Source organism: Rossellomorea sp. DUT-2 (genome assembly GCF_052665285.1).
The window spans coordinates 286,288-516,973 of record NZ_JBQPEO010000002.1; the positions used below are offsets into that span (position 1 = coordinate 286,288).

A 230,686-nucleotide genomic window follows, 5' to 3' on the forward strand; every position below is an offset into this window, starting at 1 on the left:
TGCGAATAGAGCCTAAATAAAAGACTTTTATACTCGAATGATTCCAAAGTGAAATTTGGCTGAAGGTCTTTTCATGACGTCAAATCCGAGTTCTTCGAATAATGGGGATTGATGGTGTTCTTTTAATACTACCCTCTTTCTGGCAACCCTTATTGCTTCTTCTACTCCTTCTTTTGTTAAGCCTGTATAGCTTGCCCATTGGCGGATCGGGTTAATTCCATGAGAATCTGTTAAGGCTTCTTCAAACATGGGATCAAGGTAAACGACATCTAACGCATCATCAGGTATATTTTTTAATACTTCCTGAAAATGTCCGTTGATGACGCTGATTCGATTCATGGCGCTATTCAGTTCATGTAGTGGAGATACCCAGTCCTGAAGTCCGTGATGAAGGATATGCGAGATATACTTATTCGCTTCGATTCCAACTACTTTCCCCTTTTCGCCCACGATATGGCTGGCGATGATACTATCTGAAGCAAGACCAAGCGTACAGTCCAGGAAACTCATACCTTCTTTAAGGTCAGAAGCTTCTATGAGTGGATCGGTCTCTCCGCGAATGATTCTTTTGATTCGGAAGGAAGCGGAATTAGGGTGGAAAAAGAACGGTTCGCTTTTGTCTTCTCTAGTATGAAGTTCTAATCTCTCTTTTCCAATCACTAAACAGTTTTGTTCATGCAGATTCATATGGTGTAAAATCGATCTCTTTTTTCTGGGGATATAGGGAATATCGAGTACCTCTGATGTTTTATATGCTTTTTCTATGATTTCCTGGTTCGCTCTCCCGCTTGTTGTGACAAACACGATGTACATTCTCCTTTAATGGTACCATTTTGCTTGTACGTTTTTTCTAACATTTATTTATCCTACCATAAAAAGAAACGGATGACAGAGTCACCCGTTTCTTTTTGGTCTTTAGCAATGTTCGTTAAAAGCTGTGGATAAATTGGAAATAATCGATGAAATGTCATGATCTTCAATTTCTTCCCTTGGGATGAAGTGAACGACTTTTTTCCCTTTAAGTAAAGCCATTGATGGGGATGAAGGTTCGTACCCTTCGAAGTACTCCCTCATTTTGGCTGTAGCCTCTTTATCTTGACCAGCAAAGACTGTAACGAGGTGATCCGGTGTTTTTTCATTATTCATGACGGATTGCGTTGCAGCAGGTCTTGCAAGTCCCGCTGCACACCCACATACAGAGTTAATAACGACCAGGGTTGTTCCATCTGCATGTTCCATATAATTCACTACTTCTTCTTCTGTATCCAACTCGTTGAAGCCTGCTTGTGTAAGTTCTTGTCTCATCGGCGTCACTAACTGTCTCATATACTCTTCATATGCCATTGACATCAATCATCAACCCTTTCCCTCTTTTATTGGTGACGTGCTTCGGTCATCTGTTTCCAAACAGATCCTTTTGCTTCTTCGCCACCCTCTATTCGCTCGATGGCCATTTTCACTTGAAGTTTCACTTCGAATTCAGGATCATTTTCCGCTTCCCGTAAGCCACGCAATGCAGATTCATCCCCTACTTCATAAAGGAACATGGCAGCACGCCATCTGACAAGCTTACTCTTATCCTTTAAGGCTTGAATCATTTCCGGAGTGGCTTTTGCAAAACCTAAATCCGAAAGGCAATCGCCCGCCGTTCTCCTTACTGTGACTGACTTATCACGTAAACCCCTGTACAGCAAAGGAAGGACTTTTTCATCTTCAATCATTCCCAAATAGACAACAGCCAATCGGCGAATGGATACTTTCTCGTCCTCCAGGGCTTTTTCCAAGAGAGGTAAATCATTTAATGTCGGATCCTCCATCGCATCCAGCTTCTGATACCTTGTTTGCCAGTCCGGGGCTTCAAAGTCCGCGACACTCACCTTTTGCTTTTTCTTGTAAATGAGAGGTCCCTTGGAATCGGTTGTTTCCTGTGCTTCTTCGACAAGTGCTGCCAGCCTCTCAGAAGGATAGGCTGCAACTAGTTCTTCCGTCACATTGTTCCCAATCTCATCTAAGTCACCGTAGCGGATACCGTAATCTTTCCACTTTCTGAGAAGGACGACATTATCCCCATCTTTTTGAGCCTGACCGATCACTTCCAGGAATGGGGCAGGAAGGGAAAATCGCTTCTCTTGGTCCCCGTCTGCCACCTTTACTTGCATCGGAATTCCCTTGAACATCTGCACGCTAACATTCACTTCACCAAAATGTTCTTCCATGGGAGATTCACTTTCCTGGTCCAGAGTATCTTCACCGAATGCTTTTCTAACCTGTGGCAAAAGCTCTTGCCAATCGAATTTCGCATTCCGTTCAACGGCTAAGAAGTCGGCAACATGATAGACCCCTTTAATGCCGTCAATGGCAAGGATATCTTTAATGACGGGAGGAGCCCCATCCGCTTCATCTTTTTTATAATTATTGCTCTTCCCGGCTTTCATTTCTTGATCAAGAAGAACTTTCATCGTATTAGGACTTGGAGTAGGTTCAATCGATACTATCCTCAAGCTTATTACCCCTTTCTATAAACAATTCGTATACCATCCATTCTAACACAGTATCCATGACGCCTTAAATGAAGAGACTTATTCAGCAAATTCGGAAAGGTAGGTCCATCTCTCAATGAGCTCTTCCAATTGCTCGTTGAGTTTTTCACTTTCGCTCATTAACTGTTGTGCTTTATCAAAATCACTGCCGACCTTTTGCAGCTCAGCATCTGCTTCTTCTATCCTATTCTCGATGTGGGCCATCTTTTCTTCAATTTCGTCCCATTCCCTCTTTTCCATGTAAGAAAGCCTCTTTTTCTCTTTTTCCTTCTCTTCTTTCACGGGAGCAGATTCTTGCTTCTTGACCAGATCCTGCTTCTTACTTTTAGCTTCGTTCTTTTCCAGGTACTCAGTATATTCCCCAAAGTAAAAGTCGATTTGTCCATCTCCATTAAATACCAGTAATTGCTCAGCTGTTTTATCTAAAAAGTAACGGTCATGGGAAACGGTTATGACGACACCTGAAAATTCATTTATATAATCTTCCAGAACGGTGAGGGTTTCAGTATCTAAATCATTCGTCGGCTCGTCAAGCAAAAGGACATTCGGTTTTGACATCAATAGCTTAAGCAAGAAGAGTCTTCGCTTTTCTCCACCGGAAAGCTTTCGGATCAATGTCCCATGTGTACTCATGGGAAATAGGAATCTTTCCAACATGGAAGTAACAGAAATTTGCTCTCCTTTATCCGTCGTGATATATTCTCCTGCGTCTCTTATATATTCGATCATACGCATATTCTCATCAAGTTCTTCATGACCCTGGGTATAGTAAGCGACCTTTACGGTTTGGCCTTTGAGTAATGCACCACTTGTAAGCTCATCGGTTCCGGCAAGGAGGTTAAGAAATGTTGATTTTCCGCTCCCGTTTTTACCTACGATTCCGATTCGGTCTTTAGGCTTAATGAGGAAAGAAAACTCTTCTAATATTCGCGTGTCTTCAAACATTTTTGACGCAGCCTTGAACTCAAATACTTGTTTACCCAGACGGTTTCCTCCTATCGCTATGTCAACCTGGCCGCCTGAGGGACCTGAAGACATCGTATCCTCTAAATGATCGAATCGTTGAATTCGAGCCTTTTGTTTAGTGGTTCTGGCTTTTGCTCCCCTTCTCATCCAGGCAAGCTCTCTTCGATAAAGATTTTGCTGCTTTTCGGATAATTGCCGTTCCACTTCTTCCCTGGAAGCCTTCGCCTCAATAAATGAAGCATAATTTCCTTTGTAGGAGTAAAGGTTTCCTCCATCCAATTCGAAGATTCTGTTCGTTACCCTATCAAGGAAGTAACGGTCATGGGTTACGAGTAACACAGATCCATTATACTTTCCCAAATAATCTTCCAGCCATTTAATGGATTGGTAGTCTAAATGGTTGGTCGGTTCGTCCAGGATTAACAAGTCCGGTGTTTCAATAAGGACGCCTGCCAGCGCGACTCTCTTTTTTTGCCCACCTGACAGCTCACTCATTTTCTTTGAAAAGTCGTGAATTCCCAGTTTTGTTAAAATGGATTTCGCATTTGCACTTGCGTCCCATGCGTGAAGGATATCCATTTGCTTTTGAGCTTCAAATAAATCTTCTTGAATTCGAGGATTTTCTGAGTTGTTCTCCATATCCATAAGGGCCATTTCATAATTCCGCATAGCTTGAATGATTTTTGCTTCCCCACGAAACACTTGTTGTATCACGGTTAAATTCTTATCAAATGCAGGCTCTTGTTGAAGGTAGGCAATATGATAATCGCCAGGCTTCGAAAGCTCTCCGGTATCGTATTCTTCCATCCCGGCAATGAGTTTCAACAGGCTTGATTTACCCGTTCCATTCACCCCGATCAGTCCGACTCTTTCTTTCTCAGTTATCGAAAACGATATATCTTTAAACAGAGTTTTCTCTCCATACGTTTTAGAAAGATTCTCAGCTGTTAACATTCTCATTCTTGACCAGTCCATTCTTTATTAAATTGCTCTAAAAACCGCAGCATGAAAGCATGACGTTGCTCTGCCAGTTTTCTTCCCGTTTCCGTACACATTAAGTCTTTCAGCTTCAATAACTTTTCATGAAAATGATGGATACTGGAACTATCCCCATTTCTGTACTCCTCAAGGGTCATCTCCGTCCTTACTTGAAATTCAGGGTTATACAGTGGTCGACCTTTTCTTCCTCCATATGCAAACGTTCTTGCGATCCCGATGGCACCAATGGCGTCAAGACGATCGGCATCGCGCACGATTTTCGCTTCTAACGATGTTAACACTGCTTCGTGACCACCCTTATAAGATATGGAATAAATAATCGATTTCAGTAACTTCGTTTCAGTTTCCGTTAGTGAGATGGTGGATAGGATGTGATCCAGCCTTCTCTTCCCCTCTTCTTCTTCCACGAACTTATCATCCGGTACATCATGTAGCAATGCAGCCAGCTCGATGATATATGTATGGGGTACATTTTCTTCCCTGGCAATGATCAGTGCCTGTTTTCGTACACGATCCAAATGATACCAATCATGTCCTGTAGACTCACCCAGGTACTCACGTTTTAAATAGTCGATTATACCGTCCAGCTTTTTCCGCTCCATGGTCATCTTCTCCTCTATTGTACCAAATAAAATCCTCTAATCAGAATAAAAAGGAGTGGATGTATGTTTCTACACATCCCTCCTTTCTCTACTAATTCTCTTCGTTATCTCCAAACCAGCTTATTCCGATCGTATTTGCGCCGGCATGCACTCCAATTACAGCCCCCAAAGGATAGGCCCCGAATTCTATCTCCGGGTACGTTTTTTTCAATTGTTCAATCCATTCTAAGGCATCTTCCCGGTTTAATCCGTGTAAAACGGATACTTTCTTTATTTTTTTCACAGATAGAGCTTGATCTAAGCGATCGCTCATGCTCGTCAATCCTTTTTTTATACTTCTTACCTTGTCCTTCACTTCAAGTTTTCCATTCTCTATTGCAAGCATAGGTTTTACATTAAGAACACTTCCAAGGAAGAACGAAAGCCCGCTCATTCGTCCACTTTTATGTAGTTGCTCTAAGCTGCCCACCATTACATAGGTTTCACAAGAAGCGATTCTTTCTTCAATGGCTACTTTAATTTGAAGTGGGTCTTTCCCTTCATGCAACAATCTTTGACCGAACAGGATCAATTCTGTCAACGGATTGGAAATGACCTTCGAATCTATACAGATAATGTTCGGTAGTGTATCCTTTAACAGCTCTGCAGCTTGATGGGCAGATGAATATGTGCCGCTAAAATGAGAAGAAACATGAATCGAAAAGATATAATCATAGTCCTTGGATAATTCTTCATACAACTCTTTAAACGTCCCGATTGAAGGTTGTGAGGTTTTCACCTCTACTTTTTCTACCTTTAATTTCAAGAACAATTCTTCCGGAGATAAGTCTACACCGTCTTGAAACTCCCGCTCCCCAAAAAGTATATTCATTGGAACGATATAGATGTGATTTTCTTTACTACTTGAATGAATTGGTACAAATGCTGTGCTATCTGTTACCCAGGCTATTCTCATTGTAAAATCCCCTTTTTCTATATAGTGATGAACTCTTTTTAGTACTAGAAGTCTATTCGATCAAGCTGTTGTAAAGTATCAACCGAAAATGAAATCATTTGAAGAACATCATCCACCATTTCTTCAGTAATGACTCTATTAAAAGTCAGAACCCCCTCGTAGGCAGTCGGATGAAGAGAAGATGTAACTTCTTTCCATTCCCAATTTTTATCCTTACTCCATGTTTCTTGAAGAAACGACCGGCAATGGTGCAACTTCTCATCTCCCTTATAGACGATGAGGATGTCAGCTCCTGCCGAATTCATTTCTGTCATCATCTTCCTCTCTGCCAGAAAATGACCCATATCAGCTTTCAAATGAAATTCTATCGAAATGGATTTCTTGTAAGGTAATGAATAGTGTATTTGATAACATCGTTCATAGTGGGCAAAGTCAAATAAATCCTTCCGGTCAAGGATTTGGATTTCACCTGTTAAATCAAGATCATAGACAGCTCCCTCAAAGACTACCTTTAAGTTATCAAATGCTGTTGGATCAAACATGTTCTCCTCTCCTTTCAAACCTCAATGACTAAAATAACCCTACAGCCCTGCCGTCATCATCCACATTCATTCCGAATGCAGCCGGTTTTTTTGGCAGGCCTGGCATAGTCATTACTTCTCCTGTTAATGCAACAATAAATCCGGCTCCGATTTTCGGCTTAAGCTCTCTGATTGTGATCGTGAAACCTTCAGGCCGCCCGAGTTTAGATGGATCATCGGATAAGGAATATTGTGTCTTATCCATACAAACGGGCAGGATCCCCCATCCTTGATCTTCAAATTGCTGGAGCTGCTTCCGTGCTTTCACCGTGTAATCTACTTCTTTCGCTCCATAAACCTTACTCGCAATCGTTTCAATTTTAGATTGGAGTGAATCAGAAAGTTCATATAGGCGAGAAAATTCTTTCGTGTTCCCTTCGATCTCATGCAACACCTTTTCGGCTAAGTCTCTTCCACCCTCTCCACCTTTAGCCCATACATCGGTTAGTGAAACTTGCACTCCCAAATTTTCGCACCACTTGATAAGGGTCTGGATTTCGTCATCACTATCCGTCACAAATCGATTAACGGCAATCACATAAGGTACGTTGAAATGATCTAATGTTTCCATGTGCTTCTTCAGATTAGATAATCCTTTTTGCAAAGACTGAAGGTTTTCAGCTTGCAGATCACTTTTTTCTTGACCTCCATGCATTTTCAGAGCACGGATGGTGGCTACTAGCACGATGGCATCCGGGGCTAAGTCTGCAGCTCGAGATTTGATATTCAGAAACTTCTCGGCTCCTAAATCAGCACCAAATCCAGATTCCGTCACAACATAATCAGCCAGCTTAAGGGCTGTTTTGGTCGCCATGACACTATTACACCCATGGGCGATGTTTGCGAATGGACCGCCATGAATAAGGGCGGGAGAATGTTCGATCGTTTGAACGAGATTAGGTTTTAAGGCATCCTTTAACAATAATGTGAGTGCACCTTCAACTCCTAAATCTTCGACGGTAACCGGTTGTTTGGTAAAATTGTATGCGACAACCATTCTTCCAAGCCTTCTTCTTAATTCCTCAAGATTTTGAGATAAACAAAGAACTGCCATAATCTCAGACGCCACTGTAATATCAAATCCGTCTTCACGGGGAACACCTTGCAGGGGTCCACCTAAACCAACGATGATTTGTCTAAGGGCACGGTCATTCATGTCCAGAGCCCGTTTCCATACAATCCTTCTTTGATCGATATTCAATTCATTTCCCTGATGGATATGATTATCTATCAATGCGGCTAAAGCGTTGTTGGCAGTCGAAATCGCGTGGATATCACCTGTGAAATGAAGGTTGATATCCTCCATGGGCAAAACTTGGGAATACCCTCCTCCTGTTGCTCCGCCTTTGATTCCCATCGTTGGACCAAGTGATGGTTCCCTCATGGCAATGATCGTGTTTTTATTTAATTGATTTAACGCATCCCCCAGTCCGACGGTAACCGTTGATTTCCCCTCGCCTGCCGGAGTCGGGTTTATCGAAGTTACAAGGATTAATTTCCCATTGGCATGGTCCTTGAGTTTATGTATCGCTTCATAAGATAATTTCCCTTTGTATTTACCATAAAGCTCTAAATCATCTTCTGTGAGACCGATTTTTTTCGCAATGTCCAGGATCGGTTGCATAGTAGATTGTTGAGCAATTTCAATATCTGATTTCACTTTTTTCTTCGTTGTCGTCACTTGAACTCACCTTCTAGTTTCATATTTACAGTTAAGCAGCATGTACTTTTATTTCATTCAATCTTTTACAAAATAGCATGCATTTCCCTAAACTTTACTTTCAAACAATTTGTACACTGTAACTATAGTATTTCTTTATTTTACACTATAAATCAACCTTATCTCTTTTGAATTTTACATCTACACCATTATTGTCTTTCCTAATAAAAACATGACCGTTCCTCACACTTGAGAATCGATCATGTTTTTTTATTTTTGGAACATAAACAAGGTCATAAAGGTTAAAGCCTGTTTTAATTCATTTGTAAGATTCTCTGTTAAGGACGGCTTCACAGCCTTTTTGTAGACCCAGTCTTCATCGACCTTCTTCCACCCTTTTTCACTAGCCAGTTTCTCTAATTCCCAGGGCATCATTGTATTACAAATAACTTCCTTTCCATGAAGACGTGGAAAGGCATTATCTCTGGGGTGAGCAGTGGGACCTAATAAACCAATACATATGTACCCATTCGGAGTCACAACCCGTTCGATTTCGTTTAGAGTATGTAAGGGATTTTCAGTCCATTCAACTGAATTAATCGCCATGATGGCATGAAATTGTTCATCTTGAAATGGAAGGGATCGCAAATCACCCTGGAGAAATGATAGTTGGTCCTTCTCTTGTTTCTTCGCTATTTCAACCATTTTCTCAGAGAAGTCCATCCCTGTGACTTCATACCCCTTCTTATATAACAAGTAGGAACCATACCCGTCACCACATCCTAAATCAGCTACACGGTTCCCATTATCAATATGTTTAGTAAAGAATGGGATGATCGCTTTCCTGCTTCCACTCGTCCACATTTCAACACTTCGTTCGTGCCAGTGATCTGCATTGTCTTCCCAGCGGGTTTTCGCACTTGTATGCCATTCTGAATTCTTCATATGTACACCTCAATAATTTTTCTCTTTAGTTCTATATTCTCATTCCATCAGCGAAAATCCTTCTTTCCAAGAGTGAAGACTTGGAGAACGTTGAATAAATAATAATATTATGTAAACTTATAAGGCGAATTGCCAAGTCGATTATGTTTTCCAACCTTTTTGTCCATACTATTTCTATAATCAGAACAAGAAAGGTGATGTTGTATGGAAGAGATTTCTAAAGTTCAACGGAACTACCATGGAGATATTATCAGTTTCCAAACTTCTTCTGGCCGAATAATCTCCTATCGAAAAGCTGTATTGGAAGCTTCTGAGGGATTACTTCAAGGAGTGACCTTGAATGAGAATGAATGGGGAGAAACAGAAATATCAAGTATGTCCGTTGATGGCGGAAGCTTTAATGACTATCCTTCCATTTTTTGATCGGGAACCTTTTCCGGACACGTGCACTGAGAATAAAACAGTACCTAAATACAACAAAAAGGACTTTCATGCCATGTGCATGAAGTCCTCTTGTCTTTGTTCCAGTAATCATGATTGTTTATTCACTACGATTCTGAATGGTTCGAAGTTCTTCTACCCGGTCCTTCTCTTCATCGAAGAATTGGACGAGATCTCCAATACGATCAATGGAATCCCAGCTTAGGTGGTGTTCGATTCCTTCTACGTCTTCATAAATATGCTCTTCTTTCACTCCAATTACACGAAGGAATTGTTCTAACAGTTCATGTCTATATACTAAACGCTTTCCTACTTTGTTTCCTTTTGGAGTCAGAACAAGCCCGCGATATTTCTCGTAAATGAGATAATCGTCCTTATCTAACTTCTGCACCATTTTGGTAACTGAGGAGGGGTGAACAGATAAAGCTTCTGCTATATCTGATACTCTGGCATAACCTTTGTTCTCAATTAACATATAAATCTGTTCTATATAATCTTCCATACTTGGTGTAGGCATTCTGTACCCTCCAAATTTCCATAAATATCATTAAAAGTTTACTATAACTACAGAATGAATACAACCCAAGCACTTTAAATTACTCCTCTGTCAATCGCTGATTTAAGAACCTGGATATCAACCCGTATTTCGGTGATAACATCCATACGATGAAGAAAACAAGTCCTGCGGCCACTGCCATTGCACCGGAAATGGACACATCGAACATCTTTGCCCCGTAATATCCGATGATGCTGTCAAAGACTCCAATGACCCCGCTTAATAGAAGCATCACTTTATATCGGTTCGTAAGTAAATATGCTGTAGCACCAGGGGCAATGAGCATCGCTACCACGAGAATCGCACCAACGCTATCGAATGCGGATACAGTCGTAACGGATACCAGACCCATTAAGATATAATGAACCGCAAGTACCGGGATACCGATTGCCGCTGCCATACTTGGATCAAAAGAGGTTAATTTAAACTCTTTGAACAGAAGGAAAATGATAAGGATATCCAATAGCAATACAGATCCCAGCATCACAACTGATTTAGGAATGTCCCCAAGTATCGGCAATGACAAGGTATTCCAAGGGACGAATGCAATTTCACCCATTAAGGCATGCTCCACATCCAAATGAACATTTTTAGCAAACAATGAAATGAGGATGACCCCTACAGCAAACAGGGAAGTAAACACTACACCTATTGCAGCATCTTCCTGGATCCCGCTGGAATTCAATAACTGAACCATAAAGGTAGTCAACAATCCAGCCACTGCTGCACCGATCAACATATAAAATCCATTCATGCTTTGGCTGACAATGAATGCCATAACCAATCCGAGGAGCACGGTATGACTGATTGCATCTGCTAACATCGACATCTTTCTCAGGATTAAGAAACATCCTACGATGCCACAGGATAAACCTACTAAACTACCAGTCAGAAGAATCCATAATTCATAACTCATACCCTTGCCCCCCTCTTCTACTTGACATTTTTACGTTTAAGAAAGGATATTGCCTATATATATCTGACATTTTCATTTGCAGCTTTGTGAGTTGCTCTTTTGATAACGTCTCTTTTTCTTCCTTTTCAATCCAATGAATATCAAGTGACCCCAACTCACTCGGGTACATTTCTTTCAGTTCCATGATTTCATCAACAAAGCTGAATTGCTCCGCTTTCATTAGCCCTGATTTAGAAATCGTCAATATTCCATCCTCTTGACCCAGATAACCTTTTTTCATTAGATGCTTCAAAACCCGGTTAAATCTTAATTTAGAAATATTGCTTTGTTGATATAATTGATCTAAACGTATCGTTCCTTTACCTGATTCATACATCTTTTTCAAAATAAAGCGCATAGCCAGTCGATCATCATTTTTCAATCTTTTCAATGTAACCGAGATTAATCCGCGCTTCGGAGAGAACAGCATGGATATGATAAAAATAACTGTGGCCGTCAATACAATGAAGGGGCCGGTCGATAATCCTTTACCAAGGGTACTGATCAGCGTTCCCACTATTCCTGATAAGCCTCCGACAATTCCTGAAATAAAGACCATAGTCCGCAATGAGTCCGTCCAGTATCTTGCTGATATGGCAGGAGTGATCAGCATAGCCGCCATCAGGATGACACCTACTGCTTGAATACCGATGACAACCGTAATGACTAACAAGGAAACAAAAAGAAAATTCAAAAATCCTACGGGAAGCCCGATTCCCCTCGCGAATTGAGGATCAAAGGTACTCACCTTAAATTCTTTGAATAAAAGTGACGTAATAATGATTAAAGCCGCTGCCGTTAAACCCATAAGCTGAACATCTCTGCCCACCAAGGAGGCTGCCTGCCCAAAGATGAAATCATCCAAACCGCTTTGGTTACCAGTAGGCATTTGAGCGACTTTTGTTAAAAGGACAATGCCTAAACCAAAGAATACAGACAATACCAAACAAATGGCCGTGTCTTCTTTTATTCTCGTTGTGTTCGTAATGAGTTGTATCGTGTATGCAGCAAGGAGCCCCGTGGCAGCAGCACCAATCAATAGTACAAAGAAATTTTTCTCACCCATGAACATAAATGCAAAACAGATTCCGGGCAATGCTGCATGGGCGACCGCATCCCCTATTAAGCTTTGTTTCCTTAGTAAAGCAAAGCTGCCTAAAACTCCGCTCGCAATCCCCAGTAATAAGGTACTCAATAATACCCATTGTGTATTTCCGTCCGTTAAAATCGATTGCCATAAATGATTCATCTTATTCACCTCTTTCTATGGATGAAGTAACATTTTATCCTTTTCCAGGAAAGATAATTTCCCTCCATAGGTTAGTTGTAAATTCTCTACGCTAAACACATCTTTCGTTGGACCATAGGCGATCGTTTTTCTATTCAGTAACAGCGTCCAATCAAAATACTCTGTAACAGTTTGCAGGTCATGATGAACAACCAACACGGTCTTGCCTTGTTCCTTTAATTCGTTCAATAAGGATATGATCGCTTTTTCCGTTGCAGCGTCCACACCAACAAATGGTTCATCCATGAAATAAACTTCCGCTTCTTGAGCCAATGCCCTGGCAAGGAAAACCCTTTGCTGTTGCCCCCCTGATAGCTGACTTATTTGTCTTGAGGCAAATTGAGTCATCCCTACTTTATCGAGACACTCCATGGCAAATTGTACATCTTTCTTTGATGGTCTCTTGAACCATCCTAAATGACCATACCTCCCCATTAATACAACATCCAGTGCATTTGTAGGGAAATCCCAATCTACAGATCCTCGCTGAGGGACGTACCCAACTAATTTGCTTTTAGGGGAATACGCTTTTTCGAAGATTTTGATATCGCCGGACGAGCGGGGAATCAAACCCAGAATGGCTTTAATTAATGTGGATTTCCCTGCACCGTTAGGACCTACAATTCCGATTAATCTCCCTTTTGGAACAGAAAACTCTACGTCCATCAAAACCGGTTTTCTATGATACGCAACGGTTAAGCCCTTAATATCTACTGAATTCATGGTATCGCCTCCTAAGACTTACTTTAGTCCCTCTACAATCGTATCGACGTTATGCTTATACATACCGATATACGTTCCTTCTTCCGTTCCTTCTTTCCCCATGGCATCTGAGAATAATTCCCCGCCTTTTTCGACTTCATGGCCTTTATCTTGTGCCCCTGCTATAACCGCGTTGATCGATTTTTCAGAGATACTTGATTCTACAAACACCGCTTTGATGTTTCTGTCTACCAATGTATTTACAAGGGACTGTACATCTGCTAATCCATATTCAGCATCTGTACTCAGACCTTGTAATCCCATAACTTGAAGATCGTATTTTGCTCCGAAGTAATTAAATGCATCGTGAGCTGTTACAAGAACTCTTTGTTCTTCTGGAATCTTTGACATTTCTTCCGTAGCATATGCTTTCAGTTCATCTAATTCCCCAAAGTACTTTTCAGTATTTCGGATGTAATCTTCTTTGTTTTCAGGATCTTTCTCGATTAATCCGTCCCGCACTTGCTCCAATGCAATTTTCCATAAATCAATATCGAACCACACATGTGGGTCTGTTGCCGTATTATCTGCCTGATCTTTACGCAGCTTATCTTTAGGTATACTATCAGCGATTGCATAAGTCGGTTTTTCCTTGTTCATTTTTTCGAAGATCTCAAGCATTTTCCCTTCTAAATGGAGACCGCTGTAAAAAATAATATCTGCTTCCTGAAGTTTGCCAATATCCGACTGTTTAGCTTTGTAAAGGTGAGGATCCACTCCAGGTCCCATTAAACTTTGAACCTCTACATGCTCTCCTCCAATATTTTTAACCGCATCCCCTATTTGCCCTATTGTTGTCGTAACGACTATTTTATCGTTTTTAGTATCAGTGGTAGTTGCTCCACAGCCTGATAGGATAAGTCCTGCCGCTAAAATAAGGATCATCCCGACAAGAGCCATTAATCTAATTTTCATGTTTGATCTCCTCTCCAACTTATATGATTTTGATATCTACTACATCTACCTTATTCATGAAACTTATATATGTTCACTTTTTTTTACACAAGTAATTTCTTTTTTATAAGACTACAAAAGTTTCCTTAGTGCAAGAAAAGTTTCCTTAGTGCAAATTTTATTTCCTTACTCAATATTTGTCAATACATATTAACCAAATTGTTTAAACATTTCCGCAAAAAAAGGTGGGAATGTTGACTCAAAAATCGTCATATTGTATAGTAAAGACATCATTGAATTGAACGATTTTCATGCTTTTTTCTAACGTATGAGAGTCAATCATTTCGTGAAAACTATTTTCCAGAGGCACAAACGTGCTTGAACGATTTAGGAGGATTCGAAAATGCAAAATGGTAAAGTAAAATGGTTCAACAATGAAAAAGGGTTTGGATTCATCGAAGTTGAAGGTGGAGAAGATGTATTCGTACATTTCTCAGCGATTCAAGGCGAAGGGTTCAAAGCATTAGAAGAAGGGCAAGAAGTTTCTTTCGACGTTGTTGAAGGAAATCGCGGACCTCAAGCAGCAAACGTAGTTAAATTATAATCGTTCGAACAATATAGCATACCAAAGGGCAGCAATTCTTAGGTTCACCTAAGAATTGCTGCCCTTTATTTTTCAATTCAATTTTTGTCCGAAATTCCGAATTTGTTCTCCTATGGTGCATTTTTCTATACAAAAGCGGTGAGCATAGGTTTTTCCATACTCTTTGCGAAAGTGTGCTTTAAGTAAGCAGTCGTTGCAGTAGGTGTCTATGAGCTCATCCACTTTATCCACCACTTCTTTTCGATTCATGTGATCACTCCTAAGCTTGTTCGAAGGCATACTGTGTATGGTTATTTATAGAGTATATAATTGGGAACGAAATTATTCTATTCGTTTATTGCTGTGGACTTTTGTCCCTTGTAAGGCTTGATTGGCCAACTTATCCGCTTCCTTATTATCTTTTCTATTCAGCACGGACCAATGGATTTTCAATCGAAGCTTTTTGATCAGTGCTTCAATACGATCGAGCCACCGACTCAAGCCCTCTTCATAACAAGGCCATTCCCCTTCCAACTGTTTTATGACCACCTGGGAATCTCCATTAATCGTACAAGGGGCATTTTTTACACCGATTTCATCAAGTAATCCGAGGGCGATATGTAAAGCTGCGTATTCTGCTTCATTATTATTTTCAATTTCCTCGAGGAGTTCATTTTTTCTGATTCTAAAAGATTCTCCACCTTTATCGTAATAGATGACAATCCCTGCACCGGCAATGAGTGATTCCTTATCAAACCCTCCGTCGAAATACACAACGATGTTTTCTGGTTCCTTATCCAATTGCTGATTCAGTTTGATAAATTCCTTTCTTGACCACGAATTCCCCATTTCATCTATGATTTCAAGATCATGGACTCTTCCGGTTTTCATCAGATCATCGATATGAATCATTGTTTCTTTTCTTGGGAAGTAGTTGGATTCAAACCATATACTCGACGCTGTTTTGTTTGCATATTTAAATTTTAGTTTCATTTCCATAATCATTCACTCCTTTTTCTTCATATGATTGTTCATTTTTGCTTTTATTTGTATAATGAGGACTATTGTTTTATTAACATCTTTATTAGGAGGACTTTATATGTTTAATATATGGTTTGGATTGGTCTTCGTTCTCATTACATTCTCTTTACTACTGATTATGTATCGAATGTTTGGACGAACCGGACTGTTTGTATGGATAGGGGTATCCACGATACTAGCTAACTTACAGGTCGTTAAAACGATTGAAATTTTCGGGTTGACAGCTACTTTAGGGAATGCCATGTACGGGACCGCTTTTTTAGTAACGGACATCCTTAACGAAAAATATGGAAAGAAAGAAGCCCAGAAAGCGGTGTGGATGGGGTTCTTCACTTTAATCGTTATGACTATTATTATGCAGCTCGTGTTAGTATTTCAACCACATCCTGAAGATTTCGCCCAAGAATCTCTGGCAACAATCTTTGGGATCATCCCTAGAATTGCTCTGGGAAGCTTAGTCGCTTACCTCGTGAGTCAATTAACGGACGTGTATATCTTCACTTATTTAAAGAGGAAATTCCCTTCTGATTCACAGTTTTGGATTCGTAATAACGGAAGTACGATGGTGAGTCAGCTATTGGATACTCTTGTCTTCACAAGCATCGCTTTCCTGGGAGAATATCCGATGGATGTCTGGTTTGAAATTTTCATTACTACCTATCTCCTCAAATGGGTCATATCCATTATTGATACCCCATTTGGTTATGTGGCAAAACGATTCCCTAAAAATGTGTGATCGTTGGTTGTAGGCGGGGACACTGGTTATCCCCGGCTATTCTATTGAAGGGAGGGATTAAGGATCCCTTCTCCCTACCTTCTATTTAATGTGCTACTATAATAATATTCTAAAGATGTATTTTGAGGTGAACTCATATGATTGAAGTGAATATTGATGGTGCAAGTGCTGGTAGCCCAGGGCCAAGTGGAGCCGGAATATTGATTAAACATAACGGGGAAGTAGAAAAATTTTCTATTCCTTTAGGAGTCATGGATAATCATGAAGCTGAATTCATGGCATGCAAGAAAGCTCTGGAGATCTGTTTAGATAAACATGCTGATACCGTGTGGCTGAAGAGTGATTCTCAAGCTGTCGTTCATGCGATTGAGAAAGAGTTTGTACGGAATGCTCAATATAAGCAGTTACTCCATGATATATTGGACATGACGAAGCAAATAGACCTTTTCTTCATAAAGTGGATACCCAGTAAGGAAAATAAAGCGGCAGATGAGCTGGCCAGAAAAGCCATTCATCTGAACTAGAGGCGGATTCATTTGGCTCGGATTACTGATATGGCCTTGGACTGCAATCATTCTGTTGGAGGGAAATAGGAGGCCGATTAGCGGCTCTCCTATTTTTTATGGTGAGCAATAGGAAAGACCACCAAAAAGGAAACAACACTTTTGGGTGGTCCCGTGTCTTATGCCAAGCCCTGTTTCTCCATCCATCTCAGCGCTTCTTTTCGGGATGCGATGTTTTGGGAATGAAGTCTTTCTAATATGGACATGTAAAAACTGCTATCGAATTGTTTTTGAGCTTTTAATGTGATTTCAATGGCGCTATTGACCAGTTCATCCGGGGCATCTGTGTATTTTTTGCCAAAATAGATGAAGCCAATTGCGTCTTCTTGAAATTTGAAGCCTTTATTTTCAAGATCTATGAGAAATTCTTCAGTTGTCTTTTTCACGTTTCTCCTCACCTTATCGCCTCTTTGTCTCCTCTTATCTTACAGAAATTTTTTTCTTTTGCCTATCCTTTTTCGAAAACAGGAAGGCAATGTAGCCCATAAACGAACCGAGTAATGCTCCTCCGACTACTTCTTGAGGTTGATGCCCCAGCATTTCTTTCAGGCGCTTTGGTTTTTTCTCTTCGAATTCTACCGCTTCTTTATCATGAGCTTTGCGAACGAGCTCATCTAAACTATTCACTTTAAGGGTCAGCTCACCTGTTTGTCTTCGAATTCCTTGTGCATCGTACATGACGATTAGACCAAAGATAAATGAAAGAGCAAAGTCAATCGTTCTGACACCCCTCTTTAAAGCTATAAATGTCGTTAAAGAAGCAACTCCTGCACTATGAGAACTTGGCATTCCCCCCGTTTGGAAAAACAGATCAGGCTTCCATTCCTTCTTTTTTAAAAAGTGCAGTGGAATCTTCAGACCCTGTGCGAGAGCAATACTAATAAGTGCTGTAACAATCCCTTTATTCACCCTAACACCTCCCTGTCTTTAGTTTGTCCTAAAATTCTCTGCACATAGGATATTTATTATGAACATAGCCAAAATAATAGTGATTACAGTAAAGGAGGGGTTTCGGTATGACAAAAGGAAATAACAAAAACAAAGGTAAAAATGCCAAAAGCGTGAATCCACAAGGGATATCCCAGGATGCAGAATTTGCCATGGAGCCAAAGAGCCAATTGGAAAAAGATGCTAAGAAATCGAATACAAAGTAAGCATTTCCACATAAAAGAGTGTCAGGGGCCAAAACAGATCCCTGACACTCAATAAATCGGCTAGCTTGTGGCAACCATCACATTAGAACCTACCAAATATCTTCTTAGCACCTTCAACTCTAAGTCATCCACAAAGGAAAGCGTTTCATGGGCAACGTTATTCCACTGAGCTTCTTCTATCGAAACGGATAGAGGCACACCGCAGTGAATCTCAGCTAACTTTCTTGAAACATGAAGCATGTCCAAGTCGGCTTCAATCTTCTTCCGTTGAGATGGGGTTAACTCGTGCAGATGATCGAGAATACCTGAGATATCGTTATATTGTTGAATCAGCTTTAATGCCGTTTTCTCTCCGATCCCTTTTACCCCGGGATATCCATCACTTGTATCACCCATTAATGCTTTCACATCAATGAATTGCTGAGGAGTAATTCCTCTCTCTTCCACAAAAATATCTTTCGTATAGGTTTGATAGTTACCAAAGCCTTTTTTCAGGAGCATAATATCAATATTGTCGTCCAAAAGCTGCAGGAGATCCTGGTCACCGCTCAGAACGGATACTTTGCGATCGGTTTGATGAATTTTGGCAAGTGTCCCGATACAATCATCTGCTTCGTAACCAACTACACCCACATTCGAAAGATTGAATCCTTCTGCCACCTCTTTTGCAAGATCAAATTGAGGGATCAGTTCAACAGGTGGTGCATTTCGATTCGATTTATAGTCATTGAATACTTCATTACGGAATGTCTGACTCCCCATATCCCAGCATACTATGATATGTGTCGGCTTCACATGGTCCGCTGCCATCAGTAAATGCTTCATAAACCCCTGAACTCCATTGGTGGGAAGTCCTTTTGAGTTCATCATGAATTGACCCGTTACGGCTGTTGCAAAAAAAGATCGAAATAATAGCGCCATACCATCTATAAGTAATAAATGCTCATTTTTATTATTCAATTCATACACTCCTCATCGCTCATTCTCGTTTTTGTTCACTTTATAAAGTATAACATATACGAATAAATAGCTAATTGGAAAAGTGATGAACCTTTTCCAATTAGCTATTCGCCATTATTCCTTCTCCACCTTGTGATTCTCATAGGACACCCAATCACTGTAGCTTCCAACATAAAGTTTCACAGTATGGAATCCTGCTTCCTTAAGTGCAATGAAATTCGGTGTCGCTGTTACACCGGATCCGCAATAGACAATCACCGGCTCATCTTTGTTAAGATGAGCGAAGCGATCATTCTGCTGTTCTCCTTGAATAAAATACCCTTCCGTCATACCATCTGTCCATGGTAGGTTGATCGCCCCTGGAATATGACCCGGAATGCGGTCTATCGGTTCTTCATGGCCTAAGTATCTTTCTCTGCTACGGGAATCGATTAATGGGATGTCTCGATCCCCATTTGCAATGCTCCTCACCTCATCCAGAGAAGCCGCGATGGTTTCGTTAAAGCTTGGACGATAGCTTTTCAGAGGAAACACAGGAACGGTCGATTCTGTTTTCCCTCCAGCCTTTTTCCAAGCTGCAAACCCACCATTTAAGATATATACCTTCTCATGTCCGATGTATTGGAACAACCACCAGCACCGGCCAGCGAATGCACCTTCCTTTTCATCATAAATGACGACCGTTGTATCATTATCAATACCGACGTCCTCCACCTTGCGCAAAAAGTTCTTCATATTCGGAAGGGGATGGCGCCCCCCATGCTTTTTCACATATCCTGATAAATCCTTTTCCAAATCGAAAAAGACGGCTCCCGGAATATGACTCTCTTTGTACCGCTCCCGCCCCTCTGCCGGGTTTCCCAGAGAAAAACGACAATCAATGATTCTTAGGTTCTCATCATGAACATGCTCACTTAGCCAATCCGTATCGATAATTGTCTTCATGATATTATCCCCCTCTTCTTCATTAACGTCAGTACTTCCTCCTTAGGTTCCCAGCAAGAAAATTGATAAGTGGTTTTGGTTTCATAGCCCAGTCGGGAACAGAAATAGGAGGTCTTCTGTTCAGTCTTGACACCTTGAATGTGAATACATGTAGCACAGCAATGATAAGGATTCGCCACGACTTTCCTCCTTCTTTTCTTTAGGATTGAATCTGTTCGAGTTGCTCCAAATCATACTTTAGCTTGTTGAGGTCCTGGACACTCTCTAATGCATCAATATTTGAATGGATCTGCTCCATCACCTGAATCAACATTTCTTCTTTAAGCTTGTCAAACTCTCTACTTAAATATGAAGCACCCCAACCTTCCAGGCGTTTCTGTTCCTGTTCTAAATAGCTGTCTGCAGGCTCATGAAGTAATGATTCCAATTTTTCCTGAACAGTCTTTTTTCCGCCTTGTTCAAAGAAATGCTTTGGATTCTTAAATGAAGAAAAGGCCTCTTCGAATAGTCGCAGCTCTGTTTGTTTTAATGCGTTCTCAAATTCAATGGTGCTTTCGTTTTGGTATTCCTGAGGAGATAATACCAGTTCTTTCTCCACCTGTTGAATCATTTCTTCAAGTACCAACCAATGCTCACTCAGTAGTTTCTGAATGAACTGCTGAATGCGAAGAGAAGTGGCTCTCATTTCCTGTGCCAGATCAAATCCGACACTTGCAAGAAATTCCATTAATCCTTCCTTTATCGCTTGGGATTGGTTGGAGTATTGCAGAAATAATCCTGAATGAAAGGCTTCCTTATAAAAATCGGATACCCGGAAAAATACCCTTTGCTTCACATAATAGACAAGTTCCTTCGATTCTTGCTGCATTTCGATTTCAAGTGGGTGGACGAATTTCGTATCGATAAGTGAGCGAACCTCAACCTTCGCATCGTTCAGCTCCTGTTTGCGTACTTCCTTATACGCTTTATCACTTGAAGCCGTATGAATGTATTGGTTAAATCGCTGCAGGCCTCTATCCCACTCACTGAGAGCGGACTCGATACTCATGCTCACTAATTCATTCTGTATAAATGTTTGGAATTCCTTCTTAAAGAGATCCATTCCTGATTTTTCTGAATCTGCTTCTCTAAGAGCTTGGAGAGAAGATACCCCAAAGATCCTCGGAAAACGGATTCCATATTGAATTAGCTGCGTCTCTACATAGTCGATCACTTCATTTTTTTCTTCTTCGTCACTTGCAAGGTCGATGGCATTGACGACAAAGAACATTTTATCTAGTTCAAACGTGTCCTTCACCCGGCCCAATTGAATGAGGAATTCACGGTCTGCCTTGGCAAATGCATGGTTGTAATAGGTCACAAATAGTATCGCATCGGCATTTTTGATATATTCAAATGCCACTCCCGTATGACGTGCGTTAATCGAATCTGCTCCTGGTGTATCGACGAGTGTGATTCCCTGCCTTGTAATATCACAATCGTAATAGAGATCGATGGACTCCACAAAACAAGCCTGAGCTTCATCTGCTACAAATCCTCTATACTCATCAAGATTTGCCTTCTTTGTCATTCCAAGACTATCTTTAAAGGCGGGATAGCCATTAGTAAAAGCCTGCAGGAATGAAAGGTGTACATTCTCCTTACCGCTGCCTTCACTCGTTAAAGCGGGGACAACCTCCATTGCTTCATCAAGTGTTGAAACACTGCGATTGAAATAGGAAAGAGAATGAACAATGTCTTGAAATAACTGGTTGTACGTCTTGATTTGGACATGAGCGGTCTCATGCTCGCCGACTTCTGATACCGGATTGATTCGATTGATGGAGGCAGTTGTCGGATTCGGACTAACCGGGAGTATTTTCTTCCCTAATAGTGCATTGGCAAATGATGATTTCCCCGCACTAAACGCACCGAATAATGCAATTGTAAAGGATTGATTGGACAGTCGCTCTTTCTTTCCTTCTAATAAATCTGCCGTCTTTCTGAACCCTTTGTATCTCCTGAATACACTGGTCATCGTTTCTAAACGTTCGATAACCTCTTCAATAGAAGCTTGCTGTTGTTGCCGTGGCTCCGTCTCAATTTTTTCCCTGGTTCGTGTGGTTTTCTCTTCCTGATCCAACTCTTTGTCAGTTGCAGGAATATAATCTTCCGCCCTTGCCTTCCAATTCACAATCCACTGTTGGAGAACAGAATCTGCTTGTCTCTGATCGACCTCAATGTTCATTAATTTTCGAAGTTGGGTAGTCTTTTCTTCATGTAATGTGTTCCATTGATAGATGACTCCTGTTTTCTTTTGGAGTTCATTTAGCTCAGATTCTAAAGCTGTATTCTCTACTGCAGACGCGCTTTCCACTTCATTCAAAGTTGCTTCAATCAAATCATTTGTAATATTCCTGGCTTTCCTCTTTAATTCCTCAGAAAGATCATCACAGTATTGGAGCACGTAATCACTCGTAATTCCTGCACCAGGTTTGATCAGATCGATAAGGAATGGTTCATCCACTTCAAGAGATAATTGATCCCACTTGATGCGTTGACCTGATGAAGGACTGTATTCTTTGTCCATGTTTTTTCCCAGTGTCTTCAAATGCCATTCTAATTGAGATTCGATCCGTGTATTTATATCTTCTTTGAACTTCCGGATCCTGACCGCTTTTTCATCTTCTGTTTTTTGTTTCGAAAATAAAAACCCTACTTTAAAGTCTGATTGCCTGCTTTCGAGAAAATCTTTCGCTAATTCTCTTGTTTCAAATGGCATTAAATACGCATTTTTAAGGATTTCCCTTCTTTCTTCCTCAAAATGGTCTTTTATCGCTTTTACGTTATTTTTTGCTAAAGTATCAATCAATCTTCTTTCAGCCTGCAGAAGGGAGTCTTTGTCATTCCATTCATCAGGCGTCAGGATGTCCATTCCTTTTTCTTCAATTTTCTCAAGGGCTTCCTCATACCACTTCTCATGCTCAGACCGCAATTGTGAGATGGCCGATTCCGCAGAAGCTTCTATCAGTTCGCCTTTCTTCTTCACCTGTTCTTCAATCAATGACTCTAATTTTTCAAGATCATTATGACGATGATGAGGAGCTTTTAAACTTGTAAAAAACATCCCATTGGGTACCACACCCCAAGATGCAAACGAATTCTCTACACTTTTTATAAAGTCGCTGAATGCCAATTCTTCTTCCTGGTGCTTATCAATCTGATTTACAATGAGATACAGCTTGACTCCATGACGGATCATTTCCTTTGTGAACTCGAAGTTCACCTGAGATTGAACATGGTTATAATCCATCACATAAAAGACGGCGTCAGCAAGATGAATGGCCGATTCCGTTGACAGCCTGTGGGCATCATCCGTACTGTCTACACCCGGGGTATCTAAAATCGATACACCCTCCGGCATCTCACATTTGCTTCGACCTATTTCTACAGAATATACTTCCTCTCCGTTTTTGCAGAATTCCTTAATGGTGGAGAACTCATACGGTGCCTGAAAGTATAGGGGTTGGGAATGATGATAATGAATTTTCGCGAAATCCGTTGGTGCATGGTGCACCTTTACTAAATTTGCACTGGTAGGGATTGGACTCGACGGGAGGATTTCTTCTCCCATTAAGTGATTGATCATCGTTGACTTCCCTGCAGAGAAATGGCCGCAAAAGGCTAAAATCAATTCATGGTTGTGTAATTTCTCCGTTAATCTTTCTACCTTTGCAGCCCGCTCGTCGTCTCCGTTTTGAAGGAACCGATCGTGGTAGGCTGTAAGTTGTTGCAATGTATTATGTAATTGTGTACTTTTATGCTCTATCTGACTCATTGTACTAGTTCCTTTCTGTTTTCAGAAAAATGATAACGGTTTTATTTTATCGTATTTATCTCAATTTCTCTATGAAATCATATCAAGCAAAGGAAATAATGATAACGGTATCAGTATATGCAGATGGTTTATTGAGTGAAAAAACAAAAAAGCCCTCTTCCGGAGAAGAAGGCTATGTATCTATCGAGTTGTTTCGGTTGCAATCACGTTTGAATGAACAAAAGTTTTTGAGTTTTTCTGGTATGAAGATATTTTCTTTTCTTGTGCTGAATCCTTCATCACATTTGATAAAACATATTTCATCATGAAGCCATACACTATTACTGTAAACACTATCAGAAACGATACCATATTTGTCCCCACCCTTTTGTTAATATATAAATGAGAATAATTTTCATCTTCAATTAGAATCTTATCAAAAACGATAATCATTTTCAATAAGAAAATTATTTTTCTTTTTTGATTAGGGGAATCCAGCCTTTTGTATGGAGGTGAACCCTGTCGTAATCGGTTTCAATTCGGAGAGCATCTTCCTCCAATGGGATACGTATAGAGAGAATGAATTGATTCAATAGTGCAAAGATAAAAAGTGTCCAATACGCATGAAAGAGCAACGGCACAATCAAGAATTCCAATGTAACGATAAAATAATTAGGATGTTTCAAATATTTATAAGGACCTCTCGCCACCACTTCAGCGCTCGGAAGCACGATGATTTTCGTATTCCAATACTTCCCGAGGGAAGAAATCACCCACATTCTTCCCAGCTGAGTCAGGATAAAACCAGTCAACAGAAGAGGCCAATAGGTATTAACCCCAGTATGAAAGATCCCTCCTTCTATTAGCAGGGAAACAAAAAACGCAATATGGATAGCGACCATCATTTTATAATGGGACTGTCCATATTCTTTCGCTCCCTGCTCCTTCATCCACTTTTCATTTGATCTGGCGATGTACAGCTCCACAAGTCTCTGAATCAGGAGTACAGAAAAAAACAGGATAAAATAAAGCATCATTCCCACCTCATCAAAAGCAGTTCTGAACTGAATCCCGGGCCTAAAGCTGTACCTAACCCTATATCTCCCCGTTCACAGCCTTTATCCATGAATTCCTTCAGGACATACAAGATCGTTACAGAGGACATGTTCCCATATTCCTTCAACACCTTCATAGATACTGATGTCATACTTTCATCCATCCCTAAAGCTTCCTGGTAGGCTTCAATGACTTTCCTGCCGCCGGGATGAGCTACGAAATGTTTAATGTCTTCAAGCCTGAGATCATTTTCGTGGATGAATCCCTCCACATTCGGACGAAGCCAGTTCTTTACAAGTGTTGGAATATCCTTTGAAAACACCACATACAGACCATTATTCTTTACTTCCCATCCCATCACATCAAGGGAATCCCGGAGCAATGTCGACTGAGTCGCAAAGATGGTTGGCAGAGGATGTGAAATGTCTTTGAGCACCGGACTATCATCACCACATATAACGGCACACGCCACCCCATCCGCAAATAATGAGGTACCAATCAGATTACTCTTTGACCGATCTCCATGCTGAAAGGTGAGAGAACAAAGTTCAATAGAAAGGACGAGAACATTCGCTTTAGGAAAAGCTAAACAGTATTCATAGGCACGTGACAATCCACTCGCTCCACCTGCACACCCCAATCCCCAAATCGGGATTCGTTTCACATGAGATGAGAATGGCAGATGATTCATAATTCTCGCTTCGAGACTTGGTGTCGCTATCCCTGAGGTTGATATCGTAATGATTGCATCAATATCTTCTAATGTAAGTTGATGTCGGGATAAGCTCTTCTTAACAACTTTGCTACCTAATTCAACAGCATGATGAATGAATTCCTCATTCTTTTCTTGAAAGGTATGCTCCTTTGAGAACCAGTCGATGTCTTTTACGAAATAACGACTGTCTATTTCTCCATTTTCAAACACGGTGAGAAGACGTCCGATATCTTTAAAACTTTTGGAAAACAACTGTTTCGCAAATTCCGCCGCTTCTTTTTGCGTAATTTTTACAGGGGGAACCTCGGTTTCGACTGAGACAATTTTAGGCATAAACTAATCACTCCTTACACTTCCATGTAAGGATAGCTTTTCCATTCATTCATAAATCATGTATGGGATCCCAAATCCCTTACCAACAGAGTTTTTTCATCCATAAAGTTCATTTTAATGAAAATAATGCTAAATCATCCGTCTTTTGAACCAGGTATTATGGTATGATTACAACGACAGAATAGTGGAGGAAACGACATGATTTTAACGAGAAGTGTCACAGATATACTAAATAGTTCTATTGAAGCGATTAAAGGGGTGATTCCCCTATACATTGACGTTTTACAGCCCTCGTTACTGACGGAGCCCTTTAGTCAGCATAAAATCGGTGTACTCATTGGGATTACAGGAGATGTAAGGGGCAGAATGATTATAGATGGTGAAGAAGAGAGCTTTCAATCCCTGGGGGCATCAATGTTCGGCATGCCATTAGAAGGAGAAATGCTTGAATCTTTTGCAGGTGAATTAGGAAATATGATTGCAGGCAACCTCGCTACTCTATTAGCCCAAGCTGGTCACACCCTGGACATCACTCCCCCTACCGTCATTGTTGGTCAATCAAAAATGTACGGATTCGAAAAAGCACTAAAGCTGCCCATAGTCATTGAAAATGCAGGAGATTTCTTAGTGATTCTTATGATTGAATAATTGCCTGAAATAGATAAAAGGCTAACCTCAATTAATTGGTTAGCCTTTTAGTGATTAGAAACCTTGAATCGTCATTCCGCCATCTACGAAAATGGTTTGACCGGTAACATAATTCGAAGCATCAGAGGAGAGGAAAACAGCCGGTCCCACAAGTTCTTCCAGTTCACCGATTCTTTTTAAAGGTGTAACAGCAAGAATATCGTTTACATATTCTTCATTTTGCAATAATTCTGCCGTTAATGGTGTTTTAAAATACCAAGGTCCGATACTATTCACATTGATATTGTATTTTCCCCATTCCATGGCTAGAACCTTCGTCATTTGAATCATGGCTGCTTTCGTTGAAGCGTACACAACCCCCGTACGTAAGGCAACATGACCAGCGACAGACGCTATGTTAATGATTTTCCCCTGATTCTTCTCCATCATATGTTTACCCGCTTCCTGACTCATCATAAAAGCAGATTTTAGATTTGTATCCATGATGGTTTGCCATTCTTGATCCGTAACCTCAAGGGCAGTAGAACGGATATTCATTCCTGCGTTATTAATCAAAATATCAATGGAACGATTTTGATCTTCTATGTAAGAAATCGCTTTTCGAATTTCCTCCCGAGATGTTACATCTGTCGGGATGATATACGCCCTTCTACCGAGCTTTTCTATTTCACTTGCCGTATCTTCCAAATCATTCCGCGTTCTAGATAGCAGGACTACATCCGCACCTGCTTCCGCTAAACCAATACTGAGAGCCCGTCCAATTCCACGGCCTGCCCCGGTGACGGTAGCCAATTTATCATTTAATGAAAATGAAGGTAAATACATCCTCACACCACCCTATCAAATATTTGAATCTTCTATATATTAACACAGTGGCTTTATCGAGAAAACTTTAACCGTTTTTCTTATTTCCTTTTCCATTTTGAACATGAATATTGATTTTCCCCTCGACAACGATCTGACATTGAGGACAAACCGTTTTCTCAGAATAGATCTGGCAGCACTGTTTACAATAATATTTTTCCATCAGATAGCCCCCTTGAATTGCCCACTCATACACTTTATGCACATCCTTGACACATGTGAACCAATTAAAAGACCTATCTCTTCCTGACTTCACATTTATTTCACAATATTTCAAGTAACCTGTGACATTTATCACAGATTCAAAACGGTTTGCACCGTTATGATAGTGATAACAAAATCAATCATCCAATAGAAGAAAGGAATGAGATATATGCCGAAACCGGAATTGCATCGAAAAACAGAGGTTAAGGTCGAAGAGTCTACTTCATTAAAAGGTACATTTACTTCGGTTCTGTTTTTAGGCGGGTTTTTAGTGCTTACATGGCTAGGGGTATTCATACTATTTTTAAATCGTTTTTAATTTTGAAGGAGTGGTTTACATGCACATGCATCGTTATGAAAAATGGTGGTTAACGTTAGGAACAGGGTCTCTTATTATATTTTTAATTATTTTAGGCATCAGTGCTTTTCACCAAGGACATCAACCCCCAAGCGCGAAGGCATACGTCAATCCCGAACAAGTGGATAAAACCTCACCTTTTAACGAACCGGGATTAAAAAAAGTGGAAGGAAAAGCTTGGGATTACGAGCTAGTGTTTGTTGCATCTGCGTTTCTCTACACACCTGGGGAAATTGAATTACCTAAAGGATCTACACTGAAAATCATAGCCACAACAAAAGACGTTGTTCACGGATTTGAAGTCGCAGGGACAAATATTAATATGATGCTTGAACCCGGGTTTGTTAGTGAATATACAACAACCCTTGATAAGACAGGGGAATTTCTCGTTGTCTGTAATGAATATTGTGGGGTGGGTCATCACACAATGAAATCTATGATTAAGGTGGTGGACTAAAATGAAACGATTTATAAGGATTGATAAAAAAGATGCTACATTGGCGTTGGCACATATTTATGTAGGCTTTATCGCCTTGGCCCTAGGTGGATTGGCAGGGTTATTACAAGTGTTGGTAAGGTCAGGGAAGTTCATATTGCCTGCAGGAATCGGCTATTATCAAGTGTTAACGGTTCACGGTGTATTACTGGGATTAGTATTGACCACTTTCTTCATCTTAGGTTTCCAGCACGCTGCCATCTCCCGGACATCCGGAGCCTATTCCGGGAAATCCCGTTTGTTAGGCTGGTTAGGATTCTGGGTCATGCTGATCGGCACAATCATGGCGGCTGTTATGATTCTATTAAATGAAGCAACTGTACTTTATACTTTCTATGCTCCTCTGCAGGCACACTGGATATTCTACTTAGGGTTGACCTTTGTCGTTGTGGGAAGCTGGTTAGGCGGGGCCGGCATGATCATCAAATATGTAGGCTGGCGAAAAGAAAACCCCGGTCAACCAAGCCCTCTGTTAACATTCATGGCCATCATCAATACCGTCTTATGGATTGTCGCCACCATTGGTGTGGCAGGAACGGTTTTATTCCAGCTCCTTCCTTGGTCTCTTGGTCTTGTTGATCGGGTGGATGTACTCGTAAGTAGAACTTTATTCTGGTATTTCGGTCATCCCCTTGTATATTTTTGGCTGTTGCCTGCCTATATGGCATGGTATGTCATTATTCCAAAGATCATCGGCGGAAAAATATTTTCAGATTCGTTAGCCAGACTTTCCTTTATTTTGTTTCTCCTATTCTCTATTCCTGTAGGTTTTCATCACCAATTAGTGGAGCCGGGAATCGACGCATATTGGAAATTTTTACAGGTAGTCCTAACCTTTATGGTTGTCATACCTTCCTTGATGACTGCATTTTCTCTGTTCGCTACCTTTGAAATGTACGGCAGATCCAAAGGAGCTACCGGTTTGTTTGGATGGTTTAAGAAGTTACCATGGGGAGATGCACGCTTTACAGTGCCGTTTATAGGCATGGTTGCCTTTATCCCGGCAGGGGCAGGTGGGTTAATCAACGCCTCGAACCAGATGAACCAGGTTGTTCACAATACCATCTGGGTTACCGGTCACTTTCACTTAACCTTGGCCACTTCTGTTGTATTGACATTCTTTGGTATATCCTATTGGCTCGTCCCTCATTTAACAGGACGCGTCTTAACGAAAGCAATGAACAAACTGGCGATCGTGCAAGCCATAGTGTGGTCTGTAGGAATGGGTATCATGTCAGGTGCCATGCATGCTGTCGGCTTACTCGGCGCTCCAAGACGATCCTCTTTTTCAACTTATGGGGATGCACCGCAAGCCCTTGAATGGATTCCATATCAAGTCGCACAAGCCATCGGGGGAACGATCCTCTTTATCGGAATCATTCTGGTTCTATACATCTTTATCAATCTGGCATTCTTCGCACCTAAAGGAGACGAAGAGTTCCCAGTCGGTGAAAAAGCCGAAGCAGCTGAGAAAACCCCAATGGCTCTTGAAAACTGGAGGATTTGGTTAACCATCTTAGCAGCTCTCATTCTCGTTGCCTATACCGTTCCGTTCATAGACATGATTCAAAACGCCCCGCCTGCGTCCAAAGGGTATCGTTTGTGGTAAAAAGAAAAGCGGAGGCGGCTTGTTCTGTCCCGACAAAAACCAAAATGCATAAACGTAGAAAAGAGGCTGCCTCGGGCAGCCTCTTTTCTATTTCTCTTTAATTGGAACAAACAACTCTAATTTCCGCTTGTCATCCGTTTCGTTGATTTCCCTGTCCTGAGATAAAAGTTTCTCGACACTCAGTCTGGAGTAGTCTTTTTCATAGCCATTTTCCTTAATCCAATTAAAGATTGAAAAGTAGGCTTGTTCCACTTCCGTTGACAGCCCTTCATAAAGAGCGTGAGCATAATCACCGGCAGGGAGGGACAGTTCCACTAACCCCGGTGGAAGCTTTTCCACACGATCAACCTCTACGGTACAATAATACGTAAAATCAGTCGCTCTGTCATGGAAAGGGGCGTATATGCATTCATCTCCATTGATGTGGTGAATGGATGGAATCATCTGTAGAAACTTAGTGAAGAGTCTCGGGATCTCAGCCCCTCTTCCATACGGGCCTGTCCAGCCTATTCCAACAAGCAATTTATCATCTAGTGATGCAACGTTAATTTCCATAATTTTGCCTCCAATGTATTCGTTAATTCAAGGAATATACCTTTGAATACTTCTCCGTTAAATACTCGGCCAAATATTGTGCATTAAGCCCTTCTCCAGTAACTTCCCTGATGATTTCCAGCGGTTTCTTCATCTTGCCCCACTGATGGACGTTCTTGGTCAGCCATTCTCTGATGGGAGCAAGATTCCCCTCTTCCAACAGCTCTTCATAATGAGGAAGATCTTTTAACATGGCACGCTTAAACTGCGCAGCGTACATATATCCTAATGCATATGACGGAAAGTAACCGAAGCTCCCACCAGCCCAATGAACATCTTGGAGGACACCTTCACCGTTATGAGAAGGGCGGATTCCCAAGTACTCTTCATATTTCTGATTCCAGATTTCAGGAAGATCCTTCACGTCTATCTCATCATTAAATAATCCCTTTTCAATTTCATACCGAATAATAATGTGTAACGCGTACGTTAATTCATCTGCTTCGATTCGGATTAACGATGGCTTCGATTCATTGATTGCCCGGTAGAAATCGTCCTGTTCAATGGAATCAAACTGTCCTGAAGAGTAATCCTTCAGTAATGAATAATTCTGCTTCCAGAAAGAATGATCTCTTCCTACAAAATTTTCATAGAACAGAGATTGAGATTCATGAATCCCCATCGACGTTCCCGTACATAGTGGCGTACCAATCAAATCCTTGGAAATGTTCTGTTCATACAGAGCATGTCCACCTTCATGGATTGTCCCGAACACTGCTGTTCTCCAATCCTTCTCGTCATATTTAGTTGTTACCCTTACATCACCAGGGTTTAAACCAATAGCAAATGGATGGACCGTCTCATCCAATCTGCCAGAGTTAAAATCATACCCCATTTGCTCAAGGATCTTTAAGCTGAAATCCTTTTGCTTAGCCTTTGGAAAGTGTTCAAAGAGGAAATCTGTATGCGGCTTATGTTCCGATTCGGAAATCTTATGTACAAGCGGGACAATTTGATCTCGAAGATCGCCAAATACCTTATCTAACACTTCAACCGTTACACCTGGCTCATACATATCCAGTAACGTATTATATTTGTTATCTTCGTAGCCCCAATAATCAATAAAGCGTTTCGTAAATGCCACCAGTTTTTCTAAATAGGGCTGAAACATAGTGAAATCCGCTTTTTCTTTTGCTTCTTCCCATACACCTTCAGCTTTCGATTGTAACACCACGTATTCCCTATATTCAGAAGCGGGAATTTTTTTATTCCGATCATACTCTTTTTGACACTCTTCTAATAGTTTTTGTGTCATGATATCCAATTTGTCCATTTCTGGAGACAATTTTGCCAGGTATGCAGCCATTTCATTGGAGGTCGACATTTCAAAAAGCTCAGATGAAAGCATTCCAATGACTTCAGATCGTTGTTCGACGCCATTTTTCGGAGCACCTGTCCGTAAATCCCAGAACATCAAACCAAGCGCTTCGTTGTACGCAGACATTTTTTTCACATAATCATGGAAACGATCTTTTATTTCTATAACTGATTCTTTCATTCTAAAAAAGCCCCCTTTTTTAACATTCAATCTATTTTATCATATTTTTCTGGCAACTTGGGTTAGAATGATTGATAGAGAAGCGATTAGAGACTTCATATTAGTTGAAGTGGAGATGTCTCTACATTTAAAGCCACAAAAAAACCGCCCAATTTCAGGCGGCTTTTTCAACACTTTATGAATTCAACACTTCAATTCCAACTGGTAATACGGATTCTACCAACTGTATATAAGCTGATTCATGACCAATCACCAAGACATGAACACTTCCTTTGTCCTCGCTCGTCCGAATCAAACGCCCGATTCCCTGTCTCAGTCGAAGGAGCATGTAGGGAATATCCACTTCTTCCACTGAGTTTTCAGCATGATTTCGTTTCGCATCAAACACAGGATCCTTAGGAGGGAATGGAAGTGAGTAGATAATGACTTGAGAAAGTGACTCTCCAGGCACGTCCAATCCTTCCCATAAATGATAGGAGCAAAGTACTGTAAAGGTTTCCTGCTGGAACTGCTGTACCGTTTCACTAATTTCTCTGTCTCCTTCATAAATCACATTCCAGTCCTGATTTCCCTGCTGCTTTTGATATTGTCTAAAAACATTCATTTCTTCCTTAGTGGAGAAGAGAATCAACGACTTCCCTTGATTTTTCTTCAACATGTCAAAGGCATACTGATTTTTAGAATCCCTACCATTTTCTAATGAAGGTAGAAAAGCTTTCATCATATCTTCGTATTCATAAGGAGACTCTACCGAGAACTTTTCATATTTTTCAATCCCCAGCGATTGAGAAACATAAGAAAAGTCTCCATTATAGGAAAGAGTGGCAGATGAAAAGATAAATGGGATATTTTGAGAAAATACTTGATCTCTCAAAATTTCTTCCACCAATCTTGGCATCACAACAAAGGTGTGCTCTTCTTCTGACGTTTCTAACCAATAGATTCCTTTTTCATCATCTATGAATAGTTTCAAGGAAAACTGAATCTGCTCAAGATACTCTTCCACTACCTTTAGCAAATAATCATCCATGACATACATTTCAGATTCAAAAACAAGCTCATTTAATAGATTTTCAATTTTCTCCGTTAGGGCTCTTCCTTGCTGTAATATAGCTTCAGAACGGGAAATGTATTGTCTCTCAGAACCAGTCTCCCCTTTGGATTCTTTCTCCAGAAGCTCGAACCACTTTTCATTATCCAGAATGATATCTTCAATGACATACAACGTTTCTTCTCTCATATCAGACGCTGAAAGCTTCTCCAGTAAGCCTTCAAGGGTCTCCATTCTCATTCGGTAAGTCATCGCTTTTTGAGAAGCAAATTCCAATAAGTGACCTTCATCAAATACAACAGAGCTCGCTTCCGGCAGAAGTGGCAGCTGTCCTTCCCGTTTGCGGGAGTCTTTCGTCCAAATATGTTCCATATAAAAATCATGGGAACATATGATTAAGTCTGCTGCCCCCCGGTAATGTTCACGGTGAAGTGTAAGTCCGCAACGATGGCGATAAGAACAAGACATACAGTCTTGAAGAGAATCCCAACCAACTTCATTCCATTCTTCATCAGATAAATGAGCATATTCTTTTCTATCCCCATAATGACTAAAGCTTCTCATGGAAGAATTGTCGTGTACAAAATCTGGTAATTCCTCCCACATATCCTGAAAACCTTCGTTTTGGGGAATATTTTCTTCAAGTTTTTTTATACAGAGATATTGTTCTCTGGACTTTGCCAATCGAACATCTATATCAAGATCCAGTGCCTTCTCAAGCTTCTGGATGTCCCCTTCCTTTTTCACAATCTGCTCAATGAGCGTTTCATCCGCACACGCAATGATTGCCGGTTTGCCCGTATATCTGGCATACGATAACGCATACAAGAGGTAAACAAGGGTTTTCCCCGTACCGACACCTGCTTCTGCAAACATAACCTGCTTATTTTTATAGGCTTGATTAAGCTGAAAGGCCATAAATACCTGTTCATCCCGTAAATCAAATCCCTTTTCAGGCAACAGATCATAAAACACGTCACCGACCCAGTCGGATAATGCTTCATAAAATGATTGCTCCTTGGTTAATTCAAATGGTAATTTTCTTCTCATGAGGACCTCCTGCATTACACAATATTTCTAATTTACTAGAATTCTTTCTTATTGAAAAGGGATAAACGTAATTTATTTGATTGAAGTCCATAGCAAAAGAAAAGAGACGCTCCATACAGGGGTAGATCTACCACTTGTATGGATGTCCCTAGTCTCCTTCAGAATACATTCAGTCGTATATTCTCTTTTTCCTTAACCATTCATATTGAAAAGCCTGATCAAGGTTTTTCGTTGCTTCTTCCAAGCTTGCTTGGATGGCTCCTCCTTCTTCTCCTGAAACGGAAGAAATAGAGCTTTGCAATGCCTGATAGATTTTGTGGTAATCGATGAAGGAATGGTCCATCCTCTTTCACTCCTCTAAAAATGATAGAACTATTATACGCAGGAAGTGAAAGGGATATTCTGAACTTCTATTCTTTTTTTCGTGAACTTGAAATGATTACCCTTTTCTCGGCGGACGCGGGCCAAAGTATTGATAGAAATCTGTTCGAATAAATCCGTTAAACAATTTACGTTTTTTTGTAGCTTGTTTACCGTAGACTTGTTCAAAGTTTTCATGGGAAGTCAACATGTAAACAGACCAAGTATCCAGCTTCTCGAAAGCTTTCCCCATTTCCTGGTACATTCTCTCCACATCTTTTCTTTCTCCTAAACGTTCACCATAAGGAGGGTTTCCGACGACGATGCCGTATTCCAGTTCCGAAGTGAAGTCTCTTACTTGCATTTGTTTAAATTTCACCAAGTCTCCAAGTCCCGCTTCCATTGCATTCTCTTTGGAAACTTCGATCATTCGGTGATCGATGTCCGTGCCCAGTATTTCAAGAGGCTGATCGTAGTTAGCCAAATCCTCTGCTTCCATACGTGTTTTCTCCCAGACCTCAGTAGGCATCAGTGGCCAGTTCTCTGACAAAAACTCACGATTGAATCCTGGAGCAATATTTTGCCCGATTAAGGCCGCTTCAATCGGAATGGTTCCAGACCCGCAAAATGGATCTACAAAAGGACGGTCAGGGTTCCATGTCGTTAATTGAATCAGGGCCGCTGCCAGGGTTTCCTTTAAAGGAGCCTCACCTTGTCCGATTCGGTATCCCCTCTTATGAAGACCTTGTCCACTGGTATCCAGGGTGATGCTTGCTACATCTTTATGGATCGCCACCTCGATTTTAAACAAAGGACCCGTTTCGTCAAGCCACGATGTACGTTTGTATGCTGTACGTAAACGTTCAACGATTGCTTTTTTTACAATCGCCTGGCAATCAGGTACACTGTATAGCTTTGATTTGACGGATTTCCCCTGAACGGGAAATTCTGCGTCTACTGGAAGGAAGTTTTCCCAAGGCAGCTTCTTTGTATTTTCAAAAAGTTCATCAAAGGAGTACGCTTTAAAGTCTCCAACGAGTATCTTAATCCTGTCAGCGGTTCTTAGCCACATATTGGCTCGCGCAATAGCCGTTTCATCCCCTTTGAAAATGACTTTTCCGTTATCCACCCGACATTCGTAGCCCAATTCTTTCACTTCTTTTGCAACAATTGCTTCTAAGCCCATCGCTGCCGTTGCAATTAATGTATATGTACTCATAATTGTCACCCCGTCATTAAGTATCTTTATTTTCAATAGTATAGTCTTATTTCCTTAAATATAAAAAGGACTGATACAAAAGAGCAGTGTATTACCTGCATGTATCAGTCACTTGCATTATTTAATCCTTATTGCTCTTATCCCGTAATAATGTTCTGTAAGCCATGTTTTGTTCCGTTGTACTACAAACGACTATTCGTCTCGTACTCGGGTGGTAATCATCTATCTACAAAGGAAGCTCCTTTGTCCCTCTCTTCGTTCGTTTCCTCTGAGAGGATTCCCCTACCTAATTTGGGTTTCTCGCTCGTGGGGTTTACCTCGTTCCACTCCTGCCATTTCTAACAGGACTTCGTCACTGTGGCACTTTCAAGGTAGTCACACCATATCCAAAGGACTTAGGTGTTTTCCCTGCCGTCAACTCAAAACTTGAGCTGCCCTAGCTTATGAATTGGCTAGGCACGATCACTACGTGCATCTCAGCACCGTGCGAGCATGGACTTTCCTCTACAACTTAACGTTGCAGCGATTACCCGAACACCATTAAGGATCAGCAATAACTAATTATACTGTAGTTCTTCCAAGTATTCAACTGGAAATATCAGTCATACAATTTGTTTCCGAATACGTGCTTCTCTAAATTAGACAAGCGTTTAAGAATATCGAAATTCGTTGTGCCTGTCTGTTGAGCCGGAGCAGCGGAGCGTTGTTTACTTGCTCCCTCCACTTGTTTCTTCAATCGCAGGTTCTCTTGTTGCAGATCTTCTATTTCTTGATGGAAGGTTTCATAATCTTTAATAATCAAATCTAAAAATTTATCCACGTCTTCTGGTTTATATCCCCGCATGCCACTTTTGAATTCTTTTTCCAGGATATCCTTGGCGGTTAATTTCACTTTATCTGAGATCATTATATTCACCTCTATATTTATGACTACATTTTTTCAAATAACCATCAGTTTGTCAATTATAATTGTTTTCGGGGCTATACAATTCCCTAAGTGTTAATGAGTAATAAACATCCTCTACTCATTCTTCCACTGCTCTTCTTCTACGACCCATTGCAGATCATGGAAGGTGATTGTCCTTATTTCAAAGGAAGGATCAGTTTCTTTCTTCTTCTTCGCTTCTTGATAAAAGTACCTGGGTGAGCCTTCTTTTTCTTCATCGTACAGTATCACTAACGCCTGGCTTTTTTGCAAGAATAACTGATTTTTGTTTCGAAATTGCTGCGGACTCTTGTAAGGTTCTTTAGAAATTGACTCGACAAAATCAGCTTGAGAAAGAATGAGTTCGTAGTACTCTTTATTCTGGTCATTCCACTTATCTTCCTGGGACAGAAAAGGGGTCAATATAGCCAGTTTAAGATCAGGGTAATCTTCCTGAAGCTCAAACACCACTTCTGCCCCCCAAAGCTCAACCCCAAGCTGCCCACTAATGAGTACCCATTCTAATTCTTCATCCAAAAGAGAAACTAATTCTTTCTTTAGAGCCTGCTTTATGTAGTGTATTGCTTTGTCATCTTGCTTAAAAACTCCCAGTTCAAAGGATTTATATCCGGTTATGCACGCAACATTACTCAAATGCAAAACTCCTTCATTAAACTTTCAGGACAGACAAGTTCTCTTTGAAGCTTAGTGTGTCCCAATCCTTTACACTCTATTGTAACATATTTTACGAATTACGAGGTCAAGATCCCGTTTTATCATATAAATTTCACCATCATAAAGAAGAGATGACTCTAAAAATCATTAGTCAATTTTGCAGAGCGACACAGTGTATCGCTCTGCAATTGAAACTAACCTCTTAGAGGCATCCCTCTGAAGTCTTCACTCAGAATATTATCGTCCCATACCGTATGGTCCGAATGGCGGTCTTGGACGAGGTCCAGGTCCGAATCCTGGGCCAAACCCCGGTCCTCCAGGGCCTTGAGGTCCTCCTGGCCCACCCGGTCCACCGCCACAGTTAAAATGTTGGTGTGAAACACTGTCTACTTGAGATTGTGTTTGTGGGAAATAATGTTTATGTTGATACATAACATTATTTACATTTGTCGTGTGAGTAGGGTGAATGTGTGGCACCTCATAGGTGTTGCATGACTGATTCACACAACATTTCGTCGGGTGCATCACTGCAGGAAGTACTTGATTAGGTCTTGGTCTTTTATACATAGAAACGCTCTCCTTTCATCTCTTAGTTGTTACACTAATAGCCTATGAAACGAAGAGGGTACATGTACTAATGCAAATACCTATTTTTAGGAAAACATTTTGCAGGCTTACATAAAGCTATATAAACTTTCCGGATAATTGGTAAATACAAAAGCTGTTAAACCAATGACGACAAAGAACAAAATTAAGATCGCTCGGTTCATTTCCATCATCCCATCTAAATATTAAATATTTTCAACACAATTAACTATTTTACATCTACTTTTGAAAATTCTCAATATAAAAATAAGGATTATGAACCACTTTTTTAGTATATTTTATAAAAGTTTGTATATCTAGGATTGATGGTCTGTATTCTTATTCATTTTTCTTGTTAACCGGCTCTTTCTATGATGAAGTTTCCCTGTAAAGACCTCGTGCTTTGGACTGTTTGCTTCCGTAGATTCATTCAGCAGTGATTCGAGTTGCTCACATCTTTCTAATGCTAACTGGAAATTCTTCGTTTTATGCTCATACAATTTAGCCAGTTCCAACAATACGACTTTTCTAATGGACATAGGGGCTTCTTTCCACATTCGTTCCCATAACTCTATCGCCTTCCACTCTTCTTTGTCTTTCTTGAATTGAAGAGCGAGAAGGTGCATCGCCTCATAGTTTGTCCTGTCATCCTCCCTGATTATCTCTTGGTAACGTTCTTTTGCAATCTCTCTGTTACCCGTGTATTCAAGCCATCTCCCGACCTCGAACCGCTCTTGGTCAGAGGCTTTCTTATGGACATTCAACAGTTGAAACGTTAAATGCGTATAGAGAGTGATCAATGACAATATATCCAGCTCATTATGGGTCATTACCTTGAATATACCTTCCGGATCCTTACGCTCGATATAATCAAAATAAATCATAGGGGCTAAATATCCCGGAACATCGTCTACTCTATTAAACCCAAGAATCTTGCGCTCTACGTTTATTAATTTTACGGACTCTAACTTGTGCTTGAAGAGTCTTCTGGACCCGTGATAAAGGTCAAAATGCCCAAATGGGGGCAATTTTGGAACATGATCTTTAATGAGTGTATGCCTTGTTTTTACTTGAGGCCAATCAAACGCTTTTCCGTTGTAAGTCACGAGTGTATTATAATCCACATGGCTTAAAAAGCTGTGATAGAGAGGTATTTCACTTCCCGGTTGCGGCAAAAAATGCTGGGTCACTATCACTTCTGTTTCTGTCACCCTCCCATGCCCTAATAAGAAGATTGTATTTCCAACCCCCCCACCTAAACCGGTCGTTTCCGTATCAAAGAAAAACATTTGTTCATGAGTAAGCCCTTTAGAAGACAAGGGATGGACACCTGCAAAGTCTTGCCAAGCATCCACCGCCCTAATAAAATCTTTAAACGTGTAGTCCCCATGCCGATGATTGATTGGATATCGCTTCTCTCTCACCAGACAAAAATCACCGTCAATATCGTACACAGTGGCACCATTTTGTTTCCATAAATCAAGAAATGGCAAGTCTGCCGCTTCCTGCTCTAAAATGGGAGGCTGACTTTTCTTCTCTTCAGCGTCCTCTTCTCTAATAAGATGTTTCTTCATTCTGGATAATTTATTTTTAAGTGACATTTTGATTCCCTCCTTCTATTTTTGAAGGAAAAGATGAAGAAGCTTTAATGTATCCACTTTGGCTGTGTCCAGTGAATGATCCGTTCCAATACATGATGGACAACCAGCTTTACACGGACATCGCTCAATCATAGCAGATGTCTCAAGGAGTATTTTCTCCATCTGTTCATACACCTTTTCACTTAACCCGATTCCCCCAGGGTACCGATCGTAGATAAAGACGGTAGGCTGTTCATTGTGTGCAGCTTTTATTTGGGGCACGACGAAAATATCACTGGGGTCGCACATCACAAATAAAGGAACAATCGATTTCAAGCTCTGTGCCGCTCCGATGAGACCTTCTTCCAAACGCTCCTGACTAAATGAAGCAGCGTCTTTTAAAGAAATCCAGCTTGAGCTCGTATGAAGTTCTTCCTCAGGAAGATGAATGGGCCCTGATCCAATATTTTCGTGGGTATCAAATTTAATCTTCTTAAAAATCGTTGCCATGGCTTGAACAGTTACATCCCCATAAGCTACGTCATACCTTTCCCCGGTGCGAATCTTGTCTGTTTCGAGTACTCTTAATTGTACAGCCAGATTGGCATCGGTGAAATAATCCACGTCCACTTCCCGTACATACGCTTTCTTTTCTTCCCAATCCAGTTCCTCTACTTGGAATTGAACTCCTTGGTGTAAATAAATCGCTTCATCATGCAATAAGGTCATAGCTGAGAAACGATCCATCTCCCCTATTACTTTCACGGCTGAGATGTCGGTTTGGTCAATGATGATGACATTTTCCTGGGAAGCTGAGCGAAGGCTGATGTTATGTGCAGGAAACACATCATTCATCCAATACCATTTTTCACCATTCTTATGAACCACCCGCTCTTCTACTAAAAATTCTAAAATATCATCAATATCGTGCCTGCCAAATTGTTCCCCTTCCTTAAAGGGAAGCTCATAAGCAGCGCACTTGATATGATCAATGAGAATAATTAAATTATCAGGGTTGATTCTCGCCGTTTCAGGCGTTTGCTCAAAGAAGTAATCCGGATGCTCAATAATGAACTGATCCAATGGGCTAGAGCTTGCCACCATGATGACCAGAGATTCCCCATGTCTTCTTCCGGCTCTTCCGGCTTGCTGCCAGGCACTTGCGATCGTCCCGGGATAGCCGGTCATGATGCACACTTGTAATTGCCCGATATCCACCCCTAATTCAAGGGCGTTCGTGCTGACAACTCCGTAGATTTCACCGGATCGCAACCCTTTTTCAATCTCCCGGCGTTGAGTCGGCAGATATCCTCCCCTGTACCCTCTGATTGATTTCGTTCCTAATTGACTCTTCACCAATTCTTGTAAGTAGGTAAGGATAATTTCCACCCTTACCCTGCTTCTGGCGAATATGATCGTTTGCACCTTATTCTTCAATAACTCACCTGCAATTCTCCTGACCTCCAGGGTCGCACTCCTGCGTATGTTCAAGGGTTTGTTTACAACAGGGGGATTGTAGAATACGAAATGCTTTTTGGCACTTGGTGCACCGTTATTATCTATCAAATTCATTTCATTACCTGTTAAATGCTCTGCCAGCTCTTTCGGGTTTGAAATCGTTGCCGATGTACAGATGAAAATGGGAGAAGCTCCATAAAACTCGCATATCCGTTTCAATCTCCTGACCACATTGCTTACATGGGAACCAAAGACTCCCCTATATATATGAAGTTCATCGATTATTACGTATTTAAGATTCTCAAATAGAGACACCCACTTTGTATGATGAGGAAGGATGGCTGAGTGTAGCATATCAGGATTCGTTATGACAATATGCCCAGCTTTTCTTACTTTTTGCCGGATATTGGCGGAGGTATCTCCATCATATGTATAGCTATTAATAGAAGCTTCTGCTTCTGAGATGATTTCGTTCAACTCACTTTTCTGATCTTGTGCGAGAGCTTTAGTTGGAAAAATATATAACGCCCGTGCATCCGGGTTGTCCATGATCGATTGTAATACGGGAAGATTATAACAAAGAGTCTTTCCCGAGGCTGTAGGAGTTACCGCGGTAAAGCTCTTTCCTTCCATTGCCAGCTTAAATGCGGAATGTTGATGGGTATAAAGCTTTTCGATGCCTCTTTTTTGCAGTGCATTTTTTATTTTTTCATTTATCTCCAATGGCATATCCACCAATTGAGCGGGTTTTTCATCTATGGTATGCCAGTGAACAATCTGTTTATTGAAATCAACGTCTTTTTTAAAATGTTCTATCAACTGTTGAAGATTGTTTTTCTTAAACACAGGTATCACCTCTTCTATTCATTTTACCGAATCTATGTTCGAAACTAAAGAAAAAAAAACCAGGTTATCTTTTCCACAATTATCAAATTAGAATGCTAAGGAGCTTATATCGGGAAGACTTTGACTCTTTGCCCTTGTTCATGAACCGGTCTATATGGAGGTATAGGACAAATGCACATTTTCAGGGAGCGTTCATACACTAGTATGAATACTTTTGCGTGAAAGGAGAATACCCATGACGAACGAGAAAAAAGGTTTTGGTGACCTGATGCATTCCATGAACGAGTTTTTTCATGAAAGACCTATGAAAGGAATGCTTCAAAGCATTGATGAATTTTTCACATCATCTTCTAACCCATTTGGTTCTTTCCCGGTCGAGTTAACTGAAACAGACAATTATTATATCGTGACTGCACAACTACCTGGTATTAAAAAAGAGCAGATACATCTTGATGTGTTCCCTCAGTACATTACGATTTCTGTGACCAATAAAGAAGAGTTCTCCGAGGAAAATGATCAAAATCAAATGATAAGAAGAAAGCAATCCATGAAAAAAAGCAGCAGGACCATTCCATTTCCAAGGGTGGTTAATGAAAAGAATGTGAAAGCTTCTCATAAAGATGGATTGCTGACTGTCAAGGTAGACAAAGAATCCGGTAAACGAATACCTATAGAATAAGTTTCCTATTACCATTTGAAAAAGGAGCTGCCGAGTCGGCAGCCCCTTTTTGTCATTCTATAGTTTAAATATCCCACCCAAGCCTTTTACCAAAGAGGAGACTTGATTAATTGCCCCCATCATTTGTCCTGTCGTATTCATCATTTTATTAAAATCCAAAGATCCATCCTGTGACTTGAATGAATTCATGATCGAACTTACTCCTCCAGACTGAGGTTTAGCCATGAACGAGGCCTTCGGATATGGATTAGCATAAGCCTGTTGCTCCATTGCTTTCATTTGGTACGGATTATATTCTTTCTGCTGTAAAGGATTTTCAAAATATGGATTCATTTGCTGCTGGTTCATCTGTTGATATTGGTTCATTTGAAACCCCGGTGCAGGATATTGGGCTTCTGGTTGAGGATAATAATTAGGTTGGAAAGCTCCATATTCTGGAGGTCGCATGCCCTGTCCTTGATAGTTCATCACTGGTACCATATACGTTGATTGCGAATGATAATTTGGGTGATAGTTACGCATCTGTCTAGAATGAAGTAAAGAATTCATACTTAGCCCCCTTACTTTATAATGGTTACTATACTTTATGTTTTAACTGGATAAATGGTGAAAGAACCCATAAAGATATTTCGACAAACACTAGAATAATGTCGGAAGTTACACTATTCTTACAACTTAAAGAAAGGGTTTTCTATGATAGGATAAATGTAGATGCAACGCAATGAAATATAAGTATTGGGAGGAATTAAGATGAACCTGAGTGAACTGCTGAAGAGATACGAAAGTAGTAAACATTATCAAGCAACGGATCAACAAGAACTTCTTACAATGGCCAAAAAACTTTATATTTCTAATGAGATTTCATTGCATCATTATAAAGAGCTGTCGAAGCAAATCAATACAATAGAAGAAAAAGCAATTTCAACTCCATAATAAAAGAGGCTGCCGATCGGCAGCCTCTTATTTTCCATTCAATTCATCCAACTGGGTTTGCAGTACGTAAGAGACAGATTGATAATGACTGATAAACCGATTGTAACTGGACTCTGGAAAGAAACAGTGAACCGATAGCATCTCAATATTGTCGAACGTGTTCAAGATTTGAGGAAAATGAAGGTGTTTTGGCCTTTGTTCCTTAATCCAAATCAAGGACAATTCTTTCCACGTATCATTCGCCGCTTTTACTTTATCGGCAAAAGGTTTCACTTCTGTGTAAAAGTCTCCTTTTTCACTTGACTCACGTCTGCCTTTATATTCTTTCATCATCTGCTCAGCAAGGATGAGCAGTTCCCCCGTAACTTGCTTTAACTCTTTCAAAAAAAGCCCTCCGTAAAAATGTAGACAAAAATAAAAAGTAGCAAAACGCTACTTTCTTATAAATTCAGTTTAAGACGTCTTATAGGATAATTCAAGTTTTTGTAAGACAAAGGACTTTTCTCTATTTTTCATACGAACGGTTTTAGATTCCGCTTTTCTCTCCACTGAGTTCAATGCACTGTCGATTTTCTGTATCTGGTTCGTTAACGAATTCATTCCTTCTTGCTCTTCAACTGAGATTCGATCATGCAGACTTTGTTCTAATTGATTCAAACTTTCTTCAATTTCAGCTAGTTTCAACATAATATCTTGTTTTGGAAGCATTGTGAATCCTCCCACCTTTTTTTTGGATTAATACTGTAATTCTCTCTTTATGAGCCGTTCCCTTCCCCCCTGACAAAACTAGAAGCGTTTCGCCAAAGAAAGTGTTAAATGGACATTACGTTAATTATGTTTCGACACTTACTGAATAAATAAGGCGTTAACTAGAAAATAATATAGGGGGAGGTGTTACCAAATGAAAAATCAAAAAAACAAACAAAACAAACAGCAAACTACAAATTCAGGCCAAACCAAAGCCTCAAAAGGCAACCCCAAACTAGAAGGCGAAAACCGCCCTTCGACATAACAAAGCGGAAGGGCTTTGCCCAGAGGCGACAAGCATAAGGCGAGAACACCGGAAAGGCGCTCTTTGCCTTTTTGGTGTTCTTGACTTATGACCTCGAGCCTCTAAGCCCTGTAGCTGGACTAATAAGAAAACGGAGGCGGCTCGTTCAGACCCGACAAGCATAAGACGAACCACCCGGAAAGGCGCTCTTTGCCTTTTTGGGTGGTTTGACTTATGACCTCGAGGGTCTAGCCGCCGGAGTTGGACTAATAAGAAAGCGGAAGGGCTTTGCCCAGACCCGACAAGCATAAGGCGAGAACACCGGAAAGGCGCTCTTTGCCTTTTTGGTGTTCTTGACTTATGACCTCGAGCCTCTAAGCCCTGTAGCTGGACTAATAAGAAAACGGAGGCGGCTTGTTCAGACCCGACAAGCATGACAAAAGGAGACCAGCACTAATTTAGAGTGTGGGTCTCTTCTTCTTTCTACCCCTCTTCCAGATCTTTTTTAACCCCTCTTTTACATTCGCCACCTTCTCAAGCTGCCTTTGTTTATGAAAAAACCATTTTGTTAATTCGATTCCATGAGGGAGTCCCTGCTCTTGGTACCACTCCTTATTCATTTTCTTCTTAATCGACCAGTCCTTATGAGACTTCCAATGATGTGGAACATCGTCATAAGCTTGATGGAGCATTGGCGTATTCGTTTTTGGGACTCCCTTACAATACTGTTCGTAGTCTCTTCTGGATCCTGTATGCTCTACTTGTAAAGCAAAGTTCAAAAAGGAGGAATGATGATCAGGATGAAATAAAATCGTAAATAATTTATTTCCTAAAAGAATTCTGTTTTCTATTTTTCTGAAGCCATGGACACTCGCACCTAAAAGTTTCCCCTCTAATGTCGGAAATAGAACGGAGCTGAAATGAAGATGATCTTCAATAAAGAATAGAGTTGAACCAAACACCCTCTTCTTAAATACCTCATGTTCAATGACCGGTCCTTGAATGAGGTGCTGCTCATTTATTATTAGAGAATGAACCAATCTATGGTCATCTCTCTCCATCCAATAACGATTCCACTCCTCTTCCATGAAGCTTGAAATATGAAATTCTTTAAACAAATGAAACATTTTCTTCTTATACCTCGTCGAATAATGATAGAGAAGGAGTTGAGGAAAGGCATCCTGAAAAATGCTCCAGTTGGCTCTTTCATACGTCATGAATAGATCATCGCGGGTAGCCGGATGTAAAAGGCGCGTGAAGATATCACCTTTAAGATCGGTCATATTCCAGCCGGCATTCCTTGATACCACCGAAGCCAGGAAAGACCATTTTATTTCAGGATGAAGAAGGAAGAATTTTTGATAAGCCATCGTTCTTGATATATTATCTTGATTATGCAGATTCACTAGTTGCTTGATTTCATGAATCCACTCATTTGTAAGTTTAGGTTCAGCTATATAGGGTAAAAAGCGATAAGTATTGCTCATTTCATCCATCCTTATTATCCCCCTTTCTCCTTAGCCATAGATTGAGGAGATTTGTAAACAATTATTCACACAAATTGGAGTGGTTTCTGTTATGATATAGATTAGTCTGCGAGGTGAATTACCATGAAATTCCATTATCCTAATGGGAAGAAATATGTGGAAGCGCCATTACCCTCAAAAAAAGCGAAGGCAAAACCGAAACAACTATCATATAGCAACAGAGGTATGACCCTTGAAGAAGACATTAATGAAACGAACCAATATTATTTAACGTTTCATAAAGCAGTCATTCACAAAAAACCGACTCCCGTTCAAATAGTGGATGTCCATTATCCATCGAGAAGTGCGGCCGTCATTAAGGAAGCATACTTTAAGCAGCCCTCCACGACGGATTATAATGGTGTGTACAACGGAAGATATATCGACTTTGAAGCGAAAGAAACAAAGAATAAAACATCCTTTCCACTTCAAAATTTTCACGAGCATCAAATCCGGCATATGGAAAACGTCCATAATCAAGACGGCATTACCTTCGTACTAGTAAGGTTTTCTGCTTCCGAAGAAGTGTTCTTACTTCCCTACCAAGCTCTAAGGGTTTATTGGGACCGCATGATAAATGGAGGAAGAAAATCAATCAAACGGGAAGAGCTTGAGGAAAAAGGAGTCATCATTCCTTTGGGACTACATCCCAGGGTCGATTATTTAAAAATAGTCCATCAGTTATATTTTTAGTTTACGAAAAATGAGTTAATCTATAATTTATCTCAATATCAGTAGTATATTTTAAATCTTAGACAATACTAAAAACACTGAAGATTGAAAGTGAGGAAACAATATGGCTGGTCAATATAAGTCAAGGGAAGAAAAGCGTCTGGCCCAACAAAAGTCAAAATCCACAAAGAGCAAGAAAAAGGGCTCTATGGTTAAACGCGTCATTATATCATTATTTATCATCGGTATTATCGGGATGCTTGCAGGTGCAGGATTATTTGCTTATTATGCGTCCAGTGCCCCAAAGCTTGATGAAAAATTACTCAAGGATCCGATTGCATCAGAAATTTATGATATGAACGGGGAATTGATCACGACCGTCGGGAAAGAAAAACGGGAATACGCAAACTTCGATGATATCCCAAAGATCATGCAGGACGCGGTCCTTGCCACAGAAGACAATCGATTCTATAAGCATAACGGAATTGACTTGATTCGATTAGGGGGCGCCGTCATAGCCAATGTTACAGGCGGTTTCGGTTCAGAAGGAGCTTCGACGATTACCCAGCAAGTGATCAAGGGTTCTTTTTTAAGCCCTGAGAAAACGTTAAAAAGAAAAGCTCAAGAAGCATGGCTGGCTCTTAAGCTTGAGCAGGAATATACAAAGGAAGAAATCTTTGAAATGTATTTCAATAAAGTGTATATGTCCGCTGGAATAAACGGAATGGCTACTGCTGCAGACTATTATTACGGTAAAGACATTAAGGACATCGAGCTTCATGAAGCAGCCCTGATTGCCGGACTGCCTCAAAGCCCAAACAATTATAATCCTTTTAAATACCCTGAAAAAGCGGAAAAGCGACGAAATATCGTCCTATCTTTAATGGAACAGCACGGTAAAATCAATGAAAAAGAAAAAAAGGAAGCACAGGCCATCCCGATCACTAAAGGATTGGTATCAGCTGAAGAAGTCGAAAAGAAAAACGGAAACAAATATCCTGCGTTTGTGGATGCGGTTATTGATGAAGTACAAAAAATGGGTGACTATAACCTGTTTTCAGATGGCTTAAAGGTTTATACAACCGTTGATCCAAATGCTCAAAAACGTTTGGAAGAAATTTTAGCAGGTGAAAATACCAGCTTCAGTTATCCCGAGAATCCTAAAGAGCCCCTGCAGGCGGGGGTAACCCTTATGGATACGAAAACGGGAGAAATCAGAGCGATTGGTGGCGGCAGAGAGCAGGATCCAAACGTTCAGCGTGGATTTAACTTTGCGATCGATACAAAACGTCAGCCCGGATCTACGATTAAGCCTTTATTAGACTATGCTCCTGCCATCGAGCATTTAAAATGGTCAACCTACCATATTTTAAATGACGAGCCTTATAAATATTCTGATGGAACAGAACTTAATAACTATGATGGTCAATTCAAGGGGCCGATCACGATACGTGAGGGTCTCTGGGATTCCCGAAATATCACTGCTCTTAAAGCCTTTCAGGAAGTCGGTCCAGAGAAAGCAGAGGAATTTGTGAATGGTCTCGGATTAAAGTTCGATCATTATTATGAATCTGCTTCAATCGGCGGTGTGTCTCCTGGGGTAAACTCCGTACAAATGGCCGGCGCTTATGCCGCATTTGGGAATGAAGGTATTTACAACAAGCCGCATACGGTTACAAAAGTTGTCTTACGCGATGGTGAAACAGAGATTAAAAATGATAATAAACCAAAGCCGGCAATGAAAGAATATACCGCTTATATGATTTCTGATATGCTGCAGAGCGTGATCGACCATCCAAGAGGAACAGGCCTTTATGCCAAGGTGCCTGGATTACCGATGGCCGGAAAATCAGGTACGACGAACTATACTCAAAAAGAACGCGAAAAATATGGAATTGCTAAAACAGGCGCACCTGATTCATGGTTTGTAGGCTATACCACAAACTACACAGCGGCGGTTTGGACTGGATATAAGACTCGTTCCATATCACTATCCCCTACGGATAGAAGGGTTTCACAATACATTGTCAGTGACCTGATGAGCTATGTTCATGAAGGCGTTGACACACCCGATTTTAATAAACCGGACAGCGTGGTTGAATCCAAGGTTGAACTAGGAAGCAATCCGCCTAGACTACCAAGTGAATACACTCCAGATGACAGAGTGATTACTGAATTATTCGTCCGTGGAACGGAACCTTCCAAGGTTTCAAAAGAATTCGACAAGATTGATGCACCTTCAAATCTGAAAGGTAAATTCAATAAGAAGGATCAAACCATCACTCTTGCCTGGGACTATGGTAAAGAGAAGGACGTTCAGTTTGAAGTTGCGGTTTCGATAAATGGTGAAGCGAAACAAGTATTATCGACAACGGATAAGAAAGGATTAAATGTAGAAAACATTCAATCCCAAGGAACGTTCACCTTTGAGGTTGTAGCCATATCAGGAGATCAGCGCAGTAATCCTGCAACCGTCAATGTTGATGTCAAGTCTACTGATGATGAAGATAAAGAAAAACCAGATGAAAACAACGATGAAAATCAAGATAACAATGGTAACAATAATGGAAATAACAACGGTAATGGAAATGGTCAAGGAAATGGTCAAGGAAATGGTCAAGGAAATGGTAATGAAGAAGATTCAGGTAATGATGGTGAAGACACAGGTGGCGATGATGGCACTACTCCTCCACCTGAAGGAGATGGAACTGGTGACGGAGGTACAGATGACGGCACTGGTGATGGGACTGGAACCGGTGATGGAACTGGTGACGGTACCGGCAACGGATCAGGAACTGGAGATGGTGCCACGAATGGTGCACCTGCTACCCAATCGGACTCCCGAAGAGAACAAGAATAAGGTAAAAAGGCAACGAGAACATTTTCTCGTTGCCTTTTTAATTTTCTCTAGCCCGCTTTAGAGCCAGAGATTTAGCATATTGTTTATGTTGTTCCTCGAATAGCTGAGATAACTGTATGAAAGAATGGAAAAGGGTTGGATTGTTCCTGATAAATGACATTCTCTCCCCTGCGTTGACCGGTTTAATGGAAAGACTATCAATGGGAGTAATGTCAGAATTTAATATTACCGGCATTGAATTACTCCAGTATAAAAGCATATAAGCTTGTGCAATACTCTTTTTCATCAGAGGTAATGTATCCTTGGAACGTTTATTAAATAACGTTTTAAGACACTCCTCCCCCTCTCTCCAGCTTTTAAGTATGTTACCTATGAAGTATTCATGATCCACCCAGGGAAGCGAACCTGGAGACTCCTCATTGAAATAGAGAATTTCATAAGCGAAGAAAGGCTCATAAAGTATGATATGAGAAGTATCCACTCTCACTTTTAAATCAGGAAAGAAAAAAGGATCCTTTAGTTGTAATGGAACGCTTAAGGTCATTACTTCCATATGTTACCTTTTTTCTTTAGCCTCTTCTGACCTTCTCTGCATAAATCGACCAGCGGGCATACATCACATTGGGGTGATTGGGCTTTACAATGGTACCTTCCAAAGAAAATCAACCGGTGATGAGTTTCGGACCATTCTTCCTTCGGGATTTTTTTCATTAACGTTTTCTCTACTTCTAATACGTTATCTTTCCATCGGCAAATCCCTAATCTCTTACTTACACGTTCAACATGGGTATCAACTGCCAGAGCCGGCACTCCAAATGCAACCGATACTACTACATTTGCTGTTTTCCTTCCTACACCCGGCAGCTTCACTAATTCTTCATGACTTTCAGGAACATTCCCCCCATGTTCAGTCAGGATGATCTCACATAGTTTACGAATGTTTTTCGCTTTGTTTCGGTACAACCCGATGGAACGTATATCCTGTTGAAGTTCTTCCAAAGAAACATTCAGATAATCTTCAGGTTGCTTATATTTTTCAAATAAGCCTTTTGTAACTTTATTCACGAGGGCGTCAGTACATTGAGCCGACAGAAGCACCGCAATGACAAGCTCAAAAGGATTTTCATGACGCAGCTCACAGTGAGCGTCTGGAAACATCTCTCTCATTTCATCTAAGCAAATTTGTATTTGTTTTTTATTTAGCATGTATCCTACTACCTCCAACTTGTCCTAAAAATCAACAACGATTATCCAAAATAAAAATAGACCAACCCTCAAGCATTTGAGAGTCAGCCCCTTTTTTCTTCCTATTGCTCAAGCCAATTATAAAATGGTACTGATTTTCGTTTAGGAGAAGCAGCAGAATCATTGGAAGCTGCGGGGTTTTGGTGAGAACGGAAGCGCTGGCTTTGGTTACGCGCATCTTCAATGGTTTTCACACCGTTTTTCTTCCATTCGAATAGAATCCGATCGATATATCTAAAATTCAGCTTGCCGGATATGACAGCTTCTCTCAATGCCGCTTTAATAATAATAGCATTATGATCATCCTGATCCAACCACATGGCCAGGGTTTCACATTCTAACGGAGATAGCGGACGACCAAATTCCTGTTCGAATGTCGTGTAAATGTCCGCTTCTTCTTCCATGGATTTCTCCATCTGCTTCATTTTGGAATCCTGAATTACGAACTCAGCCATCTTTTCCCATAAAGGATTAAGAGAATACTTTTCAAACAGGATTCCATCTGGTGAAGATCCCTCTTCGATCGATAGAAACTGTTGTTGCATTAACTTTCTTAAAATAGATGAACAGTATTCGGTAGAAATACTCATAGGTTCCGAGAGCTCTTCTGGTGTCGGAAAATAGTTTCCCTTTTCCAGATGACCGTAAATTTGCAATAATAGAACAAACTCTGACTCATTTAAACCCAGGGTATTGTAATTTGATAATAATAATTGCGGAATGTTAAGTGTCCCCTCTTCGATCCAGGACACCATTAAACGTTTATAATCCATATTCGGCACACCTCACTCACTAGTATATCATGCTTCAGTATATGTGGACATGGATATGAATTAGAAGAAAGATGGAAAATTGAATCAGTGGCAGTGTAAAAACAGGGACCGTTCCTTTCCGCGGGGAGGAAGTCGAGCCTCCTCGACGTACCGTCTGTGGGGTCTCGACCTTTCCTCTATTTCCCGCAGGAGTCAAGTGCCTTCCGCTACAATCCACTCTGTGCTACTACATTCGACTTAAACTAATTATGGAAAGACAAACACAAAAAGTTCAGATTTAGTTAGTATTATAAATGCGCCCTATATCTAAACTTCCGCATGTGTTATCACGAAGAAAATCAGGATGAATCAATCGGACCTAGCGCAAATTCACGCCTGATTTGAATTCCACCAAAAATGACGCATAAAAGTTGTACAAAAACCCTCTATACACAAAGAAGAAGGCTTTGAAACGGTGCTGTCATTGTTAAGAAAAGAAGCAGCTTAAAATTGTAGATTCTCTTATTTTTAAGTAAACCTTTTGGCTCTGTCACGAAAAATCTATTTAAGATGGTGAGGGGAACTGCGTAGACTCCTGCGGAAAAACGGGCGTGCCGAGACCCCGGAAGCGAAGCTGAGGAGGCTCGGCCGTACGTCCGCGGAAAGCGAAGCAGTTCCCCTCACCATCTAGCACTCACTGTCTGACAGAGCCCGGGCAGAGCTTATCTTAAAAAACCATCTTAGCGAAGGAAAAGAAAAGAACCGGCCGGGATTGCCCTTAATGCAATCCGGCCAGCTCTTTGTTTGGTGTTTGTATTATGGATATAAACGGTTTAGTAGACGCGGGAATGGGATGGTTTCCCTTACGTGTTCTACTCCGCTTATCCAAGCAACTGTTCTTTCAAGTCCAAGACCGAATCCTGAATGAGGAACAGATCCATATTCTCTTAGTTCCAAGTACCACTTGTACGCATCTGTAGCAAGTTCGTGCTCTTCAATGCGACGTTTCATAAGTTCCGCATCGTGGATACGCTCTGAGCCACCGATAATCTCTCCGTACCCTTCTGGTGCGATCAGGTCGGCACATAATACGACATCATCACGGTCTGGATCAGGTTGCATATAGAAAGGTTTTAGAGAAGTCGGGTAATGCGTGATAAATACCGGCTTGTCGTAGCTTTCAGCTATGGCTGTTTCATGTGGAGCTCCGAAATCGTCTCCCCACACGATATCATCGAATCCTTTTTCATGCAATAACTTAAGTGCATCGTCATAAGTGATTCTCGGGAAAGGCGCTTTGATCTGCTCTAATTTAGATGTATCTCTTCCTAATCGATCTAATTCAAGCTTGCAATTTTCCAGGACCGATTGAACGATATAAGAAACATATTGCTCCTGCACTTCCAGGTTATCTTTAAAATCATAGAATGCCATTTCAGGCTCGATCATCCAGAATTCGATTAAATGACGACGGGTTTTCGATTTCTCCGCTCTGAAAGTCGGTCCGAAAGAGAATACTTTCCCTAATGCCATGGCCGCTGCTTCCATATACAGCTGACCACTCTGAGAAAGATAGGCATCTTCTTCAAAATATTTAGTGGCGAATAACTCGGTCGTTCCTTCCGGAGCACTTCCAGTCAGAATGGGAGGATCCACCTTTACGAATCCTTCTTGATTAAAGAACTCATAGGTTGCACGGATGATTTCGTTACGCACTTTCATCACGGCATGCTGTTTACGGGAACGAAGCCAAAGGTGACGATGATCCATCAGAAATTCTGTTCCGTGCTCCTTCGGTGTAATTGGATAGTCCACTGCTTCATGAATCACTTCTACGCTTTTCACTTGCAGTTCGTATCCAAACGGTGAACGGGAATCTTCTGAAACCGTTCCTGTAACATATAGAGATGTTTCTTGAGTTAATGATTTTGCTTTTTGAAAGATTTCTTCTTCCACTTCACTTTTTACGACAACACCTTGAATGAATCCAGTTCCGTCACGAAGCTGAAGAAAGGCGATTTTTCCACTTGAACGTTTGTTGGCAAGCCAAGCACCAATGGTTACTTCTTCTCCTACAAACTTACTTACTTGAGATATAGTAGTTTTCACGATTTTTTCCCTCCAAAAAAACTTAAGACGCTTATGTATCGTTATTTATTATACATTTACCGTTATCCCGCCGCAATAGATACAGCAAAACGGGGATGAATTTAAGGAAAAAGCAGACCGAAACGAACACGGTCTGCAAACCTTGTAATTATTTACTCTTCCTAACAACAAATTCGTGCATTCTCTCAATTGCTTTTTCGAGTGCATCAAGACTTGTGGCATAAGAAAGACGGATATTATTGTCCGATCCGAAACCAGAACCAGGTATAACCGCTACCTTTGCCTCTTCCAGCAGAGCTTTGGTAAATTCGTCGACATTGTTGTAGCCTGTATTCTTGGCCGCTTCTGACACATTCGGGAACAGATAGAAAGCACCTTGAGGCTTCAAACAATGAAACCCTGGAATACTGTTCAATTTATCAAAAACAATGTTTAAGCGTTCTTCAAATGCCTGTCTCATTTCCTCTACAGGATGTTGATCTCCCAAATAGGCAGCAACCGTCCCATATTGTGAAGTTGTCGTTGGGTTAGAGGTTGAATGACTGGCAAGATTGGTCATTGCTTTAATGATTGCCTCGTTCCCTGCCGCATATCCAATCCTCCATCCCGTCATGGAATGAGATTTTGACACCCCGTTGATCACGATGGTTTGCTCTTTAAGTTCAGGAGACAATTCAGCAATAGACGTGTGTGAATTCCCGTCGTATACAAGCTTTTCATAAATCTCGTCTGAAACGATCAGAATATCGTTCTCTAAGCATACTTCTCCAATTGCTTGTAACTCTTCGTGGGAGTATAGCATGCCTGTAGGGTTACTAGGTGTGTTGAGAATGACTGCTTTCGTTTTGGAAGTAATCGTCTCTTTTAACTGCTGTGGAGTAACTTTGTACTCGTTCTCTTCTTTCCCTTCAACGATCACGGGAGTTCCTCCGGCAAGCTTCACTTGTTCAGGATAGCTGACCCAGTATGGAGTAGGAATGATGACTTCATCATTTTCGTTTAAAAGAACTTGAAACAATGTATAAAGGGCATGCTTTGCACCACTCGTCACGATGATCTCAGATGGTTTATACGTAAGTTTCTGATCTGTTTCAAATTTATGGATGATAGCTTCTTTCAATTTGGCCATACCACCGGATGGAGTATACTTTGTGTGGCCTTCAGTCATGGACGCATACGCAGCATTGATGATATGTTCAGGAGTATTAAAGTCAGGTTCACCTGCACCTAAACCGATAACATCAATACCCTGTGACTTCATTTCCTTTGCTTTTGCAGTAATCGCTAAAGTCGTTGATGGTGTTAAAGCACTAACTCTGTCAGCTAACGTAAATTTCATTGCAGTATTCCCCCTGATCATAAATTTTCAATTTTTCTCCACCATTCTCCAGTAGAAAACAGCAGGTAGAAGTAATTTAAATTGTCTTGTTGATCCAAGTAGGTGATTTCCCATACAGGCCCAACAGATTCATATCCTAAACGTACCGATAATAATTCCTTCGGTTGTTTTTCCTCATTTAGTTTATTGATTGCCTGTTCTTTTGAGATACCATCTGCCCATTTTTTCTCGATTATTTTCCCTTTTTTATTGGGTACCCAAGCGACGAGCTTCTCATTTTGATCATCCTTGCCTGTCACAACAACATATGACTTAGATCCGTTATAGAAGCTTGTGTTTTCAACGTCAACGATAGCCGTTTCAGCTTTCACTCTATTCAGAGCTTTCTCTGCCTGATTATCCAATGGGTTCCGGGAAACTTGATAAAGTACGACCGAAGCCGTTATCCCAAGGACTAAGAACAATAGGGCGATAATTGTTATCCATTTTTTCATTACAATCACTCTTTATGTACGATATATTGTTAATACTGCTTGATTCTGATCTTCCGGATCTAAGGCTAAACCAAACATATAATCATCTTTTTTTAAGGTTCTATTTAATGTATCAACCACTTTATATAAGTTATCCGTATATTCGATACGAACGGTGGAAAGAATTTCAATTCGGCTCTCCATGGTGTTCCTCCTTTTACCCGCTTACTTAAGTTACTCCCTTAATAAAAAACATTTTTTCTACTCATGACGTCCGGCTATTCGCCACACTATGAGTAAGAAACGCTACACACATTATAACAACATTAATGGTTATTATGGTAGAGCGTATCACAAAATCGGTATTCTAATCCACACTCAGTGAGGCTGACAACTTAGTCAGCCTCACTTTTTTCTCTTTCGGCATTAGTGTTTCCCGCCCTCTTCTTTAAACACTCCATCTTCTTGATCAAAGGTAAGCACTTCGTAGTTTCGCTTATTAAATTTGATGGAGATCAATCCATGTTGCCCAGTTAAATACAGATCAATCCACGCCTCGTTGATGGCTTCGAGCATTTCACCATTAAGAAGCCTTTCCTTAGAACGGTACAGTAAAGCCGTTTGAGGATCGATATGCTTCAGAAGACGGTGAGACATGCTTTCCGATTTAGAATGAAGAGGTATTTTAACAATATTGACGTTCTTTAGTGGTTTTGTAAGTAAAACCTCTTCAGAATGCAATGATTGTGAGCTCAGCCACAAAAAGCGATGATGGAAGAAGGTAATGGAAAAGTCCAATCCCTCTCCTTTCTCATTGCCTTCATGCATCACATTTAATGCTACCTCTTTTGAAAGCGAGTATGATTGATCCTCTGTGATCGTGTGCATCCTAAAGGAACCTTTTTTCTGTATTGCTTCAGCCAGGGATTTACCCGTTATTATTTCTTTTATGGAGTACTTCTTACCAAGTTCAGTAATCATATCCTCATGCACTTCTCTTTTTTCCGTGAGGATGATTCCCTTAATGTTGTCAATATGCATTTGATTCAAATAATAATATAATTGTTTACTTTCCTGAAGGGGTCCTGTATTAATTAAATAATTTTTCCCGGAAGCTAAATGAAGAACTGCTACCTCCCCTTTTAAAACAGGAAGAAAACTAATCGCATACTCCTCATGTGATACATGTAAATCCACCTGAGGCACTTTCATTCCATAGGCATTTGAAATGACAAGGAAAAAAGTCAGCATTACCGAAAAGATCACTCTCATTTTCAATCCTCCAGTTTCACATCTACTCTTTAGGTTGTGTTAAAGAGTAAAATTTATCACTGAAGTTTAGTCTAGAGCCAATCTTCAATCCATGAAACCAAATCAAATAAATCTCCTTCTTTTAGTTCCATTGAAGGAATCGACTGCAAGAAAGCCTTACCATACCTTGTCGTCATCACTCTTCGGTCATATACAATCACGATTCCCCGATCACTGCTTCTTCTAATCAGCCTTCCTACCCCTTGCTTGAACCGAATAATCGCTTCGGGTAAAGAGTGAGAAGAAAACGGGTTCTTTCCTTGAGCCTTGAGGATATCTGATTTTGCCTGATTGACAGGCTCGTCAGGTGGTGAAAATGGAAGTCTGACCATGGCAAGACAAGAGAGGTCTTCTCCTGGAATGTCTACACCCTCCCAGAAACTACTCGTTCCAAATAAAATCGCCTTGTCAAATCGCTGGAAGTTCTTTGTCAGCCGTGTACGACTTCCTGAGGTGATTCCTTGTGCCATTAATACATATTCCTCTAATAAACCACTTTCTTTCATCAGCTCATACGTTTTTCTTAACATATCGTAAGACGTAAATAAGATGAGCATTCTCCCTTTCGTCGCTTGAGCCACTCCAATTAAATGCGAGCTTATTGCTTCAATATACTCTTCACTTTGAACTTGCTGAATTTCAGGGACGTCTGTTGGGACGAACAATCTGGAAACTTCATTGTAGTCAAAAGGAGAAGTAAGCTGTAACTGCTTTACCCCTTGACCTATGAGTCCAATCTCGTTTAAGAAGTAATTGAAAGACCCGCTGACGGTCAGGGTAGCTGAAGTAAGGACGACACTTTTCTTTTTGGCAAAGATCTCATCTTGAAGATTACGATTGACGGTAACTGGTTGAGCTTGGATAGAAAGACTATTCGGCAATGATCTTGTATCTCCATCTAACCAGAGAACATGGTTGTTCATTTCTCTTAAAAAGACGGTTTGAAAATTCATTCTCAACTCTGCCCAATCCACTAAAAAGCTGTAGAATTCTTCAATCAAGGCTTTTTCTTTATCTTGTAGCTTGATCTTCTTATTCTTGATGGTCTCCAGAATCTGATGAAACTCTTTTTCCACAAACTTCATTCCTGAAATAACCCGTTCCATGGACATGATTACAGGTTGAAAGTAGCTGCTCTTCTTCATTTCGTCCGTAATTCTCAGCTGTATTTTTTGTACCCCGGTTCTCTTTTTGGCTTTCTTATAGAAAACGCTCGTCAACACTCCGATGGCCTCTTCTAAATCAATGTAAAACTGACTAATACGAGAATCCAATTCAAATGAGTGGGTATTCATTTGAATTGAATGGTTGGAAATAAGCTGATCAAGTCGATAGAACAACTGTTTTTGGTCCAGAGTTCCTAACTGGGAAGTACTAAACTTAATGGAGAGATAATCCATTACAACTCCAAGGTGCTGTCTTGCTGACTTCTCCAGATGATGAGCCTCATCTATCACTAAGTAATCGTAAGGAGGAAGCATGCTGCTTTCCTTCACGATATCAGTCAGAAGCATTGAGTGATTTGTAATGATGATATCTGCTTCTTGAGCACTCTTTCTTGCGAAAAGATAGAAGTCTTTCCCGACCCAGGGATCTTTTGTATGAGGTAAGTGCCATCCGTCATGTTTTAGACGATTCCAGAACAACTGCCCCCCGGAAGTAAGGTTAAGTTCATCCATATCACCGGACTCTGTTCGTGTAAGCCATACCAGAATTTGCATCTTTGTCAGTACTACGTCATATTGAGACTCATCTTCCCTGAGAGACTGTTCAAACTTAAACAGGTTTATGTAATGATTTTTCCCTTTTAGTAGTACGGTTCTGAATGGTGTAGGGCTTATTTTTTCCAATAATTTAATTTCCTTATGAAGTAATTGCTCTTGCAATTGAATGGTGTATGTACTGATGACCACTTTTTCATGAGAGCCCTTGGCAAACATGACCGCAGGCCATAAGTAGCCCAGTGACTTGCCAACCCCTGTCCCCGCTTCTATGACCACATGCCGGGATTCATGAAAAGCCTGTTGAATCTCATCCATCATTTCCATTTGCTGCTCTCTCTTCTCATAGAAGGGAACATATTGCGCCAAGTGTTCGTCTATATCGGGATCATCAATATGGAGATTTTCAATAGTTGATTCATCTTTCTTTGAAGCGGATTTCTTCCGGAGAGCCAGTCCCCGATATACCTCTAACTGTCGTGGAAGGTCCTCTACGTGTTTTTGTTTCTCACTCACAATACTGTCAAACAATAAGGAAAGATCACTTTTCAAATGACGTGAAAGCTTGTGAAGATTTTCGAGTGTGACTAAGGGCAGCTTTGACAATTCTTCAATAAAATAAAGAAGAATTTCGGCTGTCACATAGGCATCACTGTCTGCCTGGTGAGGCCTTACGTGGCTTAAATCCAATGTATTGGATAATTCCGTCAGCTTAAAACTGTCTGCTGATGGTAAGGCCACTTTAGCTAATTCTACTGTATCGAAGCTAGGACCCGTAAATGGGTTATAGCCTGCATCTTCCAGTTCTGCTTGAAGGAATGATAGATCGAATTGAACGTTGTGAGCAACAAAAACGCCATGATCCAGAAGCTCTAGTATTTTCGGTGCAATTTCATGAAAAGCTGGAGCGTCCTTGACCATTTCATCATTGATCCCCGTCAATTCCTCAATAAACGCAGGAATCGGTTTTCCAGGTGACACAAATGATGTGTATTGGTCAATGATCTTTCCGTTTTCTATAATAACCGCTGATAGTTGGATGATTTTTTCTCCCTTTTTAGGAGAATTTCCTGTTGTTTCAAGATCGATAACAACGAGTTTAAATGGGTACATGTTCTTCACTGCCTTTATTTAGATCCTACTTCATACTCTTATGATTTCTAAATAAGTGTACCATAAACAAAAAAGCAAGTCTCCTATTCACAAATGAGAAGACTTGCCGCTTTCTTTTATAGTATTGTCGCTTCAGGTTCTGTACCGATCATGTCAATGATACGGTTATTTTCTCCCATGATAGCCACTTTCGGGATATGGTCATGGACCATTTCCTCAGCTATCAGTTTATACGATATGATGATGACAATATCACCTTTTTGCACAAGTCTTGCAGCAGCGCCGTTCAAACATATGACGCCGCTTCCTCTTTCACCTGGTATAATGTAAGTCTCCAGGCGGGCTCCATTGTTGTTGTTTACAATCTGAACCTTTTCATTCGCCATCATTCCGACTGCATCTAATATATCCTGATCGATGGTAATGCTTCCCACATAATCCAAGTTCGCTTCTGTTACAGTCGCTCTGTGGATTTTACCACTCATCATCGTTCTAAACATTTGAATCCTCCTCTGGTTCTACACTGATGATTATATTATCAATTAATCTGGCCTGTTGAAATTGAACTGCCAGAGCGATAATGATCTCACCCTGTAATCTGGACAGTTCCGCTAGCTCAGGAAAGGAGTACGCTTCCACATAATCGATTTTTCCCGAGGTATTTTCTTGAACGTTCATAGAAATCATGGAAATAATCGAATCGGGGTCTCTCTCTCCGGCATCAATACGATTTTTTGCTTCTATCAGACTTTGATAAAGTGAAGGAGCTTCCCTTCTCTCTTCTTTTGATAGATAGACATTTCTTGAGCTTTTCGCCAAGCCATCCTCTTCCCTGACGGTAGGCACCCTCACAATTTCCACCGGAAAGAAATAATCCCTTACTAACCCTTCCACTACGGCAATCTGCTGGGCATCCTTCAGCCCGAAATATGCTCTGGTCGGCTGAATAAGGTGAAACAATTTAGTCAGAACGGTTACCACTCCGTCAAAATGACCTTCCCGTTTTCGTCCGCACAGTACTTCTACCCGCTCGATCACACTCAAGGTTACTGATTGTTTCCCATCATACATATCTACCACTTCAGGAATAAAGAGTATATCAACCCCAACATTCCTTGCTAACTCCGCATCTCTTTCAACATCACGAGGATAGCGGTCGAAGTCTTCATTCGGACCGAACTGCAGGGGGTTTACAAAGATACTCATCACGACAGTATCGTTGTTTTTCCCTGCTTCCTCCGCCAGAGTCAAGTGACCTTCATGAAGGTACCCCATTGTAGGGACAAATCCGATAGAGGAACCTGAATTCTTTACTTGTTGTATCGAGGCTTGCAGATCTTGTATGTTCGTTATCACTTTCATTTTTTCATTCCACCATAGAGAGTTTCCAATTCTTCATCCCGCATCGTGAAGGAATGGTCATCAGATGGGAAGCTCCCCCCTTTAACTTCTTCTATATAGTCTTTTATGCTGATATGAATGGCTTCTGATATATTGTTGTATTGTTTAACAAACTTAGGCACACGGTTCACCCCGTATGTTACAAGATCGTGGAACACTAATACTTGGCCGTCTGTTTCACTGCCTGCACCAATTCCAATGGTCGGAATCGTTAATGCTGCTGAAATCTCTTTGGCGATTTGCTTTGGTACACACTCTAACACAAGAGCAAAGGCACCTGCCTGTTCACATTTTATGGCATCATCGATCAACTTTTTGGCTGTGTCGGCTGTTTTTCCTTGTACTTTATATCCTCCAAGGACACCGACGGATTGAGGCGTTAAACCTAAATGAGCCATAACGGGTATCCCGGCACTTGTAAGGGAATGGATACGATCAATCACATGATCTCCCCCCTCTACCTTCACAGCGTGAGCGCCTCCCTGTTGAAGAATCTGAGCCGCTGTTTTAAGAGTTTCATCCCTAGACAAATGGTAGGACATAAACGGCATATCAGTGACGATAAAGGTATCTTTCGCCCCTCTTTTTACGGCTTTCGTATGATGAATCATATCTTCAACTGTAACAGGTACCGTTGAGTCGTAACCCAATACAACCATTCCGAGGCTGTCACCAACAAGGATGACATCAATTCCAGCTTCCTCCGCTATCTTGGCACTTGGATAATCATACGCTGTAAGCATGGAAATCTTTTCTTTCTTATTCTTCATCTTAAAAAAATCTGTCGTTTGTTTCATAATGTCCTCCTTCTTTTCAGTCAGAGGTGACGAAACGAAATGAAAGCACTTTCAATACAGAACTAAAAAAACCTCCTGAATAAATGACAGAAGGATCATAAGTGTTTAGTATCATTGTTTCGACCCTCTGTCCCAGTCCACAATGGATCAAGGCAGAAATTGTATTAAAGTTAATAAAAGCTGAACGTATAGGGGTGCAGTTCCAAGGATACTGCCCAATGAGATTATACCATAAAAAAACCGGGATGGAAGCAATCGGATAGCCACATCCCGGTTTCACTTAAATATTCACTTCAATATCTGCAGAATAAATCTGATGAACGGTCCCTGCTGAGTCTTCGATCTTCAGAACGCCTTCATCAGTTATCCCGAGTGCCCTTCCTTGAATCGTTCCATTGATGGTACGGGCACGGATTTTCTTACCGATACTGATTGCATAACTCTCCCATAACAGCTTGACCGGAGTAAAGCCTTCCTTCATATAAATAGAATATAGGGCTTCGATTCGTTCTAACACCTTTTGAACAATTTCTGATCTTGATAAAGGTTCTCCTTGTTCTATAGCCAGTGAGGTTGCAATCTTCTGAAGTTCATCAGGAAAGTGTTCCTTCGTATGATTTACATTCATGCCGATCCCGATAATAATGGAGTTTATTTTATCAGATTCAGCCTGAAGCTCCGTCAAAATCCCCGTCACTTTCTTTCCGTCAATTAGAATATCATTCGGCCATTTGATTTGCGGATGAAGGTCTGTTACTTCCTCAATCGCTTGAACGACGGCAACGGCAGTAATGAGTGTAAACTGTGGGGCCTTTTGAGGTGGAAGAAGGGGCTTTAAGATCAGACTCATCCAAATTCCCGTTCCCTTTGATGAGTGCCACTCTCTCATTAACCTGCCTCTTCCGGCAGTTTGTTCGTCAGCTATGACCAACGTACCTTCTGATGCACCGTCGCCGGCAAGCACATGAGCGATGCGCTGTGTACTTTGAACCGACTCTTCATAGTGTATCGCTCTGCCTAAGGTTTTCGTTTGTAACCCTAAGCGGATCTTACTTTCTGTCACACTATCAGGGGTTTCAATGATTCGATACCCTTTTTTTCTTACGGCTTCTAACACAAAGCCTTCTTTACGAAGTTCTTCAATATGCTTCCAAATAGCCGTTCTTGAACACCCTGCTATATCAGCCAGTGCTTGTCCGGATAAAAATTCCTGATCCGATTCAGACAAAGCGTGAAGCAGTTTCTTCTTTATAGTCGATTGCATGTCTGTAGCCACCTCCTTATCGTTTCTTTATCGTTATGAATTGTATCGGTAATAATCGCCCATTCAATTTCAGCCAAAAGTTCTTTCATCCATGGACCACCCTTTTTGTTCGCCCACATCATTAAGTCCTCTCCTGTTACATCCAGTTGTTGTCTCGATGTAATCGCTAATGATTGATATTCTTCTTTCACGTTTTCTATAGAAGAAACGGGTTTGGATTCTATGCATTCATGGACTTTCTCAACATTAACCGCTGCTTCCAGGCCGGCACGATAAAGCAAAGGCTTAGACCAGCCGGACTTCCTTCTTTCCTTTAAAATTTCAAGCTCCTTCGAACGTTCCCGTATCGTTTTCGTCGGAAGCCTCCAGTCTTTCAGAAAATCCTGGGTATCAATATCCCCAATGTACAAAAGAAGTAACCATGCTTGGTCCTTATTTATGTCTTCTAATCGAGGTAGATCCGCAACTTGTTGAAGAGTTTCTTTATGTTGAGTTAAATGAGGGAGTTCAGTATACAGTTTGGTACGGACCAGGAGGGAAAGTGCCTCTCGTTTCCATTTACCTCCCGCAATCTTCTCGAACTCCATCGTCTTTCTTTCTACGGCTATATGCTCAAGAAGGCTGGAGTGCTCTTCTAATGCATTCAGTGTAACAGGCTCGACCTTGAATCCTAATTGACTGACAAAGCGCACTCCCCTCATCATACGAAGAGCATCCTCAGTAAACCGTAAATCCGGTGATCCCACGGTCCTGATCACTCTATTATGTATGTCTTCGAGGCCCTTAAAGGGATCATATACTTTCCCATCAGCATCCATGGCCATACTATTCATCGTAAAATCACGGCGCTCCAGATCTCCTTCTAATGAGCGGATGAATTCTACCTTATCCGGCCTTCTAAAGTCCGCATAGGCAGATTCAGTCCTGAATGTCGTGATTTCATATTCTCTTCCCTCTTCAATGACCAGAATGGTTCCGTGTTCTATGCCGATATCAATTGTTCTCGGAAATATCTCCTTTATTTCTTGTGGATAGGCAGACGTTGCGATATCTACGTCGTTAATCGGACGACTCAGGAAGTGATCCCTGACGGATCCACCAACGAAATAGGCAACGAATCCCGCCCTTTCAATCTTCTTTAAAACGGGTACGGCTTGTTGGAACATACTCGGTAACATTTTTAACACCTGCTTTACTAGGATCTTTTCCTTCCGACTATATCATGATAGAAGCTCTTTGTAGATCCGTTCATACTCTTCGACAATTTTGCTGGAATGAAACTTTGTTCGGGCCGTTAGAAGCGCATGTTCCGAGAGTTCCCTGTGAAGTGTTTCATCTTTCAGCAACAACAGAGACTTTTCTGCCACTTGTGCAACGTTCCCGACTTCACATATATAGCCGTTGTATCCGTCCTCAATGACCTCCGGAATGCCTCCTACATTTGTCCCAATGCTCGGCACGCCGCAAGCCATAGCCTCCAGGGCAACTAAACCGAAACTTTCTTTTTCTGAAAGCAGCAGCTTAATATCACTAAGTGAATAAAGCTCTTCTAAGTTATCCTGTTTTCCAAGGAACAAAACTCGATCTTCTAGTCCGAGTTCTCCCACCTGTCTGCATATCACCGTCATTTCAGGTCCGTCCCCCACAAGTAGAAGCTTGGCTGGAATCTCGCTTTGTATAAGATTGAATGCCGCTACAACATCCTTTACTCTTTTCACCCCGCGAAAGTTGGAAACATGAATAATGACTTTTTCATTGTCCCTAATCCCATATTCATTTCTAAGATGCTGGGAATCTACTGCCTTGTATACTCTTTCATCTATGAAATTATAGACCGTTTGAATGTCCTTATCCGGCTGTATCAAGTCATTGGTTTGTTTCACTAATGCGGAAGAAACCGCGGTCACCACGTCAGACTTTTCGATCCCGAATCGAATCGCTCCTGTTAAAGAAGGGTCATAACCAAGTACGGTAATATCGGTGCCGTGCAAGGTGGTGACAATCTTAACATCTTTACCAGACATTTGTTTACCCAAAATGGCACAGACTGCATGAGGGATCGCATAATGTACATGAAGGATGTCCAGGTTCTCACGCTCCGTAATTTCTGCCATCTTATTCGCCAGTGCTATATCGTAAGGCGGGTATTGAAACACTGAATACTGACTCACTTCCACTTGATGAAAATAGATGTTGTGATACATTTTATTTAGCCGAAATGGAATGCTCGAGGTTATAAAGTGAATTTCATGACCTCTTTCTGCTAATAATTTCCCAAGCTCTGTTGCTACTACGCCAGAGCCTCCAACAGTCGGGTAGCAGGTAATACCTATTTTCATTTTCATACCATTAATCTCCTAACAAATCTTGATGCAATATTAGGGTGTTATAGGAAAAGAATCCTTCTGCATAACGTAAGCCCGCTTCTTTCCCCATCATTCGCTCCCTCGCTTCAACCGCTTCTATGTATCCTTCAGTTAAAGGAGTAGAAACTCCTTCAGATCCTTGGTTAAATTGGCTCGTATATGCCTCTAAGCTACGAATCTTTGTATTCATAAATGCCTCAATATTCACTACAAATTGTGGTTTATGAAAGCCGTTGATGATATAAAAATACAGATTATCCGCTTTATGTGCCGGAGTTGTGGCATTAAATTTCCGAATTCCAGCTGAAAAAAAAGCTTCTTTGATCAATCGTGAAGCATTCCCATGATCAGGATGGCGATCCTGATCGTAGGGAGCAAATATCACTTTCGGCTTGTACATTCTGATCACGTTAACCACTTTCTGTATGTTTTCATCTGTTATGTAAATGCCTCTATCAGGAACATCCAAGGTCTCCCTCTTGCAGGCACCTAATATATGTGCAGCTGACATTGCTTCTTCTTTACGCAAAGAAACGGTTCCATTTGATGAAAGCTCGGCTTCTGTGAGATCGCAAATCACAATCTTCTTTCCTTCTGCCGCATATTTTGCAAGGGTGCCCCCCATACCGATCTCCACGTCATCGGCATGTGCGCCAAATGCGAGGATGTCTACTTGTTGATCCACATTACTCCTCCTTATCCTTTACCACACTCCGCCACTCGATATCTCCTCTTTGAAGCCCTTTTACCAATACTTCTGCTGTTCCCATATTGGTCGCTAATGGAACTGAATACACATCACATAGTCTGATTAGTGCAGATACATCAGGTTCGTGAGGCTGAGCTGTTAAAGGGTCTCTAAAAAACAGGACAAGATCCATATTATTATTGGCAATATAAGAACCTATCTCCTGGTCTCCCCCCAGTGGACCTGACCGGAAACGATGGACAGATAATCCCGTTTCTTCCCCGATTCTCTTTCCCGTTGTTCCAGTGGCAAAAAGAGCGTGTTTCTCAATTATCGACTTATAAGCCAATACAAAACGAATCAGATCATCTTTTTTCTTATCATGAGCTATTAATGCGATATTCATAACACTCACCCTTTAATCTAATATATTTTCCAACCCGTAAACAAGTGTATCCAGCTTCATGACCGTATCAACGGAAACTTTCACTCCTGACATGAAGCTTCCCCGGTTAAAAGAGTCATGGCGGATTGTTAATGTCTGACCTTCCGCCCCTAACATAACCTGTTGATGAGCAATTAATCCCGGCAGGCGGACGCTATGGATATGCATGCCGTCAACATTCGCTCCCCTTGCACCAGAATGCGTTTCTTTTTCATCTGGGTGTCCCTGCTGCTTCGATTCTCTCACTTCCCTGATCATTTCTGCTGTTTTCAGAGCAGTCCCTGAAGGAGCATCCAGTTTTTGGTCGTGATGGTATTCAATGATTTCGACATCATTAAAATACTTAGCTGCCATTTGGGAAAATTTCATCATGAGCACTGCACCGATAGCAAAGTTAGGAGCGATGATACATCCCAATGACTTTGATTCCGCAAGTGTCTTTAGTTCATTTAATTCATCAGGAGAAAAACCTGTCGTTCCCACCACAGGTCTAACGCCGTATTCAAGGGCGGTTTTCGTGTGGTGATAACCTACCTCTGGAGTCGTTAAATCAATAAGCACATGTGGGGTTTGATATTGAAAGCATGTTTCAATATCAGCGTAAACCGGTACATCAATATCTATTTCTTCCTTGTAATCAACCACACTAATAAGCGTAAAATGTTCAGTATCCCTTACTAACTGAACCGCTTCTTTCCCCATTCTTCCTCTTGGTCCTGCAATCGTGACGTTAATTTGTTCCATCTTCATCCCTACCTTCAATTCTTGTCCAGCGATCTTTATCTCTTGTATTAAATTTATGCATCACACGATCGTGAGCCTCTTCCAGGCTGATATCCAGGGAGTTTGCCAAGCAGATGACCACAAACAATAAATCCCCCAGTTCTTCTTCAATCGTTTTTTCTTCTTCTGAATTCTTCTTAGGTTTTTCTCCATGATAATGATTCACTTCTCTCGCCAGTTCACCAAGCTCCTCGGTGAGCCTCGCAACCATTGCCAATGGACTGAAATAACCTTCTTTAAATTGACTTATGTATTGGTCTACTTCCTTTTGTAATTGATCCATCGTTTTTTTATTATCCATAAGAAGCCACACTCCTTCAGTATCTCCTATCATGTTAGCTAAATCCTTCCCGTTTGACAAATATTACGTTTGATTTATTAACTCTTCATTGCCAGTTTGTTTCTCTTCTTATATAATGTCTCTGTCAACGAGATAATACGAATAGAAGGAGGGAAGACACATGTTGGGATTACGTATAAAAAATATATTATTCATCCTGTTAGGGTCAGCTATCTTCGCATTTGGTCTTGTCCATTTTAATATCCAAAATAAATTGGCTGAAGGCGGGTTTACCGGTATAACACTCATCCTTTATTTTTTATTTGACATTGATCCGTCTTACTCCAACCTGGCCTTAAATATACCCCTATTTTTCTTAGGCTGGAAGCTTCTCGGAAAGAAAGCTTTTTATTATACTGTACTCGGAACCGTCAGTCTTTCGGTATTTCTATGGATTTTCCAAAGATATCAAATGACGATCAACCTGGAAGGCGATCTGTTTCTTGCTGCATTATTTGCAGGGGTTTTCATCGGGGTTGGACTCGGTATAATTTTCAGATATGGCGGTACGACAGGTGGTGTGGATATCATCGCCCGACTGGCCCATAAGTATGTAGGATGGAGCATGGGGAAAACGATGTTTATGTTTGACGCCGTCGTCATTGGAGCATCTCTCATCACGTACCTGGAATACAGGGAAGCCATGTATACTCTGGTCGCTGTATTCGTTGCGGCAAGGGTCATTGACTTTATGCAGGAAGGGGCATACTCAGCCAGGGGAGCTATGATCATTTCCGACAGCCATGAAGAAATCGCAAGTGTCATCAATGAAAAAATGGATCGGGGAGTAACCGTGTTAAGAGGGCATGGTTCGTTCACGAAACAAAACCGGGAAGTGCTCTACTGTGTGGTAGGGAAAAATGAAATCGTCCGCCTGAAAAATATTATCACAAGCGTCGATCCACACGCATTCGTCTCCGTCACCGTCGTGCATGACGTACTTGGCGAAGGATTTACGTTAGACGCAGATAAGAATCCTTTACATGACTAAAAGGTATTCAACCACCTACCTGCATCTTCATCAAACAAAAAGAAGCTGGACCCTAGTATTGAGTCCAGCTTCTTCTTTATTTAGAATCAATCGTCACCATTCATGCCAGTAAAGATTAATACAAGTCTAAGTAATTCAATAACCGCAACTGCAGCAGCAGCTACATATGTCATTGCCGCGGCGTTCAATACTTTACGTGCATGTCGTTCTTCTTCATTCTTGATCAGTCCAAGTGAAACGATTTGGTTCATAGCCCGGGAAGAAGCATTGAATTCTACAGGAAGAGTGATCAATTGGAACACGACCCCAGCTGCCATCAGAATGATACCCAGAAGGAACATCCCTGTCATTTGAGTGAACATCCCGATCAATAAGAAGATCCAGGACATATTAGAGCCTATGTTCGCTACTGGAACCAACGCATGACGGAATCGTAGAAATGCATAGCTTTCAGCATCTTGAATCGCATGGCCGACTTCATGGGCCGCCACAGCTGCTCCCGCTACAGAATGTCCGTGATAGTTATCCGGTGACAATGCAACCGTTTTGGTAATCGGGTTGTAATGGTCACTTAAGAACCCTCTGCCTTCCACGACCTTCACGTTGTGTAATCCATTATCGTCCAGAATCCTTCTAGCCATCTCCCTGCCAGTCAGACCTGAAGTGGTGGCTACTCTTGAATATTTCTTAAACGTACTCTTTACTCGCATTTGAGCTCCAATTGGAATCAGAGCAATGAGTAAAAAGTAAATTAAAAATCCTGCCATTATCGCAATAACCTCCAGATGTTTAGATACCTAAATTTTATAGTGCTAAAAGCGCGCTGTCAATTTTTTTGACGCTCTGACTTTTTCGCTTCCCCTTGTCCTTTATATTTTCTCCAACCTACATAAGATAATGTAGAGACAATGATACTGCCGGTTGATATGATCACCCACCAGAGGGAAGGATCTGCTTCATCCTCTTGTTTATTCTCAAACAGTTTCTCAAGGTCCGTTTCCAATGATGTTAACTCGCTCATTGTTTCGGTGCTTTCCAACACGTCTTGCCTATAATGATCTAAGTAAGAAATTCTTGCTTCCAGCGCTTGAGCCCGCTCTACCGGAATATCCAATTTGATACTTGGTTGAATAATATTATATTTCGATAAAAACAAATTCAATGTGGTATGGTATTCATCTACATTTCCATCTTCCGCTGCCGACTTCACTCCATTAAATGCTTCCATGATCGGGTCTTCCATTTCGACCCACAAAGGCTGATATTGACTGCTTAAAGCATCCATCACAAGGCGGAACTTTGTAACGGCGTTCACCTTCTGCTCCATGTCAGCAGACGTCTGATTGATACTCTCCACTGCCAGATTATGTGAGATGGTGAGAATTCTAAGCTCATCCATTGAAAAAGAGCGTTGGGCACTCAAAGACGCAAATTCATCAGAGAAATAAACCAGTAGATGTTTCGCTTCTTCATATCTTCCAGCCTTTGTCATTTGCAAGGCCTGGTCTGCAACTTCATCAAGCTCGTTCATCGGAGACGTCGACTCTACTGCATTTAATGGGTGAGGTATTAAAATGAGAAAAAAGAAAAGCGCGATAAAGAATTGGATAAATTTCATACTTGTCCCCCCTAAAACTTCTAGTAAAGTTTATGAAAGGGTGGACAAGAGTAGACCAAAAAAAGACTATGGTCTAAGTTGAATATCTAACCGTTTCGTTTTTTGCGTGAAGAAATAAGCGATAGCGATCGAGACAATACTTAACCAGAAAGTGAAGTATCCAATATGCTGTATGTACATAGACAAACTGGAGTAAACGGGAAACTGCATATATACGTAATCAATGATGTCATTGTGTACAGTCCATACGGCACCTATTACAATATGCCAAATCCTCACCCGGTAAAAGGAAGAATACAATATCCCTTGTATAGCCATTGCTCCATGTGACGCCATGAGCATATATCCCTCCCAAGGTAACTCACCGGAAACCCACAGTGTTAACAAATTCATAACCACGGCCCATATCCCATATTTAAACAACGTGATAATGGCTAACACTTCAAATAATGGCCAATTACGATTCAGTAAAAATGCTATGAGAACGAAACAGAAAAACAGACTGGCTGTCGGGCTGTCGGGAACAAACACTAAAAATTGCGAGGGAGTATTTCGTAGTTGTGAGATATACCATATATAACCGTATATTGTGCCAAACAAGTTTACAATGAGAAGCAACCACAGAAACGTTTTGTTCTTCAAGATGGACATGATCCAGAGCATTTATTTAATCCTCTCTTTCAAGTAGAAAAAAAGAGCCAACGTAAGCCGGCCCTTTTTCACTATTTATTCTTTTAAACCAGAGATGAATTCAGCCAGTTTGTCCAGCTCTTCGTCTGATCCTTTAAATAAACCTGCAGGCATACCTGGTGGTTTACCGTTTTTAGCAATATCCGCCACTTCTTCAGGTGAGAGGCCCGTTGCAACTAAAGAAGGTCCTGCTCCGCCTTGCAGATTTTCACCATGACAGTTAATACAACCGTTTTTCTGGTCTGCATAGATTTTATAGCCTTCAGATTCTTTATCAATATCCACTTCAGCTTGAATCTTACCTTGTTCCTTCGCTGCTTCCCAATCGTGAGTCACAACTGATTCCCAAGTCAAGAAATATGTTGCTGCAAGTGCCAGTAACATGAATCCTACCGCAAATGGACGTTTCGTTGGGCGACGTTCAGGTCCTACGTCGATAAATGGAGCAAGTAAAAGTGCTCCAAATGCGATCCCAGGAATAATGAATGCTCCAATAACATTATAAGGTCCAGATGCATATGTGTATTTAAGCAATTGGTATAAGAATAAGAAATACCAGTCAGGTAATGGAATATATCCAGTATCTGTTGGATCGGCAACACGCTCTAACGGTGATGGATGAGCAACCGTTAAACATAGATAACCGATTAGGAAAACAGCTCCAACTAACCATTCTTTTAGTAAGAAGTTTGGCCAGAAAGCTTCTGTTTTTCCAGGGAACTCCGAATAATCTTTAGGAATATTCGGCTTTCTGTCTGCAGGTACACGTGAGTCGCCTACAAACTTCATCCCTTTTCCTCGATGCATAGCGTCCCCCTCCTTCTAATTTAAGGTTTATTAATTTATGTTCGTATCTTATAGTGGTCCTGAAATACCTTGCTTACGGATCATCAGGAAGTGAGCTCCCATTAGTCCAAGCAATGCTGCAGGCAGGAAGAATACATGGATAGCGAAGAATCTCGTTAGTGTTTGTGCACCAATGATAGAAGAATCTCCAGCGAGTAAGATCTTCACTTGCTCACCAATAAATGGTGTTGCAGCTGCGATTTCAATACCAACCTTCGTAGCGAATAGCGCTTTCATATCCCACGGTAATAAGTAACCAGTGAAACCAAGTCCTAACATTACGAAGAAAATAAGTACTCCAACAACCCAGTTCAGTTCACGAGGTTTTTTGTATGCACCTTGGAAGAAGACACGTAGTGTATGTAAGAACATCATTACGATAACCAAACTAGCTCCCCAGTGATGCATTCCACGGACAATTTGTCCAAATGCAACTTCATTTTGCAGGTAATACACAGATTCCCAAGCGTTTTTAATATCTGGAACATAGTACATTGTCAGAAACATTCCAGATAAAATTTGAATTACAGTAACGAAGAATGTCAATCCACCAAAGCAGTAAACGAACGCTGAAAAGTGATGCGCCGGGTTTACATGTTCAGGTACTTCGTGATCCGCAATATCGCGCCACAAAGGCGTAATGTCCAAACGCTCGTCAACCCAATCATAGATTTTGTTCAGCACAGATTACGCCCCCTTACTTAACATATTTATTTGGTTCAGGTTGTCCAAGGTATAAAATACCGTCTTTTTCTTTTGTTGGATATACATCCAACGGTGCTGTCGGTGGTGTACCAGGAACATTTTTCCCGTTTTTCTCATACAGACCACCATGACAAGGGCAATAGAACTTGTTTGGGTTACTCTTGTCGCCCGCCCAGTTAACTGTACATCCAAGATGCTTACATACTGGTGAAAGAGCAACAACATTCCCCTCTTTGTTCTTATAAACCCATGCAGTTTGTGTTACTTCTGATGTGTACCACGCATCTTTTTGTTCATAAGAGAAATCGACACGTACTGGTTCATTTGTTAATTCTGAAACTTTTTGCTTTGTCGCTTTAAATTCTCCAGCAGCTGAAGTTTTTAATACTGGATCTACAGCAAATCGAACCATCGGCATTAACATTCCTGCCGCCATGAAACCGCCTACACCCGTAAGTGTATAGTTAAGGAATTGACGTCTAGATACACGATGTTTGCTCATCCTTTTCCCCCCTCTATCGTAAGGTAAGTCCATCGGACATATTTCGCACAAATATAAAACTAGGACATAACTATGATATATTAAACTCTATACAAGGTCAATAACTCTCTATTCTAAATGATGGACACAATGTGAAGTTTTTATGAATTTTTTTGCCATTTTTGTACAATCACATTTAAGAGCTGCTTCACTTGATCTTCCATTATCGAATGTTTGTACTGTTCATCTAAATGTTCAAGCGGTATGGAGGGTACCCAAATCAAGCGGTCATTCAATTCCTCCTCTACCTTTTTCCACTCGCTGTCCGACGTAAGGAAGAACGTATGTTTCACTCCACCCGCACTTAATTCCCCGGCCCACTGGGTTAATCTTGAAACCTCACTCTCTCTTGAAGTAGACATAGAATACGTAAATGGAGGGGTCATGATCATTCTACCCTTAAATTGTCTTTCAAGGTGAAAGGTTAGCAGTGAGATGAATTCCGACTGTGCTGCGGACACTTTGATATCCTTCCCGAAATCAACAGGAACAATCGGAATGACAGCTGTATCTATGTATTCTTTTTCAGATTCAAAGACTTCAATATCTTTTACGTTCCAATTCATTTAAAACCCTCGTTTCTTCTTTCATTTTCCACTTCCCATCATATCACTTTATAACACTCGTTTAAAAGCGATTTCACTTTTTACAATAGTATGCTCTATAAACCTTCTCCCTATTTATCTCAACCGGCAAAAAAAGCTCGAATGAAGAGATGTACCTCTCTCTTCATTCGAGCTTTTAGCTTAAGCTATTTAATTCTTTGGTTAATTTCTTGAAGGATTTTTCATCACCGGTATCTAGAGCCTGATCAATGGCCTTTAGCAATCGATCACGTTGAAAGGTTTGGAGACTGTCTTTGAGGAATTGTTCTGCAACAATCCTGTCTTTTTCATTAATCAATAAATACTTCGGCATAAACGGGTTTTCTTCAAGTACTGCTGCAAATTGATAACTTGAATTTGCCTTACTGAAGTTCAATTGAATATAAATATCTTCGTCTTTATTTAAACGAATGTCGTGAAATGACTTCTCCGCATCAGTTGTCATGATATTCTCTTTATAGAATCGGAATGGCACATCCTCAACACAATGCGTGGACATCACAAGACCTCTTGGACAGTACTGAGATTCTTCAACAAAATGAACTTTTTTCATTAATTGGTCATGACTCATCAGGTAATTCAGTATCCACACACATTCTCTTCTTTTTAATTGATATCGGTTTAAAAACCAGCGAATAAATTCTTTCTTCTCGTTGACAGAAACAGGGGTGGTCATGGTTTTCCCTCCTCTGCAGAATCCTTTTTAGTTTAGGTCCGTTTTCCTTTTGACATACAGTTTAAAAACGTTAGCAACTCTAAGGTGCTCCCAAGTGTTCACACACCAGTCAAATCCCTTTGTACCACCGGCGTCGTTTAGTCTTGTAATCTTTCAATCAAGTCCTGCCACTCGTCATTTGAAGGATCCATTTCAACCAGGTGTTTATATACTTCTACTGCTTCACCCCTGAGTCCTTCTTCTACTAAAAATTGTCCGTACTCTAGTAAAAACTCTTGATGATTCTTAAAATAAGTATATGCAATACGGTATTGTTTTAATGCATGATTAAATTGTTCAAGCCCCTCATAGGCCTTTGCAAGATCCCAGTTGATTTGGGGCTCTTCTTCCCCTTCAACTGTAAGCATCTGGGCGATCTCCAATACATCGTCAAATCGATCTTGCGTAAAGAACAATTTATTTATGACTAAAGCTGCTTCAACATAACCTGGATCTAAGGCTAAAGCTTCTCTGAAAAATGCCTCTGCATCTTTTTCTAACCCAAGCTTTAAAGAAATTTTCCCACCAAACAAATTGAGCTCCTTGTTGTATTCATCCTGTTTTACGCCCTCTTGAATGGTTTCCAGGCTTTCCTGCAGCTTTCCTTCATGTTCATAGGACCTCGCTAATAATAAATACACGGAATGATATTCCGGATCCAGCTCTTTAACCGAAACAAGCTTTTCAATGGCTTTCTCATAGAATCCAGCCTGATATGCAGTGACGGCATACCCGAACAGTGTATTGATTTCCAGGTGATCCTGAAGAGCCTTTTCGTAATGTGTCAATGCTTCTTCAAAGGCCCCTCCTACACTATAAGCTTCGGCTAACCTTTGATGAACATTGGTTCCACCCAGCTCAGTGGTGCCTCTCTGAATAAGGGCATGATAATGCCTTATCGCTTCCAGGAACCTGCCTGTCTCAGAGTATAATTCCCCCAGGCCGAAATCAATGACAGGCTCATCGGGTAATAACTTCTTCGCTTGTAAAAGCTTCTGTTCACTAACTTCAAATAAACCCTGCATTTGATACAGATCTGCCAAAAGAAGCAAAGCTCTTGGATAGATCGGGTCTTCTTCATCCAATTCTGCGAGTTTATCTATCGCTTCTTCTTCATTATCCATCTCCACCAGCACTTCTGCGAGCTCGATCAGGAGTTCTCCCTCTCCTGGATAATATTCCAGCAGATTTTCATACAACTCTTTTGCTTCTTCGAGAAACCCTAAATGGTGTAATTCTTCCGCCAGACCGAATTTCTCTTCATGACTTCCAAACTTCAATGCTTGCTTATATTGTTTCTTTGCTTCGTCCAATTTCCCTTCTTCTAATGAAGATAACATTTGTTCAGCGTATGACATGGTCAATCCCTTTCTATAAAAAAGCTAATAGTCATTAAATAAAGTACCCCGGTGTTTGGATGACTAGTTCTTCACCAGCACCAGGAAAATAATAGCCTCTATTATTTAAGTAATAACATTTTCCTTTATTCATTGTACATTTTAGCACATGATGATCAGTTTTAAATGCCTGGGGCTCAGCACCCGTCTTACCTTCGACATTCATATAGAGGTTATAACTTATTTCTCCACCAACCAAAAAATTTCCTCTAAGGGGATATATTCCAATTTTCTTCAGTTCTTCTAATCTCATAGGTTCATTTTGCGGGATTTCATTTGAAAGATGAGGAATTTTCTCGTTTTCCATCGTATTTTGCCATATTTTAAGATGCTTTATTTTTGTTTTTTTGTCTATGTTTGTCGTAAAAAAAGGGACAAAAGTAATAGGGTAATCATATAAACATCCTTTGATCCATCCCCAGCGAATTTCCTTGAATGATTCTAATTCGTCTATGTTAATCCAGACAACGGGGACTTTATGTCTTTTACATGAACGAATGACTGCAGGGGTAATAAGATTTCCGGATGTTTTCAACCCAAGCGTGTAGTCAATCGGACTGTTTAGCATGGAGGTCTTTCGTTCATTCAATTTTTCCAGAAACTCATATCCGTACGTTATATTAAATGCCGTCAGAACTGTAGTACAACCTTTATGAATAAATTCATTTAGATAATAATTTTTGATCGAAAGAAAATCAGCCCCTTGAGGCACCTCTAAATCACACATTACATGTCCGGGAGTCATCATGAAAGAAGAAACATCCATTCTCATGTACCGATAATAAGAAAACCTGTCCCTTATGGCCGATATTTTATCGTCTTTAACGAGTAAAGAAGTTTGAGTGATCTTGGAATCTTTAACCCAATTCGCGTTTTCAATAATATACGTACTCAAATCGCCATCACCTTCCTTTATAGACAAGCTATGAAAGAAGGGATGAAATCATGCTATGCAATCATATAAAAGGAGAGGTGCAAGGACTAAACGAAAGTCCTTGCACCTCCCAAAAGGAATTCATGTATATTATTTCTTTAACAACTTGTTTATATGCTCAAAGAAAGTTGGATATGATATGTTCACTGCATCCGCACCTTCAAGAATAACGTCAGAATTTGTTATTAAAGAAGCTACAGCCAGAGTCATTCCAATCCGATGATCTCCCCAGGAATGGACCTCCCCACCGTGTAATGGCGTTTTGCCTTCGATGATCATGCCGTCCTCAGTGCCTTGAATGTCAGCACCTAGGTTTCCAAGCTCTTGAACAATGGCATCGATTCGATTTGTTTCCTTAACCTTTAACTCCTGTGCATCCTTAATTATCGTCTTTCCCTTTGCCTGGGAAGCTAACAAGGCGATAACAGGTATCTCATCAATTAAAGATGGAATCAGGTCTCCATCAATTTCAATTCCCGTAAGATCTGAAGATTCCACCAGGATGTCCCCTATCGGTTCTCCAGTTTTTGAACTCTCCATTATTTCTATGGATGCCCCCATCTTCTTCATCACTTCAACAATCCCCACACGGGTTTCATTAAGACCGACATTTTTCAGGAGCACTCTACTATTCGGCACAATAGCAGCGGCTACCATAAAGAAGGCTGCTGAGGAAATATCCCCGGGAACATAAACTTCAGTTCCTTTTAACACCTGACCGCCCTTTACCTTGATTGTATCTCCATGCCTTTCAATATGGCCACCAAATTCGATAATCATTTTTTCTGTATGGTTTCTTGTTTTTTCAGGTTCTTGAATTTCAGTTGTACCTTCGGCCTGGAGCCCTGCCAACAAGAGTGCTGACTTCACCTGTGCACTCGCTACAGGCAGCGTGTATTTAATCCCTTTAAGGTCACCCCCGCGGATTGATAAAGGAGTATAGTTGCCTTCTGAACGACCGTCTATTTTAGTCCCGAACTTTTTTAATGGTTCTGTCACTCTTTTCATTGGGCGTTTCGCGATCGAGTCATCTCCAATAAGGATTGAATGAAAAGGTCTCCCTGCCAATATCCCCATAATAAGACGAGTAGTGGTACCTGAATTACCCACATTCAGAATGTCCTGTGGTTCTGATAAATGATCCCAACCTTCACCTGAAACAATCACTTCCTCATCTGTTACTCTGATATCGACGCCTAACTTACGGAAGCACTCAATCGTGCTTAAACAATCCTCTCCCATAAGAAAATTATGTATAACGGTTTTCCCTTCCGCAACTGAACCAAACATAACAGCCCGGTGTGAAATAGATTTATCCCCAGGAACATTGAGTTCCCCATTAAGACCTTTTTGGGGATTCATTAATTTCTTTTTTCCTTCCATCCTTATCACCCTTTACCCTAAGAATAATTCATAACCCGTATTTTCTTTTAAGCAGTGTAAAGCCCTTTCTCTATCTTCAAGTGTTTGAAAGCTGATGACTAATACTCCGTAAATATCTTCTCTCGTTTCCAGGATTCTTATGTTTGTTAAACTTATGTTTTCACCGGCAAGGTAAGCAGTAACCTCAGAAATCACCCCTGGATAATCAGGAACATCAACAAATAAGTCATAGAACGAAGGAATGGCCCCTTTTTCCTGGATGGGAAGATCATCCCTAAACATTTTCGCTTCTGTGAAGTAATCAAAGATTCCCTGTGAGTCCTTCTCTTCAATAATGGTGATGACTTCATCCATCTCTGTTTTCCACTGTTTGAGAAGTGAAAGCAGAACCGCTCTGTTCTGAAGCGTGATATCCTTCCACATCGTCGGGTTAGAAGAGGCAATCCGCGTGATATCACGGAAACCTCCAGCAGCGAGCCTCCGCAAATAAGGGTGCTGTACAGATGACTCTTTCGCTTGATGAACAAGAGATGCCGCTACAATATGTGGAAAATGACTGATCGTACCCGTTAATTCATCATGCTCCCTGGGTTCTACAATCAGAAACTTGGCATGCGTTCCTTTCAACCATTCTTGAAGTTCTTCTATTTTTTCACCAGTAGCGCCAGAACCTGGAGTCAGCATATAGAAGGCATTTTCAAATAAGATTTTTTTAGCTGCTGCTACACCGCTTTTATGAGAACCTGCCATTGGGTGTCCACCAATGAACTGAATTCCTTTAGCAGTCAGTTCTTCGGAGCACTTCATAATTTGTTCTTTTGTGCTCCCCGTGTCGGTAATGATCACTGTTTCTTTTAAAGCGAAAGATTGAAACTGCGCTATGATCTTTTCCGTTTGAAAAACTGGTGTAGAAATGATGATGAGATCCGCGCTTTCGGCAGCAGACTGTAAAGATAGTGACATTTCATCGATAATTCCCAGTGATCTTGCCAACCTCAACTCTTTATGATTCACATCATGTCCAATGATTTTAGCATCGGGGTGTTCGCTCTTTATACAGAGTGCTAATGAGCCTCCGATTAATCCCATCCCAATGACCAATACCGTCCCTTTCATGCTTGTCCCCCTAAGTTGATTTGAAAAAAAGTCGGAAAGGGCTCAAAATACTAAGCCGTTCCGACCATCCATTCCTTTTCACACTTGATTTTGAAGGTCTAAAAATTCCTTCATTCTCTCAATAACCTCTTCATTTTGTTCATGAGAGCCGACCGTTACCCTCACAGAATGAGGATATCCCAGGGCCTCTCCGGACCGTACAATGAATCCCTTACTCATTAAGAATTGAAACACATCATCACCGCTTACACCGAAATCGATTAACACGAAGTTTGCTTGTGATGGAATATAATTCAGCCCGTTTTCCTCGCAGAACTGGTAATACTGCTCCAGTCCTTTGCGATTTTGCTCCCTGCATTCTCTAATAAACTCCTGGTCCAGAACGGCTGCGGATGCGGCTCCCTGACCTAAAGCATTATTATTAAACGGTTCACGGATCGGCTCTAACTTCCCAATTACATCTTCATTCGCAATTCCGAATCCTACTCGAAAGCCGGCTAATCCGTAAGCCTTTGAGAAAGTGCGCGTTATCAATAATTGTGGGTACGATTTTAATAATTCCAATGAATCATAGTAATCCCCGGCCACAACATATTCATAATAGGCTTCATCCAATACGACTAGTACGTGTGCAGGAACCGCATCCAGGAAGGAGATGATCTCTTCACTGCGAATATATTCCCCTGTAGGATTATTTGGTGAACAGAGCCAAACGACTGAGGTCGTTGCATCAATTTCAGCAAGCATTTTGGTTAACTGATGTCTACCGGCTGAATCAAGGGGAACTTCTCTTATCTCCGCTCCTTCAACAATGGCATTGTGCTTATATTGAGGGAAAGTCGGCGTAGCCATAACCGTGCTCTTATCACCATCTAATAATGCTCTTGAAATCATCTGAATCACTTCATCCGAGCCATTTCCGAAAAGTAACTGTCCAGGTTCAACAGATAGCTGCTCTGCCACCTTCATTCGCAATTCCTTCGCATAGCCGTCGGGATAAATCGCATGCGAAACAGCGTTCGTCTTGAGAAATGTTTCAACGTTCTTTGAACATCCAAATGGATTTTCATTCGAAGCAAGCTTCACTACTTTCTCGAGATTGAATAGTTCTTTCACATCATCCATCGTTTTCCCGGGCTGGTATGCTTTAAGATTTTGAATCTGAGATCTCCACTTCATGCTTACCTTCCTTTCAGGTCGTTTTCATTTGAAATAGGCGGGGTATCTTTCAAGTCAGGACGCAGGCTGACTGCATTTTTCATATAAATATGTTGGATGTCTTTCTGAGGTGTAGATGTATTTAAATGAATCATCACTCTAATACAATATGGCAATGCATCAGGGACGTCCAACTCCTGCATACACATGACAGGAACATATTTCCACTCTTCAAACCTTCTTAATGCTTTTGCCGGAAATACACTCCCAATGTCACTGGTGGCAGAAATAAACACAGATGCAACATCCTCTGCCATAATATTATTATGTAAAATCATTTCCTTTAAGAGACTTTCAGTTGAAAGGAGAATTTCCTTATCATTATCACAATCCGCTGTAGTGGCGCCTCGAACTCCCCTGATCATTCTTCCACTCCCTTTTCTCCTGTTATTAAACACTCTCTTTTTGTACTTGCGGGTTTTTATTAATCCAGAGTACGTTTTACAACTGGCGGATAAACTCATCTGCCCGTCTTAAACCCTCTACAGATACCTTCACCATTAACGGCTCGCCAATATCCTTCAATAACACAAAAACAGGATGTCCATATTGGGATTTCTTATCATGTCTCATTTCCTCATATAATGTTTCAAATGTGATATGAGATGGAATGTTTAGATTGTAGCCAAGTGTAGTGACCCATTTGATAAATTCATGTAGATTAAATGAAAGTTCGCAGTACTGTTCACTAAGATACAGAGCAAAGATCATCCCGATCATTACCGATTCACCATGTGTGCGACTACCGTATCCGCTGGCACTTTCAACAGCGTGCCCATACGTATGTCCAAAGTTTAAAAAAGCTCGAATATTCGACTCTCTTTCGTCTTTTGAAACAATATCCCCTTTTACACGTATCCCTTTCATTAGGCAATCCGTTAAAAATTGCTTATCCATTTTTTCCGGAGAATGGAACGAATGCATTAATTCTTGTAAAAAGGATCGATCGGATAAGAAAGCATGCTTGATCACTTCTGAAAATCCTGATAGCACTTCAGTTCCAGGCAAAGTTGAAAAATAATCTAAATCAAAAAACACACCTTCAGGCTGATAAAACTGCCCTACCATGTTTTTGCCAAGGGGATGGTTAATCGCTACCTTCCCTCCAACAGCACTATCATGAGCGAGAATCGTTGTCGGGACACCTATGAAGGGGATCCCCCTCATATAGGTGGAGGCGACGAAACCAGCGAGATCTCCGATGGCTCCGCCTCCGAATGCTATCACCAGGGATCCGCGATCGACATGATTTGAAAGACCGTGGGTGATGGCATCCTCATAAATAGCGAAGCTTTTGGCGTGTTCTCCTTTAGGAGCCAGATAAGTCGTTACGTCAAATGATTCACTTAAAATTTCTGAGAAAGCTGTTCCATGAAGGTTGAAGACCTCTTTATCCGCAATGATCCACAATTTAGATACTTTCGGGAAGGTCTTCTTTATAAAAGAAACAATTTCATTCGTCATTTCCACTCCAATTTTCACATCATACGTTTTGGAAGCAGTTTGAATGGTTACCTGTTTCATTCATTAATACTCCTTGGACTCTTGACGTTGTCTAATGATATCTTCATGGAGCTTATCGAATTGATCACTATGGAATTGTTCCACGATAGCAGAAGCAAGTTCCCACGCCACTACGGCCTCTGCCACTACGCTTGCAGCCGGTACCGCACAGCTATCGGATCTCTCGATACTTGCTTTAAATGGTTCTTTTGTTTCGATATCCACGCTTTGTAATGGTTTATACAGGGTTGGGATAGGCTTCATGACTCCTTTAACCCGGATAGGCATACCTGTCGTCATACCGCCTTCAAAGCCGCCTAATCGATTTGTTTTACGGTAGTACCCCCGTTCTTCACTCCAGGCTATTTCATCATGTACTTCACTACCCGGCTTTCGCGCCATTTCAAATCCTAAGCCGAATTCGACCCCTTTAAATGCATTGATACTCATGACGGCCATGGCAATCTTCGCATCAAGCTTACGGTCATAATGGACATAGCTACCGACTCCTGAAGGCATCCCTTCAACGATGACTTCAACCACACCACCAATGGAATCTCCATTATTCTTCGCTTCATCTATTAAGTCCATCATTTTCTGTGCAGCTTCTTTATCCAGGCAACGGACCGGAGAATCTTCTGTTATATCTCTTAGTTCATTTATAGAATCATAGTGTAGTTTCTCTGCTTTAATTCCACCAATTTCAAGAACATGACCTACAACTTCGATACCTAATAGCTTTAGTAGCTTTTTCGCGACGGCACCTGCAGCAACTCTTACAGTGGTTTCTCTGGCTGATGACCTTTCTAATACATTCCGCAGGTCCCTATGTCCATATTTCATACCACCGACAAGGTCTGCATGTCCTGGTCTTGGTCTTGAAATCTTTCTCTTTACCTCTTCTTCTTCTCCAGGCTCCAGAGGTTCGATGCCCATCACTTTGGTCCAGTGAGTCCAGTCTCTATTCTCCACAACCAGTCCTAAAGGAGAACCCAGAGTATATCCATGTCTCACTCCTCCAACGATCGATGCCTGATCTTTCTCTATCTGCATCCTCCGGCCCCGGCCATAGCCTTTTTGCCTTCTTGCCAGATTATCATTGATATCCCCTGCTTCTAAAGGCATTCCTGCAGGCAGCCCTTCAATGATGGTCGTTAATTGTGGTCCATGTGATTCTCCAGATGTTAAGTATCTCATTCACTTTCCCCCTTCAACTCGTTAAAGAATTATGTACCAATATAACATAGAATTCAGATCATTTCCTAGCCCTTAAGTTTAAAAAATTTTCTAAAAAGCTCTCTTATATAGAAAAAAACGATGTAACCCAACATATTTGGACTTTTAAACTGTATCGTTTCTAAAAAAGCAAGCGTACAGCCGTCCAGTAAATGTAAGGTCGACATCGTAAATTTTAGATTTTTTTATAGAAGAATGTGTCTTCTGTCTCGAATCCGTATTGGGATGGGTTGAAGATTTGTTCGGTACTCCCGACAAAAAGCACACCGCCGGGTCTCAGTGAGGCATTGAATTTTTTATATAATAGGTTTTTCGCTTCCTCCGTGAAATAAATTAACACATTTCTGCAAACAATCAAGTCGTAGTTCCCCTCAAATGGGTCTGACAGCAGGTTCTGCTGCTTGAAAGTCACGTTTTTCCTGATCTCTTCATTCAATTTGTACAAGGAGCCTTCCTGAGTGAAATAACGGGCTTTCATTACGGAGGGGACCTCATTCAGCGATCGTTCAGGGTAGAGACCGTTCCTTGCACGTTGAATGGCATTTTTATCGATATCAGTCGCGGTGATGGTCCGTCCTGAAAGAGTCATGTGTTCCGACAGCATCATGGCGATAGTGTACGGCTCTTCCCCCGTAGAACAAGCTGCGCTCCATATTTTAAGTGTTTTGTTTTCCTGTAGAAGTCTGGGAAGGATTTTAGTCTCGAGAACTTCCCACCGTTTGTAGTTTCGATAAAACTCTGAAACATTGATCGTCATTCGATCGAGAAACTCTTCCATTTCTTCGCTGTCACGGTTCAGCTTACTGAAGAAATCTTGAAAACTACCGAAGCCCTTTTTTTCATACAGTGCCGTTAATCTCCGTTTCATTTGAGCTTCTTTGTAAAGGGAAAGATCAATTCCCGTTTTTCTTTTTATCCCTTGAATAAATTCCAGATAATCATTTGACATAATGACCCACTCACTTTGCTACATTAAAGGTATAAGACTATATGTATTATATCGAACGCTATACAGAAAAGTTAAATCCTATTCAATAGAAAAGGCAAGTCGCCTTATCACGACTTGCCCTAAAAAATCTTATTTGTTTAACAGGTATTAATAAACCCACTCGTTCATTAATTTAGAATACTCTACCAGTTCTTCTTCTTTGAAGAATAAGCCGATTTCTCTAACAGCGCTTTCGGCAGAGTCAGATCCGTGGATGATATTCTTTCCGACTGTCAAGCCGAAATCACCGCGGATTGTTCCAAGTGCAGCATCCTTAGGGTTTGTTGCTCCCATCATTCCACGAGCTGTCGTGATAACGTTTTCACCTTGCCAAACCATTGCAAATACAGGTCCAGAAGTAATGAAGTCAACAAGCTCCCCAAAGAATGGTCTTTCCTTGTGCTCACCGTAGTGTTCTTCAGCAAGCTCATTTGAAATGCTCATCAGCTTTGCCCCTACTAATTGAAAGCCCTTTTTTTCAAAACGTGATACGATATCACCGATTAACCCTCTTTGTACGCCGTCCGGTTTTACCATTAAAAATGTCTTTTCCATCTTCCCCACTCCTAAATATGTATGTATAGAAGTCCTAAGGACATCCCACGAAAATAGTAACACTGATTGGGGGTTTTGGCAACGTTTCCATTTTAAATTTTCTTAATATTTTCTCTTGCCAATAAAGTTTGCGATATTCTTCAATGTTTTCTTCACGCGGTTGTATGGGAGATGATCCAGATCTTCCAACGCTCTGTCTAAGTACATCCTACTAAGCTGATGGGATCGATCTATGGCATCGGTCGCTAAGATGGACGAAATGATTTCTCTCATCTCTTCAGGAGAAGTATATTCATTCACTCTTTCAATCCTCGTTTTAAGTTCAGGGTTTTCCATCGCATATAAGATCGGAAGGGTGATATTACCTTGCCACAAGTCACTGCCGGCGGGCTTACCCAGTTCTTCCTCACTTGCTGTAAGATCTAAAATATCATCTGTAATTTGAAAGCTCATTCCCACATTATAACCAAATCGGTATAAGCGACGATGAATTTCTTCAGGAGCACCGGAAGAAATGGCACCGATCTGGCAGCTTACAGCAATAAGCAGAGCCGTTTTACGCTTGATTCTAAGGAGGTAATCCCTCAGATTTTGATCAAATCGATATTTATCTTTTATTTGAGCAATTTCACCCTTACATACTTCAACAATGGTGTGTGAAAGTATTTGATGTGCTTCAGGCGCTTTAATATTCGTCATATACTCGAGAGCTCGTGCAAAGATGTAATCTCCGGTGTACATGGCAATACGATTGTCCCATTGAGCTTTAATCGTTGGCTTTCCTCTTCTTAACTCTGCATCATCGATCACGTCATCGTGAACAAGGGATGCCATATGAATTAACTCCAAAGCCACTGCTACATTTTTCACAATGTTGATATCATATTGTCCGAATTTTGCAGAGAGCAAGACAAAAACAGGTCTGATTCTTTTACCACCTGCTTGCAGAAGGTGAAGGGATGCCTCTTGTAAAAGTTGTGATTCTGACTCAATCGCAACTTCCAGTTCCTTTTCAATTTCATCAATATCCGTTTTAAGAAACGAATACATCCTGTTTAGCTTCATAGTTTTTCCACCTAATTTACGAATTTCTTACTTTCTGCCTGAATGCATGGCAGCCACTCCGCCACTATATGGTTTCACATGTATATCTTTAAAGCCGGCTTCTTCAAACATATCAGCAAGCTCCTTCATCCCTGGGAAATCTCTGGCTGATTCCTGAAGCCATGAATATTCATTAAAGCTCTTGGCAAAGATCTTTCCGAACAGAGGCATCACGAAACGAAAGTATGCGTAATACATCTGTTTGAAACCGATCATGGTTGGTTGAGAGGTTTCAAGGCAAACAGCCATCCCTCCTGGTTTCACGACACGATTCATTTCTTTTAAGACATGGAGGTAGTCCGGAACATTCCGTAAGCCAAAGCCAATTGTGACATAATCAAAGGTATTATCGTCAAAAGGCAGCTCCATTGCATTTCCATGGATCAGCTCAATGTTGTTCAATGGGGATCGTTTCACTTTCTCTTCACCAATAGAAAGCATATTTTGGCTGAAATCCAGCCCCACTACCTTGCCGGTTTCTCCGACTTTCTCTCCGATGGCTAACGTCCAATCCGCCGTTCCACAGCAAACGTCCAGTGCCTTTGAGCCTGGCTTCACATCCATATGCTTCATGGTATCTTTTCTCCATTTTTTATGCTGTTGGAAACTGATTACCGAATTCATCTTATCATAATTGGAATATATTTTTTCAAATACTCCGTGGACTTTTTGTTCTTTGGACTGCTGCATTTCGATTTACCCTTCTTCCGCATATAGTTTGGTCATAGGTTCAGGCTCAGCATAAGGTAAGAGCTCTACAATCAGCTTTTTAAAATATGGTGTTACCGGTTCTATGTTCTCTAACTGTGTTTGAATGGTTTTCTTCGTTGAGGAAATTAATTTATCCACCCTTGAAAGCAAATGTCTGGACTCTTCTTTCGTTAGCTTTAAAGATGGTGTTTCACTGGCTGATTCGAAGGTTAAAGTCGACAACGCTTTTATAAAGCTCGTATTCTGCGAGTGTTCTATACAAATTCTTTCTTGAACGAGCTTCTTGTATAAAAGGGCTTGCTCTACAATCCGGATCCATTTGTCATCTTCAAAAAAACGAAAGAATTTTGAAACGATCGCTGATTCTCTTGTCTTCAAGTTTGACATTAGCCCATCAAGGTTTTGATGTTCCTCTTTATAAATGGAAATTTTGCTTTCGTTGATTTCTTTTATCGCCTTGGCTAATACTGCGATAAGATCCACATCATCTGTGTCGGCAAGGATTTTATAGTAAAGGCTGCTGAAGTATACTCCTGCAAGTACCGTAAGCTGCCTCTCTTTCAATGGATCAAGCTCAGAGATTGTAACCTTTTCATGGGTATCAAGGGCTATCTGCAATAGCATGGCAGTCGAAATCCACTGTACAACTTCTTTATTCAAGGTCCGTCCCTCACTTACAAAAGGAAGGAGCAGGAAATAAATCCGATCCCGATCAATGTAAGGCTGATCGATATATTCCTTTAAGTAAGAGTGATGCAGCTGCTCTTCTATGTATTGATGAATGATATTCGCTTGATGGTTACAATCAATGAATTTCATACCCTTTAATCCCCATTTCTACTATGTATCGGTCTAAAAATTTCAGCAATAGATATTATACCATAAAATCCTCAACAATAGGGAAACAGTCTTGCCCTCCCTATTTAGCTTTAGTATAACAAAGGGGACGACTACGAAGTTCAACTACCCATAGTCAGTCCCGCCTGTATCTTCTCTGGAACGTAAATGCTCAGAGGATTATTTCTTGTTATCACTTTCGACTTCCCCGTAACTTGTAACGATGGTTGCTTTTCCTCTAACTTTAATCGCCGAGGTATGGTCTGTAAACTGAGCAATCATGACTTCACCTTTATCAAGCTTTTCTGAATGATGAAATCGGGTATCTGTCCCTCTTGTCAGCCCGATCACGTTCACACCATCTTCAATCGCCTTAATCACAATATAATCATTTGTATTCATCCTTGGCTCACTCCTAATTCTTTATAAAAGAAAGAACTTCGCTTCGTGCTTGAGGGTCTTCTTTAAACGAGCCCCTTACCGCAGTGGTCACTGTACTTGAACCAGGCTTCTTTACACCTCTCATTGTCATGCACATATGCTCAGCTTCAACCACTACCATTGCACCATAAGGCTCAAGGGTTTCCATGATCGTATCAGCCACTGTCGAAGTGATTCTTTCTTGCAGCTGAGGTCGTTTAGCAACAGATTCAACGGCCCTTGCCAGTTTACTAAGTCCGGCCACTCTTCCGTTTCTGGGAATATATGCTACATGAGCTTTACCGTAGAAAGGTACCAAGTGGTGTTCACACATCGAATAAAAAGGAATATCCTTCACAAGCACCAGCTCTTCATGCTCTTCACTGAATATTGTTTCAAAGTATTCTTTCGGATCGTGACCGATTCCCGAAAATACTTCTGCATACATTTTCGCCACACGCTTTGGTGTATCTAATAAACCTTCTCTATTAGGATTCTCTCCAATAGCTTCTAATATTAATCGAACTGCTTCTTCTATTTGGCCATGATTGACTTGTGCCATTATGTTGCCCTCCTAAAATACTTAAAGAAATAGTAACATTGTTAATATTAGCACAAGCCTATAATGTCATCAAAGACTAGTGCTTTAGAAGTTTTATAATAATATAAAACTTCCATTAAAGGAATAAAACTTCGTACATATTTTAAGGAGAAATAACCACACTATAAATGAATAGCAAAAAAGGCCGCATAAATATGCGACCTTTTCTATACGCTCAAAGTATGTAATTATTTTACAGCTTCTTTAAGCGCTTTACCTGGTTTGAAAGCAGGTACTTTGCTAGCTGAGATTTCGATCTCTTCACCTGTTTGTGGGTTGCGACCTTTACGGGCTGCACGCTCACGTACTTCGAAGTTACCGAATCCGATTAATTGTACTTTATCACCGTTTGCAAGTGAATCTTGAATTGTATCGAAAACAGCGTCAACCGCTTTGGTAGCGTCCTTCTTAGATAGCTCAGCAGCTTCTGCAACAGCATTGATTAGTTCTGTCTTGTTCATGCCATTCACCTCCTCCCAAGGAAATGTCTCAGTCATGATTCATTTACTTTAATATCATTAGTAAACAAGTTTAGCGGATTCTATACATAAAGTGTAGAAAAAACGCTTGAAAACGTTGCTGAATCAATATTCAACAACAATTCTGTTAAAAGATTATCACAATAGATTAACCTTAGCAAGAACAAATCAAGAAATAATGGGAATCTTTTCTTATTTGAAACACAAATGTAATAGAATCCCTTCAAAGCCCTTTATCCTTGCCGTCTATTCAACCTATCACTTCTTTTCGATGACTGCAACTAATACCCTCTCCTCTTTGGGTACTCTATCTTACTTCCCAACCTTGAAATCCCTTAAACATCTCCTCCCCTATTTTCATCCAGTATGAATATCCACCAGGTTGCAATGTCCTGAAATTCACATGGCATAAACCTTTATATATCAAGGTTTGAGGACCTCCCTCTGCTTTTTTACACCTTTATCGTCCCAGCTACAAATTTATGAAGTCACAATGTGAAAATCAGCAATTAAAAGCCGGATTCTCACAAGAAAATTCAGAGGTTCAATATAAAAATGAAAAATTTCAAAGAAACAAAACAAAACAAAAAAAGACCCTCCTAAGAAGGTCCAAAGACATTTATAATATGATGGCGATCAATCCACCTGATCCCTCGTTGATGATTCTTTCCAACGTATCTTTGAGTTTATATCTTGCATTCTCAGGCATTAAGGAAAGTTTCGCTTGGATTCCCTCTCTTACAATGGAACTTAAGCTTCTGCCGAAAATATCGGAATTCCAAATCGATAGCGGGTCATCTTCGAAATCCTGCATTAAATAGCGCACCAGTTCTTCGCTCTGTTTTTCTGTACCGATAATCGGTTCGAACTTGGACTGTACATCCACTTTGATCATATGGATGGATGGTGCTACTGCTTTCAAGCTGACTCCGAATCTTGAACCCTGCCTGATGATTTCCGGTTCATCCAGACTCATATCATTCAACGAAGGCGCTGCGATGCCATATCCCGTCTGCTTCACCATTCTCAATGCATCTGAAACCTGGTCGTATTCCGCTTTTGCATGAGCGAAGTCCTGCATTAATTCCAGGAGATGATCTTTACCGCGAATTTCCACCCCTACAATCTCCTTCAGTACTTCATCATACAGTTCGTCAGGAGCGTACAGGTCAATTTCTGCAATTCCTTGCCCCATATCAATGCCGGCAAGCCCTGCCCGTTCGATATGATCAAATTCACTGAAGTAATGAACAACTCGATCCACATCCCGCAGTCGTTTAATGTCCTTTACCGTTTCTTTCACAGCTTCCTGATAGTTCTGTCTTAGCCAGTGCTCTTCTTTCAGAACCATTACCCAGCTTGGAAGATTCACATTCACTTCAAGTACCGGGAATTCAAATAGTGCTTCTCTTAACACGTTGAGGACATCTGAGTCTCTCATGCTCTCCACACTCATGGCGAGAACTGGAATGTCATATTTATCTTGAAGTTTCACTCTTAGGTCTTCTGTCTCAGGAGCATGAGGTCTCGCCGAGTTGATGACCATGATAAATGGTTTACCTACTTCTTTCAGTTCCTCAATGACTCTCTCTTCCGCTTGGATGTAATCGCCTCTGCCAATTTCCCCGATGGAACCGTCGGTTGTCACCACAACTCCGATCGTGGAATGTTCCTGAATGACCTTACGCGTACCGATTTCGGCCGCTTCATGGAATGGTATAGGCTCTTCATACCATGGGGTATTGATCATCCTAGGTCCATTTTCATCCTCGTACCCTTTTGCACCCGGGACCGTATATCCCACACAATCTACCAATCTAATATTCACTTCGAGGCCTTCATCGACGTGAACAGAGATGGCTTGATTAGGAACAAACTTCGGTTCTGTCGTCATGATGGTCCTGCCTGCTGCACTTTGGGGTAATTCATCCTGCGCTCTTGCACGTTCTGATTCACTGGCTATGTTAGGAAGGACCACAAGTTCCATGAACTTCTTGATGAATGTTGATTTTCCTGTTCTAACTGCTCCTACCACACCTAAATAGATATCTCCGCCTGTTCTTTCGGCAATGTCCTTAAATAGATCGACTCTTTCCAAGAGATTCCCTCCCATCTTATATTCCAGGGATGTTTCATCCGTGTATTCTGTCTCTCAATCTATATTTATGATGTTGTCCCAATGACTTATGACTATTAATATGCTTTTTTTCCCCCCTTATGATTAAAAGTATAAAAATTTATTATGTCTTTAGCATTTATGATCATTAGTTTTGATGAAATTTCCCTATAAAGGATGACATAAAAATAATAACCCTTCCCTTACAATATATTTTGTAAGAAAAGGGTTATGCCTATTTTGTCATAAAGACAGGTTCGTTATTTTCATCTACCGTATAAGGTAAAGAATAAGCCGGGACAAAAAAAGTGTCCTCGACAAGTAAATTCCGGATATCTTCACCAGGCTTTAGTTCTTTATCAGTCGATTTGATCTGTTCAAATAAGTCCATAGAGTAATCTACAAATATGTCACCGTCACCATTGATGACAAGGGGAAGGTTCTTGTTTGAGTAGGGGCTATTTACATACACATCACCATCATACCCCAGCTCTTTATAATTCAATGTATAGACATTATTGGCTACTTCCTCTTTAAATGGCGGGTAGCCTTGAGCCTCTATTCTGATTTTCAATTCCCTTATTTGTTCCGCCAGCCGCAGATCAAAGATCTTGACTTGAGGATCTTCCTCCACGTCAGTCAGAACATATTGAAAAACCCCACCGTTTTCGAAAGCATTTCCCGGAATCTCTGCTAAGTACTGAGGTGAAAGCTTTCTGAAATCAATTGGATACTTCTGATAAATGGGTGTATCCTGGTCTCGGGTTTTAATTGGCAGCAACCCATTATTGTCCTTCTGATAGGTTACGACGGCATCTTGTACAGCCTTCACCTGCGTTTCATAAGGGATCTGGTTCTGACTAAGCTTTTCCTCGGGGTACATACATCCCGAAAGAATACTTATAGTTAAAATAAGAAGAAATGCAATTAAACCTAAGCGTTTCAATCTAAAAACGTCCTTTCAATCGGACCGCAACCTAATTGGTCGGTCCACTAAATACAATATAGATCATCATAAGTCCGCCGGCAATCATCATTATATATGCCATGAATGCTGTAATAAAACGCAGGAATCTCTGCTTGATCTTATACCTGCTGAAATAAATCGTTAATATGGCAAAAAACATGAATCCCATCGATGCAAACGAAATCCACATCTTCATCATTGAATCCATCATACATCCCTCCAGTTATCGAATGTATTATATCATAAGATTTTTACAAAAGAATAGAAAAGAATGGTTGTTCAATAATCTGTTACAAACCTCAAGATGTACCTATACGGACTTACCCGGGCAGAGATTATCAAAAAAAAGAGCTTCCCAAGTATTTTAGCATCATTGAACTGATGTCAAAATACTTGAGCTGCTCTAAACAAAGCGAGACCTACCCATCCATAGGCAAAGCTGTATATATTCATGACAGTGTATGCAACAGGGGCGCACTTCGCATCCTCGAATGCCTATTATTCCAAGATTAATTCATTGTTTCGAAAGAATGTTTAGTCATGCATTCTATCGTAAAAAAATCAGGTTAATTTAATCGCTCTCCAAGAATGTTGACGAGGTCTTCCATTTCGTTTGTCTTTCCACGTCCCATTAAGTGGTCTACCGCTTCTTTCGCTTCTACTTTATTGAATAGCACATCATACAAAGCGTTGGTAATGGGCATATTCACTTCATACTTGTCTGCTAACTGATGAGCAGCTTTCGTTGTGCGTACGCCCTCTACGACCATCCCCATATTGTCCAGGACCTCATCAAGGTTATGACCCTTACCAAGCATGTTTCCCGCTCTCCAGTTTCTTGAATGTACGCTTGTACATGTAACGATCAGATCACCGATGCCTGTTAAACCTGAAAATGTTAAGGGGTTTGCTCCCATCTTGGTTCCCAGACGGGCTATTTCTGCAAGTCCCCTCGTTATAAGAGCGGCTTTTGCATTATCTCCATATCCCAATCCGTCTGTAATTCCGGCTGCAAGGGCTATGATATTCTTTAAGGCTCCACCGATTTCAACGCCCAGCATATCGGGATTCGTATATACACGGAAATTCATGTTCATGAATAGGTCCTGAATCTCTTCAGCAGCTTTCATATCCTTAGAGGAAACGGTCACAGTCGTCGGGTGTCTTAAACTCACTTCTTCAGCGTGACTGGGTCCAGACAATACCACCACTGTATGTAAGTTATCAGGGGCCATTTCATCTTCAATCATCTCTGAGATTCTTAGAAGTGAATCAGGTTCAACCCCTTTACTCACATGAACAACGGTCAATGGTGCACGTTGAACCTCTTGAATTTGACCCAATACTCCACGGATCGCTTTCGTCGGTACAGCCAGAATGATTGTATCAACGCCATCTAAAGACTCACTAAGATCATGATAACCCTTGATGGAGTCCGGAAGCTTGACCTCTTTCAGGTACTTTTCGTTGGTATGTTGAGTATTAATTTCATCAATCTGTTCTTTTTTGTGTCCCCATAATCTTACTTCCAGTCCATTATCAGCCAGGACCATCGCAAGTGCCGTCCCCCAGCTTCCTGCGCCAACAACCGTTATTTTCTTTGAATTTTCCATTTTTACACCCACCTTATTATTTTCTTGCGCGAGCAATAATACGAATAGGAGTTCCTTCAAATCCAAATGCATCACGTATTCTATTTTCCAAGAATCGTTCGTATGAGAAGTGCATTAATTCAGGGTCATTCACAAATACCACGAATGTCGGAGGCTTCACAGCCACTTGCGTCGCATAGTAGATTCTGAGTCGCTTACCATTATCTGTAGGGGTAGGATTCATTGCTACTGCATCCATGACCACTTCATTCAACACGCTTGATTGTACTCGTAGTGCATGATTTTCACTTGCCGTATTAATGATTGGCAATAATGTATGAATGCGCTTCTTTGTTTTGGCAGATAGAAAAACGATTGGAGCATAATCAAGGAATTGAAAATGTTCTCGGATGTTCTTTTCCCATTTGTTCATGGTTTTCTCGTCTTTATCAACGGCATCCCATTTGTTCACGACGATCACGATTGCGCGACCTGCATCATGAGCATACCCGGCAATTTTTTTATCCTGCTCGATAATCCCTTCTTCTCCATCAATGACAGCTAAGACGACATCGGAACGTTCAATTGCTCTAAGAGCTCTTAACACACTGTATTTTTCAGTGGTTTCATACACTTTACCTCTTTTCCTCATACCTGCAGTATCAATGATGACATAATCCTGTCCATCATACGTGTAGGAGGAATCAATGGCATCCCGTGTCGTTCCTGCAACATTACTCACAATCACACGCTCTTCTCCCAATAAGGCGTTAACCAGGGAAGATTTCCCAACATTCGGACGACCAATTAATGAAAATTTGATCACATCTTCTGCATAGTCCTCTTCTTCTTCTTGTTTAAAGTTTTTCACAACATCATCAAGAAGGTCTCCTAACCCAAGACCATGAGAACCCGAAATTGGATACGGCTCCCCAAATCCAAGGGAGTAAAAATCATAAATCATTTCCCTCATTTCGGGATTATCAATTTTATTAATCCCTAATACGACCGGTTTCTTAGAGCGGTAAAGGATCTTGGCTACAATTTCATCTGCAGCTGTCACCCCTTCACGGCCATTCGTTAAAAATACAATCACATCCGCTTCATCAATGGCGATTTCAGCCTGCTGCCTGATTTGATCGAGGAATGGTTCATTCCCCAGTTCAATCCCACCTGTATCTATAATGTTAAATTCATGAGTCAGCCACTCAGCAGAACTATATATACGGTCTCTTGTTACACCAGGAACATCTTCAACTATGGATATTCTTTCTCCAACAATTCTATTAAAGATCGTGGACTTCCCAACGTTTGGACGCCCTACGATTGCTACTACTGGTTTTGTCACGTTATTCACCCTTTCTGTAAGAAGGTTATCCTATTCTTACATTTCCTCTTTTTATGCCTATTCAATCATCAATTGGAGCTATGCATAAGAAGGACTGGCCCTTAAGGTAATGTTTCCTTATGGGACAGTCCCCCCTAACTTAACTATTTTATCAATAAAAGAATAAACTAGCAATCAATGTTTTACAATGATAAATAGTCCTTCATCCAGTTCATGGGCAATGCCATCGAGAATTGCCTCTAAATTCGAACAGATCTTTTGCAATTCCTCATCTGTTTTACAATAAAAGACGCTTGTTCCACTTGGTACTTTTTCAGGTGATGTCGTAACCGTAGCGAGTATAAATTTTTGGATCGTTGTACTCATTCTAATTTACCACCCTCCTGATTCGCCTTCGATTCTGACGGCATTCTTATCGCATTTTCCAATGTCGGCACCTGCCCAAGAATGGCAATCGCTTTCTCTACATCCTTTCGCTGCGGGAGGACGAATACACCTATTCGACCATCGTCTAAATCCCTCTTGGCCAATGGCGTTAAAGCCGGTGTTCCTGAATCTTTAAATATCCCCAAGGAAGTAGACATATCATGAAGAATCGCTTGCCTTTGACCTAGATTCGCTACCGTCGATCTGGCATCGAATGATTTTGGGGAAAGAACAAACCCCATTCCATACTTTAAGATTTCTTCTTGTCTTACCTTTAATCCAATATTCATAATATAGATATTATCAACGTAAAGTCCTGGCCCATCAAAATGAGGCTTCACATATTCAATGTTAACGATATCCTTCAATCTGCCTCCAGCCATTAGTTTATGGGCAGCTAACATACATATCACACTGATCAGCAACGCTACATAGAAATTAAAGACAATATAAGCTAAAGTGGCTAACAGCGAAGTGAAAATAACCAGATAATTACGGCTTTCAAAGGCTACGGCAATCCCCTCGATGTATGTAGCCCCTCTAGGAACAAGTTCATATGCATCCAACTCTGTCAATGTGTTCCTCTCCATATTTCGCACATCCCGAAATTGAGACGCAGCCACGGTTAAGAAAGTAATCGCCGTGAAGTTCTCCTCCAGTAATGCAGGAATCGCGATGGTACCTAAGCCAGCCGCAATAAATCCAAGAGCAATATGTATAATCTTCCCATGCAAATAAGTGGGATATTGGCGATAGTCTGTACGCAGCATATATATTCTGGTTAATGTCCCAACTACTACTCCGAAGATGACCGGATACACATACTCATTCATAGATTCTTCATTTCCCCTTTGTTTGTTTGTACTTTGATGTTGAATAACTGATTTATGTCTTCAAACAACTTGATCGCTAAAAGAATTCCAGTCGAAATCGCCAGGACATCGAGATAAACAGGTCCACCGATGGGATATAGAAATCCTATATTCTTTAATGGGATGCTCATAAAAACTTCACCCACTATACTGCTCCCGGCAATAGCGATCATCCGGAGAATATATGAAGATGAGGTATAGAAGAGAATACTCAGGAAAGCAAGTGATACAGCCATTATAAGATCTCGATCCAAAAACATGAGAACAGGATCATAAATAGCTACTAACCCAATCCCAGCATAAAGCATCCCCATCGCCAGAATGGCTACAAGCATATATAATTTATCTTTCAAACTAAGAATTCTTATGTAATGTATACAGATTAGTCCTAAAACAATAACGGGTACGGCAACCTCAACAGAACTTACTTTCAATCCATATGGAAACACGCATATTAACACTAAACATATGAAGGAATAATGGAAACGATATGGGTGTGCCTTACTCATCATAAACGTCGTAAAAATCCAAATCCCCCAAATCAGCCATAAATACAGAATCCCATCCACCATCATTCACTCCCTCCTATTATCTACATTATGGAAAATTTTTATGTAACTCATTCATGTATGAATGATTTTCTCAAAGAAAAAATAAGAAAGGGAGGTGTTTATAATGGGTAAAGATCGTCAAGAAAAGAAACTAAAACAAAGCAAACGAGTCGAATCAGACAGGGACCAAGGCTTGCACCACAACGGAGCTACAAGCCTGCAAGGACCGGAAGAAGACAAAAAAGAACAGAGGTAACAAGAAAAGCGGAGGCGGCTTGGGTAGAGGCGACAAGCATAAGGCGAACATGCCGGAAAGGCGCTCTTTGCCTTTTTGGCATGTTTGACTTATGACCTCGAGCCTCTAGCCGCCGGAGCTGGACATCACGAAAAGCGGAAGGGGCTCGCCCTGGGGCGACAAGCATAAGACGAGTCACCCGGAAAGGCGCTCTTTGCCTTTTTGGGTGACTTGGCTTATGACCTCGAGCCCCAAGCCCCTGTAGCTGGACATCACGAAAAGCGGAGGCGGCTTGGGTAGAGGCGACAAGCATAAGGCGAACATGCCGGAAAGGCGCTCTTTGCCTTTTTGGCATGTTTGACTTATGACCTCGAGCCTCTAGCCGCCGGAGTAGACAAACAATAATTCAGCCGAAATTCTAAAAAATCCGGCCATTTTGAGTGATAATCCAGCGGAATTGTGCAGGAATCCGGCCGATTTTAACAAAAATCCAGCCGTTTTATGGGTTAATTCAGCCTATTTACAAAAATACCCAGCAATCCACAACTAATATCAAGCAACAAAAAAGAACGAATTCTCAAAAGAGAATTCGTTCTTTTTACTTATTAAACGTTCTATTGCTATAGCTTGCAGGATTCAACCCTCTAACATCCAGCCAATGAAACACGTCGCCTGACAACACGAGTGGAACGCTGTGAAGATCTTCTGGACGCCTGCACCCCAGCGCACTCATAAGGAATTTAATATCCGTATGAATTTGATTCACTTCTTCAATGGTGTCCTCAAGTCCTGAGTCTAATAGCTGCTTGAGAATGATTCCTGCCATTCCTACTGCAGATGATCCTAATCCTAGAGACTTAACGATGTCTAAGCTATTTTGGACACCACCTGAAGCTAGAACCGGCTTCCTGGATGTAGCATGACTTTCGGCAATCGAAATGGCAGTGGGTATACCCCAATCATCGAAGAATTCCAACATTCGTTTTCTGCGTTGATTTTCGATTTTTGAGAAGTTGGTACCACCGAATCCCCCCACATCAATGGCTGAAATGTTCGAGTGGGACAAGGATTCTGCAGTCTCTTTACTGATACCAAAACCCGTTTCTTTCACAATGACAGGTACTGGAATACTTTCAGCGATCTCCTGTATTCTGTCCATGGCCCCTCTGAAGTCCCTGTCACCTTCGGGCATGGTTAATTCTTGTATGACATTCAAGTGGATTTGCAACGCATCGGCGCTAATCATCTCTACGGCATCTTTTGCCTGTTGAACGGTTGCTTCACTTCCCAAATTCCCAAAAACGACGCCATTTGGATTATATTGACGAACGATTTCATACGTTTTTCGTTCAGAAGGGTCTTTAAGTGCGGACATTTGAGATCCGACAGCAATGGCCAGACCTGTTTCCCGTGCAAGAATCGTTAATTCTTCATTGATTTTAGAAGTTGATTCCCCACCGCCGCCTGTCATAGCATTTATGAAAATTGGCGAACTCCAATTAAGTTCGCCAATCTTTGCCTGCAGATGAACTTCATCCACTGCTATATTCGGTAAGCTTTGGTGGACAAAAGCAACTTCATCAAAACCTGTTCTTCGTTGTTGACCAGTTGATAAAGCGTAATTAATGTGGTCTTGCTTTCTTTGGGCTCTTGTCACTATTCATCACCATTACTTAAGATCTTTTAATTTGTCACCAATCATTTCACCTAATTGGAAGCCTGTATTTTCTTCAGGCATTTGATAATCAGTTATTTCTTCCTCTTTTTCTTCAAGAGATTTGATGCTTAAAGATAAACGTTGATCATTTTCATTTACATCCAATACCTTCACTTGTACTTCTTGGTTTTCCTGAAGGACTTCGTGCGGTGTACCGATATGCTTATGTGAAATTTGAGAGATGTGAACAAGACCTTCAACACCAGGTAACACTTCTACAAATGCTCCATATGAAACTAAGCGTTTAACCACACCGTCCAGAACACTGCCTTTAGGTGCCTTCTCTGAAATATTACTCCAAGGTCCTGGCAGGGTTTCTTTAATGGATAAAGAAATACGTTCATTGTCACGATCGACGCTTAGAACTTTCACCTGTACTTTTTGACCTTCAGTGACTACGTCAGAAGGCTTTTCTACGTGTTCGTGGGACAGTTGGGAGATATGCACCAATCCATCTACTCCACCAATGTCTACGAACGCTCCGAAATCTGTGATACGCTGAACTGTCCCTTCAAGAACAGCACCAGATTCAATATCCGTTAGAAGCTGCTTCTTCTGGTGTTGCTTTTCCGCTTCTACAACAGCGCGGTGGGATAAGATTAGACGATTTTTTTCCTGATCCAATTCCACAATCTTGAACGTCAATGTTTTATCCTTATAGTCCGAGAAATCCTCAACATAATAGTCCTCGACTAATGATGCAGGAACAAATCCTCTAACTCCAAGATCAACTACAAGTCCGCCCTTCACAACATCTTTGACTTCCGCTTCAAAGATGTCGCCATTTTCAAAGCGAACCTTCATTTCTTCCCATGCTTTTTCAGCATCTACTTTTCGTTTAGAAAGAACCAGAAGTTCTTCTTCAACTTTCGTCACGATTAACTCAAGTACATCCCCTTCACTGACTACATCAGAAGCTTTTTCGATATGAAGGCTTGAGAGTTCACTAATTGGAATGATGCCATCCACTTTGCTATCTTGAACGTCGACTAAGACCTGTTTCTCTTCAACCTTAGTGACTGTTCCTTTAACTTTTTCACCGATTTCAAGATTTTTCACTTCAATTCCATTCATGTCTTCCATTATGTACTCCTCCTTAATCCATGACTGCAAAGATTTTTGATAATTGCGAGACTTCACAATTTAAAATATTCTTTCTACTAACTTCTAATAAATACTACTTTTTGTCAAGCGAGAAAGCTCATATTATTCATGCTCATGTATTAGTTTTTCAATGTGCTGCATAATAATTTCAGTTGTTTTCTCTGCATTCAGTTTTTGTTCTCGAATGCCCTCCATAGCAATAGGCGGCCCGAATACGACCTTTAATTTCCTGAAAGGCTTATAGGGTCCAATGATTGCACAAGGTACAACGTAAGCCTCGGAACGAAGAGCAAAGAAACCTGCTCCTGCTAATCCCTTACCTATTTTACCTGTCTTACTTCTAGTACCCTCTGGGAACAGTCCTAAAACATCTCCTTGTTTAAGGACCTGCAAACCTTTCCTTAGTGCTTCCCGGTCACTCATTCCTCTTTTCACCGGGAATGCCCGTAAATCGGGTAATAGCTTACCGAGTACCGGGACACTGAAAAGCTCTTCTTTAGCCATAAATGAAACAGGTCTGGGAGCTGAAATCCCCACCACCGGGGGATCTAAGTTATCAATATGGTTTGTGCATAATAAGACTCCCCCCTCTTTAGGGAAATGCTCCAAACCTTTGACCTCAATGCGATAGAGAGGGGAAAGAATCGATTTTACGAGACCTCTAGCAAAGGAATACAAGTTCACATTAACCTTTCCTTTCTACTAACAGCATAATTTGATCCACTACTTCTGGGATGGATAGTGAAGTTGTATCTATTTCAGTTGCGTCGTCCGCTTTCTTAAGTGGAGCCACTTCTCTTTCTGAATCAATCTTGTCACGGAGGGCAATTTCAACTTTTAATTGTTCCAGATCTGAAGGGAATCCCTTCGAAAGGTTTTCTTCATGTCTTCTTTGGGCTCTTTCATCTACACTTGCCAGTAAAAACACTTTAATTTCAGCGTCGGGGATAACATGGGTCCCGATATCTCTTCCGTCCATTACAACAGCACCTTGTTTAGCCAACTGCTGTTGTCTGTTCACCATCTCTTCTCTAACTTGAGAATGGACGGCCACATGAGATACTGAATTGGTAACGGCGGCTTGACGGATTTCATCTGTCACATTTTCCCCGTCTACATATACAATTTGTCCATCATCAGTCGGTTCAAGCGTGATTTTTGTTTGAGCTAATAATTCCTTCAACCCATTTTCATCATGCAAGTCTATATTCAGATTCAAAGCTTTATATGTTAATGAACGGTACATCGCCCCAGTATCAATATAAAGATAAGATAATTTCCCTGCTACAATTTTCGCCACTGTACTTTTCCCTGCAGCTGCAGGACCATCGATCGCAATTCTTAATTTCTTCAACTAATCCACCTACTTAATTTCCTAATAATTTTCTTACCTATTTTAACATAAATCTCCCACCACGTTGAAAGAATCTTTATTCAAAAAAAAGAGCAGGCAACTAATTACCTGCTTTACCGGATAAGGTTTCGACTATTTCGCTGTATTCCATTTTTTCGACACCTTCATAAAAAACGATTTTATTCAGCTCCGGAAGGATATTTAATTCATGGATAACAAATTGGACTGCTATTAATAGAATGAAATGTATAATGACTAATTTGATTAATATTCGCTCAACGGATTTAATTGTTCTCACCCTTTTCCTATTTATAGAAAAAGTATGTGTATATTATGGAATTTTATTCAAGTAACCCTTTTTTTCGTAAGTTCAACTGTCGTTCAAAGCAAAATCTTAAAATAAGCTGTCGTTGATTTTCAGTTAAATGAACAAATTCTATGCTTGCAATTTTTTTGAGACTTTTTTCCCAGATGCGGATCACTTTACCTTCTATTTCTACATACTGGTTCTCACCGGTTTGCATGGGCAAAACGATGGTCGTAGATATGTTAGAACCACTTTTCAGGTCCATTCCTTCTTTCACCAATACCGCACATCCCCCTGCACTTATATCCTCTGTAATCGTTGGAAAATATCCATCGTTTATTTTTATTGAGATATCTGTGTTCGCTTCTACTCGGACAAATTGTCTTCTTTGGACCTTTTCTAAACCTTCCTCACCTGGATAATGAATGTGGATCATCGGTATTTTGGATAGTTTGCGTCCCTTCACTTCTGTTTCAAACATAAGTACAGTCTGCTCATTAACGTTGAAGCTTGCTTTAAGTTGTGTGCCATCTATTAAGAAAACGGCTTTCTCTGTTTTTGTATGAATAGGGTAATCGATATAAAGCCCTTCTTCGCCAATCTCAACGACCCGGCACCTATACCGCTCAAATGTATCATTATGTATCGGTTCCAACTGTAATGTGGTACCTGCTTTTATCATAGTGCAATACTCCCACTTTCCCATTTTATGTATCTATATTATGGCATGACATTCATCACCTTTCCATACCTTTTTGAATCTCTATTCTGAATTTTTCTACATCTAAAGAAAAGGGACGGATCTCCTTAACGGAGGTCCGTCCCTCTAAAAGCTTAGACGACTTCTTCATAAATCGGTTCCGCTTTTCTGAGCTTCTCTACTTTTTCTTCTTCTCCTGTGTTTGCATTGATGAAGATTCTAAAGGTATCCTTACCAAGCATCCCTAGGAATTCGTAGCAGAGCACTTCTTCATTAAGATCATTCACAATTACCGCTTTACGTTCTTCCATTACTTTAAGATTAGGGTTAGTTGTTTCTTTAGCCTGTGCTTGAGTAATGGACGCTTGTCCGATTTCTCTATCATGATTATTCTTTAAATATTCTTCTGCAGCAAATCCGACGATTTGTCCATTGTCTAATGCTACTTTTATTTTAACAGAGTCCGGATAAATCCTTACACCATCCAATACGGTCACATAGGTGAAGATACCAATGTTGTCATACTGAGCACTTTCAAATAGTTCTAATTTGTCAAAATCGTTATCCTTCAGGAAGGCAGTCGCTTTCTCTGCCGCTTTATTTAGACTGATTTTTGGCTTCTGAACTTCCCGATTGTTAATATACCAGATTGGATATCCACCTTTTTGGGTAACATCCATACTTGCGTGTGTTTTCCCTTTTTCAATCGTTACACTATAAAATTTATAGTCAGAGCCTTTTCCACTTTTCGTTACTTTTGCATCAGTCTTTTCACTTATACCGGAATATTTTCTTAAGATCGAAACGGCCTCATCCTTTGAAATCTCTTTCCCTTTAATCTTCTGAAAATTTTGGTCTTTCTTCTCAGTATTCACAAATGTTGTAGACCCAAAGTTTGCTTCATCATAACCGGATACATTCTTTTCAACCGTTTTAAAGCCATCGATAATGGTGTTATCCGCCTGTTCATTTCCTGACGCCAAAGCAAGCTCCACATCCATCCATCTCAGGTTGTTCTCCATCACCAGATGTTGAACCTTTCTTAACTGATTCTGAATATCAGCACTTTGTTCATATAAATCTTCAAGTGATTTATACTCTTTATCCGTTAATGGATTCTTATCTAAATCCCTCACTGCTACCCGGTAGCTGAAATCTCCAATATTACTTAAGAATTCCTCTGTTTTATTAAACGGCAGCAACGTTAACGGAAGCTGTCCTACGTCACTGTGCGCCTGAGAAGTCAATCTCCATATATCGGCAAGTGCCGGAGACAATGATTTCCTTGAATTCATGGCAAGAGTAGAACCTATCTTATCGTGAACAAGATCCACTTGATAAGTTAACTCATGGAACGCTCTTTGATAGTTGTTTTCAGCGTTGATTAATATCGCATTTTTCTCCTGATGCTCTTGGTATCCCCAGAATGCGGTTCCTGCAACACCAAGGACGAGCACTGTTATTAAAATGACACGTAGCAATTTACTTCACCTCTTTAACTACAGAATATGTGCTTTCCTATTTTCTTGATTTGTGGACGTGACCAAATCCACTTGCTTGTTGCTGTCACAGGGTTAAAGTAATAGAGAGCACTTGAAGAAGGATCCCAGCCGTTTATGGCATCTAAAACCGCTTCTTTCGCTTGTTCATTTGGTGTTAACCATATCTGGCCGTCTGCTACAGCTGTAAAGGCACCAGGTTCAAAAATGACACCTGCAGCTGTATTCGGGAATGCAGAACTGTCTATCCGATTGAGAATAACGGCCGCTACTGCAACTTGTCCCTCATACGGCTCACCACGCGCTTCTCCATATACGGCATTTGCCATCAATTGAATGTCGTTTTGTGAAAATCCATTAGGAGTGTTCACTGCCGTTGGCTTGGATGGAGTCGGTGCCTGCTTTGGTGCAGGCTTCTTTTGAGGAGCTGCTTTCCCACCGGATGTTCCGCCTTCAGCCCCCCCACCGCCAGGACCTTTTTGTTTGTTTAAATCTGTGCCGCCATAATGACTGAAATTGTTGCCTTTTTCAATTTGTTTCTTTACAAATTGCTTGTTATACTTTGAGGCTTTCACCAGTTTTTCTTTCGTTTTCGCTCCTGCCAAACCATCAATGGGAAGTCCGAACTCATATTGAAAGTTTCTTAGAGCCCAATATGTGCCCCACCCAAATACTCCATCAATATCACCGTTATAGTACCCGATATATTGAAGCCTGGATTGAAGTTCGATTACATCCTCACCTGTTGCGCCATGTTGTATCACTTGATTCGTAAAAGCGTCTGCCTTCTCTCCTTCAGACGAAATCATAAAAAGAGAACACATAAGCACCATGACGAATGAAGTAGAAATCAATTTGAAACGACTATTCATAATGCCTTAACCTCCATATCTTCAATTAACATTAACTCTAGTTTTTGTAGAGGCTCCCATTTTATACAAGTGATTAATAAAATTTAGAAAACAACCTACCACAATTTTGATAAGACTCTGTAATGTCCCAGCAAAAGCCATGTAAACATTCAGAGTTATAATAGAATGAGGATTACTTCAAATAAATCCGGAATTGAAGGGGGAGGTCATGATGGAGGACTATTTAGCGAAGTCATTGGATGAGTGGAAAGATGATATTTCAGAGGTGTTGGATCAGATTAATACTGACTATGAAGAGATAAAGAAGGAACTGAAGGTATATTCCTATAAGTACGGCATTACTAAGCAAGTCATTCAATCAACCGTGAATGAGGAAATCATCGAAAATATCAGGGAAATGTATCATAAGCCTTTTGAAGAAAAGTACAATGAACTGAAGGAATACATACGCGAATTGGATGAAAAAAGAAAAGTGTTTCAAATGTTCGTGAATAAAATAGATGAAGTGAAACGGAAAGAAGCTCCTAAAACGGACCTGGCAGCTGCGTACAAGTAAATAGTTTATAGAACCGTCTTTGCAAAAGGCGGTTTTTTGTTACGAAGGAGAAATCAGGGATTTTATAAGGCAAAAAAGACGCTTTAAATAAAAAGCGTCCTTTTAAATAATTTCTTTCTCGAAATTAGTACCCGAGTATTTTTTTTCTGTTAATCGATGAGCACTTTTCACTTTCTTCAAACCGAGCCACCATAAGAAAAACATAAACGGTACCATATAATAGATCCAGTTTTTCTCGGCTAAAAAGATGTAATTATATGTTCCGTGTAACAGTAGGGGCAAAGAAATCGCAATGAAAAGCCACTTATGCCTTTCTTCCCTGGAGGAAAACTTTGCTTTTCCTAAGTAATATCCCATAATGACACCGAACAACGCATGACTTGAAACAGGCAGGATCGCTCTTCCAAATGCATGTTCAACACCGTTAGCAACCAAATACAAAATATTTTCAGTAGTAGCAAATCCAAGGGACACACTTGCACCATAGATAATGCCGTCGTAAGGATCATTAAAATCAACATGTTGGAAGATCGCAAACATTAAAATAAACCATTTGAAAAATTCCTCTAAAAGACCGGAAGAAATAAATGCCGTCGACCAATTTGAATCAATGATTCCTTCCACTTCTAAAACATATTGTAAAAACATAATAGGAAAGGTAATAAGGGCCCCATACATAAAGGTTTTGAAAACTAGCGTAATAGGTTCTGCCTCATATTCATCCCGCAAATAAAAGTAACTTAGCAATGCTAATCCTGGTGCTATACCCGCTGATAAAATCACCAGCATAAAAAAGTCCTCTTTTCTTTCTGTTTTCTTAATCGTATCATGTTAATGTAGGAATGGAAACAGGAATTTATTTGGTTGGAGGAATGAATGATGAAGAAAGATATTTTGGTTATACATACAGGCGGTACCATCTCTATGATGGAAGACGAACAGACGGGAGCAGTCACTCCAGGGAAGGAAAATCCCCTTTCCGTACAAACGTCCATCGTATCGAATTTAGCGAATCTAACGGTCTTAGAAGCATTTCATCTGCCTTCTCCTCATATCACACCGGAGCATATGCAGCAATTAAAAGATATAATCGAAACGAAATATAGGGAAAAATCATTTGACGGAGTGGTTATTACCCACGGAACAGATACGCTCGAAGAAACTGCCTACTTCCTGGATTTAACCCTTTCTCTTCCAGTCTCCCTTGTCGTAACAGGGGCAATGAGATCAAGTAATGAGATTGGAGCGGACGGTCTGTATAACCTCATTTCATCCGTTCGGGTAGCTGCTGATGACAAATCCATGAACAAAGGGGTTTTAGTCGTCCTGAATGACGAAATCCACTCTGCTAAGAACGTTACCAAAACTCATACAAGCAATGTATCCACCTTTCAAAGTCCACAGTATGGCCCAATCGGGATTGTGACTAAAAGAGGCGTTCTTTTTCATCACCAGCCAACATCAAATGAACATTATCAGGTTTGTGACATTTCCAAGAGGGTTACCCTGATCAAAGCATATGCCGGAATGGATTCAGGATTATTAGTTGCCATAAAAGACTTACAGTACGATGGGGTTGTAATCGAAGCATTAGGGCAAGGAAATCTCCCTCCTGATACGGTGGATGGAATTAATGGGCTGTTAGCTGCTAATATCCCGGTAGTATTGGTTTCGAGATGCTTTAATGGAATTGTCCAGGATATATACGGCTATTCAGGAGGGGGGAAACAACTGAAAGAAAAAGGGGTTATCTTCTCAAATGGACTAAATGGACAAAAGGCTAGAATCAAGTTAATGGTGGCTCTGTCCCAAACCGGTGACATTAAAGAATTAGAAACGATTTTCAAAAATTAAGGTTGTCTTTCATCAGGAACATTAGCAACCATCATGAAAGAAAGAGGCTCACAGCAGAGCCTCTTTCTTTTGTCACTTTCCTTTTTGAGTAATGGATTCAGCGATCAAACCGCCATGCAAACGACCATTTTCAATAAAGATTTCATTCGCATTGTTTCCCGCAGCAATGACACCTGCAATATAGATTCCTTCTACATTCGTTTCCATCGTTTCTTGATGAAAAGAGGGTCGTCCTGTTTCTTTGTCAATTTCTATTCCCATTTTCGTCAGGAAGCTATGATCCGGGTGATAACCTGTCATGGCAAACACAAAGTCATTTTTGATTTCTTTTTTCTCACCCTTTACATTGTAAATAACAGAGTCCTCTGCAATTTCCTCTACACACGCGTTGAATTCCATCGTTACCTCGCCATTCCTGACAAGCGCATCAAAGTTAGGGAGAATCCAGGGCTTCACACTCTTTGAATACTCACTTCCCCGATATATTACGGTTACCCTTGCTCCCGCTTTATTCAATTCAAGTGCTGCATCAACCGCTGAGTTCTTCCCTCCAATCACAACCACATCTGTGTCAAAAAAGGGATGAGCTTCTTTAAAATAATGAAAGACTTTCTCTAATTTTTCTCCTGGAATCTCTAAATAATTGGGATGATCATAGTAACCGGTCGCAATGACAATTGATTTACTTTCATACGTTCCCTTTGAGGTGGAAACGGAGAAACGGCCGTCTTGCTTCTCCACTTTATGAACGGTTTCGAATCGATTGATTCTTAATTCCTTCCGCTTCGCTACCTCACGATAATACACGAGCGCTTGGTTCCGCCTTGGTTTGTGTTCTTCAATAACAAAAGGAACATCACCAATTTCAAGCTTCTCACTTGATGAGAAAAACGTTTGATGAGTGGGATAGTGGTAAATGGCATTAACGATATTCCCTTTTTCAATGATTAAAGGATTGATTCCCTTTTCTTTTAAACTAATTGCAGCAGAAAGCCCACACGGTCCCCCACCTACAATAATGCATTCTTCCATTTTCAAATTCAGACACTCCTTCAATTTCTCTATCTGAATGGTAATTTACGTTCGTTCACTTCAGATGTTAAAATATTCTCTACCCAATTATTATGGAATAAGTTTGTGTTTAGGTCAAAAGGAAGCACTCACATCTTTTATCACTGCCATCAATATTATCTGTAATAATAGCTGAATTTAATGGTATTCAATACTTTTATTAAAAGGTTTTTTTCGTAAACTTCGTTGCTTTTTAAAAAAGTAAGTAGTGGGTTGATTTCCGCTCCAGGTGCTCGCTTTCCGCGGGGCGTGAGTTGAGAACCTTCCGCTCCAATCAACTTTCTAAGTGTGAGTTTCTTACTCTAGACTAATATAAAGACAAATAAGAAAAGGATGAGATAGCGTCCATCTCATCCTCAGTACTTATTAATTTAAATCCAACCTCTGAACCGGCATGCTTCGGCCATTTTTCTTACCCCTACCATATATGCGGCGAGTCTCATATCGACTCTTCTGGACTGGGAAGTTTCGTATACATTGTTAAAGGAGCTGACCAAAATCTTCTCCAATTTTTCTTCCACTTCTTCTTCAGACCAGTAATACCCCTGATTATTCTGCACCCATTCAAAGTAAGAAACCGTCACCCCACCCGATGATGCTAACACATCAGGAACCAGTAAAATCCCACGCTCGGTGAGGATTTTTGTTGCTTCCAAGGTTGTCGGTCCGTTCGCTGCCTCTACCACAATGCTTGCTCTTATGTTGTGAGCATTCTTCTCTGTGATCTGATTCTCGATGGCTGCAGGCACGAGAATGTCACAGTCCAGCTCTAATAGTTCTTCGTTTGTTATCGTATTATTAAATAATTTCGTAACCGTCCCAAAACTATCCCGACGATCCAGCAAATAATCAATATCCAGCCCATCTTTGTCATGAAGTCCACCGTAGGCATCAGAGATCCCAATCACCTTAGCTCCTGCATCATGCATAAACTTTGCAAGGAAGCTTCCGGCATTACCAAAGCCTTGAACGACTACTCTCGCCCCTTTAAGCTTTATTCCTTTTTTCTTGGCTGCTTCATGAATACAAATTGTCACGCCCTTCGCAGTTGCCGTTTCACGACCATGTGATCCCCCAAGCACCAATGGTTTCCCTGTAATGAACCCTGGAGAATTATACTCATCAATTCGGCTGTATTCGTCCATCATCCACGCCATGATTTGAGAGTTTGTAAAAACATCGGGAGCGGGGATATCTTTGGATGGTCCGACAATTTGGCTGATTGCGCGTACATAACCTCGACTTAATCGCTCAAGCTCTCTAAATGACATATCCCGGGGATCACAAATGATCCCCCCTTTACCTCCACCATACGGAAGGTCGACAATTCCACATTTCAAGCTCATCCAGATGGAAAGCGCTTTAACTTCTTTTTCAGTAACATTCGGGTGAAATCGAATCCCACCTTTTGTTGGTCCAACTGCATCATTATGTTGAGCACGGTATCCCGTGAAGACTTTTACTTTCCCATCATCCATCCGGACTGGTATTTTAACCGTTAACATCCGTACAGGTTCTTTTAATAATTCATATACCTCTTCTGAATACCCCAATTTATCAAGTGCAAGATGAATAACCGTTTGTGTAGATTTCAAAACATCGTGTTGATCAGATGCTTGGTGATTTTCTTTCCCCTTATCGGCTACCATTTATGTAAACCTCCCAGTATACTTCACTGTTTCACGGAACCTAGTCCGCTTTCATGACATAGTATACACGTTTGAATTCTTCTTGCAAAGAAGGAAAATTAAAAAAAGAAGATTTTTTTGAAAACGCTATCATAAACGAAAAGCGGTAGGGCTTTGCCCAGAGGCGACAAGCATAAGGCGAACCTGCTGGAAAGGCGCTTTTGCCTTTTTGGCAGGTTTGACTTATGACCTCGAGCCTCTAAGCCCTGGAGCTGGACATAAACGAAAAGCGGTAGGGGCTCGCCCTGGGGCGACAAGCATAAGACGAGCAACCCGGAAAGGCGCTTTTTGCCTTTTTGGGTTGCTTGACTTATGACCTCGAGCCCCAAGCCCCTGGAGCTGGACATAAACGAAAAGCGGAGGCGGCTTGGGCAGGCCCGACAAGCATAAGGCAAGACCACCGGAAAGGCGCTCTTTGCCTTTTTGGTGGTCTTGCCTTATGACCTAGAGGGACTAGCCGCCGGAGCTGGACATAAACGAAAAGCGGTAGGGCTTTGCCCAGAGGCACCACCTTCACCAAAACAAAAAAAACACCCCCAGGAATCACCCTAAAAGTGCAAAATAATGTCTATATTTCTTATAAATCATAGTAAAGCATATATCTAAAGGGGGGTGAAGATTCGGTTCCACTTAACACGATCAAAAATAAAACAAAATTTTATCAATGGAATCCTTTATTAACACCGCACGGCCATACTCCATCAGGATATGTTTCGTAATCTTTGAGTGCTGACCGTATTCAGCACAAATAGCCTCCATGACTAAGCTATCGAATTCCAATAAATCTTCAATAAGTAAGTAATAGTTTTTTTCATAATAATAAATGCTTAAATGTATGAGGCGATTGTTCACTTTGTTCAATTCGTTGATGCGTTTAAGAAGGTCCAGTACATCCTCGAAATCATCAAAGTAAACGAGCACATCATGATCATTCATAGACTTCATGATTCCATTTTCGTCTTCCCAATCAGAAAAGTCATCTTCTGACTCTAATGTGAGGATCATGCAGATTTCCTGATCATCAAATGACTCAATCTCCACGGTGATTTCCATTTGTGTTTCAATGCCGAACTTCCCCTGGACTTCATCTAACATGTCTTCAAAAAGATCATGCCACATATATGAATCTTTCCATTGGTCTTGTTCAAATAAGCCTTTTTGCTCCAATTCTTCTACACTAATGGAAAATTTTATTTTGTTGTCAGAAATTCTTTCAAGCTTCATCTTCGTACCCCCTAGAGTGTGACGATTTATCACCATACTATGTAAGGGGCAGAAAACAGTGCATAATCCAATTATAATTTACTTTTCAGCCATAGCTCCCAATCAGACTTGGATTGTCCGACAATGTGTTCCTGAAATTCCTCTTTCTTTTCTTTTGGAAGATGGTCTACAGCAAAACCGCCAATTCCAATTTCCAGGCTTTTCCGCTCACTCTTTAATGAAGTAACGAGTGACAGCAGGTTGTCTACATTTTCCAATAAGGTACAGGAGAAGAACAGAAACTTAGGATCGACTTCGTCAAGAACGATGTCGATATCATTTTCTTTAATACTGGAGCCTAAATAGATTACTTCAAATCCCTTTCTTCTTACATAGAGAGTAAAGATTAACAATCCTAATTCATGCCATTCTCCCGGACCGCAAACTGCTACTACTTTAGGTAAGATTCCGTTGTGTGGAAAAGAGTGCATGATGATACCGATACGGGATCTAAGTATCGATGTTGCAAAATGCTCATGGGCCGTCGTGATTTTCCCGTTCTCCCACAGGTCTCCGATTTTAACCAGCAGGCTGCCCAGGATATCAATCACCACTTTATCAATTGTGTAAACAGTAAACGACTGATTGATTAATTCATGAGCTTTTGTTTCATCAAAGCTTAAGAGTGCTTTTAACAAGTCATCTGAGATGCTCTGAGTACGGTCCTTTCGTTCAGAGGATGCGATCTCATTTTCTTCCAGCTCTTGTTTATCAAGTAACGCAACAGCCTGACTAATGGTAAATCCCTGATTGACCTTCTCAACCAGCCATTTTAATATATTTAAATGTTGTTCTGTGTACAAACGGTGACCTGATTCATTACGTACAGGAGCAATTATCTGATATCTTCTCTCCCATGCCCTTAATGTACCTGGTTGTATCCCTAAGATTGTGGACACAGCTTTTATATTATATTTTCCTTCTATCTTCTTTTCATCACTCATAAATAGTCCCCCAAAGTAAATCTCTTCTCTCTAAAATTATAATCGAGAAACCGCATTGTGTAAAATTTGTATAGGTAATGAACAACAATTGTTCATTTCATTCCTTTTCGATTTTTAGTAAATGAGTCTCTGCCGGAGCTCCCAAGCGCAATGGGAGCGCAGTGGTCCCATAGCCGTTACTTACTAATAGGGTGGTTTGTGGGAGCTTTTCAAGTCTTCCTTTTTTATACAGTCCCCATCCAAATAATCGAATTTGTCCACCGTGTGTATGGCCGCTCAACATCAAGTCAATCCCCTCTTCTGTTCGTACCTGCCTCACTAGCCTCGGGTCATGACTGATTAAAATATTAAATTCAGATGGTATTGTTTTTCTAAGGGCAGAAGAGTAAGAAGCTCTTTGCGTACTCGCATCGTCCACTCCGATCATGTTAATTTTCCCTTTATGAATTGGGACCTTAACTGAATCATTTACAATTTCAATGATTCCCTTTTGTTTAAATACATCCTTCAGCCTGTTCGTATTCACTTCATGATCATTATTGCCCCAAACAAAATAAACCGTACCCAGTGTTAAAAGTTTATCTAAATTTTGTTCAACTCTTGAAAAAGGCACTCCTTTTTCAAGAAGATCCCCGCCAATGATGACAATATCCGCTTTCCCTTTCACTTCATCAATAATTCCATCTGACACTTCCCGCTTATGTATATCAGATATAAAAAAGATTGAAATCGGGCCCATATTATGAGGAAGGCCAGGAAGCTTTACTTTCTCCATTTTCACAACATTTCTACGTGCTTCATATAACATAAAAAAGAGGAGACTGACTCCCCCTACTAATAAAAACATACTAATTTCAAGCATTGTGGCCTCCTTGTCGGTGGAAATCTATAGAAATAATACCATAAAAGATGGATAAGAAGGAAAAAATCATTGTTTGCCACATCCCAAAACAGCTCAACAAATAAATGATGCCTATATGAAATGGGATGAAGACTAATTCTTTATGTAGTTTACCATTCATTAATCGTAGAATAGAATATAATTCAAATTTCAATAAATTCCCTTGAACCATTAACCCCACCATAAAGGCCATCATTGCCGCAAAGAATGGCACGGGATTTAAGACTAACTCAACAATGAATTCAGAGCTGTTCAGCAATTCTACAGCCGGAAACCATGTAATGAATAGATACCCTAAAAGAAACGTGATAAGCAGTTTAACAGTATGATTAATCAAAAAAATCCCTCCCATAAATCTTATGAGAGGGATTTCTTTTCATACAGAGTTTCCTTCAATTATTCATCTTCTTGAATATCCAGGATACGGAATCCTGATTTCTCTAACTTATGAAGGAATTTTTCCATATTGTCCTTTTTTTCTACCTTTAGAACGATACGACGTAATAATTTATCTGTTTCATCAAAGGTAACCAGGGAAATGACCGATTCCGAATACTGCTGGATGATATCTCCAAGACGGGCAATCCGTCCTTCTGTTTCCACAGAGGAAAAGGCGATTCGCACTCCCTTTTGATCCATCCCAAATGCACTTCTGAATTGATCAAGTACATCAAATCGGGTAATCAATCCAAGGAAATTTTTATCTGGTCCTACGACCGGAAGAATCGGAGAATCCTTCAATTCGACCAATGCATTTTCGAATACATCTTTGTCGGTTATATATTTGTCGGTATCGGCAAGAATATCACGAACCTTTTTCTCCTTGAGAAAGGCTTCTTTATCCATTCCTGAAAGGAAGAAGCTCTGATAAATATTGTAGCGTGTTGCCACCCCTTTGTATTCTTCATTCGAGAGTACCGGCACTCCATCAATTTTATGGTGCTCCAGAACTGTAAGGGTCTTTTCAATCGAGTCATTTTCATCTACCACATAGCATTTGTGCTTCGGTATCATGGCACTTTTTACAAACATTTGACCACCTCATCATTAATATCCTACATCTTTAGTATTCAACATTTTCACAAAGTTTCCCTTCATATTTATGAATTTAAATTAATTAACATGTTCCATTTATCCTTTTCATATGTTGTTACGAAGGATTTTCTTTAAAGGAGGGATTATCGTGCACGAATTTTACAGAGCTTATTACCCATATGTAAGTCCATTCGATCCGTGTAAGCCTATTACCCGGAAAGTCTATTCAACTCCCCCTAATCTTTACTTAGGGTTCCAACCTCCCAACCTGGAGCAATATTCACCAAAAGAAGCGTTACAAAAAGGTACTCTATGGAAAGTGTTTTATGATCCCTACTATAGCCCCTATGAAAAGATGAAGGGAGAATAGACTGACATGAAACAGCTTCCCACCCATTATTATGAAGTGCTGGAAGAATTACAAGCCGTAGATTTCGTGATCCTTGACCTTACCCTTTACCTGGATACCCACCCTGAAGATTATGATGCAATCTCTCAATATAATATGTATATCAAAACGCGAAAACAGATTAAGAAGAAATTCGAAAAGGAATTTGGCCCTTTGACGAACTTTGGATATAGCTACTCCAATTACCCCTGGGATTGGAAGGATGCTCCATGGCCATGGCAAGTTTAATATTTTAGGAGGTGCATGACAATGTGGGTGTACGAGAAAAAACTTCAATATCCGGTCAGAGTAAGTACATGCAATCCTAAACTGGCAAAATTTCTGATTGAACAATACGGTGGAGCTGACGGAGAACTTGCCGCTGCCCTAAGGTATCTCAATCAACGCTATACCATCCCTGACAAAGTCATCGGATTGTTAACGGATATCGGCACGGAGGAGTTTGCTCACTTGGAAATGATCGCGACAATGGTTTATAAATTAATTAAAGATGCAACTCCCCAGCAGATGAAGGACGCTGGACTTGACCCTCATTATGTTAATCATGATGGAGCGATTTTCTATCACAATGCTGCGGGCGTGCCTTTTACTACAGCGTATATAGCGGCTAAAGGTGATCCGATTGCTGATTTATATGAGGATATAGCAGCTGAAGAGAAAGCAAGGGCTACCTATCAGTGGATCATCAATATGAGTGACGATCCTGATCTGAATGATGGTTTGCGGTTTTTAAGGGAGCGTGAAATCGTCCACTCCCAACGTTTTCGTGAAGCAGTCGAAATACTTAAGGATGAAAGAGATAAAAAGGTATTCTTTTAATGAATGGAAGCTCGGCTCATTTCTTCGAAAAAAAGGAATGGGCCTATTCTTTTTACTATAAATACGGGCTCGTTTTATTGTGCTTACGTTCACTCTCATTTACTTCCATGAAATAAATTAATATCCCATTCTTTTTTCATTTTTTCATACACATGATGTCTTTTTTTCCACGCTTCTTCTTTCCATAAATCCTTACTTCGATCAATGACCTCACACCTTAATGCATGATATTCTTTTTCCTTTTTCTCCTTTTTCTCATATAAGATTCTTGTAACACCGAAAAGCCCGACAAGAAGCATAGTGATAAATAGATGAAAAGAGCTGGATACAAATACAGAAAACACCGCTGCAAACGAATAAGAATATGGTCCAAGCACAAATTTCGTCACATAATAGAGAAAAAAGAAGGAAGCAAACATTGTTGCCCATAAGGTATATAGGTGTGCTGCTTTGGCTTTATCAAATTTTTGTTTTTTGTCTATCAAATTATGTAGCATCTGTCCCGTGGCTTGATCTGTCCATTCTCCAAAATTCATTCCCACCCTCTCCTTTCCTTCCCTTATAGTTTATGAACTTGTCCATAAAGTTAGAATAGTAGTATAAAAAAAAGGATCTCTTTTCAGACCCTTTACATACATCAGGAAGGCGGGTTAAGGTTTCTTCACCCTGACATCTGATCCCGATTGCGAAAAAAGCTAACTTCGTGAAATTCCGTTATGAGTTGATCAAAGATGCAATCCCAGGATTGTTTTTCAGCCATTTGAAGAGCCTTTCTTTTCATTTCATTTAGGAGGTTTTCATTCAATATCTCTTCAATATGATGAATAAACGAAGGATATTCATGAGCTTTCGCCATCCTTCCAGTTTGGTTAAGCTCTACGATGTTCGTCACACCGCCTTTATCAGCCACTACCGCTGGCAAACCGGAGGCAAATGCTTCTAACACTACATTTCCAAACGTTTCTGAAGCAGATGGGAAGACGAATAGATCAGAGGATGCATACACTTCCGCTAATTCGTTTCCTGTTACATAACCCGTAAAGAGTACGTCTTCTTGTTTGGTTTTTTCCATAAGCTCATTCTTCATCGGTCCATCGCCCACGATAACCCATTGAACTTGATCTTTTAATGTTTGGGGAAGGTGTTTAATCGTCTTTTCGAGTGTGTCCAAGTCCTTTTCAGGAGCTAAACGCCCCACATAAAGAAGAGTGTATTTCTTGTTATTATTAAATTTCCTTCTTAGTTCAGGACTGCGCTTTTCCGGAGAATAGGTTTGACAATCGACTCCCCTGCTCCATATGGATAAGTCGGTAAAACCCTGGTTTTCTAAGTGAAGTTTCGTTTCCATTGAGGGGACAAAAATCCGATCTGCATGTAAATAAAACCATTTCATGTACTTCCATAGTAATGGTGCCACCCACATCATTTTGTAATAGTTCAAATACAGGTCAAAATGGGTGTGGTAAGAAGCAACCAAGGGTATATTCATTTTCTTAGCACCGCGAACCCCATAAAGTCCCATTGTAAGAGGTGTGGTGACATGAATCAGTGTAGGTGAAAAATCTTTCAACTGCTTTTCAATCGTTTTCGGGTTGGCAATAGCTGTTCTGCATTCAGGATAAAAGAAAAAAGGAAAACTTGTGAAGGAATGTACATTTGGATAGGATTCTTTTTTCTCTTGAATATCAGGAACAAAGACCTTATACTCAATTCCCCGTTTCTCATAGTGATCCGTCAATCTTTTTAACGTTCTTGCGACCCCGTTCACTTGAGGATAATAAGTATCCGAAAACAATGCCACTCGCATGTACTCTTCCCCCTTAATGATTAACTTACAATTCGTAAAATCTATACGATTATCCTAAAAACAAAAGGACCATTAAAGTCGTAGCAAATGCAAGAAATGCCCCGGCCAATACATCTGAAGGATAATGGACTCCGAGAATCACTCTAGAATACCCCACTAACCAACTTATAGGAAATAGGATAAGCATCGTGGTTGGATACTGAATCATAAATGGAATCGATATGGAAAAAATAGCCGTGGAATGACCAGACGGAAATGAATGATCTTTAAATTCATAACCGTGTATCCTTGCATCGGGTAAAGTTAGATAAGGTCGGATTCGTTTAACCAACCTCTTGGTGATCGACATAATAACATGACTGATACATAACGTTATCATGGCGGCCATTACGGTTCGTTGCATCTGTGGATAATATTGACTCAAGAAGAACAGAATCAGGACGGAGGCTACAGTAAACCTCGCTCCTCCCAAATGAGTAACATAGCCGAAGAATGAACGATACAGCTGTTTGCTTCCGTTGATTCTGTAAAATAAAAAGTCATCTACTTTTTGAAAGCGCGTAAGCATTCTGTCCATGAAACCAACTCCTTCTCTTTTAGTGCTGTCACCTCCATTATATTTACGGTTTGTAATGCTTCTTATAAATGAATGTAAATTTTATCGCGAATTTTTGTAAAAAAAAAATAGCACCCGCCCCAAATCACCTTGGGGGAGTGCCTTTTATTGATCTAATGGGATTTCAAGTACTTGCCCTGTCTGAATTTCATTATTTTGAATTTGATTCCGTTCCTTGATTCGTTCAACTCCTGATTGAGAATTGTAGTATTTCATAGCAATCCTGAATAGGGTTTCCTGGGGTGCGACCGTGTGATACACGATCTTGTATGTTGGCTGTTCTTCCTCAGGTTCTTCTTTCACCTCTTCTTTCGGGCTTTCCTCTGCTGATTCTTGCTCAGCAGGTGGAGAAGCCGGTTCAGTCGATGCCGGTTGTTCCTTTCCAGTCATTGAGGGAGTATCTTGATTCAAGGATTCATCTTTTTTGTCATTCGCAGCTGACTCTTCTTCTTTTGAATCAGACTCTACAAAGCTCTCCTCATCCTCATTATCAGATTGTTCGTAGCGAACTTCTTCCACATCGTCCACATCTTCTGACATGACCACCAGGGGACCATCCCTGCTATCGAAATACGAATAAATGCTAAAAACCGTCAAGGGCAAAAGAATAAAAAATAAGAGCAACATACTAATCAATGGGTATTTCATTTTCCATTTGTTATTCTTCTTTTTCTCTCTATGTACTTCACTTCTGGCTGGAAGAGGCTCTCTTTTTTTGACTGGTGCTTCCTCTGGGACTCGTTCAATCTTTTGCTTTAATTTCGCTGCTTGATCTCGATATGGGTCTTTACTCATGAGACATCCCTTCTTTACTTCTTTGTCTTCCTTTCTTACGCATATGCATACCCAGTAAGAAATCGATGACAAAGTGCATGATGATTGTTACCAATAAATTCTCTGTTTGTTCATAAATGAAACCGATCCAAAAGCTAAGCAGTACAATATTGACAATTAAAAACCAGTGAGCCCAGTATCTGAAATGTATCAGAGCAAATATAATACTTGATATGATTAAGCCAAAGTGAAATTGCAACACGCCTCTAAATAATATTTCTTCACTAATGCTAATGAAAAATGCAAGCAGTGCAATTTCACCCATGCTTCTATCAGTAAATATCCGCGCATTCACCCCACCATCGTCATAGTATTTACTAGGTAAATACTTCATCAATACGATGTCGATGATCACAATCATCACACCGCTTGTTAATCCAATGGTCAAAATAGTCGGGGAAAAGGAAAACTGTTTCCAAAAACCGGACCATGTGTCAAATAAAAATATACCTAATCCCAAGGCAATCGTTAATAGTAAAAATTGAGTGAAATATAAATGAAAAGTTAACTGTTTCTTAGAAAGTTGTTGTATGACTTCCCCTTGTTTCTGCATGAATACCACTTATCCTAATAATAATTTTTCCAACCTTTTTTCCCACCTTGTTTCAATTGGGTCTTGAATATCAGGTGGCTGATACTTGAAATCCTTAAGGGAATAACCGCATTGATCACAACAGAAGCTATTCTCGATTTGAAGCACTTCATCAAAATAATGAAGAAGCTTCTCCCTTCTACAGGAATCAACCTGTAACCACTCGATCATGGAGAGCAGTTTGTCCTTCTTGTATTGTAAACGATTGTTTCGAATTTGTTTCATTTTTTCTATTAATCTATCTTGACTGAGTCTCAGCCCTTTAGTAAGCTCATCTGAATAATAAGTAAGAAACCGATATTGAATCTCCGACAGTTGCAATAAATCGATTATCTCCTTCGCCTGATTCTGTCTGTTTTCCTTTACATATCTTTGTATTTGTACATCCTCAGGTAATTCACTTTGAATAAGCTGCAGCGGGATCGAAAGGTCTTGTTCAGAGTATAGCACGACAGACAGACTGCTTTCTCCATCTCGTCCCGCTCTTCCGATTTCTTGTAAAAACGCTTCTATATTTGAGGAGAAATGAAAATGAATGACAAATCGAATATTTTCTTTGTTTACACCCATACCAAATGCAGAAGTGGCACATATGATCCTTAGCTTGTTGGAGAGAAATTGTTGTTGAATCAATATCCGATCCTCTTGTTCCATTCCCCCATGATAATGAGCAACACCTGATACACCATTTTCCCCAAGCCACAAAGAAACGTCTTCTGCCATTCGTTTACTTGAGAAATAAATAATGCCCGGCCCACCCCATGTTGTCAGATACTCTAAAAGTTTATCCAGTTTCTCATTATGATTCGTGACTTTCTCAACGAACAGACCGATATTTTCCCGGTCAATTGAATGGACTTTTTCCACAGCATCTTCCATTTGGAGCACTCGTTTAATGTCTTTCCTCACTTCATCAGTGGCAGTCGCCGTTAATGCCAAGGTTGTCGGATTTCCAATCGACTCTTTAAGCTCCCCCAGTTTTAAGTAATCAGGTCTGAAGTCAGGACCCCACTGAGATATACAATGTGCTTCATCAATGACGAATAAAGAAATATTTAAAGATTGTAGTAAGGGAATGATGGTCGGACTCATTAACATTTCCGGTGATATGAATATAAATTTATAAACGTGTAACTGCTCAAGGGCCGCTCTTTTCTCCATATAAGGTAAAAACGAGTTCAGTGCGATCACCCTTTTTTCACCCATTACTTTCATCTGCTCCACTTGATCCTGCATTAAAGAGAGAAGTGGAGAAACGATTAACACTTGTCCTTTCTTTAGGTACCCGGGTAATTGATAGCACAGCGACTTACCGGTTCCTGTCGGGAGCATCGCCACCGTATCCCGTTGATTTAGAACGGATTGAATGATTTCCTCCTGGCCTTCTCTGAAGGAAGAATAGCCAAATCTCTCTTTAAGCTCTTGTTGCAAATTCACGGTTCTCACCTGCCTTCGCAATCGCTACTCTGATTTGAAAATAAGATAAATGAGGAAGCTTTTCTTTTATCGGCTTTAGCCTTTTAGTTCGAGCATCTTTCATAACTGAAAGCACATTCTCATATTCCACCTGAGAAATGAACGGATCTATTGCAAATTCTTTCTGAGTTAAGATTAGTTCAATCACATGATCTTCAATGGTATTTATCTTTAAATCCCGTATACGCGCAATTTCTTCAATTGAATGCCCCCTTTGATACAACTCATATGTTTTGCTTGTTGAAATGGTCAGATTTTGCAGCTGATCACTTTTTAAGCTAATGGAGTATAATAAGGGATAAGGTGAAGGCTCCCTTTCTAATTCAGATAATATACCGTGAATTACATTAAGAAACTGAAAGCGGAATTCTTCTTCATGCATATTCAGTTTTTCAGCTACCTGCAATTCTGTCCATCCATAATCCTTGTATCCCGTTAAGCGGAAAACGAGAATGTCTGGATTTAAGGTTTGAGATAGACTGGTCAACAGGCTATACATCTCCTGATATAAATCGGAAGACAATTTTTCAATATTAGGGTTCGCCCGTAAACAGCTCTTTACCCACTCATGTATGTTTTTGTTACGTTGTACAGGAAAATAGAGCGTTTCCTGCTGTTTCCCGTTCGATAGAACCTGAACAAGGAGGCTTAATCTTTTCCAAAATAGAAACGTTTGATCACCGTAGACGAGACCATTCATATTTGCCGGAAAGGAGTCACCCTGAAAATTTTTTTGGACACAATCAGTACCACCAGTGGTCACAATCGCTTTCCCTCTTTCATCGACAATAACATATCCCAATTTCTCTAATTCCTTTACCTTCTGATTAAAGTACGCTCGTTTAAGCTTAGGTAAAGAGAGGAAAAACGGCTGCAAATAAAAGATGTGAGCATCCTGGATCGACTGGGAAGATTTTTTTCCTTTTAAGATATGAAAAACAGAGTAAATCGATCTTTCTCCATTTATTTGCATGAAGCAATATAAAATCACATAATTAAGATAGGTCAATTCTCTACTCCTTAACGTGTAGGTTATTGTCAAATATTGTACCATGAATTTGTTGTTTAACCATGTTTTGTTTTTCATATATAGGATAAAAATAAAAAGAAACAACCTAACTATTGAAAAGTTATACAATCCTCTATAAAATAAACATTAAGTGATTTTTCACAAACTTACATTGTGTATAATGATGAATTATATAGAATTATTTATCCGGGAGGTTTTTTCTTTGCCAAAATATACGATTGTCGACAAGGATACATGCATTGCATGTGGAGCGTGCGGGGCTGCTGCTCCAGATATTTACGACTATGATGATGAAGGTATTGCATTTGTAACATTAGACGATAACCAGGGGACGGTCGAAGTTCCTGACGTATTAGAAGATGATATGATTGATGCATTCGAAGGTTGTCCTACAGATTCCATAAAAGTAGCTGACGAGCCGTTCGATGGAGATTCACTTAAATTTGAATAGTAGTTCCGAAGCTAAGGGGAATTCCTCTTAGCTTTTTCTTTTTGGCTGATAACATTAGAAAACCCCTCAAATGTAATTGAGGGGTTAATCATTTATATTTGCACTATGCCGCTTTGTTCAGGGCTGTCTGTCTTGCTAACCAGCCTTGAAGACGAACGAATAGTAAGATGAAGACTGATGTTACAAGGATTCCTTTTAAAATGTTGAAAGGAACAATTCCTGTGATGATAATCTCCGCAGGAAGCTCAAAATTCATGAAGTATTTATAAGCAGGAAGGAACACAAAATAATTAAGAATTCCCATACTGATACTCATGACCACAGTTCCTGTGATAAGTCCGATCAACAACCCTTTTTTAGATTGAAGACGTGTATAAATATAATATGTCGGAAGAATCAAAAGCACTCCCGCCATAAAGTTTGCAATATGACCAATCGGAACGCCGGTATCGCTTCCTGTCATGATGTAGTCAATCACGTTCTTGAATAATTCAACTAATATTCCTGCCAAAGGACCTAATGTTACTGTCGCAATCAATGCAGGCACATCACTGAAATCTACCATTAAAAACTTTGGAAATGGTGGAATCGGGAAGTTAAAAAGCATTAACACATAGGATATGGCACTTAACATACCAACCGTTACAAACGTGCGTGTATTCATTTTTCTCATAAACCTCTCTCCTTTAGGAGATTCATCTCATATCGAAGATAGCTCTAGCCAAAGGTAGCATTAAAAAACCCCTAGATACGTGTATCTAGGAGAATGATAAGGCATACCCGAATAAACGTTTAGCTTCCCTTTTTCTAAACGTTCTGGCATAAACCTTCATCTTCTCCCATCCAGACTATACTGTCGGCTTTGGAATCGCACCAAATCCTGCCCCTAAAGGCTCGCGGGCTTAGAGACAAATGTCTCATCACCGCCGGTAGGGAATTTCACCCTGCCCCGAAGACGAATCTTTATTTTTTTATACATTTTCATTATACATAATGATGGGGATTATGTGAAGGAAAACAGTTCGAATTCGAAATGTTTTTTGTTTACATATGGTACTTATTAGGTTTACACTTCCGTTATTGGATAGTTAAAACTTGTTGAGGATATATTGGTGACTTAAGATCCAGGCCATTCCAAGCCACCAAGTCATTCACATCCACTCCCTCTGCGACTGAAATGGAGTATAAAGTGTCCCCTTGTTTCACTACATACCCACTCTCGGCTGATTGAGGGATGGCTAACGATTGATTCACTACTAAATTGGTTTCATTTAACCCATTGGCACTCTTAATATCTTCTACAGATATATTGTATTGCTGAGAAATCCCCCAGAGGGTTTCTCCTTTATGTACGACATGATATACCATGTTTTCATTAATATGAACTTCTTGCGTGCTTACATCATGAGTGATTTCAGCTGTTCCGGAAACACCCACTGCCTGATAGGGATCCCTCTCCTGAGCAAACACAAGCTGGCCGACCTCCCCTTGTCCAAATACCATATAGGGATCGATTGCATTCTCCTTGTCAATCGTCCATTCACCCCTGTGCACCTCAAAATGCAGGTGAGCTCCTGTCGATCTGCCTGTATTACCTAAATTTCCAAGCTGTTGACCTTGACCCACTTCTTGATTCTCTTCAACAAGCCGGTTTTCAAGATGAGCATATACGGTTTCATATCCATTTTCATGCCTTATGAATACCACATGCCCATAGCTTGGAGACAGATATGATCTAATCACCTTACCTTTTGCAACAGAATAAACCGGTGAGCCGATGTCTCCTCCAATGTCCATTCCTTTATGAGTACCAGACCTTGTCCCATACGAATCCGTTATCATCCCTTCAACAGGAAATGTCCAGGATACCGTTTCCTCCACGATCTTATTCGTCTCTGCTTTCGCTATCTTTCCTGTAAAGAACATAATGCTCACACACAATGCTAACAAGAATACGATCAAAAGCCTTCTTACATAATCCAAAATCATACTTGTCCTCCTTACCCATTTAACGCAATACCTTATTTCTTCCCTACTGAAGCTTCACGTCCGCTACCTTTTCATCTACTAACCCATTCTTACCTTCTCACCATCATTTCATGCACTCCCCACTATATGTAAACCCTCCAATCAATATTCACAAGTGAATGAGATATTTCTCATGAGATAATTTTCCTTTGAGTAGTTTGTCTAAGTATGAGATAAATATACACACAAAAGCGGAGGCGGCTTGCTCAGAGGCGACAAGCATAAGACGGGAATACCGGAAAGGCGTTCTCTGCCTTTTTGGTATTCCTGGCTTATGACCTCGAGCCTCTAGCCGCCGGAGCGGGATGATAACAAAAGCGGAGGCGGGTCGTTTAGCCCCGACAAGCATAAGACGAACTTCCCCTTAACACAAAAAAAGACCGGAAACGGATTCCTTTCCCGCTTCCAGTCTTCTGTGATACCTAATTTTCGAACGTTTTCTTATTCGGGCTGATCGGAGTCTCAATGGGTTCATTGAACTTGAATCCATTCCAGCTTTCCTGTTTAATGTTTTCGAATTGAACTCTTTCGTACCCCGAGCTCTTGCTTGTCAGTAAAATGCCTTCAATCATTTCCATGGCTGTTTCATTGTCTAATGTTTCTATGTCCAGCTCATTTAAGAAATTGATGGTTAGATATTCATCTGATTCCGTTACACTGATATTGATATTTTTCGGAATCACACTTTGGAAAAGGCCCGTTTCTGAGCTTTTCATCGCCTGGATGGACTCTTTGACATTTCCTCTATTTATATTATCCGGTACGAGAAAGCGTTCCCTTCCATTTGGAGAGTATAGGTAATAGGCCGTATGAACATCTTCATTAAGGTCGATTTTTGAGAATTCCCCGGTGGAACTGAATTCCGGAACGGATCCGTCTTGTTCTTGAAGAACCACTTCATTTAACCCCTTATGTTGAAATGAGTATAATAGAGAATGGTAAAAAGCGTATTCCACTGCACTAGCGCCACTATATGAATGCTCAGGATCCAAAGTGAAAATGACTTTGTTTTCACCCAAGGTAAATTTCCCTTTTAACGGGAGGAAGTCTTCCATCCCCCACTCGCCTTCAGGTAACTCACCTGCAATTTCTTCATGACGGGTCAACCAACCTTCCTCCCCGTCTGCCGGGCGATCGACAATTGAAATAGGAACAGGTACCGCTTCCGGGGAAACAAGTCCATAAGAATAGTAGTCCTGCCCTTCTAAGTCTTCTTCATATAAAGATAATCTTTCTGCCGTAGTAGGTTGAAGGTCTTTTTCAGTCTCAGCCATACTTAACTCGCTGTGATCCTTGTCGGCTGTCATTTGGTTTTTATCGGTGTCATGTATCATTTCTGATTTATCATCTGATTTCGCCAAGGAATCTTGTGCAGTATTCGTTGCTGAATCCCCATCGGATGATTCCGTTGATTTCATTTCTGATTTTTCCATACTATTTTCATTGAATTGATTTAATACGGTTGGAGCAAGCATGACCATGATGAAAATGGCTGCCAGCGCTGCGACTGTGGGAATAAAACGGTTAAAGGCAATGAACGTCTTTTTGTTCTTACGTTCCATTTTTGCATATATTGATTGAGGAGTTCGATCATCTTTGATTTGAGGAAGCTTTCTGACGAGGTCCTCTATATCACGATCTTTCCATTCTGACTGCTTCAATGTCTCTTTCCTCCTTTGGTAGCCGTTGATTCATTTCAATTCTTAACCACTTTATGGCTCTATGCTGGGTCGTTTTCACTTTACTTTCAGACCAGCCCAGGACTTCAGATGTTTCAACAATTGAAAGCTCTTGTAAGTAACGCATAATAATGACCATCCGATAATCCGTCGAACAGCATTTCAAACATTCGTATAATACCTGAATTTCTTCCTTCGCAACAGTAATTTCTTCCGGGAGTGCTCCATCGTCTGTCACATCATTCCGAGTCCAATCGAATTTATCCAATATCCTATTCTTCCAGTTCCTTTGTTTTCTAAAATGATCTATGGCTACATTTTTCGCAATCGAAAAAAGCCACGTTCTTTCAGAGCTGTTACCCTCAAAACGATCATGAGATTTAAGCACCCGGATATATACTTCCTGCACCAGATCCTCAGCCTGCTGCTTATTCTGTACCATGTATATGAGGAATTGAAAGACGTCCTGATGATAATCAGTGTATAATTTCTCAAAAACGGAGTCCACTTGCTTCCCTCCCCGTCAATTTATTAGTCGTTTTTCCTGTAAAAAAGTTACACACTATCAATATAGTATTTTTTGGCTAAAAAGGAAAGACCTATATTGACCAGGCATATCTTTAGAAAACACTCTTTCTAAAAAGAATGAGGTCGTTTGCTAAGATTCGTGTATTTATTTTTATTCCATCAAAGTTGATTCTCGCTGCAGGAGGCTCGACTCCTGCGGGAATAGCTGGACAGTGAGACCCCGAGACAAAGCCGAGGAGGCAAAGCCGCCAGCATCCTGTAGCGGAAATCAACAACTACTTTCTAATGTGAAATAGTAACAAACTTTACGAAAATGGCCATAGAAAAAGCCAACAGAGAAAAAAGCTCCCTGTTGACTTTTATTGTCATTTTTATCGTTATGATATTGTCTTTTTCAACAACCTACATTATTGGAAGTTAAAAAATAAAGAATGTTTCCCATGTAACAAGAAAAATCGTCAAGTTTCTATGGATATCATCGATTCTTGGCTAAATGGGAAGAAAGAAAGTGAAGGTTGTCCCTTGATCGACTTTACTTTGAACCTGGATATGACCTTTATGGGACTCAATGATGTTCTTTGCGATTGCGAGCCCCAGACCCGTACCGGACTTCCCTCTTGTTCTGGCTTTATCCGCTTTATAGAAGCGCTCGAATACGAAAGGAAGATCTTCTTCAGGAATCCCGGAACCCGTGTCTTTTACGTGGAATAAATAACCGCCCTTGCTTTCCGTCAGGGAAACCGTTACTTCTCCACCTGTAGGAGTATGTCTTAACGCATTATCGATAAGATTGGTTAATACTTGTTCGATTCGGTCCGGATCCATGTGAATTTCATTTTTGATTCCTACATCGCTTTCAAAATAAACGGAGACCTTTTTTTCTTTGGCCAGTCCAATAAATTTATTCGTCACTCTTTCGGTGAAAGGCATGACACCAATGAGGTCTTTATTTAGAGTGATATGCCCTGCTTCCATACGGGCCAAATCCAGAAGGTCATTGACCAGACGCCCCATTCGCAATGACTCATCATAAATAATACGGGCTATTTCTTTCTTTTCTTCTTCTGTTTCAGCAATATCATCAACGATCGCTTCACTATATCCTTGAAGCATTGAGATTGGGGTACGGAGTTCATGAGAGACATTGGCGATAAAGTCTTTCCGAAGCTTATCCAACCTTCTCTCTTCTGTCATATCACGCACGACCGCCACGGCTCCCCTGATGTTGTTGTTATTGTATAGAGGACTGATAATCACCACATACGAACGCCCCTGCAGACTCAATTCACCTGTCTGCTCCATTTCTGTCACGACCACGCTCTGCAATAATTCTTTTACCGTAGTGGGGATGGCTTCCTCACTGTTTTCACTTTGTTCATAATACCAATGCTGCAGGAATCGATCGGCAGGTGGATTAGTGATCAAGATCGTGCCGTCCCGATTAAAGGTGATGACTCCATCAGCCATACTGCTCAAAATAGAGGAGAGCTGCTCCTTCTCCTGGCTCAATGCGTTAATGTGAAACTTTAGCTGTCTGCCCATTTGGTTAAATCCTGTTGCAAGTTCACCGATTTCATCCTTCGTCAAAATCGGAACCTTTGTATCAAACTTACCCTTTGCTACCTCAAAGGCCGCTTCCCGCATCTTCCTTAGTGGTGCAGTGATACGGGTGGAAAGGAAGAAAGCAAAGATGGTTGTTAAAATAATGGCAATCCCGGCAGCAAGCAAGATCAGTTTCGTTGTTTGACGGGTTGTATCTTTAATGACACCAAGAGACTGATAGAGATATACCGCTCCATCTTCTTCATCAATATGAAGAGGAGTTCCTACAATGATGACATTTTCATATCGGTTCGACGACATTTCGGTGGATAATTCAATCTCTTTCTTGATGGTGATTTCTTTTGTTTTCACCGATTGAAGTTGTTTATCTTCTGAAATGTACTCATGAATATTCTTTTGAAACGCTGTAGAATCCTGGGAATAAAGTGATTCATTTTGATCTAATGAAATAATGATATTGACTGGATCATCAATGATTTCTTTCCCAAGTTCCATCCCCAGCTCCAAATCTTTATGATTCTCAATGACTCTCGCCACTTTTTCAGCTGTTTGAGTTAATTCTTTTTCAACCACATCGACATGATAGTTTTGAAAGAATTCCAGTAAAAGAATCGTAAGGATAAATAACACAAAGGAAACTAAGAGCAGAATCGTTAGCCACAGCTTCCCTACAACACTACGCCATAGCCTCATTCATTTGTTACCTCGAACTTGTAGCCTACTCCCCAAACGGTAACAATCATTTTTGCAGCCATTTCGGATACTTTATTCAGTTTTTCTCTTAATCGTTTCACATGGGTATCGACCGTACGCAGGTCCCCGAAGAATTCATAATGCCACACTTCTTTAAGTAGGTGCTCACGGTCAAACACTTTGTCAGGAGCTTTTGCAAGGAAATATAGCAGCTCGTATTCTTTTGGCGTTAAATTCACATCTTTACCGTCAGCGGTTACACGATGGGCATCATTATCGATCGTAAGATGAGGATAGACAATCAGGTCCTTCGCCTTGGAGTCTGTTTGAATAAAGCTTGTCTTTGAAGAACGTCTTAATAACGCTTTCACTCTCAGTACCACTTCGCGAGGGGAGAAAGGTTTCACTATGTAATCATCGGTCCCCACTTCGAACCCTTGCACCCTGTTCACTTCTTCTCCTTTAGCGGTAAGCATGATCACGGGCGTCGCTTTCTTTTCACGAAGGTACTTACATACTTCGATCCCATCCATCCCCGGCATCATGATATCCAGTAATATACAGTCGTAATTATTCTCCAGAGCCAGAGCTAATGCTTCCTCTCCATTTTCGGCTTCATCAATTTCATAGTTTTCTCTTTCAAGATACATTTTTAACAGTTTGCGAATCCGGTCTTCATCATCTACAACTAAAATTCGAATATTTTCCTCCATGGGTACATCCCCCTTTTGTCTAATTAAACCATATTATCCTATATTTTATATGAAAAAAGAAGCTGACTCAAAGAGAATATCACTCTCGTTATAGCCAGCTCCCTCCCGATCGTTATTTAAGCGTATGAATGTAGTCCTGCGATAATGAGGTTAACAGCCACCAGGTTGAATAGAATAATGGCCACCCCGATGACAGCTAACCATGCAGACTTCTCACCGTGCCATCCTTTAGAGAGGCGTAGATGCAGAAATGCTGCATAGAATAAGAATGTAATTAATGCCCATACTTCTTTGGGATCCCATCCCCAGAATCGAGTCCAGGCAATTTGAGCCCAGATCATGGCGAAGATGAGCCCTCCCAGTGTAAAGACTGGAAAGCCGATCAATACTGAGCGGTAACCGATTTCGTCCATCAGGTCCAGATTCACATTTTTCACCAATGGCTGTAATTTTGCAGCTATTCGCTTTCTGAAGATTAAGCGTAATAGAAGATAAATTCCAGTTCCAATCAGAAACGACCAAATAACGGTATTAAGTTTCTTAGCGTTAATAAGGGCTGGCATTTCCATCAGCGGCTCCATTACCTTGTCAGTTAATAGTTGGCCTTCATTCGGTCCGACAAGGGCCGGGAGTGTATATTCAGAAATCGCTTCGGCCCCTTCTTGATCGACATACTGAAAATTCGCTTCGTAATTTCCCAGGGTAAAAGCAGTTGATGCAACTACAAACCCAATAACGACAACCAAAGAATACATGACGGTTTCAAGCCAAAACGACTGCTTGCTTCCTTTGGTATGTTTCACTGATTTCAATAAATAGATCAACCCTGCCACAAAACTGATGGATAAGATCGCTTCCCCGGCTGAAACCGTTGTGACGTGGATTTTCAACCAATCACTTTGAAGAGCAGGGATCAATGGACTAATATCTTTAGGAAACATACTGGCATAGGCGATCACCAAAAGTGCAAATGGTAATGCAATGACACCCAGTATCGTTGTTTTATACATAAAGTAAAGAATGATAAAGGCCCCGACAAGCATCATTCCGAAAAAGGTTGTAAATTCAAATAAATTACTTACCGGAGCGTGTCCAGCTGCCCCCCATCTTAAAAAGAAGTAGCCTAGTTGAGCGGCAAATCCGATAAGGGTTAAAACAATTCCAATGAATCCCCACTTTTGCTGATTCGTTTCAGTTGTATTTTTTTGGCGGATGCTTCCTCCAAAGAACAACGTCGCAATCAAATACACCATGAAGGATACATAGAGTAAATTACTACTCCACTCTGCCATTGTTATCGTTGACATCTTCATTCCTCCTTGCTTCGTCTTTTTGTTGTTGATCTTGAGGTTCCTGTATTCCGGTACCTTCCAAAACGAAGTTGATTTCATTTTTTAATCCATGCCAGTTTTTATTCGTATGACCGGCTACGATGACTCCATCTTCACTTCGCCTGATCCAGATTCTTCGGTGGTGCCAATAAGCACCTTGCACGACACCTATCATAAAGATGGCTCCTCCAACGGCTATGATCCAAAGAGTGAGATCCTTATGAACGGTTAAAGCAGATACATCTCTTGTTTCCACACCCGCAAATGACAATTTGTTTTCATTGTCACCAAGCGGTTCCAAATTTTGCTGAATTCCTACAAAACTCACTTCACCATCGGGTTTTTCAGGCGAGAACAACTTGAATAGGAATGCAGGATTATTCGGTAAAGGAGACTTGGTTTGTGGCTCACCTTGTTCATTAAATCCAGAGAAATCAGGATAATATCCCATCAATTCTACTTTATAACCTTCTTCAAATGCATAGGTATCTTGAGGGTCAAATAGATCGACGGTAAATTTGCCGAAGCTGTCCCCTGACTCTTTATTTTCAAATGTAAAGGACATTGATTTAAATTCGTCTAACTTGTAACTGGTTTGATATACAGCGAAATTCCCAAATTTAAGGGGGTGGTTCACTTTAATGGAATCCTCTTTTTCCACTTTCCGGTCTGCCGTTTGTCCTGGAAGTTTATCTCCAGATTCTTTATACAGTACCACGTCAGACTGGAAATTCTTTGCGATGGTCCCATTCTTATCAATGGCTTCCCCAAACACTTCTTTATCTTTTTCTTTATCGTATGTCTCTAATGTAAATCCTTTATTTTCTAAGTAATACTCTTGTTTCGTACCAGGAACGGCTCTCGTTTCACCTTCACGGATCCACACGGTTTCATCAATGTACATTCCAGGAACGAATCGCAGCATGCCTCCGAAAAGGAAGATGATAAGGCCGATATGATTCACATAGGGACCCCATCTAGAAAAACGATTTTTCTCTGCAAGGATGTTCCCGTCCTCTTCCCTGATCTTATATTTTTTTTGTGTTAATTTTTCTTTTATTTTACTTATAGAGTCATTGATTTCGACCATTTCTGTTTTTCCATAGATTCGTTGACGCTTCAGGAAACCGACATGTCTGGAAACACGTTGATTCTTGAGAGCACGATAGAGGGGGATCACCCGGTCCAGACTGCAAATCACGAGGGAAACTCCAATCGATGCGATTAATAGGAGATACCACCATGAACTATACAAATCATGGAAACCTAACGTGTAATATAACTCTCCAAAAAATCCATATACATCTTCGTAGTACTTATTTGCTGGCTGTCCATTCGGAATATACTGTTCCTGAGGCAAAATCGTGCCGACTGCAGAGGCGATAAGTGTGATGACAATTAACCATACGCCAACCTTAACAGATGAGAAGAAATTCCAAATCTTGTCGACCATCGATTTGTTATACGTTTGGGAACGTCTTGCACTACCCTCATATCGCATGTCATGAAGCTTCTCGTTCTTCGCTTCATCCGTTAAAGCACGCCCACAGGATTCACAGAGAACGGTACCATTCGGGTTTACATGACCGCATACACATTTGATCTCTTTCATGTTAAAACTCCTTATATCAAGTTAAACTGCTGAGTTAAGGCTTAATGCTCTCTAGATCTTCAATGATATCTTTTTCTGACATGGTTCCTGTAATGATTTTTTCGATTTCACCTTGAGGGTTGATGAGGAATGTCGTTGGTAACGGATCAATACCGTACGCATTTTGAACTTCCTCTTCTTTATCTACCAGAATAGGGAACTCTAATCCGTGTTTAGACACGAATCGATTGATAAGGAAATCCGATTCCCCCACATTAACAGCCAATATCTGTACACCTTGATCTTTATATTTCGCATATTGATTATTCATGTAAGGCATTTCTCTTTCACACGGTTTGCACCATGTCCCCCAGAAATTCAGGAATACCCCTTGTCCTTCATAGTCGGACAAGCGATGCTTATTCCCTTCCATGTCCTCTAATACAAAGTCAGGCGCTTGATCTCCCACCTTCAACTTCCCTCTTTCATCCTTCGTAAAGTTTGCATACAGGGTATATGCAACCGCAGAAGTCAGTACAATGAGAATAATGGTCCGGATGAGTAATCTGCGTTTTTTCTTATCCATGTACGTGTGCCTCCCATATTGAAATCGTTCTCAAAAAATGGAAATGTTTTTTCTCTCTTTACAGTAGCAAAGGGCCTGATGTCATAAGAATTCTCTTATGAGACCAGTCCCTGCCATAATGTAATGTTCCATTCCTTCATAATAAGCAGGGAAATATCCCTTGGATTTCAGGGTAAAATTCCTTTCCCATTATATCATTTATCACTTAATAGATAGTGTAAATTATATGAAGGATATGTGACACTTTCCATACTATTCTTTATCGGATACTTCCTGTTTCAGCCAGTGTTCTCAACTGTTTCACTTCATGTGGAGTAAGCTCTCTACCTTCTCCAGCGTTCAACCCGTGAAGGGTAAGGAATGCATATCTTTCCCGTTTCAGCTTTTGAACCGGATATCCAAGGGCTTCGAACATTCTGCGTACTTGGCGATTTCTGCCCTCATGAATGGTAATTTCAACGATGGATTTCCCTTGTTTCTTATCAATGCTTAAAACTTTCACTTTTGCCGGAGCCGTCATGCCGTCCTCCAGTTTAACCCCTTTTTCAAGTTCTCTGATTTTGAATTTTGGTGGAATTCCTTTTAATCTTGCTACATACGTCTTTTCAATTTCGTTACTTGGATGCATCAGGGAGTTAGCGAAATCCCCATCATTGGTTAGAAGAAGAATACCTGACGTCTCATAGTCCAGTCTTCCTACCGGATAGATTCTTTCTTGTATTTCAGGGAAGAAATCCGTTACAACTTGACGGTCTTTATCGTCCGTCACAGCTGAAATGACTCCTCTTGGTTTATAGAGCATATAATATACTTTATTTTCTCTTTCAATCTGAATCCCTGTCACTTCAACTCTATCGGAATGAGAAACCTTGGTTCCTAATTCTTTCACTACTGTACCATTGACCTTTACTTTACCTTCTATAATTAATTGCTCAGCTTTTCGTCGTGACGCTACGCCACTATGAGCAATAACTTTTTGTAATCGTTCCACGGTCTTTCACCTCATTTAATTTTCAATACATTTGTCTTCATGAATTATTACACAATCCAGGCAAAATAGAAAGGTATAAAGAAAAATCGACCTTTTCAGTCGATTTCTTTATACCTTATTGTTTCCTTTATTAATAGATGCCAACCATTAAAACATAACCGTGACGATGAAGATGGCAGCAACGATCCCTACGACATCTGCCAGTAATCCAACTTTAAGGGCGTCTCCCATTTTCCGGATCCCTACGGCACCGAAGTACACGGTCAATACGTAAAGGGTCGTATCGGTGCTCCCCTGTAAGGTTGAAGCAAGTCTTCCGATAAAGGAGTCAGGTCCGTGGGTAGCGACTATATCGCTCATCATACCCAGGGCAGCTGTTCCTGAAATGGGTCTGATAATGGCAAGTGGCACAATCTCCGGCGGAATACCGAGTGCAAGCAATCCCGGACGGATGAGGTTAACAAAGAACTCAAGTGCCCCTGATTCTCTAAAAATCGTAATCGAAACAAGCATTCCAATAAGAAAAGGAATGATCGATACGGCAATTTTAATGCCTTCTTTTCCCCCATCTACAAACACTTCATACGTTGGTACCTTTTTGAGGGTGCCATAGATTAATATGAAGCCAATCATAATCGGGATTAACCATAATGAAATGGTGGATATCCATTGCATCTACTTCACCTCACGACGAGTACGTCTATAATGAAAATAACGGTCTATCAGTATGGCTCCGATGGTCGATAACATGGTGGCAATTAAGGTTGGTCCTACAATTTCAGTTGGAGAAGCTGAATCATATTTCATCCGGATCGCAATGACCGTTGTGGGAATGATGGTTAGACTTGACGTATTAATCGCTAAGAAAGTAATCATCGACCTGCTCGCATAGTCTTTTCCTCCGTTAAGCTCCTTCAATTGCTCCATCGCTTTGATCCCGAGAGGTGTTGCTGCGTTACCAAGGCCGAACATATTGGCCATCATATTCGATAATATATACCCCATTGCAGGATGATTATCAGGTACCTCCGGAAACAACCGGGTGACAAATGGCCTGAATAATCTGGCCAGTTTATCCAGCAATCCCGCTTCCTGGGCAATCCTCATGATTCCCAACCAAAACACCAATACACTGACCAACCCTATACAGAGGGTAACGGCTTCATTTGCAGAAGTGAATATGGCTTCGTTTACTTCTTTCATCTTCCCGTTGATAATGGCGAACACTAAACCGATGATGGTCATCCCAACCCAAATGAGATTAACCATGATCCCTGACCCCTATAAAGGACTCAAAGGAATAGGCCCAGAATTTCCACCAGCTCTTTTCTTTTTCTTTTTCATCCGTTGTTTTATAGAATATGGGAAGAGTGTCTACTTCTTCGTCTTTTAAATACACGACAGCCTTTCCTACTACTTCAGGTACATTTTTATTCTTTAACCATTCCTCTTTAGGCTTTAACATTTTGTACTCTACCTTCACATCATCCACTTCATCGTCTTGAAGGGTTAGGACAGATTCCCGTTTAAGAAAGGCATGATTCTTATATATTTCGTCATCCATTTTTTCAATCATGCCTTCTTCCAGGACGAGCTTATAATCATATTGCTTAAACCCGTATTCAAACATTCCTATATGATCATTCCAATCATCAGGTCCATTGAGGGTAACGGCAATCAGGTTCTCCCCGTCCTTGGAAGCTGTGGACACAAGCGTTCTTTTGGCTAGTTTTGTATATCCCGTTTTCCCACCCGTACTATGCTTATACAACTCTGTTAATAATCTATTTTTATTCTTCCACTTCCGGTCCCACTTTTCTTCAGGATTTGGTGCTGTATGCACTTTTGTCCCTGCAATCTCCTTGTATACTTCATTCTCCATTGAATATCTTGTCAGAACTGCCATATCGTAAGCAGTGGAATAGTGGTCTTCATGATCATCGAGACCATGTGGATTGGAAAAATGCGTATTTTTCATTCCAATTTCATTCGCTTTTTCATTCATCATATAGGCAAACCCGTCAAGACTTCCTCCAACAGATTCTGCGATGGCGACTGCCGCATCATTCCCGGATCTCAACATCAGCCCGTAAACGAGATCTTCCAGCTTGATTTTCTCCCCCGCTTTCAGGTAAAGGGAGGAACCTTCCGTGCCCGCAGCATTCGAGGAAACCGTTACTTCCTTATCCATCATTCCGGATTCAACCGCAAGAATCGCCGTCATGATTTTTGTGATGCTTGCTATCCGACTTTGACTGTGGGCATCCTTTTCATAAAGGATCCGGCCCGTCTCCTGATCCATTAAAATCGCCCGCTGTGAACTAACGGAAGGTGCGGCCTGAACTTCATTGGAAACGACTACAAATAGCAAAGTGAGGATTAGAATATAATATATGTAAAATTTCACTCTCTTACGATTCACACCCATCTACTCCTTTAATTCTAACGTGTTTGTACAAGTTTATGCAGGACAAGGGGTAATATGAATGAAAATCCGTATTTCACACCAAGGTTCAATTTCTGGCATTTCACCCACGAAAAAACACAGCAGAGGTTCTCTGCTGTGTCTTTTCGTGATTCTATTCTTTTTGGTCCGAGTCCATGCCTGTCCATTTATATGTGATTCTGCTCTACTCTTTCGATTCAATCGTTTCCTGGAATTTCTCGAAAAACAAGTCCGCTTCATCCTGCATGAATTCGTCCTCGATATTTTCAGGTAAGGGAGGAAGTTCTTCTATTCTCTTCAATCCGAAATAGTCCAAAAATTCTTTTGTCGTTCCAAATAAGTAGGCACGACCTGTCCCTTCCGCTCTTCCAACTTCCTTAACCAGTCCTTTTGACGTAAGGGTCTGAATGGGACGCTCGGTTTTGACACCTCTGATTTGTTCAATCTCCATCCTCGTGATCGGCTGCTTATAAGCGACAATCGCAAGTGTTTCTAGAGCTGCCTGCGATAAAAAGCTTACATTTGGTGACTCTACCAATTTCTTCAAGTAATCGGCGTTGCTTTTTTTTGTCACCAATTGAAAGGTGTCCGCTATCTCAATCATATAGATCCCCCGATTGGGATCCTTGTCATAATCCGACTTTAACTCCTCGATCACAGCCATCGCTTCCTGATCATCGATTTCCAGAACAGAACAAACCTGCTTGAGTGAAAGACCTTCATCCCCCGCTGCGAACAATAAGCTTTCCAGGATCCCTTTCCAATTATGACTGTTCAACTAGACCTACCTCCTCTCCTGCTTCAACAAAGATATCCGTGAAGTTTTTTTCTTGATTGACAATGATTTGCTTTCTCTTCATTAATTCCAGAACGGCAAGGAAAGTTACAACGAGATGTTCTTTATTATCAGATGGGAAAAGACTTGTAAAGGATGTACGCTCTTTGATATTTCGCAGGCTATGAAGAATATCATTCATTCTCTTCTCAATGGATATTTCCTGCCTGGTAATTCTGGTTTGCACGGGTCTTTGCAGCTTTTTACGCCTCAATAGTTTATGAAAAGCTCCTAGCATATCATATAAAGATACTTGAACCTCACTATTCTTTAAATCCACTTCCTCTGTAAATTCAGAGAGATCACTTGGAGGTTTCGTATACACTTGTCCCCGTTCTTCCTCACGGTGCTTCAGCTCATTGGCAGCTTCTTTAAACTTGCGATACTCAATCAACCTCTCAACTAATTCATCACGGGGATCTTCCTCTTCGAATTCAATTTCATCGTTTGAAAGGCCATCATCATGTTTAGGGAGAAGCATTTTACTTTTAATCGCTAATAATGTGGCTGCCATCACTAAGTACTCACTGGCAACATCAAGTTGCAAGCTCTTCATCGTATGTACATATAACATATATTGCTCAGTAATTTGAGCCATAGGAATATCATATATATCAACTTCCAACGAATTAATCAGATGCAAAAGAAGATCTAACGGACCTTCAAAAGCGTCAATCTTCACATTGTATTCCACTTTATCACCAAATTTCTAATTACAGTCATTCCTGATCGCTACTTAATAGTATAGTAGATTGACCTCTATTCTCCAATAGAAAGTTTTTGAATAAAGAGGAGGGACCTGTCGTTTTGGCAAAGATGTTGAATATGCTACACTTTAAATACTCAAACGGTATTTTACTATAAAGGAGGGGCTCACATGATTTATCCTAAGCCTTATTTAGAATTCTTAATGTATTTCCACGGAAATCGTGATTACTTCGAGTGCCATGAGGTATTGGAAGAATATTGGAAATGCGTTGACCCTAAGAACCGTTCTTCCCATTGGGTTGGCTTGATCCAGGTTGCTGTGGGTTTGTATCATTACAGAAGAGGTAATCTTTCAGGAGCAACCCGGACACTTAAGAAAGCCGTTCAAAATATCGAACTGAATCAGGATGAACTTTCACGATTAGGGATCCACCCTGGTAAACTTCAGGAAAAGCTTGTAGACATCACCCATGGGCTAAGTACCAATCAGCCCTATAGCAGCATCAATATCCCCCTGACGGATGCATCTCTACAAGAGCAGGTCCAATCCCTGTGTGAGGACAATGGGTACTCCTGGTGTTCTCCAAGTGATTTAAAGAATAACGAGCTCATTCATCGACATTCCATGCGTGACCGTTCAGAAGTGATTTTAGAGCGGAAAAATGCATTGCAACGAAAAAAAAGAGGCTGACCACCTACAGTTCCAGTGGCCGTCCTCTTTATTGTTCTTCGTCTATTACTTTATCTTGATCGATTTCGTCACACTTCTCAAAAAATGAAGCGGTCTCTGAATTCGGCTTCACTTCATGCTCAGAATGCATGTCTCTAAGATGCTTCACCATTGATTTCCCAATTCCTTCGTGCCGATGGGATGGATTGACGGATATATGCTGAATTTCTAAAGTACTATCTGTCTTGAATACTCCAATTAAACCTACTATGTCCTCTTCTTTCCATAAAAAGAGCTGCCAATTATCTTCAGTTTCGTATTGCTTCATCGTCTGTTGAAGCTTCTTCAAATCCTTTTCATGTGGCATGAAAGATAATAATCCCATTGCGATCTTTTCAAACGCCTTTTTATACCGAATTAACATATTTACCCCTCGTTATGTTTTATGCCTAATCTATTTATTTCCTATTATAGACAAAAACTAGAAATTTAATTGATATGAACGTTTATTTATCTTACTAAATTTACTTTTATTAATCAACTTTAACCAATCAGTTTCCAGCCAGGAACAGCCAGTAGATGACTCCCCACACTATGCCTGATACTAATAAAAACAAGAACAATCCCTTATTGCTGATCTTCATATATGACTCCTTTGTCTACACTATATTCACCTTTATATGTCATTGTTATTGTATAGTAAAATCAATATTTGTTAAAGTATGTAATAAAAAACGCAAAAAAAGTAGTCTTTAAGTACGATATACTTAAAGACTATGTTTCCAGCTTATTTAAATGTTACATCGAGTGAAACCATATCCTCATAGGTCTCTCTTTGAACAGCTAATCTTGCTTCTCCATTCTCGACAAATACGACAGCGGGACGGGGAATACGATTGTAGTTATTTGCCATGGAATATCCGTATGCACCAGTACAGAACACAGCAAGCGTGTCACCAGCTTCTGATTGTGGAAGGGGTAAATCCCAAATCAACATATCTCCGGATTCACAACATTTACCAGCGATTGACACAGTTTCTTCAGGGGGGTGATCTGCTTTATTCGCAATCACCGCTTCATATTTTGCCTTGTAGAGAGCCGGTCTAATATTATCACTCATTCCCCCATCAATGGCTAAGTACTTTCGGATGTTGGGCACTTCTTTTCTCGACCCTAATGTATATAGGCTGGTCCCTGCATCACCAACAAGGGAACGGCCCGGCTCGATCCAAATTTCCGGCATTTTTAGGTTGTACCTCACCACTTCCTGTTTTACAGCCGCAATCATTTCCTTCACATATTGTGCAGGTGGAATCGGGTCATCATCCTTCGTATAGCGAATGCCAAATCCACCGCCCAAGTTAATCACTCTCGGATCGTAATCATATTGAGATTTCCATTGTGCCACCTTCTCAATAATTTTTTTTGCAGCAAGAATGAAGCCTGTCGTCTCGAATATTTGGGAGCCAATATGGCAGTGCAGACCTAACCATTCAATCCCGTCATAGCTCATCGCCATTTTCATTGCATCCCGGGCTTGACCATTCCCCAAATCGAATCCGAATTTGGAATCCTCTTGTCCGGTTAAAATATAATCATGAGTATGGGCTTCTATCCCAGGCGTCACTCTTAACAAAACCTTCGTCACTTTTTCAGTGGATTGTGAGATGTCATTCACAAGTTGCAGCTCGTAGAAATTATCGACGACAATGCAACCTATGTTGTTTTCAATGGCCATCATCAGTTCTTCTTCAGATTTATTATTTCCATTAAAATGGATGCGTTCAGGAGGGAATCCTGCCTTCAAGGCAGTATATAACTCCCCTCCTGAAACCACATCCAGTGATAATCCCTCTTCTTTCATCAATTGAAAGACCGCGATACATGAAAATGCCTTACTGGCATAAGCAACTTCCGCTTTCACTCCCAGGGAATCAAATGTTTCTTTAAAACCTCTTGCCCGTTCCCTAATGAGTTCAGTGTCATAAACATAAAGGGGTGTACCGTAATTTTTGGCCAATTCTAAGGTGCTCACCCCTCCTATCGTCAGATGACCATTTATGATTTCTGCTGATCCATGAAGATGCATGAAACGTCTCATTCCCCTCTTTAATGCTCTGCTAATTAAACGTAATTTACCACAGAATGAGAGTTGTTGCAATATTCTAAGATTTTGCCGGCTGCTTATACTTATTTCTCGGCTGAACAATGCTAGGTCTGATTTTGGATCCCGGCACGGCTTTTCTTATCAGAATCTGCATAAACGCCTTTGGACTGAAAGGAAGTAACGGCCATAGGTAAGGTGTATTGAGTGATTTAATATTAACTACAAATAAAATAAATAGCATGCTGCCGATCATAAGACCAGGAATATGGAAGAATGCGACTAATACAAGCAGAAGAAGTCTTGCCATCTTATTCGCTACACTTAGTTCATAACTAGGAGTCGCAAATGTACCGATTGATGCAACCGCTACATAAAGGATGACCTCTGGTTGAAAGAGACCCACATCAATGGCAATTTGCCCAATTAATACAGCTGCTATTAAACCCATAGCTGTGGAAAGTGGGGTCGGGGTATGAATGGCGGCAATCCTGAACATCTCGACTCCCATATCCGCTATAAACAATTGAACGATGACAGGTATATTGGTCTGTTCATTCGGTCCCACATATTTTATGACCTCAGGTAATAATGAAGGATCCAGTACGAATAAATACCACAATGGAAGTAAGAACAAGGATGCGAGTACACCCATGAATCTTGTCCATCTTACAAATGTTCCGACAGCAGGTGATTGTCTGTATTCTTCAGCATGCTGCAGATGATGGAAGAACGTAGTCGGTGTGATGATCACACTTGGCGAAGTATCCACGAAAATCAGAACATGTCCTTCTAATAGGTGAGTGGCAGCTACGTCCGCCCTTTCCGTGTATCGTACTAAAGGATATGGATTATACCCCTGCTTCACCAGAAACTCCTCTACGGTTTTATCCGCCATCGTGAGACCATCAATTTTGATACTTTTCAACTCTTTCTTGATCACTTCTACTAAGCTGGGGTTTGCCACATCATTTATATAGGCAATGGAAATGTCTGTTTTGGATCGTTCTCCAATGCGAAATATTTCAAACCTCAATCGTGGATCCCGAATTCTTCGTCTAGTCAAAGCAGTATTCACAATAATATTCTCTACATACCCATCACGGGAACCACGGACTACCTTTTCAGTATCAGGCTCTGAAGGCTGTCGCCCGGGGTAACTACGAACATCAACAATGATTGCCTCATCATAGCCTTCGACAAAGACTGCTATTAGTCCTGATAGCACTTCGTCAACTGCTTCTTCAATCGTTTTAACCGGCTCAACCGATTGATGGACAAGTCGATTATGTACAATTTCATATAATCGGCTCGTTGCACGCTCATGATCATTGATCTCAACGAGTTCCTCCACGATTTGAATAATGTAGGAAGCATCAGTCAACCCGTTTATATAGTAAATGTGCACTCCTTTTTTCAAAATCATAAGTTTACGTACACCTAAATCAAAACTTTTGTTTAATCCTACATGATTCTTCATGTACTCTTCTATAACTGCTAAATCTTTTGATATTGGTGTTTCTTTCGTTTTCTCAGGCATGATATCCGCTCCTTTCCAAGATGATTTCTACAGCCTTTTTCGTAATGGGCGAACCTTGTGAGTAGTCATCCCTTTTGGCCATTTTGCCAATGTCACCAATTCCGACAATAACGGGAACATCCAGTTCATCAAGGCAATAAACCGTATCACCCGTTAACCTTCCCATATCCATTTCAGGTACACCGAATTTATCCACCCCATATGGAGTTAATTCACCAAATTTATCAATGCACACATCCACTCTTGTCCATTCGGCCTGCCTGGTTTTACTTGCTACTGCTATGATTCCGAGCACGTCTATGCCAGGGTGATTCGCAACATGCTTCAGGGCCCTTTCGCCTGCTCCTTCTCCAATAAATCCACTATCATCAAACATGACAAAGACGGGGTCATTCTTTGCACTTCTGATTAATTTCACAATCTCTGGCCCTGATAATACAGAAGGATTTCCTTTAGAGCTTGAGATACATCGTCCTCCATACTCTTTTGCCACGCACTCGATTGCCCGCTTGGCATATTCATCTCCATCTGTAATCAGGATCACTTTTCTTTTTTCGTCCATACGAACCCCTGCCTCTTGCTGTTTATTGATGAACCAAGTAGAGCCAATGAAAAAGTGAGCCGACAATTTTCCCAAATACAATCGCCATTATGAGAATGACGATTTGACCTTCAATCCCAATCCGCTTTGCGAGGATCGGGAACACATTCAATACCTCTGTTAATGCAGCCGCCAACAGCCCGATGAACACTCCGCTCGCTAAACCGATGGGCATAAGAACGAATGGGGAAAAGTGCAGCGTATAATTATTTAAGCTGACAAATCCTCCTGCCAGTGCACCTGTAATGACAGCCAGTTCATAGTGGTGAATCATTTTCATTGTTTTTGTTAACTGAGTTAACCTTGGGATGATTCCTAATACGGTTAGAAAAGCTACAAACCCGGAACCGACGGCCAGTCCACCAGCAAAACCAATAAATACCGTAATCAATACGTTAATGGTCATCTAATTTTTTCTGACTTTCTTTATTTTCATTCATGATGACATACTGATCTAAATCCTGCTGGTAGTTAAACATTTCAACTTCTAGTGGACTCGGCTCTTCATTGAGCCTCTTTCGAAACACATGGTTGAAAAATAAGATCATCCCAAGGCCTAAACCGAATGAATAGGGAACTTGAAACAGTAATGGATGAGGATCTTCATCCCCAGTTACAAAATGATACAGCCTTTGATGAACTTCCCTCATACTTACATCTTCATGAAAATTCATAATTGCCAGGGCTGCACCGATGAATAATAGTAACCAAACGCCAATGAAGAGCGGAAGAGAGACTTTCTTTTTCTCATAGATCACTTCAATAATACTTTGTGTAGGTCCAATCGTTTGAATATCAAGATCCGAGAAGTTCTTGCATATTTCTCTTATCACTCTCATGACATCGACCACAATGATATTCTTATCAGATGCTGTCACTTGATGAATCGGGATTTGCCTTAATCCTTCCAAAATATTTTCAGGTGCTATAATTTGAGCAAGCTGTCCAAGCTTGACTGTACTCTCTTCCCTTACCTGCACTCGATGACGTAAGCGTATATACAAAATACCTTCCATGCAGTTCACTTCCTGAAAACATGATTTTCCCTTCGTACCAATAGTATGGATTAACGGAAATATTTTATGTAATGGCTGCGTGTGGTCGGTTGAGATGAATGGAGGAAGAAAGGAGAAATAGTAAAGTCTTTGAAGGATCGGAGCTTTTGAAAATGGCAACAATTTCAAAGGGAGAATGTGGGGTCAATAGGTAGCCAACTTTTGTAATGAATAAGAAAATAAAAATAACCTTGTCGTTTCAACATGATTCTTTGAAACAACAAGGTTATTTTGCCTAAGATTCTGTATGCATATGATCTTTCATTGTTTGTAATATCTTCTTCTCCAGTCTCGATACCTGGACCTGGGATATACCCAGTCTATCTGCCACTTCCGATTGGGTTTGGTCTTTGTAATATCTTAAATACACAATCAGCCGTTCCCGATCATCCAGTTCCCTAATGGCTTCTTTTAAGGCAATTTTGTCAAACCATTTATTATCGCTATTATCCGCAATCTGATCCAAAAGGGTAATGGGATCTCCATCATTTTCATAAACGGTTTCATGAATGGAAGAAGGGGCTCTGCTTGCTTCCTGAGCCATGATGACCTCTTCAACCGAATACTCCAGATGTTCGGCAAGCTCACTCACCGTCGGAACCCTTCCGAATTTCTTCGAAAGTTCATCCTTGGCTTTACGAATCTTGTTTCCCATTTCCTTCAGCGAACGACTTACCTTTACAGTTCCGTCATCCCGGATGAACCGCTGGATTTCACCAATGATCATCGGAACGGCATATGTTGAAAACTTGACGTCGTAGCTTAAATCAAACTTATCGACTGATTTCAGCAACCCGATACTGCCTATCTGAAAGAGATCATCAGGCTCATATCCCCGATTGAGGAAGCGCTGGACGACGGACCATACTAAACGCATGTTCTTCTGGACGATCAAGTCCCGGGCACTTTGGTCACCGTCCTGGCTCTGCTTTATGAGCTCTTTCACCTCATGATCCTTCAGAAAGGTCTGTTCCTTTTCTTTCTTAACTTCGACATCCATGGGCACGACTCCTTAATTGCATAGCGCTTTACTATTGGTCAAGTGCTTCTTTAGTCTTACCGTGGTGCCTGTACCTGGGTGTGATGACACTTCTATTTCATCCATGAAATTTTCCATGATGGTAAAGCCCATTCCAGAACGCTCAAGCTCAGGTTTGGACGTAAACAACGGTTGACGGGCTTCCTCTACATCACCAATCCCGACTCCTTCATCGCGAATGGTCATATCGATGTACCCACTTTCTTCCATAATGACAGAAATATAGACGGTACCATTCGGGCTGTTGTCATATCCGTGAATGATGGCATTTGTAACAGCTTCAGATACGACTGTCTTGATTTCAGTCAACTCATCCATCGTCGGATCCAGCTGTGCTATAAATGAAGCAACGGTAACTCTGGCAAAGGACTCATTTTGGCTTAAAGAACTGAATTGAATGTTCATTTCATTTCTCATGTCAGGCGACCCCCAATCTTTGTAATGCGTTTTCTTCAGACGGCTCAAGACGTATAATCTTAAACAATCCGGACATTTCAAATAATCGGTTTACAGAAGGGGAGATCGCACACACAACCATTTCTCCATGCTTTTGTTTAATCTGCTTGTATCGACCCAAAATCACACCTAATCCTGAACTATCCATAAAGCTTAGTTCCTCTAAATTCAAAATGATATGCTTCACATTCTCACTTTCAATCAGATTCGAAGCTTTTTCCCTAAGCTCATCGGCAGTATGATGATCCAGCTCACCACTTAAACGAATACACAAAACATCTTTTTTGACTTCTAAGTTAATAGCAAGACTCACTATCAGAAAGCCTCCTTCTCTGTCGTATAGTGAGTCATTTCGCTATTCTTTTAGTGAATTCCTTCTCCATGACAAAACTAGAAGGAATTCGTCATAATTAGAGGTTATTTTTATCCGAAATCGTAAAGACGGTTTTACTTTCCAACTTTAGTAAATAGGCCAAAGGATTTTTTGTACAGCTCCCACCAGCTTGCATCATTTACATTTTTCTTTGCGACGAGAGTGCTTTCCAACACTTTTTCTCCTTTGTTCATGATGACAAGGGTTCCGACTTTATCTCCTTTTTTGATAGGAGCCTTCAGGTCTTTAGAGAGTGTTATCTTCTGTTCTACTTTATCCAGTTTTTCACCTTTTTGCGTCAACAGGGAGATAGGCTCTTCCGTCACTGCATCCACTCTGTTTTGTTTCCCTTTCGATACTTTCACCTGTGCCAGGGAGTCTCCTTTTTTGAAGAGAGGTTTGGTTGAATACTGATTGAAGGCATAATCCAGCATTTTACTTACCTCGTTGTTTCGCTCTTTAGGAGTCGGTGCGCCGAACACGACAGCAATGACTCTCATATTATCCTTCTTCGCCGTTGCCGTTAAGCAGTATTTCGCTTCATTGGTGAATCCGGTTTTCAGTCCATCCACGCCGTCATAAAAACGAACCAATTTATTCGTATTCACCAACCAGAATTTTTTATCCGTATCTTCACGCAAGTACGATTCATAGCTGCCTGTGAACTTGGTGATTCCTTCATATTTTAGAAGTTCCTTGGCCATCATGGACATGTCATGGGCCGAACTATAATGATCTTTGGACGGTAAGCCTGTCGGGTTTTTGAACCGAGTGTCTTTTAACCCAAGCTCTTCTACCTTTTTGTTCATTTTTTCAACAAAGGCTTCTTCACTTCCTGATATATGTTCCGCCATGGCTACTGATGCATCATTGGCTGAACCAATCGCAATCCCCTTAAGCATTTCTTCAACCGTCATGCTTTCACCGGGCTCCAGGAAGATTTGTGATCCACCCATCGATGCGGCATATTCACTCGCCCGAACACTGTCTTCCCACTTTATTTGACCTTTATCAAGCGCTTCCATGATCAACATCATTGTCATAATCTTAGTCATGGATGCTGGCGCCAGCTTTTCATGGCTATTTTTCTCATATAATACTGTTCCAGTATCCCGCTCAATCAAAACAGCTGATTTCGCTACTTCGGCTAATTCCGACTTCTTCTCCTGGGCAAACCCCATTGAAGGAAACAAAAAAGCTGCTAAAACAAATGTAACCACTATATACGCAAAACGTTTCATCCAACTGTCCTCCAATCAAATCTCGTTTTAAATCAATACTCATAGACCCATTTTTTCCAACTGCATCATTTTTATACAAACATTGGTAAAAAAGTGAGGCTAGACCATGAATGATAGATGGTAAGTGATAGAAATGGTTGAAAGATGGTTAAATTTAAAGGGGATCCTTCAAAAAGGGGATGAAACGAGGTGTTTTTCATCAAGGTCATTGAGATGCAGCATTTTTGTCGGGTAAAATCAGCTCTATTGAGTTTGAGAGACTGCTATTGAAGTACATTGCGTCATTTTCACAAGCCATTGCGTCAAAATTCAATTTATTGCGTCTGTTTGGGATGGAATTGCGTCAATTTGGAGGTTAATTGCGTCTTCCACACCTGTAATTGCTGTTTTTTCCATAATACGGTATCCGCATATCCCGTCAAAATCATAAAAAAAAGCCTCTGCCAAAGAGAAATAATCCTCTTGGCAAAGGCCACGATCAAAATAAAAAATCAACCTGTGATTTCAGTATGAATCAACGTAGGTGCTTTCACATGTTCAGATGTTACTTTAATGCTTTCGTATAATTTCTCTTTTACATTGTCGATATTCTCATCATTACTATAGATCGTCACAAGAGAATCTCCCGTTTTGACAGAATCACCGATCTTCTTGCGCAACTCAAGACCAACCGCTAAATCGATAACGGAATCTTTTGTTGCACGGCCTGCTCCTAACCACATAGCCGCCGTTCCTACTGCATCGGCCACAATTTCTGATACATAACCATCTTCTTTCGCTTCAAGCTCAACCTTATATTGCGCCTGTGGAAGTTTTGATGGTTCATCCACAACGGATGGGTCTCCACCTTGTGATTCCAGGAATACTTTGAAATTCTCAAGAGCCGATCCATCTTCAATCGCTTTCTGTAATAGCTCTCTCGCTTCTTCCAAAGTTGATGCTTTTTCAGCAAGATAAACCATATGACTTCCCAGAGTTAAGCATAATTCTGTTAAGTCTTCTGGGCCTTCACCTTTTAATGTATCGATCGCTTCTTTCACTTCAAGCGCATTTCCGATCGCGAAGCCCAGTGGCTGACTCATATCCGAAATGACCGCCATTGTTTTTCTGCCGACGTTGTTTCCGATGTTCACCATTGCTTTGGCAAGGTCTTTTGAATCGTCCAGTGTTTTCATGAAAGCTCCGGCACCCGTCTTCACGTCAAGTACGATAGCATCCGCACCAGCAGCTATTTTCTTACTCATGATGGAACTTGCGATCAGAGGAATGCTATTGACCGTTGCCGTCACATCACGTAATGAATAAAGCTTTTTATCAGCCGGTGTTAAATTACCACTTTGTCCGATAACGGCTAACTTATTCTTGTTCACCAATCGGATGAATTCATCGTTTTCAATTTCTACATGGAAACCTTCGACGGATTCAAGCTTATCGATGGTTCCTCCAGTGTGTCCAAGTCCTCGTCCACTCATCTTCGCTACGGGTACTCCAACAGAAGCAACCAGTGGTCCCAGAACAAGGGTGGTTGTATCACCCACACCACCTGTAGAGTGCTTGTCTACTTTAATTCCTTCAATGGCAGACAGATCGATTTGATCTCCTGATTCGACCATTGCCATCGTCAGATCTGCTCTTTCTCTATCGCTCATGTCTTTGAAGAAGATGGCCATTGTCAGGGCACTTACCTGATAATCAGGGATGCTTCCATCTGTATAACCTTCAACGATAAATTTTATTTCTTCTGTAGAGAGTTCACTGCCTTCACGCTTCTTCTCTATTAAGTCAACCATTCTCATTGCATTCACCCGCTCTTCTAGTATTGTCAAAGGAAAGTCCCTTTTGTTTTCGATTTGAATTGTACAACTATTGGATTGATTTTACGATTTCTTTTACATATGCAAGGAAGTTTGCACGAACCATTTCGGTTGTTTCAATCACTTCATCATGGGAAAGAGGTTGATCAAGGATACCCGCAGCCATATTTGAAATGCATGAGATTCCAAGCACTTTCATTCCTCCGTGGCGGGCTACGATTACTTCAGGTACAGTCGACATTCCTACTGCATCTCCTCCAAGTGTACGGGCAAGACGAACTTCAGCTGGAGTTTCGTATACAGGACCTGTATTCCCCACATATACACCTTCTTGCACTTCAATTGATAGCTTCTCTGCGATTTCTTTCGCTTTTTGACGCAGTTCTTTACAATATGCTACTGACATATCCGGGAATCTTGGTCCTAAGCGGGAATCATTTGCCCCAATTAGTGGATTGCCACCCATATTATTAATATGGTCCGTGATCAGCATCAAGTCCCCAGCCTTAAAGCTTTCATTCACTCCACCGGCTGCATTTGTCACAATTAAGACTTCGACGCCTAGTTCTTTCATAACTCGGACGGGAAATGTCACTTTATCAAATCCGTACCCTTCGTAGTAATGAAAGCGTCCTTGCATGGCTACGACTTCCTGACCCGCCAATTGACCGAACACAAGCTGCCCTGCGTGTCCTGCCACTGTCGAAACAGGAAAGTCAGGGATTTCTTTATAAGGTATTTTCACTGAATTTTGGATTTCATCAGCTAACACACCCAACCCTGAACCAAGGATGAGTCCGATCTTCGGTTGGCCTGTGTATTGATTTTTTAAATGGTTTGCTGCATTTTGGATGTTTTCGAAATTCATATTCATTACTCCTTTTATTATCATTCAACGTAAAGAGGAGGAAATGGGCCGATGTTCCCGCACCTTCATCCCTCTCCACTTCTATATTTTTCCAGGAAAACCTATTTCAATTGTGATAAGAAGCTTCGACCAAACTTCGGCATGGTCACATTAAAATTGTCTGCCACGGTAGCGCCGATATCGGCGAATGTTTCAGAGACAGGCAATTCTTTCCCTCCGTCAAAGCGTTTTGAATAAACGAGAAGTGGAACATATTCTCTTGTATGGTCTGTTCCTGGAGCTGTCGGATCGTTCCCATGATCGGCTGTAATGATAAGAAGATCATCTTCCGTCATTTTCTCGAACACTTCAGGAAGCCGTGCATCAAATTCTTCTAACGCCTTTCCATATCCTTCTGGATCGCGACGATGTCCGAATAAAGCATCGAAATCGACAAGATTCAGGAAGCTTAAGCCGGTGAAGTCTTGATCGAATGATTCAATGAGTCCGTCCATTCCGTGCATATTATGCTTTGTACGGATTGATTCTGTCACTCCTTCTCCATTAAAAATATCTGAAATTTTACCAATGGCGATCACGTCAAACCCGGAATCCTTCAGTTCATTCATGACGGTACGGTTAAAAGGTTTTAACGCATAGTCGTGACGATTGGATGTGCGTTTGAACTCGCCTGGTTCGCCAACGAATGGACGAGCAATCACACGACCAACAAGATATTCCTCTTCTTTCGTGATCTCACGGGCGATTTCACAAATTTTGTACTGCTCTTCAATTGGAATGATGTCTTCATGAGCGGCAATTTGAAGGACAGGATCTGCAGAAGTATAGACAATAAGAGCTCCTGTTTCCATATGCTCTTTTCCTAACTCTTCAATGATCTCAGTTCCGCTTGCAGGCTTATTTCCAATAATAGCCCTGCCTGTCTCAGCTTCAAGCTTCTGAATTAATTTTTCAGGGAAACCGTCTGGATATGTTTTGAACGGTTTATCAATATTAAGACCCATTATTTCCCAATGACCAGTCATCGTATCTTTCCCTACAGATGCTTCCTGCATTTTCGTGAAGTATGCTAACGGCTTGTCAGCTTTTTCAATTCCCTTCACTTCTTTAATATTGGAAAGTCCAAGCTTTCCAATATTGGGCATGTTCAGTCCATTCATATGTTCAGCAATGTGGCCAATCGTATCCGATCCAATATCATTGAATAGGTCAGCATCCGGCGCCTCACCTATGCCCACTGAGTCCATGACGATCAGATGAACTCTTTTGTATGTATAGTTACTCATTAAAATAAACCTCCTATATGTACTTCCTTATTTAAAAAAGCGGTTACATTTTTAATCTTTAATCGTATCTTACCCTTATCTGCATTATAGCAATCGACAGGATTTAACGTCAGAAGTCTGACATCTACATTCTACTTTTTCCTTTCAAAAAAAACAAGAGAGATCCCTTAAAGAATACTATTTTCTTTAAGACAACTCTCTTCAACTTTTAAGCCCGCGGATGAAATTGTGAGTATACATCCTTTAAGCGTGTTTTCGTTACATGTGTATAGATTTGGGTGGTGGAAATATCTGCATGACCGAGCATTTCCTGTACTGCCCGGAGGTCTGCCCCATTCTCCAATAAATGGGTTGCGAATGAGTGCCTGAGTGTATGAGGAGTCAGATCCTTTTCAATATTGGCTTTTTTTGCAAGAGCTTTTAAGTTCTTCCAGAAACCTTGTCTTGTCAGGCCTTTACCATGATGATTTAAAAACAGGTGATCATCCCGATGCTTCTTGCTTCTTAATTTCAACCGGGCATCCCCTAAGTATTTCTCCAAAACATTCATTGCCGTTTGTCCGATGGGGATAATCCGTTCTTTATTCCCTTTTCCAATACATCGGACAAATCCCATGGTCAAGTGGACATCATCCAGCTTTAGTTGAATGAGTTCACTAACCCTTATACCTGTCGCATAGAGGATTTCAAGCATCGCTTTATCTCTCATCCCCAGTGGTGTAGATTCCTCAGGGGCTTCGAGTAAAGCTTCCACTTCAGCTATGCTTAATATCTTCGGAAGCGTCCGCTCTGTTTTCGGTGTCTCGATATGCACAGTTGGATCTTGTTCCGTCGCTTTCTCTCTTAACAAAAATTGATGGAAGGATCGGATTGATGCAACATGACGTGCAACTGTCTTTGAAGATTTCCCCTGACTCTTTAAGTGGCCGAGAAATTGGACTATGTTCATTCTCGAAACGGCGTTCAGTTCCGATATTTCTTCCACCTTCGCTAAGTATAGTGCATAATTCTTTAAGTCACGCTGGTACGACTCTATCGTATTTTTGGCCAGTCCTTTTTCTACTATTAAAAAGTGCATGAAATCTTGAATATGGTCTTCCACACTGCATTACTCCCCGTTCATATAAAAAAATAATAGCCGATCATACCAATGGCTTTCTTCATCCGTCACAGAAGAATACACCTTGACTGCTGCGCCCTCGGGTTCATCATATCTGTGATATCCTTCGTATTCTTCACTGATCCACATAATACCATAGTAAAACAAAATCGTTGATCCAGTAAATAAAATAAACACTTTAATGGTCTGCCATACCATTTGAATTCCTTTTATCATCTTGTCGTCCTCCATATTCATCGGTACTAACGTCTATTAATACAAGCTATGACGTTTTTAATCTGTTTTATACCTTATGGAGTTAAAACGGTGAAAATTTCTGTCCATGTATATAAAAAAGCCTTAAAGAGTATGTATGGGATGTTTCAAATGAGAAACAACGACAGGAATCTTTAAGGCTTTTCAGCATCATCTTATTCTTCTGGATCCTCTTCTTTATCCTGGCATCTGGAACAAATACCATGAAAGGTAAGGCGGTGATCTTTTATTTTAAATTTCCAATCACGTTCAACAATCGCTTCCACGTCTTCTAAGAGATCTTCTTGTATTTCATCGACCGCTCCACATTCAATGCATACTAAATGATGATGAAAGTGAGCTGCCCCTTCTTGCCTGAGATCATAACGCGATACACCATCGCCAAAATTGATTTTATCCACAATTTTCAGTTCAGATAGCAATTCCAACGTACGATATACGGTTGCCAGTCCAATTTCCGGAGATTTTTCCTTAACGAGGAGGTATACATCTTCGGCGCTGAGGTGATCTTCTTCATGTTCCAATAACACGCGTACCGTTGCTTCGCGCTGAGGCGTAAGCTTGTAGCTGGCAGAATGAAGTTGTTTTTTGATTCTTTCAATACGGCTTTCCATAGTCCTCTCCTCCCTCGTCAATGTCCTTACTATTATATCAAAAAGGGAGGAATAAGCAAAATAAAATTATTATAATTAAACAAATAAAACGATTCTTATATAAGAATCGTTTTATTTTATTTTCGAAATAACCGCTTCCATTAAGTTAGGAGAAAGATACGCTTCAATGCTTGCTGCAATCGTGACAATCCCTATAGCCACCACCAAGAATATCACGTATCTGGATAAGAATGGAATCATTTGAAATTGCATGGATGATGTCTGCCTCATGAAAATCTTTCGAATCAGCGTAAGGGAGAAACTGGCGCTGATCGCTCCGATGAAAATAAACGCCGGAATAATGATGATATTTTGCGGTAAGACGCTGACAAAGGATAATAAAAACCCGCTCCATCCCATTTGATTCACAAGGAAACCTACTGAAAATCCAACCACTACGCCCTTCATAAATAATAGAACGAAGATGAGGGGGAGTCCAATAATTGAGATTCCCAATAACCACATCAGTCCGAGATACTTTACATTATGAAGGAAGCTCTGACGGAATAGCTCTTCTGCTGACGTCATACTGCCATCTTCCATTTCGCTGAAGAACTTACTTAAATAGAAATACAGGTCTTCTTTTTGGGCAAATGACAAGGAATTGACCACGATTGCCCCAAAAATGATCCCCATTAGAAACAGCGTAATGATAAATAAATAGATTGAGGAATGTGCTTGTACATGTTGAACGAGTGGATTTGAATTTGATATTTTTTTGCGCATCACAGTGCTCCTCCTAGATATCGATTACTAATCTATATGTAGGGGGGGACACGTTTATTCTTCTCTCTTCTATTCTATTGAACTTCCATGGGGATAACCGTATAATCATAGAAACCTTATGGAGTAAGTGGAGGGGAATATTATGAGAATTCCAAGTTTAATCGAGTTTCCCGATAGGATTGAAACGCCGCGCCTATATATTAGACCGTGCCTGCCCGGAGACGGATCTGACGTCTTTATTGCCATCTCTGAATCAAGAAATGAATTAATACCCTGGCTTCCTTTCGCCCGTAACGAACATTCCCTGGAAGAAGTGGAAGCGGGAGTACGGGATTCCTATGCAGAATTCATAAAGAAGACCGACATTCGACTTCATATTTATCTGAAAGAAACAGATGAATTTATTGGTTCTACAGGGCTGCACCGCATCGATTGGAATGTGCCAAAAGTGGAAATCGGATATTGGCTTCACACGAAACACACCAAAAAGGGTTACATCGTTGAAGCGGTTAATGCGTTAACCCGCTTCGCCTTAAACGACCTTTCCTGCCAGCGGGTGGAAATTCGCTGCGATGGGAGAAATGCAAGTTCCAAAAGAGTACCTGAAAAACTGGGATTTACGCTTGAAGGCATCATTCGCCATGATCATCTTGATGAAAATGGGAAAGATGCACGCAATACGTGTGTTTATTCTCTGATTCCAGGAGACCTCATTTAAGATTTGATTTCCGCATGAGAACAGGACAGCCATTATTGGCTGTCCTGTTCTCTCTTAATTTGTAAGCTTCTGCAGTTGCAGATATTGAACGGCATAAGCCGTTTTTGCATCGTAAATCCGTTGTTCTTTTATAAGCTGCGCCGCTTCCTCGACTGTTACTTCAATCAACTCTACAAATTCATCTTCATCCGTTTCTTTGGATTCATGAATGGGATAAAGATCGTGAGCGATATACAAGTGAACGAGCTCATCTGCAAATCCGGGAGACGTGTAAAACGAAATCAAATGCTCCAGGTTCCCACTACCGTAGCCCGTTTCTTCTTCCAATTCACGAAGGGCTGTTATATCAGGCTCTTCCCCCGGCTCAAGCTTCCCTGCAGGAATTTCGATGATGGATTTCTCCAGCGCTTTGCGATATTGCTCTACCATGACAAGTTTTCCCTCTGGTGTTAATGCAATAACGGCAACAGCCCCAGGATGCTTAATCAATTCTCTCTTGGAAGTCTTTCCATTGGGAAGCTCTACTTCATCGACCTGAAGATCAATGATTTTCCCTTGATAGATGGTATCCGTTTTAATCGTCTTTTCTTCAAATTTTTTCATCCGCTCAACTCTCCTTGTTCTGTCATTGACCTTGTCCTCATACATTTTACCATATCCTATTCGAGGATCGAGGTGAAACCCCTTGAAGGTGATTGCTGAAAAAGACCGGATCATCCTGGTAGGTAAAGGATGGGAAATCAGGGAGAAGCTGAAGCAATATAATCAAACCTACGCCACGGTGAAGGAATGGATCGAAGCCAATCGTTGAAACCAGCCGTATCTTTTGTTTATTCGTCCCTACTTTCGTTAATATAATAGAGAGTGCTAATGTCGAAAGGACGGATACAATGGAAAAAAGACAAATAGGAACCTCCGATTTATTTGTATCAAAGATGGGACTCGGTTGTATGTCTCTTGGAACCGAAGAGAGTGCTGCCAAGGAAATTGTACAACATGCTTTAGAGAATGGGATCAATTATCTTGATACCGCTGATTTATATGACTTTGGTCAAAATGAAGAAATTGTGGGTAAAGCCATCCGCGAGGTCCGAGATGACATTATTCTTGCCACAAAAGTAGGAAATCGCTTTTATGACGTGGAAGATGGCTGGCGCTGGGATCCTTCCAAATCCTATATCAAGTCTGCCGTCAAGGATAGCCTATCCCGCCTGAAAGTGGACTATATCGACCTTTATCAGCTTCACGGCGGGACGATTGAAGATCATTTTGATGAAACGATCGAGGCTTTTGAAGAATTAAAGAGTGAAGGTTTGATTCGCCATTATGGAATCTCCTCCATTCGGCCGAATGTCATTAAGCGATTCCTGAAGAGTTCTTCCATCGAGAGCGTGATGATGCAGTACAGCTTACTGGATCGTCGCCCGGAAGAATGGATGGACCTATTGGCTGAGAATAAGGTGAGTATCGTGGCCCGGGGACCTTTGGCAAAAGGACTTCTTTCTGAGAAAATGCTCTCCAAGGCTTCTGCCAAAATGAAAGAGAGTGGGTATCTGGACTATTCTTACCAAGAGCTTCAAGAAACGATCGAGTCCATTCATAGCAAAATGGGAAACCAGCGCAAAATGAATGAGCTCGCCCTCCAATTTACTCTTTCCCACCAATCGGTTGCAGCCGTGGTTCCGGGAGCAAGTTCTGTTCAGCAGCTTCAGGAGAATATTGATGCTGTCAATGCGAGTCCTTTATCTACTGAGGAGCTGGATATGCTTAAACACTTAACTAAATTATCACGATATGAGCAACATAGGGATTGAGTGAACTAAAAATAAGCGGGGCAGGGTTCTTAATTCCCTTCCCGCTTATTTTTTTCATACCAATTCAACGCCTTTTTCTCCAAGTCCTTCACAAATGGGTCTTTCCCTTGAATGTAGCCTGCCATATCATGGGGGAATTTCTTTGCAAGCCTTGATTTCAGTTCACCATATCGCTTTGCTTCCAGGCTGTATTCCCTTAAATAATCACGAAACGCTAAGTGCCTGATCACATGATCGATTCCATAAGGGAAAACATGAAGATGTACAGCTCTCTCATTCCCTTCTCCCTTATAGAAGTAGCGACGGTTCGGGATACCATTCTCCCCTTTCCCGACAAAATCCAGTTGGCTGAATTCTTCTGTCCGGTCATCAATGCTCTCCAGGACAGGGACTTCTATAAGAATATCGATAATCGGTTTAGCGGCCAATCCAGGTACCGACGTCGAGCCGATATGATGGATGGTTGCACCCGGGAGAATCCTTTCGAGTGAACGCTTTTCTGTTTCGAATTTTTCTTTCCATTCTGCTTGATGTGGTACTACTTTTACATCCCTCATCAATCCTTGTAACTCTTCCAATCCATACTGCTTTCATTCAGCAGCTCTTCAAAGCTCTTATTCTTCTCCCGCTGCTTCTTCTCTTCTACTTTTCTAAGGCGCTCTTCTTCCTTTTTCACAGACTCTACTTTTTCAAGCTCTTTCTTCTTCTGCTTTAATTGCTCGAATAGATCCTGATTGATTGAATTCTTTAATGTCATTTCTGCTTCTTGTTTCTTTTTCTTGGACATGCGCTGATTCCCCCTATCTGTCATAGTTATAAATCTTTTTTGGGTTTTAGTCAAAAATCAGGCTCAAAAAAAGCCGGTCAAAAGAGGGACACGCCTCTTATAACCGACTCTCTCCATCAATAGGCTTCCAATTTCACATCTTCTCCTACAATCAATGTCGCATCCGTCGATGATTGGATATCTTCCACGGAGAAGCCATTCGCTACTTCACGAAGCAGTAACCCTTCTTCCGTCACATCCATCACGGCACGATCGGTGATGATCCGGTGCACGACGCCTTTTCCTGTCAAAGGCAATGTGCATTCTTTCAGGATCTTGCTCTCACCGGCTTTATTCACGTGCTCCATGATGACGATGATGCGCTGGGCTCCATGGACTAGATCCATTGCTCCACCCATCCCTTTGATCATTTTCCCAGGTATCATCCAGTTGGCAAGGTCACCATTTTCGGCTACTTCCATTCCACCCAGGATGGCAATATTGATATGGCCTCCACGAATCATCCCGAATGATTCCGAGCTATCAAAGTAAGAGGAGCCTGGAATTGCCGTAACGGTTTCTTTCCCGGCGTTGATGAGATCTGCGTCGACTTCATCTTCCTCAGGATATGGGCCGATTCCAAGTAATCCATTTTCAGATTGAAGGACAACCTGTTTGTTTTCTGTTATATAATTGGCTACCAGTGTAGGCATCCCGATTCCTAAGTTGACATAGAAACCATCTTCTATTTCCTTTTCCGCTCTTCTTGCTATTCTTTCACGCATTTTGGCACGATCCATCCCGTTCCACTCTCCCTTCTATGCTTGCTTCACTGTTCTTCTTTCAATGCGTTTTTCCTGGTCTGCTTGAATCAGTCGCTGCACGTAGATGCTCGGGGTATGCACTTCATTCGGATTGATCTCTCCGATTTCTACAAGCTCTTCTACTTCGGCAATCGTCACTTTTCCTGCAGCCGCAATCATCGGGTTAAAGTTTTGAGCCGTTTTGTTGTAGATGAGATTCCCCATCTTATCGGCCTTCCACGCTCGAACAAGGGAAAAGTCTGCCGTATAGGCTTCTTCCAGCAAGTATTCTTTTCCATTGAATGTTCGTGTTTCTTTCCCTTCGGCTACCGGTGTCCCGACTCCTGCCGGCGTATAGAAGGCAGGTATCCCTGCTCCCCCGGCACGGATCTTCTCTGCAAGCGTACCTTGAGGAACCAATTCCACTTCCAGTTCACCAGATAATACCTGTCTTTCAAATTCTTTGTTTTCCCCGACATAGGAGCCTATCATTTTATCAATCTGCTTATTTTTCAATAATAAACCTAAGCCCCAGTCGTCTACCCCACAGTTATTGGAGATGACGGTCAGGTTTTTCACACCTTTTTCTACAAGGGCAAGAATGAGTTTTTCAGGGATCCCGCACAGGCCGAATCCTCCAACCATTAAAGTGGCGCCATCGTGGATGTCTGCCACCGCTTCGTCATATGAAGTGTATACTTCTTTCATTGTATTCCCTCCTTGAGTCTGGATTTTTCCATTCCTTACTTATGAAGTTCAACGACTGTCGCTACTCCCTGGCCGCCACCGATACAAAGGGTAGCCAATCCGTTTTGAACGCCTCTTTTCTTCATTTCATGAATCAGGGTCACCAGAATCCGCGTCCCGCTGGCTCCAATCGGGTGACCTAATGCAATGGCTCCGCCGTTTACGTTAAGAGCATCCTTTTTGAATTGAAGTTCTTTGTCCACTGCTAATGATTGGGCAGCAAATGCTTCATTTGCTTCAATTAATTCCATATCCTCAATCGTCAGCTTTGTTTTTTCCAATACTTTTTTAACGGCCGCAACAGGTCCTATTCCCATAACGCTCGGATCAACACCGGCATTGGCGTTTCCTTTGATCGTCACTAGAGGCGTGATACCCAATTCGTCGGCTTTCTTCCTCGACATGACGACCACTGCAGCGGCTCCATCATTGATGCCCGATGCATTTCCAGCTGTTACAGAGCCCTCTTTTTTGAAGGCTGCGCGAAGGCCGGAAAGTTTCTCGGCAGTCGACCCTTTACGGGGAAATTCATCCTGGTTGAATACAACAGGCTCCCCTTTTCGCACGGGGATATGTACCGGAACGATTTCATCTTCAAATCGGCCGGATTCAATCGCAGCAGCTGCCTTTTGCTGGCTCCAGGCCGCAAATTCGTCCTGCTCTTCACGTGTAAGGGAATAGCGGTCGCAAAGATTTTCTGCCGTTACGCCCATATGATAATCGTTAAAAGCACACCATAAGCCGTCGGAAATCATGCTGTCGACTACTTTCTGGTCTCCCATTTTGTATCCTTCTCTTGCTCCTTTTAGTAAATATGGAGCCTGACTCATATTTTCCATTCCACCTGCAACGATGATATCTGCGTCTCCTGCAAGGATAGCCTGCGTTGCGAGATGAACCGTTTTTAATCCTGATCCACACACTTTATTAATCGTCATGGCAGGTACCTGCTCAGGCAGTCCCGCTTTGATGGATGCTTGACGGGCGGGATTCTGACCCAACCCTGCCTGCAACACATTCCCCATGATCACTTCATCAACATCACTACCACTTAAACCAGCCTTTTCAAGGGCATCTTTAATGACAATCGCCCCAAGCTCCGGAGCTGAAATACCTTTTAAAGATCCGTTAAAGCTTCCGATGGCTGTGCGTACAGCACTCACAATGACAACTTCATTCGACATCTTTCTTCCTCCCTTTCTCTTCTGACTGATGTGCTTGCCCATTCATTACTTTTAAAAACAGTTCCACTTTAACTCATTCTATGTAAGCGGTTAAATTCCTCTAAATTCGTCAAAAAATTTTTATATTGATTTATATGTCGAAATTTTCTTAAAATGAAAGAGGGAGGGAAATTATGAATTTACCGAAAAAAGCAACGATTATTGAAGTAGGTCCGAGAGACGGATTACAAAATGAGAAGAACTTTGTTCCGACTGATGTAAAAAAAGAGTTTATCCTTCGGCTGAAGCAATCGGGGGTCAGGGAAATGGAGCTGACTTCGTTTGTATCTCCCAAATGGGTTCCCCAGATGAAGGATGCGAGTGATATTGTTGACTCCTGCATGACGATTGATTCAAGAGATATCGTTCTCGCTCCCAATAAAAGGGGAATCGAGCGGGTATATGATACGGGCTGTCGATCAGTGGCCGTATTTGTAGGGGTAAGCAATACGTTTAATCAGAAAAACATTAATAAAACGACAGATGAAGCTCTTGAAGGCTTGGCCCCTCTGATTTCAGAGTTAAAAGAGCGGGGTTACTTCGTGAGAGCTTGTATCTCCACCGCTTTCTACTGCCCATATGAAGGGAAGGTCTTACCAGAGGATACCCTTTCTCTTTGTCGGGAATTTGTTTCATTGGGCGTGGATGAATTGAGCGTCGCCGATACGATAGGAAGAGCTAATCCATCTGAAGCCTATCATCTCTTTGCGTTACTGAAACAGGAATTGCCCCACACATTACTGACGGCGCATTTCCATGACACCCGTAAGATGGCACTTGCTAATATCCTTGCGTCGCTTCAAGCGGGAGTTGACCGCTTTGACACCTCTGCCGGTGGACTTGGAGGCTGCCCTTTCGCCCCTGGTGCAACAGGGAATGTAGCGACTGAAGATGTTGTGTATATGTTAGAAGACATGGAAATCTCCACAGGTATTGATTTAGGGAAGCTGGCTCATGCCATCGAGCTGGTGAAGCCCTATGTCAGTCGCCCCATCGAAAGCGGTTACTACCGTCTGTATGAATTGAATCAATCATGAATACCATCTTTCTCCTTCGAGCATTCTAAAGTAGATAATACTTGAAGGAGATGAGTTCATGAGTCAAAAACGCGATAAAGGCTTCAGCCAAAAGGGCAAACCTAACTCAGATACGGTTTCTAACCCGATGGCTAAGGAAGAACTTGAAAAAGCCATTCATCCTACTAAAGGTCAAAATGCTAAATCGTAAGTACCCATTCATGAAAGTGTCCCTTCTTAAGGGACACTTTTTTCTTTGTATTCCCCTGTTCAAAAATTCCTCTTTTTTCCTCCTTTTGCTACAATATGAGTATGAATGATTTTGCTTTAGAGGTGATGAAGATGAGAAAAAAACTAGCCATCCTTGGCGGTACCCTTTCGTCCATAGGTCTGCTTGGGATTTATATTACGAATCGTTTTATGTATTTACCGAAAAAAGGGGATGACTTTATCCGGTCACGTGAAACAGGTTCGACCAGGCTGATAGAAGAGGATTATGACTCCCTTCCTAAAGAAGAGGTGCTGATCCCTTCACAATACGGATATGGCATTAAAGCGATTTTCGTGAAGCCTTACCCCCAAAAAAAATTCATGATCTTTTCCCACGGGGTGACAGAAAACAAATGGAATTCGATCAAGTATATGAACCTTTTCATCAAACAGGGTTTCAATGCCGTGATTTATGACCACAGGCGTCATGGGGAGTCCGGCGGGAAGACGACAAGTTACGGATATTTTGAAAAGTATGATTTAAAGGCCGTTGTGGATGAATTGATCCGTCGGGAAGGTGAGGATGTTTTCTTCGGAATCCACGGGGAGTCCATGGGGGCAGCTACTCTGCTATTATATGCAGGAGGTTTGGAAGATCGGGCAGATTTTTATATTGCTGATTGCCCTTTTTCCGATTTTGGCGAACAGCTCGCCTATCGTATGAGCGTAGAAGTGAAGATGCCTGCTAAATTTCTCCTCCCCCTCGTAGGCGGCACACTAAAGCTGCGACAAGGGTACACATTAAAGGATTTATCACCAATATCGGTTGTTCAAAACATCAGAAAACCCGTGTTATTTATCCACAGCACAAATGATGACTTTATCCTGCCTCAAATGACGAAGGATTTATTTGAAAAAAAACAGGGACCCAAAGAGCTGTTTCTCGATTTCCGGGGCACTCATGCTCAATCGTATAATGACAACCCTGAGGAATATGAACACGTGATTCAACAGTTTCTTCATCAATTTGTATTAAATGAAAAGGATGATGTCTCTTGATTCCAACTGATTTCAGGTCAAAAATGCAAACCATGTACGGGGAATCGGGTGAAGGATGGATTTCAAACGTGGAAGAGCTCATGGTGATTTTGGAAGACAGGCTGCGCTTAACCTATGACGAGCCCTTTTCACTAAGCTACAATTTTGTGGTTCCTGTCCGAATGGATCAAGAACGGACTGGGGTCCTAAAGATCGGGTACCCGAACAACGACTTCTCAAATGAGTTTCATGCTCTTCAAGATTTTCAAGGAAGGGGCATGGTGGAAGTCCTCGATTTCAATAAGGAGGAGGGATGGATCCTTTTAGATCGCCTGACACCGGGAATCTCCCTTCACTCCGTTGAGGATGAAGAAGAGGTCCTGCAGGTGTTTGCCCATGTGGCTCACCGTTTATGGCATAAACCCGTCAGCCATCATCCCTACCCTACCGTTCAGTACTGGTCAAAAGGAATTGGGCGCCTGCGGGAAAGATACAATGGAGGAAGTGGACCCATACCTGCAGACCTCGTCTCAAAAGCTGAAAAACTTTTTCCTGAGTTGCTCAGTACTTCCACCGATTTCTTTCTTCTACACGGTGATCTCCATCACGGGAACATTCTCTACTCGGAATCTTCGGGTTGGACGGCCATCGATCCCAAGGGGCTGATCGGTGAGAGAGAATATGACTGCATTCAGTTTACATTAAATGAATGGAGTAAATGGGATATTCCAATAGAACTGCTTCGATACAGAATCAAAACCATGGCCTCACTACTCTCCCTTTCTTATGAACGGTTGATTCGTTACGGGTTCTGTCATTCGGTTTTATCTGCGTGCTGGTCTGTAGAGGACGGGATGGATGGGTGGAAGACAGGGGTTTCAGTGGCCCGATTGTTTGAGGAGTTGGTGAATGAACTAGATTAGTATTTATAGAACCATTTACCGCTGCAACATCCATCACGATACATTAATGGCTTTATATTTATAAAAAGCCTCGGATCCCGGATGTACTCAGATCTGAGGCTTTTATGTTCACTCCCCGGGAAACATCAGAAAGTTCATTCTTCCATTTATGATCTGCCCGGGGCTTTTTAATTGAAACGTGTTACTTTGGGAAGAAAAATCAATTTTCAGGTCTTCATCAAGAAACACCATTTTAGATTTTTCTACCAGGATCGGATAGCTGTTGGTTTCAATCGTTATATCTTCCCCTTCTTCAGGTTCATGTACAAACCATAAAGTAGGAATTCCACTTACGACACAGCCACACCCCTCTGTATCATACTTTAATTTCAGGTATCCTGTTTGATTATCTATTTTACCTTGAATCCTTTGAGTTGCTTCATTCGTTAATTCAATCTTCATTCTACGACCTCCCTTACTCCACCATATTATCACATTTCATTTGTTTCCTTTAGAATATTGCATTTTTCCTGTTTTCAATTTACTATCGATAAGGGGGATTCTTTTGTATTTTATAGAAAGGGTGGTTTTTCATGGCAAAAGCTCAAATTAAAGTGAATGATAATGGTTCTTTTCGTGTAAGCGGGGACGTGGAACTGATTGATGCTGACGGAAATGTATTTCCAACGAAACAGGTGTTTACTCTATGCCGCTGTGGTTTATCTACAAATATGCCGTTTTGTGACGCATCCCATAAAGGAAAATTCGAATCATGTGTGCGGGCAGAAAAAGTATTGGACGAAGAGTAAATGGAATGAAAAGAGAGACTTCACTCTGGTGAAGTCTCTCTTTTCATTGGGCTGTCAATCGAAAAAGCGGATGTCCACAATGCATGCAAGTGGAATATAGTGTACGTCTTCGAACCTGTCTACGACGTGCAGCTTCCCATCCAGTGAGTCGACATGGTGAATGGTTCCAATCGATAATTGATGACGGTGCTTTACATAGTGAGTAATCGATACCATTCTACCAAACTCCATCGCCTCTGCGACGACTTCATTCATCCTGTCCAGTTCCTGCTCGTCAAGTTCGACCCTCTTCTCGTGCGTATCTTCCTTGGCCCAATCCCTCAGTAATTTCACATGCTCCGGCAGCATCATGGATGTCCACTTGATTCTTCCCCGATCACGGATCAATCCTCTCACCTCCTATATTTGTTTGTTACGATTTATGTCCGCCCACCAGGCGGGCACGATGCCTTGCTGTTCCCGCTTCTGTATAGGATATGGCGCGGAGCAGGGCGGCTGACCCATATTTGTTTCGGATCCGATCCACTACATACCCGAGTTCCCGTTTTTCCCAGCGGTCAGGTTCGAATAATGAAACTTGCAGCGCCCCATCCTCGACAATATTAGAAAGGGCGATGTTGATTTTCCGTACGGTTTTCCCATTGTAGTTCTCTTCGAATAATTCCAGGCACACCCGGTACAGGTCCATGGTGATATTGGTGGGTTCCTCTATCGTCCTTGACCGTTGGAACCCTCCACCGAATTCTTCGTGACTGTAACCGACACCAAAGCTGACCGTCCTTCCTGCCTTTCGATGGGTACGGGCGCGCCTGGCGACTTCTTCACACATTTCTAAAATGACCCGTTTGATTTCCTCTTTCTCCTTATAATCGCGCAGCAGGATCTGCCCCTTGCCAAAGCTGATTTGACCATCCATGATGGGGGCTCCTATTTCAGATAGATCAACTCCCCATGCGTGGTAATAGAGCTGATTGCCCATAACGCCAAACTTGGCCTCCAACTTCTCCAGGTCATACTGCGCCAATTGCCCGACAGAGAAAATGCCCATGCGATTGAGCGTTTTTTCTAACCGTCCGCCAATCCCCCACATTTCACGTAAAGGTGATAACGGCCACAGTTTTTCCGGAACGTCTTCATAGGTCCATTCGGCAATCCCCTCTTTTTTTGCTTCAAGATCCAGGCACAGCTTAGACAACAGCATATTGGGACCGATCCCTATGGCGCAGGGAAGTTGAAACTCCCTTTCCATATCATCCTTGATTTTGCGGGCAATGGTCGTGGCATCCCCCCAAAGATTCGTCGCTCCATCAATCTTAATAAAACTTTCATCCACACTATACGTGTGGATGGCATCTTTCGGTACATAGCGATGGAATAACCGGGTCAACTCGGTCGAGATCCTGACATACGTAGCCATTTTTGGTTCTACAAGCCGGATGCGCGGGTCCTTTGGGATTTCAAACATCCGCGAGCCCGTTTTGATCCCAAAGTCCTGCTTCAGCCTGGGGGATGCCGCTAACACAATACTTCCTTGGCGGTCTCGATCCCCTACTACGGCCAAATGGCATTCAAGGGGATCGAGACCCAGCATGACAGCCGAACAGCTAGCATAAAAGCTCTTCATATCGATGCACAGAATCTTATGGTGTGGCAGCACACTGTAATCGACAGTCATATATTCGTCCTCCATTTTACCTAAAATAGAACAAACGTTCTTATATAGTATAGTTATGATTCTATACGAATATACGTTCCCTTTCAACTAAAATTAATGGAAATAGAGAGAATAACAAGAAAAGCGGAGGCGGCTTGGTCAGGCCCGACAAGCAGTCAAAGGTCACGCCTAAGTCAAATACTGTCGATATTTTTGTTATGAAATACATAGTCACTTTTTCCTATAATTGCTAAAATTCAAATGAACAGAAATAGTCAGGACGAGGAGGCGTAATATGGCGAAAGTGATTGTGTTGTATGAAAGCCCAAGGATCAAGAGGGGTTCGAGGAGTATTATTTTAACACCCATATGCCGATTGCAGGAAAGGTCCCACATGTAAGAAATGCAAACGTACAGCGGGTTTTATCCAATCAAAATACGGATTTGTCACTCTACTTAATAACAGAGATCGAGTTTGAAAACAAAGCGGATATGAAAGAAGCGTTTGCTTCAGAAGAATGGAAAGCGGTTGGAGACGACGTACCGAACTTCATGAAATTCTTAGAAAAGCCACCGATTATCACCATAGTCGATTAAGAATATTTACTCTGCCTAAAACAGAAAAGGCCAAAATCACACATTGATTTTGGCCTTTTTCCCATCAGCCTCTCCCGGCTTGGAATCCTGGATATTTCGTCATGCCCCCATCAGCGATGAGCGTGGTCCCTGTGACATAACTTGCCTGCTCTGAAGCCAAAAAGGCTGCACAGGAAGCGACTTGCTCCGGTTCTCCGATATAGCCCATTGGAATGAGCTTTTCCACTCCCTTTTTCTTTTCGGGATCGGAAAATTTCTCGGCATTGATGGGAGTATCAATGGCCCCGGGAGCAATATTGTTGACCCGGATCCCATCGGGTGCGAATTCCAATGCAAGACTTTCCATTAATAATTTCACCCCACCCTTACTGGCAGCATAGTGAGCAAAGTGAGGCCACGGTATGATTTCATGAACAGAAGAAACGTTGATGATCGACCCTTTGATATTATGATCAAGCATGTATTTCGCTGCTTCGCGGCACCCTAGAAACGTCCCCGTCAGATTTGTGTTGATGACTCTCTGCCAATCCTCGAGTGAAAGATTCTCAGAGGGTACCTCATTCTCGATTCCTGCGTTGTTAACATAGATATCAAGGCGACCATATGTATCATGGGCCAATTTAACAAAGCTCTGAACGTCTGCTTCTTTTGACACATCACCTTGAATAATGGAGGCCGTTCCCCCTGCTTTTTCGATTTTCCTTACTAGTTCTTCAGGATTTTCTTCTTCTTTGAAATAATTAATGACCACTTTACAGCCTTCACTGGCAAATCGTTTGGCAATCGCCTTTCCTATTCCAGTAGCAGCTCCGGTTATAACGACAACCTTCCCCGTTAGATCTGAATACATATCCATTCCTCCTTAATCTTTCGTAAAGCCTAATAGAACACCGCCGATAATGATAAGAACACACCCTGCAATGACGAGAAGGATCTGCTTCCTGGATTTCTTTTCACCCAAGAAAAACAAACCTCCAAGGGTAGAAATGACGATCCCTGTTTGAGATAGGGAGAAGCTTGTTGCCACCCCGATGCGTGGAAGCGCAAGCAGTAACCCTAAATTCCCCGATGCCCACATCAGACCGGTTAAGATATTTCGCACCGTATATTTTGTAAAGGGCTTATGCCTGAACGTAATGACAACCGCCCCGATAAACATTCCAATCGCCTGTGGCAAAATCGCTTCCCATCCGTCAATATCAAACCATCTTAAAATGACGACATAGGCTATGTATCCGCAACTGGATAGCAATAAAGTGAGTAGCCCCTTTTTTAGTTGAGACTTTTCATCTCCCTCGGATTTTTGTGTGAATGATGTTAACACCACACCAATAATCAGAGCTAAAACGGCTCCGCTACCGAGGAGGATCGTTTCTGTCGTTTTCCATTCCTTAAACACTAAAACGCCAAAGAGAGTCGTTCCGATCAGCTGCATCCCCGTTGAAATCGGGACGGTTTTCGCAACTCCGATGAACTTTACACTCGCTAATTGGTTGACTTGACCGACTGCCCAGAAGACGCCGGAGATGAAGCCGATTCCCCACACAAATAACGTCAGTTCCGGGGATTTGATGAAGAATACGCCTAGCGCAAACAATAATGATCCAATGGTGATCCCAACCGTTTGACTGTAGGCATTCCCTCCAAGTTTTACACTTACAAACACAAGACTTCCCCATGCTACTGCGGGGATCAGGGCTAAAAGAATCCCTATCATACATCCACATCCTTTTCCCAACAATAATCATAGTTTTCCTCTGAAACGAACATTCTAGCCATTCATGAAAGAAAACAACTATTTTTTCCGCTCTCTGATGAATACCCTCATTTTGTCCGGTATAACCTCAAAGTGAGCTGGAAATATGGATAGACGGTGGATCATGAAGATGATTGACAGGAAATTTCAATTTTATGAAATAGATGACAAAGAAGGAAGCATTGGTTTATAAACCAATGCTTCCTTCTTTGTCATTTAGTAGAGGTATGTATAGGCACAATCACCCGATCATTGTCCACATTCACAATGACGTGTACATCTCTGTTAATGGAGAGATCTTTGAATCGTAATGAATATAGGCCAGTGGGATTTTTTTCGATGGATTGTATAACGACTTGTGAAAATCGAGGGTCTTTCATGACTAATTTAACGGCGCCTTCTTCGGTTTTGCTTTGTTGATCTGTCAGAAAAACCAATTGATCTGCAGAAGCTCTGCGCGGGAATGACTCCTGGAGCTTACCGTCAAATGTCACATTTATTTTTTTCCCAACTTCAATATCTTTTTTTTGCAGTTTTTTATCCTTGTCTGTCTTCATGACGGTTTGATCACTGAAGGAAAACCAAACATCATTAATAAGCACTTGATTATCTTCAAGCTGGGTAACAAAGCCTATGAAATTTGTGCCCTCTTGTGATGAATTTACAGATGTTGCAGGCCCGCAACCGGTAAATAGAAAACAGAAACAAATGATCATAACAGTCAAACACTTCTTCATAGACTCCCCCCTTATTAGATTAGACGAATGAGAGCATGATTTGGTTTCACTATTTTTTGAAGAAAAGGTTATTTCCTACTTTTTCGACAAAAGATGGGAATAACTGATAGATGACGCTCCCCATATTCATCCATCGAGGCAGATTGATTTCTCTCCTGTTGGTAAAAAGGGCTTCCACGACTTTTTGAGCGACATGTGCCGGATCCAGCATAAACTTTTCTACATTCTTCACATATGTCCCGGATTCATCGGCAATGGAGAAAAAGTCTGTGGCAATCGGCCCGGGATTCACCGCAGTCACCCTCACACCGTACCTTTTCGCTTCCATCCTTAAACTATTCGTATATCCCAGTACAGCATGTTTAGAGGCAGAGTACGCACTCGACTTTGGCGAAGCGAACTTACCTGCCTGAGAGGCAATGTTGATGATATGACCGGAACCTTGTTGACGCATATAAGGAAGGACTTCTCCCGTACATGCCATAAGTCCAAGAACATTCACGTCCATCATCCCCTTTACATCCTGGAATGATGTTTCATGTGCTTCCTGAAATATTCCATAGCCTGCGTTATTGATCAAGGCATGAATCGCTCCAAAGTCCTTCAGGATGGTGTTGAAGGTGCGTGGGATTTCGTCGTAATCCGTTACATTTAACGGGTACACTTCCACCTTACAATGGTATTCGGTTATGAGCTTTTCTTTTAAGGCTTCAAGCAGATGGACGCGACGCGCAATCAAGGCGAGATTACCGCCATTTTCTGCTACTTTAATGGCCATTTGTTCCCCGATTCCTCCAGAGGCACCGGTAATGACAATGGTTTTTCCTTTTATTCTACTGTTCATGTCTCGTCCCATCTTTCTAGGCAAAATAATAATAGATTCCTTCATGCGATTCTTTCTTTATGTAGTGAAGTGATTCAAGATAATCCAATTGTCCGATCGTTTCAGATAGCGTCAGGCCCAGTTCCTTTTGATAGACGAAAGGAAATAGTGTCTTACAGATGTCGAATACGGTCAGACGGTTACCTTTGATCATTTCGAGTACACCGCGTGCTCTTTCATCCTGTTTCCCTAATCTCCTGGGAATTAATCCATGAACATCCGTAATATTGTCCCCATGACCTGTATAGGCAAGTGAAATGGGAATAGTCAATAACTTTTTCAAAGACTCATTGTATTGAAGCAATGGCTTTGAACGTTCCGGCTCCCCTTCAAAAGGAGGTTCAATGAGTGGGTTAGGGGAAATATTCGCGAGTATATGATCTCCGGCTATCAGAACACCATCACTCTCCCGGTAAAAGGATAAGTGACTCTGAGCATGCCCTAACGTTTCAATGATCGACCAGTCTTCCATTCCGGGTATGACGTCCCCTTCCTTTATTTCAATATCCAGTTTTCGGTTCCCCATAAATTTCAAAGGACTCTTAAATTTATGGATTGCTCGAAGATACTCTTGAGGTAAACCAGATTCTATCGCCAATTGAAGGAAGAAGCGATCATACACTTCATGAAAATATTCGTTGCGATCCAGCCAAAACTTGTTATAGGGATGACCATATATTTTGACCGAGGAAGAAAACCGATCAAGGAGCCCCGCGTGATCGGGATGATGATGGGTCAGAACAATTTGTTCAATATCTTGAGGTGTATACCCCAAAAGGGATAATTGCTCGGTCAACTGTGCCCAAGCTGCATCTGTAAGGGGCCCTGCGTCCACCAACGTCAATGCGTCCCCTTTCACCAAATACACATTCACATCTCCAACGGCAAAAGGAGTTGATAGAGTAATTTTTGCCATATCATTCACTAAAGTTGTCATAAATTCACCACATTCTTCATAATAAAAGGGTAGGCAGCCAAAACGACATGCCCTCCCCAATTCATTTCTTTGATGTTAACAAAAAATGAATGAACCTTCATTTAATAGTGTACATTTTTTCCAAACAAATGTCATTTTTAAAATGATTGAATATACTGAAATAATCACTTGACAGATAAGCTGCCTTTCTATGATAATCACCTATAATATACGTTTACCATTGAAAAGTCACCTTACATAATGATAAAAGAAAAAGCGATGATAAAGACTAGTAATGAATAGATGATGTTAGAGATCGGTGCCCACCGGCTGAAAGGCACCGTCATCCCCTCTATTTGTGAACCTGCCTTTTGAGCGTCTTAAAGCAGAACGTTTTTCCAGCGTTACATGGAAGTGAAGTGTGTTCATTTCGTCCAGTAAGGAATGAACAAAACAAGGTGGTACCACGGAAGCAGACCCTTTCGTCCTTTATGGATGAGAGGGTCTGCTTTTTTTTCGGAAATTACGGAGGAGGAATGAACGGATGAAGACATTGTTTATTGGAGCAGGGTCGATGGCTTACGCTTTAATGAGTGGAGCACTGAAAGCCGGGGTCCTGATGAATGAAAAAGTGCATGTTACCAATCGGGCCAACCAAGAGCGATTAAACGAAATCGTGCACGAATTCGGTGTGCGTCATGTAGAACATGATTCACCATACGACGTCGTCATTCTGGCCATGAAACCAAAAGACTTTCATGAGGCAGCAGATTCTATCAGGACCCACCTTTCAAGGGATACGGTGGTCATTTCTGTATTAGCAGGGATCACCATGGAACATATTAGCGACAAACTTTCCTTTAACGGAGCCATTGCAAGAGCCATGCCCAATACCAGTGCGGCCATGGGAAAATCAGCTACGGCAGTATCGTTTAACCGCTACCTCTCTGACTCCCAAAAAGAATGGACGACAGCACTATTCCAATCCGTAGGAACAGCAGTGGAAGTAGCGGAAGAACAATTAGACCTTATAACGGCTCTATCAGGCAGCGGACCTGCTTATATTTATTATGTAGCTGAATTACTTAAGAATGCGGCGGTAGAATTAGGCCTGCAGGAGGAACTCGCTAAAAGCCTCGTTACCCAAACGATTGCAGGGGCAAGTGCGATGCTGGAAGAATCCGGTTTGGAAGCCCGGGAATTAAGGAGAAACGTGACCAGTCCAGGTGGAACGACAGAGGCGGGAATCACCACATTGGAAGATTACCAGGTTAGAGATGCCTTTTTCCAATGTGTCTCATCTGCGAAAAATCGTTCTGAAGTTCTTGGGAAGGAATTAAAAAAACAATCTTTGAAAAAATAAGGTGAAAACCCATCATCATTCGCAAATTTCAATTTCCACTGATACAATCAAAGCAAAAAAGAAGGTCGGCACAATGATTTCCCTACTCATTCTACTTTACGCTGTACTTGCGGTCTGGCTAGTTCTTACCATTGATGTGTGCAGGGGCTTATCAGAGCTCTCTTCCATTCAAGACTTCTCCTATACAGTTCAAGGGCCGCTCCTGTCTGTCATCGTACCGGCGAGAAACGAAGAAGAAACGATAGCAGACAGCATCCTGTCGCAGCTGAAACAGGACTATCACCAAATTGAGTGGATCGTAGTCAATGATCGTTCAACAGATGGTACTCCTGAAAAGCTTGAAGCTTTGGCCGAATTGGATAAACGAATCAGCGTCCTTCATATCGACTCACTGGAACAGGGATGGCTGGGAAAAAATCAGGCATTGTACAAAGGGTATCACATGGCAAAAGGAGACCTGATCCTTTTCACCGATGCCGACATCATCTTTAAGGACCCCACCATCTTATCCAGAGCGGTGTCCTTTCTTCATTCACAGAAACTGGACCACGTTACACTGGCTCCTAATATTCGATCGGGATCCTTTTGGCTAAAGAGCTTTGTGGCTTTTTTCTTATTTGGTTTCTCTTTTTATAAAAGACCCTGGAAAGCGAACGATCCCTCCTCTAAGACAGGTATGGGTATTGGAGCCTTCAACCTCATCACCCGACCGGCTTATGAGGAAATCGGTACCCACGAAGCCATTAAGCATATGCCCGATGATGATCTGCAGCTGGGGATTCAGGTAAAGAAACACCATAAAAAACAATTCTTCCTCACGGCCCTTCAGCATCTGGAAGTGGAATGGTATCGATCCTTGAAAGAAGCCTTCAACGGATTGGAAAAAAATACATTTGCCGGCCTGCATTATTCCATGCTGCTCGTTGTGTTTGCCATGTTTGGAATCTTCTGCTCTACGGTACTCCCTTTCATCACGATTTTTTCAGCGTCACCCCCTATTCGAATCGTGAGTCTGTTGATCATTTTATTCATTGGCATCACTTATTTCAAAGTCATAAAGCAGATGACGAATGAGTCTCCTCTTCTTTTTCTTGCATTACCTGTAACAGCCCTGTTATTTATCTATTCCATTGGACGAGCTACGTTTTTAACCTTTAAACGAGGCGGAATCGAATGGCGTGGAACGGTTTATTCGTATAAGGAACTGAAGCAGAAAAGAAAGTAAAGCACATTTCTTTTCTAACAAAAAAGGTGTTGTTATAATTCATGTGTAGTACTATTTAGAAACCCGAAATAAATACCACGTCATGGAAGGTGATCAGAAATGAACGCAAAGCTATTTCAACCATATATGCTTAAAGATGTAGAACTGAAAAATCGAATTGTAATGGCACCTATGTGCATGTATTCTTCTCATAACGAAGATGGAAAAGTCGAGAACTGGCATCGTACTCATTATACAAGCCGTGCAGTGGGTGGCGTTGGGCTCATCATTCAGGAAGCTACAGCTGTCACGCCCCAAGGAAGAATCTCCCCTCAAGATTTAGGGATTTGGGATGACGGGCATATTGAGGGGTTAAGAGAGTTAGTGGGATTAATCAAAGAACAGGGTGCGAAGACAGGTATTCAGCTTGCTCATGCAGGAAGAAAGGCCGTACTCGAAGGAGATATTCTTGCCCCATCTGCGATCCCGTTCAACGATGAGATGAAAACGCCTGTTGAAATGACGGCGAATGATATTAAAGAGACCATCACTGCCTTCATCAAAGGAGCCGAAAGAGCGAAGAAAGCAGGCTTTGATGTGATTGAAATTCACGGGGCACATGGATATCTCATCAACGAGTTCCTGTCCCCGCTTTCCAATAAACGTACAGACGAATACGGCGGATCTGCTGAGAACCGTTACCGCTTCCTTCGTGAAGTCATCGACGGAATTCAACAAGTATGGGACGGACCTCTCCTTGTTCGTGTTTCTGCCAAAGATTATAACAAAGAAGGATTGGACGTTGAAGACTATGTGGTGTTCGCCCAATGGATGAAGGAACAAGGAGTCGACTTAATCGACGTAAGCTCCGGTGCCGTCGTACCCGCGCGAATCCCGGTGTTCCCTGGTTATCAGGTGAAGCTTGCTGAAAGCATTAAAAAAGAAGCGAAGATCGCTACAGGTGCAGTCGGGCTGATTACGACAGGCATTCAGGCAGAAGAAATCCTGCAAAACGACCGAGCCGACCTCGTCTTACTCGCTCGTGAATTACTTCGTGATCCATACTGGCCAAGGACGGCAGCTAAAGAGCTTGGTGTAGAGATCGAAGCGCCTAAGCAGTATGATCGCGCCTGGTAAGGAATGTTTTTTCAGACATAATAAGAGAGCTGCATGCCAACGGGCGTGCAGCTCTCTTATTTTATTCATATACTTTTTGGACTTCATACCTGAACCCTAAACAACGATAGTTTTGTTTTTGATACATCAATCTCGGTGTATCCTCTCCATCCGCTACCAGAATCACGGTTTTTTCGGGAAACCGTCTCATGACGAACTGTTGCAGCCTGCTGCCGATACCCTTCTTTTGAAACGATTCCTGAACCATCAGTCCATCGATTTCTGCCGTCCCGTCTTCAATGATCACATCCACGGATCCAGCCGGGGTCCCCTTATAGAAAGCGAGGAGCTGCAAAAAACGGGGGTTTTGAAAATTCCTCTTATGCATGTCGACCTTTTGATTAGCAAAGGCTTCACCGTATTCAAGATCCTCCCTATATTGAAATGCCAGGTACGCATCCAATTCCCTGTCGGTAACCACTTTCACTTCAATATCAGGATGGTCTTCTATAGAAGGAAATTGACCAGGTTCTATACTGTATAGTTCATTAAATCCTGATTCATACCCTTCACGTTTAAAGTAATCCATAAACTCCTCTGTTGGTTTTGTATCCCGGGGAAAATAAAATTTCACATGCTTTTGCCCTTTTGATTGATGAAATTCTCTTAAAAAGTGAGCAGCCTCTTTAAATTCAGCCAGGGTTGGATGTTTTTTGAACTCAAGAAAGTTACTATCATACCTTGTTAACATTTCTGGAAAATGAATATGTTTATAGAGATCATTCTCTCCTATTTCATGCCCTGGATAATAAATATGGTCAAATGTGATTTCCTTCATTCGTACTCCCCTTTTCCTTTATGAACTTACTCCCAGATCCGTTGAACAGTTGCCTCGTCTTCTTCGACTTTTACTACATATACATCAGGATTGGAAAGTGCAAACAGCTCATCATATCCGTACTTCTCATCGAACAATCTCAAAAGCAGCGTCGTTAAGTTTCCATGACTCACACACACCACATGATCTTCTTCTTTTTCTAATACGTTTTCTATAAAAGACCTTGCTCTCTCCATTGCCTGCTGATTCGATTCTCCACCAGGTAAAACAAGTGAAAAGTCATCAAAGCTCTTCTTTAACTTTTCCATCCAATCAGGAAGCTCCCGATCACTTAATCACTTAATACTCTTTCTCCCAATCGATCGTCTTCTTGAATCGGTAATGGGGTCTGTTTGGCAAAGGGTGCTATAGTCTCTATGGCTCTTACAAAAGGACTCGAATAGATTGCCTCAATCGACCGGTTTTCCAGAAATGCTGCCAATTCGACCGCTTGCTGTTTCCCTACCTCCGTTAAAGGCGAATGAAAAGGCTGCCCTTCGGCTTTCGCATGGCGCACCAAATAAATCGTCTTCATTTGCTTCCCCTCACTTCTTTACAGGTATTACGTACTCCATGAAATCTTTTGCGATATAGGATTCTGGAAAGGCTTCCCTTGCTTCCCTCTCCAACTCTTCCCATGACTCTTTTGCATATCGGGAAGAAATATGGGTTAAAAACAGCAATTTAGCCCCCGCTTGTAAAGCGGTCTCTCCTGCTTGCTTTGTCGTCGAATGGAAATATTCACGGGCCATTTCCGCCTGATCCCGATTGAAGGTCGCTTCATGAATGAGTACATCTGCTGACCTTCCTAAATCGACAGCACTTGGACAAACCCTGGTGTCTCCAAGGACCGTCACAACCCGTCCTGGAATCGAAGGTCCAAGAAAATCCTCTCCATTGAGTTCAGTGCCGTCCTCCAGCTGAACAGCTTCACCTAATTTTAATTTTTTGTAGACGGGCCCAGGTTGAATACCTCTTTTCTGTAATTGATCAACTTGAAGGACACCCGGTTTATCCTTTTCCACCACACGGTATCCGAAGGTAGGAAGAGCATGATCCAGCCCCCTTGCTTCAACAATAAACCCTTCATCTTCAAAGACGGTCCCTTCTTCGATCTCGATCACTTCAAGGGGATATAGAAGATGTGTCCGGCTGACTGATAGAGACACGTGGATATACTCTTTGATTCCCTTGGGTCCATATACCGTAAGCTGGGACTCTCCACCTTGAAAGGAGCGGCTGCCTAATAATCCCGGCAGCCCGTATATATGATCCCCGTGTAAGTGGGTAATGAAAATCTTCTCAATTCTTCTCGGTTTCAAGCTAGTATGTAAAATTTGATGCTGCGTTGCTTCCCCACAATCAAAAAGCCAAACCGCACCGCGTTCTTCTAATAATTTCAAAGCAACACTGGTTACATTTCGAAGTTTAGCGGGTACTCCTGCCCCGGTTCCTAAAAATAATAATTCCAACTTATTCACTCCTATGATGAGCCATACTGCCACTATTTTAGCACATCCAACGATTATTTACCTTTCTCTCCCATCGTTCATCCCGCATTATCTCCCCCTGAAACATAAATGAGTAATAAGAACGTGAATTAAAGCCAATATAATGACGTAGAGATTCTGCATAAAACGTTTTCATGTTTTTGAAAATGGCTCTTTTCATAAAGTTTGTTGCTACCTTAGAGAAGAAAGTAGAAGTTGATTTCCGCTACAGGATGCTCGCTTTCCGCGGGGCTGGCGGTGAGCCTCCTCGGCTGCACCTCCGGGGTCTCACCTGTCCAGCTATTCCCGCAGGAGTCGAGCATCCTGCAGCGAGAATCAACTTTCTGAGCATGTATCCTTAAAAAAAATGAATAAATACAAGAATTTTAGCAAACAACCTCATTAAAGGTGAGTAGAGGTCATTTTCTTTTTAAGAAAGACTAACTTTGTTTTATTAGATTTTCTTCTAACACCTTTTAGCTCTGTCATGAAAATCTCTTAACGATGGTGAGGGGAACTGCGTAGACTCCTGCGGAAGTACGGGCGTGCCGAGACCCCGGAAGCGAAGCTGAGGAGGCTCGGCCGAACGTCCGCGGAAAGCGAAGCAGTTCCCCTCACCATCCATCACATACTGATTGACAGAGCGAAAGCAGACTTTTTGTTAAAAAACAACAATCTTTGCGAAAAAAGCATAATAAAAAAAGTCATCAGCATATAATTTGCTAATTGAACCATAAGTCTTTAAAATTAAGTAATTGTATAGGATATTAAATAAGAAGACATACATTAAACAAGCTAGCAACAAGATAAAGTGAGGTCATGACATTGAATAATTCAACTACACCATCATCTCTCATTACGATTTTTGGAGCCACTGGTGATTTAGCCAAAAGAAAGCTGTATCCGTCTCTTTATCATTTATTCCGTAAAGGGAAAATTTCGAAGCGTTTTGCCGTTGTAGGGGTAGCACGCCGTGAATGGTCGAATGAAGAGTTCCAGGAACACGTCAAAACATCGGTACATAAAGCATTAGGCAGCAACGAAAACATAGATGAGTTCGTCTCTCATTTCTACTATCAGCCGAATGATGTTTCAAACAGTGACTCGTATAAAGCGTTGAAGCACCTTTCTGATGAGCTGGATGAAACATATGAATTAGAAGGAAATCGTATTTTCTACCTGGCGATGGCTCCTGAATTCTTCGGAACGATTACAGAGCAGCTGAAGAATCAAGGTGTAACCGATACAAACGGTTTCCAACGACTGGTCATCGAAAAACCATTCGGTCACGACCTGCCTTCAGCCGAAAAACTGAACAGCCAAATCCGCGAATCGTTCTCTGAGGATCAAATTTATCGTATCGACCACTATCTTGGAAAAGAAATGGTTCAAAACATCGAAGTCATCCGCTTCGCCAATGCGATGTTTGAACCCCTATGGAACAACCGTTACATCTCCAATATCCAGGTCACTTCCTCTGAAGAGCTTGGTGTCGAAGATCGTGGACGCTATTACGAAAAAAGTGGGGCTCTTCGCGATATGGTTCAAAACCATCTGCTTCAAATGGTTGCGTTACTTGCCATGGAGCCTCCAATCAAATTGACGACAGACGAAATCCGCAGTGAAAAAGTCCGTGTATTACGATCCCTGCGTCCGTTTGAACATGATGAAGTGAAAGATTATTTCGTGCGGGGTCAATATGGTCCTGGAACATCCGGTAATCAGAATCTGCCAGGTTATCGCGAAGCAGAGAACGTGGATGATCACTCCAATACCGAAACGTATGTTGCCGGGAAACTGATGATCGATAACTTCCGTTGGGCAGGCGTTCCGTTCTACATCCGCACAGGAAAGAGAATGGAAACAAAGTCAACGAAAATTGTCATCCAATTCAAAGATATCCCAATGAATCTGTATTACAATCCGGACAAGCCACTGGCACCGAATTTATTGGTGATTCACATTCAGCCTGAAGAAGGAATCACTCTGCACTTAAACGTGAAAAAATCCGGACAAAACATTGAAACGACTCCTGTGAAACTAAACTTTGCCAATACCAGTATAGACGGGATGAACACGCCGGAAGCATACGAAAAACTTTTATTCGATTGCCTGCGCGGGGATGCAACCAACTTCACTCATTGGGATGAAGTGAAGTTATCCTGGGCATTCGTCGATAAGATTTCTGAAGTATGGGAACATACACGTGACGGAGAATTCCCGAACTACGAAGCAGGATCAATGGGTCCGAAAGCAGCCGACAACCTGCTGGCTAAAGATAGCTTCTACTGGTGGCCAATTGCGAATCTAGACGTAGACCAATGCTAAGGAAGGTGTGGAAATAATGAAAATTTATGATGTAACAGCCCCAATCTTTAACGGAATGCCGGTTTATAAGAACAAACCGGAAAAACAACCTACGATCGATACAAAAACGACTGGTCATGTAACAGAGTCCCGCATCTCAATGGATGTTCATACAGGAACACATGTAGATGCTCCCCTTCACATGATCAACGACGGTGAAACAATCGAAACGATCGATATCGAGCAGCTCGTTCGTCCCGTTAAAGTATTCGACCTAACAAAAGCAGATGAGAAAATCAGCCTCAAAGATATCGAAGGATTAGAAATTGAAGAGAATGATTTCATCCTCTTTAAAACAAAAAATTCATGGGATACCGAATTCAACTTTGAATTCATCTATGTAGCAGAAGATGCAGCGGCGTACCTTGCAGACAAAAAAATCTCAGGGGTTGGAATCGATGCACTTGGTATCGAAAGAGCCCAGGAAGGACACCCTACTCACCGCAGCTTAATGGGAAGCGGCGTCATCATCATGGAGGGACTTCAACTGAAAGACATTGAAGCCGGACAATACTTCATGGTTGCCGCTCCACTAAAGATTGAAAACACCGACGCATCACCTGCACGTGTGTTGTTGTTTGATGAATTGATCGGGTGATACTCGAAAACGACTCTCTAGTATACTAGGGAGTCGTTTTTTTGATTTGTTAAAAATGCACCTATCTTCTACTATGAGAAACGTTTATTATCTTCCCAATGACACTTTCCAAGTCATCGGAATGTCTGATGACATATAAATAATCAGCTTCTCCTTCGCCAGGTGAGGCTACATCTTTGAAGTAACCATCAGTCTGTTGACGTTTTAGCACTTCTTCAAAAGTAGTGGCGCTCCTGAAGATGCCTGTACTACGCTCACTGTTTGCCACTCTGGCTTGAAGTACCCGTTCTGGGATATCCAAATGGACGAGGATCGTGGTTAACCCCTTCTGATTGAAATGCTCCAATAACTTCAACCGTCCACTGCGGCTCAGATTCGAATTACAGAGAATGAGGTGTAATGAAGTCTCATTCATGGCGTAGTCGACAATGGTTCGACTGACGGCATACTTGAGCGTATTAGGGCCTTCCATTGGAAGCAGATCCCTATAAAAGGTGTTGATGAATTCTGCATGGTTATCCTGATCGATCACAACGGAATTCGGCAATTGTTCTTCCAGGCTCCTGGCAAAGGTTGATTTTCCGCTATGGGTTTTACCGACTGTCACGATTACTAGCCTTGACATGAATGGACCTCCAATTCGAAGTGAAAACTCGTTCTCCAGATTTTCTTTTATCTTAGATATTTAGTTTCTTTATGTTTCCTTTGTAAATCCTCCTGCTATAGTCACTCATTTATAAATTATAAGCCCTATACACGTCCCCAATGATCCCTTTTAATTGATGAACACCCAAGTCTGTATTGGTCATGACGACCAATCCCCTTTCCAAGTGAGGATAGGCCACCATCATACATTGAAAACCTACGCCCCATCCAAGCGATGATATCTCCATACCCTTATCGTTTTGATCCAGGAAGACCCCTAGTCCGGTCCACGCCTTACCACCTTGTGGATGGATCATTTCAGCTGCTTTACTGGACGAAATTTTGAGTTTGCTTTTCCCTTTTAACGCATGCACGAGTTCAACCACTACAAGGGATAGGTCTGTTGGGGTTGTCCACAGTCCAGAACCAGCAGGATACGGATAAATTGGATATTTGCCTTCCACTACTTTTCCATCACTCGTATGACCGCAAGAGACGTTTTGAAATTGAGGACTAAATGTACTATTTTTCATATGTAATGGCTGAAAAAGACGTTCCCTCATGACTTCCGAAAAAGGTTTCCCTGTTACGTCTTCAATCAACAGTTGAATGATACAAAAGCCTGCATCAGAATAATGAAAGTCGCTTTCAGGCTCATATTTCAATTCAATAGGGACCTTACAATAAGCGGTTTTGCCTTGTAACAAATCAACCATCGTCGGCGTTCCGAATTTCGGATCGAGTTCAATGAAGCTACCTTCAGGATCGACAACCCCCGATTGGTGACTAAGTAGATTTCTTAAGGTAACGTTTCCATTATATCCATGTAGAGGGACCTTCCATGAAGTTAGCATTTTATTTACATCCTCATCTACATCCAGAATACCTTGTTCCGTCAGGATCATAACCAACATGGAGGTTAGAAATTTACTGATTGAACAGGCACTGAAAATCGAATCACATTCCACCCGTTTATCCGTTTCTGCTTCGAGTAACCCCAAGCATTCTGTACTGCTGATGCTGCCCCCCTCAATGACTGCCATGCTTAATCCCGTTACTCCATACTCTTTCATGCGCTTTTGTATGTTGATCATTTGTGGTTTCATCATATCCCCCATCGTTCTATTAAATATGTTCCGGCTCCAGCAAACTCACGACCTGAAGTTGATGGAAACATCTTTCATCGATTTCTTCCATATCATATGATCAGACCCGTTACCCCAATAATCCTTCAGCCAATAATCAGGCTGCCCAAATTTTTTCATCCATATCTTTTGGGCAACGCCATAACCACTATCCAGACAGAATTCCTGGATTCCTTTGTTTAGAAAAGTAAGGAACATGACATTTAATAGTAATGTCCCTACACCACGCCCTTGATGATCGGGATGCACAAACACCGTTCCGACTTCATATATCTCATTCAATGCCCCGTCAGTACAGGTGCGAATCAGTTCACTGGCAGGACCGTATTCAATGGTGCCGATGATGTCATCGTTCTTTTCTGAAGCGATTAGAAAGTATCGGTTCGTCCCACTAGTGTCCAAGTCATTTTTTAAGTATTGTTTCTTGCTCTCTATTTCACTTTCGATGTCATCAAACAGCTCCGCTAGACCTTCTATGGCAAAGGTATGCTTTATGACTGTAGAAAAAAATTGATTCAGTTCTTCCTGCTCTTCTATTCGTGGTCTTCTTATTTCAATGGTAGGCACTGAAAATCACTCCTTGATAACCTGAAAAATGAGAGGGTCCAGAACTCTATTCCCCCTCATGTTCTGTAACATATCGTTGAAATTTCAAATATATATCTCTTTCATTCATTATGTGTTAAGTAGTTCCCTTTTGATTTCACCCACATGAATGGCCTGCTTTTCTTATGTAATATTATGGTATCATATCCCACCTCTCTCATACGATAGAATGTTTTATATATCTTTCAAAAATAAAAACCCCTCTCCTAATAGGAAAGGGGTTATACTCAACTGATTATTTCATCCACTCAGTATGGAAAGTACCTTCTTTGTCGACGCGCTCATACGTATGGGCACCGAAGTAATCACGCTGAGCCTGGATCAGGTTTGCAGGAAGGGTTTCTGTACGGTAGCTATCGTAGTAAGACAGTGCGGCAGAGAAGCCGGGTACCGGTACACCATTTTGGACGGCTACGCTGATGACTTCGCGAAGTGCATATTGGTAACTTTCTACGATCTCTTTGAAATAAGGATCTAATAGAAGGTTTGAAAGATTTGATTCACGGTCGTAAGCTTCTTTGATCTTTTGCAGGAATTGAGCACGGATGATGCATCCTCCGCGGAAGATCATTGCGATATCCCCGTATTGAAGATCCCATTTGTACTCATCAGATGCAGAGCGCATTTGTGCGAATCCTTGAGCATACGAACAAATCTTGCTCATGTAAAGAGCTTTACGGATTGATTCAACCAACGCTTTTTTATCGCCTTGGAATGGTTTCGTGTCTGGTCCTTTCAGCATTTTGCTTGCTTTCACACGTTCATCTTTAATGGCTGAGATGAAACGGGCAAAGACAGACTCAGTGATGATCGGTAAGGAAACACCGAGGTCTAATGAACTCTGGCTTGTCCATTTTCCTGTACCCTTTTGCCCTGCTTTATCCAGGATGACATCGACCATCGGTTTTCCTGTCTCCTCATCTTTCTTCGTGAAGATATCTGCTGTGATTTCGATGAGATAACTATCAAGCTCGCCTTTATTCCAGTCGGCAAACACTTCATGCAGTTCCTCGGCGCTTAAGCCCAGGACATTTTTCATCAGGAAGTAGGATTCTGCGATCAGCTGCATATCTCCGTACTCGATGCCGTTGTGCACCATTTTCACATAGTGACCCGCGCCATCAGGACCTATATACGTCGTACAAGGGTCTCCATCGACTTTAGCTGCAATGTCTTTCAGGATAGGAGCGACTAGGTCGTACGCTTCCTTCTGTCCACCAGGCATGATGGAAGGACCAGTAAGAGCACCTTCTTCTCCACCGGAGACACCCGTTCCGATAAAGTGAATACCTAATTCGCTTAGTTCGTGATTGCGGCGGCGCGTATCTTCGAAGAACGTATTTCCTCCGTCAATCAGAATGTCCCCTTTTTCCAGGAACGGCTTTAATTGTTCAATGGTTGCATCAGTTGGATTTCCTGCTTTCACCATCAAGAGGATTTTTCTAGGCTTTTCCAGGGAATTAACGAATTCTTCAATCGTATATGTAGGAACGACATTCTTTCCTTTAGATTCACTTATCATTTCATCCGTTTTTTCACGGGAACGATTATATACAGAAACAGAATACCCTCTGCTCTCAATATTCCAAGCTAAGTTTTTACCCATTACGGCTAAACCGATAACACCAATTTCTTGAGACATGAATTAACATCCTTTCATTTATAGAATACTGGTTTTCACCTTTTTAAAACTATCAACATTATGTAGAAAACTCCTGTTGATTCGTTTTTCAATATCTGTATTTCGCACTCTATTTCAATCTAACAAGAATAGTGTGGTGATGCAAATAATCCGTTTGAAGTGTTCGCTATCTACCTTAAGGTGTCCTCTTTCATCCTGGGTCATTCCCTCAGAAAGTCTTTGTTGAAGCTTGTGTCCTGTTTAGAGTCAAAGGTCTTCTTCTTGTTCTTCCCTTTTATTCCTTGGGAGATGGAATCTTTCCCGAACTTTTCCTGAAGCTGTGATAATACATTATAAAGCGGTTCCTTTTCTGCAGCCTTTTTATAAGAGAATAGGTCCAGTTGTTCGGTTGCTTCACTCTTTTCCACTATATCCTGGGCGGTGACCCCCAAAAGTCTTACGGGATCTCCATCCCAGTGCTTCAACAATAAGTCTTTCGCATAATGAAATAAATCTTCTTTTTTATATATCGGATTTTCCAGCTTCTTGCTTCTAGTAATGGTTTTTCTGAATTTATCCCTGATCATGAGCTGGATGGTCATCCCCAGAACGTCTTTCTGCAGCAGGCGTGACGACACTTTTGCACATAGTTTCTCTACAACCATTAACAGCTCGTGTTGGTTCGTTGTATCCTTTGGTAAAGTAGTGGAGTTTCCAACGCTTTTATAATCATAGATCGAATCAGGGTCCACGCTTCGCCTATCGATCCCGTTGACGCGTTCTTTGAGACGTAGACCATTGATTCCAAGCACTGACTTCAGCTGTATATCATTTGCATGAGCGAGGTCATGGCAGGTATGAATACCGAACGAATTGAGCTTTTCGGCGGTCTTCTGTCCAATGCCGTGCATTTGGATGACAGGAAGGGGCCAAAGCTTTTCAGGGATATCACGCTTTCTTAATACGGTGATTCCCATGGGTTTTTTCATATCTGAGGCGGTTTTCGCCAGGAATTTGTTAGGGGCAACCCCGATGCTGCAGGGGAGATCGAGTTGACCTTTAATTTGGGATTGAATGTCTGACGCAATTTGTAACGGAGTTCCTTTTTCAAAGGAGTCCGTGATATCCAGATATCCCTCATCAATCGAGACGGGCTCCACTAATTCTGAATATTGTCTGAGGATATCAAATATTCCTTTGGAGGCTGCGCGGTAACGGTCAAAGTTAGGTGTCATGATAATGAGCTCGGGGCACAGTTTTTTGGCTTCCCAAAGAGGCATTGTCGTTTTTACTCCGAAGCTTCTCGCTTCGTAGCTGCATGTTACGATAATGCCTCGTCTCTCTTGGGGATTCCCGGCAATAGCTAATGGCTTGCCCCTCAATGTAGGGTCAAAAGCCATCTCAACAGAGGCATAAAAGCTATTCATATCCACATGAAGGATCACTCGTCCGTTTTTTGGATAATGTGAGTTCATTTAAATCGCGGCTTTCTTTGTCTAATTTTGATGGGTTTTTTGCTCGTTCACGTAATCCTTTATCTCTCTAATACCTTCTAAACTCTTTATTAAAACATCGGGGTCAATCTGGGTGATGAGCGAGTCTTCAAGATTGATGATTCCTGAGAAATAGTTTGTTTTTGAATACGCAAGTAAACCTACGTTTGTAAAGGAGTCATTCGGTACTTCGAGAATTTCTTTCGCTTCCTTTACGACCAAACCGATCTGCATTGTTTCTGTGTGAACGACGAGAAGAAACATTCCTGTTTCTGCATCTGCATTCGTGTTATAAAGGATATTTGCTAAATCCAGGACAGGGATCAGCTCTCCCCTTACCTTTACAAGTCCATGGACAAATGAAGGCAGATGAGGAATGGCTCTCACTTCTTCCACTTTTTCAATCGACACTACGTTCTCAATCGGTAGAGCATATTCTTCTTTTCCAGCATGAAAAACAACTACTTTCGGCATTGTATAACGTCCCCTCTTAAACTTCTGATATGTATACTATTAATGTACCATATTTTAGAAAGGTTAGGTAAAAGAAGAAAATGTCCGCGTTCAAAGGGGGAACCTTTGAACGCGGACATTTGAATGTATCGATGAGCTGTCCAGCTCCGCTTTTCTTTTTGTCCAGCTCCGGCGGCTAGGCCCTCGAGGTCATAAGTTAAATCTGGCAAAAAGGCAAAAAACGCTTTTCCGCCAGATTCATCTTATGCTTGTCGGGCCTGAGCAAGCCGCCTCCGCTTTTCTATTCCCCAGCTACCTCTTGAATGATTGCTACAACCATTTCTGAGAGCTTGTTCAGTTCTTCAACGGGCATTCTTTCGCTCTTCGTATGGATTTCCTCGTATCCTACTGCCAAATTGACCGTCGGCACTCCGAAACCTGCGATGACGTTGGCGTCACTTCCGCCTCCGCTTGTCAAAAGCTCGCTTGGACGACCGATTTTCTTCGCGGCGCGTTTTGCCACTTCGACTACTTCGTCACCGTCTTTGAATTTGAAGCCTGGATACATCACCTGTACTTCAACTTCCGCTTTTCCACCCATTTCTTCTGCTACGGATTGGAATGCAGCTTTCATCTTTTCTACTTGAGCTTCCATTTTTTCAGGGACGAGTGAACGTGCTTCTGCAAGGATATCCGCTTGTTCACATACGATGTTCGTTGCTTTTCCACCTTCAAAGCGTCCGATGTTTGCAGTCGTTTCTTCGTCGATGCGGCCGAGTGGCATTTTGGAAATCGCTTTAGCCGCAATCGTGATGGCAGAAACGCCTTTTTCAGGAGCTACCCCGGCATGTGCTGTTTTCCCATATATCGTCGCTCTCACTTTCGCTTGTGTAGGAGCGGCCACGATGATATTTCCGACTTTCCCATCACTATCTAGGGCGAAACCGTATTTCGCTTTTACAAGAGTTGAATCCAGTGCTTTCGCTCCGACTAATCCTGATTCTTCCCCTACTGTAATGATGAACTGGATATCACCATGCGAAATATTGTTCTCTTTAAGTACGCGTACAGATTCAAGCATCGTTGCAAGACCCGCTTTATCATCGGCTCCAAGAATGGTCGTGCCGTCAGAGTAAATATAGCCATCATCTTTAAGGGTTGGCTTAACCCCTTTCGCAGGAACAACTGTATCCATATGGGAAGTGAAGTAGATGGTATCCACGCCTTCTTTGTTTCCTTTCAGCGTACAGATCAGGTTTCCGGCACCGTGGCCCGTTTCGCCCATCGTGTCATCTTCAAATACCTCTACACCCAAGTCAGAGAATTTTTGCTTTAGTACTTTCGCGATTTCCGCTTCTTCTTTCGTTTCAGAATCGATTTGAACCAATTCCAGGAATTCATTTAGTAAACGTTCATGATTAATCATTTAGTCGACCTCCACAATTATGTATTCACTTCTATAGTATAGCGTGAATAGGCGGGTTCAACAAATGGTATCGCTTCTACAATGGAATATTTCCGTGCTTTTTCTTTGGTCTCTCTTCCCGTTTATTTCTCATCATTTCCAATCCTTGAATCAATTTGATCCGGGTTTCACGAGGATCAATGACGTCATCCACCATACCACGGGACGCTGCCACATATGGATTAGCGAATTTCTCACGGTACTCTTCAATCTTTTGCTCCCGGAGCTGTTCAGGATTCTCACTGCCTGCAATTTCCCTTGCAAAAATAATATTCGCTGCTCCCTGTGGACCCATGACGGCAATTTCTGCATTAGGCCATGCAAAAACTAAATCAGCCCCGATGGACTTACTGTTTAGGGCAACATAGGCACCTCCATAGGCTTTTCGTAAAATCACCGTCATTTTTGGAACCGTCGCTTCTGAATAGGCATAGAGGATTTTCGCACCGTGACGGATGATACCGCCATGCTCCTGCTTGATTCCAGGAAAGAAGCCTGTTACATCTTCAAAGGTGATCAACGGAATATTGAAGGAATCACAGAAACGGATAAAACGGGCTGCTTTGTCAGAGGAATCAATGTCGAGTCCTCCTGCCATGAATTTCGGCTGATTACAGACAAGTCCTACGACCTCTCCTTTGATCCGGGCCAAACCTACGACGATATTTTTCGCAAATTCTTTCTGAACCTCCATAAAGCTGTCTTCATCCACAATTTCATTGATGACCGTACGGACGTCGTACGGACGGATAGCATCGAATGGAATCAGGTCCGTTAAGTTCCCACGATAGTCATCTTCTCCATCCACTTCCAGACGAGGAGGCTTCTCCTCATTATTTTGGGGTAAATACGCTAATAGCCTTCGAACCTCGAGAAGCACCTCTTCTTCTGTTTTCCCTCTGAAATGAGCATTTCCGCTGATGGAGTTATGGACCTTCGCACCGCCTAAATCTTCTGAGCTGATCTTCTCACCCGTGACTGTTTCAATTACTTTAGGTCCTGTGATGAACATTTGACTCGTATCGTCTACCATGAACACAAAATCCGTGATGGCCGGTGAATAAACCGCTCCCCCTGCGCAAGGTCCCATGATCACGGAGATTTGTGGAATCACTCCAGAATAAATGGAGTTTCGATAGAAGATATGTCCGTATCCATCTAAAGAAACGACTCCTTCTTGAATTCTTGCACCACCAGAATCATTTAAACCAATGAAAGGCGCACCATTTTTGACTGCCAGATCCATGACATTTGAAATCTTCTTTGCATGCATTTCCCCCAATGCGCCGCCAAATACGGTGAAATCCTGAGAAAATAAGTAGATGGGTTTTCCATTTACTTTTCCATAACCTGTAACGACTCCATCTCCAGGGCCCTGAACCCCATCCAGTCCAAAGTCTGAACAGCGATGCTCAATGAATGGATTCAGTTCAACAAAGCTGCCCGGATCCACTAAAATATCAATTCGTTCTCTCGCCGTCAGTTTTCCTTTTTCGTGCTGCTTATCTATTTTTTTATCTCCGCCGCCTAATTCTACTTCTCTTCTGCGATCATACAATTCATTAATTTTTTCATAGATATCCATTATGTTACTCCCCTTTGATGTTTGATTTATCACATAGTTCATATAGTACACCGTGCGCTGACTTTGGATGCATGAAGGCAACAGCAGCTCCGCCAGCCCCAGGTTTTGGCGTTTCGTTGATCATTCGGACTCCACTCACTTGCAGTTCCTTGATTCGTTCTTCAATTCCTTCAACACCAAAGGCGATATGGTGAATGCCTTCTCCCTTTTTTTCGATGAACGTGGCAATCGGACTTTCCTTATGTAATGGTTCAAGTAATTCAAGCTTAATATTTCCACCATCAATAAATGCTACTTTCACACCTTGACTTCCCACTTCTTCGATCTTGACGAGTGAAAGCCCAAGAGTATCTTCGTAAAATGGAAGAACATTGTCTATTGATGATACTGCTATACCGATATGGTCTACCTTTTTCATCCCTATCATCCCCCTGTTGTTTACATGCTCCACCCGTATAGTATTCGATAAATGTTGTCGAATCCCCTCCTAATCCCGCGAATAATTAAAGCGTTTTCTTTTATGCCAATGGTTGTTTTCTCTCACTATTCACGTTAAAATAGAGTTGAAAATCGCCTCTTTAAGGTGAGATGAAGAATGGAGAGATACAATGGGTAATAAAAAATTACAAAAAATAATTGTATTTGTCATGTTGTTTGCGATGGTTGCATCGACGATCATGGCGGGACTGACTTTCTTATTATAATAGAAAAATAAAGGATCTGCTTTTCGACCGGGTCGATTAGCAGATCCTTTTTATTTTATCGCACCGTAATCTTTTCCCAGCTGATAGAAGCTTTTGTTCGATTTGACGACTAGAACCTTTGTTCCGACCGGCACCTGATCAAACAGATATTCGACATGTTTGTTGTGCATTCGGATGCATCCATTTGAGATATATTTGCCTATGCTTGAAGGTTGATTCGTTCCATGGATTCCATAGATCCTTCCATCTGTCCCCAACGCGTCAAACCCGATCCATCTCGAACCCAATGGATTACGCGGATCTCCACCGGGGATATTCTTCTTGCGATAATAAGGGTTCTTGGCTTTGACTGTTACATTAAAGAGTCCTTCAGGGGTGAGGGTCGTCGTTTTCCCTGTTCCTACCGGGAATGTGCGCTGAATCTTCCCGTCATCCATGTAAGCTAATTGGTTACTTTCCTTGTTCACGATAATAAACGGATCCCCGGGCAGTGGATTCCTTCCAAGAGGCCATATGGGAGAAGCGAACAAGATAATGGCAAGAAGTATACGCATCCTATCACCTTTTTTCGTGTTTTAGGTGTAGTTTACTTCTTTTTGATCATTTTCATCCTTCTTTATTCCTTTAAACGAACTTTTCAGAAGAAGATACTGCTCCATCTCTTGAACAAATTGATAGAGAGCGGCGCGGGTTTCAAATTCTTCCCTCGTCTTCGGTAAATCCATCTGTTCAAACTCCACTTTCATATCATACAATTTTTTCAAATAAAACAAGGCCGTGTTTCCCGGATGTATGTGATCACTGAGCTCATCCAGAAATTCTGCAATCCGATGTCCCTGTTCTACCGTCAATGAGATCGATGTCGCAATAGGTAAAATACGCTGTAGGATTTCGAACTGTTTTTCCCTCATTTTAAAATACAAATAATATAAGTTCTCATGTCGTAAAAAGTGATTTTCAACATCTTTGAATGCTATGGTCTTCGCTTCTTTAAGTAATTGTTCTGTTTCAGTGATTTCTTTTCCATCCCATTGGCTATCGTTTGTTCGCAGGTAGTTGATCATTTCACAAAAGATTTTATAGAAATTGGATTCAATCTTTTCTTGATATTCGATCATCTCTTTATCAACACTTGGCATATACAAATTCATAATAAGAGCGATCCCGATCCCAATCACAATGATTCCTAATTCATTTTGAAAAAGGCCGGGGGTCACGTTACCTGCCGAATAAATATGTAAAATGATAACGGAACTGGTGACGATTCCTTCTTTGATATTCAGGGCTACCGTAATCGGAATGAACACGAGTAATAACAAGCCGATTACGGCAGGATGATAGGCAATGAACTCAAAGAACGCAGCCGAAATCACCATGGCGATCACACAGGCCAGGAAACGGCTCCATGACGCGTTAACCGATTTCTTCTTCGTATTCTGAATGCACAGTATCGTCAAAATCCCGGCTGATACAAAGTTATCCAGCTGAAACCACTGTGCAATACTGATCGCAACCGCTGTGCCGATCCCAGTCTTAAGTGTTCGATACCCGATTCGAAACATTCACTTTTCTCCTAACTCTTTCTTTTTTTAGCTACTTTAGAATACCATAATTCCCCTTGAACATAAAAAGGAGGATTAACGAAACGGTTCGCTAATCCTTCCATCGTCTAAAGTATTTTTTCTAAGAATTCTTTTCCCCGATCGCTTTGCGGGTTCGAGAAAAACGGAAGAGGCTCTCCTTCTTCGACAATCCTTCCATCATCCATGAATAAGACTCTGTCTGCCACCTCTCTGGCAAAGCCCATTTCATGGGTGACAATGATCATCGTCATCCCTGAATGAGCGAGTGATTTCATGACTTCCAGCACCTCTTTGACCATTTCCGGATCCAGTGCAGATGTCGGTTCGTCAAAAAGCATCACTTTCGGTTCCATGGCAAGTGCCCTTGCGATCGCCACACGCTGCTTTTGGCCTCCTGATAAACGGTTTGGGTATTCATCACATTTTTCTTTCAAACCGACTTTTGTCAGGAGGTCCGTCCCTAATTTTCTAGCTTCTGTTTTGTTCAGCCCCTTCACTTTCACTGGAGCGTAGATCACGTTTTCCAACGCTGTCATATGAGGAAAAAGATGAAAATGCTGAAATACCATGCCTATATCTTGTCTCATTTTGCTTATAGTTTTGCTTTTCACAACAGCTTCTTCAAAGTATATCGATCCTGAGGTTGGCTCCTCTAAATAATTCAGGCAGCGGAGAAGAGTGGATTTCCCGGAACCGGAAGGACCGATCAATGCGACAACCTCCCCTTTTTCCACGGAAAAATCGATACCTTTTAATACCTGAAGCTTTCCAAACGACTTTGTAATCTTTTCTGCTTTAATCATTTCCACGTAGTCTCCCTTCCAGCGCTTTCCCTAATAAGGTCAGAACCATGACAAGCACATAATAGATCAGTCCCGCAAATAGTAGTGGTTCGAAAAAGGAATACAAATCACTACCTACCATATACGAACGTCTCATCACATCGGCGGCCCCGATAACAGTGACGATGGCAGATTCCTTCGTAAGGGTGATAAATTCGTTCATTAAGGCAGGCAGGATGTTTTTAATGGCCTGAGGCAGAATCACGTCTTTCATCATCAAACGATATGGAACCCCAAGGGCCATGGCCGCTTCCTTTTGACCTTTATCCACTGCATTGATTCCTGCACGGATGATCTCGGAAATATAGGCAGCTGAATTAAGGGAAAAAGAAAGGATGGCTGCTGTATACGGTTCAATCTGAGTTCCAAACAGCTGAGGGGAACCATAAAAGATGATCATTAATTGTAGAACTAAAGGAGTCCCCCGAAATACCGATGTATAAATATCTGCAAGTAATGTTAAAGGTTTGATCGAACTTATTTTACAAAGAGCAAGCAGAATACCGAAAAGGAATCCAAGTATTCCTGCTAACCCGACAATTTTAAGAGTGACCTTCAATCCTTCCAAAATAAAAGGAATCGAAGGGATCAGTTGTTGAAAATCAAGTGGCATTATATTCTCCTCCAATCGTACTGTTAAATAGGAAGGGCTAACCGATGATGGGTTAGCCCTTAATCAATCTACTGTTCTCCGTCAAACCACTTTTCAGCGAGTTTATCCAATTCTCCCGCGTCTTTGAGCTTCTTCAATGCGTCATTGAATTCACTTGTCAGCTCGCTGTCCTTTGGAAGAGCGACTGCAGAACCGGCCTCCTCTTCATTTACATTCATCGTATTTCCTTGAAGCTCGTCGTTCTTGTCCAGATAGCCGTTTGCTACCGTATTTTCGATGATGATGGCGTCAAAACGTCCATTTTGCAAATCCTGGATAAGTTCAGGAATACGGTCACGGGTCTCCACTTCTAATTGAATCGACTTTGAAAGTTCTTCTGCTGCATCCTGCTGGATGGAACCAAGCTGCACTCCTACTGTTTTCCCATCAAGATCCTTTTCACTTTGAATTCCGCTTTCTTTTGTCGAGATGATCATATCCTTCGCCGTGTAGTAGACTTCACTGAAGTCAACGTTCTTTTGTCGCTCCGGAGTTGGCGTCATGGCAGAAAGCACAAAATCCACCTGGCCGGTTTTGAGGGCTGAGATCAATCCGCTGAATTCCATATCCTTGATTTCGATTTCGTACCCCATTTCATCTGCGAGCATATTGGCAAGGTCAATATCGTATCCGATGATTTCATTACTGTTGGCCGTGTCGACATATTCAAAAGGTTTATAATCAGCTGACGTCCCCATGATCAGTTTCTTTGATTCACCCGAAGCCGCCTTCTCTTCTCCTGCTCCGCAAGCTGCAAGACTAGTAGATAGGATCATTAATAATATAAGGGATAATATCTTTTTCATTGTAATTCCTCCTCGATTTTAATGTATAAATATAATATATAATGTATATTAATTACTATATTCGTATTGTAGCAGAGATAAATATTTATTCAATAGTTTTTATAATTATAGATAAATGTTTATATTTTCTGAAAATTAAAGTGGTTTTTATTAAGTTTTTATAAGGTAGAGTAAATAGAGAAGGATGAATATTATTCGAATTATATGCATTAATAGTTGAATTGAGCGTCGTCGAAACTTCTGGCTGTCACAATTGAGGTAAGTTTCACTAATAATTGAGAGGAATTGAGTATGAATCCGGTAAAGAAGGATCATTTTAATGGAGATTTTGGATATGGATAAAGCTTCTCGGCAATTTAAGGATCAAATCCCCCTTCATAATCCTTAATTGCGTCATTTTGGGAGGGAATTGCGTCATTATTTAATTTATTGCGTCGTTTTTCCATTATTTGCGTCATTTTAATAAGGAATTGCGCATTTTGGTAAAAAAAGGAACATCCCAACTCCCAGCTTCCAACCAACATAAAAAACCCGTCAAGCTCCTCACTCTACCTGTGAGAAACCTGACGGGCTATTTTCATCTTACTTATACTTCTTCACAATACTGATCGAAGTAAGATTGAATTTTGTTCACAACCGACATTGGGTCGTGACCTTCAATTTCATGTCGTTCTACCATCGTCAATAGCTTTCCGTCTTTTAATAGAGCAAATGACGGTGAAGATGGCGGGTAGCCGGTAAAGTAGCTTCGCGCTTTCGCAGTGGCTTCTTTATCTTGGCCGGCGAAAACCGTTACCAATTGATCTGGTCGTTTATCATAATGAACGGAATGAGCTGCTGCTGGACGTGCGATTCCTCCGGCGCAACCACAAACGGAGTTGATCATCACGAGTGTCGTACCTTCTTTAGTGAAAGCTTGATCTACTTCTTCTTCGGTTGTTAACTGAGTATAACCGGCTTGTTCGATTTCTTGACGAGCCTGGCGAACAACATCATTCATAAATAAATTGAAATCTATATCCATGCTTGAACTCTCCTTTTAATCGTTGACTTAATCATTCTCCATAAAAACAGGAATTTTGATGTACCCCTATCATAACAATTTCAATCCCTATGTTTCAATTAAAATTAACTAAACATGTCAATGAATTGCATCCTTATATCGCTTTAGCAATTCTTCTACTGCCTGAGAAGTCGTAAAGTCTCCTTCTTTCACACGCTTTTCCATATGAGGAAGGACAGACTTTATGCTTTGATGAAAAAAGAAGTCTGAGAGAACCCTTTCTTTCAACATCGTATGAAACCATTCCTGCTTTTGGAGAAGTCGTCTTTCTTCAAAGACTCCCTGTTCTTTTGTTTGCTTCTCGAACTGTTGAATAACATTCCACAGTTCATTTAATCCCTCATTCTTCAAGGCAGAACAGGTATAAGCCTTTGAGCTCCATCCTTTGGTAGCGGGAATCAAAAAGTGCAGGATCTGGTTCAGCTCTCTTCTTGTTTTCTCAGCCAGAGGTTTATTCTCACCATCCGCTTTGTTGACAAGTAAGGCATCGGCAAGCTCCATGATCCCCTTTTTCATTCCTTGAAGCTCGTCCCCGGCTCCTGTGATGACGAGCAGGAGGAAGAAATCCACCATTTGCCTCACCATCACTTCGCTTTGACCCACTCCAACGGTTTCAATGATCATCAGATCATATCCTGCCGCTTCGCATAAGAGGAGCGTTTCATTGGTTTTCCGGTGTACTCCACCAAGTGTTCCTGCAGTGGGGGAAGGTCTTACAAAAGCACGGGGGTTTTTCGCTAATTGTTCCATCCTTGTTTTATCCCCCAGAATACTGCCCCCGGAAATGGAAGAGCTGGGATCAATCGCAAGGACGGCAACTCGGAGGCCCTGCTCACATAACATCTCCCCGAACGATTCTATAAATGTACTTTTACCTGCTCCCGGCACACCTGTAATGCCGATTCGGAAGCTTTTACCCGTATAGGGCAGGAGCTCCTGCAACAGTTCCTGACCCATGGCATAATGCTGCTCTGCATTGCTTTCAATCAGCGTGATGGCCTTCGCCAAGTAGCTACGGTCTCCATTTAAGACCCCGTCCTTTAATTCGGTAATCGATACAGAATCCTTTTTCTTCTTCACAAACCGCTTTTTTCGCCCTGAATCATGCTCTGCCATTATTCAGTCACTTCCTCATAGCCCAGCACTTCATAAATTTCTTTGATGACTTTTTGGGCAGCAACGGGTATGATCGTCCCTGGTCCAAAAACGGCAGAAGCTCCGTTATTCAATAGGAAGTCATAATCCTTAGCCGGAATCACTCCACCAATGACAACGAGAATGTCTTCTCTGCCTAATTTCTTTAGCTCCCCTACCAGTTGAGGCAGTAGTGTTTTATGTCCTGCGGCTAATGAACTTACACCGATGACATGCACGTCATTTTCAACTGCTTGCAACGCCGTTTCTTCAGGCGTTTGGAACAGTGGTCCGATATCCACATCAAACCCAAGGTCTGCAAACGCCGTGCTAATCACTTTAGCACCTCTGTCATGCCCGTCCTGTCCCATCTTCGCTATAAGGATCCGAGGTCTTCTTCCTTCGTTTTCTAAAAATTCTTCTGTCATCTCTTTCACGACGTTGATTTCTTGTTCATTTGAAAAATTCGAGCTGTACACCCCACTTATACTCCTGATCGTTGCTTTATGTCGTCCTGATACTTTTTCAATGGCATCAGATATTTCTCCCAGTGTCGCCCGTGCTCTCGCTGCCTCTACCGCTTTTTCAAGAAGATTTCCTTCTCCTGTTTCTGCTACCAGCGTTAATGCCTCGAGCGTTTCGATTACTCTATCTTCATTTCGTTCTTCTTTAAGGATTTGAATACGCGCTATTTGTTTTTGTCTTACAACTGTATTATCAATGTCCAGCGTTTCAATCGGGTCTTCCTTGTCCAGGCGATACTTATTTACCCCGACAATCGCTTCATCCCCCGAATCAATCATTGCCTGTCTTCTCGCAGCCGCTTCCTCAATCCGCATTTTCGGCAACCCGGTTTCAATCGCCTTGGTCATCCCGCCAAGCTCTTCGATTTCTTCGATATGCTCCCAGGCCTTCTCCATCAACTGATCGGTCAAGGATTCAACATAATGTGAACCGGCCCATGGATCAATCACTTTCGTAATACCGGTTTCCTCTTGAAGGTAAAGCTGTGTATTACGTGCGATCCGCGCAGAGAAGTCTGTCGGCAGGGCAATCGCTTCGTCCAATGCGTTGGTATGAAGGGATTGCGTATGACCCATAGCAGCCGCGTGGGCCTCAAGCAATGTGCGAATGACATTATTATACGGATCCTGCTCGGTTAAGCTCCAACCTGATGTCTGGGAGTGGGTTCTGAGCGCCAACGATTTCGGATTATCAGGACTGAATGTTTTCATCATTTTCGCCCAGATTCTCCGTGCCGCCCTCATTTTGGCCACTTCCATGAAATAATTCATGCCAATCGCCCAGAAGAATGAAAGTCTTGGTGCAAAGGAGTCGATATCGATCCCTGCCTGCAATCCGGTACGCACATACTCAAGACCATCTGCCAGCGTATAAGCAAGCTCTATATCGGCAGGCGCTCCCGCTTCTTGCATATGGTATCCGGAAATACTGATGCTATTAAACTTCGGCATATGTTTGGACGTATACTCAAAAATATCAGCAATAATCTTCATGGATGTTTCGGGAGGATAAATATAGGTGTTCCGCACCATATATTCTTTTAAAATATCATTTTGAATCGTACCGGACAGTTTCTCCTGCGAAACGCCCTGTTCTTCTGCCGTGACGATATAAAATGCAAGGATGGGCAGCACCGCTCCGTTCATCGTCATGGAAACAGACATTTGATCAAGAGGTATTCCATCAAACAGAATTTTCATATCCAGAATCGAATCAATGGCCACCCCCGCTTTCCCTACATCTCCTACCACCCGGGGATGATCTGAATCATAGCCACGATGAGTAGCTAAATCAAAAGCGACTGACAAGCCTTTTTGACCCATACTTAAGTTTCTTCTATAAAACGCATTGCTTTCTTCTGCTGTTGAAAATCCTGCATATTGCCTTACCGTCCAAGGACGATTCACATACATCGTCGGATACGGTCCCCTTGTAAAAGGAGCCAAGCCTGGAAGGTCTTCTCCATGGGATATATCCTTTGAGTCCTGTTCTGAATAAAGAGATTTAATGACAATCTTCTCATTCGTCTCATAGGTGCTGCCTGTTAGAGAAACATCATTCGTTCCCGCTTCTTTTGAATAAGGGTTGATTTCTTGCCAATCAGGCTTTGTCATTGTCAGTTCCCTCCTCCCAGATGGTTAATAGCCCATCTACTTTTTTAAGTATATTTTGCTTATTGTAAATGGATCCATTCAGTCCGAAGCGAACCCACTCATGCTCATCAGGTATTTTCCCTGCCAGGTCAATCACAATGGTCGAATCAATATGATGAATGGACTCAATCAGCATGGGCAGTTTGCCTTGATATTCTTCCTCTGTTCCACAAACGACATAGTATGGATAACGGGTTTCTTCCACATATTGAAGTACATCTTCCTTAGAGAAGCATTCTTTACTTTGATTCGAATGAATGCCCCCCGTTGCTAAAAATCCTTTCACAAAATCAGCCCGGGGCTTATGGTTTTTCAACTTCCCTAAACCTATTAAGCCTGCCACCGGTTTCCTTGCCAGCTTACATGCCCTTTCTCTTAATCTTTCAAAAGGAAGTGACAAACGCTCACCCACATTTGATGATGGAGCTTGAAATGGTTCCTCAAGATTCGCATAGATATTCGTCCCGATCATCGAGTTCTTTCTTGTGGCTAAATCATGGATGCGGGACTCTCTCACTCTATTTATTTTTTCATGAATGGAACCATTCTTCAGACAGGCAAGAATTCCCCCATCCCCATCAACGTCCTGAAATTCCTTCCATGCACTCTTCCCTACCTCTTCTGATAACCATTCCACATAATAAGAACCGCCTCCAGGGTCCACCACTTTATCCAGATGAGCCTCTTCGCCGAGGATCAGTTGAGTATTCCGGGAAATTCTCTCAGAAAATGCGTTCGCTTCCCCACTCACTTCATTGAACGGTGCAACAAGAAGATAATCGACTCCTGCAAGAACCGCAGAAAACGCTTCTCCACCCCCGCGAAGCATATTGACATACGGATCCAGTGTGGATTTGTTCAATTGAGACGTTTCTCCACTGCAGCTAACAGAATTCGCAATCGCTTGTTCCGAAAGTCCATAAGAGGATAATACCTCTTGCCACAATTTCTTAAAGGCTCTGATTTTGGCTATTTCCATGAAGAAATGGCTTCCTACTGAAAAGTGAAAATGCATCTTCCCGGCAATTTTTTCAATGGTCCATCCCTTTTCTTGAAGTGTTTCAATATAAGCGATCCCTTCACTCAGTCCGTATGCCAATTCCTGCGTGGCACTTGCTCCACTATTATGATAGAGGGCAGAATTAATGATGATGGTCTTCAAATTAGGCAGATGCTCATCTACTTCTTTTACAACCTCCAACCAATCTTCAAACACATGCTCCCGATTTTCATTTATCGGATCAAAGCCCATCACACCTTTGATTTCCTTCAGTTCAGAAATTTTCATCATTCGCTCTATAGAGAAAGCTGTCTTTTTTTCAATGGAAAAGACAGGGGTCTCTAACTCAACGACTTCTTTTATGAATTGATCGAAGCCTTCTGTTATGTCTAAGTCACCTACTTCAAATGAAACACAGTTCTGTCCCCGGGATAATGCATCCTTCATTGATGAAGTGAGTTCTTCCCAGGATCCCCTTTTGACCGGTTGAGCGATGAACCATTTTGGAGCCTGCTCCAACTTCCCTTCAACATTAGGGATATAAGCTTTCACCCTATCTACCCCAGGTAAATCATCCTTCGTGTATAACGGTTTAAGTTCAATATTTTCATAGGTTTTTGTATGTAAGGAACGAATCCCTTTTCCCTTTAATGCTTTTTCAGCTGCTTCTTGCCATTCTGTAAGTGTTCGTCGACTGAATGATTGTTCTTTCATATCACTAAGCTTCATAATACCCCTCTTTCGACTTGCATGATTGTAATCGTTTACATTTTCACTCTTACTAAACCAGCATGAGTGCTCATTGAAAATTCGAAATGTTTATACTAATACTATTTTAGTATATAAAAAAAAACGTATTTCTTCAATCTCTCTGGTAAATGAATCAAAAAAGAAGGCTCTTTTCGTATAGTTTGTTGCTATTGTAGAGAAGAAAGTAATAGTTGATTTCCGCTCCAGGATGCTCGCTTTCCGCGGGGCTGGCGGTGAGCCTCCTCGGCTACGCCTCCGGGGTCTCACCTGTCCAGCTATTCCCGCAGGAGTCGAGCTTCCTTCCGCTCCAATCAACTGTCTGAGCATGTATCCTTAATGGAAACAATTAAAACAAGAATTTAGCAAACAAGCTCATTTAAGGTAAGTAGAGATTGATTTTCCTTTTTTAGAAAGAAGGATTATTTTTTCTTGTTACATTTCTTCTTGCACACGTTGAAGCTCTGTCATGAAAATTCTGTTAAAGATGGTGAGGGGAACTGCGCATACTCCGGCGGATTTTGGTCGTGCCGAGACCCCGGAAGCGAAGCTGAGGAGGCTCGGCCGAACGCTAGCTAGCTGCAAGCGGAGCAGTTCCCCTCACCATCCAGCATAAACCTGGTTGACAGAGCCCTTGCAAATTCTATGCTAGAAAGCAACAATCTTTGCAAAAAGAGCCACAAAGAAAGAAGAGTCGACGGGGGCGACTCTTCTTCCTTTAGGGTTTATTTTTTTGTATTGATATACAACTTACCTTCTGCACGTTTTGTAGTGACATTTCCATAATCATCGGAAATTTTCACTTCAATAAGTGCTCCAGGTGCTTTTACATTTGAAGTGGCTGTATAGTAACCGACGTAGTGACCTTCTGATGTTTCCATCATTGGAAGCTCATTTGCGTTTGTTACTTGGGATCCGGCATTTGTCAGTGGCATTTGGATGACAAATGTAGCATCTAAACCAGGCTCACTGTCAAATTCGATTTTAACCGATTCACCATTCTTCAGCTCTTTATCTTCAGCAGGAAGAAGATTTTCAACAGCGATGTCACCAAATTTAGCAAAGACAGTCACTCTTTGTTTCTTTTTGTTTCCAGCTTTATCTTTCGCTACTACCTGGATGACATTTTCTCCTTCATTCAGAAGCAGTCTATGACTGAACTTCCCATCACTTACAGAAGCTTTCTCGCCGTTTACTTTTACCCAGGCGAGGTTTTCATCGACAATCGTTCCTTCTACGGTGATGGCTTCACGATTCGTTTTCATGCCTTCTTTAGGAGACGTGATAGCAAGTTCAGGCTTCACTTGATCAAGGGTGATGGTCACAGGCTCGGATGGTCCTGTCATCCCTTGTTCGGTTGCTGCTTTCGCTGTAATTGAATTCTCTCCATCATGTAAGGAAACATCGGCAGAGAAGGTACCATCTTCAGTCGTTTCTGCAGTTGCCACTTCGTCGTCACCATTAAAGAGGTGAACCGTTGTGGTCGGGGCAGAAGTCCCTTCAACCGTAACCGAATCCTGATTAGTGAAAGATCCATCTTTCGGTGATGTGATGACTGGTGCAGTGACTTCATAATTCACTGTTGCACGAATCATATAGTTCCCTTCATCTTCTGGTGCTTGTGACCATGCACCTCCAACGTATTGCCAGCTTCTCGCTGCATATTCCCCGTCTTCGTCTGTTCCAAGTCCTGGTGCATTCGGATTTGGAGCTGATTGAATGTAAACCATGTAGAAGTCACCGTCCACCATGATGCCATGCTGGCTTAGATCTACATGTGTCCATTCTCCGTTACGTAAAGCAGTCCCATCAAACGGACCGGCCACTTTCTTACCAGGAGCACCGTCTGGACCAGATGCATCATAAACGGCAACTTGGAATTCTGTTCCACCTGGCACTGGCCATTCTGTATCCCAGAAGCGGAATAACCCACCTGTAACCAATGCTGTTTCATTGCCTTCTTCAAGAGACATTTTCACAGCCCAGCCATTACCTGCATCATAGAATGCACGGGCGTTTTCAGCTGTCCCATCATCGTAACCAATTTCACCAGGATACCCGATGAAAGGCTCTAATGAAACATCGGCATTTGAGACTTCTCCACCTTCAACCGTTACAGTCATTTCCTTACTATAGTAGTAAGGTGCAACTACTTTAAGGGTGTACTCACCTTCATATGCCTCCAGTTCATATTCACCATTTTCATTCGTTTCCACCGGCTCCACAACAGCATCTTCAAGTAAGAAGACGGTAGCCCCTTCAACCGGTTCTCCAGAAACTTCATTTGTTACGGTTCCCGTAATATTTCCTTGAGGAATTTCTTCAAGTGTAAAATTGGCGTTGGATGTTTGATCTGCTTCAATCGTTACACTTTGTGTTTCTGATCTGAAACCATAGGTTGAAGCTTGTAGCGTAAACTCACCGGCTGAATGAGTCATTTGGTACGAACCATTGGCAGGGTTCGTATATACCGAACGTCCTGTTTCCAGTACACTTACTTCTGCTTGCAATGGAAGAAGCACTGGCCCTGGTACGTTTCCTTCAACAGGAGTTTCTTTGCTTACTTGTTTAGCCATTTTGATTTTAGTCGGATTTACGCTCGGTTTCTTTGAAACGGATGATGACTTCTCATCCTTCGATTTCAATCCAAGGTTCATCTTTTTAGCTGGAAGAATCGATTCTCCACTTAGCTTAACGTCATCGATATACCAGCCTTGTTTCACGACACTTCCATCTGTTGTAACATTAAATGCGATGTAGACGCGCTGACCGGCATATTGACTTAGATCCACTTCTCCGTCGATCCAGCCATCCGTATTGCCATTTACACGTAGCGCCTGTGTCCACGTCTCACCATCAGTGGATACAAACACATGACCGTAATCATAGTTTCTTTCAAGTTCATGCCACTGCTTGAATTGCAAGAAGCTACTGCCTTCTGGTAAATCAATCGGAGGCATTTGCAGCGACATGTTGGCACTGTTGTCATACGTACCATCCAGACTTGTTGCATATACCTTTTCTCCTGAAGTAGCGGCACCTGGACCATTGACAGGTACACCCCACTCCCAGCTGTTTCCTGGACCATAAGAATTCCAGCCACTTGGAGAAGTCTCAAAGTCCTGCTCATATCCAACTGTGATTCCCGGAAGAAGAGTGACGGAATAAACATCCGTTTCTACTTCATTTCCGCCAAAGTCCATTGCCACCCATTTATAAGTAACACTTTCTCCTGTCAGTGCTTCTCCAGGAATGGTTGCCTCATAAGTTCCTGATGTATAGTCACCTGAAGATCTTGTTGCTTCAACAGATTCCCAAGCACCATCCTGATTCTGATAATGTAATGAAACATTCGTTACGCTCACATTATCACTTGCATCTGCTTGTAGTGGCAAATCCATTCCTTCGAATGCTTCACCTGGGGCTTCATGACTGATTACTGGAGCTTCAGTGTCATCGCCTTCTTTTGAAACTTGCCCTTCAACCTTTCCAATTCCGCTCATAACGGATGAAACGGCATCGAAGGCGTTAACCAATCCATGACCATATCCATTATTAGGCGTTTCAGGGAAGGTACCGTCAGTCAATGGAACAGCAGTTGACATTAAGATCTCTTCCATTTCGTCAACCGTCAAACTTGCATCCACTTGTCTCAACAGTGCTGCAACTGCAGAAACGTGAGGACCCGCCATTGATGTACCATTCCATCCACCTTCATAGTTACTTCCTGGTACTGAAGATCGAATATTCACTCCTGGTGCGGATATTTCAGGTTTAACTTCCTCGTAAGGAGAAGGACCTTGTAGTGAGAAACTTCCTAGGTTGTCATTAATATCAGTGGCTCCCGTTGCAAATGACTCAGGGTAATTTGCAGGAGTAGCAATTGAACCCGGGCCACCAGGATTAAATAGTGTTGTATTACCTGCAGAAAACTCTGGGAATATTTCGGCCGCTCTCCAGGCGTTCACCATATCCCGGTACCACTCGTCAAGACCGGCACCGCCACCCCATGAGTTATTGACAACATCTGGAGCCATTTCCGGATGCGGGTTGCCCTCAGCATCCTTTGGAGCAAGAATCCATTCTCCCGCTTCTAATAAATCAACATCTGTTCCTCCATTAGCCGTGAATGCTTTAACAGCAATCCACTTTGCTCCCGGAGCGACGCCGATCTGATTGCTGCCGTCAGGTTCTGCACCAACCATTGTTCCTGTAACATGCGTACCGTGGCCTTGATCATCATAAGGCGCACTTTGCCCGGCTGTTGCATCAAACCAACTAAATTCATGATCAGGGGCATCAGGATTTTGAGGGTCATACCCTCTGTACTTTTCCTGTAAAGCCGGATGATTCCATTGAACACCTGTATCAATCGAGGCTACAACGGTTCCTGCTCCATCAATTCCCATATCCCAAACCGCCGGTGCACCAACCCTGTCAATATTCCATTCAATGGATGCCGGACTGTTTTGGACTTCTTTTTCTGCAACGCTGGCTGAAGCTTCAGCTTTTGCCGGTTGAATGAGTTGACGTGTTTCATTCGGCAAGATTTTCTCAACTTCCGCAAATGTTGAAATTTTATCCATTACTTCTTTTGTGGAAGTAACGGCCATTCCGTTTACAACATAGAAGTCTTTTATTTCTTTTACTGCACCGGACTTCTTCTGTTTCGTTAAGTATTCTTTTACTTCTGCTTGAGATTCAAGGGCCGTGGCACGAAGCTCGGAAACGACCATATTTCGTTTCAGTAATTTTTTGCTGTTAGCAGACAGCTTCTGCTTTTTCGCATTTTCAGCAGCCTTCTTAGCTACAGCCTCCGTATCAAGCTGCTCCTTGAACTTCACTAAGTATGTGACGTGCTTATCTTTCTTGAATTGATCATGTAGTTTCGATGTGATCTTTGATTGTGGACTTACCTTTGCGCTTTCGCTTGCTGAAGTGGATGGTTTTTCTTTAGCCAGAGCTGATTGTGAGGTATTCGTTGCCCCTGCATTGAATGGAAACAGTAATGGGACAAACATTACTAAGGTGAGTACAATGGATAACCATCTTGCCTTACGCTTTCTACTTGTCATCTAATTCCCTCCCAGTAATTTTTGATTCCTTCGGTAAACCCGACACCTCCCTGATTCACTACTTGGTAAAAAGTAGTTGTTAAACCAAAGATAACCAATATTAATGTAAAATGTTGTAAGTTTATGTCGGATTAAATCTGAATATTCAGTAATTAATAGAAAAGTCACCCTCCCGCTTATTTCATGTATGCATATAGTCGCACAGATTATATAACTACAGGAATATATTGGATAACAACGTACATCATTTAGGGTAAAAGGATGGAGTATCCCTACTTTTTCAGATTAAGTAAGAAATAAATGAGAGAGAAGACATAGGAGGGAATTTTATCTTGAAAGCTCTCGGAAAACTACCTATAAACAGTAAAGAATTTATCACCCGGGATATTCTTCCAGTTATAATTCTCCTTTATTCCCCGAATATTTGGGCCTGCCATTCAGTTTTTGTAATTCTTTCTATCCAGAAGCAGAAAAAAACAAGGACTAACCACCCAGGGTAAGTCCTTGTCACTATTAATATACAGATGTGTTTTCTTTTGATGTGTTTTCTAAAATTTCTTTCACCCGCTGCAAGAATCTTCCGCATACCAATCCGTCAAGTACACGGTGATCAAGTGACATACACAGGTTCACCATATCACGAACTGCGATCATTCCGTTATTCATGACCACTGGACGCTTCACAATCGATTCCACTTGAAGGATCGCTGCTTGAGGATAATTGATGATCCCCATCGATTGTACTGAACCAAATGACCCGGTATTGTTAACCGTAAATGTGCCTCCCTGCATATCTTGAGAAGTTAATTTACCGCTGCGGACTTTTCCGGCAAGCTCAGTAATTTCTCTTGCAATTCCTTTGATCGTCTTTTCGTCTGCATTTTTAATCACAGGCACATATAGTGCATCATCTGTGGCCACTGCGATGGAAAGGTTGATGTCCTTCTTCTGAACAATCTTGTCCCCTGCCCACATAGAGTTGATTTGCGGATACTCTTTAAGGGCTTGCGCAACAGCTTTCACAAAGAATGCGAAGAATGTCAGATTAAAACCTTCACGCTGTTTGAATTCCGTTTTAAGTGAGTTTCTGTAATCAACAAGGTTTGTAACATCCACTTCCATCATTGTCCATGCGTGAGGAGCTTCATGCTTGCTGCGAACCATATTGGATGCGATGGCTTTACGAATTCCCGAAACCGGGATTTCAATATCCCCAGGTACAACAGGAACGTTTGTTGCAGGTGCCGATTGCTTGGCCGGTTGTTGAACGGCTTGCTCTTTCACAGGCGCTAGCTGAGGAGCCGGAGCTTCAGCCTTAGGTGCCGGAGCATCTCCTGCTTTTGGAATATTACCTGACTCAATGACTTTCTTAAGATCTTTACGAGTGATACGGCCGCCGTTTCCAGTGCCTTCCACTTGATTCAGGTCAATATCGTGCTCTTGAGATAGCTTTAATACTGCCGGAGAATACCTTGCTTTATTCCCGCTATCTTTACTTGGAGCCTTCGTTTTAGGTGCTGATTGAGGTGTTTCATCCGCCTCTGTCTTAGGCTCTTCTTTCGGAGTTTCTTCAGCAGGTGCAGAACCTTCACCTTCCACTTCAATCGAACAAATGATTTCCCCGACTTCAAGAGTGTCTCCTTCGTCAGCAATTAAATCTTTGATGGTACCCGTAAAAGATGATGGCACCTCTGCATTTACTTTATCCGTTTGAACTTCCGCAATCGGATCATATTTATTGACGGTATCACCAGGTGAAACCAACCATTTACTTATTGTACCTTCTGTAACACTTTCCCCTAGCTGAGGCATTTTCATATTTTCAATACCCAATGAGGAACCCTCCTTACTGTGTTGAGTTTAATTGGTATTTACTCTGATTAAAATTCTGCAAGTTCACGCATTGCTTTTTCAACTTTGTCCGGGTTAATCATAAAGTATTTTTCCATTGTTGGTGCATATGGCATTGAAGGAACGTCGGGACCAGCAAGGCGTTTGATTGGAGCATCAAGCTCAAATAAACAATTTTCAGCGATAATCGCAGAAACCTCACCCATGATGCTTCCTTCTTTATTGTCCTCTGTCACGAGCAGAACTTTACCTGTTTTGGAAGCTGCTTCAATGATCGCTTCTTTATCTAATGGATAGATTGTACGTAAATCCAGGATGTGCGCTTCAATTCCATCTTGCGCAAGCTTTTCTGCTGCTTGAAGAGCAAAGTGAACACACAAGCCGTATGTGATAACTGTGATGTCTTCCCCTTCACGCTTCACGTCTGCTTTTCCGATTGGAAGAGTGTAATCATCCTCAGGTACTTCTCCTTTAATGAGACGGTAAGCACGTTTGTGTTCGAAGAATAATACTGGATCTTCGTCACGGATCGCCGCTTTCAGCAAGCCTTTTACATCATATGGAGTAGAAGGCATTACGATTTTCAATCCTGGCTGGTTAGCGAAAACGGCCTCAACGGATTGTGAGTGATAAAGTGCTCCATGTACTCCACCACCGTAAGGAGCACGAATAACCATCGGACAGCTCCAATCATTATTCGAGCGATAACGAATACGTGAGGCTTCAGAAATGATTTGGTTCACAGCAGGCATGATAAAATCAGCGAACTGCATTTCTGCAATCGGCCTCATACCATACATAGCAGCTCCGATTCCGACTCCGGCAATAGCTGATTCTGCAAGTGGTGTATCGATGACACGTTCTTCTCCAAATTGATCATACAATCCATGAGTCGCTTTGAATACTCCACCTTTTTTCCCTACGTCTTCTCCAAGAACGAATACTTTCTCATCACGTTCCATTTCTTCTCTAATGGCCATTGTTACGGCATCAATGTATGAAATTACTGGCATGATTGAATTCCCCCTTACTTCTCTTCTGCATAAACATACTTCATCGCTGATTCTGCTTCAGCATATGGAGCGTTTTCTGCATAATCCGTTGCTTCGTTCACGAGCTTCATAATGCGATCATTGATTTCTTTCTCAATGTCATCGTTCATAACGCCTGTCTCTTTCAGATAGGCACCAAACGTGATGATTGGATCGTTTGTTTTCGCTTTTGCCACTTCGTCAGGAGAGCGATAGCTTCGATCGTCATCATCAGAGGAGTGAGGCGTTAAACGATAAGAAACTGTTTCAACAAGGGTTGGACCTTCCCCACGACGACCTCGATCCGCTGCTTCTTTGACTGCTTTATATACTTCGATTGGGTCATTTCCATCAACTGTGATTCCAGGCATTCCATATCCAATGGCACGATCGGACACATTCTCACAAGCTAATTGTTTTTCAATCGGAACCGAAATCGCATACTTATTGTTTTCACACATAAAAATGACAGGAAGTTTATGTACACCTGCAAAGTTTGCGCCTTCATGGAAATCTCCCTGATTGGAAGATCCTTCACCGAACGTCACAAACGTCACAACGTCCTTCTTCTCCATTTTGCCGGCAAGAGCGATACCAACGGCATGTGGCACTTGAGTGGTTACAGGAGAAGAACCCGTTACGATATTATTTTTCTTTTGACCAAAGTGACCAGGCATTTGACGCCCACCTGAGTTTGGATCTTCTGCTTTTGCAAAACCTGATAGCATCAATTCTCGGGCCGTCATCCCGAATGTTAATACAACACCCATGTCACGATAGTACGGAAGTACATAATCCTTTTCACGATCTAATGCAAATGCAGCACCAACTTGAGCCGCTTCTTGACCTTGACATGAAATAACGAATGGGATTTTACCCGAACGGTTCAGTAACCACATGCGCTCATCGATTTTTCTGGCAAGCAACATGGTTTCATACATTTCTAATACTTTCTCATTGGAAAGGCCTAACTCTTCATGACGATTCTCTGCCATTTTATTTACCTCCTAGACAATCTAATGGTTGAAAAGGTAGAGAAGATCTCTACCTTATTATATTTTTTGTTAAAGACGGCCAAGAAGCCATCTTGGCTTTTCTATTTGTCCAGCTGCGCCTCCTTGTCCCTCGAGGTCACAATGGATAAATGCCATAAGGCAAAATACGCCTTTTGGCATTTCCCCATTGTGCTTGTCGGGACAGAACAGTCGGCTTCGCTTTTCTATGAATGAATCGCTTTTCCATCTACAGCAAGTGCTGCTTCTCCGATCGCTTCTGATAGGGAAGGATGAGGGTGGATGGTGTGTGCGATTTCCCATGGGGTTGCGTCCAATACTTTTGCAAGTCCCGCTTCTGAAATCATGTCTGTAACATGCGGACCAATCATGTGCACGCCCAGAATATCATCGGTATCTTTGTCTGCAATGATCTTGACGAATCCATCCGATTCACCATAAACAAGTGCTTTCCCGATGGCTCTGAAACTGAATTTCCCGGTCTTCAGGTTATATCCTTTTTCTTTCGCTTCCTGCTCCGTGATCCCAACGCTTGCAATTTCAGGATTACTGTAGATGCATTTTGAAATCAAGGAATAGTCAATTGGATGAGGCTTCTCATTCGCCATATGTTCCACGGCTGTAATTCCTTCGTGAGATGCAACATGAGCTAATTGAAGGCCACCGATGACATCACCGATTGCGTAAATATGAGATTCCTTTGTTTGGAAGAAATCATTCACTTCAATAAAGCCTTTTTCCACTTTTATATCTGTGTTTTCTATGCCAATGCCTTCAACGTTCGCTTGTCTGCCGACAGATACAAGGATCTTCTCTGCTGTAAAGGATTTTTCTTCTCCTTTATGCTCAGCTTTAATGGTGACCTCCCCGTCCCCTTTTTCTAAGGATTCAGAAAGCACCTTTGCACTTGTCACGATTTTGACGCCTTTTTTCTTCATCAAGCGCTGCATTTCTTTGGAAATTTCATGGTCTTCGGTGGGTACGATTTTATCAGCGTATTCCACAACGGTTACCTCAACATCAAAGTCAGACAGCATGGAAGCCCACTCAATACCGATGACCCCTCCTCCAACGATGATGATCGACTTTGGAAGAGTTTCAAGTGAAAGCGCTTCATCTGAAGATAATACGTATTCTCCATCAATATCAAGTCCCGGTAATGAACGAGGTCTGGAACCTGTTGCAACGATCACATTCTTAGGGATCAGCATTGCATTATCTTCCCCGTTGTTCATTTCAACCGAAATCGTCCCTGGCATCGGGGAGAAAATAGAAGGTCCTAAAATACGTCCAAGTCCTTCAAAGACATCGATCTTACCTTGTTTCATCAAGTGTTGAACGCCTTTGTGAAGCTGTTCAACGATCCCGTCTTTCCTGGATTGAACTTTTGAGAAATCTAACTCTACTCCATTGATTTTCACACCAAAGTCTTCACTGTGTTTAGCTGTAGCATATACTTCAGCACTGCGAAGAAGAGCTTTACTAGGTATACATCCTTTGTGTAAGCATGTTCCCCCCAGTTTTCCCTTTTCAACGATTGCTGTTTTTAATCCAAGTTGAGAAGCACGAATGGCGGCTACATAGCCACCTGTGCCTCCCCCTAGAATGACTAAATCATATTCTTCTGCCAATCTTGAGTCCTCCTTGCTCTTATACTCTTGCTTTTTCTTTTACATTTCCAGGGTACACCTTATAGTCTTCTTCACTTCGTAAGACCCTTAATGCCCCTTCCGCAAGAGCTTGCAGTTCATTTTCTCCTGGTTGAATCACGACATCCGCTATCCAATTGATTCGATTGCTTATCGCTTTTACAAACTCTTTACCGTAAGCAAGACCACCCGTCAACACAATGGCGTCTACTTTCCCATTAAGGACGGCACTTGCTGAGCCTATCTCTTTTGCAATTTGATACGCCATCGCATCGTACACGGCTTTGGCATTTTCATCGCCATTTTCGATCATCTTCTCTACTTTTACCGCATCGTTTGTTCCAAGATAACCGACTAAGCCACCTTGACCAACGAGTTTTTTCATGATTTCATCACGATAATAATCACCTGAGAAGCATAGGTCAACTAAATCACCCGCTGGAACAGTGCCTGCTCTTTCAGGACTAAATGGACCATCGCCATGTAAACCATTATTCACATCCACGACTTTCCCATTTCGGTGGGCACCGACGGTAATTCCACCACCCATATGAGTGATGATCAGGTTCAGGTCCTCATATTTCTTTCCGAGTTCCTTTGCGACTCTTCTTGCTACCGCCTTCTGATTTAACGCATGGAAAATACTCTTTCTTTCAATGAGTGAAAATCCTGAAACCCGGGCAAGTGATTGTAGCTCGTCCACCACAACAGGGTCGACAATATAAGATGGAATGTTCAGTCCAGAGGCAATTTCAAATGCTAAAATCCCGCCAAGGTTTGAAGCATGCTGACCTGAGAACCCTTCTTTAAGATCCTTGAGCATTTCATCATTCACTAAGTAAGTGCCACCTTCTATCGGTCTAAGAAGGCCCCCACGGCCACAAACAGCACTTAGTTTTGAAATGTTGATCCCTTCTTCATCTAACGTCTGAAGAATGGTATCTTTTCTGAATTCATACTGATCAATAATAGTTGGAAATTCATTAATCTTTTCTGTATCGTGACGAATCGTCTTTTCAAAGATAGATCGATCATCATCAAAGACACCAATCTTGGTTGATGTCGATCCAGGGTTAATGACTAATATTCGATGTTTGTTCTCTTGCACTGTTGTTACCTCCATTTGGGTAGCTATTATTGTAATGTTTGTACGTAGAATTTTTCCCCTATGATAGATAACCCCTTAATCTGTTCGATGTTCGCATTAACAGGGAAGAAACGCTCTACTTTCGTTAGAAGTAAAGCGTTTTTTCTTCTAATTATCCACGTCTGCTTAAAATATGTTGACCGTTTTGTAAGAACTGGCTTCTTGAACGTCGCATTTTCTCGATTCTTTCTTCCGCCATACGATCAGCAGCTACGTAAGTTGGAACATTATCACGTTTAGCGATTTCAATAACCCGCTCAACGTTGTTGTACACTTGCTCCACTTTTTTCATCGCTCTTTCACTATTGTAGCCGTATAATTCATCCGCCACGTTGATGACTCCACCTGCATTGATGACATAGTCAGGTGCATAAACGATACCCATTTCATGGATCGCGTCACCATGACGAGTTTCTTTTAATTGGTTATTCGCAGCCCCTGCAATGACTTTTGCTTTTAGCTGTGGAATGGTTTCGTCGTTGATGATCGCTCCTAATGCACATGGGGCAAAGATGTCACATTCAACTCCATAAATTTCGTTGATATCAACAGCTTTTGCTCCGAATTCGTCTACAGCACGTTGAACAGCTTCTTTATTGATATCTGTAACGATCAGATTTGCTCCTTCTTCGTGAAGATGGCGGCACATATTGTACGCAACATTACCGATTCCTTGAACAGCGATTGTTTTCCCTTCCAGTGAATCTGTTCCAAAGGCTTCTTTCGCTGCAGCTTTAATTCCACGGTATACTCCATAAGCCGTAACAGGAGAAGGGTTACCTGAAGAACCAAAGGCTGGTGAGATACCTGTTACATAATCTGTTTCTTCATGGATCAAGTCCATATCAGCAACGGTAGTACCAACATCTTCTGCAGTAATATAACGACCGTTTAATCCTTGGATGTAGCGACCAAACGCACGGAACATTTCTTCATTCTTATCTTTGCGTGGATCACCGATGATAACCGTTTTCCCTCCACCTAAGTTAAGCCCGGCAGCTGCATTCTTGTACGTCATTCCTTTTGCAAGACGCAGAGCATCTTCAATCGCTGCTTCTTCAGATTCGTATGTCCACATACGGGTTCCTCCAAGTGCAGGTCCAAGAGTAGTATCATGAATGGCGATGATCGCTTTTAACCCTGATGATTCATCTTGACAGAATACCAATTGCTCATAATCATATTTTTCCATATAGCTGAAAATTTTCATTTTTATTTCCCCCTAAAGTCTAATTATGTTTAATGTTTCTTATTTATTTGAAGCAGAGCATATAGCCAGTGCCAATGAATATAACTTGCTTTCTGCACTGTCTGCTCTGGATGTTAACACAATGGGTGCTTTTGCTCCTGCAATCACAGCCCCAACTTTCGCCTTTGCAAAGTAGATCAGGGACTTGTAAAGAGCATTACCCGTTTCGATATTCGGTACAAGCAGAATATCAGCTTGTCCTGCGACTTCACTTTCAATCCCTTTATGTTCAGCAGCATGATGAGATACTGCATTATCAAGGGCTAACGGTCCGTCGACGGCACAATTACGGATCTGGCCTCTTTGATTCATCATCGTAAGGGAAGCGGCATCCACTGTTGCCTGCATGGCCGGATTTACTACTTCAACCGCGGCTATCGGGGCAACTTTCGGATGGATGACACCGATTGATCGGGCAATACCAACGGCATTTTCAATAATTTGCGCTTTTTGCTGCAAATCAGGTGCAATGTTCATAGCTGCATCGGTAATAAATGTCAATCTATCGAACCCAGCCACCTCAAAAGCTGCAACATGTGATAATACATTACCTGTACGGAGTCCCCACTCTTTATTTAACACTGCCTTTAAAATGACAGCAGTAGGAACATTTCCTTTCATTAAAGCACTTGCTTCGTTTTCCTTTACAGCCTTCACAGCAAGTTCCGCTGCTTTCTGTGGAGAAAAAGCATGCTTGATTTTAATGTTGCCGTTTGACCGAAGCTGTGGCGCGACCTCTTCTAAAAGAGAGAGAATTTCTTCTTTATCACCAAACAATAAAAATTCGGCCATATTTTTTTCAACTGCCATTGCGACAGCCCCAAGGACTTCTTTATCTTCTGCAGCTGCGACCGCCACAGTGGAATTTTCTATCTGGGTTGCTTTTTCCACCAAAGATTGTAGATTCATGTATGTCGTTTCAACCCCTTTTTTCTGTTATTATGTTCCCATTAAACTATATGCAAGAACCGTGCCAACTTTCAAAGCGTTGAAAACGCTTCATTTCCAAATTTTTAACCATGCAATTTTCTTCATACCACGCAAATTATTTCATGCTAATTATTTCAATGTTATATTTTTCAATTTTGTAATACAAATTCCGCACTGAAACATTTAATGCTTTGGCTGCTGCCGTTTTGTTACCATTATTCTGCTCTAAAACCTTCTGAATTATATTTCTTTCATATTGTTCTACTTGAGTGGCCAAATCTTTGATACTTCCTGATGGATCGGTCGCAACCTCTTTAAGATGGCTCTTTGATGTATTCTCAAGTTGAGGTAAATGCTTGCCGGCAATCTTTACTTCGTTGTAATTCATAAAGATAATCGCTCGACCCAATACATTCTCAAGCTCTCTGACATTCCCGGGCCAATGGTAAGTCATTAACTTGTTCATCGCTTCCTCTGTAACTCCTTCAACATTTCTGCCGTAATCCTGGTTGATCTTGGTTATCAGGGTTTCAGAAATGAGCGGAATATCTGATTTACGATGTCTCAGAGGAGGTATTTGAATGGGCATTCGGTTGAGCCGGTAGTAAAGATCTTCTCTGAAAGAACCGTCAGCGATTCCTTTTTCCAAATTCACATTCGTCGCCGCAATGACCCGGACATTAATCTGGATGGATTTTGTCCCCCCAACCCGAACAATTTCGCTCTCCTGCAGGACCCTCAGTAATTTGGCTTGAGTGTTGGCACTCAACTCCCCAATTTCATCCAGGAATATGCTGCCATTATTGGCTTCTTCAAATAATCCTCGTTTGCCTCCTCGCTTCGCTCCAGAAAAGGCACCTTCTTCATATCCAAATAATTCACTTTCCAATAGATTCTCCGATAATGCAGCACAATTGACCCGCAGGAATTTGTTGAACTTTCGATCACTCGCATTATGTATCGCGTGTGCAAATAATTCCTTTCCCGTACCGGATTCACCCCGAAGAAGAACAGTGGCAGGCGTTTTCGCCCCCAATTTCGCTTGTTCTACGGCAATCATCATTTCCTCTGAGTCCCCTATGATGTCTTCAAACATATATTTTGCTTCTAGGGTCCGAATGATTCTTCTCGCACGATCCAACTCCTGGGTGAGTGACTGAATCTCAGACATATCATGGATGACACCGACACTCCCTTTGAGCTTATTGTTCACAATGATAGGAGCTACGTTAACGATCACTTCTTTCCGTTTCGGACCAACCCGCATTCTTGTTCCCCTGATGGCCCTCCTTGTTTGAAGGACTTTTAAGTGAATACTCTCTCCTTCGGAAATATCTGCAGTCGCCGGTTTTCCGATTACTTCTTCTTGGGTGAGCCCTGTGATTCGTGTATAGGCAGGGTTTATTAATATTCCTTTCCCCTCTTCATCGACTACAGAAATGGCGTCATCGCTGGAATGAATGATAGCCTCAAGCATGGTCTGGATTTCTTTGAGGTTCGTTATTTCCTCGGCAAGATTCACGACCTCCGTGATGTCTTTAAACACGGAAAAAGCACCGATGATCTCATCATTATCGGTAATCATCGGAATACGATTGGAGATGATCTTCAGCCCATTATCCAACACCACTTCTTGATTGGTTTCGGTACGCCGTGTTTCCATCGTGGTGGTTAATTTACTCTCAGGAATCACGTCAGAGATATGCATCCCGATAACGTCCTCCTGATCCTTCCCAATCATCCGCTCTGCGCTTTTATTATAGAGCATCACATTCCCTTGATCATCAATCCCGACCATACCATCATCAGTCGAGTTAAAAATAAGATCTCTTTTAAACGACTCACTTGTTAATTGATGAATGAGATCTTCCTTATCTTCGAGAAGCTTTGAGATAAGAAAGGCAACACTGCCTGGAATAATGACTGTATTCTTCCCCCGCATATCTCTTATATCTTCAAACACTTTTTGTTCACCGGTCACTTCAATGACGATATCAACAGTATCATTCAGGAATTGTCGCCAATCAGTACCAACTGGTATCCCCAGCTCATTAGCCAACACTATACCTGAAGCGTTTTCATTTAGGTCTACAACTGCAATCACTTTCATGACGGAAGCTTCGTGGAGGATTTTTAAAATCGCTGTTCCACCTTTACCCCCACCGACAATTAGAACCTCTTGCAACATTTTTCACCCCGACTATCAATACCTGCAATTTTTTTCACAACCATAATGTTACACTACTTTTCCAAACTTGACAATTTTCTAGTTGGAGGTAGAATTTTAGTATGGAAGCGAAAAAAGGAGTTATGCACCTCATGGTCCGACTAATTGCCCTTATTATAATGTTGATTCCTGGCGCACTTGCTGCACTGGGGATTAAATTGATGAGAGATATGTTATTTGGTATTCTGCAGTCACCCATTCCTTATTTATGGCTGCAATTCGTGATCGGTTTGCTATTCTTTATTTGCGGTCTCGGTTTTATTGCGGGATTTGTTCTGCACCGTGATCGAAAGCGCAATAAAGTACAGTCCCGATTCACGAAAAAAAGCTAGCGTAATTTTCTACGCTAGCTTTTTTTATGATTTCTTAACTTCAATGCTCGATCAGGAAAGTCCGTCACAATCCCTGAACAGTCAATACTGAGAAGTCTCTCCATCAGATCTATCTTATTTACCGTATAGGGCCTGACAGCTATCCCGTTTTTCATGGCTTCTATAATGATCTCATCGGGGGCAGCCTTTAAATTGGGATGTATCGCTTTCGCCCTGATGGACTTGGCATAAATCCAGGGCATATATAGACCCGATGAGTACAATGGAGCAATTTCAACTGCAGGCTCCAATCGGTAACAGGCCACGATCGAATAGTGATTAAAGGAAGAAATGATGATTCGATCCTCAAACCCAAACTCCCTAATCAATCCGATCACTTTTTCTTCCAAGCCCTGATAGTCCATAATGCTGTTTTTCAATTCAATATTACAAAGCATATCATTGCCCTTTAACCACTGAAATACCTCCCTCAATGAGGGGACACGATTTTTTTTAAACAACTTACTTTTAAATTTAAAATTCGCCTGCAGCTTTTGAATTTCCTTAAACGTATAGTCTTTGACAAACCCTTTCCCATTGGTTGTGCGATCAACCGTTTCATCATGAATGACGACGATTTCTCCATCTTTTGTTAGCTGAACATCTAATTCAATACCGTCCGCCCCTACTCTTTCAGCTTCATAAAATGATTCCATCGTATTTTCCGGGTGAGTCCCGGCTGAGCCACGGTGTGCAAAGATTAGCGTCATGAGTGCACTCCCTTTTCTTAAGAAAATCTATTCATGTATGCACATTCTTTATCCATCCTTATGAATGGTTGTCTACTCCCATTATATACTTATTTTTAATCTCCTCAAAGGATGAAACCTTTATAAAAAACATCCTGAAAAAGAGACGGTTGCTAATGAGAAAAAGGATAAACCAAAAAACCCCACGAATCCACCTGGGCTCATAGGGTTTTACAATCATACTATTGGGCTAAAAAAATGATGGCTCTAGTCCTTACTCTTTCATGAAGCCATGTGCTCTAAACGAAGCTTATCAGCAACCATCGCGATGAACTCTGAGTTTGTCGGCTTTGCTTTTGACATACTCACTGTATATCCGAAAAGAGAAGAAATGGAATCTATATTCCCTCTGCTCCAAGCTACTTCAATTGCATGACGGATGGCGCGTTCTACTCTTGAAGCTGTAGTGTTGTATTTTTTTGCAATATCAGGGTAGAGAACTTTTGTAATTGAACCAAGTAATTCAATATCGTTATAAACCATAGAAATCGCTTCTCTTAAATATAGGTAACCTTTAATATGTGCCGGAACGCCAATTTCGTGGATGATACTTGTAATACTTGCATCTAAATTTCTTGGTTTCTGTTCTGTATGCATTCTGGATGAGGAAGGTTTTTTGATGATTGAGTTTGATTTACCGCTTACTTGTCTAATGTGACTCACTAGATTTTCCATATCAAATGGCTTTAGGATAAAGTAAGAAGCTCCAAGGTCGACGGCTTTCTTCGTAACATCTTCTTGACCGAAAGCTGTCAGCATGATGACATTAGGAATGCTCTTCTTTTCACGAAGTCGTTCGAGCACAGCCAGCCCGTCCAAATGAGGCATAATAATATCCAATACCAGGACATCAGGCTCCACTTCTTCTAACAAATCTAAACAATCTTGGCCATTATGAGCAATTCCTACTACTTCCATATCATTTTGTGAAGCAATGTAGTCTTCCAATAATGACGTAAGTTCACGGTTATCGTCCACAACACATACTTTAATCGATTTCACTACAGGTTTCCTCCTCAATCCTAATTAATTCTTCTCTGTAATTTTATTCTAAATTACTTTTTCGACAATGCAACCTAAATTCCTTTTATTTTTGAAAAAAACTTGAAAAATATTATATTTTCTTTGATTTTCTAAAGATTTCTTTATATTTCGACCCTATTCGATATTTACTCAATGGTTTGTCGAATAATCTTTATTTTAACAAGATTACCGTGCTTTTGGCAAACCTCCCTTATTTCCTAATGTCCTTCTTCTTGAATCAGTTTGATTTCACAAAACCAATTGTCAGAATAAAAAAGAACCCTTATAAGCACCCACGATCGGGACTTTAGTAAGGGTTTTCCACTTTAGCTTGCTCGGTCATGATCTTTCTTGTAAATATCGATTCCCGCTTCACTCAGCATCCATTCAATGTGAACGCCATAGCCGCTTGTAGGATCATTTACAAACACATGCGTGACGGCTCCGATGACTTTACCGTTTTGAATAATGGGACTTCCACTCATGCCTTGGACAATTCCACCGGTTTTATCCAATAGCTTGGGATCTGTTACTTTCAAAACCATTCCTTTTGTTGCCGGATATTTCTGTGGAATGGTGCTTACAATTTCAATATCGTACATTTCCACATCTTTTCCATCTACCACAGTCAATATCTGGGCAGGTCCTTCTTTCACTTGATGAGAAAGAGCGATGGGCATTGGTTTATCCATTAGGTCGTTATCGATGGATTGATTTAATTCACCAAAAATCCCGAATGGACTGTTCCTGGTAATGTTTCCAATGACGTTGCGATCAGAAGAAAAACGGGCTAATTTTTCACCTGGTTTTCCATCGGTCCCTTTTTGAATGGACGTTACTTCTGAATGAACGATCTCTCCGTTTTCAACGACAATCGGTTTTTTTGTATCCATATCAGAAATGACATGGCCCAGCGCCCCATACTTCTTTGACTTCGGGTCAAAGAATGTCATCGTACCAATTCCAGCTGCAGAATCACGAATATATAACCCTAATTTATAGTTCTTTTCCCCTTTTTCTTTTAACGGTAGTAATTGAGTTTTTACGGTCTTCTGTTCACGTTTGATTACAACGTCTAAAGATCGGGATTCTTCTCCAGCTTTCTGAACAAAAGGAGCAACATCCGCAAGTTCCTCAATTTTCGTTCCGTTTATTTCTGTAATCATATCCCCTACCTGAATTCCGGCTTTTTCGCCGGGAGACATCTTACCTGCATCTGTTTCAACCAGATGATGACCTACGACTAACACCCCGACTGTATTTAATTTCACCCCGATGGATTGACCACCCGGGATCACCTTGAAATCTTTCAGTACTTCTACATCTACTTTTTTAATGGGTAATCCAGCTAACTCAAATACCACTTCATCCTTGCCTACAGAACTCCCTTGGATTGAGAGCTGACCTTCCCCTTCTTTCAATTGAACATGTTGATTATCGGACGAACCCATCGTCGTAACGGATGCAGCCTTAGGGAGAGCAACTTGATCCCCTTCCATTACCCTTACAGAGTTCGGAGTATTGATAAATTGTTGAACCGGTTTGTAAAAACCAATAAGACAAAGCGAAACAAGGAGAATTCCACCTATACATTTTCTTAACCAATCTAAACTCAATATATTCACTCTCCTCGCTTCTAATCCACACACACATTAACTATTGGCTACAGTCTTAATTTTGCCTTTAAAAGCCACATTTATAACTGGTAATCATGAAAAAAAGCTACCCGAATTGGATAGCTTTTCATGTTTCTTTAATGGAACCTGCTAACTGCAACAATTCCTTTGCATGTTCCAATGTTAAATCTGTAATTTCCACTCCTGAAATCATTCTGGAGATTTCTTTGATCTTTTCCTTCTCTTGAAGACGTTTAACCATTGTGCTCGTTCTGCCGCCTGAAAGTTTTTTCGAAATAAACAAGTGACAATCCGCCATCGCAGCTACTTGTGGCAAATGAGATATACACATCACCTGGGAGTGAATGGCCACTTGATAAATTTTTTCAGCAATCGCTTGTGCCACTCTTCCACTCACTCCCGTATCCACCTCATCAAAAATGATGGAGGTAATTCCCTGGTGCTTGGAAAAGATGGTCTTCAAAGCTAACATAATGCGGGAAAGCTCTCCACCTGAAGCCACTTTGGACAGCGGCTTTAAAGGCTCACCCGGATTAGTGGATATGTAAAACTCCACAGTATCCCAACCATCCTTTTTAAAATGATGGAAGGAAAACGATTCATTTTCCCCACTTTTTACAAAACGAACGTCAAATTTCGTTTTATCCATGTACAGTTGCTTTAACTGCTCATGAATACTTGTGGTTAATTTTTTCGCCCACTGTTTTCTCGATTGCGACAGATTTCTCGCCTCTAATGATAAGTCTTTCTCTAGTGATTGTAATTTACTTTGTAAATGTTCGACATGAGAATCTTTGTTCACGATGGTTTCAATTTCTTCTTCAATCTTTGAACTATATGCGAGAATTTCTTCTACAGAGGATCCATATTTTCTCTTTAAACCGTTAATCTCGTTCAGTCTCGTCTCGATAAGATCCAAACGGTTCGGTTCAAATTCAAGTTGATCTAACTCTCCTCTTACTTGTTGAGCAGCATCTTCAAGCATATAAAAAGCATTCGAAACAGATTCCAGAGTCTTATCATATTGTGAATCCACTTCTGCAGCTGTCTCGAGATGACTCATGGCAAGGCCTGTCCAGTCCAGCCCTTTTCTCTCGCCTTGAATGCTGTCATAAGAAGTCTGTAGCGCTTCAAAAAGCTTTTCAAAGTTCATAAGCTTCCGTTTCTCTTCCATAAGCTCATCATCTTCGTTTAATTGCAGATCCGCATCATGAATTTCTTTCAGCTGAAACTGAATGAGATCCAATCGATGCGCCATCTCCTGCTCGTTCTCATTAAGCCTGTTTAACTGCTTATAAATGGAAAGGTACTCTTTGTATACTTCTCCGTAACTCGAGAGACCAGAAGCAATCTCATCCCCTCCGAATTGATCCAATAGGGAAAGATGAAGGCTTTCATTCATCAGCTCTTGATGCTCATGCTGTCCATGAATATCAATAAGTGAAGCACCGATTTCCCTCATGATCGCAATCGTCACGAGCTTACCATTGATTCTGCAAACACTCTTTCCTGTACTCGAGATATCTCTTCTGAGGATGATCATGCCTTCTTCGATCTCTATCCCGAAGCTCGCCGCTTTCCCAATGCAAGGATGCGTTTCATTATCAAGAATAAATAACCCTTCAATTTCAGCCTTTTTCTCCCCATGCCGAACGTATTCCGAGGATCCTCTTCCACCAACCAATAAGTGAATGGCATCTATGATAATCGACTTCCCAGCTCCAGTCTCCCCCGATAGAACGGTAAGGCCTTCTTCAAAGGAAAGAGAGAGGGATTCAATTATGGCGAAATTTTTGATCGATAGTTCTTGTAGCAAAACATTCACCTCAAATAAAAAGGAACTTCTCCCTCAAATAATTTAAAAGAAAAGCTTCCTATTGGATTTTGTATGAAGGGCTGCAAACAGCAGCACATTAATTTAATTTAGAATTGATCCTGCCCTTTATAGCATATCTAAAAACCGTTCTGAAACAATCTTTGTCTCTTCTTCAGTGCGGCAGATGATCAAACATGTGTCATCCCCACAAATCGTCCCCAGAATCTCTTCCCAGTCCAAGTTATCAATTAAAGCACCGATAGCATTGGCATTACCAGGTAGAGTCTTCATGACCAGCATATGTCCTGCCTGGTCCACTTTAACAAACGCATCGGTCAGGGTACGCTTAAGTTTTTGCAGAGGATTAAAACGCTGATCAGCAGGCAAACTATATTTGTATCTGCCATCCATTAACGGTACTTTTACCAAATGCAATTCTTTAATATCCCTCGACACGGTAGCCTGGGTCACATTAAAGCCAGCATTTTTAAGACTTTCCACTAGCTCATCCTGTGTTTCCACATCTCTATTCGTAATGATTTCTCTGATTTTTATATGTCTTTGCCCTTTGTTCATCATAGAACATACACCTCTTACATTTGATTAAAACCTGTATAAATATACCTCTACGCTTATGTTAGCCTATTTTGTAAGGAAGTACAATAAAAAAGAAAAGCGGAAGGGGCTCGTTCTGGGGCGACAAGCATAAGTCGAGTAATCCGGAAAGGCGGTCTTTGCCTTTTTGGGTTGCTTGATTTATGACCTCGATGGCCTAGCCGCGGAGCTGGACAAAAAGAAAAGCGGAGGCGACTTGGGCTGGCCAGACAAGGCTATGGCGAACTCTTAGATGCTTCGAATAGTGAAGTTCAGGATTTATTATCGACTTTGCCCACTATTTTATCGACTATCATATCATTCTAACCCATTGTCAACATTCATTAAAAGCCCTTACCACATGAAAAAAGCCACCCTCCGAAGAAGAGTGGCCCTATTTTACTGCTGCGTTTTCGCCTTTAATTGATGATGCGCTTCCTCAATCACTTCATCCGGTGTGGTGGTGAGAAGCGATTCTCCTTCACCCTCTTGCCCCGACCATTTCAAATGAATGAGAAATTCAATATTCCCATCTCCACCTGTGATAGGAGAATAGGATAAGCCGGCGATATGGTAGCCTTCTTTAATCGATAACGTCATGATTTTCTCGATGACCATTTTGTGCACGGCAGGATCTCTTACAATTCCTTTCTTCCCAACCTGGTCCTTCCCTGCTTCAAACTGGGGCTTGATTAAAGCGACGCAGTCCCCACCAGGCACCAATAATGTTTTCAGGACAGGTAATATCAAGGAAAGGGAAATAAAGGATACATCGATAGATGCAAAGCTTGGCATTTCTCTTTGCAAATCAGCCGGAGTAACATAACGGAAGTTGGTCCTTTCCATTACCACGACCCGCTCATCCTGTCTAAGCTTCCAGGCTAGTTGGTTGTATCCTACATCCAGGGCATACGACATCTTAGCCCCGTTTTGCAGTGCACAATCCGTAAACCCTCCAGTGGACGCCCCGATATCAATCATCACTTTATCGGCCACATCCACATCAAAGACCTGCAGTGCTTTCTCAAGCTTCAAGCCGCCACGGCTCACATAAGGGATCACTTTCCCCTTTACCGTAAGGGGAATATCTTCACTTACTTTTTCCCCGGCCTTGTCCAATCTCATTTCATTGGAATAGACAAGTCCCGCCATGACAGCCCTTTTAGCTTTTTCTCTCGTTTCAATTAATCCTCGTTCTACAAGAAGTACGTCTACACGTTGTTTTTTTACTTTCATCATTAAGCCCTTTTTTGTTTTTTTGGTGTTATGGTTAAAATACGATCTACGACATTTTCTTTGGTCATGCCGATTTCGTTCAGCAATTCCTTCACGCTTCCATGCTCGATGAAGTAATCAGGAATTCCTATGCGGTCAATCACGGCGTTATGGTAACCCTGTTCTTGCGCAAACTCAAGAACACCGCTTCCGAATCCTCCTTGAAGAACCGCCTCTTCTATCGTTAAAATAGGCATTTCTTCTCCAAGGATACTCTTTAGCATCGTTTCGTCCATTGGTTTAATGAATCTCGCATTCACGACCCGAACGGAAAGACCTTGCTTCTCAAGCTCATCAGCCGCTTCCATCGCCATTGGGATCGTGGTACCAAATGTCAAAATGGCAGCATCTGTACCTTGCTTCAATACTTCCCACGTTCCGATCGAAATGGTTTTCAGCTCTGAATCCATAGGCACTCCATATCCGTTTCCACGGGGATAGCGTAACGCAATTGGACCATCATTATACTGAAGAGCCGTATTAACTAGGTGTTGACCTTCATTTTCGTCCTTCGGCATCATGATCACCATATTAGGTAAATGCCTTAAAAAGGCAATATCAAATACCCCTTGATGCGTTTCACCATCGGCACCGACTAATCCTGCACGGTCAATCCCGATGAAGACATTTAAGTTTTGTCGGCAAATATCGTGAACCACTTGATCATACGCTCTTTGCAGGAATGTTGAATAAATGGCCAGGAATGGCTTCATATCCTGAGTAGCAAGACCCGCTGCCACCGTGGTGGCATGCTGCTCGGCAATCCCTACATCAAACATTCGATCGGGGAATTCTTCAGCAAATCCAAGCAGTTTGGACCCTACCGGCATGGCTGGAGTGATGGCGACAATTCGTTCATCCCCACGGGCAATTTTTCTGACGGTCTCACTTACAAGCCCGCTCCAGGAAGGTGGTGCATTTATAGGTTTAATCAGGTCTCCTGTGTCAATCTTGTATGGACCTGTACCATGCCATGTGCCCTGCTTGTCTGATTCAGCAGGATGAAATCCTTTTCCTTTTTTCGTTATGACGTGTAAAAGGACAGGGCCTTTTGTTTTCTTCGCATACTGGATGTTTTCAGATAGGTCATTATAATCATGTCCATCGATGGGCCCAAGATAGGTAAATCCTAATTCTTCAAAGAACATACCTGAAACAAATAAATACTTTAAGCTATCTTTCACCCGCTCAGCCGTACTTGCTAATTTGCCACCGACAGCAGGGATCCGTTTAAGAATATATTCCATTTCATCCTTCACCCAGTTGTACTTCCCGGCAGTGCGCAGTCGGCCAAGAACACTGTGAAGGGCTCCAACATTTGGGGCAATGGACATTTCATTATCATTTAAGACGACGATCATATCTTTCTTTTCATGACCAATGTGGTTAAGTGCCTCGAGTGCCATTCCCCCCGTTAAGGCACCATCTCCGATCACAGGGATGATGAACGAATCTTCTTTTTTGACATCCCTTGCGATTGCCATACCCATGGCTGCGGATAGTGAAGTAGAGCTATGCCCCGTTTCCCATACATCATGATCGCTTTCATTGCGTTTAGGGAAACCACATAACCCTTTGTATTGTCGCAACGTATCAAACTGACAAGCACGGCCAGTCAAGATCTTATGTACATACGACTGATGACCAACATCCCAAAGGATTTTATCTTTTGGACTTGAGAAATGCTTATGAAGGGCAACTGTTAATTCGACCACCCCTAAGTTTGGACCAATATGACCGCCAGTCTTAGATAGATTCTTTATTAAGAAATGGCGAATCTCTTGACTGAGCTCTTCTAATTGTTCATTCGACATATTTTTAAGAAAAGAAGGCTCCTTTATTGATAATAAATCCATGGGGTCCACTCACTTTCATCACTAAATATTTTGTTTCGCACGCTTGTAACGTTTTTTCTTGTTTTTATCTTTTTTGTCTTTTTTATCTTTAATCACTACGATGTGAAATCGATCTTCAAAAAATTGTAGAACTTTACCAACTCTAAATATTATATCCTTAGAATAGGTGATAGCAAACGTTTTTCCAAGCGCTTTGCCTCCAACGGTCAAGGAAGCTATGATACTTGTCAATGTTACACTTACAATATATTCTCTCAAAGAGCCGCCTTCAAGCTGAAAAGATACGGCTAATTGTATAATGACAATCGCTGACGCAGTACCACTTATAATCCCTGAAATATCGCCGATTACGTCGTTACAGAAGCTTGCGAAACGGTCTGCGTTCCGGACGATTTTAATTGAATAACGTGCACCGTACACTTTTTTGGCCGCCATGGCATGAAAAGGGGTTTCATCAGCAGCCGTTGCAGCAATCCCCAGCATATCAAAGAAGATACCGATAAAGACGATGATGAACACAACAACCAGTCCTGTATACCATGCGACTCCATTTAAAACCATATTGGATGTAACTGAAAAAATAGCCGCTAACACAAATGTGATAACGGCAATGCTGACACTCCACTTTATTGAGTTTTTCATTGTTTCATTCATTATCGTTTAAACACACCGTTTCTACTGTGTAAATAGTTTGTTTATATGTAATTGGGGGGTCATATAAAGAGTAAAAATTGCAGCTTAGGTCCAGTAGGTTTTCCCAATCAGATACCGGATGTTGCCATACCGGCGGTTTCCCATTAAACCCGACTTAGCTGCGTCACCACAAGCTAGACTGGATTACCACTTAGTCCGCACTATAATCCTCTTTATATGTCCGAATATGAACAGTCTAGGAGTTTTCCTCAACAGTCCTTAACGCAATCCTTAGCCTCTTTTGCAAAGAGGATTTCATATGGGCGAAAAAGCACATATCAATGGCCAACTGATGTGTACCTTGTAACCATAATCCCCTCACTCTTCACTCAAGGCAGGCTACGCTGCTAGTGAATCATCACATCGCAGGTTCATACTTTGTTCTTATTGCATATGCTTAATGCCAGCATAAGAAACAAAGCCTCCGCGGCTCGCGGGTCAACGCCCACATGCCATTGTGGATCGCCCTCAAGCCTTACTCCCAGATATGACCCAAGGCTGGGCGCCTCAAGCCAATTCCAGGAACTTCATCGATGTGCCCTTTAGTGGATTTTTAGGCCCACCTTCAGGATTGGTGGACTGACTAGAATACTGCACCACCCCAAAATTTATTCTACTTACATTATAACATATATTAAATAATTTGCTCAAACATAGAATGGTTTTAATGATTCCGGGCAACGATTAATTGGGCAATTTCGGTAAGAAGTCGGGTATCAATGGGCATTTGTTTCAGTGATGCTAACGCTTCGTTCAAGTGGTAGTGAAGCTTTTCCTTAGCTCCAGCCATCGTCAGGAGGCTTGGATAGGTACTCTTAAGTTTTGATTCGTCGCTCCCTACAGGCTTTCCAATCATTTCTTCCGAGCCTTCAATATCCAAGATGTCATCCTGGATTTGAAAGGCGAGTCCAATATGATAAGCAAATTTTTCAAGTAATTCCAGTTCTTCCTCCGACGCCTCAGAAACAATTCCGCCTGCCAGTACACTAAATATCAATAACTTACCTGTTTTATGCTCATGGATGCCTTCAAGTTCTGTCACTGACAGCTGCTTATTTTCCCCTTCGATATCCGCAACTTGTCCGCCAACCATACCTTGAGGTCCTGCGCACTTCGCTAAAAGACCGATGAGCCTTATCTTCATGTCACTTGTAAGATCATTGTCCTCTGCAATCAGTTGAAAACTAAAGGTCAGTAAACCGTCACCGGCCAAAATCGCCATCGCTTCCCCAAATATTTTATGATTGGTCGGCTTCCCTCTTCTCAAATCGTCATCATCCATGGCAGGAAGGTCGTCATGAATCAAGGAATAGGTATGAATCATTTCGAGGGCAGACGCAGTGTTTAACCCGAGTAAAGGGTCCTTGTTAAAGGCTTTAATTGTTGCTAAAAGGAGGATGGGACGAATTCTCTTTCCACCTGCTTGCAATGAATAGATCATAGCTCCCTTCAAAGTCGGGGGCATAGCAAGGCTGTCTATTGTCTCGACCATATGATTGGTGATCAATTCTCCATGCTGTTGTTGAAATTCTTTCAGATCAACGTGAGGATTCACCCTTTATTCCCCCTCATCCAGGTCGAAGGCTTTTTCCCCTTCATCTGTCATCATCTTTGTTAATTGGTTTTCTGCTTTTTGCAACGTATCATGACAGTATTTCGAAAGATCCATTCCTTTTTGATAAAACTCTAACGCTTTCTCCAATGGAACTTCTCCCTCTTCCAGTTTCTCCACAATCTCTTCCAATTGTTCCATAGCTGTTTCAAATGATAGTTCTTCTTTAGACTTCGCCATTATTTTCACGCTCCTCAACGGATTCAACTTCGCAATGTATTTTACCATCCCTTACATTTATCTCCAGATGGTCGCCGACTTTGACTTGCTTGGATGATTTGATCAATGTACCTTCATCCTGATAAACCAGGCTGTATCCCCTGTCCATGACCTTTAAAGGGCTCAGGGCATGCAAGGTAGACAGAGAAGAACCGAAACGATTATTCTTTTCTTTCAGCACCTGTTTAAATTGCTTTTCTACCCGCGTCTTCATAAATAAGACTCTCTCGTGTTGAATGGTGATGAGTTGTGAAGGATGTACACGTTGAAGTCGTGAGTGAAGACGGGTTAATTGATCGTGATTTTGCCTCACATGAAGGCTTATATTTTTTTGCAGCTGGTCGGTCAGCCGATCGACGGTTTCAATTTTCTGTTGATATAGATTACGCGGGTTTCTTAAAGCGTAGGATTTCATTAAACTATTTAAGCGGCTGCGCTCACTTTGAAGCTTCGTCTTGAACGATTTGATCAGTCGTAATTTACGATTCATAATTCTTTCCAGCAAATCGTCCACGTGTGGAACCGCTAATTCTCCCGCTGCTGTTGGTGTAGGTGCTCTTAAGTCGGCTACAAAGTCGGCAATCGTAAAGTCTGTCTCATGGCCGACAGCAGAAATGACGGGGATTTTTGACTCAACGATGGCTTGGGCCACGATCTCTTCGTTAAACGCCCACAACTCTTCAATCGAACCACCGCCCCGGCCAATAATCAATACATCTATATCCCCCAGATCATTTACCTTTTGCATTGCCCCGGCAATCGATCCTGCGGCTTGTTCCCCTTGAACCAAGGCAGGGAAAATAAGGATTTCCCCAATTGGATATCTTCTTTTGATGGTTGTAATGATATCTCTGATTGCAGCACCTGTTGGAGATGTCACAACGGCGATTCGTTTCGGAAACTTAGGAATCACACGTTTCCGGCCTTGATCGAAATAGCCTGCTTTCTCAAGTTTCTCTTTCAACTGCTCATAAGCCAAATACAGCTCACCGATTCCATCAGGCTGCATTTCTTTTACATAGATCTGATATTGCCCACCTGATTCATAGACAGAGACGTCTCCCCGAATCAACACATTCATTCCATTTTCAGGTCTGAATTTCATGGATTGATTATTACTTGAAAACATGACAGACAAGATACGGGCTTTTTCGTCTTTCAGGGTAAAGTACATATGGCCGCTTGAATGTCTTTTGAAATTAGAAATTTCCCCCCGTACGAATAGATTGGACAGGTGGGGATCTCTATCGAATTTACGCTTTATGTATTTTGTCAGAGCTTGTACCGTTAAATAACGTGATTGATCGAGTTCCATGCTCAAGTGACTCCTTTGTTTCCTGCAATTTGTTAAGGCTTTTGTATGTAGGAATACGGAAAGGGACCAGCGATGAGCTGTCCCTTTCCGTTTTATGTTACCTATAGTGTACTATTTTTTAACCGTTTTGGCGATTGGCAAGAGCCCATTCAGCAGATTTCACTGTATTATACAGTAGCATCGTAATCGTCATAGGGCCGACACCACCAGGAACAGGTGTGATTTTTCCGGCTTTTTCCTTCACTTCTGAAAAATTCACATCCCCACAAAGTGCACCGTTTTCATCACGATTCATTCCGACGTCAATGACTACGGCTCCCGGTTTAATATCCTCTGCGCCGATTAGATTGGCTTTCCCTACCGCAGATACGATAATATCTGCCTGCTTTGTGTAGAAAGACATATCCTTCGTTTTCGAATGGCAATACGTAACCGTCGCATTACGATTGAGGAATAAGTGACCTGCCGGTTTTCCGACAATGTTACTTCTTCCTAAAATCACGACGTGTTTACCTTCTACTGAAATATTTTCATATTCAAGCATCTTCATGATTCCAAGTGGTGTACAAGAATAGAAGGTATCTTGATTGGTCACCATTTTCCCAATGGAAACGGGATGAAATCCGTCCACATCTTTAGATGGGGAAATCGTTTCAATAACGGTTATTGGATTAATATGCTCAGGGAGAGGCAGTTGAACAAGAATGCCATGAATATGGCTCTGTTCATTTAAGTCTTCAATTTTATTCAGCAGTTCATCTTGAGTTAAACTGGACTCATATTGATAAAGCTCTGAATGAATGCCCAGATTACTGCACGCTTTTCTCTTCATTTTGACATATGAATGAGAAGCATGGTTATCTCCTACCAGGATGACAGCCAACCCTGGAGTGACATCCTTTTCCTTAAGCTCCTCGATCTGACTGTTTAATCGTTCACGATAATGACCTGCAATGAGTTTTCCATCAATTATAGAAGCTGACATTCCACTCGACCCCTAACATTGTTAAGATTGACTTACCTTTGAAAGAACACCATTGATAAACTTGCTTGATTGATCATCTCCAAAGATCTTTGCAATTTCAACTGCTTCGTTAATGACTACATTATTAGGGACGTCTTCCACAAACAGCAGTTCATAGACTCCTAAACGCAAGATGTTACGATCTACCTTTGCCAGGCGGTCAAAGGACCATTTCTCCAGGTTTTCACGAATGTGTCCATCGATACGTTCCTGATTCTCGATGAACCCGAGAACAAGCTGTTGAAGATAGGCATCCATCTTTTGATCTTCCTCCAGCACATTGGTTAACGCAACATCGGGCTCAATCCCACTCATATCTATTTGAAATAACGCTTGTAAGGCCTTTTCACGAGCAACTCTTCTCTTCATCTTATATTTACTCCTTTTACTCCATCAATTTTCATACCTTTGATAATAGCACAAACTAAGGGTAATACGCACGTCTATGTAAAAAAATCAATATTCTGACAAGAAAAGCGGAGGGGCTTTGAAAGAGGCGACAAGCATAAGATGAATGGGCCGGGAAGGCGTTCTTTGCCTTCTTGGACCATTTAGCTTATGACCTCGAGGGACAAGGAGGCGGGAGTGCGGCCTCCTCATTAGAAGAATCCGGCGGAAATTTCAATAATTCCAGCCGTTTTGATGAATAATCCAGCCGTTTTACAAAAAACACCCATTCAGAAACAAACCTATATACAAAAAAGAACGGCCCCCTTAAGGACCGTCCCTCTCTTACATTTCGTCTTCAATTTCAGCTTCAAATTTCTGATTCTCGAATTGAATGCCTACGATATGAACATTTACTTCATCTGCTTCTAATGCAGTCATGTTAAGCAGGGCTTGACGGATGTTATCCTGGATCTTTTGAGCCACTGTCGGGATGGCTACACCGAATTTCATGATGCAGTATACATCCACGATGATTCCTTCCTCTGCAAGCTCCACTTTGACACCTTTACCGTGGTTTTTCTTTCCGAGACGCTCGACGACACCTGTCGCGAAGTTACCACGCATTTGTGATACGCCTTCTACTTCTGAAGCAGCGATTCCTGCAATCACTTCAATTACTTCAGGTGCGATTTCAATCTTCCCAAGGCCGTCTTTACCGTGAGACATTTGTAAAAGGTTTTGATTTTCCGCCATTTTAAGGCACCTCCTGAATTCACACTAGGATTTCATTACTTCGTACTTCTCTAAGAATTTCGTATTAAATTCCCCACCAACAAAGGTTTCATGATCTAATAGTTTCAAATGGAACGGGATCGTTGTGTGTACTCCCTCAACCACAAATTCACTCAAGGCACGTTTCATTCTCGAGATCGCTTCTTCACGAGTCGCTCCATAGGTGATGACTTTGGCAATCATACTATCGTAGTATGGAGGGATCATATAACCAGGATATGCGGCTGAATCGATTCTTACGCCTATGCCGCCTGGTGGAAGATACATTTCAATCCGC

General features: G+C 41.5%; 243 protein-coding genes, 1 other RNA gene, 1 riboswitch and 1 other annotated feature (1 of these 246 cut by a window edge). Of the genes, 38 read left to right on the forward strand and 206 right to left on the reverse strand.

Features of this window, described 5'->3' with window-relative positions; all coding sequences use genetic code 11:
* Positions 1-27: 27 nt before the first annotated feature.
* From ACOSV2_RS07115 to ACOSV2_RS07155, 9 genes are all read right to left on the reverse strand, one after another.
* Complete coding sequence (locus ACOSV2_RS07115; protein WP_428974544.1) at positions 28-813, reverse strand: class I SAM-dependent methyltransferase; 786 nt, start codon at positions 811-813, stop codon at positions 28-30.
* Between the two features lie 102 nt (positions 814-915).
* A complete protein-coding gene (locus tag ACOSV2_RS07120) occupies positions 916-1,350 on the reverse strand; it encodes a BrxA/BrxB family bacilliredoxin (protein WP_428974545.1) in 435 nt (144 codons plus the stop codon).
* A gap of 23 nt (positions 1,351-1,373) precedes the next feature.
* Positions 1,374-2,501: a conserved virulence factor C family protein gene (locus ACOSV2_RS07125; protein ID WP_428974546.1), complete on the reverse strand. Its 1,128-nt coding sequence runs from the start codon at positions 2,499-2,501 to the stop codon at positions 1,374-1,376.
* Between the two features lie 78 nt (positions 2,502-2,579).
* Positions 2,580-4,466 (reverse strand): ABC-F family ATP-binding cassette domain-containing protein, encoded by a 1,887-nt coding sequence (locus ACOSV2_RS07130; protein ID WP_428974547.1) that lies wholly within the window; start codon positions 4,464-4,466, stop codon positions 2,580-2,582.
* A complete protein-coding gene (locus tag ACOSV2_RS07135; RefSeq protein ID WP_428974548.1) occupies positions 4,463-5,107 on the reverse strand; it encodes an HD domain-containing protein in 645 nt (214 codons plus the stop codon). Before ACOSV2_RS07135 ends, ACOSV2_RS07130 begins: the two co-directional genes overlap by 4 nt.
* A gap of 91 nt (positions 5,108-5,198) precedes the next feature.
* Complete coding sequence (locus tag ACOSV2_RS07140) at positions 5,199-6,062, reverse strand: DegV family protein (RefSeq protein WP_428974549.1); 864 nt, start codon at positions 6,060-6,062, stop codon at positions 5,199-5,201.
* A 44-nt stretch (positions 6,063-6,106) separates the two neighbouring features.
* Positions 6,107-6,604 carry a hypothetical protein gene (locus ACOSV2_RS07145; protein ID WP_428974550.1) on the reverse strand — a complete coding sequence of 166 codons (498 nt, stop codon included), beginning with the start codon at positions 6,602-6,604 and terminating at the stop codon, positions 6,107-6,109.
* Between the two features lie 28 nt (positions 6,605-6,632).
* The gene (locus tag ACOSV2_RS07150) at positions 6,633-8,324 is read right to left on the reverse strand and encodes a formate--tetrahydrofolate ligase (RefSeq protein WP_428974551.1); all 1,692 of its coding nucleotides are present in this window, start codon (positions 8,322-8,324) and stop codon (positions 6,633-6,635) included.
* Between the two features lie 249 nt (positions 8,325-8,573).
* Positions 8,574-9,248: a class I SAM-dependent methyltransferase gene (locus tag ACOSV2_RS07155; RefSeq protein WP_428974552.1), complete on the reverse strand. Its 675-nt coding sequence runs from the start codon at positions 9,246-9,248 to the stop codon at positions 8,574-8,576.
* Between the two features lie 204 nt (positions 9,249-9,452).
* Between ACOSV2_RS07155 and ACOSV2_RS07160 the strand changes: the two genes are divergently transcribed.
* Positions 9,453-9,671 carry a DUF3892 domain-containing protein gene (locus ACOSV2_RS07160; RefSeq protein ID WP_428974553.1) on the forward strand — a complete coding sequence of 73 codons (219 nt, stop codon included), beginning with the start codon at positions 9,453-9,455 and terminating at the stop codon, positions 9,669-9,671.
* Positions 9,672-9,789: 118 nt separating this feature from the next.
* Here the strand turns inward: ACOSV2_RS07160 and mntR are convergent, their stop codons facing one another.
* The 5 genes from mntR to ACOSV2_RS07185 form a co-directional block, all read right to left on the reverse strand.
* Entirely contained in the window at positions 9,790-10,206 is a 417-nt protein-coding gene (gene mntR, locus ACOSV2_RS07165; protein WP_113970769.1) for a transcriptional regulator MntR, read from the reverse strand.
* 79 nt (positions 10,207-10,285) lie between these two features.
* On the reverse strand, positions 10,286-11,161 hold the full coding sequence (locus tag ACOSV2_RS07170; protein WP_428974554.1) for a metal ABC transporter permease: 876 nt from the start codon (positions 11,159-11,161) through the stop codon (positions 10,286-10,288).
* Entirely contained in the window at positions 11,151-12,449 is a 1,299-nt protein-coding gene (locus tag ACOSV2_RS07175) for a metal ABC transporter permease (RefSeq protein ID WP_428974555.1), read from the reverse strand. The genes ACOSV2_RS07170 and ACOSV2_RS07175 overlap by 11 nt, the downstream gene beginning before the upstream one ends.
* Positions 12,450-12,464: 15 nt before the next feature.
* Positions 12,465-13,211, reverse strand: coding sequence for a metal ABC transporter ATP-binding protein (locus ACOSV2_RS07180; RefSeq protein WP_428974556.1), 747 nt, complete (start codon positions 13,209-13,211; stop codon positions 12,465-12,467).
* Positions 13,212-13,229: 18 nt separating this feature from the next.
* Entirely contained in the window at positions 13,230-14,165 is a 936-nt protein-coding gene (locus ACOSV2_RS07185) for a metal ABC transporter solute-binding protein, Zn/Mn family (protein ID WP_428974557.1), read from the reverse strand.
* A gap of 382 nt (positions 14,166-14,547) precedes the next feature.
* Here ACOSV2_RS07185 and cspD point away from each other — a divergent pair, with 382 nt between their 5' ends.
* A complete protein-coding gene (gene cspD, locus ACOSV2_RS07190) occupies positions 14,548-14,748 on the forward strand; it encodes a cold-shock protein CspD (protein ID WP_113970771.1) in 201 nt (66 codons plus the stop codon).
* Between the two features lie 72 nt (positions 14,749-14,820).
* Here cspD and ACOSV2_RS07195 read toward each other — a convergent pair whose 3' ends face one another.
* Both ACOSV2_RS07195 and ACOSV2_RS07200 read right to left on the reverse strand, forming a co-directional pair.
* A complete protein-coding gene (locus ACOSV2_RS07195) occupies positions 14,821-14,997 on the reverse strand; it encodes a zinc-finger domain-containing protein (RefSeq protein ID WP_397553940.1) in 177 nt (58 codons plus the stop codon).
* Positions 14,998-15,069: 72 nt separating this feature from the next.
* A complete protein-coding gene (locus tag ACOSV2_RS07200) occupies positions 15,070-15,726 on the reverse strand; it encodes a reverse transcriptase-like protein (protein ID WP_428974558.1) in 657 nt (218 codons plus the stop codon).
* A gap of 100 nt (positions 15,727-15,826) precedes the next feature.
* On the opposite strand from ACOSV2_RS07200, the gene ACOSV2_RS07205 reads away from it, so the two are divergent.
* Entirely contained in the window at positions 15,827-16,504 is a 678-nt protein-coding gene (locus ACOSV2_RS07205) for a queuosine precursor transporter (RefSeq protein ID WP_428974559.1), read from the forward strand.
* A gap of 137 nt (positions 16,505-16,641) precedes the next feature.
* Positions 16,642-17,028: a reverse transcriptase-like protein gene (locus tag ACOSV2_RS07210; RefSeq protein WP_428974560.1), complete on the forward strand. Its 387-nt coding sequence runs from the start codon at positions 16,642-16,644 to the stop codon at positions 17,026-17,028.
* 158 nt (positions 17,029-17,186) lie between these two features.
* Here ACOSV2_RS07210 and ACOSV2_RS07215 read toward each other — a convergent pair whose 3' ends face one another.
* Together ACOSV2_RS07215 and ACOSV2_RS07220 are read right to left on the reverse strand one after the other, a co-directional pair.
* Positions 17,187-17,453: a DUF6123 family protein gene (locus ACOSV2_RS07215; RefSeq protein WP_113970776.1), complete on the reverse strand. Its 267-nt coding sequence runs from the start codon at positions 17,451-17,453 to the stop codon at positions 17,187-17,189.
* Positions 17,454-17,487: 34 nt separating this feature from the next.
* Entirely contained in the window at positions 17,488-17,976 is a 489-nt protein-coding gene (locus tag ACOSV2_RS07220) for a divergent PAP2 family protein (protein WP_428974561.1), read from the reverse strand.
* Positions 17,977-18,083: 107 nt separating this feature from the next.
* On the opposite strand from ACOSV2_RS07220, the gene sspL reads away from it, so the two are divergent.
* Positions 18,084-18,221: a small, acid-soluble spore protein L gene (gene sspL, locus ACOSV2_RS07225; protein ID WP_428974562.1), complete on the forward strand. Its 138-nt coding sequence runs from the start codon at positions 18,084-18,086 to the stop codon at positions 18,219-18,221.
* A 60-nt stretch (positions 18,222-18,281) separates the two neighbouring features.
* Here the strand turns inward: sspL and ACOSV2_RS07230 are convergent, their stop codons facing one another.
* The 5 genes from ACOSV2_RS07230 to ACOSV2_RS07250 all read right to left on the reverse strand — a co-directional run bounded on the left by ACOSV2_RS07230 (position 18,282) and on the right by ACOSV2_RS07250 (position 26,026).
* Positions 18,282-19,181 carry a 5'-3' exonuclease gene (locus ACOSV2_RS07230; RefSeq protein ID WP_428974563.1) on the reverse strand — a complete coding sequence of 300 codons (900 nt, stop codon included), beginning with the start codon at positions 19,179-19,181 and terminating at the stop codon, positions 18,282-18,284.
* 114 nt (positions 19,182-19,295) lie between these two features.
* A complete protein-coding gene (locus tag ACOSV2_RS07235; protein WP_428974564.1) occupies positions 19,296-20,126 on the reverse strand; it encodes a sulfurtransferase in 831 nt (276 codons plus the stop codon).
* A 199-nt stretch (positions 20,127-20,325) separates the two neighbouring features.
* Positions 20,326-23,943, reverse strand: a complete 3,618-nt coding sequence (locus tag ACOSV2_RS07240; RefSeq protein ID WP_428974565.1) for a dynamin family protein — start codon at positions 23,941-23,943, stop codon at positions 20,326-20,328.
* A 446-nt stretch (positions 23,944-24,389) separates the two neighbouring features.
* Positions 24,390-24,959: an isoprenylcysteine carboxyl methyltransferase family protein gene (locus tag ACOSV2_RS07245; RefSeq protein ID WP_428974566.1), complete on the reverse strand. Its 570-nt coding sequence runs from the start codon at positions 24,957-24,959 to the stop codon at positions 24,390-24,392.
* The gene (locus tag ACOSV2_RS07250; protein ID WP_428974567.1) at positions 24,956-26,026 is read right to left on the reverse strand and encodes a type III polyketide synthase; all 1,071 of its coding nucleotides are present in this window, start codon (positions 26,024-26,026) and stop codon (positions 24,956-24,958) included. Before ACOSV2_RS07250 ends, ACOSV2_RS07245 begins: the two co-directional genes overlap by 4 nt.
* Positions 26,027-26,224: 198 nt before the next feature.
* On the opposite strand from ACOSV2_RS07250, the gene ACOSV2_RS07255 reads away from it, so the two are divergent.
* A complete protein-coding gene (locus ACOSV2_RS07255; protein WP_397553573.1) occupies positions 26,225-26,674 on the forward strand; it encodes a chemotaxis protein CheX in 450 nt (149 codons plus the stop codon).
* A gap of 54 nt (positions 26,675-26,728) precedes the next feature.
* On the opposite strand, the gene ACOSV2_RS07260 is transcribed toward ACOSV2_RS07255, so the two are convergent.
* Complete coding sequence (locus tag ACOSV2_RS07260) at positions 26,729-27,499, reverse strand: SDR family NAD(P)-dependent oxidoreductase (protein ID WP_428974568.1); 771 nt, start codon at positions 27,497-27,499, stop codon at positions 26,729-26,731.
* Between the two features lie 67 nt (positions 27,500-27,566).
* Positions 27,567-27,701, reverse strand: coding sequence for a hypothetical protein (locus tag ACOSV2_RS07265; RefSeq protein WP_428974569.1), 135 nt, complete (start codon positions 27,699-27,701; stop codon positions 27,567-27,569).
* Positions 27,702-28,080: 379 nt separating this feature from the next.
* On the opposite strand from ACOSV2_RS07265, the gene ACOSV2_RS07270 reads away from it, so the two are divergent.
* Together ACOSV2_RS07270 and ACOSV2_RS07275 are read left to right on the forward strand one after the other, a co-directional pair.
* Positions 28,081-28,557 (forward strand): cytochrome c oxidase subunit II, encoded by a 477-nt coding sequence (locus ACOSV2_RS07270; RefSeq protein ID WP_428974570.1) that lies wholly within the window; start codon positions 28,081-28,083, stop codon positions 28,555-28,557.
* A gap of 1 nt (position 28,558) precedes the next feature.
* Positions 28,559-30,205: a b(o/a)3-type cytochrome-c oxidase subunit 1 gene (locus ACOSV2_RS07275; protein ID WP_428974571.1), complete on the forward strand. Its 1,647-nt coding sequence runs from the start codon at positions 28,559-28,561 to the stop codon at positions 30,203-30,205.
* An 87-nt stretch (positions 30,206-30,292) separates the two neighbouring features.
* Here the strand turns inward: ACOSV2_RS07275 and ACOSV2_RS07280 are convergent, their stop codons facing one another.
* From ACOSV2_RS07280 to ACOSV2_RS07330, 11 genes are all read right to left on the reverse strand, one after another.
* Positions 30,293-30,760: a GyrI-like domain-containing protein gene (locus ACOSV2_RS07280; RefSeq protein WP_428974572.1), complete on the reverse strand. Its 468-nt coding sequence runs from the start codon at positions 30,758-30,760 to the stop codon at positions 30,293-30,295.
* Positions 30,761-30,782: 22 nt separating this feature from the next.
* Positions 30,783-32,297 (reverse strand): carboxypeptidase M32, encoded by a 1,515-nt coding sequence (locus tag ACOSV2_RS07285; RefSeq protein ID WP_428974573.1) that lies wholly within the window; start codon positions 32,295-32,297, stop codon positions 30,783-30,785.
* Positions 32,298-32,472: 175 nt separating this feature from the next.
* A complete protein-coding gene (locus tag ACOSV2_RS07290; protein WP_428974574.1) occupies positions 32,473-34,398 on the reverse strand; it encodes an ATP-dependent DNA helicase in 1,926 nt (641 codons plus the stop codon).
* Positions 34,399-34,567: 169 nt separating this feature from the next.
* Complete coding sequence (locus ACOSV2_RS07295; protein WP_428974575.1) at positions 34,568-34,741, reverse strand: hypothetical protein; 174 nt, start codon at positions 34,739-34,741, stop codon at positions 34,568-34,570.
* Positions 34,742-34,837: 96 nt separating this feature from the next.
* Positions 34,838-35,977, reverse strand: coding sequence for a THUMP domain-containing class I SAM-dependent RNA methyltransferase (locus ACOSV2_RS07300; protein WP_428974576.1), 1,140 nt, complete (start codon positions 35,975-35,977; stop codon positions 34,838-34,840).
* Positions 35,978-36,130: 153 nt separating this feature from the next.
* Positions 36,131-36,515, reverse strand: an RNA gene (gene rnpB / locus ACOSV2_RS07305) — RNase P RNA component class B.
* Positions 36,516-36,575: 60 nt separating this feature from the next.
* A complete protein-coding gene (gene gpsB, locus ACOSV2_RS07310; protein WP_113970666.1) occupies positions 36,576-36,884 on the reverse strand; it encodes a cell division regulator GpsB in 309 nt (102 codons plus the stop codon).
* A gap of 114 nt (positions 36,885-36,998) precedes the next feature.
* Positions 36,999-37,556 (reverse strand): DUF1273 domain-containing protein, encoded by a 558-nt coding sequence (locus ACOSV2_RS07315; protein WP_324744287.1) that lies wholly within the window; start codon positions 37,554-37,556, stop codon positions 36,999-37,001.
* 258 nt (positions 37,557-37,814) lie between these two features.
* Positions 37,815-38,144 (reverse strand): CotD family spore coat protein, encoded by a 330-nt coding sequence (locus ACOSV2_RS07320; RefSeq protein ID WP_324744288.1) that lies wholly within the window; start codon positions 38,142-38,144, stop codon positions 37,815-37,817.
* A 335-nt stretch (positions 38,145-38,479) separates the two neighbouring features.
* A complete protein-coding gene (locus ACOSV2_RS07325; RefSeq protein WP_428974577.1) occupies positions 38,480-39,763 on the reverse strand; it encodes a ribonuclease H-like domain-containing protein in 1,284 nt (427 codons plus the stop codon).
* A 15-nt stretch (positions 39,764-39,778) separates the two neighbouring features.
* Entirely contained in the window at positions 39,779-42,019 is a 2,241-nt protein-coding gene (locus ACOSV2_RS07330) for a DEAD/DEAH box helicase (protein ID WP_428975078.1), read from the reverse strand.
* A gap of 262 nt (positions 42,020-42,281) precedes the next feature.
* Here ACOSV2_RS07330 and ACOSV2_RS07335 point away from each other — a divergent pair, with 262 nt between their 5' ends.
* Positions 42,282-42,725, forward strand: coding sequence for an Hsp20/alpha crystallin family protein (locus ACOSV2_RS07335; RefSeq protein WP_428974578.1), 444 nt, complete (start codon positions 42,282-42,284; stop codon positions 42,723-42,725).
* A gap of 57 nt (positions 42,726-42,782) precedes the next feature.
* Here ACOSV2_RS07335 and ACOSV2_RS07340 read toward each other — a convergent pair whose 3' ends face one another.
* A complete protein-coding gene (locus ACOSV2_RS07340; RefSeq protein ID WP_428974579.1) occupies positions 42,783-43,274 on the reverse strand; it encodes a YppG family protein in 492 nt (163 codons plus the stop codon).
* Between the two features lie 201 nt (positions 43,275-43,475).
* On the opposite strand from ACOSV2_RS07340, the gene yppF reads away from it, so the two are divergent.
* Positions 43,476-43,658, forward strand: a complete 183-nt coding sequence (gene yppF / locus ACOSV2_RS07345; RefSeq protein ID WP_148969432.1) for a YppF family protein — start codon at positions 43,476-43,478, stop codon at positions 43,656-43,658.
* 27 nt (positions 43,659-43,685) lie between these two features.
* Here the strand turns inward: yppF and ACOSV2_RS07350 are convergent, their stop codons facing one another.
* The 3 genes from ACOSV2_RS07350 to ACOSV2_RS07360 form a co-directional block, all read right to left on the reverse strand.
* The gene (locus ACOSV2_RS07350; RefSeq protein WP_428974580.1) at positions 43,686-44,042 is read right to left on the reverse strand and encodes a YppE family protein; all 357 of its coding nucleotides are present in this window, start codon (positions 44,040-44,042) and stop codon (positions 43,686-43,688) included.
* A gap of 69 nt (positions 44,043-44,111) precedes the next feature.
* A complete protein-coding gene (locus ACOSV2_RS07355) occupies positions 44,112-44,366 on the reverse strand; it encodes a hypothetical protein (RefSeq protein ID WP_428974581.1) in 255 nt (84 codons plus the stop codon).
* 741 nt (positions 44,367-45,107) lie between these two features.
* Positions 45,108-46,145 (reverse strand): DUF2515 family protein, encoded by a 1,038-nt coding sequence (locus ACOSV2_RS07360; RefSeq protein ID WP_428974582.1) that lies wholly within the window; start codon positions 46,143-46,145, stop codon positions 45,108-45,110.
* A gap of 114 nt (positions 46,146-46,259) precedes the next feature.
* Here ACOSV2_RS07360 and recU point away from each other — a divergent pair, with 114 nt between their 5' ends.
* Together recU and ACOSV2_RS07370 are read left to right on the forward strand one after the other, a co-directional pair.
* Positions 46,260-46,868, forward strand: coding sequence for a Holliday junction resolvase RecU (gene recU / locus ACOSV2_RS07365; RefSeq protein WP_428974583.1), 609 nt, complete (start codon positions 46,260-46,262; stop codon positions 46,866-46,868).
* 103 nt (positions 46,869-46,971) lie between these two features.
* On the forward strand, positions 46,972-49,707 hold the full coding sequence (locus ACOSV2_RS07370; RefSeq protein WP_428974584.1) for a transglycosylase domain-containing protein: 2,736 nt from the start codon (positions 46,972-46,974) through the stop codon (positions 49,705-49,707).
* A 37-nt stretch (positions 49,708-49,744) separates the two neighbouring features.
* On the opposite strand, the gene ACOSV2_RS07375 is transcribed toward ACOSV2_RS07370, so the two are convergent.
* The 12 genes from ACOSV2_RS07375 to panB form a co-directional block, all read right to left on the reverse strand.
* Complete coding sequence (locus ACOSV2_RS07375) at positions 49,745-50,260, reverse strand: YpoC family protein (RefSeq protein WP_428974585.1); 516 nt, start codon at positions 50,258-50,260, stop codon at positions 49,745-49,747.
* Positions 50,251-50,913: an endonuclease III gene (gene nth / locus ACOSV2_RS07380; protein ID WP_428974586.1), complete on the reverse strand. Its 663-nt coding sequence runs from the start codon at positions 50,911-50,913 to the stop codon at positions 50,251-50,253. The genes ACOSV2_RS07375 and nth overlap by 10 nt, the downstream gene beginning before the upstream one ends.
* Before the next feature lie 101 nt (positions 50,914-51,014).
* Positions 51,015-51,725 (reverse strand): DnaD domain-containing protein, encoded by a 711-nt coding sequence (locus tag ACOSV2_RS07385; RefSeq protein WP_113970679.1) that lies wholly within the window; start codon positions 51,723-51,725, stop codon positions 51,015-51,017.
* A 795-nt stretch (positions 51,726-52,520) separates the two neighbouring features.
* The gene (gene asnS, locus ACOSV2_RS07390) at positions 52,521-53,813 is read right to left on the reverse strand and encodes an asparagine--tRNA ligase (RefSeq protein ID WP_428974587.1); all 1,293 of its coding nucleotides are present in this window, start codon (positions 53,811-53,813) and stop codon (positions 52,521-52,523) included.
* A 148-nt stretch (positions 53,814-53,961) separates the two neighbouring features.
* Positions 53,962-55,152, reverse strand: coding sequence for a pyridoxal phosphate-dependent aminotransferase (locus ACOSV2_RS07395; protein ID WP_428974588.1), 1,191 nt, complete (start codon positions 55,150-55,152; stop codon positions 53,962-53,964).
* Between the two features lie 17 nt (positions 55,153-55,169).
* Positions 55,170-55,646 (reverse strand): cell wall elongation regulator TseB-like domain-containing protein, encoded by a 477-nt coding sequence (locus ACOSV2_RS07400; RefSeq protein ID WP_428974589.1) that lies wholly within the window; start codon positions 55,644-55,646, stop codon positions 55,170-55,172.
* 12 nt (positions 55,647-55,658) lie between these two features.
* On the reverse strand, positions 55,659-55,829 hold the full coding sequence (locus ACOSV2_RS07405; RefSeq protein WP_082051082.1) for a YpmA family protein: 171 nt from the start codon (positions 55,827-55,829) through the stop codon (positions 55,659-55,661).
* A gap of 222 nt (positions 55,830-56,051) precedes the next feature.
* Positions 56,052-56,897, reverse strand: coding sequence for a hypothetical protein (locus ACOSV2_RS07410; protein WP_428974590.1), 846 nt, complete (start codon positions 56,895-56,897; stop codon positions 56,052-56,054).
* 71 nt (positions 56,898-56,968) lie between these two features.
* Positions 56,969-59,770 carry an ATP-dependent DNA helicase DinG gene (gene dinG / locus ACOSV2_RS07415; RefSeq protein WP_428974591.1) on the reverse strand — a complete coding sequence of 934 codons (2,802 nt, stop codon included), beginning with the start codon at positions 59,768-59,770 and terminating at the stop codon, positions 56,969-56,971.
* A gap of 116 nt (positions 59,771-59,886) precedes the next feature.
* Entirely contained in the window at positions 59,887-60,270 is a 384-nt protein-coding gene (gene panD, locus ACOSV2_RS07420; RefSeq protein ID WP_113970685.1) for an aspartate 1-decarboxylase, read from the reverse strand.
* A complete protein-coding gene (gene panC / locus ACOSV2_RS07425) occupies positions 60,263-61,132 on the reverse strand; it encodes a pantoate--beta-alanine ligase (RefSeq protein ID WP_428974592.1) in 870 nt (289 codons plus the stop codon). Before panC ends, panD begins: the two co-directional genes overlap by 8 nt.
* Positions 61,129-61,968: a 3-methyl-2-oxobutanoate hydroxymethyltransferase gene (gene panB / locus ACOSV2_RS07430; protein ID WP_428974593.1), complete on the reverse strand. Its 840-nt coding sequence runs from the start codon at positions 61,966-61,968 to the stop codon at positions 61,129-61,131. The genes panC and panB overlap by 4 nt, the downstream gene beginning before the upstream one ends.
* Before the next feature lie 101 nt (positions 61,969-62,069).
* Here panB and ACOSV2_RS07435 point away from each other — a divergent pair, with 101 nt between their 5' ends.
* Entirely contained in the window at positions 62,070-62,231 is a 162-nt protein-coding gene (locus ACOSV2_RS07435) for a hypothetical protein (RefSeq protein ID WP_428974594.1), read from the forward strand.
* Positions 62,232-62,248: 17 nt separating this feature from the next.
* On the opposite strand, the gene ACOSV2_RS07440 is transcribed toward ACOSV2_RS07435, so the two are convergent.
* The 7 genes from ACOSV2_RS07440 to ACOSV2_RS07470 are packed head-to-tail and all read right to left on the reverse strand — an operon-like array spanning position 62,249 to position 67,875.
* Positions 62,249-63,232: a biotin--[acetyl-CoA-carboxylase] ligase gene (locus ACOSV2_RS07440; RefSeq protein WP_428974595.1), complete on the reverse strand. Its 984-nt coding sequence runs from the start codon at positions 63,230-63,232 to the stop codon at positions 62,249-62,251.
* Positions 63,217-64,410: a CCA tRNA nucleotidyltransferase gene (locus ACOSV2_RS07445; RefSeq protein ID WP_428974596.1), complete on the reverse strand. Its 1,194-nt coding sequence runs from the start codon at positions 64,408-64,410 to the stop codon at positions 63,217-63,219. The genes ACOSV2_RS07440 and ACOSV2_RS07445 overlap by 16 nt, the downstream gene beginning before the upstream one ends.
* Positions 64,411-64,452: 42 nt before the next feature.
* Entirely contained in the window at positions 64,453-65,577 is a 1,125-nt protein-coding gene (gene bshA, locus ACOSV2_RS07450; protein ID WP_428974597.1) for an N-acetyl-alpha-D-glucosaminyl L-malate synthase BshA, read from the reverse strand.
* Positions 65,578-65,581: 4 nt separating this feature from the next.
* The gene (gene bshB1 / locus ACOSV2_RS07455; protein ID WP_428974598.1) at positions 65,582-66,283 is read right to left on the reverse strand and encodes a bacillithiol biosynthesis deacetylase BshB1; all 702 of its coding nucleotides are present in this window, start codon (positions 66,281-66,283) and stop codon (positions 65,582-65,584) included.
* A gap of 1 nt (position 66,284) precedes the next feature.
* Entirely contained in the window at positions 66,285-66,692 is a 408-nt protein-coding gene (gene mgsA / locus ACOSV2_RS07460; protein WP_397553541.1) for a methylglyoxal synthase, read from the reverse strand.
* Positions 66,693-66,704: 12 nt separating this feature from the next.
* Complete coding sequence (dapB, locus tag ACOSV2_RS07465; protein WP_428974599.1) at positions 66,705-67,475, reverse strand: 4-hydroxy-tetrahydrodipicolinate reductase; 771 nt, start codon at positions 67,473-67,475, stop codon at positions 66,705-66,707.
* Positions 67,462-67,875, reverse strand: a complete 414-nt coding sequence (locus ACOSV2_RS07470) for a nucleotide pyrophosphohydrolase (protein ID WP_220154070.1) — start codon at positions 67,873-67,875, stop codon at positions 67,462-67,464. The genes dapB and ACOSV2_RS07470 overlap by 14 nt, the downstream gene beginning before the upstream one ends.
* Positions 67,876-67,975: 100 nt before the next feature.
* Between ACOSV2_RS07470 and ACOSV2_RS07475 the strand changes: the two genes are divergently transcribed.
* Positions 67,976-68,845: a YitT family protein gene (locus ACOSV2_RS07475; RefSeq protein ID WP_428974600.1), complete on the forward strand. Its 870-nt coding sequence runs from the start codon at positions 67,976-67,978 to the stop codon at positions 68,843-68,845.
* 86 nt (positions 68,846-68,931) lie between these two features.
* On the opposite strand, the gene ACOSV2_RS07480 is transcribed toward ACOSV2_RS07475, so the two are convergent.
* The 32 genes from ACOSV2_RS07480 to ACOSV2_RS07635 form a co-directional block, all read right to left on the reverse strand.
* Entirely contained in the window at positions 68,932-69,612 is a 681-nt protein-coding gene (locus ACOSV2_RS07480) for a zinc metallopeptidase (RefSeq protein WP_428974601.1), read from the reverse strand.
* Positions 69,613-69,671: 59 nt separating this feature from the next.
* Positions 69,672-70,463 (reverse strand): sporulation protein YpjB, encoded by a 792-nt coding sequence (gene ypjB, locus ACOSV2_RS07485; RefSeq protein ID WP_428974602.1) that lies wholly within the window; start codon positions 70,461-70,463, stop codon positions 69,672-69,674.
* A 66-nt stretch (positions 70,464-70,529) separates the two neighbouring features.
* Positions 70,530-71,126: a DUF1405 domain-containing protein gene (locus ACOSV2_RS07490; protein WP_428974603.1), complete on the reverse strand. Its 597-nt coding sequence runs from the start codon at positions 71,124-71,126 to the stop codon at positions 70,530-70,532.
* Positions 71,127-71,189: 63 nt separating this feature from the next.
* Positions 71,190-71,960, reverse strand: coding sequence for a menaquinol-cytochrome c reductase cytochrome b/c subunit (locus ACOSV2_RS07495; protein WP_044336352.1), 771 nt, complete (start codon positions 71,958-71,960; stop codon positions 71,190-71,192).
* Between the two features lie 48 nt (positions 71,961-72,008).
* Complete coding sequence (gene qcrB / locus ACOSV2_RS07500; protein WP_044336350.1) at positions 72,009-72,683, reverse strand: menaquinol-cytochrome c reductase cytochrome b subunit; 675 nt, start codon at positions 72,681-72,683, stop codon at positions 72,009-72,011.
* A 13-nt stretch (positions 72,684-72,696) separates the two neighbouring features.
* The gene (locus ACOSV2_RS07505) at positions 72,697-73,206 is read right to left on the reverse strand and encodes a QcrA and Rieske domain-containing protein (protein ID WP_044336348.1); all 510 of its coding nucleotides are present in this window, start codon (positions 73,204-73,206) and stop codon (positions 72,697-72,699) included.
* Positions 73,207-73,346: 140 nt separating this feature from the next.
* Positions 73,347-73,811, reverse strand: coding sequence for a YpiF family protein (locus tag ACOSV2_RS07510; RefSeq protein ID WP_428974604.1), 465 nt, complete (start codon positions 73,809-73,811; stop codon positions 73,347-73,349).
* Positions 73,812-73,986: 175 nt separating this feature from the next.
* Positions 73,987-74,526: a ReoY family proteolytic degradation factor gene (locus ACOSV2_RS07515; protein ID WP_044336344.1), complete on the reverse strand. Its 540-nt coding sequence runs from the start codon at positions 74,524-74,526 to the stop codon at positions 73,987-73,989.
* 137 nt (positions 74,527-74,663) lie between these two features.
* On the reverse strand, positions 74,664-75,923 hold the full coding sequence (locus ACOSV2_RS07520; RefSeq protein WP_428974605.1) for a tetratricopeptide repeat protein: 1,260 nt from the start codon (positions 75,921-75,923) through the stop codon (positions 74,664-74,666).
* Between the two features lie 34 nt (positions 75,924-75,957).
* Complete coding sequence (locus tag ACOSV2_RS07525) at positions 75,958-76,728, reverse strand: hypothetical protein (protein ID WP_428974606.1); 771 nt, start codon at positions 76,726-76,728, stop codon at positions 75,958-75,960.
* Positions 76,729-76,986: 258 nt separating this feature from the next.
* Entirely contained in the window at positions 76,987-78,279 is a 1,293-nt protein-coding gene (gene aroA / locus ACOSV2_RS07530; protein WP_428974607.1) for a 3-phosphoshikimate 1-carboxyvinyltransferase, read from the reverse strand.
* A 12-nt stretch (positions 78,280-78,291) separates the two neighbouring features.
* Positions 78,292-79,395: a prephenate dehydrogenase gene (locus ACOSV2_RS07535; protein ID WP_428974608.1), complete on the reverse strand. Its 1,104-nt coding sequence runs from the start codon at positions 79,393-79,395 to the stop codon at positions 78,292-78,294.
* Between the two features lie 78 nt (positions 79,396-79,473).
* Positions 79,474-80,574, reverse strand: coding sequence for a histidinol-phosphate transaminase (hisC, locus tag ACOSV2_RS07540; protein WP_428974609.1), 1,101 nt, complete (start codon positions 80,572-80,574; stop codon positions 79,474-79,476).
* A gap of 2 nt (positions 80,575-80,576) precedes the next feature.
* Entirely contained in the window at positions 80,577-80,978 is a 402-nt protein-coding gene (gene aroH / locus ACOSV2_RS07545; protein ID WP_428974610.1) for a chorismate mutase, read from the reverse strand.
* A 76-nt stretch (positions 80,979-81,054) separates the two neighbouring features.
* Entirely contained in the window at positions 81,055-82,137 is a 1,083-nt protein-coding gene (gene aroB / locus ACOSV2_RS07550) for a 3-dehydroquinate synthase (RefSeq protein ID WP_428974611.1), read from the reverse strand.
* A 3-nt stretch (positions 82,138-82,140) separates the two neighbouring features.
* Entirely contained in the window at positions 82,141-83,313 is a 1,173-nt protein-coding gene (gene aroC, locus ACOSV2_RS07555) for a chorismate synthase (RefSeq protein WP_428974612.1), read from the reverse strand.
* 214 nt (positions 83,314-83,527) lie between these two features.
* On the reverse strand, positions 83,528-84,301 hold the full coding sequence (locus tag ACOSV2_RS07560) for a CheR family methyltransferase (protein WP_428974613.1): 774 nt from the start codon (positions 84,299-84,301) through the stop codon (positions 83,528-83,530).
* A 147-nt stretch (positions 84,302-84,448) separates the two neighbouring features.
* Entirely contained in the window at positions 84,449-84,895 is a 447-nt protein-coding gene (ndk, locus tag ACOSV2_RS07565; RefSeq protein WP_034758349.1) for a nucleoside-diphosphate kinase, read from the reverse strand.
* Positions 84,896-84,997: 102 nt separating this feature from the next.
* Entirely contained in the window at positions 84,998-85,960 is a 963-nt protein-coding gene (gene hepT, locus ACOSV2_RS07570; protein ID WP_428974614.1) for a heptaprenyl diphosphate synthase component II, read from the reverse strand.
* Positions 85,961-85,987: 27 nt separating this feature from the next.
* Complete coding sequence (locus tag ACOSV2_RS07575) at positions 85,988-86,689, reverse strand: demethylmenaquinone methyltransferase (protein WP_428974615.1); 702 nt, start codon at positions 86,687-86,689, stop codon at positions 85,988-85,990.
* Positions 86,690-86,695: 6 nt separating this feature from the next.
* Entirely contained in the window at positions 86,696-87,529 is an 834-nt protein-coding gene (locus ACOSV2_RS07580) for a heptaprenyl diphosphate synthase component 1 (protein WP_428974616.1), read from the reverse strand.
* Positions 87,530-87,727: 198 nt separating this feature from the next.
* On the reverse strand, positions 87,728-87,949 hold the full coding sequence (gene mtrB / locus ACOSV2_RS07585; protein WP_428974617.1) for a trp RNA-binding attenuation protein MtrB: 222 nt from the start codon (positions 87,947-87,949) through the stop codon (positions 87,728-87,730).
* Positions 87,950-87,962: 13 nt separating this feature from the next.
* On the reverse strand, positions 87,963-88,529 hold the full coding sequence (gene folE, locus ACOSV2_RS07590) for a GTP cyclohydrolase I FolE (RefSeq protein WP_113970710.1): 567 nt from the start codon (positions 88,527-88,529) through the stop codon (positions 87,963-87,965).
* A gap of 227 nt (positions 88,530-88,756) precedes the next feature.
* Positions 88,757-89,029, reverse strand: coding sequence for an HU family DNA-binding protein (locus ACOSV2_RS07595; protein WP_169213765.1), 273 nt, complete (start codon positions 89,027-89,029; stop codon positions 88,757-88,759).
* 637 nt (positions 89,030-89,666) lie between these two features.
* Positions 89,667-91,145, reverse strand: coding sequence for a stage IV sporulation protein A (gene spoIVA, locus ACOSV2_RS07600; RefSeq protein ID WP_428974618.1), 1,479 nt, complete (start codon positions 91,143-91,145; stop codon positions 89,667-89,669).
* 253 nt (positions 91,146-91,398) lie between these two features.
* Complete coding sequence (locus ACOSV2_RS07605; protein WP_397553523.1) at positions 91,399-92,109, reverse strand: hypothetical protein; 711 nt, start codon at positions 92,107-92,109, stop codon at positions 91,399-91,401.
* A 31-nt stretch (positions 92,110-92,140) separates the two neighbouring features.
* Positions 92,141-92,341: a DUF2768 domain-containing protein gene (locus ACOSV2_RS07610; RefSeq protein ID WP_181778207.1), complete on the reverse strand. Its 201-nt coding sequence runs from the start codon at positions 92,339-92,341 to the stop codon at positions 92,141-92,143.
* 355 nt (positions 92,342-92,696) lie between these two features.
* Positions 92,697-93,743, reverse strand: coding sequence for an NAD(P)H-dependent glycerol-3-phosphate dehydrogenase (locus ACOSV2_RS07615; protein WP_428974619.1), 1,047 nt, complete (start codon positions 93,741-93,743; stop codon positions 92,697-92,699).
* A gap of 16 nt (positions 93,744-93,759) precedes the next feature.
* Positions 93,760-95,070, reverse strand: a complete 1,311-nt coding sequence (der, locus tag ACOSV2_RS07620; protein WP_113970715.1) for a ribosome biogenesis GTPase Der — start codon at positions 95,068-95,070, stop codon at positions 93,760-93,762.
* Positions 95,071-95,244: 174 nt separating this feature from the next.
* Positions 95,245-95,436, reverse strand: a complete 192-nt coding sequence (locus ACOSV2_RS07625) for a capping complex subunit for YIEGIA (RefSeq protein ID WP_428974620.1) — start codon at positions 95,434-95,436, stop codon at positions 95,245-95,247.
* On the reverse strand, positions 95,433-96,329 hold the full coding sequence (locus tag ACOSV2_RS07630) for a YIEGIA family protein (RefSeq protein ID WP_428974621.1): 897 nt from the start codon (positions 96,327-96,329) through the stop codon (positions 95,433-95,435). Before ACOSV2_RS07630 ends, ACOSV2_RS07625 begins: the two co-directional genes overlap by 4 nt.
* The gene (locus ACOSV2_RS07635) at positions 96,326-96,943 is read right to left on the reverse strand and encodes a YphA family membrane protein (protein WP_428974622.1); all 618 of its coding nucleotides are present in this window, start codon (positions 96,941-96,943) and stop codon (positions 96,326-96,328) included. Before ACOSV2_RS07635 ends, ACOSV2_RS07630 begins: the two co-directional genes overlap by 4 nt.
* Before the next feature lie 100 nt (positions 96,944-97,043).
* Between ACOSV2_RS07635 and ACOSV2_RS07640 the strand changes: the two genes are divergently transcribed.
* A complete protein-coding gene (locus ACOSV2_RS07640) occupies positions 97,044-97,175 on the forward strand; it encodes a YpzI family protein (RefSeq protein WP_428974623.1) in 132 nt (43 codons plus the stop codon).
* A gap of 577 nt (positions 97,176-97,752) precedes the next feature.
* Here ACOSV2_RS07640 and fni read toward each other — a convergent pair.
* The 8 genes from fni to sleB all read right to left on the reverse strand — a co-directional run bounded on the left by fni (position 97,753) and on the right by sleB (position 104,668).
* Entirely contained in the window at positions 97,753-98,811 is a 1,059-nt protein-coding gene (gene fni / locus ACOSV2_RS07645; protein ID WP_428974624.1) for a type 2 isopentenyl-diphosphate Delta-isomerase, read from the reverse strand.
* Between the two features lie 12 nt (positions 98,812-98,823).
* Positions 98,824-99,957, reverse strand: a complete 1,134-nt coding sequence (rpsA, locus tag ACOSV2_RS07650; RefSeq protein WP_113970731.1) for a 30S ribosomal protein S1 — start codon at positions 99,955-99,957, stop codon at positions 98,824-98,826.
* A gap of 120 nt (positions 99,958-100,077) precedes the next feature.
* A complete protein-coding gene (locus tag ACOSV2_RS07655; RefSeq protein ID WP_428974625.1) occupies positions 100,078-100,659 on the reverse strand; it encodes a lysophospholipid acyltransferase family protein in 582 nt (193 codons plus the stop codon).
* A 1-nt stretch (position 100,660) separates the two neighbouring features.
* Positions 100,661-101,329, reverse strand: a complete 669-nt coding sequence (gene cmk / locus ACOSV2_RS07660; RefSeq protein WP_428974626.1) for a (d)CMP kinase — start codon at positions 101,327-101,329, stop codon at positions 100,661-100,663.
* Positions 101,330-101,429: 100 nt separating this feature from the next.
* Positions 101,430-101,627, reverse strand: coding sequence for a YpfB family protein (locus ACOSV2_RS07665; RefSeq protein ID WP_258549518.1), 198 nt, complete (start codon positions 101,625-101,627; stop codon positions 101,430-101,432).
* Positions 101,628-101,670: 43 nt separating this feature from the next.
* A complete protein-coding gene (locus ACOSV2_RS07670) occupies positions 101,671-102,318 on the reverse strand; it encodes a flagellar brake protein (protein ID WP_428974627.1) in 648 nt (215 codons plus the stop codon).
* Positions 102,319-102,470: 152 nt separating this feature from the next.
* The gene (gene ypeB / locus ACOSV2_RS07675; protein ID WP_428974628.1) at positions 102,471-103,817 is read right to left on the reverse strand and encodes a germination protein YpeB; all 1,347 of its coding nucleotides are present in this window, start codon (positions 103,815-103,817) and stop codon (positions 102,471-102,473) included.
* Positions 103,818-103,831: 14 nt separating this feature from the next.
* Positions 103,832-104,668, reverse strand: a complete 837-nt coding sequence (gene sleB / locus ACOSV2_RS07680) for a spore cortex-lytic enzyme (RefSeq protein ID WP_428975079.1) — start codon at positions 104,666-104,668, stop codon at positions 103,832-103,834.
* A 250-nt stretch (positions 104,669-104,918) separates the two neighbouring features.
* Between sleB and ACOSV2_RS07685 the strand changes: the two genes are divergently transcribed.
* Positions 104,919-105,263, forward strand: a complete 345-nt coding sequence (locus ACOSV2_RS07685) for a hypothetical protein (protein ID WP_324748463.1) — start codon at positions 104,919-104,921, stop codon at positions 105,261-105,263.
* Positions 105,264-105,365: 102 nt separating this feature from the next.
* Here the strand turns inward: ACOSV2_RS07685 and prsW are convergent, their stop codons facing one another.
* Positions 105,366-106,052 (reverse strand): glutamic-type intramembrane protease PrsW, encoded by a 687-nt coding sequence (prsW, locus tag ACOSV2_RS07690; RefSeq protein WP_428974629.1) that lies wholly within the window; start codon positions 106,050-106,052, stop codon positions 105,366-105,368.
* An 87-nt stretch (positions 106,053-106,139) separates the two neighbouring features.
* Between prsW and ACOSV2_RS07695 the strand changes: the two genes are divergently transcribed.
* Positions 106,140-107,117: an asparaginase gene (locus tag ACOSV2_RS07695; RefSeq protein ID WP_113967656.1), complete on the forward strand. Its 978-nt coding sequence runs from the start codon at positions 106,140-106,142 to the stop codon at positions 107,115-107,117.
* Between the two features lie 72 nt (positions 107,118-107,189).
* Here the strand turns inward: ACOSV2_RS07695 and ACOSV2_RS07700 are convergent, their stop codons facing one another.
* The 7 genes from ACOSV2_RS07700 to ACOSV2_RS07730 form a co-directional block, all read right to left on the reverse strand.
* Positions 107,190-108,155, reverse strand: coding sequence for a YpdA family putative bacillithiol disulfide reductase (locus ACOSV2_RS07700; RefSeq protein WP_428974630.1), 966 nt, complete (start codon positions 108,153-108,155; stop codon positions 107,190-107,192).
* A gap of 404 nt (positions 108,156-108,559) precedes the next feature.
* Entirely contained in the window at positions 108,560-109,837 is a 1,278-nt protein-coding gene (locus ACOSV2_RS07705; RefSeq protein ID WP_428974631.1) for a Glu/Leu/Phe/Val family dehydrogenase, read from the reverse strand.
* Positions 109,838-110,515: 678 nt separating this feature from the next.
* A complete protein-coding gene (locus ACOSV2_RS07710) occupies positions 110,516-111,100 on the reverse strand; it encodes an adaptor protein MecA (protein ID WP_428974632.1) in 585 nt (194 codons plus the stop codon).
* 71 nt (positions 111,101-111,171) lie between these two features.
* On the reverse strand, positions 111,172-112,083 hold the full coding sequence (locus tag ACOSV2_RS07715; RefSeq protein ID WP_428974633.1) for a MerR family transcriptional regulator: 912 nt from the start codon (positions 112,081-112,083) through the stop codon (positions 111,172-111,174).
* A 97-nt stretch (positions 112,084-112,180) separates the two neighbouring features.
* Entirely contained in the window at positions 112,181-112,945 is a 765-nt protein-coding gene (locus tag ACOSV2_RS07720; RefSeq protein WP_428974634.1) for a metallophosphoesterase, read from the reverse strand.
* Complete coding sequence (locus ACOSV2_RS07725) at positions 112,938-113,321, reverse strand: hypothetical protein (protein WP_428974635.1); 384 nt, start codon at positions 113,319-113,321, stop codon at positions 112,938-112,940. The genes ACOSV2_RS07720 and ACOSV2_RS07725 overlap by 8 nt, the downstream gene beginning before the upstream one ends.
* A gap of 59 nt (positions 113,322-113,380) precedes the next feature.
* A complete protein-coding gene (locus ACOSV2_RS07730) occupies positions 113,381-114,016 on the reverse strand; it encodes a CBS domain-containing protein (RefSeq protein WP_428974636.1) in 636 nt (211 codons plus the stop codon).
* 151 nt (positions 114,017-114,167) lie between these two features.
* On the opposite strand from ACOSV2_RS07730, the gene ACOSV2_RS07735 reads away from it, so the two are divergent.
* Genes ACOSV2_RS07735 through ACOSV2_RS07745 form a run of 3 tightly spaced genes read left to right on the forward strand, consistent with a single transcriptional unit; the run spans position 114,168 to position 115,247 of the window.
* Positions 114,168-114,389 (forward strand): spore coat associated protein CotJA, encoded by a 222-nt coding sequence (locus ACOSV2_RS07735; protein ID WP_428974637.1) that lies wholly within the window; start codon positions 114,168-114,170, stop codon positions 114,387-114,389.
* Positions 114,390-114,395: 6 nt separating this feature from the next.
* On the forward strand, positions 114,396-114,656 hold the full coding sequence (locus tag ACOSV2_RS07740) for a spore coat protein CotJB (RefSeq protein WP_428974638.1): 261 nt from the start codon (positions 114,396-114,398) through the stop codon (positions 114,654-114,656).
* 21 nt (positions 114,657-114,677) lie between these two features.
* Positions 114,678-115,247 (forward strand): manganese catalase family protein, encoded by a 570-nt coding sequence (locus ACOSV2_RS07745; protein WP_113967645.1) that lies wholly within the window; start codon positions 114,678-114,680, stop codon positions 115,245-115,247.
* Between the two features lie 95 nt (positions 115,248-115,342).
* On the opposite strand, the gene ACOSV2_RS07750 is transcribed toward ACOSV2_RS07745, so the two are convergent.
* The 7 genes from ACOSV2_RS07750 to ACOSV2_RS07780 form a co-directional block, all read right to left on the reverse strand.
* A complete protein-coding gene (locus ACOSV2_RS07750; RefSeq protein WP_428974639.1) occupies positions 115,343-115,783 on the reverse strand; it encodes a DUF2663 family protein in 441 nt (146 codons plus the stop codon).
* Positions 115,784-115,908: 125 nt separating this feature from the next.
* Positions 115,909-117,054: a glycosyltransferase family 4 protein gene (locus tag ACOSV2_RS07755; RefSeq protein ID WP_428974640.1), complete on the reverse strand. Its 1,146-nt coding sequence runs from the start codon at positions 117,052-117,054 to the stop codon at positions 115,909-115,911.
* A gap of 49 nt (positions 117,055-117,103) precedes the next feature.
* Positions 117,104-117,631 carry a phosphatase PAP2 family protein gene (locus tag ACOSV2_RS07760; RefSeq protein WP_397553504.1) on the reverse strand — a complete coding sequence of 176 codons (528 nt, stop codon included), beginning with the start codon at positions 117,629-117,631 and terminating at the stop codon, positions 117,104-117,106.
* Between the two features lie 144 nt (positions 117,632-117,775).
* Positions 117,776-118,465, reverse strand: coding sequence for a LysM peptidoglycan-binding domain-containing protein (locus ACOSV2_RS07765; RefSeq protein WP_428974641.1), 690 nt, complete (start codon positions 118,463-118,465; stop codon positions 117,776-117,778).
* Positions 118,458-119,057: a CPBP family intramembrane glutamic endopeptidase gene (locus tag ACOSV2_RS07770; protein ID WP_428974642.1), complete on the reverse strand. Its 600-nt coding sequence runs from the start codon at positions 119,055-119,057 to the stop codon at positions 118,458-118,460. Before ACOSV2_RS07770 ends, ACOSV2_RS07765 begins: the two co-directional genes overlap by 8 nt.
* Before the next feature lie 9 nt (positions 119,058-119,066).
* Positions 119,067-120,533 carry a RecQ family ATP-dependent DNA helicase gene (locus tag ACOSV2_RS07775; RefSeq protein ID WP_428974643.1) on the reverse strand — a complete coding sequence of 489 codons (1,467 nt, stop codon included), beginning with the start codon at positions 120,531-120,533 and terminating at the stop codon, positions 119,067-119,069.
* Positions 120,511-121,581 carry a helix-turn-helix domain-containing protein gene (locus ACOSV2_RS07780; protein ID WP_428974644.1) on the reverse strand — a complete coding sequence of 357 codons (1,071 nt, stop codon included), beginning with the start codon at positions 121,579-121,581 and terminating at the stop codon, positions 120,511-120,513. Before ACOSV2_RS07780 ends, ACOSV2_RS07775 begins: the two co-directional genes overlap by 23 nt.
* A gap of 223 nt (positions 121,582-121,804) precedes the next feature.
* On the opposite strand from ACOSV2_RS07780, the gene ACOSV2_RS07785 reads away from it, so the two are divergent.
* Positions 121,805-122,053, forward strand: coding sequence for a ferredoxin (locus ACOSV2_RS07785; RefSeq protein WP_113967637.1), 249 nt, complete (start codon positions 121,805-121,807; stop codon positions 122,051-122,053).
* Positions 122,054-122,156: 103 nt separating this feature from the next.
* On the opposite strand, the gene ACOSV2_RS07790 is transcribed toward ACOSV2_RS07785, so the two are convergent.
* From ACOSV2_RS07790 to ACOSV2_RS07860, 15 genes are all read right to left on the reverse strand, one after another.
* The gene (locus ACOSV2_RS07790; RefSeq protein WP_428974645.1) at positions 122,157-122,726 is read right to left on the reverse strand and encodes an ECF transporter S component; all 570 of its coding nucleotides are present in this window, start codon (positions 122,724-122,726) and stop codon (positions 122,157-122,159) included.
* A 154-nt stretch (positions 122,727-122,880) separates the two neighbouring features.
* Positions 122,881-123,014, reverse strand: a riboswitch (FMN riboswitch).
* 116 nt (positions 123,015-123,130) lie between these two features.
* Positions 123,131-124,042 carry a peptidoglycan DD-metalloendopeptidase family protein gene (locus ACOSV2_RS07795; protein WP_428974646.1) on the reverse strand — a complete coding sequence of 304 codons (912 nt, stop codon included), beginning with the start codon at positions 124,040-124,042 and terminating at the stop codon, positions 123,131-123,133.
* Positions 124,043-124,503: 461 nt separating this feature from the next.
* On the reverse strand, positions 124,504-125,742 hold the full coding sequence (locus ACOSV2_RS07800; RefSeq protein ID WP_428974647.1) for a hypothetical protein: 1,239 nt from the start codon (positions 125,740-125,742) through the stop codon (positions 124,504-124,506).
* A complete protein-coding gene (gene sigX, locus ACOSV2_RS07805) occupies positions 125,714-126,268 on the reverse strand; it encodes an RNA polymerase sigma factor SigX (protein WP_428974648.1) in 555 nt (184 codons plus the stop codon). The genes ACOSV2_RS07800 and sigX overlap by 29 nt, the downstream gene beginning before the upstream one ends.
* A 509-nt stretch (positions 126,269-126,777) precedes the next feature.
* A complete protein-coding gene (locus ACOSV2_RS07810; protein ID WP_428974649.1) occupies positions 126,778-128,544 on the reverse strand; it encodes an ATP-binding protein in 1,767 nt (588 codons plus the stop codon).
* Positions 128,541-129,257: a response regulator transcription factor gene (locus tag ACOSV2_RS07815; RefSeq protein WP_397553496.1), complete on the reverse strand. Its 717-nt coding sequence runs from the start codon at positions 129,255-129,257 to the stop codon at positions 128,541-128,543. Before ACOSV2_RS07815 ends, ACOSV2_RS07810 begins: the two co-directional genes overlap by 4 nt.
* Before the next feature lie 116 nt (positions 129,258-129,373).
* A complete protein-coding gene (gene ccsB, locus ACOSV2_RS07820) occupies positions 129,374-130,549 on the reverse strand; it encodes a c-type cytochrome biogenesis protein CcsB (RefSeq protein ID WP_428975080.1) in 1,176 nt (391 codons plus the stop codon).
* Positions 130,533-132,200: a cytochrome c biogenesis protein ResB gene (gene resB / locus ACOSV2_RS07825; protein WP_428974650.1), complete on the reverse strand. Its 1,668-nt coding sequence runs from the start codon at positions 132,198-132,200 to the stop codon at positions 130,533-130,535. The genes ccsB and resB overlap by 17 nt, the downstream gene beginning before the upstream one ends.
* A 34-nt stretch (positions 132,201-132,234) precedes the next feature.
* On the reverse strand, positions 132,235-132,765 hold the full coding sequence (gene resA / locus ACOSV2_RS07830; protein WP_428974651.1) for a thiol-disulfide oxidoreductase ResA: 531 nt from the start codon (positions 132,763-132,765) through the stop codon (positions 132,235-132,237).
* A 259-nt stretch (positions 132,766-133,024) separates the two neighbouring features.
* Complete coding sequence (locus tag ACOSV2_RS07835; RefSeq protein WP_397553494.1) at positions 133,025-133,756, reverse strand: pseudouridine synthase; 732 nt, start codon at positions 133,754-133,756, stop codon at positions 133,025-133,027.
* A gap of 147 nt (positions 133,757-133,903) precedes the next feature.
* Complete coding sequence (locus ACOSV2_RS07840) at positions 133,904-134,431, reverse strand: spore maturation protein (protein WP_428974652.1); 528 nt, start codon at positions 134,429-134,431, stop codon at positions 133,904-133,906.
* Entirely contained in the window at positions 134,432-135,025 is a 594-nt protein-coding gene (locus ACOSV2_RS07845) for a nucleoside recognition domain-containing protein (RefSeq protein ID WP_113967626.1), read from the reverse strand.
* Positions 135,018-136,178, reverse strand: a complete 1,161-nt coding sequence (locus ACOSV2_RS07850) for a D-alanyl-D-alanine carboxypeptidase family protein (RefSeq protein ID WP_428974653.1) — start codon at positions 136,176-136,178, stop codon at positions 135,018-135,020. Before ACOSV2_RS07850 ends, ACOSV2_RS07845 begins: the two co-directional genes overlap by 8 nt.
* A gap of 208 nt (positions 136,179-136,386) precedes the next feature.
* Entirely contained in the window at positions 136,387-136,980 is a 594-nt protein-coding gene (gene scpB, locus ACOSV2_RS07855; RefSeq protein WP_397553492.1) for an SMC-Scp complex subunit ScpB, read from the reverse strand.
* A complete protein-coding gene (locus ACOSV2_RS07860; protein WP_397553491.1) occupies positions 136,967-137,731 on the reverse strand; it encodes a segregation/condensation protein A in 765 nt (254 codons plus the stop codon). Before ACOSV2_RS07860 ends, scpB begins: the two co-directional genes overlap by 14 nt.
* A 183-nt stretch (positions 137,732-137,914) precedes the next feature.
* On the opposite strand from ACOSV2_RS07860, the gene ACOSV2_RS07865 reads away from it, so the two are divergent.
* A complete protein-coding gene (locus ACOSV2_RS07865) occupies positions 137,915-138,436 on the forward strand; it encodes a DUF309 domain-containing protein (protein WP_428974654.1) in 522 nt (173 codons plus the stop codon).
* 28 nt (positions 138,437-138,464) lie between these two features.
* Here ACOSV2_RS07865 and ACOSV2_RS07870 read toward each other — a convergent pair whose 3' ends face one another.
* The 17 genes from ACOSV2_RS07870 to spoIIM all read right to left on the reverse strand — a co-directional run bounded on the left by ACOSV2_RS07870 (position 138,465) and on the right by spoIIM (position 153,546).
* Positions 138,465-138,839, reverse strand: coding sequence for a GNAT family N-acetyltransferase (locus tag ACOSV2_RS07870; protein ID WP_428974655.1), 375 nt, complete (start codon positions 138,837-138,839; stop codon positions 138,465-138,467).
* A 363-nt stretch (positions 138,840-139,202) separates the two neighbouring features.
* Positions 139,203-140,504: a diaminopimelate decarboxylase gene (gene lysA, locus ACOSV2_RS07875; RefSeq protein WP_428975081.1), complete on the reverse strand. Its 1,302-nt coding sequence runs from the start codon at positions 140,502-140,504 to the stop codon at positions 139,203-139,205.
* A gap of 76 nt (positions 140,505-140,580) precedes the next feature.
* Positions 140,581-142,059, reverse strand: a complete 1,479-nt coding sequence (locus tag ACOSV2_RS07880) for a spore germination protein (protein WP_428974656.1) — start codon at positions 142,057-142,059, stop codon at positions 140,581-140,583.
* Complete coding sequence (locus ACOSV2_RS07885) at positions 142,052-142,621, reverse strand: stage V sporulation protein AE (RefSeq protein WP_428974657.1); 570 nt, start codon at positions 142,619-142,621, stop codon at positions 142,052-142,054. Before ACOSV2_RS07885 ends, ACOSV2_RS07880 begins: the two co-directional genes overlap by 8 nt.
* A 22-nt stretch (positions 142,622-142,643) precedes the next feature.
* Positions 142,644-143,066 carry a stage V sporulation protein AB gene (locus ACOSV2_RS07890; RefSeq protein WP_113967618.1) on the reverse strand — a complete coding sequence of 141 codons (423 nt, stop codon included), beginning with the start codon at positions 143,064-143,066 and terminating at the stop codon, positions 142,644-142,646.
* The gene (locus tag ACOSV2_RS07895; RefSeq protein ID WP_428974658.1) at positions 143,056-143,676 is read right to left on the reverse strand and encodes a stage V sporulation protein AA; all 621 of its coding nucleotides are present in this window, start codon (positions 143,674-143,676) and stop codon (positions 143,056-143,058) included. The genes ACOSV2_RS07890 and ACOSV2_RS07895 overlap by 11 nt, the downstream gene beginning before the upstream one ends.
* 274 nt (positions 143,677-143,950) lie before the next feature.
* Positions 143,951-144,715 carry an RNA polymerase sporulation sigma factor SigF gene (gene sigF, locus ACOSV2_RS07900; protein ID WP_113967614.1) on the reverse strand — a complete coding sequence of 255 codons (765 nt, stop codon included), beginning with the start codon at positions 144,713-144,715 and terminating at the stop codon, positions 143,951-143,953.
* Between the two features lie 12 nt (positions 144,716-144,727).
* A complete protein-coding gene (spoIIAB, locus tag ACOSV2_RS07905; protein ID WP_428974659.1) occupies positions 144,728-145,171 on the reverse strand; it encodes an anti-sigma F factor in 444 nt (147 codons plus the stop codon).
* A 1-nt stretch (position 145,172) separates the two neighbouring features.
* On the reverse strand, positions 145,173-145,523 hold the full coding sequence (spoIIAA, locus tag ACOSV2_RS07910; RefSeq protein ID WP_113967610.1) for an anti-sigma F factor antagonist: 351 nt from the start codon (positions 145,521-145,523) through the stop codon (positions 145,173-145,175).
* Between the two features lie 134 nt (positions 145,524-145,657).
* Positions 145,658-146,824 (reverse strand): D-alanyl-D-alanine carboxypeptidase family protein, encoded by a 1,167-nt coding sequence (locus ACOSV2_RS07915; RefSeq protein ID WP_397553485.1) that lies wholly within the window; start codon positions 146,822-146,824, stop codon positions 145,658-145,660.
* A 491-nt stretch (positions 146,825-147,315) separates the two neighbouring features.
* Positions 147,316-148,620 (reverse strand): pyrimidine-nucleoside phosphorylase, encoded by a 1,305-nt coding sequence (locus tag ACOSV2_RS07920; RefSeq protein ID WP_428975082.1) that lies wholly within the window; start codon positions 148,618-148,620, stop codon positions 147,316-147,318.
* Positions 148,621-148,687: 67 nt separating this feature from the next.
* Positions 148,688-149,506, reverse strand: coding sequence for a purine-nucleoside phosphorylase (locus tag ACOSV2_RS07925; RefSeq protein WP_397553484.1), 819 nt, complete (start codon positions 149,504-149,506; stop codon positions 148,688-148,690).
* A 101-nt stretch (positions 149,507-149,607) separates the two neighbouring features.
* A complete protein-coding gene (deoB, locus tag ACOSV2_RS07930) occupies positions 149,608-150,792 on the reverse strand; it encodes a phosphopentomutase (protein WP_428974660.1) in 1,185 nt (394 codons plus the stop codon).
* A 208-nt stretch (positions 150,793-151,000) separates the two neighbouring features.
* On the reverse strand, positions 151,001-151,894 hold the full coding sequence (gene xerD, locus ACOSV2_RS07935) for a site-specific tyrosine recombinase XerD (RefSeq protein WP_113967601.1): 894 nt from the start codon (positions 151,892-151,894) through the stop codon (positions 151,001-151,003).
* A 6-nt stretch (positions 151,895-151,900) separates the two neighbouring features.
* Positions 151,901-152,128 (reverse strand): YqzK family protein, encoded by a 228-nt coding sequence (locus tag ACOSV2_RS07940; protein WP_113967599.1) that lies wholly within the window; start codon positions 152,126-152,128, stop codon positions 151,901-151,903.
* A gap of 194 nt (positions 152,129-152,322) precedes the next feature.
* On the reverse strand, positions 152,323-152,781 hold the full coding sequence (gene fur, locus ACOSV2_RS07945) for a ferric iron uptake transcriptional regulator (RefSeq protein WP_113967597.1): 459 nt from the start codon (positions 152,779-152,781) through the stop codon (positions 152,323-152,325).
* A 111-nt stretch (positions 152,782-152,892) separates the two neighbouring features.
* Positions 152,893-153,546 carry a stage II sporulation protein M gene (gene spoIIM / locus ACOSV2_RS07950; protein ID WP_113967595.1) on the reverse strand — a complete coding sequence of 218 codons (654 nt, stop codon included), beginning with the start codon at positions 153,544-153,546 and terminating at the stop codon, positions 152,893-152,895.
* Positions 153,547-153,688: 142 nt separating this feature from the next.
* Here spoIIM and ACOSV2_RS07955 point away from each other — a divergent pair, with 142 nt between their 5' ends.
* A complete protein-coding gene (locus tag ACOSV2_RS07955) occupies positions 153,689-154,264 on the forward strand; it encodes a GNAT family N-acetyltransferase (RefSeq protein WP_428974661.1) in 576 nt (191 codons plus the stop codon).
* A 54-nt stretch (positions 154,265-154,318) separates the two neighbouring features.
* Here ACOSV2_RS07955 and ACOSV2_RS07960 read toward each other — a convergent pair whose 3' ends face one another.
* Positions 154,319-154,867, reverse strand: a complete 549-nt coding sequence (locus ACOSV2_RS07960; RefSeq protein ID WP_428974662.1) for an NUDIX hydrolase — start codon at positions 154,865-154,867, stop codon at positions 154,319-154,321.
* A gap of 88 nt (positions 154,868-154,955) precedes the next feature.
* Here ACOSV2_RS07960 and mciZ point away from each other — a divergent pair, with 88 nt between their 5' ends.
* Together mciZ and ACOSV2_RS07970 are read left to right on the forward strand one after the other, a co-directional pair.
* Positions 154,956-155,075 (forward strand): Z-ring formation inhibitor MciZ, encoded by a 120-nt coding sequence (gene mciZ / locus ACOSV2_RS07965; protein ID WP_428975083.1) that lies wholly within the window; start codon positions 154,956-154,958, stop codon positions 155,073-155,075.
* Between the two features lie 79 nt (positions 155,076-155,154).
* Entirely contained in the window at positions 155,155-156,078 is a 924-nt protein-coding gene (locus ACOSV2_RS07970) for an aldo/keto reductase (protein WP_428974663.1), read from the forward strand.
* A 29-nt stretch (positions 156,079-156,107) separates the two neighbouring features.
* On the opposite strand, the gene ACOSV2_RS07975 is transcribed toward ACOSV2_RS07970, so the two are convergent.
* The 5 genes from ACOSV2_RS07975 to ACOSV2_RS07995 form a co-directional block, all read right to left on the reverse strand.
* Positions 156,108-156,656 (reverse strand): GrpB family protein, encoded by a 549-nt coding sequence (locus ACOSV2_RS07975; protein ID WP_428974664.1) that lies wholly within the window; start codon positions 156,654-156,656, stop codon positions 156,108-156,110.
* Positions 156,635-156,865, reverse strand: coding sequence for a YqkE family protein (locus tag ACOSV2_RS07980; RefSeq protein ID WP_428974665.1), 231 nt, complete (start codon positions 156,863-156,865; stop codon positions 156,635-156,637). The genes ACOSV2_RS07975 and ACOSV2_RS07980 overlap by 22 nt, the downstream gene beginning before the upstream one ends.
* 116 nt (positions 156,866-156,981) lie before the next feature.
* Positions 156,982-157,644 (reverse strand): CoA transferase subunit B, encoded by a 663-nt coding sequence (locus tag ACOSV2_RS07985; protein ID WP_397553479.1) that lies wholly within the window; start codon positions 157,642-157,644, stop codon positions 156,982-156,984.
* An 18-nt stretch (positions 157,645-157,662) separates the two neighbouring features.
* A complete protein-coding gene (locus tag ACOSV2_RS07990; RefSeq protein ID WP_098353600.1) occupies positions 157,663-158,355 on the reverse strand; it encodes a CoA transferase subunit A in 693 nt (230 codons plus the stop codon).
* A 35-nt stretch (positions 158,356-158,390) separates the two neighbouring features.
* Complete coding sequence (locus ACOSV2_RS07995; RefSeq protein WP_428974666.1) at positions 158,391-159,578, reverse strand: acetyl-CoA C-acetyltransferase; 1,188 nt, start codon at positions 159,576-159,578, stop codon at positions 158,391-158,393.
* Between the two features lie 173 nt (positions 159,579-159,751).
* Here ACOSV2_RS07995 and ACOSV2_RS08000 point away from each other — a divergent pair, with 173 nt between their 5' ends.
* From ACOSV2_RS08000 to ACOSV2_RS08015, 4 genes are all read left to right on the forward strand, one after another.
* Positions 159,752-160,654: a hydroxymethylglutaryl-CoA lyase gene (locus ACOSV2_RS08000; protein ID WP_428974667.1), complete on the forward strand. Its 903-nt coding sequence runs from the start codon at positions 159,752-159,754 to the stop codon at positions 160,652-160,654.
* Between the two features lie 58 nt (positions 160,655-160,712).
* Positions 160,713-160,844, forward strand: coding sequence for a hypothetical protein (locus tag ACOSV2_RS08005; RefSeq protein ID WP_258549516.1), 132 nt, complete (start codon positions 160,713-160,715; stop codon positions 160,842-160,844).
* A 131-nt stretch (positions 160,845-160,975) separates the two neighbouring features.
* On the forward strand, positions 160,976-161,902 hold the full coding sequence (locus ACOSV2_RS08010; protein WP_428974668.1) for an alpha/beta hydrolase: 927 nt from the start codon (positions 160,976-160,978) through the stop codon (positions 161,900-161,902).
* Positions 161,899-162,804 (forward strand): aminoglycoside phosphotransferase family protein, encoded by a 906-nt coding sequence (locus ACOSV2_RS08015; protein WP_428974669.1) that lies wholly within the window; start codon positions 161,899-161,901, stop codon positions 162,802-162,804. Before ACOSV2_RS08010 ends, ACOSV2_RS08015 begins: the two co-directional genes overlap by 4 nt.
* Positions 162,805-162,912: 108 nt before the next feature.
* On the opposite strand, the gene ACOSV2_RS08020 is transcribed toward ACOSV2_RS08015, so the two are convergent.
* Positions 162,913-163,245: an iron-sulfur cluster biosynthesis family protein gene (locus tag ACOSV2_RS08020; protein ID WP_428974670.1), complete on the reverse strand. Its 333-nt coding sequence runs from the start codon at positions 163,243-163,245 to the stop codon at positions 162,913-162,915.
* A 131-nt stretch (positions 163,246-163,376) separates the two neighbouring features.
* Here ACOSV2_RS08020 and ACOSV2_RS08025 point away from each other — a divergent pair, with 131 nt between their 5' ends.
* On the forward strand, positions 163,377-163,592 hold the full coding sequence (locus ACOSV2_RS08025; protein ID WP_113967576.1) for a CDGSH iron-sulfur domain-containing protein: 216 nt from the start codon (positions 163,377-163,379) through the stop codon (positions 163,590-163,592).
* Between the two features lie 54 nt (positions 163,593-163,646).
* On the opposite strand, the gene ACOSV2_RS08030 is transcribed toward ACOSV2_RS08025, so the two are convergent.
* Positions 163,647-163,979 carry a YolD-like family protein gene (locus ACOSV2_RS08030; protein ID WP_428974671.1) on the reverse strand — a complete coding sequence of 111 codons (333 nt, stop codon included), beginning with the start codon at positions 163,977-163,979 and terminating at the stop codon, positions 163,647-163,649.
* A gap of 25 nt (positions 163,980-164,004) precedes the next feature.
* On the reverse strand, positions 164,005-165,267 hold the full coding sequence (locus ACOSV2_RS08035; protein ID WP_428974672.1) for a Y-family DNA polymerase: 1,263 nt from the start codon (positions 165,265-165,267) through the stop codon (positions 164,005-164,007).
* A 348-nt stretch (positions 165,268-165,615) separates the two neighbouring features.
* On the opposite strand from ACOSV2_RS08035, the gene ACOSV2_RS08040 reads away from it, so the two are divergent.
* A complete protein-coding gene (locus tag ACOSV2_RS08040; RefSeq protein WP_428974673.1) occupies positions 165,616-165,843 on the forward strand; it encodes an EthD family reductase in 228 nt (75 codons plus the stop codon).
* A gap of 64 nt (positions 165,844-165,907) precedes the next feature.
* On the opposite strand, the gene ACOSV2_RS08045 is transcribed toward ACOSV2_RS08040, so the two are convergent.
* From ACOSV2_RS08045 to ACOSV2_RS08065, 5 genes are all read right to left on the reverse strand, one after another.
* Positions 165,908-166,693: a glucose-1-dehydrogenase gene (locus tag ACOSV2_RS08045; RefSeq protein WP_428974674.1), complete on the reverse strand. Its 786-nt coding sequence runs from the start codon at positions 166,691-166,693 to the stop codon at positions 165,908-165,910.
* Between the two features lie 12 nt (positions 166,694-166,705).
* A complete protein-coding gene (locus tag ACOSV2_RS08050; protein ID WP_428975084.1) occupies positions 166,706-167,557 on the reverse strand; it encodes a GRP family sugar transporter in 852 nt (283 codons plus the stop codon).
* A gap of 254 nt (positions 167,558-167,811) precedes the next feature.
* Complete coding sequence (locus tag ACOSV2_RS08055; protein WP_428974675.1) at positions 167,812-168,336, reverse strand: DUF3221 domain-containing protein; 525 nt, start codon at positions 168,334-168,336, stop codon at positions 167,812-167,814.
* 49 nt (positions 168,337-168,385) lie between these two features.
* Positions 168,386-169,180: an SDR family NAD(P)-dependent oxidoreductase gene (locus ACOSV2_RS08060; RefSeq protein ID WP_428974676.1), complete on the reverse strand. Its 795-nt coding sequence runs from the start codon at positions 169,178-169,180 to the stop codon at positions 168,386-168,388.
* Between the two features lie 16 nt (positions 169,181-169,196).
* Complete coding sequence (locus ACOSV2_RS08065; protein ID WP_428974677.1) at positions 169,197-170,156, reverse strand: MBL fold metallo-hydrolase; 960 nt, start codon at positions 170,154-170,156, stop codon at positions 169,197-169,199.
* Positions 170,157-170,405: 249 nt separating this feature from the next.
* Positions 170,406-170,628: a binding site (T-box leader), on the forward strand.
* A 51-nt stretch (positions 170,629-170,679) separates the two neighbouring features.
* Here ACOSV2_RS08065 and proC point away from each other — a divergent pair.
* The 3 genes from proC (at position 170,680) to namA (ending at position 173,839) form a co-directional block, all read left to right on the forward strand.
* Complete coding sequence (proC, locus tag ACOSV2_RS08070; RefSeq protein ID WP_428974678.1) at positions 170,680-171,498, forward strand: pyrroline-5-carboxylate reductase; 819 nt, start codon at positions 170,680-170,682, stop codon at positions 171,496-171,498.
* Between the two features lie 73 nt (positions 171,499-171,571).
* Positions 171,572-172,723 (forward strand): glycosyltransferase, encoded by a 1,152-nt coding sequence (locus ACOSV2_RS08075; RefSeq protein ID WP_428974679.1) that lies wholly within the window; start codon positions 171,572-171,574, stop codon positions 172,721-172,723.
* A 99-nt stretch (positions 172,724-172,822) separates the two neighbouring features.
* The gene (gene namA / locus ACOSV2_RS08080; protein ID WP_428974680.1) at positions 172,823-173,839 is read left to right on the forward strand and encodes an NADPH dehydrogenase NamA; all 1,017 of its coding nucleotides are present in this window, start codon (positions 172,823-172,825) and stop codon (positions 173,837-173,839) included.
* Positions 173,840-173,900: 61 nt separating this feature from the next.
* Here the strand turns inward: namA and ACOSV2_RS08085 are convergent, their stop codons facing one another.
* From ACOSV2_RS08085 to rnz, 4 genes are read right to left on the reverse strand one after another with little or no spacing between them, the layout of a single operon-like run.
* Entirely contained in the window at positions 173,901-174,656 is a 756-nt protein-coding gene (locus ACOSV2_RS08085; protein WP_428974681.1) for a GNAT family N-acetyltransferase, read from the reverse strand.
* 26 nt (positions 174,657-174,682) lie between these two features.
* A complete protein-coding gene (locus ACOSV2_RS08090) occupies positions 174,683-174,964 on the reverse strand; it encodes a histidine phosphatase family protein (RefSeq protein ID WP_428974682.1) in 282 nt (93 codons plus the stop codon).
* A gap of 23 nt (positions 174,965-174,987) precedes the next feature.
* Positions 174,988-175,230 carry a histidine phosphatase family protein gene (locus tag ACOSV2_RS08095; protein ID WP_428974683.1) on the reverse strand — a complete coding sequence of 81 codons (243 nt, stop codon included), beginning with the start codon at positions 175,228-175,230 and terminating at the stop codon, positions 174,988-174,990.
* Between the two features lie 10 nt (positions 175,231-175,240).
* Entirely contained in the window at positions 175,241-176,167 is a 927-nt protein-coding gene (gene rnz, locus ACOSV2_RS08100; protein WP_428974684.1) for a ribonuclease Z, read from the reverse strand.
* Positions 176,168-177,010: 843 nt separating this feature from the next.
* Here rnz and zwf point away from each other — a divergent pair.
* Positions 177,011-178,513, forward strand: coding sequence for a glucose-6-phosphate dehydrogenase (gene zwf / locus ACOSV2_RS08105; RefSeq protein ID WP_428974685.1), 1,503 nt, complete (start codon positions 177,011-177,013; stop codon positions 178,511-178,513).
* Positions 178,514-178,529: 16 nt separating this feature from the next.
* A complete protein-coding gene (locus tag ACOSV2_RS08110) occupies positions 178,530-179,150 on the forward strand; it encodes a cyclase family protein (RefSeq protein ID WP_428974686.1) in 621 nt (206 codons plus the stop codon).
* Positions 179,151-179,211: 61 nt separating this feature from the next.
* Here ACOSV2_RS08110 and ACOSV2_RS08115 read toward each other — a convergent pair whose 3' ends face one another.
* From ACOSV2_RS08115 to mce, 9 genes are all read right to left on the reverse strand, one after another.
* Positions 179,212-179,775, reverse strand: a complete 564-nt coding sequence (locus tag ACOSV2_RS08115) for an ATP-binding protein (protein WP_428974687.1) — start codon at positions 179,773-179,775, stop codon at positions 179,212-179,214.
* 109 nt (positions 179,776-179,884) lie between these two features.
* Positions 179,885-180,901 carry a serine hydrolase domain-containing protein gene (locus tag ACOSV2_RS08120; RefSeq protein ID WP_428974688.1) on the reverse strand — a complete coding sequence of 339 codons (1,017 nt, stop codon included), beginning with the start codon at positions 180,899-180,901 and terminating at the stop codon, positions 179,885-179,887.
* Between the two features lie 45 nt (positions 180,902-180,946).
* Entirely contained in the window at positions 180,947-181,507 is a 561-nt protein-coding gene (locus ACOSV2_RS08125; protein WP_428974689.1) for a GNAT family N-acetyltransferase, read from the reverse strand.
* A 274-nt stretch (positions 181,508-181,781) separates the two neighbouring features.
* Entirely contained in the window at positions 181,782-183,188 is a 1,407-nt protein-coding gene (gndA, locus tag ACOSV2_RS08130) for an NADP-dependent phosphogluconate dehydrogenase (protein WP_374054247.1), read from the reverse strand.
* Between the two features lie 200 nt (positions 183,189-183,388).
* Positions 183,389-184,642 carry a DNA polymerase IV gene (locus tag ACOSV2_RS08135; protein ID WP_428974690.1) on the reverse strand — a complete coding sequence of 418 codons (1,254 nt, stop codon included), beginning with the start codon at positions 184,640-184,642 and terminating at the stop codon, positions 183,389-183,391.
* A gap of 21 nt (positions 184,643-184,663) precedes the next feature.
* Positions 184,664-185,134: a chemotaxis protein CheW gene (locus tag ACOSV2_RS08140; protein WP_428974691.1), complete on the reverse strand. Its 471-nt coding sequence runs from the start codon at positions 185,132-185,134 to the stop codon at positions 184,664-184,666.
* Between the two features lie 280 nt (positions 185,135-185,414).
* Entirely contained in the window at positions 185,415-186,539 is a 1,125-nt protein-coding gene (locus ACOSV2_RS08145; protein WP_113967540.1) for a tripeptidase T, read from the reverse strand.
* 76 nt (positions 186,540-186,615) lie between these two features.
* Positions 186,616-188,163: an acyl-CoA carboxylase subunit beta gene (locus ACOSV2_RS08150; protein WP_428974692.1), complete on the reverse strand. Its 1,548-nt coding sequence runs from the start codon at positions 188,161-188,163 to the stop codon at positions 186,616-186,618.
* A gap of 4 nt (positions 188,164-188,167) precedes the next feature.
* The gene (gene mce / locus ACOSV2_RS08155; protein ID WP_428974693.1) at positions 188,168-188,581 is read right to left on the reverse strand and encodes a methylmalonyl-CoA epimerase; all 414 of its coding nucleotides are present in this window, start codon (positions 188,579-188,581) and stop codon (positions 188,168-188,170) included.
* Positions 188,582-188,771: 190 nt separating this feature from the next.
* Here mce and prli42 point away from each other — a divergent pair, with 190 nt between their 5' ends.
* Positions 188,772-188,867 carry a stressosome-associated protein Prli42 gene (prli42, locus tag ACOSV2_RS08160; RefSeq protein ID WP_428974694.1) on the forward strand — a complete coding sequence of 32 codons (96 nt, stop codon included), beginning with the start codon at positions 188,772-188,774 and terminating at the stop codon, positions 188,865-188,867.
* Between the two features lie 50 nt (positions 188,868-188,917).
* Here prli42 and ACOSV2_RS08165 read toward each other — a convergent pair whose 3' ends face one another.
* The 18 genes from ACOSV2_RS08165 to ACOSV2_RS08250 form a co-directional block, all read right to left on the reverse strand.
* On the reverse strand, positions 188,918-189,421 hold the full coding sequence (locus ACOSV2_RS08165) for a L,D-transpeptidase (protein WP_428974695.1): 504 nt from the start codon (positions 189,419-189,421) through the stop codon (positions 188,918-188,920).
* A 21-nt stretch (positions 189,422-189,442) separates the two neighbouring features.
* A complete protein-coding gene (locus ACOSV2_RS08170; protein WP_428974696.1) occupies positions 189,443-190,429 on the reverse strand; it encodes an aromatic acid exporter family protein in 987 nt (328 codons plus the stop codon).
* Positions 190,430-190,536: 107 nt separating this feature from the next.
* The gene (locus tag ACOSV2_RS08175) at positions 190,537-191,253 is read right to left on the reverse strand and encodes an amino acid ABC transporter ATP-binding protein (protein ID WP_428974697.1); all 717 of its coding nucleotides are present in this window, start codon (positions 191,251-191,253) and stop codon (positions 190,537-190,539) included.
* Complete coding sequence (locus ACOSV2_RS08180) at positions 191,246-191,905, reverse strand: amino acid ABC transporter permease (RefSeq protein WP_299738251.1); 660 nt, start codon at positions 191,903-191,905, stop codon at positions 191,246-191,248. Before ACOSV2_RS08180 ends, ACOSV2_RS08175 begins: the two co-directional genes overlap by 8 nt.
* Before the next feature lie 68 nt (positions 191,906-191,973).
* Positions 191,974-192,750, reverse strand: coding sequence for a transporter substrate-binding domain-containing protein (locus ACOSV2_RS08185; protein WP_428974698.1), 777 nt, complete (start codon positions 192,748-192,750; stop codon positions 191,974-191,976).
* A 586-nt stretch (positions 192,751-193,336) separates the two neighbouring features.
* A complete protein-coding gene (locus tag ACOSV2_RS08190) occupies positions 193,337-193,774 on the reverse strand; it encodes a BrxA/BrxB family bacilliredoxin (RefSeq protein ID WP_113967527.1) in 438 nt (145 codons plus the stop codon).
* A 117-nt stretch (positions 193,775-193,891) separates the two neighbouring features.
* Positions 193,892-194,929 carry a methylmalonyl Co-A mutase-associated GTPase MeaB gene (gene meaB, locus ACOSV2_RS08195; RefSeq protein ID WP_428974699.1) on the reverse strand — a complete coding sequence of 346 codons (1,038 nt, stop codon included), beginning with the start codon at positions 194,927-194,929 and terminating at the stop codon, positions 193,892-193,894.
* Positions 194,929-197,085 carry a methylmalonyl-CoA mutase gene (gene scpA / locus ACOSV2_RS08200; RefSeq protein ID WP_428974700.1) on the reverse strand — a complete coding sequence of 719 codons (2,157 nt, stop codon included), beginning with the start codon at positions 197,083-197,085 and terminating at the stop codon, positions 194,929-194,931. Before scpA ends, meaB begins: the two co-directional genes overlap by 1 nt.
* On the reverse strand, positions 197,072-198,853 hold the full coding sequence (locus ACOSV2_RS08205; RefSeq protein WP_428974701.1) for a methylmalonyl-CoA mutase family protein: 1,782 nt from the start codon (positions 198,851-198,853) through the stop codon (positions 197,072-197,074). Before ACOSV2_RS08205 ends, scpA begins: the two co-directional genes overlap by 14 nt.
* Before the next feature lie 743 nt (positions 198,854-199,596).
* Positions 199,597-203,946, reverse strand: coding sequence for a S8 family serine peptidase (locus ACOSV2_RS08210; protein ID WP_428974702.1), 4,350 nt, complete (start codon positions 203,944-203,946; stop codon positions 199,597-199,599).
* Between the two features lie 513 nt (positions 203,947-204,459).
* Positions 204,460-205,779 (reverse strand): dihydrolipoamide acetyltransferase family protein, encoded by a 1,320-nt coding sequence (locus ACOSV2_RS08215; RefSeq protein ID WP_428974703.1) that lies wholly within the window; start codon positions 205,777-205,779, stop codon positions 204,460-204,462.
* A gap of 47 nt (positions 205,780-205,826) precedes the next feature.
* Positions 205,827-206,810: an alpha-ketoacid dehydrogenase subunit beta gene (locus ACOSV2_RS08220; protein ID WP_113967516.1), complete on the reverse strand. Its 984-nt coding sequence runs from the start codon at positions 206,808-206,810 to the stop codon at positions 205,827-205,829.
* Between the two features lie 14 nt (positions 206,811-206,824).
* A complete protein-coding gene (locus ACOSV2_RS08225) occupies positions 206,825-207,823 on the reverse strand; it encodes a thiamine pyrophosphate-dependent dehydrogenase E1 component subunit alpha (RefSeq protein WP_113967514.1) in 999 nt (332 codons plus the stop codon).
* A gap of 224 nt (positions 207,824-208,047) precedes the next feature.
* A complete protein-coding gene (gene lpdA / locus ACOSV2_RS08230; RefSeq protein WP_428974704.1) occupies positions 208,048-209,472 on the reverse strand; it encodes a dihydrolipoyl dehydrogenase in 1,425 nt (474 codons plus the stop codon).
* Positions 209,473-209,491: 19 nt separating this feature from the next.
* Positions 209,492-210,613, reverse strand: coding sequence for a butyrate kinase (buk, locus tag ACOSV2_RS08235; RefSeq protein ID WP_428974705.1), 1,122 nt, complete (start codon positions 210,611-210,613; stop codon positions 209,492-209,494).
* A gap of 136 nt (positions 210,614-210,749) precedes the next feature.
* A complete protein-coding gene (gene bcd, locus ACOSV2_RS08240; protein WP_428974706.1) occupies positions 210,750-211,847 on the reverse strand; it encodes a branched-chain amino acid dehydrogenase in 1,098 nt (365 codons plus the stop codon).
* Between the two features lie 39 nt (positions 211,848-211,886).
* Positions 211,887-212,795, reverse strand: a complete 909-nt coding sequence (yqiS, locus tag ACOSV2_RS08245; RefSeq protein ID WP_428974707.1) for a phosphate butyryltransferase — start codon at positions 212,793-212,795, stop codon at positions 211,887-211,889.
* A gap of 136 nt (positions 212,796-212,931) precedes the next feature.
* Positions 212,932-215,001: a sigma 54-interacting transcriptional regulator gene (locus ACOSV2_RS08250; protein ID WP_428975085.1), complete on the reverse strand. Its 2,070-nt coding sequence runs from the start codon at positions 214,999-215,001 to the stop codon at positions 212,932-212,934.
* A gap of 134 nt (positions 215,002-215,135) precedes the next feature.
* Between ACOSV2_RS08250 and ACOSV2_RS08255 the strand changes: the two genes are divergently transcribed.
* Positions 215,136-215,375, forward strand: coding sequence for a DUF2627 domain-containing protein (locus ACOSV2_RS08255; protein ID WP_113968006.1), 240 nt, complete (start codon positions 215,136-215,138; stop codon positions 215,373-215,375).
* A gap of 14 nt (positions 215,376-215,389) precedes the next feature.
* Here the strand turns inward: ACOSV2_RS08255 and ACOSV2_RS08260 are convergent, their stop codons facing one another.
* From ACOSV2_RS08260 to accC, 15 genes are all read right to left on the reverse strand, one after another.
* Positions 215,390-216,124, reverse strand: coding sequence for a glycerophosphodiester phosphodiesterase (locus tag ACOSV2_RS08260; protein WP_428974708.1), 735 nt, complete (start codon positions 216,122-216,124; stop codon positions 215,390-215,392).
* Between the two features lie 261 nt (positions 216,125-216,385).
* Entirely contained in the window at positions 216,386-217,165 is a 780-nt protein-coding gene (gene spo0A / locus ACOSV2_RS08265; RefSeq protein WP_113970450.1) for a sporulation transcription factor Spo0A, read from the reverse strand.
* Between the two features lie 347 nt (positions 217,166-217,512).
* A complete protein-coding gene (gene spoIVB / locus ACOSV2_RS08270; protein WP_113970451.1) occupies positions 217,513-218,802 on the reverse strand; it encodes a SpoIVB peptidase in 1,290 nt (429 codons plus the stop codon).
* Positions 218,803-218,929: 127 nt separating this feature from the next.
* Complete coding sequence (gene recN / locus ACOSV2_RS08275; RefSeq protein WP_428974709.1) at positions 218,930-220,639, reverse strand: DNA repair protein RecN; 1,710 nt, start codon at positions 220,637-220,639, stop codon at positions 218,930-218,932.
* A gap of 126 nt (positions 220,640-220,765) precedes the next feature.
* Positions 220,766-221,215 (reverse strand): transcriptional regulator AhrC/ArgR, encoded by a 450-nt coding sequence (gene ahrC / locus ACOSV2_RS08280; protein ID WP_044340153.1) that lies wholly within the window; start codon positions 221,213-221,215, stop codon positions 220,766-220,768.
* Between the two features lie 417 nt (positions 221,216-221,632).
* The gene (locus tag ACOSV2_RS08285) at positions 221,633-222,469 is read right to left on the reverse strand and encodes a TlyA family RNA methyltransferase (protein WP_428975086.1); all 837 of its coding nucleotides are present in this window, start codon (positions 222,467-222,469) and stop codon (positions 221,633-221,635) included.
* A gap of 2 nt (positions 222,470-222,471) precedes the next feature.
* Positions 222,472-224,364 carry a 1-deoxy-D-xylulose-5-phosphate synthase gene (gene dxs / locus ACOSV2_RS08290; RefSeq protein ID WP_428974710.1) on the reverse strand — a complete coding sequence of 631 codons (1,893 nt, stop codon included), beginning with the start codon at positions 224,362-224,364 and terminating at the stop codon, positions 222,472-222,474.
* 21 nt (positions 224,365-224,385) lie between these two features.
* Positions 224,386-225,018 (reverse strand): hypothetical protein, encoded by a 633-nt coding sequence (locus ACOSV2_RS08295; RefSeq protein WP_397553430.1) that lies wholly within the window; start codon positions 225,016-225,018, stop codon positions 224,386-224,388.
* Between the two features lie 703 nt (positions 225,019-225,721).
* Entirely contained in the window at positions 225,722-226,612 is an 891-nt protein-coding gene (locus tag ACOSV2_RS08300) for a polyprenyl synthetase family protein (protein WP_428974711.1), read from the reverse strand.
* 3 nt (positions 226,613-226,615) lie between these two features.
* The gene (gene xseB / locus ACOSV2_RS08305) at positions 226,616-226,849 is read right to left on the reverse strand and encodes an exodeoxyribonuclease VII small subunit (protein ID WP_113970456.1); all 234 of its coding nucleotides are present in this window, start codon (positions 226,847-226,849) and stop codon (positions 226,616-226,618) included.
* Entirely contained in the window at positions 226,836-228,203 is a 1,368-nt protein-coding gene (gene xseA, locus ACOSV2_RS08310; protein WP_428974712.1) for an exodeoxyribonuclease VII large subunit, read from the reverse strand. The genes xseB and xseA overlap by 14 nt, the downstream gene beginning before the upstream one ends.
* 118 nt (positions 228,204-228,321) lie before the next feature.
* Complete coding sequence (gene folD / locus ACOSV2_RS08315; RefSeq protein ID WP_428974713.1) at positions 228,322-229,188, reverse strand: bifunctional methylenetetrahydrofolate dehydrogenase/methenyltetrahydrofolate cyclohydrolase FolD; 867 nt, start codon at positions 229,186-229,188, stop codon at positions 228,322-228,324.
* 21 nt (positions 229,189-229,209) lie between these two features.
* Complete coding sequence (gene nusB, locus ACOSV2_RS08320; protein ID WP_397553425.1) at positions 229,210-229,596, reverse strand: transcription antitermination factor NusB; 387 nt, start codon at positions 229,594-229,596, stop codon at positions 229,210-229,212.
* 363 nt (positions 229,597-229,959) lie between these two features.
* Positions 229,960-230,370 (reverse strand): Asp23/Gls24 family envelope stress response protein, encoded by a 411-nt coding sequence (locus tag ACOSV2_RS08325; protein ID WP_113970461.1) that lies wholly within the window; start codon positions 230,368-230,370, stop codon positions 229,960-229,962.
* Between the two features lie 24 nt (positions 230,371-230,394).
* Positions 230,395-230,686: the 3' end of an acetyl-CoA carboxylase biotin carboxylase subunit gene (gene accC, locus ACOSV2_RS08330; RefSeq protein WP_428974714.1), read on the reverse strand. Its footprint extends 1,061 nt past the window's final position; 292 of the gene's 1,353 nt are visible here — the last part of the coding sequence; its start codon lies off the right edge, out of view — the gene reads right to left on this strand; its stop codon occupies positions 230,395-230,397.

Excerpts from the sequence above, each read along its gene's own strand:
- ndk (WP_034758349.1), bottom strand. The coding sequence starts at position 84,895 with ATGGAAAAGACATTTTTAATGGTAAAACCGGACGGCGTACAAAGAGGG.
- ACOSV2_RS07265 (WP_428974569.1), bottom strand. The coding sequence starts at position 27,701 with ATGGAAAAATATTATTGTAAACAGTGCTGCCAGATCTATTCTGAGAAA.
- ACOSV2_RS08110 (WP_428974686.1), top strand. The coding sequence starts at position 178,530 with ATGAAAATTTATGATGTAACAGCCCCAATCTTTAACGGAATGCCGGTT.
- ACOSV2_RS07710 (WP_428974632.1), bottom strand. The coding sequence starts at position 111,100 with ATGAAGCTTGAAAGAATTTCTGACAACAAAATAAAATTTTCCATTAGT.
- ACOSV2_RS08140 (WP_428974691.1), bottom strand. The coding sequence starts at position 185,134 with ATGCCGAAAGTAGTTGTTTTTCATGCTGGAAAAGAAGAATATGCTCTA.
- ACOSV2_RS07355 (WP_428974581.1), bottom strand. The coding sequence starts at position 44,366 with ATGCTTCCAAAACAAGATATTATGTTGAAACTAGCTGAAATTGAAGAA.
- ACOSV2_RS08145 (WP_113967540.1), bottom strand. The coding sequence starts at position 186,539 with ATGATTAATCATGAACGTTTACTAAATGAATTCCTGGAATTGGTTCAA.
- ACOSV2_RS08120 (WP_428974688.1), bottom strand. The coding sequence starts at position 180,901 with ATGAAACCACAAATGATCAACATACAAAAGCGCATGAAAGAGTATGGA.
- folD (WP_428974713.1), bottom strand. The coding sequence starts at position 229,188 with ATGTCAGCTTCTATAATTGATGGAAAACTCATTGCAGGTCATTATCGT.
- ACOSV2_RS07765 (WP_428974641.1), bottom strand. The coding sequence starts at position 118,465 with ATGAGTAAAGACCCATATCGAGATCAAGCAGCGAAATTAAAGCAAAAG.
- ACOSV2_RS07865 (WP_428974654.1), top strand. The coding sequence starts at position 137,915 with ATGATTTATCCTAAGCCTTATTTAGAATTCTTAATGTATTTCCACGGA.
- ACOSV2_RS07235 (WP_428974564.1), bottom strand. The coding sequence starts at position 20,126 with ATGAAGACAATTATCGATACGGATTGGCTAAGTGAGCATGTTCATGAT.
- hisC (WP_428974609.1), bottom strand. The coding sequence starts at position 80,574 with ATGAAGTGGAGATCTCAGATTCAAAATCTTAAAGCATACCAGCCCGGG.
- ACOSV2_RS07400 (WP_428974589.1), bottom strand. The coding sequence starts at position 55,646 with ATGAAAAAATGGATAACAATTATCGCCCTATTGTTCTTAGTCCTTGGG.
- ACOSV2_RS07595 (WP_169213765.1), bottom strand. The coding sequence starts at position 89,029 with ATGAACAAGACAGAACTAATCAATGCTGTTGCAGAAGCTGCTGAGCTA.
- bshA (WP_428974597.1), bottom strand. The coding sequence starts at position 65,577 with ATGAAAATGAAAATAGGTATTACCTGCTACCCGACTGTTGGAGGCTCT.
- ACOSV2_RS07250 (WP_428974567.1), bottom strand. The coding sequence starts at position 26,026 with ATGCCTAAAATTGTCTCAGTCGAAACCGAGGTTCCCCCTGTAAAAATT.
- ACOSV2_RS07715 (WP_428974633.1), bottom strand. The coding sequence starts at position 112,083 with ATGAGTGATGAAAAGAAGATAGAAGGAAAATATAATATAAAAGCTGTG.
- ACOSV2_RS08065 (WP_428974677.1), bottom strand. The coding sequence starts at position 170,156 with ATGACAACTTTAGTGAATGATATGGCAAAAATTACTCTATCAACTCCT.
- ACOSV2_RS07115 (WP_428974544.1), bottom strand. The coding sequence starts at position 813 with ATGTACATCGTGTTTGTCACAACAAGCGGGAGAGCGAACCAGGAAATC.
- ACOSV2_RS07285 (WP_428974573.1), bottom strand. The coding sequence starts at position 32,297 with ATGAAAGAATCAGTTATAGAAATAAAAGATCGTTTCCATGATTATGTG.
- meaB (WP_428974699.1), bottom strand. The coding sequence starts at position 194,929 with ATGGCAGAGCATGATTCAGGGCGAAAAAAGCGGTTTGTGAAGAAGAAA.
- ACOSV2_RS07980 (WP_428974665.1), bottom strand. The coding sequence starts at position 156,865 with ATGTCCAAGAAAAAGAAACAAGAAGCAGAAATGACATTAAAGAATTCA.
- ACOSV2_RS07475 (WP_428974600.1), top strand. The coding sequence starts at position 67,976 with ATGTTGGGATTACGTATAAAAAATATATTATTCATCCTGTTAGGGTCA.
- ACOSV2_RS07525 (WP_428974606.1), bottom strand. The coding sequence starts at position 76,728 with ATGGATGTTTCTTCTTTCATGATGACTCCCGGACATGTAATGTGTGAT.
- ACOSV2_RS07135 (WP_428974548.1), bottom strand. The coding sequence starts at position 5,107 with ATGGAGCGGAAAAAGCTGGACGGTATAATCGACTATTTAAAACGTGAG.
- dinG (WP_428974591.1), bottom strand. The coding sequence starts at position 59,770 with ATGTACCCATTTAAACTCGTTGTTATCGATCTTGAAACAACAGGAAAT.
- deoB (WP_428974660.1), bottom strand. The coding sequence starts at position 150,792 with ATGAGTAACTATACATACAAAAGAGTTCATCTGATCGTCATGGACTCA.
- prsW (WP_428974629.1), bottom strand. The coding sequence starts at position 106,052 with ATGCTGGTGATTTTATCAGCGGGTATAGCACCAGGATTAGCATTGCTA.
- ACOSV2_RS08025 (WP_113967576.1), top strand. The coding sequence starts at position 163,377 with ATGGCAAAAGCTCAAATTAAAGTGAATGATAATGGTTCTTTTCGTGTA.
- ACOSV2_RS08040 (WP_428974673.1), top strand. The coding sequence starts at position 165,616 with ATGCCGATTGCAGGAAAGGTCCCACATGTAAGAAATGCAAACGTACAG.
- ACOSV2_RS08325 (WP_113970461.1), bottom strand. The coding sequence starts at position 230,370 with ATGGCGGAAAATCAAAACCTTTTACAAATGTCTCACGGTAAAGACGGC.
- ACOSV2_RS07275 (WP_428974571.1), top strand. The coding sequence starts at position 28,559 with ATGAAACGATTTATAAGGATTGATAAAAAAGATGCTACATTGGCGTTG.
- ACOSV2_RS07815 (WP_397553496.1), bottom strand. The coding sequence starts at position 129,257 with ATGGAGGAAAATATTCGAATTTTAGTTGTAGATGATGAAGACCGGATT.
- dxs (WP_428974710.1), bottom strand. The coding sequence starts at position 224,364 with ATGGATTTATTATCAATAAAGGAGCCTTCTTTTCTTAAAAATATGTCG.
- ACOSV2_RS07375 (WP_428974585.1), bottom strand. The coding sequence starts at position 50,260 with ATGGAAGTAATGACCTTAAGCGTTCCATTACAACTAAAGGATCCTTTT.
- ACOSV2_RS07445 (WP_428974596.1), bottom strand. The coding sequence starts at position 64,410 with ATGTTACCGAGTATGTTCCAACAAGCCGTACCCGTTTTAAAGAAGATT.
- ACOSV2_RS07890 (WP_113967618.1), bottom strand. The coding sequence starts at position 143,066 with ATGACCATTAACGTATTGATTACGGTATTTATTGGTTTTGCTGGTGGA.
- mgsA (WP_397553541.1), bottom strand. The coding sequence starts at position 66,692 with ATGAATATCGCATTAATAGCTCATGATAAGAAAAAAGATGATCTGATT.
- ACOSV2_RS07745 (WP_113967645.1), top strand. The coding sequence starts at position 114,678 with ATGTGGGTGTACGAGAAAAAACTTCAATATCCGGTCAGAGTAAGTACA.
- ACOSV2_RS07340 (WP_428974579.1), bottom strand. The coding sequence starts at position 43,274 with ATGAATTCTTTACTTCATTCTAGACAGATGCGTAACTATCACCCAAAT.
- ACOSV2_RS07610 (WP_181778207.1), bottom strand. The coding sequence starts at position 92,341 with ATGATGGATTCAATGATGAAGATGTGGATTTCGTTTGCATCGATGGGA.
- ACOSV2_RS08220 (WP_113967516.1), bottom strand. The coding sequence starts at position 206,810 with ATGCCAGTAATTTCATACATTGATGCCGTAACAATGGCCATTAGAGAA.
- ACOSV2_RS08165 (WP_428974695.1), bottom strand. The coding sequence starts at position 189,421 with ATGCGTATACTTCTTGCCATTATCTTGTTCGCTTCTCCCATATGGCCT.
- ACOSV2_RS07155 (WP_428974552.1), bottom strand. The coding sequence starts at position 9,248 with ATGAAGAATTCAGAATGGCATACAAGTGCGAAAACCCGCTGGGAAGAC.
- ACOSV2_RS07210 (WP_428974560.1), top strand. The coding sequence starts at position 16,642 with ATGATTGAAGTGAATATTGATGGTGCAAGTGCTGGTAGCCCAGGGCCA.
- aroH (WP_428974610.1), bottom strand. The coding sequence starts at position 80,978 with ATGATCAGGGGAGTTCGAGGCGCCACTACAGCGGATTGTGATAATGAT.
- folE (WP_113970710.1), bottom strand. The coding sequence starts at position 88,529 with ATGGCACAAGTCAATCATGGCCAAATAGAAGAAGCAGTTCGATTAATA.
- ACOSV2_RS07790 (WP_428974645.1), bottom strand. The coding sequence starts at position 122,726 with ATGAGAAAAATGAATACACGCACGTTTGTAACGGTTGGTATGTTAAGT.
- ACOSV2_RS07940 (WP_113967599.1), bottom strand. The coding sequence starts at position 152,128 with ATGATAAAAGGAATTCAAATGGTATGGCAGACCATTAAAGTGTTTATT.
- ACOSV2_RS07640 (WP_428974623.1), top strand. The coding sequence starts at position 97,044 with ATGGGTAAAGATCGTCAAGAAAAGAAACTAAAACAAAGCAAACGAGTC.
- ACOSV2_RS07760 (WP_397553504.1), bottom strand. The coding sequence starts at position 117,631 with ATGGACAGAATGCTTACGCGCTTTCAAAAAGTAGATGACTTTTTATTT.
- panB (WP_428974593.1), bottom strand. The coding sequence starts at position 61,968 with ATGAAACAAACGACAGATTTTTTTAAGATGAAGAATAAGAAAGAAAAG.
- ACOSV2_RS08285 (WP_428975086.1), bottom strand. The coding sequence starts at position 222,469 with ATGAAAGTAAAAAAACAACGTGTAGACGTACTTCTTGTAGAACGAGGA.
- ACOSV2_RS08210 (WP_428974702.1), bottom strand. The coding sequence starts at position 203,946 with ATGACAAGTAGAAAGCGTAAGGCAAGATGGTTATCCATTGTACTCACC.
- ACOSV2_RS07740 (WP_428974638.1), top strand. The coding sequence starts at position 114,396 with ATGAAACAGCTTCCCACCCATTATTATGAAGTGCTGGAAGAATTACAA.
- ACOSV2_RS07395 (WP_428974588.1), bottom strand. The coding sequence starts at position 55,152 with ATGAAATTTACGTTAGCTGACAGAGTTAGTGCTTTAACACCATCAACG.
- ACOSV2_RS07495 (WP_044336352.1), bottom strand. The coding sequence starts at position 71,960 with ATGCATCGAGGAAAAGGGATGAAGTTTGTAGGCGACTCACGTGTACCT.
- ACOSV2_RS07245 (WP_428974566.1), bottom strand. The coding sequence starts at position 24,959 with ATGATGCTTTATTTTATCCTGTTTTTTTCTGTACTCCTGATTCAGAGA.
- gpsB (WP_113970666.1), bottom strand. The coding sequence starts at position 36,884 with ATGATCTCAGATAAAGTGAAATTAACCGCCAAGGATATCCTGGAAAAA.
- ACOSV2_RS07145 (WP_428974550.1), bottom strand. The coding sequence starts at position 6,604 with ATGTTTGATCCAACAGCATTTGATAACTTAAAGGTAGTCTTTGAGGGA.
- nth (WP_428974586.1), bottom strand. The coding sequence starts at position 50,913 with ATGCTAAATAAAAAACAAATACAAATTTGCTTAGATGAAATGAGAGAG.
- ACOSV2_RS07515 (WP_044336344.1), bottom strand. The coding sequence starts at position 74,526 with ATGACCACCCCTGTTTCTGTCAACGAGAAGAAAGAATTTATTCGCTGG.
- ACOSV2_RS07240 (WP_428974565.1), bottom strand. The coding sequence starts at position 23,943 with ATGAGTCAGATAGAGCATAAAAGTACACAATTACATAATACATTGCAA.
- ACOSV2_RS07130 (WP_428974547.1), bottom strand. The coding sequence starts at position 4,466 with ATGAGAATGTTAACAGCTGAGAATCTTTCTAAAACGTATGGAGAGAAA.
- aroA (WP_428974607.1), bottom strand. The coding sequence starts at position 78,279 with ATGGAAGGAAAAAAGAAATTAATGAATCCCCAAAAAGGTCTTAATGGG.
- ACOSV2_RS08260 (WP_428974708.1), bottom strand. The coding sequence starts at position 216,124 with ATGACGCTAATCTTTGCACACCGTGGCTCAGCCGGGACTCACCCGGAA.
- ACOSV2_RS07755 (WP_428974640.1), bottom strand. The coding sequence starts at position 117,054 with ATGCGAGTGGCATTGTTTTCGGATACTTATTATCCTCAAGTGAACGGG.
- buk (WP_428974705.1), bottom strand. The coding sequence starts at position 210,613 with ATGGAGGTAACAACAGTGCAAGAGAACAAACATCGAATATTAGTCATT.
- ACOSV2_RS07295 (WP_428974575.1), bottom strand. The coding sequence starts at position 34,741 with ATGGACCATTCCTTCATCGATTACCACAAAATCTATCAGGCATTGCAA.
- ACOSV2_RS07260 (WP_428974568.1), bottom strand. The coding sequence starts at position 27,499 with ATGTATTTACCTTCATTTTCATTAAATGATAAATTGGCTACCGTCACC.
- ACOSV2_RS08090 (WP_428974682.1), bottom strand. The coding sequence starts at position 174,964 with ATGGAAAAGTTAAAGAAGAGCTTTGATGACTTTTCACTTGTTTTACCT.
- cspD (WP_113970771.1), top strand. The coding sequence starts at position 14,548 with ATGCAAAATGGTAAAGTAAAATGGTTCAACAATGAAAAAGGGTTTGGA.
- ACOSV2_RS07985 (WP_397553479.1), bottom strand. The coding sequence starts at position 157,644 with ATGGATCGTGCCAAAATGCGTGAAAGAATAGCAAGAAGAGCGGAAAAG.
- ACOSV2_RS07270 (WP_428974570.1), top strand. The coding sequence starts at position 28,081 with ATGCACATGCATCGTTATGAAAAATGGTGGTTAACGTTAGGAACAGGG.
- panC (WP_428974592.1), bottom strand. The coding sequence starts at position 61,132 with ATGAAAGTGATAACGAACATACAAGATCTGCAAGCCTCGATACAACAA.
- mntR (WP_113970769.1), bottom strand. The coding sequence starts at position 10,206 with ATGCCTACACCAAGTATGGAAGATTATATAGAACAGATTTATATGTTA.
- ACOSV2_RS08225 (WP_113967514.1), bottom strand. The coding sequence starts at position 207,823 with ATGGCAGAGAATCGTCATGAAGAGTTAGGCCTTTCCAATGAGAAAGTA.
- ACOSV2_RS08205 (WP_428974701.1), bottom strand. The coding sequence starts at position 198,853 with ATGAAGCTTAGTGATATGAAAGAACAATCATTCAGTCGACGAACACTT.
- ACOSV2_RS07730 (WP_428974636.1), bottom strand. The coding sequence starts at position 114,016 with ATGTTTGTAAAAAGTGCCATGATACCGAAGCACAAATGCTATGTGGTA.
- ACOSV2_RS07370 (WP_428974584.1), top strand. The coding sequence starts at position 46,972 with ATGGCTGGTCAATATAAGTCAAGGGAAGAAAAGCGTCTGGCCCAACAA.
- ACOSV2_RS08060 (WP_428974676.1), bottom strand. The coding sequence starts at position 169,180 with ATGAACAGTAGAATAAAAGGAAAAACCATTGTCATTACCGGTGCCTCT.
- sleB (WP_428975079.1), bottom strand. The coding sequence starts at position 104,668 with ATGGTGCTTATGTGTTCTCTTTTTATGATTTCGTCTGAAGGAGAGAAG.
- ACOSV2_RS08020 (WP_428974670.1), bottom strand. The coding sequence starts at position 163,245 with ATGAAGATTGAATTAACGAATGAAGCAACTCAAAGGATTCAAGGTAAA.
- ACOSV2_RS07955 (WP_428974661.1), top strand. The coding sequence starts at position 153,689 with ATGAGAATTCCAAGTTTAATCGAGTTTCCCGATAGGATTGAAACGCCG.
- ACOSV2_RS07195 (WP_397553940.1), bottom strand. The coding sequence starts at position 14,997 with ATGAATCGAAAAGAAGTGGTGGATAAAGTGGATGAGCTCATAGACACC.
- ACOSV2_RS08075 (WP_428974679.1), top strand. The coding sequence starts at position 171,572 with ATGATTTCCCTACTCATTCTACTTTACGCTGTACTTGCGGTCTGGCTA.
- ACOSV2_RS07685 (WP_324748463.1), top strand. The coding sequence starts at position 104,919 with ATGGAGGACTATTTAGCGAAGTCATTGGATGAGTGGAAAGATGATATT.
- ACOSV2_RS07490 (WP_428974603.1), bottom strand. The coding sequence starts at position 71,126 with ATGCTCTGGATCATGTCCATCTTGAAGAACAAAACGTTTCTGTGGTTG.
- ACOSV2_RS07575 (WP_428974615.1), bottom strand. The coding sequence starts at position 86,689 with ATGCAGCAGTCCAAAGAACAAAAAGTCCACGGAGTATTTGAAAAAATA.
- ACOSV2_RS07995 (WP_428974666.1), bottom strand. The coding sequence starts at position 159,578 with ATGTCGAATGAAGTTGTCATTGTGAGTGCTGTACGCACAGCCATCGGA.
- ACOSV2_RS08175 (WP_428974697.1), bottom strand. The coding sequence starts at position 191,253 with ATGATTAAAGCAGAAAAGATTACAAAGTCGTTTGGAAAGCTTCAGGTA.
- ACOSV2_RS07840 (WP_428974652.1), bottom strand. The coding sequence starts at position 134,431 with ATGCAATGGATATCCACCATTTCATTATGGTTAATCCCGATTATGATT.
- ACOSV2_RS08185 (WP_428974698.1), bottom strand. The coding sequence starts at position 192,750 with ATGAAAAAGATATTATCCCTTATATTATTAATGATCCTATCTACTAGT.
- ACOSV2_RS07280 (WP_428974572.1), bottom strand. The coding sequence starts at position 30,760 with ATGGAAATTAACGTTGCATCACTAGATGATAAATTGCTTGTTGGAATA.
- hepT (WP_428974614.1), bottom strand. The coding sequence starts at position 85,960 with ATGAAGCTAAACAGGATGTATTCGTTTCTTAAAACGGATATTGATGAA.
- ACOSV2_RS08180 (WP_299738251.1), bottom strand. The coding sequence starts at position 191,905 with ATGCCACTTGATTTTCAACAACTGATCCCTTCGATTCCTTTTATTTTG.
- ccsB (WP_428975080.1), bottom strand. The coding sequence starts at position 130,549 with ATGGCAGAGTGGAGTAGTAATTTACTCTATGTATCCTTCATGGTGTAT.
- ACOSV2_RS07845 (WP_113967626.1), bottom strand. The coding sequence starts at position 135,025 with ATGGTTAATCTCATTTGGGTTGGGATGACCATCATCGGTTTAGTGTTC.
- ACOSV2_RS08095 (WP_428974683.1), bottom strand. The coding sequence starts at position 175,230 with ATGAAGACGATTTATTTGGTGCGCCATGCGAAAGCCGAAGGGCAGCCT.
- ACOSV2_RS07520 (WP_428974605.1), bottom strand. The coding sequence starts at position 75,923 with ATGTCATACGCTGAACAAATGTTATCTTCATTAGAAGAAGGGAAATTG.
- scpA (WP_428974700.1), bottom strand. The coding sequence starts at position 197,085 with ATGACAAAGCCTGATTGGCAAGAAATCAACCCTTATTCAAAAGAAGCG.
- ACOSV2_RS07160 (WP_428974553.1), top strand. The coding sequence starts at position 9,453 with ATGGAAGAGATTTCTAAAGTTCAACGGAACTACCATGGAGATATTATC.
- ACOSV2_RS07580 (WP_428974616.1), bottom strand. The coding sequence starts at position 87,529 with ATGAAATTCATTGATTGTAACCATCAAGCGAATATCATTCATCAATAC.
- ACOSV2_RS07300 (WP_428974576.1), bottom strand. The coding sequence starts at position 35,977 with ATGAGTACATATACATTAATTGCAACGGCAGCGATGGGCTTAGAAGCA.
- resA (WP_428974651.1), bottom strand. The coding sequence starts at position 132,765 with ATGGATAAGAAAAAACGCAGATTACTCATCCGGACCATTATTCTCATT.
- ACOSV2_RS08010 (WP_428974668.1), top strand. The coding sequence starts at position 160,976 with ATGAGAAAAAAACTAGCCATCCTTGGCGGTACCCTTTCGTCCATAGGT.
- namA (WP_428974680.1), top strand. The coding sequence starts at position 172,823 with ATGAACGCAAAGCTATTTCAACCATATATGCTTAAAGATGTAGAACTG.
- ACOSV2_RS07385 (WP_113970679.1), bottom strand. The coding sequence starts at position 51,725 with ATGGATTATAAACGTTTAATGGTGTCCTGGATCGAAGAGGGGACACTT.
- mce (WP_428974693.1), bottom strand. The coding sequence starts at position 188,581 with ATGAAAAAGGTAGACCATATCGGTATAGCAGTATCATCAATAGACAAT.
- ACOSV2_RS07720 (WP_428974634.1), bottom strand. The coding sequence starts at position 112,945 with ATGCTTGAAATTAGTATGTTTTTATTAGTAGGGGGAGTCAGTCTCCTC.
- prli42 (WP_428974694.1), top strand. The coding sequence starts at position 188,772 with ATGGGTAATAAAAAATTACAAAAAATAATTGTATTTGTCATGTTGTTT.
- ACOSV2_RS07510 (WP_428974604.1), bottom strand. The coding sequence starts at position 73,811 with ATGAATTGGAACGTAAAAGATATTGAAGTCTTTGAATCTGAAAAAGAA.
- ACOSV2_RS08255 (WP_113968006.1), top strand. The coding sequence starts at position 215,136 with ATGGTCCGACTAATTGCCCTTATTATAATGTTGATTCCTGGCGCACTT.
- ACOSV2_RS07290 (WP_428974574.1), bottom strand. The coding sequence starts at position 34,398 with ATGAGAAGAAAATTACCATTTGAATTAACCAAGGAGCAATCATTTTAT.
- sigF (WP_113967614.1), bottom strand. The coding sequence starts at position 144,715 with ATGGATGTCGAAGTTAAGAAAGAAAAGGAACAGACCTTTCTGAAGGAT.
- yppF (WP_148969432.1), top strand. The coding sequence starts at position 43,476 with ATGAACCTGAGTGAACTGCTGAAGAGATACGAAAGTAGTAAACATTAT.
- ACOSV2_RS07915 (WP_397553485.1), bottom strand. The coding sequence starts at position 146,824 with ATGAAACGTTTTGCGTATATAGTGGTTACATTTGTTTTAGCAGCTTTT.
- ACOSV2_RS07695 (WP_113967656.1), top strand. The coding sequence starts at position 106,140 with ATGATGAAGAAAGATATTTTGGTTATACATACAGGCGGTACCATCTCT.
- yqiS (WP_428974707.1), bottom strand. The coding sequence starts at position 212,795 with ATGAATCTACAATCTTTGGTGGAAAAAGCAACCCAGATAGAAAATTCC.
- ACOSV2_RS08085 (WP_428974681.1), bottom strand. The coding sequence starts at position 174,656 with ATGAAGGAAATCACATTTGACCATATTTATTATCCAGGGCATGAAATA.
- sspL (WP_428974562.1), top strand. The coding sequence starts at position 18,084 with ATGACAAAAGGAAATAACAAAAACAAAGGTAAAAATGCCAAAAGCGTG.
- ACOSV2_RS07120 (WP_428974545.1), bottom strand. The coding sequence starts at position 1,350 with ATGTCAATGGCATATGAAGAGTATATGAGACAGTTAGTGACGCCGATG.
- ACOSV2_RS07185 (WP_428974557.1), bottom strand. The coding sequence starts at position 14,165 with ATGAAAATTAGATTAATGGCTCTTGTCGGGATGATCCTTATTTTAGCG.
- ACOSV2_RS07615 (WP_428974619.1), bottom strand. The coding sequence starts at position 93,743 with ATGGAAAATTCAAAGAAAATAACGGTTGTTGGCGCAGGAAGCTGGGGG.
- ACOSV2_RS07200 (WP_428974558.1), bottom strand. The coding sequence starts at position 15,726 with ATGGAAATGAAACTAAAATTTAAATATGCAAACAAAACAGCGTCGAGT.
- ACOSV2_RS08115 (WP_428974687.1), bottom strand. The coding sequence starts at position 179,775 with ATGTCAAGGCTAGTAATCGTGACAGTCGGTAAAACCCATAGCGGAAAA.
- ACOSV2_RS07630 (WP_428974621.1), bottom strand. The coding sequence starts at position 96,329 with ATGAATGAGTATGTGTATCCGGTCATCTTCGGAGTAGTAGTTGGGACA.
- ACOSV2_RS07140 (WP_428974549.1), bottom strand. The coding sequence starts at position 6,062 with ATGAGAATAGCCTGGGTAACAGATAGCACAGCATTTGTACCAATTCAT.
- spoIIM (WP_113967595.1), bottom strand. The coding sequence starts at position 153,546 with ATGCGCAAAAAAATATCAAATTCAAATCCACTCGTTCAACATGTACAA.
- resB (WP_428974650.1), bottom strand. The coding sequence starts at position 132,200 with ATGAAAGAGATCAAATGTGTATGCGGTCATGTAAACCCGAATGGTACC.
- ACOSV2_RS07535 (WP_428974608.1), bottom strand. The coding sequence starts at position 79,395 with ATGAAAGGGACGGTATTGGTCATTGGGATGGGATTAATCGGAGGCTCA.
- dapB (WP_428974599.1), bottom strand. The coding sequence starts at position 67,475 with ATGGAACAAATTAACGTCACGATTGCAGGACCAAGAGGAAGAATGGGG.
- aroC (WP_428974612.1), bottom strand. The coding sequence starts at position 83,313 with ATGAGATACTTAACATCTGGAGAATCACATGGACCACAATTAACGACC.
- ACOSV2_RS07255 (WP_397553573.1), top strand. The coding sequence starts at position 26,225 with ATGATTTTAACGAGAAGTGTCACAGATATACTAAATAGTTCTATTGAA.
- ACOSV2_RS07810 (WP_428974649.1), bottom strand. The coding sequence starts at position 128,544 with ATGAGGCTATGGCGTAGTGTTGTAGGGAAGCTGTGGCTAACGATTCTG.
- ACOSV2_RS07335 (WP_428974578.1), top strand. The coding sequence starts at position 42,282 with ATGACGAACGAGAAAAAAGGTTTTGGTGACCTGATGCATTCCATGAAC.
- ACOSV2_RS07205 (WP_428974559.1), top strand. The coding sequence starts at position 15,827 with ATGTTTAATATATGGTTTGGATTGGTCTTCGTTCTCATTACATTCTCT.
- ACOSV2_RS07560 (WP_428974613.1), bottom strand. The coding sequence starts at position 84,301 with ATGTCAAATGATTATCTGGAATTTATTCAAGGGATAAAAAGAAAAACG.
- ACOSV2_RS07970 (WP_428974663.1), top strand. The coding sequence starts at position 155,155 with ATGGAAAAAAGACAAATAGGAACCTCCGATTTATTTGTATCAAAGATG.
- ACOSV2_RS07670 (WP_428974627.1), bottom strand. The coding sequence starts at position 102,318 with ATGATAAAAGCAGGTACCACATTACAGTTGGAACCGATACATAATGAT.
- ACOSV2_RS07360 (WP_428974582.1), bottom strand. The coding sequence starts at position 46,145 with ATGGATGAAATGAGCAATACTTATCGCTTTTTACCCTATATAGCTGAA.
- ACOSV2_RS08035 (WP_428974672.1), bottom strand. The coding sequence starts at position 165,267 with ATGACTGTCGATTACAGTGTGCTGCCACACCATAAGATTCTGTGCATC.
- ACOSV2_RS08045 (WP_428974674.1), bottom strand. The coding sequence starts at position 166,693 with ATGTATTCAGATCTAACGGGGAAGGTTGTCGTTATAACCGGAGCTGCT.
- ACOSV2_RS07880 (WP_428974656.1), bottom strand. The coding sequence starts at position 142,059 with ATGCCTGAGAAAACGAAAGAAACACCAATATCAAAAGATTTAGCAGTT.
- proC (WP_428974678.1), top strand. The coding sequence starts at position 170,680 with ATGAAGACATTGTTTATTGGAGCAGGGTCGATGGCTTACGCTTTAATG.
- ACOSV2_RS08170 (WP_428974696.1), bottom strand. The coding sequence starts at position 190,429 with ATGTTTCGAATCGGGTATCGAACACTTAAGACTGGGATCGGCACAGCG.
- ACOSV2_RS07960 (WP_428974662.1), bottom strand. The coding sequence starts at position 154,867 with ATGAAAAAATTTGAAGAAAAGACGATTAAAACGGATACCATCTATCAA.
- ACOSV2_RS07635 (WP_428974622.1), bottom strand. The coding sequence starts at position 96,943 with ATGATGGTGGATGGGATTCTGTATTTATGGCTGATTTGGGGGATTTGG.
- ACOSV2_RS07895 (WP_428974658.1), bottom strand. The coding sequence starts at position 143,676 with ATGGAAGGTATTTTGTATATACGCTTACGTCATCGAGTGCAGGTAAGG.
- ACOSV2_RS08190 (WP_113967527.1), bottom strand. The coding sequence starts at position 193,774 with ATGGATATAGATTTCAATTTATTTATGAATGATGTTGTTCGCCAGGCT.
- ACOSV2_RS07170 (WP_428974554.1), bottom strand. The coding sequence starts at position 11,161 with ATGAGTTATGAATTATGGATTCTTCTGACTGGTAGTTTAGTAGGTTTA.
- mtrB (WP_428974617.1), bottom strand. The coding sequence starts at position 87,949 with ATGAATACAAATGATTATATTGTGATTAAGGCGATTGAAGATGGTGTG.
- ACOSV2_RS08000 (WP_428974667.1), top strand. The coding sequence starts at position 159,752 with ATGAATTTACCGAAAAAAGCAACGATTATTGAAGTAGGTCCGAGAGAC.
- recU (WP_428974583.1), top strand. The coding sequence starts at position 46,260 with ATGAAATTCCATTATCCTAATGGGAAGAAATATGTGGAAGCGCCATTA.
- bcd (WP_428974706.1), bottom strand. The coding sequence starts at position 211,847 with ATGAAAATTTTCAGCTATATGGAAAAATATGATTATGAGCAATTGGTA.
- ACOSV2_RS07885 (WP_428974657.1), bottom strand. The coding sequence starts at position 142,621 with ATGGACGAAAAAAGAAAAGTGATCCTGATTACAGATGGAGATGAATAT.
- ACOSV2_RS07795 (WP_428974646.1), bottom strand. The coding sequence starts at position 124,042 with ATGATTTTGGATTATGTAAGAAGGCTTTTGATCGTATTCTTGTTAGCA.
- ACOSV2_RS07770 (WP_428974642.1), bottom strand. The coding sequence starts at position 119,057 with ATGCAGAAACAAGGGGAAGTCATACAACAACTTTCTAAGAAACAGTTA.
- ACOSV2_RS08150 (WP_428974692.1), bottom strand. The coding sequence starts at position 188,163 with ATGGATATCTATGAAAAAATTAATGAATTGTATGATCGCAGAAGAGAA.
- ACOSV2_RS07480 (WP_428974601.1), bottom strand. The coding sequence starts at position 69,612 with ATGGCAGGATTTTTAATTTACTTTTTACTCATTGCTCTGATTCCAATT.
- ypjB (WP_428974602.1), bottom strand. The coding sequence starts at position 70,463 with ATGAAATTTATCCAATTCTTTATCGCGCTTTTCTTTTTTCTCATTTTA.
- ACOSV2_RS07870 (WP_428974655.1), bottom strand. The coding sequence starts at position 138,839 with ATGTTAATTCGGTATAAAAAGGCGTTTGAAAAGATCGCAATGGGATTA.
- ACOSV2_RS07920 (WP_428975082.1), bottom strand. The coding sequence starts at position 148,620 with ATGAGAATGGTTGACTTAATAGAGAAGAAGCGTGAAGGCAGTGAACTC.
- ACOSV2_RS07440 (WP_428974595.1), bottom strand. The coding sequence starts at position 63,232 with ATGCAATCGACTATAAAGAAGAAACTGCTTCACGCTTTGTCTGAATCG.
- ACOSV2_RS07925 (WP_397553484.1), bottom strand. The coding sequence starts at position 149,506 with ATGAATTTCGAAAACATCCAAAATGCAGCAAACCATTTAAAAAATCAA.
- gndA (WP_374054247.1), bottom strand. The coding sequence starts at position 183,188 with ATGTCTCAAGAAATTGGTGTTATCGGTTTAGCCGTAATGGGTAAAAAC.
- ACOSV2_RS07625 (WP_428974620.1), bottom strand. The coding sequence starts at position 95,436 with ATGAGTACAACGATCCAAAAATTTATACTCGCTACGGTTACGACATCA.
- ACOSV2_RS08005 (WP_258549516.1), top strand. The coding sequence starts at position 160,713 with ATGAGTCAAAAACGCGATAAAGGCTTCAGCCAAAAGGGCAAACCTAAC.
- ACOSV2_RS07505 (WP_044336348.1), bottom strand. The coding sequence starts at position 73,206 with ATGAGCAAACATCGTGTATCTAGACGTCAATTCCTTAACTATACACTT.
- ACOSV2_RS07405 (WP_082051082.1), bottom strand. The coding sequence starts at position 55,829 with ATGGAGAGCCGAATTGAAATTCTTTCCACCGTTCGTATCGAATATACG.
- ACOSV2_RS07990 (WP_098353600.1), bottom strand. The coding sequence starts at position 158,355 with ATGAAAGAAGTATACACTTCATATGACGAAGCGGTGGCAGACATCCAC.
- xseA (WP_428974712.1), bottom strand. The coding sequence starts at position 228,203 with ATGGAACTCGATCAATCACGTTATTTAACGGTACAAGCTCTGACAAAA.
- ACOSV2_RS07325 (WP_428974577.1), bottom strand. The coding sequence starts at position 39,763 with ATGTCACTTAAAAATAAATTATCCAGAATGAAGAAACATCTTATTAGA.
- ACOSV2_RS07175 (WP_428974555.1), bottom strand. The coding sequence starts at position 12,449 with ATGAATCATTTATGGCAATCGATTTTAACGGACGGAAATACACAATGG.
- ACOSV2_RS07180 (WP_428974556.1), bottom strand. The coding sequence starts at position 13,211 with ATGAATTCAGTAGATATTAAGGGCTTAACCGTTGCGTATCATAGAAAA.
- spoIIAB (WP_428974659.1), bottom strand. The coding sequence starts at position 145,171 with ATGAGAAATGAAATGAACATTCAATTCAGTTCTTTAAGCCAAAATGAG.
- ACOSV2_RS07705 (WP_428974631.1), bottom strand. The coding sequence starts at position 109,837 with ATGGTAGCCGATAAGGGGAAAGAAAATCACCAAGCATCTGATCAACAC.
- ACOSV2_RS07320 (WP_324744288.1), bottom strand. The coding sequence starts at position 38,144 with ATGTATAAAAGACCAAGACCTAATCAAGTACTTCCTGCAGTGATGCAC.
- fur (WP_113967597.1), bottom strand. The coding sequence starts at position 152,781 with ATGGAAAGCCGTATTGAAAGAATCAAAAAACAACTTCATTCTGCCAGC.
- lysA (WP_428975081.1), bottom strand. The coding sequence starts at position 140,504 with ATGCATCTTCATGGATCAGCAGAAATCATAAATGGTCATCTGACGATA.
- ACOSV2_RS08055 (WP_428974675.1), bottom strand. The coding sequence starts at position 168,336 with ATGAAGAAGTGTTTGACTGTTATGATCATTTGTTTCTGTTTTCTATTT.
- aroB (WP_428974611.1), bottom strand. The coding sequence starts at position 82,137 with ATGAAACAGGTAACCATTCAAACTGCTTCCAAAACGTATGATGTGAAA.
- nusB (WP_397553425.1), bottom strand. The coding sequence starts at position 229,596 with ATGAAGAGAAGAGTTGCTCGTGAAAAGGCCTTACAAGCGTTATTTCAA.
- ahrC (WP_044340153.1), bottom strand. The coding sequence starts at position 221,215 with ATGAACAAAGGGCAAAGACATATAAAAATCAGAGAAATCATTACGAAT.
- ACOSV2_RS08135 (WP_428974690.1), bottom strand. The coding sequence starts at position 184,642 with ATGAACTCACATTATCCAAAAAACGGACGAGTGATCCTTCATGTGGAT.
- xseB (WP_113970456.1), bottom strand. The coding sequence starts at position 226,849 with ATGGCGAAGTCTAAAGAAGAACTATCATTTGAAACAGCTATGGAACAA.
- panD (WP_113970685.1), bottom strand. The coding sequence starts at position 60,270 with ATGTTTAGAACGATGATGAGTGGTAAAATCCACAGAGCGACTGTAACA.
- ACOSV2_RS08295 (WP_397553430.1), bottom strand. The coding sequence starts at position 225,018 with ATGAATGAAACAATGAAAAACTCAATAAAGTGGAGTGTCAGCATTGCC.
- ACOSV2_RS07410 (WP_428974590.1), bottom strand. The coding sequence starts at position 56,897 with ATGAGAGTGATCTTTTCGGTAATGCTGACTTTTTTCCTTGTCATTTCA.
- ACOSV2_RS07750 (WP_428974639.1), bottom strand. The coding sequence starts at position 115,783 with ATGAATTTTGGAGAATGGACAGATCAAGCCACGGGACAGATGCTACAT.